Here is a 228,612-nt window from a genome sequence, read left to right as displayed (position 1 = left end):
GGCGATCAGCGGCGCCAAGCCGAGCGAGGGCTCATCCAGAAGCAGCAGGCGCGGCCGGCTCATCAGCGCGCGTCCGATCGCCAGCATCTGCTGCTCGCCACCGGATAGCGTGCCGCCGCGCTGGTCGACGCGCTCCTTCAGGCGCGGAAACAGGGCGAAGACGCGCTCCAGCGTGCTGGCCCGCTCCGCGTCGGTCGTCTCGCCGGCGTCGGCGCCCATCTGCAGGTTTTCCGCCACGCTCATGCGCGGAAAGATGCGGCGTCCCTCCGGCGACTGCGCGATGCGCAGCCGCGCGATCTGATGCGTCGGCACCTGTGTGATGTCGTTGCCGTCGTAGACGATGTTGCCGGAGCTTGCGCGCGGGCGGCCGAAGATCGACATCATCAGCGTCGACTTGCCGGCGCCGTTGGCGCCGATCAGCGCGACGATCTCGCCCGGCTTGATGTCGAGATCGACGCCCTTCAGCGCTTCGATTTTGCCGTAGGACGCGCGCAGATTGCGGATCGCGAGCAGGGACGCACTCACGCCTCGGCCTCCATCACGGCTGCGGCCTCTTCCTCGTCGGTGCCGAGATAGGCGGCGATGACCTTCGGATCGTCGCGGATCTCGCGCGGCGTGCCCTCGGCGATCTTGACGCCGTAGTCCATCACGACGACGCGGTCGGAGATTTCCATCACGACGCTCATGTCGTGCTCGATCAGCAGGATCGACGTGGCGTGATCGGCCCGGATCGACAGCAGCAACTCGCTGAGGGCCGCACTCTCGCGCGCGTTGAGGCCGGCGGCCGGTTCGTCGAGGCAGAGCAGGGCCGGCGAGGTGCACATCGCGCGCGCGATCTCCAGCCGACGCTGGTCGCCATAGGCGAGATTGCCGGCCGCGTCGTCGGCGCGGTCGATCAGCCCGACGCGCTTCAGCCAGAACACGGCCGCATCGATCGCGTTCCGCTCGGCCGCGCGCCACGAGGGCACGCCGAGCAGCCCGAGCACCGTCATGCCGGACGCGCGCATCAGCGCGTTGTGCTGCGCGACCATCAGGTTCTCGAGCGCCGTCATGCCCGGAAACAGCCGGATGTTCTGGAACGTCCGCGCCACCTTGGCCTGCTTGGAGATGTTGAAGTCCTTCAGCTTCTGCATCTCGAACTGCGCGCCGTCATCATGGGTCAGGCGGATGACGCCGGAGGTCGGCTTGTAGAAGCCGGTGATGCAGTTGAACACGGTGGTCTTGCCGGCGCCGTTGGGGCCGATCAGGGCCGTGATCTGCGTGCGTTGCGCGGTGAACGACAGCGCATTGACGGCGACGATGCCGCCGAAGCGCATGGTGAGGTTTTCGAGTGCGAGAATGGGAGCGGAGCTCATCCGTGGCCTTCCTTGACGAGGTCCGAAGAGATGCTCTTGGATTTTTCCAGGAATACGGTCGGCGCGCGATGGCCGACAATGCCGCGCGGCCGCCAGATCATCACCAGCACCATGGCGAGACCGAACACCAGCATGCGGTAGCCCTCGAGGCTTCTGAACAGCTCGAAGCCGCCGATCATGGCGAGCGCCGCCAGCGCGACGCCGAGCTGCGACCCCATGCCGCCGAGCACGACGATGGCGAGCACCAGCGCCGATTCCTGGAAGGTGAAGGATTCCGGGCTGATGAAGCCCTGGCGCGTGGCGAAGAAGGCGCCGGCGAAACCGCCGAACATCGCGCCGGTCGCAAATGCGGTCAGCTTGGTGGTGGTGATGTTGATGCCGAGCGCGCGGCAGGCGACCTCGTCCTCGCGCAGCGCTTCCCAGGCCCGGCCGATCGGCAGCCGGCGCAGCCGGATGGTGACCCAGTTGGTCAGGAGTGCCAGCGCCAGGATCAGATAGAACAGAAAAACGATGCGATGCGTCGGCGAGAACGGGATGCCGAGCATCGATGCAAGGCCGCCTTCGCCCGGTGCGAGCGGAATGCCGAACAACGTCGGTCGCGGAATCCCGGAGACGCCGTTGGGACCGCCGGTCACGTCCTGCCAGTTGATGAGGACGAGGCGGATGATCTCGCCAAAGGCCAGGGTCACGATGGCGAGGTAGTCACCGCGCAGCCGCAGCACCGGAAAGCCGAGCAGCACGCCCCAGAAGGCGGCGAGAATGCCGGCGAGCGGCAGGCAGACCCAGAACGACAGGCCGAAGGTGGTCGAGAGCAGGCCGTAGGAATAGGCGCCGACGGCGTAGAACGCGACGTAGCCGAGGTCGAGCAGGCCGGCGAGACCGACCACGACGTTGAGGCCCCAACCCAGCATGACGTAGGTAAGGACCAAAATGCCGAGGTCGAGAATGTAACGCTGATTGTAGAAGATCACCGGTACCAGCAAGGTGAAGATCAGCAGCGCCGGCGCGAGATAGCGGCCGGCTACCGACATGCCGCTCCGCACGGACGGCGGCACGAAGCTGCCGAGGCCGCCGCGCGGTCCGAACCACAGCCGCAGCAGCTCGACCGCGATCGAGCCGACGAACACCGCCACAACCAGGCTGGCGAGGTCGCCGAAGCGGGTCCAGTATACGAGCTGGCCGCTCTGACCCGCTTCGGTGCGGACGCCGACCATCAGGGAGAACAGACCGAGAGCGACCAGTGCGCTGAGAAGGGCCTTCTTGAGGATGAAGGCGGCTCTGACCGGTTCGGAGCCTTTCGACGAGGCGGGAAGGGACGCGCTCACGCGGACTCCATCTTCAGACTTTTTCGACTTCGGGCCGGCCGAGCAGGCCGGTTGGCAGGAAGATCAGCACCACGATCAGGATCGAGAATGCCGCGACGTCCTTGTACTCCACCGAAAAATAGGCCGACCAGAACGTCTCGATCAGTCCGATCGCGAGGCCTCCGAGCATCGCGCCCGGCAGCGAGCCAATGCCGCCGAGCACCGCCGCCGTGAACGCCTTGATGCCGGCGACGAAGCCCATGAAGAAATCGACCAGGCCGTAATACAGCAGGTACATCATGCCGGCGACGGCCGCGAGCGCCGCGCCGATCACGAAGGTCATCGAGATGGTGCGGTCGACGTCGACGCCGAGCAGTGCCGCCATGGTCTGATCCTGCTCGCAGGCGCGCATGTCGCGGCCGAGCCGCGTGCGGGATACCAGCCAGGTGAACAGCGCGAGCAGAACGATGGTGGTGATGACCACCACGATCTGGATGTTGGAGAGCTGGACGACGAAGCCGCCCGCGCCCTCGTGCAGCGTGTAGCCGCCGGTGATGATCGGCGGCACCGGCTTGACGCGCGCGCCCTGCGACACCTGCGAATAGTTGGTGAGGACGAACGACATGCCGATGGCGGACAGCATCGGCGCCAGGCGGAACGAGTGCCGCAGCGGGCGATAGGCGATACGTTCGATGGTCCACCCATAGAGCGCCGTGATGGCCATCGACACCAGCAGCACGATCAGCAGGATCACCGGAACCGCGGTCAGGCCCAGCGACACCAGGACCAGGAAGCAGATCAGCGCGATGAAGCCGCCGATCATGAAGATGTCGCCATGGGCGAAATTGATCATGCCGACGATGCCGTAGACCATGGTGTAGCCGATGGCGATCAGGCCGTAGATCGAGCCAAGGACGAGGCCGTTGATGAGCTGTTGCGCGAAATAATCCATGAACTGCCGTGAGTGAGACTGCCGATACCGGTTCGCAACGCGGCGGGGGCCTTGTAGAGCGGGTGCCGGTATGCCTGGAGACGCACCCGCGCCCAAGGCGACGCGTGCGGCAGTACTAACAGTTCGGAACCGGGTGCCGCAACAGCGTGCAGTGCCACAATTGCGGGCTTATCCCGCCTCCTTTGATGGCGCGGTTCCCCTGCCTTCCTCGGGGCCGGCCGTCGCCATCAAATGACCGCTTGGGAACCCAGCACGTAGCGCCGAAAAGGAGGGTTCTCGCACCGGTTGCTGGCGCCGCTATATGCCGCTACCGCTGTCTTCCGTCGAACCAGGCACTTTTGCCATCAGCTTCGACTGGAGCCTGACCAAGGCGTCGCGCAGCCGCGTCGCCTCATCGTACCGGGTTTCCCGAGCCACCATGCCAGAAAACGGATCTTTCACCATGGTCTCGGCGGCCTGGGCAAGACGGCGCATCGGCGTCACCACCCATTTCGCGGCGAAATTGAGCAGCACCAGGATCGAGAACACGCCACCGGCAACGTTGAACCAAAACGAGCGCACAAGCTGGCGGGTCGGCACCATCGCGGCAACGGCGTCCTGCCGGATCAGAAGGGACCAGCCGAAGCTCGGCAGATCGGCGTACTTCACGGTGGGGAACGTGAGGGTGAAATAATCCTTGCCGTCGGGCCATCGCTCGATGAGCGCGACCGAGGCCCCGCGGCTTGCGGCCTGCGCCGAGCCGATCGTCAGTTGCTTGCCGACGAGATCCGGCGGGCCGAACAGCACGATGCTCTCGCGCGACAGCAACACCAGATCGATGTCGCGCGACGCCAGCGCCGCGACGGATTCGATCACCCATTTCCAATCGATCTGGGCCCCGATGACGCCGGCGGGGGCGCCGTCGTGCACGAGCGGAGCCGACATGGCGATCAAGCGGTCCGGTCCCGAAGCGGCCTGCAACATCCGGCCCAGGGCCTCTGATTCGCGATCATCGACCGCCGTCGGCACCCCGAGTCCATGCCGGAACCAGCGCAGGTCGGCGACGTTTTGTCCCTCCAGCATCCGGTCCTTGCTCGCGATGACCTTGCCGCCGGAGTCGGCGATGCCGAGCCAGGCATAGCGCGGCTGGAACTGGCTCACGAACTGGATCTGCCGGCGCGCCTCGGCGACGTCGGCGGGGTCGATGATCGCGGCGAGCCGCGACACGTCGCTCCACGTGCCGTACAACTGTCGCGCCAGCAGGTTTGCGCTGAGCTCGCCGCGCGTCCTCAGTTGCTCGATCGCGAGCTCCTCGCCGCGCCGCTGCAGCGACGCCGAATAGAGGATGGCAACGGCCAGCGCCGTCACGATGATCAGTGTCGTGCCGCCGAGGAACACCGCTGTCTGTAAGCTCCACCGTCGCCTCGTCATTGTCTTCTCCTCAATCGGCCACGGCTCGCGCGAGTTCTTTCAGCATGCGGCCGAGATCGCCGCTGTCGGCGCCGGGCACTCCGCTCGCGGTGTGCAGCCGCTCGATGATCTGGGCGCGCTGCTGCGGCGTCACCGTAAATATGAGCCGGTAGCCGTCGTTCGTCGGAGCCGCGACCTTGGTCTGGATATCGCCGATCAGGGGCAGGGTGAGCGTGCCGATGGCGCCGGTCGCAAGGCCGACCGGACCGCTGACGCGTGCGCCGCCGGGGCCGAGATTGACGATCCAGCCGCGTTGCGGCTCGCCGTCGACCGTCAGGGTTATCGGCTCGACGATCTGGCGTTGCGGCCGGTTGTAGCGTGGACGGTCGATGCACACGGCGATCGCCACCGACAGCACCAGAATGTTGTAGATCGTCCAGAACATCACGACGATGACGCCGTCTCCCGCGGTCCCCGTGGTATTGAAGACGAAATCGGACGTCAGCGACACGATCATGCCACCGATCGTCAGCGCCATCAGGATCAGGAAGGGCCGCATCAGCGGCCATTGGACAATGATCTTGGCGCGATCGCCGCCCTTGGCGGTCACCGAGAATTTGTGCGGACCGGGGGAGAGCAGGCCGAGAGCGGCGGCGCGGAGCACGGGCCAGGCGGCGACGATCTGCGAGACATCGTTGACGATCGGAATGAACAGTCCCTTGGACAGCCAGTTCAGCGTGTACATGATCGAGAGATAATAGGGGCCGTAATACCGGATGATGTCGGCGATCGAGGCGTTCACCACCGTCACCCCGCCCCACCAGTAGAGCAGTGGACAGATCAGCGCGGCGAGGCGGAACGGATAGGTCGACGTCCAGTAGAGCAGCGAGTCGAGCACGCTGAGCCGGTGGAAGAAATCGAGACCATGGGAGCCGAATGGATTGTAGACGTTGCGCACGATCTGCATGAGGCCGAGGCACCAGCGGCCGCGCTGCGTGACGTATTCCGCAAGGCCTTCCGGCGCCAATCCCTCCGACAACGCCTCGTTCAGGTACACGGTCTGGTAGCCGTGTGCGGACAGGCGCAGCGTGAGCAGGAAATCCTCGGTGACGCTCTCGGTGGGCACGCCGCCGATCATCTCCACGGCGGAGACGCGGAATATCGAGGAGGTGCCGCAGCACATTGCTATGCCCCAGGCGTCGCGCGCCGGCTCGACGTTGTCGAAGAAGTGGCGCTGCTCGTCGGGATAGGCCGCGCCGATGCCGAGATTGTGCTGGATCGGGTCCGGGTTGAAGAAGTGCTGGGGCGTCTGTACGAGGCCGACAGCCGGATCGTGGAACAACGCGAGCGTCCGCTCGACGAAGTCGAGATGAGGCACGAAATCGGCGTCGAGAACGGCGACGAAATCCGGCCGGTCCGCATCCGCCGCGCGCAGCCGCAAGGCATTGTTGATGTTGCCGGCCTTGGCGTGCGACTTGTCGGTACGGGCGACATAGCCGATGCCGTGCTCGGTGCAGTAATCCCGGAGCCAGGCCCGGCTGCCGTCGTCGAGGACGAAGACGCGCAATGCCGCATAGGTGATCGCCTTGGCGCCGACGATGGTTCGCTCCAGAACCTCGAACTGCTCGTTGTAGGTGGTGATGAAGATGTCGACCCGAGGCGGCGGCCTCGGAAGCCACCAGCCGGCATGGCGATCAGCCTCCGTCGTCCGCTCCTTGGTCCTGGTCAGGATCAGGAAGGCGAAGGACGACGAAACAACGGTGAGCGCTTCGAGAATGGCGAAGCCCCAGCTGAGGATCCCATCCGGCGTGAGGCCGGGCGGAGCAAGGGTCTCGGTGAAGCGCCAGGCGACATAGCGCCAGGCCAGCAGGATCGAGCCGCTGAGGAGCAGGGTCCGCCAGTACCATATCTTCGGGTCCAGGAGGGGCAATGCCAGGACGCGCAGCCCTACGATGATCGCAACGACTGCGAACGCGGACAGGAATGGTGACAGCGTCGGCATCAGTAGCCGTACCGGGCGACGAAGCCGCGCAATGCCGCGATCGGTCCGCTGGTGAAGATCACCCGGCCGGTGCGCCCGATGGCGCAGGACAGATCCGGCTGCTTGGCGAGATCTGGCACCGCAACGGTGACGTCGAACCGCTGCAAGTGCTGCGGCGTCGGGCCGACGGCGAGATTGGCGTAGAGTTGCGAGGCGCCCGAGCCGCCGAGACGTGTCACCGTCCCATCGAATATCCGGTCGTCTCCGAACAGACGGAACTGCACCGGGGCGCCGATCGACAGGCGGGCGTAGAGACTTTCGGGAACGCTCGCGGTCACCACGAGACTGTTGCAGTCCACCAGCTTGACGAGATCCTGACCGCGACGGGCATATTCGCCATCGTCGACGAGGAAATCCCAGGCCATGCCCAGGACGCGGGCCCTCAGCGTCGCCGAGGTCAGCCGGTTGATCCGGACGCGTTCGGCGTTGATCTGCTGCTCGTATTGGACTAGGCGGGATTGGATCTGCTGCTCGTCCACGGCAAGTTCGGCGAGGCGCAGGTCGAGCTCGTGAATGCGCTGCATCGAGAACGGCACGTCGTTGTAGGAGTCGCCGATGAAGACCCCCGATTGCGCGGAGCCGAGCTCGGTCTCGACATAGTTGGTGCGCTGTTTCGCGCTTTCCAAATCCTGCTTGGCGATATCGAGCGAGGCGCTGGCCTGGTCGAGGCCGGCGACCGTCTGGACCCCGCGTTCCTTCAGCTCGTTGGCCCGCGTGAAGGTGAGATCCGCGAGCTTCAGCCGGGCGGCCGCGGCATCCTCCGCCGCCTTGGCCTCGGCGATGCGCGCCGCGATCTGGCGGACGCGGCCGGTCTTGTAGTTGGCCGACTGGGCCGCGAAGGCGGCCCGCGCCTGCTCGAGCGCCGAACGCTGCGCCGGAACCCGCTTGAGCGCGATCTTCTGCTCGTCACGGTCGCGCTCGAGATTGAGCAGGCGCGTGGTGTCGAACCGGTCGTCGACGATCTCGGCCACGAGTTCCCCGGCATTGACCCTGGCGCCGATATTGCTCACCCCCAGCGTCACGCGGCCTTCGATCGGCGCGCGCACGACGTAAAGCCGGGCATTGACGGTCGCGTCGCCTGAAGTTCCGGCGAAATGCTCGCCGACCAGGATGTAGAGGCCGCCGGCCAGCAGGAGGATGCCGATGAAGATCCGAGCTACTCTCATGCGGTACTCCCGCTCGGCAGCTGCCTGCCGCATCACGATCCCGCTGTGCGAAACGCAGCGGTGTTCGCCCCTAAGGTAGTATCTATGTTTTAGACTACTTTGACGCTAGTCAAGAACGCCGCTGACGCGGCGCACGGAGCTGCAAGGCGCATGGACTTGAATCAGCGGCCGCCGACGTGATCGGACTGCCGGCGGATCGATCGTGACCGATGCAGGCGTCGGCGACGGCGGTCTTTCAGCGGAGGAGCCGCATCCCGTTGGTGGACCGAAGCGGACGCAATGTCGGATGCGGTGCAGATGTTCGAGGAGGCGTCGATGGCCGGAAAGGCCGCTATCACGCGGGAATTCGGGGCCTGATCGGCGAGGTCGTCAGCCCGGTCTCTACGGCGATTGGACGGGGGCTCTCGCGCCCGTCGCCACCCTGTTAAGGTAAACGAATGGTTTAAATTGCCGGGCGCGTTTGCCGGGCGTTAGCTCGTCTGGAAATCGGCCGGACGGGCAGTTGGTGGGATGCAAAGGTGGGCGTGACATGATCAAGGATTGCGTGATCAGGAATTGGCGGCTCAGCTGCGTCAACGGTGTGCTGCTGGCGCTTTATTTCGTGCCCGCCTGGACCATCATCGCGTTTCAGATCATGGTGTCGCCGATCCAGGGGTTGTTCGCGCGGCCGAATATCGCGGTGGCCTTGTTCATCAGCGACCACCTGCGGCTGTCGGGCATCGAGACGGTTCGCGCCGCCTGGCTGCTTGCGCTGGCGCGACTGACGGTCGCAGGCTTCTTCGCGATGTTCCTGGTGCTGATCCTGGTTCCGCGGGTGCGAAAGGTGGCCGGCTATGTCGAGGCGCTGTCGATCGGGCTCGGCTTCGGCAGCATGCTCGCCTTCTTCAGCATGATCATGGCTGCCAAAGTCGGGGAGCCCCAGGCGTTGCGTCTGCATGCCACGGAACTCCTGATGCTGCTCGGCACGGCCATCGTCATGCTGGTGGAGAAGCCGACGACGCAAGCCTCGCCGTCTTCCGCATCCGCTTCACCGAAGATGGAGCCCACGGCGACGCCGTCGCCGCAGCAGGCATGACGCCCCGATCCATCTCGGTGCATCAGTGCTGGGTCAGAAAGCCCAGCACGGCATCGTTGAACTGGCCCGCCGCTTCGACATTCGAGATGTGCGCGGCATCGACGATGGTCATGCTGGCGCCGGGGATGCGGCTGCGGATTGCTTCCGCCATCGCGATCGGCGTCGATTTGTCGTAGCGGCCGGCCACGACGAGGGTCGGGCTCTTGATGGCCGGCAGATCCTCACGCAGGTCCAGGGCACGCAGCGCCGCGCAGCAGGCAAGATAGCCGCCGACAGGGGTGGCCACGAGCATTGCCTTCATCCGGTCGGCGACATCAGGATTGTGATCACGAAACTCCTGCGTCAGCCAGCCAGCGATGACCGTGTCGGCGATTCCAGCGAGTCCGCTGTCCTCGACCGCCTTGATGCGGGCGTCCCAGATTGCCGGATCGGGGTAGTAGCAGGTGGTGTTGGCGAGCACGAGCTTGCCGATGCGTTCAGGAGCATGGGCGGCGAGCCACTGCCCGACCATGCCGCCCATCGACACGCCGCACCAGTGCACCTTCTCGATGTTGAGGTCATCGAGAATCGCCAGCGCATCGCGGCCAAATCGCTCGATCGAGTAGGGCCCGGGCGGCACTTGCGATTTGCCATGACCGCGCCGGTCATAGCGGATCACGCGGAACACCTGCGTGAAGGCGCGCATCTGCGGCTCCCACATCTGCAGGGTCGAGCCGAGCGAGTTCGAGAGCATCAGGGTCGGCCCGCCGTCGCGGCCCTCGACGGTGACATTCAACAGACAGCCGTCGGCATCGATCATCGGCATGGGCGGAATCCTTGTCGCAGGCGGCCGCGCCGCCGGAGGAATCGTGCAGATTTGATGGCGAACTAACCACCGCCGCCGCCGTCTGCCAATCAAAACCCGACGGCGGCGAGGTCCGGAATGCTGCGGTGCCCGGCTTTTCTGCAACGCTTCCGGGCGCTGCTCGCCCTTCCTTTTGGGCGTTCGGTGCTTTACTTGAATGCCTCTAACCGCGCCAATCGGGGGGAGATGCACATGGCTATGACGATGACGGGCGAAGTCCAGCTGGCCGCTCCGCGAGAGCAGGTCTGGGACAAGCTGAATGATCCGGAGGTGCTCAAGGCCTGCATTCCCGGCTGCGAGGAGCTGGAGAGGACCGAGGATGGCGGCCTCCGCGCCGTTGCCAAGATGAAGGTCGGACCGGTCTCTGCGCGCTTCAAAGGCAAGGTGACCTTGAGCGATCTCGATCCGCCGAACGGCTACAAGATCTCCGGCGAAGGCGAGGGCGGTGTCGCCGGATTCGCCAAGGGTGGCGCGGTCGTCGCGCTGGCGGACAAGGACGGCGGCACGCTGCTGACCTACAATGTCGAAGCGCAGATCGGCGGCAAGCTGGCGCAGCTCGGCCAGCGGCTGATCAACGGCACCGCAAAGAAGCTCGCCGACGAATTCTTCGCCAACTTCGCCAAAGCCGTTCAAGGCTGACCGCAACCGACCCATGCGCGGCCGGGGGCGAGGTTGCCCGCCGCCGGGAGCGCCCATATGATGGTTTTCGACTGATTTTGCTGGGCTGCGCTGCAGTGCAACGCTGTCGCGCGGATAATAGAGAGTCCTGAATGGCCAAGATTTCCATGATTGTGAACGGTAATCCCGTCACGGCGAACGTCGACCCGCGGACGCTGCTGGTGCAGTTCCTGCGCGAGAATCTGCGCCTCACCGGCACCCATGTCGGCTGCGACACGTCGCAATGCGGCGCCTGCGTCGTCCATCTCGACGGCAAGGCAGTGAAGTCCTGCACGACCTTGGCCGTGATGGCCGATGGTCATGAGGTCAGGACGATCGAGGGACTCGCTGCCGACGGCGCGCCGCTGCATCCGATGCAGGAGGCGTTTCGCGAGCATCATGGCCTGCAATGCGGTTTCTGCACGCCGGGCATGATCATGACCGCGGTCGACCTCGTCCACCGTAAGGGACATGAGCTCAGCGACGAGACCATTCGCGAGGAGCTCGAGGGCAATCTCTGCCGCTGCACGGGCTATCAGAACATCGTGCAATCGATCGCCGCCGGCGCCAAGGCGATGGCCAAATCGGACCTCGCCTAAACGTCTGACCTTGCCTTAGTCGGCCCGCTGCGCACAGGACATTCCCCCATGTACGAATTCAAATATCACCGGCCGGCGACCGTGCGCCAGGCCGCCAATCTCCTCACCAAGAACGAAGACGCCAAGCTGGTCGCCGGCGGCCACACGCTGGTGCCGGTCATGAAGCAGCGGCTCGCGAGCCCGCCGCATCTGGTCGATCTCTCCCATGTCGAGGGGCTCGATACGATCGAGGTGAAGGGCCGAAACCTCGTGATCGGCGCGATGGCGCGTCACGCCGACGTCGCCAACTCCGCAACCGTCGGCGAGGCGATTCCGGCACTGGCCCATCTGGCGAGCCTGATCGGCGATCCCGCGGTGCGCCATCGCGGCACCATTGGCGGCTCGATCGCCAACAACGATCCGACCGCGGACTATCCGGCCGCATGCCTCGCGCTCGGCGCCACCATCGTCACCAACAAGCGCAAGCTGAAGGCCGAGGAGTTCTTCCTGGGGCTGTTCACGACCGCGCTGGAGCCGGACGAGATCATCACCAAGGTGAGCTTCCCGCTGGCCAAGAAGGCGGCCTACGTCAAGTTCCGCAACCAGGCCTCGCGCTACGCGCTGGTCGGCGTGTTCGTCGCCCGCCGTCCGTCCGACGTGCGCGTTGCGGTGACCGGGGCCGGCGGCAATGGCGTGTTCCGCGTCACCGCCTTCGAGGAGGCGCTGCAGAAGCGCTTCTCGCCGAAGGTGCTGGAGGGCATTCCGGTCTCGGCCGAAGGCCTCAACAGCGACATCCACGGCAGCGCCGAATATCGTGCCCATCTGATCGGCGTGCTGGCGCGCCGTGCGGTCGATGCGGCCAATGCCGGCGCCAAGGCCTCAACCGCGTCGGAGGGAGCCGCCGAACCCGAGGCTCCGGCTTCGTGACGGACGCGTGAAGAAGGAAGCGGTCTCGCCCATGAGTGCTCCGGCCCTGCCAGCATCGGTCGACGCGATGCTCGAATTGTTGTCCTCGCGCGGCTATCTGGCCGAGCGATCGCTGGCGACGGTGACCTATCTGTCGCTGCGCATGGGCCGGCCGTTGTTCCTCGAAGGCGAGGCCGGCGTCGGCAAGACCGAGATCGCCAAGGTCCTGTCGGCGGCGCTCGGCCGCAAGCTGATCCGGCTGCAGTGCTACGAGGGTCTCGACGTCGCCTCCGCCGTCTACGAATGGAATTCAGCGGCGCAGATGATCGCGATCCGGCTGGCGGAAGCGGGCGGCGAGGTCGACCGCGATCAATTGACGTCGGACATCTTCGCCGACCGCTACCTGATCAAGCGCCCGCTGCTGCAGGCGCTGGAGCCGGATGTCGCCGGCGCGCCGGTTCTGCTCATTGACGAGCTCGACCGCGCGGACGAGGCGTTCGAGGCCTATCTGCTCGAGATCCTCTCCGACTTCCAGGTCACGATCCCCGAGTTCGGCACCGTCAAGGCGCCGCATCCGCCGATCGTCATCATCACCTCGAACCGGACCCGCGAGATCCATGACGCGCTGAAGCGGCGCTGCCTGTATCACTGGGTCGATTATCCCTCCGCCGAGCGCGAGCTTGCCATCGTCAAAACCCGGCTGCCCGGCATCTCGCAGCGGCTGTCGCAGCAGATCGTGCGCTTCGTCCAGGCGCTGCGCGACCAGGACTTCTACAAGTCGCCGGGGGTCGCCGAGACGCTCGACTGGGCCACGGCGCTGACGGAGCTCGATGCGCGCTCGCTGAACGCCGAGGTCGTCGGCGACACGCTGGGCGCGCTGTTGAAATATCAGGACGACATCGCCCGCATGCAGGGCGATGCGTTGCAGAAGGCGATCAAGGACGCGACCAACGAGACGTAGTTCACGCCGGTGCCCACAATAAAGGTCGTCATTCCGGGATGCGTGCGCAGCACGCAGGCCCGGAATCCATAACCACGATCGTGAGTATGGATTCCGGGCTCACCCTCCGGGCGCCCCGGAATGACGAGCTCAATTTGAGGCGTGTGCGAAGCGGACGAGGGATCAGAACGTGCCCACAAGCATCAATCACCTCGCGCCGCCAACCGGCGGCATCGCCGACAACATCGCGGGCTTTGCGCGGGCGCTGCGTGCCGCCGGCCTGCCGGTCGGTCCGGGTGCCGTGATCGACGCGATGACCGCGCTCGAGGTCATCGACATCGGCAAGCGTGCGGACGTCTTCACCACGCTCGAATCGATCTTCGTCAAGCGCCACGAGCATGCGCTGATCTTCTCTCAGGCCTTCGACCTGTTCTTCCGCCCGGCCGAGGAGTGGAAGTCGATGCTCGATTCGGTGCCGCTGCCGGATCACGCCAAGAAGAAGCCGCCGCCGGCCTCGCGCCGGGTCCAGGAGGCGATGTCGCAGCCGCAGACCCATGAGGAGCCGAAGGCGCAGGAGCAGGACCTGCGGCTCGCGGTGTCCGACCGCGAGGTGCTGCAGAAGAAGGACTTTGCGCAGATGAGCGCGGCGGAGATCGCCGAGGTTGCGCGCGCCATCGCCAAGATGCGGCTCCCGCAGGCCGAGCTGAAGACCCGCCGCCACACCGCCGATCCGCGCGGCCGTCGCATCGACATGCGCAAGACGCTGCGTCAGGCGCTGCGCACCGAAGGCGAGATCATCAACTTTCATCGCTTGGGGAGAATCGAGAAGCCGGCGCCGATCGTGGCCTTGCTCGACATCTCCGGCTCGATGAGCGAGTACACCCGCCTGTTCCTGCATTTCCTCCACGCCATCACCGACGCGCGCAAGCGCGTCTCGGTGTTCCTGTTCGGCACGAGGCTGACCAACGTGACCCGGGCGCTGCGCCAGCGCGATCCCGACGAGGCGCTGGCGAGCTGCTCGGCCAATGTCGAGGACTGGGCCGGCGGGACCCGGATCGCCACCTCGCTGCAGACCTTCAACAAGCAGTGGGCGCGCCGCGTGCTCGGGCAGGGCGCGATCGTGCTGTTGATCTCCGACGGGCTGGAGCGCGAGGCCGACAGCAAGCTTGCCTTCGAGATGGACCGGCTGCACCGCTCCTGCCGGCGGCTGATCTGGCTCAATCCGCTGCTGCGCTATTCCGGCTTCGAGGCGAAGGCGCAGGGCATCAAAACCATGCTGCCCCACGTTGACGAATTCCGCCCGGTACATAACTTGACTTCGATCGAGACGCTGATCTCGGAGCTGTCGTCGCCGCTGCCGCCCCACCAGCGCAGCGCGATCCGGCCCGCCGCCTGAGAGGGAGATGACCATGCTCAACCGCGACGAAGACATCCTCAGGGCCGCCGAGGACTGGCACAAATCCGGTCACGGCGTGGCGCTCGCCACCGTGGTCGAGACCTGGGGCTCGGCGCCGCGCCCGGTCGGGTCCAACCTCGTGATCAACGACGAGGGCACGTTCTTAGGGTCCGTGTCCGGCGGCTGCGTGGAGGGCGCTGTCGTTACCGAGGCGCTCGACGTGATCACCAGCGGCCAGCCCAAGATGCTGGAGTTCGGCGTCGCCGACGAGACGGCCTGGAATGTCGGGCTGTCCTGCGGCGGCACCATCCGCGTGTTCGTCGAGAAGGTGGGTTGATCCATGCAGCCTGCAACGCTGGCCGAACTGAACGCCGAGCGTGCCGCGCGTCGCCCGGCGATTCTCGTCACCGACGTCGGCTCCGGGGCGCAGCGCCTGGTCAGGGCCGCCGCCATCGCCACCGATCCGCTGCGCAACGAGCTGTCGACCCATCTGCGTATGGGCAAGAGCGGCATGGTCGAGGTGGACGGCAAGCGGCTGTTCCTGAACGTCTACGCGCCGACGGCCAAGCTCGTGATCGTCGGCGCCGTCCATATCAGCCAGGCGTTGGCGCCGATCGCCAAGTCGCTGGGCTATGACGTCACCGTCGTCGATCCGCGCACGGCTTTCGCCAGCCCCGAGCGCTTCCCTGACGTGCCGCTGATCGCCGAATGGCCCGACGTGGCGCTGCCCCCGCTCAACGTCGATCACTACACCGCCTTTGTCGCGCTGACGCATGATCCGAAGATCGACGATCCGGCGCTGCTGCACGCCTTCTCGCGCGACTGCTTCTATATCGGCGCGCTCGGCTCGCGGAAGACGCACGCCAAGCGCGGTGATCGGCTGCGCGCGCAGGGCGCCAGCGATGCCGACATTGCCCGCATCCATGCGCCGATCGGGCTCGCCATCGGCGCGGTGTCGCCGTCGGAGATCGCGGTCTCGATCATGGCCGAGATCACCGCCACGTTGCGGCTGCCGGCCAAGGAGAAAGAGCAGGCGGCATGAAGTTCGGTCCTGCCAGTCCAGCCGAGGCGATCGGCGGGGTGACGGTGCACACCCTGCGCAAAGGATCATTGGTGCTGAAGAAGGGCACGCTGATCGGTCCCGCGGAGGTCGAGGCGCTGGTCCGGGAAGGCGTCAAGGAGATCGTCGTCGTCCGGCTCGAGGCCGGCGACGTCTCCGAGGACGAGGCGGCCGCCGACGTCGCCAAGGTCGTCGCCGGCGCGGGCATTCACGTCGATCGCGCCTTCACCGGGCGCGCCAATCTGTTCGCGGCGCAGGCCGGCGTGCTGATGATCGACCGCGCCGCGGTCGAGCGCATCAACGGCGTCGACGAGGCCATCACCTTTGCGACCCTGCCGGCGTTCAAGCCGGTGGTCGAAGGCGAGATGGTCGGCACCGTCAAGCTGATCCCGTTCGGCGTCGAAGGCCGCCTGCGCGATGTCGCCGTCGCGGCGGCGGGCAGGGGCGCGCTCAGCATCGCCTCCTATGTGATCAAGCGCGTCGGCGTGGTCTCGACGCTTCTTCCGGGGCTCGCACCCAAGGTCATCGACAAGACGCTGCGCGTCACCGCAGAGCGGCTCGCACCGGCCGGCGCCACCATCATCGCCGAGCGCCGCGTGCCGCATGAGCAGGCCGCGCTGGCTGCTGCGATCAGGGAGTTGTTGGCGCTGGGCGCCGAGCTCGTCATCGTGTTCGGCGCGTCCGCCATCGCCGACCGCCGCGACGTCATTCCAGCCGCAATCACCGGCATCGGCGGTGCCATCGAGCATTTCGGCATGCCGGTCGATCCCGGCAATCTGCTCTTGATCGGCAATGCCGGCGGTGTGCCGGTGCTCGGCGCGCCCGGCTGCGCCCGTTCGCCGGCGGAGAACGGTTTTGACTGGGTGCTGATGCGGCTGCTCGCCGGCATCAAGGTCAGCCGCGCCGAGCTCACGGCCATGGGCGTGGGTGGCCTCCTCATGGAGATCGTGACGCGGCCGCAGCCGCGCGCCAAGCCGGAGGTCGAGGGCGAACGCAAGGTAGCCGCCGTCGTGCTCGCCGCCGGACGCTCGACCCGCATGGGAGGGCCGAACAAGCTGCTGGCCGAGCTCGACGGCAAGAAGCTGGTGCGCATCGTGACCGAGCAGGCGCTGGCCTCCAAGGCCGGTGAGGTCATCGTCGTCACCGGTCATCAGGCCGAGCTGGTCGAACAGGCGCTGTCCGACCTCAACGTCCGCTTCGTCCGCAACCCGGATTTCGCCGGCGGCCTCGCCAGCTCGGTGAAATCGGGCATTGCCGCGGTGCCTGAGGGCGTCGATGGCGCGGTGGTGTGCCTGGGTGACATGCCGATGGTGTCCTCGGATCTGCTCGACCGCCTGATCGGCGCGTTCGCGCCCGATCGCGGCAATTTGATCGTGGTGCCTGTGTCCGAGGGACGCCGCGGCAACCCCGTGCTGTGGTCGCGCCGCTTCTTCGCCGAGCTGATGACGCTGGACGGCGATGTCGGCGCGCGGCACCTGATCGCCAAGCACACCGAGGCTGTCGCCGAGGTGCCGGTCGACGGTGACAGTGCATTTCTCGACATCGACACGCCGCAGGCGCTGGAAGCCGCGCGGCGCGGTTGAAGCCCGTAGCCCGCATGAGCGTAAGCGACATGCGGGTTCACCGACGCCGTGCGTGAGAGCCCGCATGTCGACTACGCTCATGCGGGCTACGACTTCCCTCCGACTCAACCTCTCATTCACCAAGTTTCAACGACCCCCGGCTAGATTTGCCGACATTGGGCCTCGGGGGAGGAGAGAGTGATCATTTCGACCGCCGCGCGACGTTTCGCGCTGTTTGCATTTGGACTGACCGTGGTCGTTGGTGCCACGCGCATCGCAGACACCAGCGCTATCAGCCCGGCGCATGCGGCCGGCGCGTTCGCCATTGGCCAGTGCGCCGCCTATGGCCAGGCGTTCGACTATCCGGCGGAGCATCTCGCCAAGGCCGCGGCGCTCAAGCAGTGCAAGGGCGACTGCACCGCGGTGACGATGAAGAAGGCCTGCGCGGCGTTCGCGGTCGATCTCACCAATCCCTGCGGCGCCCACGGCTATGCTGTTCGGCCGACGATCTCGACCTCGCTCAACGAAGCGACCCGGGAATGCTACAAATATGGCGGCAAGGAATGCGTCATCCGCGCCTGGGTCTGCGACGCCAAGGGTTGATTGGAGTCTGATGATCTCATCGGCTCGGCTGGGGTTCCACGTCCGCTTTCATTTCGATGCTTCACCCCGAGAACGGCTCGGCTATTCTCGGCGTTCGATGACATCGAACCCTGGAAGTGGCATGCAATTCGACACCAAGATCGCGCTGATCATCCGCAACGATCTCGAGGCCTGGCAGAAGCTCAACGTCGCGGCGTTTCTTTCCAGCGGCATCGCCGCGGCATTTCCCGAATGCATCGGCGCACCTTATGAGGACGGCTCGGCAACCCTGTATCACGCGTTGATCGGACAGCCGATCCTGATCTACGGCGCGCCGGATCGTGCGGCGCTGGCGCGTGCTCTGGATCGGGCGCTGTCGCGCAGCGTGAAGCCGGCGCTCTACACCGAGGACATGTTCAAGACCGCGCATGACGAGGCCAACCGTGATGCCGTGAAGGCGGTGGCGCGCACCGATCTCAATCTGGTGGGATTGGCGTTTCGTGCGGAGCGCAGGGTGGTCGACAAGGTCGTCGACGGACTCAAATTTCACGCCTGACAGCCATGGGCACATTGCGCTGTCATCAAACTGTTACTTCATGCAGCGGCGCGGATTGATGCCGATCAAGCCCGGAATACGCCGACGTCGTTAGTTTGCGCCGCGACATGAGGAGCAGACAGATGCAGACCATGAAAGCCGCCGTCGTCAAAGCCTTCGGCAAGCCGCTCGACATCGAGGACGTTCCGATTCCTGTGCCGGGACCCGGCGAGCTTCTGGTCAGGGTGAAGGCGTGCGGCGTCTGCCACACCGACCTTCACGCCGCCTCCGGCGATTGGCCGGTGAAGCCGGTGCCGCCATTCATCCCAGGACACGAGGCGGCCGGGATCGTCGCGGCGCTCGGGCCCGGGGTCACCGACTTCAAGGTCGGCGACGCCGTGGGCGTGGCGTGGCTGCACGATGCCTGCCTGCGCTGCGAGTATTGCGAGACCGGCTGGGAGACCTTGTGCGAGCACCAGCACAACACCGGCTACAGCGTGAATGGCGGCTTTGCCGAATACGTGATCGCATCCGCGGCGTTCGCTGCGCGTCTGCCGGCCAATGTGGATTTCGCCAGGATCGCGCCGATCCTCTGCGCCGGCGTCACCACCTACAAGGGTTTGAAGGAGACCGACGCGCGGCCGGGCGAGTGGGTGGTGGTCTCCGGCGTCGGCGGCCTCGGTCATGTTGCAATCCAGTATGCGAAGGCGATGGGGCTGAAGGCGATCGGTCTCGACATCGCCGAGGACAAGCTGAAACTCGCGCTGCAGGCCGGCGCCGAACATGCCGTCAACGCGCTCGACAAGGATGCCGTGGCGCAGGTGATCGCAATCACCGGCGGCGGCGCTCATGGCGTGCTGGTCACTGCGGTGTCGACACCGGCTTTTGCCCAGGCGCTGCACATGGTCCGCCGCAAGGGGACGGTCAGCCTCGTCGGCTTGCCGCCGGGCGAATTCCCGACACCGATCTTCGATGTCGTGCTGAAGCGCATCACCGTGCGCGGCTCGATCGTCGGCACCAGGCGTGATCTCGACGAAGCCATCGCGTTCGCCGCGGACGGCAAGGTGACGGCCGAGGTGACCACGGCGCCATTGTCGGAGATCAACACCGTCTTCGACCGCATGAAGGCCGGCAAGATCGACGGTCGCGTGGTGCTCGACTTCGGCTGATCGCAAGACCGATCGACGGCGCCGCCGTGCCGAACATTGGGGCGGCGGTTTGATCTGGATCAGGAATGAAGACGCGCGGCGCTGGCACAAATTGCTCATGGCAGCCGTCACCAAGATCGTCTTCCTCGGCGCGAGCAGCGCGTCCTTTGGACTCAGCGTGTTCCGGGACCTGTTCTCGACGCACGATCTCGCGGGTTCGACGCTCGTGCTGGTCGGCCGCGACCCGATCCGGCTTGCCCGGTCGGAAGCACTGGCCCGGCTGCTCAACGACCTCTCCGGCGCCGGCCTTAAGATCGAAGCGACCACGGATTGGCGCGCGGCGTTCGACGGCGCCGGCTTCGTGATCCATGCCACCGCGATCGACCGCAACCGCCTGTGGAAGCTCGATTTCGAGGTGCCGCGCAAATACGGCATCCGTCACACGCTGGGCGAGAATGGCGGGCCGGGCGCATTGTTCTTCACGCTCCGCACCTTGCCGGTCGTATTCGACTTCGTGCGCGAGATGGAGCGGCGCTGTCCGGACGCGCTGTTCATCAACTTCTCCAATCCCGAGAGCCGCATCATCCTCGCGCTGGGGCTTCACAGCCGCCTCGCGCATATCGGCCTGTGCCACGGCATCTTCATCGCGCGCAGCCAGGTGGCTTCCATTCTGGGACTGGCCGAGGAGCGCGTGGACGTGTGGGGCGCCGGGCTCAACCATTTCCAATGTCTCGTGCAGATCCGGGATCGCGACACCGGGGCCGATCTCTATCCACTACTCCGCGAAAAGGCTGGGAGCCACGACCCCAAGGTCGCGCCGCTGACGCGGGCGCTGTTGCGCGACTTCGGCTTCTGGCTGGGCTGCGGCGACAGCCATGTCGGCGAGTATCTCGCCTATGGCTGGGAAGCGGGCGAGAGCGGGTACGACTTCGCCTGGGACGAGGCGGAGCGGGCCAAGCTGATCCGGCAGATCGACGAGGTCCTGGCGGGCAAAGCCGGCATGCCGGACTGGTGGCGAATGCCGTCCGGAGAGCGCGCGGTCACCGTGATCGGCTCGGTGCTGCACGATCGGAAGCAGGTCATCGAGTCCGGCGTCGTTCTGAACCGTCACGTCATTCCCAACCTGGCTGCCGAGGCCGCCGTCGAAGTGCCCGTTGTCGCCGATCGCGTCGGTATCCATCCGGTGTCGCTGGGCCCGCTTCCAGATGCAGTCGCCAAGCTGATGTCGGTCCAGGTTCAGGTTCAGCAACTGGCGGTGCAGGCGGCCATGACCGCCTCCAAGGATCTCGCGCTGCAGGCGCTGCTCATCGATCCCGTCGTCAACTCGGCGGCCGCCGCGCGCCAGATCGTGGACGAGCTCTGGGAGGTCAATCGGCCTTACATCAGGTCCTGTGCGTGATCGCGCCGACTTCGTCTGAAGACGGGGCCGCGCGGTCGGGTAGGGCTCCTGACCCGCGCCGACGGATCTGCGAGGCCTCTTTACAATGACTGACTAGTCAGTCATAATGACTTAATGTCGAAGCCGTCGAAATTGTCCGAGCGCAGAGTTCAGGCCGTCAAGCCAGCGGGAGCTGGCGCGTCGCGCCGGGCGGATCGCTCCGCCGAGCGCCGCGCGGCGATCGTGCAGGCGGCGATGGACGAGTTCATCGCCCGAGGCTTCGCGGCGACGCGGCTGGACGACGTCGCCAAGCGGGCCGGGGTCGCCAAGGGGACGATCTATCTTCACTTCAAGGACAAGGAATCGATGTTCGAGGAATTGATCCGGACCGCGATTGTGCCCTTCGTCGGCCGTCTTGCGGCGCCGCCGCCGGCCGGCGGCTCGGTGCGCGACATGGTCGAGGCGTTGGCGCGCATGTTCCTGCAGGAGGTCGCCGGCACCCGGCGGGCCGATCTCGTCCGGCTCATCATCGCGGAAGGGCCGCGCTTTCCGGCCATTGCCGATTTCTATTATCGCGAGGTCGTCTCCCGCGGTCTCGCGGCCATGCGCGCGCTGATCCAGTTGGCGATCACGCGCGGCGAGATCCGCGAGCCCAAGCTGGTGCAACACCCGCAATTGATGATCGCGCCAATGATGGTCGCGGTGCTGTGGAAGAGCCTGTTCGAGCGACATGCGCCGCTCGACGCCGAAGCGATGCTGCAGACCCATCTCGATCTGATCTTTGGCGCGAGGAGGCCGACATGAGTCTGCTGCACTGCCTTGCCGTGCTGGTCACGGCCTTCACGTTCAACGGCTGCAAGGAGACGCGCGATCCCGGCTATCAAGGCTGGGTCGAGGCCGACATGATCTTCGTCAGCCCGGACGAAGCGGGTCGGATCACGAAGCTGAACGTGCATGAGGGCGACGTGGTCAAGGTCGGCGATCCGCTCTATTCGGTCGACGACGATCTGCAGCAGGCCGATCTCAACCAGAGCAAGGCGACGCTGGCCAACGCGCAGCAGACCTATGACCGCGCCGCGGCCCTGAGCAAGACGGGCGCGGGGACACAGGCGACGCTCGACTCCGCCGTTTCGGCGCTGCGCGTCGCCGAGGCCCATCTCGTGACCTCGCAGACGCGGCTGGCACGGCGCAAGGGCGTGGCGCCGGTCGCGGGCACCATCCAGCAGATCTACTTCCGCGAGGGCGAGATGGTCGCGGCGCAACGGCCGGTGCTGTCGATCATGCCGCCGGGCAACATGAAGCTGCGCTTCTACGTGTCCGAGCCTGATCTGCCGAAGCTCGCGATCGGTGACGAGGTCCGCGTCACATGCGACAATTGTGCTGATGATCTGACGGCCAGAATCTATTTCCTCGCGACCTCGGCGGAATACACGCCGCCGGTGATCTACAGCCTCGATGAGCGCAACAAGCTCGTCTATCTGATCCAGGCGCGGCCGTCGCGGCCGGATGCGCTGCGCGTCGGCCAGCCGGTCAGCATCTATCCGCATTCCAGGACGCCTGATCCGAAGACCCCGGTGGCGGACAAGCAATGAACGGAACGGGTCCCGCCGAGATCGCGATCGACGTCCAGGGATTGACCAAGTCCTTCGACGGCCGCGAGGTCGTGCATGATCTGTCGATGCAAGTGAAGCGCGGCTCGATCTACGGCTTTCTCGGCCCGAACGGCTCGGGCAAGACCACGACCATCCGGATGCTGTGCGGCCTGCTGACACCCGACGGCGGCGAGGGCACCTGCCTCGGCTTCGACATCCGTCGCGACGCCGACAAGATCAAGCGCCGGGTGGGCTACATGACGCAGCGCTTCAGCCTCTATCAGGACCTCTCGGTGCGGGAGAACCTCGAATTCGTGGCGCGCCTCTATGGCATGTCCGATCCGCGCCGGGCCGCGCGCGACATGGTGCAGCGGCTCGGGCTTGCCGGCCGCGAGCGGCAGCTCGCCGGCGAGTTGTCGGGCGGCTGGAAGCAGCGGCTGGCGCTCGGGGCCTGCACCCTGCCGAATCCGCAACTGCTGCTGCTCGACGAGCCCACCGCCGGGGTCGATCCCAAGGCGCGGCGCGACTTCTGGAACGAGATCCATGCGCTCGCCGGCGAAGGGCTGACCGTGCTGGTCTCGACCCACTACATGGACGAGGCCGAGCGCTGTCACGAGATCGCCTATATCGCCTATGGTCATCTGCTGGTGCACGGCACCGTCTCGGAGGTGATCGCGCAATCGGCGCTCACCACGTATACGGTGAGCGGCGACGATCTGCGCGAGCTCGCGGCGGACCTCACCGGCAAGCCGGGGGTCGACATGGTGGCGCCGTTCGGCACCAGCCTGCACGTGTCCGGCCGCGACCGCGACGCGCTGGACGCTGCGATCGCGCCCTGGCGCGACAAGGCTGATCTGCACTGGCAGCCCGCCGCGCCCTCGCTCGAGGACGTCTTCATCGACCTGATGAACCGTTCACGGGACAATTTCCAATGAGCGACGCAGCCGTCCATCACGCGTCTTCCGAGCCGCGCTTCGGCTTCTGGCGGCGCACCTACGCGATGCTGGTCAAGGAGTTCATCCAGCTCAAGCGCGACCGGGTCTCGTTTGCGATGATCGTGATGATCCCGGTGATGCAACTGATGTTGTTCGGCTACGCGATCAACACCACGCCGCATCATCTGCCGGCGGCGGTGCTGCTGCAGGAGGACAGCGATCTCGGCCGCTCGATCCTGAAGGCGATGGAGAACACCGCCTATTTCCGCTTCACCCGGGAGGTCAGCAGCGTCGCCGAGTTCGACGATCTCCTGCTGTCCGGCGAGGTCCTGTTCGGCGTCGAGATCCCGCGCGGCTTCGAGCGCGCGGTCCGCCGCGGCGACCGGCCGGCCTTGCTCGTTGCGGCCGACGCGACCGATCCGGTCGCGGCGTCATCGGCGCTGTCCTCGCTCGGCATGATCGTGCAGACCGCGCTCGCGCACGATCTCTACACCGGCAATCCCGTCACGACGCCGTTCGAGATCAGGGCCCACGCACGCTACAACCCGGCGGCCTCGTCGCGGCTCAACATCGTGCCGGGCCTCGTCGGCACCATCCTGACCATGACCATGCTGATCTTCACCGCGCTCTCGGTGACGCGCGAGATCGAGCGCGGCACGATGGAGAGCCTGCTGTCGATGCCGATCAAGCCGGTCGAGGTCATGCTCGGCAAGATCATCCCCTATGTGATGGTCGGCTTCCTGCAGGCGACGATCATCATCGGCATCGGCGTCCTGCTGTTCGGCGTTCCGATCATGGGCAACCTGCTGCTCTTGGCGCTGCTGTCGACGCTATTCATCGCGACCAACCTCTCGATCGGCTACACCTTCTCGACCCTGGCGCAGAACCAGCTGCAGGCAATGCAGCTCTCGATGATGTTCTTCCTGCCGAGCATCCTGTTGTCTGGATTCATGTTTCCCTTTCTCGGCATGCCGCAATGGGCGCAAGTGCTCGGTGAATGCCTGCCGCTGACGCACTATCTGCGGATCGTCCGCGCCATCATGCTGAAGGGCTCGACGCTCCAGAACCTGCAGCATGATACGATCGCCCTGTTCGGCCTCATGCTGTTCGCCATGACGGTCGCCGTCCTGCGCTTCCGCCGCACCCTCGATTGAGGCACAATGGCGGCCGGGAGCAGGAACGGCTGAGGCAAGATGCAGATCGTGGGAGGAGCAGGACAGGCGAACGAAGCGCCGGCCGGAGCGCCGGCCGAGTTCGACCAGGCGCTGATGCGTCAGACGTTGAACACCGAGCTGCTGCGGGTGAGGGCGCTGATCGCCACTGCGGCTCTGTTTCTCGTGATATCGGTGCTGGTCGAAATCTTCGAGCCCAAGATCTCGGAGTGGATCTGGCCGACCCGAACCGGGGTCCTCTACGTCTACGCGATCATCGTCGCATTCATCAGCTTCCAGACTCTCATCCTGTTCAGGATCAAGGCGGACATCCGCCACGGCTGGGACGTGCCGGTGATCTGGCGCTATGTCAGCGCCCTGGTCGAGACCTCGCTGCCAACGTTCGTCCTCATCCTGCAGATCGAGGGCATCGGCCACGACAAGGCGCTGGGCTTCGGCGCGCCGCTGGTCTATTTCATCTTCATCGTTCTCTCGACGCTTCGTCTCGATTTCTGGCTGTCGAGCTTCACCGGTCTGGTTGCTGCGGTGGAGCTGCTGGTGGTGGCGCTGTTCGACCGGCCTTCGATCGATCTCAGCCAGAATCCGGAGATCTATTATCACGGTGAGCGCAGCTTCATCATCCTGTTGTGCGGGATGCTCGCCGGTGCCGTCAGCGTGCAGCTGCGACGCCAGTTCGCGGCGAGCATCGAGGCCGCGTCGGCGCGCGACCGCGTCACGGATTTGTTTGGCCAGCACGTCTCGCCGCAGGTCGTCGAGCGCCTGATGAAGGAGGGGACGGCGGAGGCGCGCGACATCCACGAGGTCGCGGTGATGTTCGTCGACTTCCGCGGCTTCACCGCGGCGGCGCGGTCGAAGACGCCGCAGCAGGTTGTCGATCGTCTCGACGGAGCGTTCGCGGTGCTGGTGGAGATCCTCGAGCGTCATGGCGGCATCGTCAACAAATTCCTCGGCGATGGCTTCCTGGCGCTGTTCGGCGCGCCGTTCGAGGCGCGCGATGCCGCCGTGCAGGCGGTCATGGCTGCGCGCGAGATGGTGGCAGCGATGGAGCGCGTCAACGCATCGTCATCCTGGCAGCTCAGGATCGGGATCGGCATACATCTGGGCGAGGTGGTCGCCGGCAGCATCGGCTCGCCGCGGCGCAAAGAGTATACCGTCATCGGTGACACCGTGAACTTCGCCTCGCGGCTCGAGGCGCTGAACAAGGAGTTCGATTCGCAACTCCTGATCTCGAGCGAGGTGCGGCAGGCGGCCGGCGACGGGGCGCGCGACGCCGTCTTCCACGGCGCGGTGTCGGTGCGTGGCTACGACCGGCCGTTCGAGATCTGGCAATTGCACTGACGCAGGCGATACGGCGCGCGATGTCGGAGATTTACATTGGCTGGCCTCCGCGTTTAACTGCCCCCAACGAGAAGCATCATCAGGGGGAATGCATGATCCGAACCGGGGCGTCGTTTTTGGCCGCAGCAGGGATCTTGTGCGCAGCCGGGCTGGAGGCGGTGCGGGCTGAGGATGTTGCCTGCAGCAAGGTGACGGCCGAGGCGTTGAAGGTCCCCGGGCTGACCTTGACGGGATCGAAGCTGCAGGAGGCCGCCGACGGGCTGCCGCGGCATTGCATTCTCTCCGGCAAGGTCAACGAGCGCACCGGCGTCGATGGCCATGCCTATGCGATCCAGTTCGAGATCAGGCTGCCGGAGACCTGGAACGGCCGCTTCCTGCATCAGGTCAATGGCGGCAATGACGGCGTGGTGGTGCCGGCGCTCGGCGACAAGGCCGACGGTCTCGTCAGCGGCGGTGTGACGCCGCTCGCCCGCGGCTTTGCCGTGCTGTCGTCGGACAGCGGCCACTCCGGCAGCGATCCCGCCAACAAGCCGCGCGGGCTTGCGTCCGGCTCAGTCTTCGGGCTCGATCCGCAGGCGCGCCGCGACTACGGCTATTCGGCCGACATCACGCTGGCGCCGATCGCCAAGGCGATCATCTCGGCGCATTACGGCAGGAAGCCGGACTACTCCTACATCGCCGGCTGTTCCAATGGCGGCCGCCACACCATGGTGGCTGCCGAGCGCATGCCCGAGCAGTATGACGGCTTCCTGGTCGGCAATCCCGGCTTCAACCTGCCGCGCGCTGCCGTGCAGCACGCCTGGGACGTGCAGGCGCTGACCAAGGCCGATGTCGACATCCGCAAGTCGATCACGCGGGAGGATGCCAAGCTGATCGCTTCCAAGATCACGGAGGTCTGCGACGAGCTCGACGGCGCCAAGGACGGCCTCACGGCCAACCTGAAAGCCTGCCAGAAGGCGTTCAATTTCGACAGCCTGCGCTGCGCCGCTAGGGCGACCGAAGCCTGTCTGCCGGCCGCCAAGGTCGATGCCTTGAAGAAAGTCTTCGCGGGCCCCCACAATTCCAAGGGCGAGCCGCTGTATTCCGACTGGCCGGTGGATGGTGGCGTCGGCACCGGCAACTGGCGCGCCTGGAAGGTCGAAAGCCCGGTGGCGCCGTGGAACAACCTTCCGATCATTGCCACCATGGGCGGCGCCTCGCTCAACTACATCTTCTCGACGCCGCCGGTCGAGATCGAAGGCTCGCCCGACAAGCTCGTCGAGAAGCTGCAGACCTACGACTTCGACAAGGACGCGCCGAAGATCTACGCCAAGGAAGGTCCATTCACGGAGTCGGCGATGGACTTCATGGCCCCGCCCGCGGTCGATAACCCAACCTTGCCGGCGTTCCAGAACGGTGCCCGCAAGATGCTGATCTACCACGGCCAGGCTGATCCGGTGTTCTCAATCAACGACACGATCCGCTGGTATGAGAAGCTCAACGCCAACGTCCAGGGCAAGGCCGACGGTTTCGCGCGGCTGTTTGCGCTGCCCGGCGAGACCCATTGCGGCGGCGGCGTCACGCTGGAGAAATTCGATGCGCTGGGCGCGCTGATGGACTGGGTCGAGAAGGGCAAGGCGCCGGAGGCGATCACGGCCTCGGTCAATGCGGCCAACAAGGAGCTCCCATCGACATGGAGCCCGCAGCGGACGCGGCCGCTGTGCCCGTGGCCGAAATTCGCCAAGTATGTCGGCGGCGACGTCGAGCAGGCGTCATCCTTCACCTGCGCGGCGGAGTGAAACGTCAGACCTGCGGCGCGATCAGATTCTCGACTCGGACCTGGTCGCGCTCCTCGATGATCTCCGCGATCCATTGCCGGTGGCAATGAGCGTGGTCGCGCTCGTAGCAGAGCAGGCAAACGGGACCGGCGCTCTTCACGAGCGAGGCCAGCTCGTCCATCTGCTCCTTCGCCTGCGGCGTCTTCAGATGGGCGCTGTAGATCTTGTGCAGCGTGTCGTAGTGGCCGCTGCGGGCCGCCTCGCGGCCTTGCTTCGGCGTGCCGAGCCCGCGCAGGTGCACATAGCCGATGCCGCGCTCGTCCAGCCCGGCGGCGAGCTGGCTCTTGGAGAAGCCCGGCCGGCGCGAGGCCGCCACCGCGCGGACGTCGACCAGCAGCTTGACGCCGGCCGATTGCAGCTCGTCGAGGACGGCTTTGGCCGGCGTGTGCTCGTAGCCGATGGTGAACAGCGTCTTGCTCTTGGCCATCATGCGCCTCCTGCGTCAGCTCACGCGCTCGATGAGCTCCATCGCGCCGGCTGGCGCGCGCACCTTGCCCTCGTGGATGACATAGGCGAACACGTCGCGCGGTATCTTCTTCGCCGGCTTGTCGTCAACCCGTGGCAGATCGTCCGGTTCGCCGCCGCCAGCCCACAGCTGCAACCGCTTCGCCCAGGCGTCGAGCTGCTTCGGCGGATAGCAGGTCGCAAGCTCGTCATTGCCCTTCTGCAGCCGGGCATAGACGAAATCACCCACGACATCGGCGATCGCCGGATATTTGCCGTGCTCGGCGAACACGACCGGCGTTGCAAACTCGCGCAGCAGCGCGACGAAGCCGGGGACGCAGAAACTGTCATGGCGGACCTCGACGACGTGACGCAGCTTGCGGCCGTCGAGCTCGCGCGGCAACAGCTCGAGGAACTTGCCGAAATCGGCCTCGTCGAACTTCTTGGTCGGCGCGAACTGCCACAGCACCGGCCCGAGCCGGTCGCCGAGCTCGAGCACGCCGGTGTCGTAAAAGCGCTTCACGGAATCACCGGCCTCGGCGAGCACGCGGCGGTTGGTCGCGAAGCGCGGCCCCTTCAGCGAGAAGATGAAACCGTCCGGCACCTCGCGCGCCCATTTGCGGAAGCTCTCCGGCTTCTGCGAGCCATAATAGGTGCCGTTGATCTCGATCGAGGTCAGCTTCGAGGCGGCGTATTCGAGTTCCTTCGATTGCGGCAGCTTGTCCGGATAGAACACACCGCGCCACGGCGCGAAGGTCCAGCCGCCGATGCCGATGTAGATATGGCTCTTGGATTGCGAGGCGCGTGCGGGGGCTTTGCTCACGGACCAATTCCGATGCTGATTGCCGAGGGTGTTGCGGTAGGGGAGACGATAGTCAACCGGGCCGGTTCTGACCAGTTCGGCGCGGTCGCGCCGTCGCTCTTCCCGTGCTCCGGAGCCTCGTGTATCCAGGGCCGGAGCCGGGAAGGGGAGATATGACAATGAGAGCGGAATCGGTCGGCGGCCTGCTGGGGGCAATCGTCGCCGCTGTCGTGCTTGCGGCAGCCTTCTACTATGTTCCCGTCGGGCCGATGGCCCGTCAGATGCAGCCGGCCAAGGTCGAGGTGCCGCCCACGCCGGTGCAGACGGTTCCGGTGGCTCCGGCCGTACGCGGACCGGTGGTCCGGGAGGTTCCGAACTAGGCCGGCCAGGGACCCCTTGCAATCCTGCCGAGGCACCCCATTTTGGTCGGGACGGTGACGTCGAGCTGTAACGGCTCCGGCACCGAGACGACCACGGCAGAGCGGTTGCGCCGGATGTACGCGCGCCCTTTGTTTGTGGTCGTTGGCATTTTGGGCCGCTCATTCGGCAGCGGTGCACGCCGGCACCACAGTCCGGGCTTTTTGCGCCTTCCTTCAGCCGTTGCGCTTGGCAGTGTGGAACGCGGCAGATATACGCATCCGCACCATGAACGATGTCCTCCGACCGGCCATGCCCGCGCCGCCGCAAACCGCTGATATTCCGATCGTTTCGGTGGTCGTTCCGACCTTCAACGAGCGCGACAATGTCACCACGCTGTACCGGCGGCTGGAGGCGGCGTTCAAGGATGTGCCGTGGGAGGTGGTGTTCGTCGACGACAACTCCCCGGACGGCACCTGGCAGGTGGTGCGCGAATTGTCGCGCAGCGACAAACGTGTCCGCTGCGTCCGCCGGGTCGGCCGGCGCGGCCTGTCCGGCGCCTGCATCGAGGGCATCCTGGCCGCCAGTGCGCCCTATGCCGCCGTGATCGACGCCGATCTGCAGCATGACGAGACCCAGCTGCCGAAGATGCTGTCGCTGCTGCAGAGCGGCGCGGCCGAGCTCGTCGTCGGCAGCCGCTACATCGAGGGCGGCAGCGCCGCAAGCTTCGACAGCAAGCGGGCCGGGGCCAGCGCCTTCGCCACCGAGATCGCGCGCCGCGCGCTCAAGGTCGAGGTCAACGATCCCATGAGCGGCTTCTTCATGATCCGCCGCGACCGCTTCGAGGAGATCGCGCCGAAGCTCTCCACGCAGGGCTTCAAGATCCTGCTCGACATCATCGCCAGCGCCGAGGGTGGTCTGAAGACGGTCGAGGTGCCCTATACGTTCGGCTCGCGCCTGCACGGCGAGAGCAAGCTCGACTCGATGGTCGCGCTCGACTTCCTCGGCCTCGTGCTGGCCAAGATGACCAACGACGTGGTGTCGCTGCGCTTCCTGTTGTTCGCGATGGTCGGCGGCACCGGCCTGGTGGTCCATCTCGCCACGCTGTTCCTCGGTCTCAATTTGTTCGACCTTCCGTTCGCGGAGTCGCAGGCGCTCGGCGCCTTCGTCGCGATGACCTCGAACTTCATCCTCAACAACTTCCTCACCTATCGCGACCAGCGGCTGAAGGGCTTTGCCATCCTGCGTGGCCTGCTCGTCTTCTATCTGGTCTGCTCGGTCGGCCTGCTGGCCAATGTCGGCGTCGCCTTCTCGGTCTATGACCAGGAGCCGATCTGGTGGCTGGCGGGCGCCGCCGGCGCGCTGATGGGCGTGGTCTGGAATTACGCGATCTCCGGATTGTTCGTCTGGCGCAAGCGATGACCTCTGCGGCCGTCGCCGACGACGCCCGGCTGGTCCGCAATGTCTGGCTGACCATCGCGGGCCTCGTCGTTGTCAGGCTGATCGCGGCCGCGGTCACGCCGATCACCTTCGACGAAGCCTATTACTGGATGTGGTCGAAGCATCTCGCGGGCGGCTATTACGACCACCCGCCGATGGTTGCGGTCGTGATCCGGCTGGGCACGCTGATCGCCGGCGACAGCGAGCTCGGCGTGCGCCTCGTCTCGATCCTGCTCGGCCTGCCGATGAGCTATGCGGTCTATCGCACGGCCGAGATCCTGTTCGGCGGCGTGCGCGTGGCGGCGACCGCGGCGTTGCTGCTCAACGTCACCCTGATGGCGGCGGTCGGCACGCTGATCGTGACCCCCGACGCGCCGCTGCTGGTCGCCTCCAGCTTCGTGCTGTTCTTCTGCGCCAAGGTGCTGGAGACGGGGAGAGGCGCGTGGTGGCTCGCGGTCGGCGCAGCCGTCGGTGCGGCGCTGCTGTCGAAATACACCGCGATGTTCTTCGGCGCGGCGATCCTGATCTGGCTCGTCGTCGTGCCGAAACTGCGCCATTGGCTGGCCTCGCCCTGGCCCTATCTCGGCGGCCTCGTGGCATTCGCGCTGTTCGCGCCGGTGATCCTGTGGAATGCCGATCACCAATGGGTGTCGTTCATCAAGCAGCTCGGCCGTGCCAGGGTCGAGGCGGTCAGGCCTGTCTACATCGCCGAGATCATCCCGACGCAGTTCGCCTTTGCGACGCCGCTGGTGTTCATCCTCGGTCTGATGGGCCTCTACGGCCTGGCCCGGCGCAGGGCAGGGGATGCGGCGGCGCGCGTCCTGATCGAGGCGATGGTCTGGGTCATCGTCGCCTATTTCGTTTGGCATTCGCTGCATGCCCGGGTCGAGGCCAACTGGTTCGCGCCGGTCTATCCGGCGTTCGTGGTGGCTGCCGCGGCGGCGGCCCATCTCGTCGCCTGGTCGGCGCGCGAGCAGCGCACCGCGACCTTCTGTCTGCGCTGGGCCGTGCCCGTCGGCGTCGTGATGTTCGTCGCGCTGATCGTGCAGGCCAACACGGGCCTGCTGTCCGGCTACCGGCGCGATGCCACGGTGCGCAGCGTCGGCGTCGGCTGGCGGCCGCTGGCTGCCGAGATCGAGGCGGCGCGGGTGCGCGCCGACGCCTCCTGCGTGCTGGCGATGGATTATGGCACCACCGCCTGGCTGTCGTTCTATCTGCCGCCGGGGACCTGCGTGCTGCAGCCGATCCAGCGCATCCGCTGGGTCAATTTCCCGGAGCCGGATCCGGCCAAGCTCGCGGGCACGCAGCTGTTCGTCGACGAGGCCCAGATTGCGACGCGGGCCTATGTCAGCAATACGTTCGGCCACATCGAGAAGGTCGGCGAGGCCGCGCGCAAGCGCGGGCCCTTGACCATCGAGACCTACGCCTTCTACGCGCTCAGCGAGCCGAAGGGCGATCTCCTCGACCGCACGCCGCCGCCGGAGCTGCAGCGCTGACACGCGCCTCAGGCCTGCTGCGGAATGATGTCCGCCAGCGCCTTGTCCTGGCCGTGGATCGCGACCATGTTGATGTCGGCGTCGATGGTCTTGTAGCCGCGGCGATCGAACCATTGCCGCAACTGGTCGGCATCGGTCTTGATCTTCTCGACCAGCATGATCGGCGTGCAGCGTTCGATCGTCGCCGCCGCTCCTTCGAGCGCCTCGAGCTCCATGCCCTCGACGTCGAGCTTGATCAGGTCGCAACGCGGCAGGTTGAAATCGTCCAGCGGAAGCTTGCGCACCTCGACCGTGTCGTTCTCATAGTCGATGGCCTGGCCAATGAACTCGGTGTTGGGACGCTGGCGCAGCTCGAGGCTGCCGAAGCTCGACGGGGTCAGATAGTTCGGGCTCGGGATGTTGAGCACGCCGCGCTCGGAGGATACCGCGGCATGGATCGCAATCGCGTTGAAGCAGTTGTTGATCGCGATATTGCCGGCGAGCGCGTAGTAGATCCGCTCCTGCGCCTCGATCGAGAGCACGGATCCCCAGCCGGTCATCGCCTTCGCCCATTCGATCGTGTGGACGCCGATATTGGCGCCGCAGTCGATCGCGACCGCGCCGTCCCCATGGTGCCTGCGGCGTACGCCGAGCAGGCGGACGGCCAGCTGCACCTCTCCCGGATCGAAGGCGCCGGTGTTGAGGATCTGGAAGCCGACGCCGTAGCCGCGGTTGGCGTCGATCATGCGATAGTCGAGCCGGTTGACGATCATCGTACCTTGATTGGTCGAGGCCAGCACGAAGGCCAGCTTCCGGCCGGGGATCTGCATGGAGAGGTCCTCTCGTGTCGTCTTGGCCGGGAGCGGACGCGGTACGATTCGCCGACGGCGTGTCGCAGAGAATCGTCCCGTACCATACTGTCGCCAGCGGCCACAGCGCCTGTAACTCCGGGTTGCTACGGATGCGCTTGTCGCGCACCCGGCCTGCCGGAGCAGGGGCTTTCGACTGGCGAGACCTGTGGCCTTTACCTCGTCAGCGCACGCATACGAGAGATCATCGATCGCTCGCCGCCGCCCAGGCCCAATCGTTAACGCGGCGTGCGCTGTTTTACGGATCGGCGCGGCCGACGGATGCTGCCTCTCCCGATTTTCCCGGTACGGCAATATTGCTTCCGGCTGCGGTTTTGCCCTGTTTCTGCCCTCTTTCCCGGCAAAACAGCCCCTGATGGTTAACCCGCCTCTAATCCGCCAAAACTTAATCAGCATTTAACTAAAAGTCGCCTTAATGAAGCTCTGTGCTTCTGCGAGATGCAAAGCGGGTGTCCGTGGCGCATCGAGCGAGAGTTGTCGAGTATTCGTTCGGGCGTGAGTGAATGAGTAACAGTCGAGCTGCGTTGGCCGCACGAAATCGCAGGAAGTCCTCCCTGATCGCGTTCTCTCACAAATTGATCGGTGGCGCGGCAATCGCATGCCTGATCGGGGGCTGCGCCGTAACGGTCTATACCAAGATCATCGCGGCCGACGCCTATCCGACCCTGGGCAGCATCGAGCAGGATGAGCCCGTCGTGCGCCCGGCGCCGCGGCTCGCGACGCGCAGCGCCGCCGATGCTGTGGGTGAGGCCTTCTCGGCATTCCCGGAATCTCCGCCCGTCACCACGGCCGCCGCCATCACGCCGCAGATGTTCAACGACCGCTTCGGCGCGGCCGTGCCGCAGGGCGTCGCCTCCAACGCCGCGAACGGCGCGCCGCCGCTGCCCAAGCTCGCCGAAGCCGCGCCCAAGCAGATCGAGACTAGGCAGATCGAGACCAAGTCGGCCGAGGCCAAGCCGGCCGAGCCTGCGAAGGTCGCCGAGGCGTCGAAGAAGGATGCCCGGCCGCCGATGCAGCTGGCGCTCGCCAACACCAGGCCGGCCGCGCAGCCCGCGACGCCGGCGCAGGCTGCCGAGGCCAATGCGCCGAAGAGCAGCGGCTTCTCGCTGCGCGCGATGACCGAGCGTGCCAAGGCGGCGGTGCTGTCGATCGCGGGTGAGCGCCACTCGATCCAGGAAAAGCTCTGGGGCAAGCCGGAGAACCAGGATGGCGGGCTCCTGGCCTATGCCTCGGCTGATTCCAACATCACTGCCAGCATCGCCAAGGATCCGACCCGCGGCGGCCGGCCGCCGTACGATTTGAGCACGGCCGTGTACGACATCTCGGCCAAGGCGGTGTATCTGCCCGACGGCACCAAGCTCGAGGCGCATTCCGGCCTCGGCGACAACCTCGACAAGCCGAGCTCGGAGAAGATCAAGATGCGCGGCGTCACCCCGCCGCACATCTACGAGCTGAAGCCGCGCGAGGCGCTGTTCCATGGCGTGCCGGCGCTGCGGCTCAACCCGATCGGCGGCGAGGACGCCATCCACGGTCGCAACGGCCTGCTGGCGCACACCTTCATGCTCGGCCCGAACGGCGACTCCAACGGCTGCGTCTCGTTCCGCGACTACTATGCGTTCCTCGATGCCTACAAGAACAAGGGTATCCGCAAGCTCGCCGTGCTCGCCCGCATCGAGTGAGCCGGACAGGCGGCGTTGAGGTGGGATCTGCATGGTCGCCCTCACACTCAGCAGTAGTTCCGAACTGTAGGGCGTGCAAAGGTGCGCCGTGAATCCCGTCGCACGAGTGCTATATCGCCAACTACTACGCTGCGCGATACAGCGCCCTCTTCCCTTGTGGGAGAGGGCGCATTCACTTGCAGCGCTCGTCCGATCTCCCAATCTCCTAGAGCACGCACTTTTAGAGCCACAAGATCGAGAATCCGTTGGCTGCCGTGCAGTCACGAGCGCACGATTTCTGATGCGGCTTCGGGATCGGCGTCGCTCCGGGCGACCGCTTCATGCGATCGCACTGGAAGAAGGAAAAACGGATACACAGCTCGAACACTCCTGGACACGACATCGCATTCTCGCGGCGAATGACGCCCGAGGCTTGCCAGCGACATCGCCCTCGTAAATCAGGAGAGGGCGCGGGGAATGCCGGGTGAGGGCCTCACCCATGGCCCGCCTGCAACAAAGAAAGCAGGCGGCAGTCACCACAGGTTCAGCCGCATCATCCGGCATTCCCCGCGCGATGGACCTACGGCTTATACGTGGTCTCCCTGGTGCGCCGGGCTTTCTGGCCACCATCGGTCGGAGCATTCGTCTCTCTCGACCTTGACACCAGCATCGGGGTGTCAGGACATCACGACTTCGCCGTGCGCACCGGATCGTTCGTCCGCGTGATCAGATCACGCTGCAACCCGACGCGCCCACCGCATCCCGCCCTCCACGTTCATGACGATCGCGAAGCGCCCCTCTCATGAGGGCGGGACCGGCATAGAATGCATGATTTCCGATTTTTGGAAACAAGAAAATGCGAGGCACAGGAGGCGAGCGGGGCGATCTGATTGACCCGGCTCAACAAATCAGCTTTCGCGCGCGCGTCTTCGATCGTTCGAGCGGGCGACAGTGCTGTTGTCGTGCGCGAAAATGCGCAACTGATTTGCCCGACGAGCAGTCCGGCTGTTGCAGATCCGTCGCATTGCGGAAGCCGGCAACGTCATCGCATCACGCTTTGGTCTTGACGGTTTCGGAAAATTCTGCGCATAGCTCTGCCCCATCGCAATCGGCCGCCGATCATCACCGGCGCGCTCTTGAGGACTACGACCGTGTTGAGCCTACGCTCACATCTCGCGAACGCCGCCACCAACGAACGACCCTTTAATCGGTCGAGCGATTGGTCGGGTCTGCGCGTCGCCTGTCAGGGTCCAAGCGATCTCGTGAAAATCCTGGCCCGACCGGGACTCCAGATTTCAGCAAGAGCATAACAGCGGCGGGACTGCACCCTCCGCGCACCAAGCGGAGGGTTGGATGACCCGGACGTCAGGCGAAGATCCCGAGACTTGCGACATTGCGCGCGCACTGGATTCACCGGTGGCAGCAGCTTTCGTGCGCATCGTCATGACGTGCCGCGGCGTGACCGAGGCGCGCGCGCGGCAGCTCTATCTCGACTACCTCAATCGCACCGATCCGGACGCGTTTCATCCGCACTCCGCGGACTGCGGGCGCGATGGCCGGCGAGCGTCGAGCGGTGCGTCGGGTAGACCATGAGGCCCATGTCCCCATCTGGCGAAGGGACCGGACCGTCGATCCGGGAAGGCGGGTTCGATTCCCGCCATGGGCGCCAGAACGACCAGGCGGTTGAAGCGAAGAGAGGAGGTCGACGATGTCAGCAACAAGTCCGGCGCTGGTTCTCAACGCCGACTTCCAGCCGCTGAGCTACTTCCCGCTGTCAGTGGTCAGCTGGGAGGATGCGATTAGGGCAGTCGTCAGCGGCTCTCACGTCGTCGTCGCGGAATACGACCGGGTCGTTCGTAGCCCGAGCGTCACCATGCGGCTGCCGTCGGTGATCGCGCTGCGCGACTACGTCAGGCCCGCGATGCGCGTGCCTTTCACGCGGTTCAACGTATTCCTGCGCGATCGCTTCGAATGTCAGTACTGCGGCGGCCGCTATCTGCACGGCGAGTTGACGTTCGACCACGTGGTACCGCGGGCCGATGGCGGCGAGACGTCGTGGACCAACATCGTCGCCGCTTGCAGTCCATGCAACGCGCGCAAGGACCGGCGCTATCTCAAGCCGCGACGGCCGCCCTTCGAGCCGACGCGGCACGAGCTGATGGCCGCGCAGCGCCTGTTTCCGCCGAGATTCCTGCACGAGACGTGGCAGGATTATCTCTATTGGGACGTGGAGCTGGAGCGGTGAGGAGAGGTGGCCCAGATGAGCGTGCGCCGAGGTCCAGCGGGCCTCGGCGTAAGCGACATCCGGGCTACGAAATTGCGTCGCCCGCATTTGCATGCGAGCGACGTCGTTATGAGTAGATCGATATGTAGACGATTAGTTACGGAATGAGATCGTTCGAAGATAATCGATGTCTACGTCTTGCGCGTGCCGTTGATTGTGTGTAGTAGCACCGTCCTTCGTGATGACTTTGGTTCGGGCTCGCTGAAATCCCGACTGGCGCGGCCGGTGTCCGGTCCCGTGTTCCGTCGTCGCAAAGAACAAGGAGTCTGTAGCTCATGGAGAGCGTCGGGTTGAAGGCCCGAAGGCATCGGTTCGATTCCGATCGACACCACCAAAGGATAGCTCAGTTAGGTAGAGCAGATGACTGTGAATCATCGGGTCGCGGGTTCGACTCCCGCTCCAGCGCTTCGGTTTAGCCTGAGAAGCTAATCGCCTCTGACGAGGACCGGACGCGCGCTTCAGTCGCGGTCCGGCCGTTTTGCCCAAGAAGAAAGTTCTAGGGCATTTCGACCAGATCAAGACACTGCAGAACCGGCTCTGTGCCGCGGTGGATACCGCGTCTGAAGATGCCGGGAAGGCTGCGCAAGGACGCTCGGGCTGATAGCTCGTGTGACCGCGCGCGTGCGCCCGGCATCGTCAGATGCTCAAGCCTCGGTCCGCTCGGTTCACGCAGGAAGCGTCGTCCGGTCCTCACGTCCTTTGATCAATGAATCGCGTTTCGGCCGATGGGCCGGACGCAAGCTGTGGGAGTGTGTTGTGACTTGGCATCTGGTGACGAAGACCGTGACGGTGGAGGATGGCGAGCGGGCGCTGGTGTGGCGTGACGGCCAGCTCGTGCGCGTGCTCGGTCCTGGCCGTCATGCGCTGCTCGATCCGCTGCACCGGCTGATGGTGCAAGTGTACGACGTGGTCAGGGCCGAATACCCGGCCGAGCGCTACGCGGTGCTGAAGGCCGCGCGGCCCGATCTCGCCGCCGAACTCTTCGAGGCCGTGGAGACCGGCGCGAACGAGATCGCGATCGTCAGCCTCGACGGCCGGCCGACGCATCTGCTCACGCCGTGGCAGACACGTGTCTACTGGAAGGTGGCGACGCAGGTCGAGGTCGAGCGCATCGACATCGCAAGCGACGTGCGTGTGAGCGCGCGGCATCTGGCGATGATCGAGCGTAACCGGCCGAGCGTTGTGACCGAGGTCGTGGTCGAGAACCACGAGGCCGGTCTGCTCCATGTCGACGGCAAGCTGACGGAGCGGCTGGCGCCGGGCCGGCACGCCTTCTGGGCGGTCGGCCGCAAGATCGAGGTCAAGCGCCTGGATATGCGGCCCACAGTGCTGGAGATCACCGCGCAGGAGATGCTGACCAAGGATCGCATCGCGCTGCGGGTGACGCTCACGGCGTTCCGGCGGATTGCCGACGCGGAGGCGGCTGTCGCGACCACGCCCGATGTGGATGCGTGGCTGTACCGGCTGGTGCAGTTCGCGATCCGCGAGGCGGTGGCGTCACGCACGCTCGACGAGGTGCTGGCCGCCAAGGCCTCGCTCGATGCCGAGCTGCGCGACTACGTGCGCGCGCGGCTCGGCGGCTCGGGCGTGGAGGTGACGGAGCTCGGCGTGAAGGACGTGATCCTGCCCGGCGAGATCCGCGAGCTCGTCAACAAGGTGGTGGAGGCGGAGCGGCTGGCCAAGGCCAACCTGATCCGTCGCCAGGAGGAGACCGCGGCGACGCGCTCGCTCCTGAACACCGCCAGGCTGATGGAGGAGAACCCGCTGCTGCTGCGGCTCAAGGAGCTGGAGTCGCTGGAGCGCCTGGTCGAGAAGGTCGGCCGCATCGACCTGCATGCCGGCGACGGCGCCGGCCTCGATGCGCTGCTGACGCGGTTGGTCCGGCTGAAGGCGCCGGATGCGGCGTGACCGATAAGAGAGGCCGCCCACGGGCGGCTTCCAATCTCATGGAGGAGCGAGCGATGACTGATATCACCTGGCGAGCCGACAACATCGAGACGATCTCGAATTTCTTCGGCGCTGCTGAGTGCGAGGAATACATTCGCATGGGTGAATCGATGGGGTTCGAGGCGGCGACTTTGTTTGCGCCTCGCGGCGTGAAGGATCATCGCAACAACGACCGCGTGATCGTTGACGATGCCGATCGTGCACGAGAGCTCTACGAGCGGCTCGCCGTGCATCTGGCGCCCTCGTTTCAGCATCGCTGGACGCCGGTCGGGCTGAACGAACGGTTGCGACTTTATCGCTACGACGTCGGACAAAAGTTCGACTGGCATCGCGACGGTCATTTCGAGCGCGACAATGGCGAGCGCAGCCAGTTCACCTTCATGGTCTATCTCAACGATGACTTCGAGGGTGGCAGAACGTCGTTTTGCGACGACACAGGTCGGATGCCGGACGGTCCTTTGCTCATCACGCCGGAGAGGGGCATGGCGCTGCTGTTCCAGCACCCGATCATGCATCGTGGTGATCCCGTGACGAAGGGCCGCAAATACGTGCTGCGGACCGACGTGATGTATCGGCGGAACGGTTAGCCCGCACGAGCGTCAGCGACATGCGGGTTCTCCGGCGAAGCTCGTGAGCCCCCCGGATGTCGCTCCCGCCTGCGCCCTCGCGGACGGAGCCGTCGGCTCATCGGCGCTGCGTTCGTACGAACGTGACGTCGTCGACCGGTGGAGGGAGCCGCCCACGGGCGGCATCCCGCGAGGTGAACGCAGGTGGATCGGGGCACGACAAAGCTCCGGCTGGACATGTGAGAGTAGCAAGATGATCGACGGAAACACCATGATCGCCTGGGGCTTCAAGCCCGGTCGCTGGTTCAAGGAGGGACTGGCGACGGCCAATGCGATGCGGGCCGATGGCGCCGATGATGACGCGATCTTCGCCGCGCTGCAGGAACTGCAGCCGGCGGAGACGCTGATGCGCACCAACGGCGTGCCGTTCGCGACGCTGATCGAAGCCGACAACGAGCTGGAGCGCGCCAATGTCGCGGCGGTGACCCAGCACATGGATGCGTTGATGCGGGTGCCGACCATCGTAGCCGGCGCCGTGATGCCGGACGCCTGTCCGTCGGGAACGGCGCTCGGCACCATCCCGGTCGGCGGCGTGGTCGCCTGTGAGGACGCGATCCATCCGGGCTTCCATTCCTCCGACATTTGCTGCTCGGTGGCGGTGACGGTGTTCGCGCGCAAGGACGATCCCAAACGCATTCTCGATGCGGTTCACGCCGTGACCCATTTCGGTCCCGGCGGCCGCGACCGGCTGCATCAGCCGCCCGACGAGGTGATGGCAGGGTTCGAGGCCAACCCCTTCCTGAAGGGGCTCGAGCGCTTCGCGATCGGCCACTTCGCCACGCAGGGCGACGGCAACCACTTCGCCTATGTCGGCCATCTCAGGTCGACCGGGCAGGCGGCGCTGGTGACGCATCACGGCTCGCGCGGCTTCGGCGCACAGCTCTACAAGCGCGGCATGGCGGTGGCGAAGCGGCACACCGCGATCCATGCGCCGAAGGTCCCGGAGCACAGCGCCTGGATCAAGGCGTCGAGCGACGACGGCCGCGCCTATTGGGAGGCGTTGCAGGTCGCGCGGCTGTGGACCAGGGCCAATCACCACGCGATTCACGATCTCGCTGCGGCGAAGCTCGGCAACGCCGTCGCCGACCGGTTCTGGAACGAGCACAACTTCGTCTTCCAGAAGAGCGACGGCCTGTTCTACCACGGCAAGGGGGCGACGCCGAACTGGTCCGGCTTCTCGGCTGACGATGACGGACGCACGATCGTGCCGCTCAACATGGCCGAGCCGGTGCTGATCCTGAAGCATCGCGACAACAAGGATGCGCTCGGCTTCGCGCCGCACGGCGCTGGCCGCAATCTCGGTCGGAAGGCGTTTTTGCGCGCGCATCGCCCGGAGATGCCCGAGGGCATCGATGCGCGGTTCTATTGCGGCAAGCCTGATTTGTCGGAGCTGCCGCAGGCCTACAAGAACGCGGCGTCGGTACGGGCGCAGATCAAGCGCTACGGCCTCGGCGAGGTCATCGACGAGGTGATCCCTTACGGCTCGATCATGGCCGGCGATTGGGAAGCCGATGCGCCGTGGCGGAAGGGGCGGTGATCTCGGCTCCGGTTGACAGCTGATTGCGCGGGTCGCGTACCGGTTGTGTCCGGAACTGTCCGTTTTGTGATTGTTGCGGGAGTGCCCGGGGATGGTCTAGACGTGAGTTTCTCATCGGTCGCAACCTGGCATTCCATGTTCATTTCGTCCTCGATCCTTCCGCTGATTGTCAGTCTGCTCCAACCCCTGGCGGTCGAGTCGGCGTCGATGGCTCCGACGCTGCTGGTCGGCGACAAGGCGGTGATTGCCGGCTACGGCGCTGGCGCAACGCCCGCGCGCGGCGACATCATTGCGCTGACCTCGCCCAAGTCAGGAACATCGGCTCCATTTGTGAAGCGTGTCGTCGGATTGCCGGGGGAGCGGATTCAGATGCGGGATGGTCAGCTTTGGATCAACGACAAGCCCGTGAAGCACGAGAAGGTGCAGGATTTCGTCGGAGAGGGTCTGTGCGGAGTGGCCAGTCTCGCTGCTGTCAGCCAATGGCGCGAGACGTTGCCGAACGGCGTAAGCTATCAGACGCTCGATTGCATCGAGCACTCGGCTCTCGATGAATCCGCGGTTCACACCGTGCCGGCCGGAACGTTGTTCGTCGTCGGTGACAATCGCGACAATTCGGTCGACAGTCGGATGCCCGCGCGGATGGGGGATGTGCCGTTCAGCAGTATCCTTGGCCGCCTTGAGCGCGTCGTACCTGGTCCGGCTCGGAGCAAGTAGCGCAGACGAAATCTGGTGCGATACGTCAGGGATGGCTGACTGGGGGGCGTCATGACGAGCGTAGATGCTGGTGGGATTCGGCGGACCCGCGAGCCGTGGTGGGCGATCGCGGCGATCTTCATCGCGGGCTTCGCGCTGCTGAGCCTGCTGCTGGCCTCGCCGGTGCTGATCCGCTCCTTCCTGTATCAGCCGTTCAACATTCCTTCATCCTCGAACATTCCAACGCTTCGCGTCGGCGATGTCTTCTTCGTGTCGAAATATCCCTACGGCTACAGCCGCTTCACTTGGCCGTTGTCATGGCCTTCCTCGTTGCCGCCGTCGGCGCGTATCTGGGGCGCGACACCTGCGCGCGGTGATGTCGTCGCGTTCTTCCTGCCGAAAGACAATGCGACCGTCTATATCAAGCGCGTCGTCGGACTGCCCGGCGATCGCGTCCAGATGAAGGACGGAGTGCTCTACATCAACGATACGGCCGTCGAGCGGGAGCGCGTCGAGGATCTGACCGGAGAGGCGGCCTGCGGGGGCGATGCGAACGAGCGCGTCACGCGCTGGCGCGAGACCTTGCCGAATGGCGTGAGCTACGAGACGCTGGATTGCGTCAGCCACGGCTTCTTCGACAACACCAACGTCTTCGTTGTGCCGGACGGCCGGCTGTTCATGCTCGGCGACAACCGCGACAACTCGACCGACAGCCGCGTCCTGTCCCAGATCGGCTATGTGCCGATCGAGAACGTGATCGGCCGCGCCGCCATGATCTTTTTCTCCGCCGCCCGCGCCGAGAAAGGCGAGCCGGGCCGGATCCGTTTCGAGCGGATCGGGACGATGGTGAAGTAGGGCGGACGCGAACCCGTAGCCCCGCATGAGCGAAGCGACATGCGGGATCACCGGCGCGGTTCGTGAGACCCCGGATGTCGCTTCCGCCCGCGCCCTTCGGGATGCGGCGTGCGCTCATCCGAACTACGCATTGAATGCATCGGGGCACGAGCCCGAAACCGAGGCTGGCGATTCGACAATTCCAGTACAAACGAAAACCCCGGCATCGCTGCCGGGGTTTTGCAATTGTCGTCTGCGACGAAGCGTCGGACTTAGAAGTCCATGCCGCCCATGCCGCCGCCCGGAGGCATCGCGGGGCCGCCGGCGTTCTTCTTCGGCAGCTCGGCGACCATGGCTTCGGTCGTGATCAGCAGCGCAGCCACGGAGGCGGCGTTCTGGATCGCGGCGCGAACCACCTTGGTCGGGTCGATGATGCCCTTGGAGACCAGGTTGCCGTACTCGCCGGTCTGGCTGTCGAAGCCATAGGCGTACTGGTCCTTCTCCAGGATCTTGCCGACGATGACCGAGCCGTCCTCGCCCGCGTTGATCGCGATCTGGCGGGCCGGGGCGGAGAGCGCCTTGCGGACGATCTCGATGCCGGTCTTCTGGTCGTCGTTCTTGGTGCGCAGGCCCTTGAGCTGCTCGGACGCCCGGAGCAGGGCGACGCCGCCGCCCGGCAGGATGCCTTCCTCGACAGCCGCGCGGGTCGCATGCATCGCGTCATCCACGCGATCCTTGCGCTCCTTGACCTCGACCTCGGTCGCGCCGCCGACGCGGATCACCGCGACGCCGCCCGCGAGCTTGGCCAGACGCTCCTGCAGCTTCTCACGGTCGTAGTCCGAGGTGGTCTCCTCGATCTGCGCCTTGATCTGGTGCACGCGCGCCTCGATGTCGGCCTTCTTGCCGGCGCCGTTGACGATCGTGGTGTTCTCCTTGTCGATCATCACCTTCTTGGCGCGGCCGAGCATCGAGAGGTTGACGTTCTCGAGCTTGATGCCGAGATCCTCCGAGATCGCCTGGCCGCCGGTCAGGATCGCGATGTCCTGCAGCATGGCCTTGCGGCGATCGCCGAAGCCCGGCGCCTTGACGGCCGCGACCTTCAGGCCGCCACGCAGGCGGTTGACGACCAGGGTGGCGAGCGCCTCGCCCTCGACGTCCTCGGCGACGATGACCAGCGGCTTGCCGGTCTGCACCACGGCCTCGAGCAGCGGCAGCAGCTCGTTCAGCGAGGAAAGCTTCTTCTCGTTGATCAGGATGTAGGCGTCATCCATCTCGACGCGCATCTTGTCGGCGTTGGTGACGAAGTAGGGCGAGATGTAGCCGCGGTCGAACTGCATGCCCTCGACGACGTCGAGCTCGGTCTCGAGCGACTTGGCTTCCTCGACGGTGATGACACCCTCGTTGCCGACCTTCTTCATCGCGTCGGCGAGGAACTTGCCGATCTCGGCGTCGCCGTTGGCGGAGATGGTGCCGACCTGGGCGATCTCGTCGTTCGACGTGACCTTCTTGGAGTTCTTGACGAGGTCGGCAACGACCGCCTCGACCGCGAGGTCGATGCCGCGCTTCAGATCCATCGGGTTCATGCCGGCGGCAACCGCCTTGGCGCCTTCACGCACGATGGCCTGGGCCAGCACGGTCGCGGTGGTGGTGCCGTCGCCGGCCGCATCAGCGGACTTCGAGGCGACCTCGCGCACCATCTGCGCGCCCATGTTCTCGAACTTGTCGTCGAGCTCGATCTCCTTGGCGACGGTGACGCCGTCCTTGGTGATGCGCGGCGCGCCGAACGACTTGTCGAGGACGACGTTGCGGCCCTTCGGACCGAGCGTGACCTTGACGGCATTGGCGAGGATGTCCACGCCGCGCAGCATGCGGTCGCGAGCGTCGACGCCGAACTTTACGTCTTTTGCTGACATATTGGGTTTCCCTGAGTTGAATTGGTCGTCTCACCCTGGGCAGGGCGCCCGCAGGCGCTCCTCAGGGTGAGCGTTGAGCGGGTTGGCTTAGGCGGCCTTCTTCTTCGACGCGGTGTCGGTGAGCACGCCCATGATGTCGCTTTCCTTCATGATCAGCAGCTCGTGGCCGTCGATCTTGACCTCGGTGCCCGACCACTTGCCGAACAGCACGCGGTCACCGACCTGGACGTCGAGCGGGACCAGCTTGCCGCTCTCGTCGCGGGCGCCCGGGCCCACCGCGATCACTTCGCCCTGCGAGGGCTTCTCCTTGGCCGAGTCGGGGATGATGATGCCGCCAGCGGTCTTCTCTTCGGCGTCGATGCGCTTGACCACGACGCGGTCGTGAAGCGGACGGAAAGCCATACAGTCCTCCTAAGCTATTGAGGCGATTGTCAGTTTCTGGGAATTTGGCAGTCGGCGCCGGCGAGTGCCAGCACGCAGGCTGGATTTAGGGGAGAGCATTCAGCCGGGCAAGGGCTTGTAGCAGAAAAATTAGCAGTCAACTGCGGGCTCTGCCAAAGCGTTCCGATAGCGTTAACGGGAGCGGAACGAACCATGAAACCCCGTATTAGCACCTGGGCTAAGTGGCTGCTAATGCAGCATTTTTCAACATGTCGTTAAACATTTAAGCTTGAGATGGGTTGAGGACATGCGTCACATTTCTAGGCAGTGAGCGCATCTTTGCCGGGTGGCTCCATCCCGGATAGCCACACGGACATGCGCTCCAGAAACGGAGGTTGGCATGGTGTCGAAGGTTGAGGTTTCCGAGGACTTTCGGAAACAGGTGCTGGGTTACGGGCTGACGACGGCGCAGATCCTGTATCGGATGCCGGACCATCGCTCGCTGCTGCAGACCTATGTCTGGCAGAACTACGACCTGTTTCCGAAATTCCCGGCGCTGCAGGACTTCCTGGCGTTCTGGCAGGAGAAGATCGAGGGGCCGCTGTATTCGGTCACGGTGGCGCATTCCAAGCTCATCAAGCCGGCCGAGCTGCGTGCCGTCGACGGCGTCTTCCGGCTGCATTGAGGCTGACAGCCACCGCTGCCGCCTCATGACCGGTGTCATTCCGGGGCGCGCGAAGCGCGAGCCCGGAATCCATCGGGCGGCAGAACGCGCGGAGGAATGGAATCCGGGCTCGTGCTTCGCACGCCCTGGAATGACGACCTTTGTTGGAGCGGCTGCTGGGACTCTCCAATATGTGCTACCCTCGCGACGAGGATACGCAGGGAGAGCACCATGGCCACCAAGAGCCGGACGACCAAGCCCGCATCACGCGCCGCCGCCAAGTCAGCGGCGCTGAAGACCGGCAAGAGCAGCAAGGCGACGGCGAAGGCCGTTACGAGAACTAGCGCCAAGCCGCTGGCGAAGACGCCCGCCAAGCCGGGCCGGGCGGCTGCGCCGTCGGCGCGCAAGGCGCTGGCGAGCAAGGGGCGACCAGCGCCGGCGCCGCGCCGCCGCAAACAGAAGGTCGCGATCAGCCATCACCGCGAGGAGGACTTCAAGGCCGACGGCCTGCGCGCTTATGCCCATTACCGCGACCTCGGCATCGCCGACGCGACGCACGGTTTGGCGCGCGCGCATGTCATCCGCATGCTGCCGCCGTGCAATCCGCAGGAAGTCTCCAAGCTGCACACCCATGCGGTCGACTTCCAGATGGTCTATGTGCTCAAGGGCTGGGTGAAGAGCTACCTCGAAGGCGTCGGCGAGACGCTGATGCAGGAGGGCAGTTGCTGGACCCAGCCGCCGAAGATCCGGCACATGATCCTCGACTATTCCGACGACGTCGAGCTGCTGGAAGTGATCCTGCCGGCCGACTTCAAAACCGTCGAACTGTCGACGTAAAGCCGACAGAAATGGATGGAAACATTTGCGTGCGATGGACGGCGGTCCCATCGCGCGTGTGTGTTGACATCCGGTCTCGCGTCACTGGGACGGATGGGCCGGCGACGAATCCGTAAGAGGTGTTCGTCGCGGGCTTGCGTAAAGGCGTACCCGTCCCGTTGCCGCGCTTCGTCGTCCAGTTCGCTCCCACGATCCCGCGCGCGCCTCGCACGCGCGCATCGATGCAGCCCCGCTTCGCCAGCGCGGGCGCCGGCTCGGCTTCAGGTGTAGGACATCGCGAGGACATCGACTGGCTGCGCGCCATCGCGGTGCTCTCCGTCGTCGCATTCCATTTCGAGGCGCCGGCGATCTTCGGCGGCTTCGTCGGCGTCGACATCTTCTTCGTCATCTCCGGCTACCTGATCACCGGCATCATCGCCGCGGAGATCGCGGCGGGCCGCTTCTCGTTCGTGCAATTCTACGAGCGGAGGGTGCGGCGGCTGCTGCCGGCGCTCTACGCCATGGTGGCGTTCGCGGCGCTTCCGGCGTCGCAGGACATGCTGGGCTCCGAGCGCGCCGAATTCTTCCGTTCCGCGGCCGCCGTCGTCACCTTCACTTCGAACGTCTTCTTCTGGCAGCAGTCGGGCTATTTCGACCACGCCGCGGTGGAGAAGCCGCTGCTGCACACCTGGTCGCTCGCCGTCGAGGAGCAGTTCTATCTGGTGCTGCCGATCGTGGTCTGGGCCGTGTTGCTGATAGCGCGCGGCCGCAGGCTGGCGCTGACTTTCACGCTGGCGCTGCTGGCTGCCGGCTCGTTCGCGCTCTGTTTGCTGCTGATGCGCGAGGGCGCGTCCGCGAGCGCATTCTTCCTCAGCCCGCCGCGCGCCTGGGAATTCCTGCTCGGCAGCCTGGTCGCGATATCCGGCCTTCCCGCACCGCGGCCTGGTCTCGCCCGGCGCGGCGCCCGCGCGCTGTCGCTGCTGCTGATGGCGGTGCCGATTCTGGCGCTGCGCCCCGGACCGGGTTTCCCCGGCGTCGACGCGCTGGCGCCATGCCTCGGCGCCGCGCTGTTCCTGTGGAGCGGCGCCGGCGTGGCCAACGTGCCGCGTAGCCCGCTATCGCCGCTCGGCGTGGCGGCGTTCTTCGGCCGCATTTCCTATTCGCTGTATCTGTGGCACTGGCCGTTGTTCGCCTTCGCGCGCTTCGCCAAGCCCGGCCTCGCGCTCGACGGCTGGGAGCGGGTGGCGTTGTTCGCGCTCACGGTCGCAGTCGCCACGTTGTCCTGGCGCTTCATCGAGCAGCCGTTCCGCCATCGCAAACTCGCAGCGACCCCGCGCGCGGCCTTCGGTCTTGCGGCGCTGGCAAGCCTGCTGCTGCTGGCCGGCAGCGGCGTGGGTCTGCTGCGCGCCGGCGCCGTGTCGGACGCCGACCGCGCGGCGCAGCGGCTGGACGCCTACAACGCCTACGACATGAAGCCGGTCTATCGCTACGGCACCTGCTTCACGACGCCGGACGGGCGCGTGCCCGAGGATTGCCTCCGTCCAGTGCCTGGCAAGACCAATTTGCTGCTGTGGGGCGACAGCTTTGCTGCGCACTACTACCACGGCCTCAAGGCCGAGCTCGATCCGGACACCGTCAACATCATGCAGGCGAGCCAGCCCACCTGCATGCCGACCTTCAGCGCGGAGACGCAGGGCGTGGCCGCCTGCCGCGCGCTGGCGGCCCAGATGCGCGACTACTTCGCGGCGCACCGGCCCGACCTGGTGGTGATGTCGGCCGATTGGCTCGAAGATGCCCGATCGCCGCGCTTTGCCGGAATGGTGCGCGACCTCAGGTCGACCCTGTCTCGGCTCAGTGATGCCGGCATTCCGGTGGTGCTGCTCGGCCCGTCCGTGCAATTTCGCGCGCGACTGCCGTCGATGCTGGCGCGCGCCACCTTGCGCGGCATGGCGCCGGATCCCGTGGCTTTCGTTCGCTCGGACATCTTCGCGCTGGATTCGGCCATGCAGGCGGGGCTGCCGAGTGGTGAGGGCTTTTCCTACGTTTCGATCCTGTCGGCGGTCTGCGAGAGCGGACGCTGTCCGCTCACGGTCGGCGACGTCCCGCTGTCGTTCGACCACGCGCATCTCACGGCGGCGGGCTCGCAGCTCGTGATGGCCCGGATCGCGCCGCTGCTTCTCCCGAAGACGACCGAGCTCAGCTCACGTCAGCAGGCCGACGATCGCGCCCATCAGGCAGGTGGTGAGGGTGCCCGAGACGATTGATTTCAGGCCGAGCGCGTTGATCTCGTCGCGCCGCGTTGGCGCCATGGTGCCGAGGCCCCCGATCATGATGCCGAGGCTGGCGAAGTTGGCGAAGCCGCACATCGCGTACAGCATGATCAGCCGCGCGCGCGGATCGAGCGCGCCGGCGTCGAGCTTGGCCAGCTCGACATAGGCGATCAGCTCGTTCAGCACCGTCTTGGTGCCCATCAGGCTGCCGGCGGTGACGGCCTCCGACCACGGCAGGCCCATCAGCCAGCACACCGGCGCCATCACGAGGCCGAGCAGCCGCTGCAGCGAGATGTCGGCGCCGCCGATGGCGGGCAAGAGCGACAGGATCGCGTTGGCGAGATGCACCAGCGCGACCAGCACCAGCAGCAGCGCCACGATGTTCATCAGGAGTTCGAGCCCGGCGCTGGTGCCCTTGACGATCGCGTCCATGGTCGAGGTGGCCTGAGTCCCGGGATCGCCGAGCGCGCCGCCGGTGAGCTGCTTCGACGTCTCCGGCACCATGATCAGGCTGACCAGGATCGACGCCGGCGCGCCGAGCACCGAGGCGATGACGAAATGCGCGGCGGCATCCGGGATCAGTGGCGCCAGCAGCGTGGCGTAGAGCACCAGCACGGTGCCGGCGATGCCGGCCATGCCGCCGGTCATGACGAGAAACAATTCGCTGCGCGTCATCTGCGCCAGATACGGCCGGATGAACAGCGGCGCTTCGACCATGCCGAGGAAGACATTCGCGGCGGTCGACAGGCCGACCGCGCCGCCGACGCCGAGGGTGCGCTCCAGCAGCCAGGCCATGCCGCGCACCAAGGGCGGCAGCACGCGCCAGTAGAACAACAGCGTCGTGATCACGCTCATGACCAGCACGATCGGCAGCGCCTGGAAGGCGAGCACGAAATCGGCACCGGGCGCCTTCAGCTCGAAGGGCAGGGCGCCGCCGCCGACATAGCCGAAGACGAAGGAGGTGCCGGCCCGGGAGGCCGACGAGATGGCGCCCACGACGTCGTTGATGGCGCCGAACGCGCGGGCGACCGCAGGCACCTTGAGCAGGACAATGGCCGTCACGAGCGTCACCACCAGCCCGAGCCCGGCCTGCTTCAACGACACCGCGCGCCGGTTTTCACCGAGCGCCCATGCGATCGCGAGCAGTGCGATTATCCCGAACGCCGATTGCAGCTGAAGCATCAGATCCCCCGAACCCCGTTTCATTATGGGCGCAGGGAACTGCCGCGTGCAATGCCGCGCGGGCCATGCGGGGCCCGCGATTGACAAGCAGTGAGGGCTGCGTCACGCAGGCGCCATCATGTCGTCCACCGTCCCGATCGGCGCGCGCGATCTCTTGAAGCAAAGCGCGTTCCTGTTCTTCCTGTCGTCCCGCAGCCTGTCGCGCTTTGCGAGCCAGATCGCGGCGGTGGCGATCGGCTGGCAGATCTACGATCTGACCGGGCGCGCCTTCGATCTCGGCATGGTCGGGCTGATCCAGTTCCTGCCAACGGCACTGCTGGTGTTCGTCGCCGGCAGCGCCGCCGACCGATTCCAGCGCAAGCGCGTCGTGCAGCTCTGTCAGCTCGTCGAGGCGCTGACGGCGCTCTATCTGTGCTGGGGCGCTTACGCCGGTCAGCTCGGCGAATTCCAGCTGTTCGCGGCCGTCTTCGTGCTCGGCATTGCCGGCGCCTTCGAAAGTCCGGCCACGGCGGCGCTGCTGCCGCTGATCGCGCCGTCCGGCACCTTGCAGCGGGCCAGCGCGCTGTCCAGCGGTGCAGCGCAGCTCGCGACCATCGCGGGGCCTGCGATCGGCGGCTTCGCCTATGCGGTCGCGCCCGGTGTGCCCTACGGCATCATGATGCTGTTCTGGATCGGAGGCATGGCCCTGACCGGCCTGATGCAGGTGCCTGATGACGTGCCGGCCGAGCGGCTCGAGGGCAGCAAGGACGATCTGTTCGCCGGCGTCCGCTTCATCCGCGCCAATCCGGCGATCCTCGGCACCATCTCGCTCGATCTGTTCGCGGTGCTGCTCGGCGGCGTCACTGCGCTGCTGCCGATCTACGCGCGCGATATTCTCGACACCGGGCCGTTCGGGCTCGGCGTGCTGCGCGCCGCGCCAGCGGTCGGCGCGCTGGCGATGACGGCGGTGCTGGCGCGCTACACCATTCGGCGGCGCGTCGGCCTGCGCATGTTCCAGGCGGTCATCGTGTTCGGTGCGGCGACGGTCGTGTTCGCCGTCTCGCATGTGATGTGGATCTCGGTCGCTGCGCTCGCCGTTCTCGGCGCCGCCGACACCGTCAGCGTCGTGATCCGCTTTTCTCTCGTTCAGCTCGCCACGCCCAACGAGATGCGCGGTCGCGTCGGCGCGGTGAACTTCCTGTTCATCAACGCCTCCAACCAGCTCGGCCAGTTCGAGAGCGGCGTCACCGCCGCGCTGCTAGGGGCCATGCCCGCCGCCATCCTCGGCGGCGTCGGCACCATCGCGATCGCGCTGGCGTGGATGAAGCTGTTTCCCGAGCTGCGGAAGGTGGAGCGGTTGGAGTAGGGCGAGCCGGCCGCGCTCTCTCCGTCATTCCGGGGCATCGCGCAGCGATGAGGCCGGAATCCATCACCGTGAGACGTCGTGTGACGAAGATAAATGCCACATCCATCTCGCGCCACACCACCGCGTGTGGCTATGGATTCCGGGCTCGCGCTTCGCGCGCCCCGGAATGACGAGTGGAGAGAGCAGGGAGCGGGATCTGAAAGAAGTGATCACCCCCGTCCGACGAACGGCATCTTCGTCGCCATCACCGTGATGAACAGGACGTTGGCGTCGAGCGGCAGGCCGGCCATGTAGGCGACGGCGTCGCCGACCGCCTTCACGTCCATGCGGGGCTCCGGCATCATGCGGCCGTCGGGCTGCAGCACGCCGCCGACCATGCGCTCGGTCATCGGCGTCTCGGCGTTGCCGATGTCGATCTGGCCGACCGCGATGTCATAGGCGCGGCCGTCGAGGTTCGACGCTTTCGTCAGACCCGTGATCGCGTGCTTCGTCGAGGTGTAGGGCGAGGAGAACGGCCGCGGCGCGTGCGCCGAGATCGAGCCGTTGTTGATGATGCGGCCGCCGCGCGGCGATTGATCCTTCATGATGCGGAAGGCGTGCTGCGTGCACAGGAACGGCGCCGTGAGGTTGGTCGCCACCACCGACTGCCATTGCTGCAGGGTGAGGTCCTCGAATGGCACCGGTGGCGCGCCCATGCCGGCATTGTTGAACAGCACGTCGAGCCGGCCGTAGGTCGACTTCACGGTGTCGAACAGCGCCGCGATCGAGGCGGGGTCCATCATATCGGCGGAGACGGGGAGGCTCATGCCGGCTGGGCCGAGCTTGGCGGTCTCCTCCAGCATCTCCTTGCGGCGACCGGCCAGCACCACGGTGAAGCCGGAGTTCATCAACGCGAGCGATGCGGCGCGGCCGACCCCCGTGCCTGCGCCTGTCACCAGCGCGATCTTCTTTGCCGCTTCAGCCATGTTTCCTCACCTTCAGTTCAAGTGTTTTGCAGTTTCAGTGTTTTGACTCGCTCTGAGTCTTATAGGGCGGCCTTGGAATGTTGTTATGCGCAGCGCGCAGGGCCGCCGACCAGCGCGAGCGGAGATCGTGGAAATAGGGCTCGCCGGCCTCGATGCGATGATTGAGGTCGGCCTCGCAGGCCTCCGCGCGCACGACCAGCACGTCGATCGGCAGGCCGACGCCGAGATTGGAGCGCATCGTCGAGTCCATCGAGATCAGGCCCGTCTTCAGCGCCTCGTAGAGCTCGACGTCGTAATGCATGGCGCGGTCGAGCACCGGCTTGCCGTATTTGTGCTCGCCGATCTGCAAGTACGGCGTGTCGGTGGTGCATTCGATGAAGTTGCCGGCGGTGTAGACCATGAACAGCCGCATCCGCGAGCCCTTGATCTGGCCGCCGAACAGGAACGAGACGTCGAACGAGATGTCTTCGGCCTTCAGCGCCGGGCCTTCGGTGGCGTGCACCATGCGGATCGCCTTGCCGATGCGCTGTGCGGCCTGAAACATCGTCGGCGCGTTCATCAGGGTCTCGACCTCGCCGGTGTCGGGGTCTTCCATCCCTTCGGTCAAGGTCGATAGGACGGACTGGCTGATGGCGAGATTGCCGGCGCTGGCGACCGCCACGATGCGCTCGCCCGGATTGGAGAAGATGTGCAGCTTGCGGAAGGTCGAGACGTTGTCGAGACCGGCATTGGTTCGGGTGTCCGCGATCATGACGAGGCCGTCACGCACCAGAATTCCGCAGCAATAGGTCATCTCAGTCCCCTCGAGCCATTGCGCGAATTACTAGCGAAAATCGGCCTCCCGTCCACCCCCGCCAATGTCGAAGCCGGAATGAGCGGTCGCTCCACAAAAGGTCGTCATTCCGGGGCGGAGCGAAGCGACGAGCCCGGAATCCATCCCTCCGTGCATTCTGCCGCCCGATGGATTCCGGGCACGCGCTTCGCGCGCCCCGGAACGACACCATGGCTGGAGCGCGCGTTCCAGAATTCAGGACTGCCGCTGCGACTGGGATTGCGACGGACCGCCGCGGCCGACCTGCTCGACCTTCACTTTCACGGTGAGCGTCTCGGTGCCGCCGCCATAGCGTGTGCCGCGCACCGGCGCCGCGCCGAGATAATCGAGTCCGATCGCGACCCGGACATGAGCGTCGGTGGTGCAGATGCAGTTGGCGGCGTCGAAACCGACCCAGCCGAGATCCGGTACATAGGCTTCCGCCCAGGCATGGCCGGCCTCCTGGTGCACTGCACCATCGGAACGCAGGAAGTGGCCGGATACGAAACGCGCGGGAATGCCGGCGGCGCGCGCGCAGGCGATGAAGATATGCGCATAGTCCTGGCAGACGCCGCGCTTCAGCACGAAGGCTTCCGCCGCCGAGGTGCCGCTGTGGGTCGGATCCTCGTCGAAGGTCATGTGCTCGTAGACCTGCATCATCAGCGTGTGCAGGAGGCCGAGTACGTCGCTCTCCGACTCCGCGCGCAGATCGCGCACGACGGCGGCCATGGCCGCATTTGCGGCCGTGAGCGGCGTCTGCCGGAGGAAGAAGCTGGGTGGGAAGCGTTCGTCCGCTCCCTTCAGCACGCCGCCGGTGTCGTGGGTCTCGACCAGTCCTTCGGCGGTGATCGTGAGGTCCTCGAGCGCGCCATGCGTGATCACGTGGGTGACGTTGCCGAATGCGTCCTCGTGCATGTCGAGGCGGGAATCGGTCGACACGTCGATCTGCCACTCCGCCACATATTGGCCGTCATTGCTGCCGGGCGTCATGCGGATGATCTGGATCGCGCCGGTCGCCGCCGGCTCGTAGCGGTAGGTGGTGGAATGGGAGATACGCAGGCGCATGGCGGTCGACCAGTCTTCGTCAGATGTGCTGTCCGCGGTAGCTCGTTTCACCTCTCCCTGAAAGGGGGAAGGAGGATCCGTCGGGCGGAGGGCAGGGGGCCGGGTGCCGGACGTGGTCTCGCAGTCACAGTCCGACGGCCGCCCATCGCCGTATTCGCCGCGCTCCAGGCGCTCAGATCAGATACTGCTTGGTGATGATCTCTCCGAGCCGTGAATTGTCGGCGATGAACTCCTGGATGAACTCGTGCACGCCGCGCTGGAAAATGTCGTCCATGTTGGAGTGGTCGAGCCGGTTGCGGACGCCGCGGGCATGGCGCTGCGCCGCCCCCTGGCGGCCATAGGCGACGCCAATCTGGTCGAGATTGCGGACGAGGTTGCCGTAGCAGCTCGCCAGCGAGCGCGGCAGCGTGTCGTTGAGGATCAGCAGGTCCGCGATCAGCCAGGGCTTCAGCGTCTCGCGATAGACCCAGTGATAGGCCGTGAGGGCCGAGACCGAACGCAGGATCGAGGTCCACTGATAATAGTCCAGCGGGCCGCCGACATGCTCCTCCTCGGGCAGTAACACGTGATATTTGACGTCGAGGATGCGGGCGGTGTTGTCGGCGCGCTCCAGATGCAGCCCGAGCCGCGAGAACCAGTAGGCGTCGTTGCGCAGCATGGTCCGGTAGGCCGAGCCGTCGAAGCGCAGCGAGGTTTCCTGCACGAAGCGCAGGAAGCGCGCCAGCTCCTCGCGCGTCTTGGTGCCCTTGCTCCAGACCTCCTGGAGCTCGATCCAGGAGCCGTTGAGGGTGTCCCACATCTCCGACGTCAGCGCCGTCCGCACCGAGCGGGCGTTGAGGCGGGCGGCCTCGATGCAGTTCTTGATCGAGGACGGGTTCGACTGGTTGAACGAGAGATATTCGACGACGTTCTGCTCGTTGGCCTCGGAGTAATGCTCGTAGAAGCTGACGTTGACGCCGGCGGTCATCAGCGCCGATTCCCACTCATTGGTCTTGCCGATATAGGCCGCGGGAAGCGCCGTGACGCGCAGGGTGGCGTCGATGGTGCGGGCGAGGTACTCGGCGCGCTCGACGTAGCGGGCCAGCCAGTACAGATTTTCGGCGGTGCGCGACAGCATGGGCAATCTATGAGGTGCGATGTGAACCCGCCCCGGCGAGGGGGAAGGCATGCACGGGAACGAAGCGCGTGAAGCGAGGGCGGCGAGGCTTACTCATCCAGCACCCATGTGTCCTTGGTGCCGCCGCCCTGGCTGGAATTCACCACCAGCGAGCCTTCCTTCAGCGCCACGCGGGTGAGGCCGCCGGGCACGATGGTGGTGCGGTCGCGGCCGGTCAGCACGAACGGGCGCAAATCGACATGGCGCGGTGCCAGCCCTGACGTGACGCAGGTCGGGCAGGTCGACAGCGCCAGCGTCGGCTGCGCGATGAAGCCCTCCGGCTCGCGCTTCAGCTTGTCGCGGAACGCCTCGATGGTCGCCTTGGTGGCGGCCGGGCCGATCAGCATGCCGTAGCCGCCGGAGCCGTGCACCTCCTTGACGACGAGCTCGCCGAGATGGTCGAGCACGTAGGACAGATCCTGCGGCTCACGGCAGCGCCAGGTCTGCACGTTCTTCAGGATCGGCTCCTCGCCGAGATAGAACTTCACGACATCGGGCATGTAGGAGTAGATCGCCTTGTCGTCGGCGATGCCGGTGCCGACCGCGTTGGCGAGCGTCACGTTGCCGGCAACATAGGCCGACATCAGGCCGGGCACGCCGAGCGCCGAATCCGGGCGGAAGGTGAGGGGGTCGAGGAAGTCGTCGTCGACGCGGCGGTAGATCACGTCGACCCGCTTCAGCCCCTCGGTAGTGCGCATGAACACCTCGTCGTTCTTGACGATGAGGTCGCGGCCCTCGACCAGCTCGATGCCGAGCTTGTCGGCCAGGAACGAGTGCTCGTAATAGGCGGAGTTGTAGATGCCCGGCGTCATCAGCGCTACCGTCGGCTCGGCCGAGGCGCTGAGCGGCGCCACCGAGCGCAACGCCGATAGCAATTCGTCCGGATAGCGCTCGACCGGCGCGACGCGGTGGCGCGCGAACAGGTCCGGAAACAGCCGCATCATGATCTCGCGGTTTTCCAGCATGTAGGACACGCCCGACGGCGTGCGCGCGTTGTCCTCGAGCACGATGAAGTCGTTGGCGTCGACGCGGACGATGTCGATGCCGGCGATATGGACGTAGACGTCGTGCGGCACGTCCTGGCCGTTCATCTCCGGGCGGAACACCGGGTTCTGGAAGATCAAGTCATCCGGGATGACGTTGGCGCGGAGGATGTCCCGGCCATGATAGATGTCGCGCAGGAACATGTTCAGCGCCTTGACGCGCTGCTTCAGTCCCTTCTCCAGCAGGGTCCATTCCTTGCCCGAGAGGATGCGCGGGATGACGTCGAACGGGATCAGCCGCTCCTGCGCCTCCGCCTCGCCGTAGACCGCGAAGGTGATGCCGATTCGCCGGAACAACAGCTCCGCTTCGTGGCGGCGATACTCTAGCGCCTCCGGCGGCGTTTCCTTCAGCCACCGCGACAGCTCCTGATACGCCTGACGGACCTCGCCGCCCGGCCCGTTCATTTCGTCGAACGCAACTGCCATAGATGCCCGTGTGTCCCAGCCTCGCCATACACTGCATGACTCCTCGGGATGGTAGCAAGGGGCGGGCCAGCGCGATATGCATTCTCCTGCGGCATTTCGTGGGGGGGTGCGAAGGCCGTGCCCGAAAAACCGGCTGCGTGGTGCTCAAATCCGCGGCATAGACTGCGACGTTCCGGATGACATTGGCGCCGTGGCGGGCCAAAAGAGACGACAGATGCGAGGAGAAACCATGAGCGAGATCGTCACCGCGGGGTTGCTGGTCATCGGCGACGAGATCCTGTCCGGCCGCACCAAGGACAAGAACATCGGCTTCATCGCCGAATACCTCACCAATCTCGGCATCGACCTCAAGGAGGTCCGGGTGGTCTCCGACGACGAGCCGGACATCATCGCGGCGCTCGATGCGCTGCGGCATCGCTACACCTATGTGTTCACCACCGGCGGCATCGGTCCGACCCATGACGACATCACCGCGGATGCGATCGCCAAGGCGTTCGGCGTCGGCATCGACCACCATCCCGAGGTGGTGGCGCGCTTCCGCGAGCGCTGGAGCGAGCAGGAGCTCAACGAGGCGCGGCTGCGCATGGCGCGCATCCCCGACGGCGCCGAGCTGATCCAGAGCGCCACCATCCTGGCGCCCGGCTTCAAGCTCGGCAACGTCATCGTCATGGCCGGCGTGCCGTCGATCATGCAGGCGATGATGGACATCGTCGCGCCGAAGCTGAAATCGGGCGTGCGCATGCTGTCGGAGACCGTGCGCGCCAATGCCCGCGAGGGCGATATCGGCGGCCCCCTGCGCGAGATCGCCAAGGCGCACCCCGAGACCATCATCGGCAGCTATCCCTTCATCGACGAGGACCAGAAGCCGAACACGCATCTGGTGGTGCGCTCGCGCGACCAGGACAAGCTGTCGGCCGCGATGGCGGCCGTGAAGGAGATGCTCGCCGGGCTGAATGTGACGCGCTAAAGCAGGTGCAGCTTTCGAGAACTCACGGACGAGATGAGATGCCAGACAAGACTTTGAGTGCAGAGGAGCGCGCGGGCCGGGCCTTCCCGGTGTCCTGGGACCAGTTTCATCGCGATTGCCGGGCGCTGACCTGGCGGCTGAACGAGATCGGGCCGTTTCATGCCGTCGTGGCCATCACCCGCGGCGGACTGGTGCCGGCGGCGATCGTGGCGCGCGAGCTTGGCGTGCGCGTCATCGATACGATCTGCATCGCGAGCTATGACCACACCAAGCAGGGCGAGCTGCAGGTCCTGAAGGGCATCTCGGCCGACACGGCGCAACTCGGCGGCGGCACCGGCAAGGGGCTCCTGATCGTCGATGATCTCGTCGATACCGGCAAGACCGGACGCATGGTCCGCGAGATCCTCCCCGACGCCCATTTCGCCACCGTCTACGCCAAGCCGAAGGGCCGGCCGCTGGTCGACACCTTCATCACCGAGGTGTCGCAGGACACCTGGATCTTCTTCCCCTGGGACACCGCGCTGTCGTTCGCGCCGCCGCTGCGCGACGGGGCGGCGTAAGCCCGGAGAGTGGCGAATAGGGAGTAGCGAATAGGGAATTCGGGTGGGCGAGGCGTTCGCTATTCGCTACTCCCCATTCGCTATTCGCCAGCCGAAGGCTCGCCATGCCGCTGCAGAACCGCGTCACGCCGATGGGCGATATCGTCGCCGCGCCGCATCGCGGCCTCTTCACCGGAAATCGCGGCATCATCCACGACCCCGCCACGAAGACGCTGCTGAACCGGCGCTGGTCGAGTCCCGCCTGGCTGGTCTGCCTGTGCGAGTTTCGCGGCAAGCGCCGCAAGGTCATGGCAACGCAAAGCTGGACCGAGCTGTTCTTCCTTGACGAGGCGACCGCGCTCGCCGCCGGTCATCGCCCCTGCTTCTACTGCCGCCGCGACGACGCCAAGAGGTTTCGTGCGGCGTGGGAGGAGGGCAACGGCGTCGGGGCACTGCGCATCTCCGAGATTGATCGCGTGCTCCATCGCGAGCGCCTCGATCGCGGTCGCAAGCGCCTGCATCCGCTGCCGGCGCCGCTCGCCGCCTTGCCTGACGGGGCCATGGTGCGGGCAGGCGAGGAGAGCTTTCTGATCCGAAAAGGCAGGGCGCTGCCCTGGTCGGCGGCGGGCTATGACGCGCCACGCGCAGGGATCACCGACGCGTTGCTGCTGACCCCGCCCTCGACGCTGCGCGCGATCAAGGCGGGCTACGCGCCGGTGCTGCATCCGAGCGCGATGACCTGACCGTCGGGTGATCGGGGCGCCGTGCGGATGTGCCGCGCGGAGCTCCGCGCGTCACCACGTGTAGCGCACGATGCCCTTGCCGGCGTAGCTGCGGGTCACATCCGAGAACTCGCCCTCGAAGCTCGCGGCGGCCGACCAGCCATTCCGCCACTTCATTTCAGCGGAGACCGTGGTCAGCGCTGAATTCTGCGCCTGCCGCGCGCCGTTGACGACGAAGGATGCGCCCGGAAGGGTCTGGAACGTGGCCCCGGCCGACCGGCTGGGGTTGAAGTCATAGGCCCAGGCGAAGCGGCTGCGCAGCGTGAAAACGCCATCAGCCAGCGCATAGGCCTTGTCGGTGCGCAGGCCCAGCTCCGACCGCGTATCGGTGACGTTCTGCGATCCAAAGCGCAGCGCGAAGGTATTGGCGCCGGAGACCGCATTCTCCGCATAGCCCGGCAGGCTGAACGTCGTGAACTGCGCCGCGGCGTAGGGCGTGATCCCGAACCCCATCCAGGGCGACACGAAGCGATAGCCGCCCTCGACCCGGCCGGCAAAGGTGTTGGCGTCGAAATTGGCGCGCAGCTGGTCGACGCCGGCGACGGTCACGGTGCGGTTGGTGGTGATGTTCTGCCAGCCATAGGCCAATGCCGCGGAGATATAGGCCGGGCCGACCGTGTGCCGGACGAAGGCGCCGGCCTGGAACAGGTCGGACCGGCCGCTGCCGCCATTGGCGACGCTGAACGTGGTGCCGCCGCCGGCCATCGAGAACCCGGCGATCGTGGACGGCGAGAAGCGGTAGTCGGCGCCGACGGCCGTGCCGTAGATGTTGCTGGTGGTATTGTTGGACCCGAGCGCGGTGTTGCCATCAGTGGTCTGCGAGCCGCCGAAGCCGGCTGCCCACACGCTCCAGCCCGGCCTGACCACGGGCGCGGCCGGCGCCTTGGTGTAGATCGCGGCCAGCGCGTCGTTCGGATTGCGCTTGGACGCAAAAGCGAGCGTCTCTTCCGTGTAGCCGATCGCGCCGCTGGGCGCAGAGCCCTGGTCGCCGCGGCCGCCGATGAACGGATCGGTCATGACGCCCATGAATTGCGTCATCGCATTGAACGTCGTCTGCTGCGAGCCGGTCGCGGTCTCGCCCGAGATCTGCGTCAGCCCCGCTGGCGTCAGCCCGGTGAAGACGACGGGAATGCTGCCGTTCGTGTTGAAGTAGTTGCTGAGCGCGTTGCTGACGTTCTGCTGGTTGATGTTCCCCGACGAGCTCATCGTCAGATTGAGGAAGGCGTTGTTGGCGTCGTAGCTCAACGTCGCGCTGAAGCCCGCCGGCAGGTTGGTGTTGGTGACGCCGCCGAAGGTGCCGCTGACGCCGCCGGTGGCGGTGAGAATGGTGTATTGCTTGGAGATGTAGCTGCCGTTTGCGAAGGTCGCGGTGACGGCGGCGCCCCCGAGCGTCGCAGTGCCGGTGACGGTGGCGAACGACGCCGTGCTCGGATTCACCTGCACCAGGTATTGCGCGCCCGACTGGAACGCGAGGTTGCCGACGATAGCCATGGAGGACGCCGGGGTGCCGTTGCCCGGCGCGAACGAACCTGAGATCGTCGCGTTGGCGCCGGTGACGGTGCCATCTCCGCTCAGCGTGCCGAACGTCTTGTTGAAGCCGTTGAGATCCAGCGTGGCGCCGGACAGCACGCTGAACACCGTGCTGGCGCCGAACGCGCCGGCCGAGCCCGCGCGCAGCGTACCGGCGTCGACATTGGTCGCGCCGGTGTAGGTGTTGGTGCCCGAGAGCAGCAGGATGCCGCCGCCCGCCTTCACCAGGGTGCCGGCGGAGGCGCCGTCGCCGACGATGCCTTGCAACGTGGTCGTGGTCGCGCCGGCTACGTCGATCGTCGACAGCCCGGCAATCTTGAAGTCGCGGCCGTTGGCGAACGTCGTCGTGCCGGTGACCGCCAAAGTGCCGCCATTGGAAATGATCACGTCGTTGGCGACGTTGCCGAGATTGGCGGTGGCGCCGACCGAGAGCGTGCCGGCGCTGATGTTGACGTTGCCGGTGAACGTATTGGTCGCCGACAGCACCAACGTGCCGATGCCGGTCTTGTTGATCGCCGTGTTGACGCCGCCGGTCGTTAGGCCGGTGCCGCCGATCGAGTCGCCGTAGGTCACGGTGCCGCCGGACACGCTGATATTGGCCGTCACGCCGCTCAGGAAGATGCCGGCGCCCTGCGCTGCGCCGGCCGCTGCCGAAAATCCATTGATGGCGCTTGGCCCGATGCCGATGCCGGGGGTGCCGGCGGCGCCACCGGTGACGGTGTTGCCGGAAATCGGCGAGTCGAGAATCGTCAGCGTACCGCCGGTGGCGACGTAGATGGCGCCGCCATTGCCGGCGCCGCCATTGCCGCCGGCGCCGCCGTCGGAGCCGGGTCCGGGACCGCCCGCGCCGCTGGCGTTGGTGGCGCCGTCGCCGCCGGTGCCGCCGTTGCCGCCATTGGCGTTGCCGCTGCCGCCGGGATTGTTGTTGGTGTAGGTGTTGCTGTTGGTGGTGCCGGAGCCGCCGCCGCCACCGCCGCCGTCACCGAGCGCGGCGCCCGCGGTGCCGGCCGTGCCTTGCGTGCCGGTATGTCCGCCCGTGCCGCCCGCGCCGCCGCCGCCGCTGGCGCCGCCGTTGTTCGCGGCACCGCCCGCGCCGCCGTTGCCGCCATTCACCGGGTCGGCCGCCGCATTCTGTGCGCTGCCGCCATTGCCGCCGGCGCCACCGGTGGCGCTGTTGCTGGTGAAGGTCACCGCGGCGATCGTGACGTTGGCGCCGCTGCCGACCAGCAGGCCGCCGCCGGCACCGAGACCGCCACCGCCGCCGCCGCCGGAGCCGTAGGCCAGGCCGCCGCTATAATAGCCGTTCTGGCCGTTCTGGCCGTTGCCGCCGATCGCGGCCGTGTTGGTGATCGCCAGGCTGGAGATGTTCACGGTCGGCGCGTTGGCACCGTTGACGACGATGCCCTGAAACGAGGAGGCGCCGTTGATCGTCTGGCCGTTGCCGGTGATGTTTACCGTGACGTTGCTGTTGGCGGCCTGCAGTTGCGCAAGCGAGCTCGACAGCGTGAAGCCGCTGGTGATGTTGATGGTGACGGTCGAGTTGGCGCCGGCGGCCGCGACCGCTGCCACCGCCGTATTCCAGTCGGTCTGGTTGGCGACGTCGATCGCCAGGGCCTGGGTGCTCAACATGGTGCCCGCAAGAAGAACCGAGAGGGTCAGCCAGCGCCGCGACTTCGGCGCAGCAAACATCGTTCTCGCAAGGCAAGCCATTGCATTCCCCAATAATGAAGGCGGAGGTCAGATACGAACTGGATTAAGCAGCAAAAAATTCACGCCACACTTGTGGCCAAGAAATGAAATGTTAGGACACATACTGTCAAGCGCAGCAAAGACACACAGCGTCGGGAATTGTTGTGCATCTGGTATTTTGCTACCAAGGGTAGATTTTCCCCATCCGGCGACCGTGATCGATGATCGCTGCGATCTGCTGCAAAACACAGAGCAGTGCATATGAAAGGCTGACGTGGCCATCGCGGCGGTCGTGCAGGGGCAGCAAAGGCGCGGCCGTGCTGTTGCGGCGAATCGCGCGTGGTGAGGCCGTGCTCACCTCGGATGCGCTCTTACTTTGATTCCAGGCCCGTGTGCGTGTCGCCTCCCGGCGCGATCGCGATTGAGCCAGGGCCCCGAGCGCGATGCCTCGGGGGGCGGCGAGCCGTCGACGCCCTTGCCTCGGGTCTGACCTGACATCTGAGTCAGGCAAACCTTTGCCGTGCCAGCTTTGCGCCGGTGCCGAGCGCCATCAGCTTGGCCTCGGCGATCTCGCGCCGCATCGGCGCCATGCCGCAATTGGTGGTGGCGATGATGTTCTCCTTCGGCACCACCTTCATGACGTCCTCGAGGGTCTTGCAGACGTCCTCGGCGGTCTCGATCGCGTCGCTGGCGACGTCGATGACGCCGGCCTGCACGATCTTGTTCTTGAGCAGGCCGAGCAGCTCGATCGGCACCTTCGAATTGCGGCATTCGACGGCGACCTGCTGGATGGTGCTGGCGTCGATGACCGGGAAGGTCTCCTCATACTGCCGCCACTCGCCGCCCAGCGTCTCCTTCCAGTCGGTGTTGGCCTTGATGCCGTAGCCGTAGCAGATGTGCACGGCAGTCGGGCAGGTCAGCCCTTCGGCGGCGCGCTCCAGCGCCTTGATGCCCCAGTCACGCACCTCGTCCATGTAGACGTTGAAGGCGGGCTCGTCGAACTGGATCATGTCGATGCCGTCGTCGTGCAGCGCCTTGGCCTCCTGGTTCAGCAGCTCGGCGAAGGCGAACGCCATCTTCACACGGTCGCCATAGTAGTTGTCGGCGATGGTGTCGATGATCGTCATCGGTCCGGGCAGCGTGAACTTCAGCGCGCGCGTGGTGTGCGTGCGCGCGATCCGCGCCTCGTCGCCATGGACACGGCCCTTCAGCGACAGCGGCGCCACCACCTGCGGCACCATCGCCTTGTAGCGGTCCTTGCGGATGCCCATCTCGACCTTGTGGGCGAAGTCGATGCCTTCGACGCGCTCGAGAAAGCCGTGCACGAAATGCTGGCGCGACTGCTCACCCTCGGTGAGAATGTCGATGCCGGAATCCTCCTGCAGCTTCAGCGCCAGGATCGTCGCATCGCGCTTGGCACGCGCCAGCTCCTCGCCCTTCGACTTCCACGGAGCCCACAGCACGTTGGGCTCGGCCAGCCATTCCGGCTTCGGCAGCGAGCCTGCGATGGTCGATGGAAACAGCATGGTCGAACTCTCCAGCATAAAGGCGGTCAGGCTTGAGCGCCTGTCTGCCATGGCTTACCCTTCAGGTACAGAAGAACGAAGCCGCCTCGCGTGTTCCGCAGCGCGGCATAATGGTCAGGGGAAGGAATCGTGGAAGGATGATCGATCTCCATTATGCGCCGACGCCGAACGGCTGGAAGATCTCGATCATGCTCGAGGAACTCGGGCTGCCCTATACCGTCATTCCCGTCGACATCCGCGCCGGCGACCAGTTCAAGCCGGAGTTCCTGGCGATCAGCCCGAACAACCGGATTCCCGCGATCGTCGATCACGCGCCGGCCGATGGCGGCGCGCCGTTCCCGGTGTTCGAGACCGGTGCCATCCTGATCTATCTCGCCGACAAGACCGGCCGTTTCCTGCCGCAGGAGGCGCGGGCGCGCTCGCGTGTCATCCAATGGGTGATGTGGCAGATGGCCGGACTGGGGCCGATGATGGGGCAGCACGGCCATTTCGCGCTCTATGCGGCTGAGAAGATCCCTTACGCGATCCAGCGCTACCGCGACGAGGTGGCCAGGCTGTTCCACGTGCTCGACGTGCAGCTCGGCAAGACCGGCGCCTATGTCGCCGGCGACGACTATTCGATCGCGGACATCGCCTGCTTTCCCTGGATGATGACGCACAAGGCCCAGGGATTCACGCTCGACGACTATCCCGACATCAAGCGCTGGTACGCGGACCTGCGCGCGCGGCCCAAGCTGCAGGCGGGGCTGGCGATCGGCAAGTTCGTCAAGGAGCCGTTCAACGAGCAGTCGCGTCATGTGATGTTCGGCGCGCGCGCGAAGGAGATGACGGGGCGGTCGTGAGCGAGCTCCGCGGCATCGCGAGGAGCATGGGGATCAGCCATCCAGACCGTATGTTGCAGCCCCTGGATTGCTTCGTCGCTACGCTCCTCGCAATGACGGAAGGAGTGGTTTGCACCAACTCTCTCCGTCATTGCGAGCGAAGCGAAGCAATCCAGGGCCACGACCACACTCCGGATTTTTGCGCGCGCAAAGGCGAACTTATCGAGACCTTGAGGAAACACACATGATCGAATTCTTCTTCGACTGCTCCAGCCCCTGGACCTATCTTGCCTTCCACAACATCCAACCGCTCGCGCAAGAATTCGGCGTCGACATCGTCTGGCGGCCGATCCTGGTCGGCGGCATCTTCAACACCGTCAATCCCAGCGTCTATGCGCAGCGCGAGAAGCCGGTGCCGGCCAAGGCGGCCTACACGCTGAAGGACCTCGACGACTGGTCCCGCTCGGCCGGGCTCAAGATCAAGATGCCGCCATCGGTGTTTCCGGTGAACAGCGTCAAGGCGATGCGCGGCTGCATCTGGCTGGGCCAGGACATGGTGCCGTTCGCGCGGGCCGTGTTCGAGATCTATTGGGGCGAGGACCAGGACATCTCGCAGGATGCGGTGCTGACCGAGGTGTGCCGGCGCGTCGGCGTCGATCCGAAGGCGTTCTTCGATGGGATCGCGCAGCAGGGCATCAAGGACCAGCTGCGCATCAACACCGAGGAGGTCGTCAAGCGCGGCGGCTTCGGCTCGCCGACGATCTTCCTCGACGTGACCGACATGTATTTCGGCAATGATCGGCTGCCGCTGATCCGCGAGGCGCTGGCGCGGGCGAAGGGGCGCGCCTGATGCCGCGTGCGATCGTCTGCCGCGAGCTCGGTCCGCCGGAGACGCTGCGGCTGGAGGCCCTACCGCCGCGCTCACTCGGTGACGGAGAGGTGCGGGTGAAGATCCGCGCTGCCGGCATCAACTTTCCGGACATATTGATGGCGGCCGGCGAGTATCAGCTCAAGCCTGAGCTGCCGTTCACGCCCGGCGTCGAGGCAGCCGGTGACGTCGTCGAAACCGGGGCCGCCGTGACCGGCCGCGCCGTCGGCGACAAGGTGATCGTCCGCATGCGCTTCGGCGCCTATGCGGAGGAGGCGGTGGTTGCGGCCAGCCAGCTCACGCCGCTGCCGTCGACTTTCGACTACGCGGAAGGCGCGACCTATCTGGCCGGCCACGGCACCGCCCATCACGCCCTGGTCGATCGCGGCCAGCTCAAGCCCGGCGAGACGCTGCTGGTGCACGGCGCCGGCGGTGGCGTCGGCCTCGCCGCCGTCGAGATCGGCAAGCTGCTCGGCGCAACGGTGATCGCGGCGGCGTCGTCGGAGGAGAAACTCGCGGTGGCACGCGCGCGTGGCGCCGATCATCTCATTCTGTATTCACGCGGGCCGTTCCGCGACGCCGTCAAACACATCACCGATGGCCGTGGCGTCGACGTCGTGTTCGATCCTGTCGGCGGCGAGGTGTTCGAGAACAGCGTTCGCTGCATCGCCTGGGGCGCGCGGCTGCTGGTGATCGGCTTCACCGGCGGCATCGGGCTCGCACGCACCAATCTGATCCTCATGAAGGGCGCAAGCGTGCTCGGCGTTCGCGCCGGCGAGGCGGTGCGGAAGGATCCCGAGCTGGGCGAGCGACGGATGGCTGCACTGCTCGCGTTCGCCGAGCAAGGCAAGCTGCGGCCCAACGTCTCCCACCGCGTGCCGTTCGACAATTACGCATCGGCGATGCGGCTTTTGATCGATCGCAAGGCCATCGGACGCGTCGCGCTGGTGATGGATTAGTTGGCAGGCGTCTGCCCAAAAATTCGGCGGATGGGGCTGTGTATTTTTTTACCACTGGATTCATAGAGTGATCGGACAGGTCGAGGCCGATCATGTTGAAGACGTCGAAGATACTTCACCGCATAGCCCTGTCTGCATTGCTGCCCATCGTCACACTGGCCGCGTTGGCGGCCTACGAGATTTCCACGAAATGGGCGGTGCGTGTCGAGATGACGCGCATGCAGCCGGCGGCGGACGCCGTCGCCAGGCTCAGCCGCTTCGTTCATGAGCTGCAGCGTGAGCGCGGCATGTCGTCGGCATTTCTGAGCAGCAAGGGCACGCAGATGCGTGCCGAGCTGGATCAGCAGCGCAAGCTGACCGATGGCGAGCGCGCGCACGCGTTTGCCGCGCTGGACGGGCTGCGCCGGAGCGCCGCACTGGCCGAGGCGGCGCAGGCGAGCGAACAGGCGTTGACGCAGCTCGATCGCCGCCGCGGCGACATCGATGTCCAAGCCGTCACGCCGGCGGCAGCGGTCAGCTCGCTCACCGAGATCGTCAGCCGGCTGATCAGCCTGATCAGCGGCATATCGAGGCTCAGCGATGACGACGATATCTCCAAGGCGATCATTGCCTATGGCAATCTGACCGAAGGCAAGGAGCGCGCCGGCCTGGAGCGCGCGGTCGTGGCGGGAGGCCTTGCCGCCGGTCGCTTCGAGCAGGCCGCCTACGCGCGCGCCATAGGGCTGGCTGCGGCGCAGGACAGCTATTTCGCGGCCTTTCGCGCCGCCGCCTCGGCGAAAGGACGTGCGGCGTTCGATGCGGCGATGACGGGACCGGCGATCGACGGTGTCGTTGCCATGCGCAAGGTGGTGGAGCAGGGCGGCGTCAGCGGTGATTTCAAAGGGCTCGCGAGCAAGGCCTGGTTCGATGCGGCCACGCTGCGGATCGATCTGCTGAAGCAGATCGAAGACGCTCTGGCCGTCGAGCTGTCCGAGCTGATGGCCGGCAAGCAGGCCGCGGCCACGGCCAGCCTCGCCGCCGTCGGCGCGCTGCTGCTGGTCGCCTTGGCGCTGAGCCTCGCGATCGTCGTTGCGCTGGCGCGCAGCATCACTGGGCCGATCAACGCGCTTGCCGATACGATGACGCGGCTGGCGAAGGGCGATGTGAGCACTGCAATCGACGCGGTCGATCGGCGCGACGAGGTCGGCCTGATGGCGAGGGCAGTGCAGGTCTTCAAGGAGAACATGATCCATGGTGCCGAGCTCGCTGCCAGAGATGCGGAAGCGATGAGCCAGCGCGCCGAAAAAGCCAAGCGCGTCGGCGAGCTGACCGACCGTTTCAGCGGTGACATCGCGGCCGTGATCGACAGCGTGATCTCAGCCTCGACACAGCTTGAATCGACGGCCGCCGTGATGAATCGGACGGCGAGCCGGACCTGCAGTGAAGCGAGCAGCGTCGCGCAGGCGACCGAGGCCGCATCGAGCAACATGCAGACGATGGCCGCTGCGACGGACCAACTGTCGAGCTCGGTCGCGGGCATCGGCGGTCAGGTGACGCAGTCGGCCGACATGGCGCAGAGGGCGGCCGCGGAGGGGCAGAGGGCCAACGAGACCGTGCAGGGCCTTTCCAGCATGGCCGAGCGGATCGGCGACATCGTGCGGCTGATCAGCGACATTGCCGGCCAGACCAATCTTCTCGCGCTCAATGCGACCATCGAGGCCGCGCGGGCGGGCGAAGCCGGCCGCGGCTTTGCCGTCGTCGCCGGCGAGGTGAAGCTGCTCGCCGAGCAGACCGCCAAGGCGACCGGCGAGATCCGCGCGCAGATCTCCGGAATGCAGGAGGTGTCGAGCGAGGCCGTCCGGGCCATCCGCGGCATCACCACGACCATCGGCGAGCTGAACGAGATCGCGTCGTCGATCGCGAATGCCGTCGAGGAGCAGGGCGCGGCGACGCGCGAGATGGCGCGGAATGTCCAGCACGCAGCCAAAGGGACCGACGAAATTTCGCAGAACATCCAGCAGGTCACGGCCGCCGCAAACGAATCCGGCGCCACCGCCAGCCAGGTGCTCGGGGCGTCGGCGGAGCTGCTGCGTCAGTCCGAGAGCATGCGCCGCCATGTCGACGACTTCATTCGCGGCATCAAGGCGGCGTGAGCGATCGCACGCGATGGGATTGGCGCGGTGATTGGCTGCCGAGGTCGATTGCGATCCTGGTGCTGCTGATGGAGTCGTTGCAGTTGCCGCCCACGCGGCGTCGTCCCGGCCTTGAGCCAGGACCCATACCGCGCCATCTATCGCGTGGCACTCTGGACGCCGTTCTTTGCCAAATGGTGTCCTGGGGCCGTGGCGCTACTTATACTCCCGCTCGTCCCACCACGGGAAATAGTCGGGCATATCGGCCGTCACCGTGTTCTTGAATTGCGCAGGGCGCTTCTCCAGGAACGACACCACGCCTTCCTTGACGTCGTCGGAGCGGCCGCGCGCGTAGATGCCGCGGCTGTCGACCTTGTGCGCCTCCATCGGATCGTCGGCGCCCATCATGCGCCACATCATCTGGCGGATCAGCGCGATCGACACCGGCGCGGTCTTGTCGGCGATCTCGCGGGCCAGTGCACGGGCGGTGGGCAGCAGATCATCCGGCGGCACGACCTTGCTGACGAGGCGGCCGGCGAGTGCCTCCTGCGCCGGAAACACGCGGCCGGTGTAGCACCATTCCAGCGCCTGCGAGATGCCGACGATGCGCGGCAGGAACCAGCTCGACGCCGCCTCCGGCACGATGCCGCGCTGGGAGAACACGAAGCCGAACCGCGCCGCGTCAGAGGCGATGCGGATGTCCATCGCGAGCTGCATGGTGACGCCGATGCCGACGGCGGGGCCGTTGACCGCGGCGATGACCGGCTTCAGCGACTTGTAGATGCGCAAGGTGACCTGGCCACCGCCATCGCGCACCTGCGGATCGGAATAGTCGACGCGGCCATCGGCGTGGCGCTTCACCGGTCCGCGCTTGGCATCGCGATCGAACGTGTCGGCCCCGGAGGAGAGGTCAGCACCCGCGCAGAACGCGCGGCCCGATCCGGTGACGATGATCGCCCTGACGCCGTCGTCCTTGTCGGCGCGATCGAAGGCGTCGATCAGCTCCTCCATCATGGTGCCGGTGAAGGCGTTGAGCTTCTCCGGCCGGTTCAGCGTGATGGTGAGGATCTTGTCGGCGACGTCGTAGAGGATGGTCTGATAAGCCATTGGCGCTTCCTGATGTTGTCGTGGCGCTTATTAGTTGTTTGCTCGTGCCACAATCTCCGCCGTCATTCCGGGATGCGCCCTCTTGGGCGCAGGCCCGGAATCCATAACCACCATCGTGAGTATGGATTCCGGGCTCGTGCTTCGCACGCCCCGGAATGACGACGACTGGGATCGACGATAGGGAGTACAATAGTTCAGCGAGAGGCCGCGTCAAATCGTGACGACATTCCGCATGGCGGGCAAAGAGCCGCGCTTTTCATTGGTCTCCCAGCACGCGATCCGGCAGCGATGTGGCCCACGCTCTGTCCCCGTCATTGCGAGCGCAAGCGAAGCAATCCAGAGTCGTGGGCGGGACTCTGGATTGCTTCGCTTCGCTCGCAATGACGGAGGAAGGAGTGGGGTGACGCGAATCAGGAGGCCGGCGGTATCGGCCATGGCCGCTGCTCGCCGCGTAATCCCTCGAACGTCTTGGCCATCCCGAGCACGCCGACATCATCGAAGCGGCGGCCGACGATCTGCAGGCCGATCGGGAAGCCGTCGGGGTCGTAGCCGGCATTGACGGAGATCGCCGGGTTCTCCGACATGTTCCAGGGCACGGTGTAGGTGATGTGCTCGAACGGCCTCTCGGGATCGTTGACCGGCGAGGCGAACTCGGCGGGGAATTTCACGCCGGGCGAGACCGGCGAGATGATGTAGTCGTAGTCGCAGAACAGTCTTGCCGCGGCGGCGCGTAGCGCCATCGTGACGTTGAAGCCTCTGACGACTTCGACGCCGGAGAGCGCGGCGCCGCGTTCGGCCCAGCGCAGGATGTAGGGCAGGGTCTTCGCGCGCACCTCGGGCGCCAGCCGCGCCAGATCGTCCCACAGCCGTGCACGCCAGAAATTGTCGAGACCGTCGAGCATCTCGCGCGTCAGGAAGCCCTTGACCTCGCTGATCACGGCGCCGGCGTCCTCGAAGGCTTTCGCCGCAGCCAGGGTCGTCGCGCGCACCGGCTCCTCCAGTGGCTGGCCGACGCCGCCGAGATCGAGCATCAGGCCGATGCGCAGCTTGCGCACCGGCTTCTCCGTGACCTTCCAGTGCAGGTCCGACGGCGGCAGGCTGGTGCCGTCGCGGCGGTCGGGCTTGGACAGCACGCTCATCATCAGCGCGGCATCGTCGACGATGCGCGTCATCGGACCGGCGACGCGGCCGACATAAGGCGGGTCGATCGGCACGCGGCCGAAGCTCGGCTTCAATCCGACGAGGCCGCACCACGATGCGGGCAGCCGGATCGAGCCGCCGATGTCGGTGCCGACATGCAGCGGACCGTAGCCCGCGGCGGCTGCGGCGCCCGCACCGGCGCTCGAACCGCCGGGGTTCATGCGGAGATCCCATGGATTGCGCGTCAGCGGATGGAAGCTCGACAGGCCGGACGACAGCATGCCGTAATCGGGCATCGTGGTCTTGGCGAAGATGATCGCGCCGGCCTCGCGCAGCCGCGCCACCGGCGGCGCATCGGCGGCGAGCGGCGTGCGCGTGACGCTGGCTGCGCCGAGCGGCATCGGCTGGCCCTTGGTGGCGAGATTGTCCTTCACCGTCGCCGGTACGCCGTCGAGCACGCCGGCCGGCTCGTCATTGGCCCAGCGCGCGGTCGACGCCTCGGCCGCGGCCCGCGCGGCGTCGGCGTCGAGCAGATACAGCGCCTTGATGTGCGGCTCCCACGCCGCCACGTGCGCCAGGACCTCGTCCATCACCTCGGACGGCGAGAACTGGCGCGCGCGATAGCCGGCGATCAGGTCGACGGCGGAGAGATCGTGAAGCGAGGTGACGTCATCCGAGACGGGCTTGTGCATGCTGGTACTCCCACGCCGAAGTTCATCTCGATCTGCCGCCCGCTCATTGACGTATGTCAGTCGCGCTAGGCCGCCGGCAGCCGCGTCTCGATGATGCGGGCGAACATGCTGGCGCCGATCGGCAGGATCTTGTCGTCGAGCACGTAGCCGGGATTGTGCACCGGCACCGAGCCGTCATGGCCGACCCAGAAATAGGCGCCCGGAATCGTCTGCAGCATGTCGGCGAAATCCTCGCTGCCCATCTTCGGCGTCGAGCGGGTCAGCACCTTGGACGGCTCGACCACGGTGCGCGCGACCTGCTCGACGACCTTGGACTGCTCCTCCTGGTTCACCAGCACGCTGAACGTGTCGCGGATGTCTACGTCGATCTCGCAATTGAAGGCGGCCGCCATGCCGGCGCAGATCGCGCGCATGCGCTCGCGCACCAACGCGCGCACGGGGTCCGAGAACGCGCGCACGGTGCCGCACAGCCAGGCATCGCCGGGAATGACGTTGTAGGCCGAGCCGGCGTGGATCTGCGTAATCGAGACGACCGCGGCCTGCAGTGGCTCGACATTGCGGCTGACGATGGTCTGGATCGCCTGCGCCACGCTGGTCGCGATCACCACCGCATCCTTGGAACGCTCGGGCATGGCGCCATGAGCGCCGTAGCCGGAAATCCGGATGTCGAAGAAGTCGGCGCCGGCCATTGCCGGACCGGGCAGGATCGCGATCTCGCCGTGCTCCAAGTCCGGCGCGTTGTGCAGGCCGTAGAGCTCGTCGCAGGGAAACTTCTGGAACAGGCCGTCCTTGATCATCGCGCGTGCGCCGCCGAGGCCTTCCTCCGCCGGCTGGAAGATGAAGTGCACGGTGCCGTCGAAGTTGCGAGTCTCGGCGAGATAGCGCGCGGTGCCGAGCAGCATCGTGGTGTGGCCGTCATGGCCGCAGCCGTGGAAACGGCCGGGGATGGTCGAGCGCCACGGCAGGTTCGTGTTCTCCTCCATCGGCAGCGCATCCATGTCGGCGCGCAGGCCGATCTTCCTGCCGCTGTCGTTCTTGCCCTTGAGCACGCCGATCACCCCGGTGCCGCCGAGGCCGCGATGCACCTCGATGCCCCATTGCGCAAGCTTCTCGGCGACGATGCCGGAGGTGCGCGTCTCCTCGAAGCCGATCTCCGGATGCGCGTGCAGGTCGCGGCGGATGGCGGTGAGCTCGTCGGCGTAAGCCTGGATGCGATCGATGGTGGGCATGGAGCGTTTCCGTTGTCGGGTTAAGCTTCGAACGCCGGGCCGTTCGGCTTGAGGCGGATGCCCGGACGCAAGCTGGTCCAGGGCAGGGTGGAGGGATCGGCGGGCATCGCGCCGGGCGCGGCGCAGATCAGGAGATGTTCGGCGATCGGTTCGAAATCGGCGCGGAAATGCACCGAGCTCTTGTTGACCAGGATCGCCTGCGCGGTCGGCTCGATGCCGACGAAGCGGTACATCTCCTGGTCGGCAAGCTGGGACTTGTGCGAGGCCACGACGACGCGGACGTCGCCAATGCGCAAACACGCTGACGGTCCCATTTCCATCTTGCGGCCGCCGTAGAACGGGCCGGGTGCGACGAAGCGGCCGTCGGAGATCTTCTCGACGATGAAGCTCTCCTCGAACGGCGCATCGCCGGGAATGCCGCTCTTGCCGCCGAGCGACAGCGTCACGGTGGCCCCTTCGCCGGCCGCATGCGCGGCGATCGCCGCTTGCGGATCGTAGATCATGCCGATCGCGGCGCGGCTGGCGCGATTGCGCACCAGCGCGCGCAGCATGCCGGTCGTATCGGAATCGCCGCCCGCGCCGGGATTGTCCTGGGTGTCGGCGATCACGATCGGACGCGTCGCTGTCTTCGCCAGCGTCATCGCATGGCGCACGCCGTCATCGGGCGTGTAGATGCGGCCGTCGAAATCATCCTCGTGGCCCGCGACGATCGCCGCGATCGCATCCGCCGCGGCGTCCGCGTCGGCCTGCGTCCGGCCATAGGCGAACACGCTTGGGCCGCAATGCGCGAAATCGGCGGCGGGAAAGCCGGGCGCGAACGACAGCGTCGGCACCGCCTCGCTCTGCAGCGCCGCAAGCTTCTCGTAGATGCCCTTGGTCGGCTGGTCATTGGTGCACTGCCAGCTGATCGGGATCAGGAACGGCAATTGCCGGAAGGCTTTCGCCAGCGGCGTCTTTGCGCGCAGCAGCAGCGCGAGGTGCTCGGCGCTGGCGCGGCCGGTGTCGGCCATGTCGGTGTGCGGATATTTCCGGTAGGCGATCAGCGCATCGGCATGTGCCATCATCTCGGGGGTGACGTTGGCATGCAGGTCGAGGCTCGCGACGAGCGGCACGTTCGGGCCGATCACCTCGCGCACGCGCGCCAGGATCTCGCCTTCGCCGTCGTCGAGATGCTCCGTCACCATCGCACCATGCAGGTCGAGATAGACGCCGTCGAGCGGGCCGGCGGCCTTGATGCGGTCGACCATCACGCCCGTGATGCGCTCGAACGCATCCCTGGTGACATGCGCGGAGGGACTCGCCGCGCAGGCGATGGTGGGCACGACGTCCCAACCGTTGGCTTCCGCGACTGCCATGAAGCCGGCCTGGCCGGCATTGATGCCGCGCATCGTCGTGAGCACGGAGGCCGCATCGGCGATCGAGGCGCGGCCGCCGCCATGCATGAACGCGTCGTAGTCCGCTTTCGTCGGTGCGAATGTGTTGGTCTCGTGCAGAAAGCCGCCGATCGCGACGCGCGTCATTACTTCGCCTCAGGCCGTTGAACGTGTCATGACGTTAGACCGGCCCTCGCGGCGCAGGCAAGCGAAGGAGCGATGCCGTTTTGCATGCGGGCCACGATGACGGCGCGCCGGCCTGCACGGGCTCTCTCCGCGCGTCATTCCGGGGCATCGCGCGGCGATGAGCCCGGAATCCATACCCACAGACGGTCGTTGGGAAGCAGGCTGTCGACCACCCGATATCACCACACCCGCCTGTGGGTATGGATTCCGGGTTCGTGCTGCGCTCGCCCCGGAATGACAGCGGTGGGTGGCGCTGCTACGCCACCGCCTCCGCCACCGGCCGGAAGTTCGCGAAATCCCAGTTCCGTCCCGGCGCGGCCTCGAGCAGAGACTTGGTATAGGCCTCCTTCGGATGCGTCAGGATCTCGCCGGCCGGGCCCTGCTCGACGATGCGGCCCTTCTGCATCACGACGACGTCGTCGCAGATCTGCGCGGCGACGCGCAGGTCATGCGTGATGAACAGGATGGCGATGCCGAGCCGGCGCTGGATCTCGTCGAGCAGCTCCAGCACCTGCGCCTGCACCGAGACGTCGAGCGCGGAGACCGCTTCATCCGCCACCAGCACGTCGGGATCGAGCGCGAGCGCGCGCGCGATCGCGATGCGCTGGCGCTGGCCGCCGGAGAACTGGTGCGGATAGCGCGAGATCGCGTCCGCGGGCAGGCCGACCAGCTCGAGCAGCTCGCGCGCCCGCGCCATCGCCTTGTCATGCGAGGTGCCGTAGTTGACCGGTCCCTCGGCGATGCTCTCGCCGACGGTCAGCCGCGGGTTGAGCGAGCGGTAGGGGTCCTGGAACACGATCTGGATGCGCTTGCGGTGCGGCTGTAGCAGCCGGCGGGTCAGGATCGAGATCTCGTGGCCGGCGAGGCGGACGCCGCCGGAGGTCGGATCGATCAGCCGCACGATGCAGCGGGCCACGGTCGATTTGCCGGAGCCGCTTTCGCCGACGATGCCGAGCGTACGGCCCTTGCGCAGGGTGAGCGTGACGTTCTGCGCAGCGACGACTTCGCGCGCTTTGCCGAGGAACGAGCGCTCGCGATAGACCTTGCCGAGCTCGTTGGTCTCCAGCACCACCGGCTCGGTGCTCTCGGGCCGCGGCGGGCGTGGGATCAGGCTGGGCACGGAAGCGAGCAGGTTGCGCGTGTAGTCCATCTCGGGGCTGCGCAGGATCTTGTCGAGTGCGCCGGTCTCGACCAGGCGGCCCTGGCGCATCACCGAGACGCGGTCGGCGATCTCGGCGACGACGCCCATGTCGTGGGTGATGAACAGCACGGCGGTGCCGTGATCGCGCTGCAACTCGCGGATCAGCGAGAGGATCTGCTTCTGCGTGGTGACGTCGAGTGCGGTGGTCGGCTCGTCGGCGATCAGGAGTTTCGGCTCGAGCACCAGCGCCATCGCGATCATGATGCGCTGGCGCTGGCCGCCGGACAGGCGATGGGGATAGGAGCCGAAAATGCGCTCGACGTCGGGCAGGTGGACCTGCTCCATCATGTCGAGGATGCGCTTGCGCCGCGTCCGCGCATCGAGAGACGTATGCGCGCGCAGGACCTCGTCGATCTGGCGGCCCACCGGCACGACCGGATTGAGCGCGGTCATCGGCTCCTGGAAGATCATCGCCATCCGGGTGGCGCGCAGCTCGCGCAGCCGGCGATCGCTCGCGGTGAGCAGCTCTTCGCCGACCAGCTTGACGCTGCCGCCGACGGCATGAAGCGCGTTCTTCGGCAGCAGGCCCATCGTGGTCAGCGAGGTCACCGATTTGCCGGAGCCGCTTTCGCCGACGACGCAGAGCGTCTCGCCCTTTTCGACCTTGATCGAGACGCCGTCGATGATGCGCGGGCCGTTCGGGTTCTTCGTCTTGCCGACGGTGACGACGAGATTGTCGATGTCGAGGATGGTGTCGGTCATGTGTTCATTTCTCCAGCGTCATTGCGAGGAGCGAAGCGACGAAGCAATCCAGAGTTCCGGGCGTGGCCCTGGATTGCTTCGCTTCGCTCGCAATGACGAAAAGTGAGATGATCATCCGGGCTACGAAAGGCCGTCACTTGCCGGCCTCGCGCTGCTTCATGCGCGGGTCGAGCGCGTCGCGGGCGGCGTCGCCGATCAGGTTGATCGAGAGGATGGCGATCGACAGCAGCAGGCCCGGCCAGAAGATCAGCGACGGCTTGATCTGGAAGTAGGAGCGGCCCTCGGCCATGATGTTGCCCCAGGTCGGCGTCTCCGGGCTGATGCCGGCGCCGAGAAACGACAGGATCGCCTCGGTGAGGATCGCGGCGGCGCAGATGTAGGTGCCCTGGACGATCAGCGGCGCGATCGTGTTCGGCATCAGATGCCGCCACATGATCTTGGGCATCGACGTCCCCAGCGAAATCGCAGCTTCGACATAGGGCTCCTCGCGTGCCGTCAGCACGACCGAGCGGACCAGGCGCGCGACGCGCGGGATCTCGACGATGGTGATCGCGATCATCACGGTGCCGACGCTGGCGCCCGACAGCGAGACCACGGCGATGGCGAGCAGGATGCTCGGGATCGCCATCAGGCCGTCCATCACCCGCATCAGGATGGCATCGACCCAGCGGAAGAAGCCGGAGACGAGGCCGATCACCAGACCGATCGCGATCGAGATGATCGCGGCGCCGACGCCGACCAGCAGCGAGATGCGGCCGCCATAGATCGTGCGCGACAGCAGGTCGCGGCCATAGGCGTCGGTGCCGAGCAGGTGTTGCGCGCTCGACGGCTTGAGCCGCTGCGCCGGCGCGAGCAGCACGGGATCGTGCGGCGCCAGCAGCGGTGCGAGGATCGATATCAGCACGATGAGCGACAGGCAGACGGTCGCCACGGCGATGATCGGGGTCGAGGTGAGAAAGCCGAACCGGGGCCCCAGTCGCGTGGTGACCGGGATCGACGGCTCAGGGGTGGTGACGATCGCCATCGGAAAGGGCCTCAGTAGCGGATGCGTGGATCGAGCAGGGTGTAGGCGAGGTCGATCAGGAGATTGACCGCGAGATAGATGAAGGAGGTCAGAAGGATCATGCCCTGGATGACCGGATAGTCGCGCGCCAGCACGGCGTCGACGGTGAGGCGGCCGATGCCGGGCAGGTTGAACACGCTCTCGGTGACCACGACGCCGGAGATCAACAGCGCGAAGCCGGAGCCGATCACCGTGATGACGGGCACGGCCGCATTGCGCAACGCGTGGCGCAGCAGCACCGCGATCTCGCTGACGCCCTTGGCGCGCGCGGTGCGCACGAAGTCCTCGCCGAGCACGTCGAGCATCGCGGCGCGCGTCATGCGCGCGATCAGCGCGACGTAGATGAAGGACAATGCGCAGGTCGGCAGGATGATGCGCTCGAAGAACGGGCCGAAGCCGGCGCTGAGACTCTTGAAGCCCTGGACGGGGACCCAGCGCAGGTTGATCGCGAACAGCTGGATCAGGATGTAGCCGATGACGAACACCGGCACCGAGAAGCCGATCACCGAGAGCGCCATCACGAAACGATCGATCCAGGTGCCGTGCTTCCAGGCCGCGATGACGCCGAGCGGGACCGCGACGAGAATCGACAGGATGATGGTCGAGATCGCGACCGAGATCGACGGCTCGATGCGCTGGCCGATCATCTGCAGCACCGGCACCTTCGAGATCAGCGACACGCCGAGATCGCCATGCAGCAGCTGATTGATCCAGGTGATGAACTGGATGTAGAGCGGCTCGTTCAGTCCGAGCGTGGTGCGGATGCGCTCGAGCTGCTCAGGGGTCGCGTTGTCGCCGGCGAGAATCGCGGCGGGATCGCCCGGCGTCAGCCGCAGCAAGAGAAAGACGAACAGCGCCACCACGCCCATCACGGGGATGGATGCGAGGATGCGGCGAAGCAGATAACCGATCATCTTGAGAGAACCGCCTTCATGGTGCTGGGGCGACGCGCGCAACGTCGTGAGAGAGTGTGCATGTCACCGATATCCATCGCTTTCAAGGTCTCCGGTGTTCGCTCGTCCGCTCGTGCACGCGCGATGACACGGTGTTCGTGATCCGCGCGAACCGTCGCATTTGCGAACAATGTCGCAGCACTTTGCGGCGAACCCTGCGCGAAACTTTGCAAGCCGCATGCCATCATGCGCGCGCCGTGGAGCCGTTGTCTACTCACCGTCCTGGTCCCGGAAAATGAAACCGTGCTGCTGCGCAGCAGGCGGTGCGTAGCCGGGAGAGCGAAGCGACCCCGGGGTCTCGCGCTGCGGCGATGACCCCGCATGTCGCTGCGCTCATGCGGGCTACGAGATCTTGCCCGGAGGCAATCCTACGCCAGGGTCGCGAGCAGGCACGCCATCAGGCGGCCGCGCTCGGCGAGGCTGTCGATCTCGATGTGCTCGTTCAGGGTGTGCATGTCGGTGCCGCGCACCCCGAGGCCGTCGAGGGTCGGAATGCCGAGCGCGCCGGTAAAGTTGCCATCCGAGCCGCCGCCTGCCGAGCCGTGCGGCAGCGACAGGCCGAGCTGTTCGGCGATGCCGCGCGCCTTCTCGTACAGCGCCATGGTTCCGGAATCCGGCTCCCACACCGGCCGCGTCACGCCGCGCGTCACCTTGAAGGTCACGTCGTCGGTGGTGCCGGACAGCGCCAGCATCCGCTCCACGCCGCGGTCGAGATCGGCCTGCCGCTTCGCCATGCTGAGGGCTTCGCCGGTGGCGGTGGTGGCGACGCAGTTGACCCACTGGCCGCCATGCACGATGCCGACCGAGAAGGTGCAGTCCTCCGTCGTCATGCCGTCGATGGCGAGGATCTGTCGCGCCATTTCCCGGATCGCGGAACGGCCCGCGCCGAGCCGCGCTCCGGCATGGCTCGGACGTCCGATCGCCTCGAGATTGAAGCGGGCGATGGCATAGCGGCCGGTCACCACGCCGTTGTCCTGACGGCCCGGCTCGGGCACCAGCACGTATTTGTTGCGCTGCGCCTCGGCTTCGATGATGTCGCGGGTCGAGGGCGTGCCGACCTCCTCGTCCGGCGTGAACAGGATGGTGATCGGCAGCGGCGTCGCGATGGAAGCCTTGATCAGCTGGCGGATCGCTTCCAGCGTGAGATAGTTGCCGCCTTTCATGTCGCAGATGCCGGGCCCGTAGCATTTGTTGCCCTCGCGGCGCCAAGGCAGCCTGGCCAGCGTGCCGACGGGGTGAACGGTATCCATGTGGCCGGCGATCAGGATGCCCGGCTCACCCTGCCGCGGGTGCGGGAAGCGGGCGCGCACGCAGCCGGCGAAACCCTGGCGCCCGGCGATGCGCTCGATCGTCGCACCCAGGATGGCCATGTCGCGCGCGGCAAGATCCAGCATGCGCTCCACCGCGGCGGCGTCCCAGGTCGGACTTTCGCATTCGACCCAGCCGCGCAAGCCCTGCAGCATGATGTCGGTATCGAAGGGAAGATGGGCTGGATTCATTTGTGCTCTCTCAAGGCTTTGTCGCGATCTCATGACACGAGACGGAGTTGCGCACGTCTTGTAAAGCGAAAGCTACGCAGACGTTAACGGCATTCTCAGCCCAGGGCCGCATGCGCTGAATGCGGATTGACGCGAAAGGCGACGTCTGCAACTGTCGAAAGCTCGCGACTTACAGCATGTTAGTTCGCACAAGGATTGATCTGCACGCCCAACGAATGGTCTGGATCTGATGAGTTTCAGGTCAAGCCATCCACTCAGGAGACCTCGTAATGTTCCACAGCCCGCGCTGGAAACGTCTGACGCTCGCGACGAGCCTCGCCGTTTCCATGCTTTCGCTCTCGACGGCGCTGAGCACCCAGGCCATCGCAGCCGGCAAGAAGACGATCACGGCGGTGATGCATTCGGATCTGCGCGTCATCGATCCCGGATTCACGACGGCCTACATCACCCGCGACCATGGCTACATGGTTTATGACACGCTGCTGGCGACCGATTCGAATTTCAAGGTCCAGCCGCAGATGGCGGACTGGAAGGTCTCCGACGACAAGCTGACCTACACGTTCACCCTGCGCGACGGCCTGAAATGGCATGACGGCACGCCCGTGACCGCCGAGGACTGCGTCGCCTCGCTGAAGCGCTGGGGCCGCAATGACGGCATGGGCCAGAAGCTGATGGACTTCACGGCGAGCCTGGAGGCGCCGGATGCCAAGACCATCGTGCTCAAGTTGAAGGAGCCCTACGGACTCGTCCTGGAGTCGATCGCCAAGCCGTCCTCGCTGGTGCCGTTCATGATGCCGAAGCGTCTCGCCGAGACGCCGCAGGGCCAGCAGATTCCCGAGCAGATCGGCTCGGGCCCGTTCAAATTCGTCAAGGCGGAATTCCAGCCGGGCGTGAAGGCGGTGTACGAGAAGAACACCGACTACGTGCCGCGCAAGGAGCCGGCGAGCTGGACGTCCGGCGGCAAGGTGGTGAAGGTCGACCGCGTCGAGTGGATCACGATGCCTGACGCGCAGACCGCTGTGAACGCGCTGCAGTCCGGCGACATCGACTTCATGGAGAACCTTCCCTACGACATGCTGCCGGTGCTGGAGTCGAACTCCGAGCTCAAGATCGACGTGCTGAACAAGTTCGGCTACCAGACGCTCGGCCGCATGAACTTCCTCAACCCGCCGTTCGACAACGTGAAGGTGCGCCGCGCGGCCTTCCTCGCCCTGAACCAGAAGGACGTGCTCGACGCGCTGGTCGGCAACGAGAAGTACCAGAAGGTCTGCGGCGCCGTGTTCGTGTGCGGCACGCCGCTCGAGACCGACGTCGGTGCCGAGACGCTGATCAAGGGCAACGGCATGGCCGAGGCCAAGAAGGCGCTTGCCGAGTCCGGCTATGACGGCACGCCGATCGCGATCATGGCGCCGGGCGACGTCACCACCTTGAAGGCGCAGCCCGTGGTGGCGGCGCAGCTGTTGCGCGAGGCCGGCTTCAAGGTCGACCTGCAGGCCACCGACTGGCAGACGGTGGTGACGCGGCGCGCCAGCCAGAAGCCCGTGAAGGAGGGCGGCTGGAACATGTTCTTCACCAACTGGGTCGGCGCCGACGTCGCCAATCCCGTGGCGAACGTCTCGGTCGGCGGCCGCGGCACCAAGGGCGGCTGGTTCGGCTGGGCCGAGGATGCCGACATCGAGAAGCTGCGCGACGCCTATGCGCGGTCGTCCTCGCTCGACGAGCAGAAGAAGATCGCCACCGAAATCCAGAAGCAGAACTACGAGAAGGTGATCTACATCCCGCTCGGACAATATCTGCTGCCGAGTGGCTGGCGCAAATCGCTGACCGGCGTGCTCGACGGCCCGGCGACGCCGGTGTTCTGGAATGTCGACAAGAGCGAGTAGGCGGCGGACGCACTCGTGACGCAAACAAAGACGCGGCGAAGTGGAGACTTCGCCGCGTCTCTTTTTTGTTCCTGCATTCGCCCGTGCGTTAGCGCCCTTCAGCAGTGCGGATCGCGCACGGCTTCGAGACCCTCGACCATCAAGGGTGGGCTGATCTGATCCTGGGACGGGTTCTTATCGGTGCGGATCGGCATGGCCGGATGTCGGCTGTCCCGCGGCTTGGTGACTTCATTCGGCATCATCAGGCTCCTTGCTGCTGCGCATAACGGACGAGGCGCAGCCGAGTTCCAGATGGCGGGACGCCATCGTCGGCAGTCACGATGTGTGCAGCCGCGTGGTGCGGTGACCCATGCGTCCGTGGCGATTGACCTCCGATGGAACTGCTGCAAGTCTCCCTCGCCGAGACTGTTTGCTGAGCGTTCGCAGACGCGACGCAGGACGCCTCGTCAGGCCTTGATCGGTATCGGGGCCCTCGGATGGAAGCCCACGTCAAGAGAGATCGCATGTCACATACTCCGCGCCGGACCGCATCCGCGCTCGTTTCATGGTTCGTCGCCTCGGTCATGGCCGTGTCGATGGCGGGCGTGACGACCCAGGCCCTCGCCGCCGGCAAGAAGACGATTACGGCGGTGATGCATTCGGATCTGCGCGTCATCGATCCCGTGTTCACGCCGGCCTACATCACGCGCGACCACGGCTACATGGTATACGACACCCTGCTCGGGACCGACGCCAAGTTTCAGGTCCAGCCGCAGATGGCAGAGTGGACGGTCTCGGACGACAAGCTGACCTACACCTTCACCTTGCGCGACGGCCTGAAGTGGCACGACGGCGCGCCGGTCACCGCCGAAGATTGCGTCGCCTCGTTGAAGCGCTGGAGCCGCAACGACAGCATGGGCCAGAAGCTGATGGAGGCCACGGCCTCGCTCGAGGCCACCGATGCCAAGACCATCACCTTGAAGCTGAAGGAGCCGTACGGCCTGGTGCTGGAGTCGATCGGCAAGCCGTCCTCCTACGTACCGTTCATGATGCCGAAGCGTTTGGCCGAGACGCCCGCGAACCAGCAGATCTCGGAGCAGATCGGCTCCGGACCGTTCAAGTTCGTCAAGGCGGAATTCCAGCCGGGCGTGAAGGCGGTGTATGAGAAGAACACCGACTACGTGCCGCGCAAGGAGCCGCCGAGCTGGACGGCCGGCGGCAAGGTGGTGAAGGTCGACCGCGTCGAGTGGGTCTCGATGCCCGATGCGCAGACGGCCGTCAACGCGCTGCAGGCCGGCGACATCGACTTCATGGAATTCCCGCCGCTCGATCTCGAGCCGGTGCTATCAGCCAATCCCGATCTTTCGATGAACGTGCTGAACAAGTTCGGCTACCAGACCTTGGGACGCATGAACTTCCTGTTTCCGCCGTTCGACAATGTGAAGATCCGCCGTGCGGCGTTCCTGGCGCTGAACCAGAAGGATGTGCTCGACGCGCTCGTCGGTAACGCCAAGTACTACACGATCTGCGGCGCCGTGTTCGGCTGCGGCACGCCGCTCGAATCCGACATCGGCTCGGAGACGCTGGTGAAGGGCAACGGCATGGAGCAGGCCAAGAAGCTGCTGGCCGAGGCCGGCTATGACGGTACGCCCGTCGTGATCCTCGCGCCGGGCGATGCGATCACCCTGAAGGCGCAGCCGGTGGTCGCCGCGCAGCTGTTGCGCGAGGCCGGCTTCAAGGTCGATCTGCAGACGACGGACTGGCAGACCGTGGTGACGCGGCGTGCCAGCCAGAAGCCGCCCAAGGAGGGCGGCTGGAACATGTTCTTCACCAACTCGGTGATCGCCGACTCCGGCAATCCGATCGGCAGCACCTTCGTCGGCGCACGCGGCCAGAAGAGCCCGTTCGGCTGGCCCGACGATCCCAAGATGGAGGAGCTGCGCGACGCCTTCGCCAAGGCCACGAAGCCGGAGGACCAGAAGCGGATCGCCGCCCAGATTCAGCAGGAGGTCTACGACCAGGTGATCTACGTGCCGCTCGGCCAATGGTTCATGCCGAGCGCCTGGCGCAAATCGATCACCGGCGTCCTGGAAGGGCAGGCCGTGCCGGTGTTCTGGAACGTCGACAAGAGCGAGTGACGAGATGTCGGCCGCGGCCCGTAGCCGCAGCCCGGATGAGCGATAGCGACATCCGGGTTCAAACGCGCTGTGGAGGAGACCCGGATGTCGCTATCGCTCATCCGGGCTACACGACTGCCGACGGGGCCGGCTCTCTCGCCGTCATTCCGGGGCATCGCGCAGCGATGAGCCCGGAATCCATATCCACGCGCCGTCATGTGGCGAAGACAAGCGCCACTGCCATCTCACACCACACCCTGTCCTGTGGCTATGGATTCCGGGCTCGTGCTGCGCACGCCCCGGAATGACGCGAGGATGGAGTGACGTGACGTCGGCAGCAGCCTCGTAGCTATGAGGCCCTGATCTCGTCCAGCGCCGCCAACACCTCGCTGGAAGCGACCTCGACCCTGCCGATCTCGTTGAGCGCTTCATCGATGCGCCCTGAGCTGAACAGGCGCGCGGCTTCCTTGCCGTGGCGGTGCACCGCCTCGTGAGGGCGTTCGAGGTTGCGAAATGCCGGATCGCCGGCCAGACGCTGGCCGCCTTCGCCATAGTACCATTTGCCGAGCCGGCACGTGTGATGATCGGAGAGCTCGTCGGCGCGAAGTTGCAGCCGGCCGACCGACATGTCCACCAGCCGCTTCTTCCAGATCACGTGATCGGCCTTGGCCAATCTCACCACCTGGTTGTCGAGCGAGAGCTTGGCGATCTCGCCCAGCATCTTGCCGACCTTTGCGTCCGTCTTGCCCATGGTGTCCGCGAGCGACATCACCTCGTTGGCATTGGCGGTCGCGAGATCGGCGATGATGGTGATGCCCTGCGCGACCTCGTCGGTTGCGGCGGACTGCTCGGCGAGAATGCCGGAGATCTCATCCATCTTGGTGCTGACCACCGCGGTCCGGGTGCCGGCCTGATCGATCGCCTGCGCCAGATCGTTCATCTCGGACATGCCGACCTCGACCGCCTTGGCGCCGCCGGCCATGGCCTCGACGATGCCGCTCATCTCGGCTTGCAGCCGCTCGATACGACCCTTGATGTCCTCCGTCGCCTTGGTGGTCTGCTGCGACAGGTTCTTGACCTCGGCGGCGACCACCGCGAAGCCCCTGCCGAATTCGCCGGCGCGCGCCGCCTCGATGGTGGCATTGAGTGCCAGCAGGTTGGTCTGGTTGGCGATCGCGTCGATGGTGCCGACGATGGATCCGATCTCGGCGGAGGCGGCGCTGAGATCGGCGATCTTCGCCGAGGTGTCGCGCACGGAGCTGGCGATGCCGTTCATCGTCTGCAACGTCCGTTGTACCGCGGTCACGCTGTTCTCGACGGCTTGGCGCGTCGCGGCAGCCTCGGCAGCGGCTTCGGTCGACGTCGACCGGATGGTGTGCACGGAGGCCTGCATCTCCACCGATGCGGCAGCGAGACTCTGACAGCGTTCGGACTGATTGTTGGAGGCGTCGATCAGGCGCGCCGCGCTGATCGAGGCTTCGTTGCTGTTGATGCAGATGTCGACGACGGAATCGAGATCCTGGGACGCGCGGGCCGCGAGCGCAGTGCCGAGACGATGGATGGCCTCGATCAGTTGCGGCTTGAGCTGGGCGCGCAGCGCGGCAGCATCGACGCCTCCGATATCGCGATTGAGCTTGCCGTCCGCCCAGTCACCGAGGCACTGCGCCAGCGCGTCCTGGAAGGCGTCGTGTGCGGAGGTGTCGGACGCAAGCGGGGCGTCCGATGGTTCGTTCTTTCGGCGGAATCCCAGCATCGTGCCTCTCATTGATGGCGAGCCCCGGCCAGCCTGAGCGACGTCGCACAACCCGCCCGGACGCCGGCAACCGTTGGTTCCACCCTGGTTCGGTTATGGTTAATGGCGGGTTTCTCCTTGCAACCGGCGGTGGCGAGATCTGCAGGGATCGGGGCTCTCGCGTTCTCCGGCCTGCCGCCTTGACGTTTATGTAAGTAGTGGCTTACAGTAAGCCATGACTTACGGAACGACACTGAATGTGCTGGCGGACCCGACGCGGCGGGAGGTGTTCGAACGGCTGCGCGGTGGACCGCGGCCGGTCCATGCGATCGCGGCCGGGATGCCGGTGTCGCGGCCGGCGGTCTCGCAGCATCTGAAGGTGCTGAAGGATGCCGGGCTGGTCGAGGAACGCAGCGAAGGCGTGCGCCGCATCTACGCGTTGCGCCGTGAGGGGTTGGCCGAGCTGCGCGACTGGCTCGACAGCTTCTGGGACGACGCGCTGCTCGCCTTCAAGATCGAGGCGGAGCGCACGCATCGACAGACGAAAGGGGGGATCGATGAGTGAGGGGGCCGTGATCGCGCCGGTGCGGAAGCTCGTCCATGTCCGGGCGCCGATCGATCATGCGTTCGACGTGTTCACGCGCGGCCTGACGCGCTGGTGGCCGCATACGCATGGGGTCGGCCGCAAGCCGATCGAGAAGGTGATGCTGGAGCCGAAGCTCGGCGGCCGCTGGCTCGAGATCGCCGAGGACGGCACGGCGACCACGGTCGCGACCATCACGCTATGGGAGCCGCCGCATCGCTTCGTCATGCTGTGGCAGATCGATGCGCAGTGGAAGCCGGACGCGGCGATGCGCTCGGAGGTCGATGTGCAATTCGTTGCCGAGGGCCCGGACGTGACCCGCGTCGAGCTGCTGCACCACAAGTTCGAAACCATGGGCCGCGAGGCCGGCGCGTCGATGCGGCGGGATGTCGACGGCGGCTGGCCGGGGCTGCTGCAGCGCTTCGTAGCCGAGGCCGAGCGGCCGCCGGCGTCATCATGAGCAGTTCATCATCTGCGTGAGGGAGATCGTGATGTCCGAGTTCGTCGTCCATTCCGTGCCGGGGAGCCCGTTCGGGCGCAGCGTGCTGATCGCGCTGGAGGAGAAAGGCGCGCCGTATCGGCTCGCGGCGCTGGCGCCGGGCGACTCCAAGGGCGCGGCGCATCTGGCGCGTCATCCCTTCGGGCGCGTGCCGGTGCTCGCGCATGACGGCTTCGTGTTGTACGAGACCCAGGCGATCCTGCGCTATCTCGATCGTGTGCTGCCCGAGCCGGCCCTGACGCCCGCGGATGTCAGGCAGGCCGCGCGCATGGACCAGGTGATGAACGTCAGCGACTGGTACCTGTTCCAGGGCGTGTGCAACGTCATCCTCTTCCAGCGCATCGTCGGTCCGCAATTCTTCGGCACGACCACCGATGAGGCCGCGATCGCACGCGCGATGCCGCAGGCGAGAACTGTCATCGCCGAGTTGTCGCGGCTGCTCGGCGAGCAGCCGTTCATGGTCGGCGATCATCTGTCGCTGGCCGATCTGCAGGCCGCGCCGCAGGCGAGCTTCCTGTCGTTGACGCCGGAATGGGCGGAGCTGACCGCCGGCCATCCCAACCTCGTCGCCTGGATCGAACGGCTGGAGGCGCGACCGAGCTTCAAGTCCACCACCATGGCGGAGCTGACGGCGCGAGCGCAGGCGGCGTAGGCGCGTGCGGCGTCAATGATGCTTCGGGTGAGATCCAAAGCCCAAGCGAGCGATCGCGCTGCGACGGCCGTCGGCATGGATACGCGACTTTCAGCCGCGTGATTAATCCAGGTTATATCGCGGCGGGCCGGTTCCATTTTAGCTGCGACGTAGGTCGAAGGGCCTCGGCATCCGCCGCCCCCGATCGACCGCCACAGCGTCCCGATGACCGAATGACGAAGCCGGGTCGGCGGGACGGATTGGACGCAAGCGCGCGCACCCCTTGATGCTGCGATCAGAACCCGATCTCCCCGGCTGCTGCGTCTCCTGCACCCACGTCGATTCCGGATTCTGTGCCGCGCTTTTCAAGGCCTGCCGGGAGCAGTCGGCCCTGCCGCGGCTCCATCAGCAGTTCTTCACCGTCCGGGCCGGCCAGCAGATCAAATGCCAGAGCGAGGCGCGCGACGATGTGCTCGTGCTCTGCAGCGGCTGGGCATTCCGTTACATCCAGTTGTCGGATGGCGGCCGCCAGATCCTGCGCTTCCTGCTGCCGGGCGACATCTTCTCGCCGGCGGCGATCTTCGCCAAAGGCATGAGCTTCTCGGCCAAGGCATTGACCCAGGTCCAGGTCAGCCGGCTCGATGGCGAGGAGGTCCGCAAGCAGTGCCGCGCCGACGAGCTGGTCATGATGGAGGTGTTCCGCTCTCTCGGCGACAACGGCCGGGCCTCCTACGAGCTCATCACCGTGCTCGGCCAGCGTCCGGCCGAGCGTCGGATCGCGCATCTGCTGCTCAGCCTGATGCGGCGCGTCGCGGTGGACGGTGTGGTCCGGCACCACCGCTATCCGTTTCCCTTGAAGCAGCAGCACATCGCCGACGCCGTCGGCCTGACCTCGGTCCATGTCAGCCGCGTGCTCGCGCTGTTTCGCGATCGCAAGATCCTGACGATCTCGGAGGGCAGGCTGGAGGTTACCGATCTCGCCGAGCTCGAGCGGCTGGCGGCGTTGAACTGAGCCGGGCAGGGCGGTCAAGGAAGGTGAGCATAGCTGGTGCGGACGGTGGGACTCGAACCCACACGACGTTGCCATCGAGGGATTTTAAGTCCCTTGCGTCTACCCGTTCCGCCACGTCCGCCCTATTGATTTCCATAGCTTTTTCGTTCCAGGCCGGCAAATGTTTTCCAATCGAACCCTTGCGTTTTCCATTTCGGTTACAAAACCCGTTCACGCCTTGTCCTGACCGTATTTGATCCTGCTGAATGCCCGGATGATGTTCTGCTCGGCCTCGACGTGCCGGGTATAGTGGGCGCCCATGCGTTCAGACTCGTCGCCGATCAGATCGGCCACCTCGCGGGTGTTGGCGCCGTTGCGCCTCCACCAAGCAGCGTAGGACACGCGCAGACCGTGCAGCGTGGTGCCGGCGCCAATGTGGCCGGCGCGCTCCCGGTCGCGCAGCCAGTGGCTCACCCGGGTCTGCATCTCCTTCTCGGACGGCCACACCGTCCCGTCGTCGCGGACAGCGATCAGCCCGTCCGCCCGCTGCACCTTCAGCTCGCCCATGAAGGCCTGCAACTCGGGCAGCACCGGTAGGTTCACGAATTTGTCGTTCTTGCGCGCCTTGTAACGTGCGAGGAACAGGCAAATCTTGATTTCGAGCGGAGCGTTCTCGCGCGCGAATTGCCACTCCCACTCGCGGTTGCGTTGGGATCGGCCTTGTGGGCCTTCTCGACCAAGAATTTCCGGTCTTTGCGGAAGAAGCGCGAGCGCGTTCCGGCATATTCGAACGCTGTATCGTTGAAGTCGCCGCGGACCGACGTGTCGTTCGCGTGATCCATAGCGTGGCGATGTTGCGAGCTTTGCCATAGCCCTGTCTCCGCCTGATGGCAGCCGCTGCACGCTTGGCTGCCGACAAAGCTCAGCTCTGCTACGCTGGTCGGCTGAGACGAGGTATCCGGCGTCTTGAACCAGGACAGCCCGCTTGCAAGCAGAGGAAACAGCGCACCCGACCCGATTGCCAACAGCGCGGCAGTCCGCAAGCGGAATGTTGGCGCGGAGCGTTGAGCAGGAGTCGAAGGGCTTGTTCAGGCCGGGCCGTCGCGGTGGCCTTCTGACGCCCGCGCCTCTTCCGAGACCTCTTCGTCACATCCGATCACCCCTCGACTGCCCTGGAAGACTTACACGCGCAGGTCGTTGTCGTGAAGTGCAATTCGGGTTTCGCGGGCGAGGTCGATGAGAGAAGCGCAGAACGTCAGCAGCGCAGCCATGAACAGCAGCGCCACGCCATATTCGTGGGCAACATCGAACAGGGCGCTGATGAAGGCAACGATGATGATGAGGGCGGTGAGGATCGCAGAAAGGATGGAGCAGAACAGCGACCTGTTCAGGAGCGAAGCCCGGTGCCGCAGCCGGGGAATATCCGTCTTGAGGTAAGCCTTTGAAGCATCATCATCGGTGATGCCGTGAAGGAACTGGGCCCGGTCGACCACACGGTTGATGCGGGAAATAAGAACCGAGATGAAGGACGCGACGGCTCCCAGCAGGAAAGCCGGGGCCGCCACGTTGCCGATGATCCGTGCCAGTTGGTCGATTGAAGGCGTTACCGGCACCAACTGGATTACACTGTCCATCTCCTCGCGCAGTCCTTGCAAGTTCTTCAGGTGTCGCGAACACGCCGGACGGGCGGGATCTTGAACGTCCCGTCCTTAAGGGCAGTCTTGGGCTGATAGACCCTGACGCTGAGATTGAATGGCAGGCTCGGCGGACACGGAAGCCAATTCGTTTCCTTGTCGGCGCCTGGTGATTGCGCCTGGATGTAGATATCGAGCGAGCCGTCTGGATTGTATTTGATCGGCATCGCCGAAGTTATGCCGTAGCGGTTGATCGCGTTCCGAACATAGAAATTCTCGCGATAGGGCGAGACCGACCAGACCCCAGCTTCGGATGGGAATATCTCGTCCTTCTCCAGATGGAGAACATACTTCGCCGCGCCGTCCAGCACGTTGCCGTCGCCATCGACAAAGGCGGTTGGATAGACCGCATCGTCCGATGTCAGCGCCCCCAATCCAAACCAGGCGATGAATGCCCGCGTGGTGTAGTCGGTACCGAAGCGACCGATATTCAGCGCGCCCTGCCAGCCGTTGACGGTCGGCGCAGTGTAGGGGCCTGTTTCCAGCTTGTACCAGACCTCGGCCGGCGCCCGGTTGATCCCCCGCAGAACGGCCGGATCGAGCTTGGACGGTTCAAAGTCCTTGCCGACCTCGATCCCGATGCGCTTGAGCTTGTCGATAGTCTTGGCGTCGTCAGGGTAAGGCGGGTTGTCCTTCAACGCAGCGGCGAGGCGCTTGAAGAACATCTCGCCGGTCATGAGCCGCACCTGATCGTACGGCGTCGCCGTTGTATCGACACTGGTGTCGATCGGCACATCGGAGGGTGGCGTGTAGGACTTGCCCCAGGCGCTGAGCGGCGTCAGTTGCAATTCATCCTGCAGCTTGTTGATTGCAACGAACTCCTTGGGGCTGTCGCATGCGATCTGGACCAGAACAGATGCGTAGCGGGTCGTCGAACGGAACGTTTGCTTGATGCCATTGGGCGCAACACCGTTCCATTTGGGGCCGGCGATCAGGAAGTTTCCGGCGCCAGTTCCGGTCGTCCGACTGCCCGCCGAGGCGAAATCGTCGGTCCACATGTTGAGCGCCTGCATGATGATGTATCGCCCCTGAGTGTCAGGCTGAGAATAGACGAACGGCTCCTTGTCCAGGTCGATGAATGAAAACGCCCAGAGGGAGTTGACGCTGATGCGGACGCAGTCTTTGAAATCCGGATCGACATAAGTCCGCATCCTGCCGAACTGGTTGACAGGCGCTTTATACTGTTCGGACTTCGACGTGGCCGTCATCACCGCTCGGGTTGCGTCCATCATGACAAGCGGAAAGCCGTAGACATAGCATTCCAACGCAAGAACATACGCCAGTTCTTCCTCGACATCGCCCTTCAGGTCGCCGAGTGCGCGCAGCAGCGGGCCGGCCGCCTCGCTTCTTGTGGATGACAAGGCTGTGCCCAGCCCGGCACCGAGTGCGGTCGTGAGCAGGCAGCGGCGATGAAGCGAAATGCCTTCCTGTCCAGCAGATGAACTCATGAGCGATCTCCTTTTCATTAGCGTGCCGCTCGACCCATATTTGACCTAAGCTCGAAACGTCCCGTCTTTCGGTCGCAAGCCGTGGAAGAGGGAGACCACCGCAGATGACGCCCGGAACATATCGGGTTCTGAGAGTGGGGAGCTTTTTGCTCCCCACTGCTTTGCTGGGAATGACCAGGCTAGTCGTTTGCTTTGGTCGCGGCCTTCTGCATGGCTTTGAGATCTTCCTCAGCCAACTGTTCCGGCTTGATGTTGTAGGTCAGTTTGTCGATCTTGCCGGTGAATCGGAATGGCAGCGTATAGCTATCATCGACCGCGGTGCGGGTATCGAGCCCAACGTCCATGGATTCATCGATCGCCATCATGAATGGAATCGTGTGTTCCATTTTTTGTTGCGACAGCACTCGGCCGTCAACCGAAAGGACACCGCTGCCGCCTTTGCCGAGTCCGGGTCCATCGTATTTGAAGTCGAAGACGATCTTGTGCTTACCCGGACTGAGCGCCTGGCCCAGCCAGTCATCGGCTCCAACGCCGCCCTCCCAGCGGTAACGTTTGAGATTGAGAAGATTGTAGACGAAGACTGGTTTACCCTTGAGCAGGTAAAGGCCGTAGCCACCGAACCTCCCGCCCATTGTAGCGATCATCCCTTCGGCACCGCCACTGGGCACGGTGATCTCGGCTGTGATCGTGTAGTCCCTGTTCAGGAGGCTGGGAGCATTGGCAATCGGAATGTCAGCGTTCTCACCGACATAGGTGAACTCCGTTCGCCCTGCCGTCCCACTCGGCCGCGGCGTGAGAAGTCGCGGGAGCACCGAGTTATCCAGCGGAAACACCTGGTACCTGCTCGCCTCCGCCGCAAACACCGCCTGCAGTTCCTTGAGCTTCTCGGGATTCGTCGCCGCAAGGTCGTCCGCCTGCGAGAAGTCCTCGGCAAGGTTGTAGAGCTCCCACTTGTACTGCTCGACCGGCGGCAGCGGCTTCGTGCCGACAAGCCACGGCGGCTCGGGTGGTGTGGTCGCGGCGTACCAGCCTTCGTGGTAAATGCCGCGGTTGGCGAACATCTCGAAGTACTGGGTCGTGCGCTTCGACGGTGCGTTGGCATTTGCCTTGTCGAACGTGTACGCCATGCTAACGCCTTCAATGGGCTTCTGCTTGATGCCGTCGACCATGTCGGGCGCCTTGATGCCGGCCGCCTCAAGGATTGTGGGCACGATGTCGATCACGTGATGAAACTGGGGGCGAATGCCTCCGACATCGTTGATGTGGCCGGGCCACGAGATAGCCATACCCTGCCGCGTCCCACCGAAATGCGACGCGATCTGCTTGGTCCACTTGAAGGGCGTGTCGAACGCCCACGCCCACGGCACGGCCATGTGCGGATAGGTCTGGTCCGAACCCCAGGATTCGTAATATCGAAGATACTCGACCTCCGGCAAATCGAGCACGCCATTGGCGACCGTCAGCCAGTTTGGCGTACCCATCATCGAGCCTTCCGAACTCGTGCCGTTGTCGCCGTTGATGTAGATGATCAACGTGTTGTCGAGCTTGCCCATGTCTTCGACGGCCTGGATCACCCGGCCGATCTCATCGTCGACATAGGCGGTATAGGCCGCGAACACGTCGGCCTCGCGAATGACGATCTTTTTCTTCACCTCCGAGAGCGAATCCCACTTCGGCAAGACGTCCGGCCACGGCGTGAGCTGCGTGTTTGCGGGAATCACGCCCAATCGCTTCTGGTTGGCGAAGATCTGGTCTCGCAACTTCTCCCAGCCCTGGTCGAACAGGCGCATCTTGCTGATCTTGTCGATCCATTCCTTGGTTGGCTGGTGCGGGTCATGGGTTGCGCCAGGTACGTAGTAGACGAAGAACGGTTTCTCGGGCGCCGCGGCGTCAAGTTCCTTCATGTAACGGATCGCGTCGTCCGCCATGTCGGTGATCAGGTTGTAGCCCTTCTTCCCGACCCACGGGTAAACGGGGGTGTGGTCGCGGAACAGGTACGGCGTCCACTGGTCGGTCTCGCCACCCATGAAGCCGTAGAAGTACTGGAAGCCCATCCCGCTCGGCCATTGGTCGAACGGACCGGCCGCGCTGTATTGGAAGGACGGCGTGTTGTGGTTCTTGCCGAACCACGATGTGGCATATCCGTTGTCGCTCAGAATCCGGCCGATAGTCGCGTTCTCCGGACCGATGACCGAGTCATAGCCCGGATATCCAGTCGCCAGTTCGCTGATCTGGCCGAAGCCGACCGAGTGATGGTTGCGACCGGTGATCAGAGCCGCTCGCGTCGGCGAGCAGAGCGCCGTCGAGTGGAATTGGGTGTAGCGCAGGCCATTCTTGGCGATGCGATCGAGCGTTGGCGTTGGGATCACCCCGCCGAATGTGCTCGGCACGCCATAACCGGAATCGTCGGTCATGATCAGCAGAACGTTCGGCGCACCTTTACGCGGCACGACCGTCGGAGGCCACCACGGCTTCGAGGTCTTCGCATCCTCCGTGATCGTGCCGCCGAATTTCGGCGGTGGCGGTGGAAGCTGGTCGCCCGGAATGGTGATGGTCGCGGCCGGGGAGCCGAGCGGCGGCGTAGTCGGTTGCGCTTGCTGTGCAAACGCGGGGGCGGATATCGCCGACGTCAAAAACAATATGGAAGCAATCGCACGAAAATTCATCGCAGGCCCTCCCCAAGAGGTGCGCGCAACCGCGCAGATGCTTGTGATCCTCTAGGACGGCGCAAGGAGCGACGTTGACGCAGATCAACCCACGCGCGAAGGCGCCTAGGGCAGATGCGATCGCCTGGCTGTGCTAACCAGCGGGGCACGCTCATCTATTGTATTATTGTATGGACCTGCCGATGTCTCACGCCGGTCAGGCATCTGCAAAGAACCATCAAATATCGAAGAAATATTGAAGAGCAGGACACGCGCACACGTTCGGCATCGTGCTGCACCGAACAAGTCGAATAACGGACCTTGAGCGAAATCAATGGGGAACATTTTCTGAGTCTCAAACCGTCAAGGGCAAGCTTTCCTGGTCTTCCTGGATCGACAGCGATACGCTATGCTCGCTTACAAGCTCAATCATCCCGTCGTCGGCGCCGCGCTCGCGATCACCTTGATTGCAGTTTCGTTGGTTTCTTGGCAGAAGCTTTCTGCGAAGCATCGGCTTGCGATCAAGAGCGATCGTCTCGAGTAGGGCAATCGTCTTGACCTGGGAGATGGCTGTGCGGAGACAGCGTGGCCCTATGGATGTAGCTGGCAACTGCCTCCTGAAAGACGAGAAACCAAAAGGCACTTTCCCAAGCGGCGACAAGGTTTGTCTTGGTTTCTCTCATGATCACGCGCGAGGCTGTCCTGTCTCTTAGAGAGCCGCGTGAATTTCCCTAGGAACAAACAAGCAATTCTTTGCTAAGCGGCGGACCAGGGCGACACTGTGCTTCACTTGCAACATCCGGTTGCAAATTGTTCCCTGTCATCGTGACGGCTATCGCCCGGCGCAGTACGGCCTGTCATACTGTCAGCATCATGCTCGTCACTCACTATGAGCGAGGGTCGTGGTTCGGCAGGAGATTGCCATGAGAATGACGAGGGCGCTTGGCGCTATTGCATTTGCGACCATTGCATCAGTACCGACGATTGTCTCGGCAGATGAGAGCGGCATCAGCTTTTGGATTCCGGGCACATTCGGTAGCCTTGCCGCCACGCCTCAGCAGCCCGGTTGGTCGGCTGCGTCAATTTACTATCATACCTCAGTGTCTGCCGGCAGGGACGTGGCGCGCGCTCGTGAGATCCAGATCGGCCGTATTCCTGCGAATCTGACAGCTACCTTGAACGCAAACGTCAATGCGAACGTCGATCTTGGCCTGCTGAACGCGACCTACGTCTTCGCGACACCGGTTCTCGGTGGTCAGGCGTCTGCAAGCTTGATCGGAATCTACGGCGCAAATACAACCTCGCTCAATGGATTGGTGACGGGCTCGCTTTCAACACCGGGCGGCTCAATTCCGTTCTCGCGCTTTGATTCCGTCAGCGATTCCATCACTGGCTTCGGCGATTTGATCCCCCAATTCGCACTGCGCTGGAACGCGGGCGTCAACAACTACATGACCTACGTGATGGGTGACATCCCTGTCGGCGCTTACCAGTCCACGCGCCTCGCCAATATCGGGATCGGGCATGGGACGATCGATGCGGGCGGCGGCTACACCTATTTCAATCCACAGAGCGGACATGAACTCTCCGGCGTGCTAGGCTTCACCTACAATTTCACAAATCCTGACACGCAGTATCAAAGCGGCGTCGACATGCACTTCGACTGGGGCGCTTCGCAATTCCTGAGCAAGCAGGTCCAGATCGGGCTGGTGGGCTACGTCTACAAGCAACTTGGCTGCGATAGCGGCTCCGGCGATCGCGTCGGCTGCTTCCGCTCGCAGGTCGCGGGTGTCGGCCCGCAGGTCGGGTTTATCTTCCCGGTCGGTGACATGCAAGGCTACCTCAACTTCAAGGCCTACAAGGAATTTGCCGCGGAAAACCGGCCTGACGGCTGGAACGCCTGGGTGACGTTTGTCATCTCGCCGGCAGCACCAACGCCGACCGCGCCACCGAGGCGGATGATAACGAAATAAGGCTTTGATGAGCCGTGGCGGCCCAGCTCCCGCCCCGGCAATCGCCAGCTGACCTGCCCGGCTCTCCCCGGCGAACGCGCTGCCCCACCGCTAGCTACACCACCACCGGGGACACGACCTCGGATCCGGCACGGCTGGTTGTGGATGCACGAGGAGCGGGGACTGATGTGAAGATTGCGCCTGCTGGAGTCGAGCTGTTCGCACGAGAAATTGCCGCAGAGCATTCAACTCTTGCGAGTGTGGCGTTATTTTGCAGCTTTGTGACTAACAACGACTAATCGTCATCTTTGCGGCATATGGTACCTCCAGCCCACGCAAGGGCGATCATTCGATCAGGGAGGCTACTTTGCATCGCTCTTCTATTCTGGTCCTCGTCGGTATCACTGCAAGCGCGGCGGCGTTTGCTCATGATCACCCCAGTCGGCTTCACGGGACCTATGCGATGACGGGCGCATCGGACTGTATCCAGAACTCGGCGTCGATCGGATTCGATTCGAATTTCTTGCCAAAGGGTCCGGTCGTGTTCTTCGCCACCACCGTCGACGGCGTCATGGTGTTTCGCGCCGACGGCACCGGCACGGTGAACAACCGGTCCTTCACGGTCGACGCCGGCGAAGGTACGACCAGCGATATCTCGTACCAGATCACCTACTCGATTGACCCCGGTGGCAAGCTGTCGGTCAAGGCGGTGCCAGGTACGTACAGCTCCACGACCCTGACCGGACCGAACGCCGGGTTGACGCAAGTCGTCGATGTTCCCGACACCAGCGGATTCATCGGCGAAGGAGCACGGGCCATCGTCCTCGCTCCGCCCGCGCCGACCGTCCTGACGGTCAGTCGTTCCAATGGCACCCAGTTTGCCCGGATCTGCAATGGATCTCTCATCATGACCCGCCTCAGCGACGACGACCGCTGATGTAAGGGCGAGCCATTGTTCTGATCGGGGAGGAAACCATATGCACCGCTTTCTTATTTTGGCCGCCGCTGCGACGGCAAGCACGGCCGCGTCTGCGAATGATCATGCAAGTCTACGCGGAACCTATGCGTTAGCTGGCAAATCGTTGTGCATCCGGAATCCGGCCGCTGTCGGATTCAATTCGAACTTCACGCCAAAGGGCGGCCCGCTGAAGCTCTTTTCCTTCACCGTCGAAGGCGTCATGGTGCTTCGCGCCGATGGCACCGGGATGATGGATGTCCAGGACTTCTCGGTGGACACCGGCGGAGGCGAGACCGGCGTTACCTCATACAAGTTCACCTACACGATCGCCTCCGATGAGAGAGTGTTGCTCAAGGCGGTGCCGGGCACGTACAGCCACACGATCCTGACCGGCCCGATCGCCGGGCTGACGCAAGTCGCCGACGTTGCAGATGCGACTGGGGTGATCAGCGAGGGCGCGCGGACCATCACATTCGCCCAGCCCGCGCCGATCGTCCAATTGGTCAGCCGTTCCGATGGCAACCAGTACGCTCAGATCTGCAATGGATCGCGCATCTATATTCGCATCGGTGATGCCGATCGCTGATCTCGCCAACGGCGGCGCTCTGTGGCCGGCGCCGCCGTCCCGCCCCGAAGCTTGTTTCTCTCGCTCGGGCGGCCTCCTCGTCGCTCCCTTGGGCACGGCGAGATCGGGGCCGACCTGTCCCCGCCGCCCGCAGCAAGGGATAAGAGGGGATGGTGTCGAAACCGATTGACCGCCCGCACCATGAAAGGGACCGGATCAAGGTGAAAAACCGTAAGCGTCCGGCAATGGCGTGCCTGACGAAGCTCCTGCTCAAGCCAGCGCGAGCGCCTTGGTAAAGCCTCAATCCGGCCGTCACCAGCTGCTTTGAGATGCCTTCGCGTTGAAGCGCTTCGCCAGGTCTGGGATCATCTGGTGCAAGACATGGACGAAGCGGCCGTTGTAAGGCACGGACCCATCACGAGAAAACGATTCGGATCCGCATCCCTTGCGGGGCGGTCGTTGGGCGAGGTGAGCGTGACGAATCCGAGGACCATCGCAGAGACGAATGCTGCCGCCGTTCGGGCCGATGTCCGCGGCCGATCGGCCCATGATCGAGCCCAGGATCGAGCCCATGGCTCGACGCCGCCGCACGGTCGAGGCTGCATGACCAGCGATCGGCTTTGCGTCGCGCTGGCCGCGGGACTGCTGGGGGTGGGATCGTTGCTGTCGGGCTGCGCCGGCATGAGCGACAGCGTGTCGACCGCCTTCGCGGATCCGGCCAAGTATGAGCTCTATGACTGCAAGCAGCTCGAGGCCGAGCGCAAGGCGCTGGCCGGGCGCGCAGCCGAGCTGCAGGGCCTGATGGCCAAGGCAGAGACCGGAGCCGGCGGCGCGGTGGTGGCCGAGGTCGCCTATCGCAACGACTATATCGCGATCCGTGGCCAGACCCAGTTCGCCGAAGAGGCCTGGCGCCGCAACAAGTGCCAGGAGACCCCGGCACCGCAGCCGGCTGCTGCGAAATCCGGCAAGCCGGTCAAGCCGGCGCGTCCCGCGCGGCCGATGGCCTCCGGTGCGGGCACGCCGTCGACCCTGCCGCGGGACGGCTCGGTCTACTGAGACCGGGCCGCTTCGCCTACGGCCGCCAGTCGTAGATCCAGCTCTGCCGCGCCGACAGGCGCTGCGGGCCGAGCGCCTTGATGCTGAGGTCGCGGGCCAGCGCCAGCGGTCCGGTCATGTGATAGAGGCGGCCCTGATTGCGTGCGGTGCGCTGCACCTGGCCGACGCGCGGGCGGCGCAGCTTGGCGTAGCGTTTCAGCGCAGCCGGGATCGCGCCCGGACCGTCCGGGCGCGCCTCGCTCAGGCACTTGGCGAGCACCACCGCGTCCTCGATCGCCATTCCCGCGCCCTGCGCTGCAAAGGGCAGCATGGCGTGCGCGGCGTCGCCCAGCAGCGCGACGCTGCCCTCGGTCCATTCGATGCCTTCGGGGACGCCGAACAGCGCCCATTTGCGCCAGCCGTCGACCGCATTGAGCAGCAGCCGCGCCGTCGCGGGCCAGCGCGGCGGCGCGAACGCCGCCTTCAGCTCGCTCGGATCACCCTCCGTGCTCCAGCCCGGCCGGTTCCAGGTCCCCGGAACCACCGCGACCACGTTGACCTGGCGGCCGGCCGAAATCGGATAGGCGACGAGATGGGCCTCGGGGCCCATCCAGAGCTGCACCCGCGCTGCCGTCAATTCGCGTGGCAATTGCCGGGCGTCGAGCGTGCCACGCCAGGCGATCAGGCCGGAGAACTCGGCGCGGACCTGCGGAAACAGGTGGTGCCGGACCGCCGACCACACGCCGTCGGCGCCGATCAGCGCCAGCGCCACGTCCTGGCGGCGCTCATTGCCGCGGCGATGCACCACGGTCAGACCCTTGGCGTGGGCGGCGACGTCCTCGAACTGGCAGCCGAGCCGCAGTTCGACGTCCGGATGCGCCATCACCTCCGCGGCCAGCGCCGCCTGCAGATCGGCGCGGTGGATCACCCAATAAGGCGCGCCAGCCGCCTGGCTCGCGGCCTCGCCGAGCGGCAGGCGGGCGATCTCGCCGCCGGCCCGCGCGCTCATGATGCTGACGGCGTCGGGCACCACGGCACGCGCGGTCAGCCGCGGCCCCAGGCCGAGATCGAGCAGGATACGGCTGGCGTTGGGCGAGAGCTGCAGGCCGGCGCCGACCTCCTCGAGCCGTTCGGCCTTCTCCAGCACGACGACGCGGAAGCCCTTGGTGGCGAGCGCGAGCGCAGCCGTCAGGCCGCCAATTCCGGCCCCCGCCACATAGACGGTACGCGATGCCACGACACGCCGATCAGGCGACGTCCTTCAGCACGCATTCCGGCGGCCGCGCCTCGCCGGCGGCGAGGTCCGGCGCATAGCGGTACAGCGTCGAGCAGTACGGGCAGATGATCTCTTTGTCGTTGCCGAGATCGAGGAACACGTGCGGATGATCGAACGGCGGATTGGCGCCCACGCACATGAACTCATGCGAGCCGATCTCGATGACGGGGACTCCGGCATCGTTGTTGAAATGCGGGACGATGTTATCGGCCATCGGTATCACCTCGCGTGGCAACGGGAGCGTATGCGGTCAGCACGACGGAGCAGGACGGGACTGAGGTCGCACGGCCGCGCGCGTCGAAAACGGCGCGACCATACTGAGCCTTAAGGCCAATTCCTAGTGCTGGGAACCCGCGTTTGGTGCAACGCACGCCGTTATGTTGTGGCCTGTGGATTCGACACAAACTCAGGGCCGCCGAGAAGCCCTTCTTTCGTCGGGGCCGTTGTGTCAGGCACAAAAATTATTATGTCTCTCCGCATCGTTCCCGCGAAAACGTGAAGGCGGCGTGATCTCGAAGCGAATCAAGCTGGGACTCGGTCTGGCGCTGGCCGGGCTCGCCGTGAGCGCCGCGGTCGGCGCTGCGATATGGCCGCACGCCTATGGGGCCGGAGCCATCGTCGTGGCGCAGGACGATCCGGCGAGGCTGTCGGAGCTTCAGATCGCGTCCGTTCTGCAGAACGATCCGGCGCGGATCATCAGCAATATCGAGGACGCGCTCGCCGCCGGCGATCCAGATCTCGCGGAGAGCTTCGTCGCGCTCGCGCGGGATCAGCAGGTGGTGCTCGACGAGGGGCTGGTGCAGCGCGTGAGCGATGCGGTGGCCGCCGAGAAGGCGCCGGCCAGCGTTGCCAAGCGGTTCGCGACCGGGCTCGTCACCGGCCAGGCCGACGACGTCGCGAGCCTGTCCGGCACGGTAGCCGGCGATCTCTTCGTGTTCGGCGACATCCGCGACGCGGTCCGCGAAGGCAAGCATCTGGTGATGGGCGAGGAGACCGACCGCCTGGTGCTGGGCCTGGCCACGGCCGGTCTTGCCGTCACCGCCGCAACCTATGCCTCGGCCGGCACCGCCGCGCCAGTGCGGGCCGGGCTGACGCTGGTGAAGGATGCGCGAAAGGTTGGCCGGCTCGGCGAGGGGCTCGCCGCCTGGGCGGGACGCTCCGCGCGCGAGGTGGTCGATGCGCCGCTGTTGCAGCAGGCGGTGGCCTCGGGCTCGGTGCTTCGTCCGGGCCAGACCGCGACCGCGATCCGGGCGGCGTTCCGCGCCGAGAAGGCCGGCGCGCTGGTGCGGCTCGCCAAGGATGTCGGCCGCATCACCGAAAAGGCCGGCACGCGCGGCGCACTGGATTCGCTCAAGCTCGCCGAAGGACCGAAGGACATCGCCCGCGCGGCCCGCCTGGCGGAGGCCAAGGGCGGGCAGACGCGGGCGATCCTGAAGCTGCTCGGCCGCGGCGCGCTGCTGCTGACCGCGGGGGCATTCAATCTCGCGCTCTGGCTGTTCGGCGCGCTGATGACGCTGCTCAGCTTCGTCGCATCGCTGAAGGCGATGACCGAGCGGGCCACCCAGGCCTGGCTCGACCGGAGCCGGCGGCGCCGCCTGCGCCGGATGCAGGCCGCGGCCGTCGCTCCCGAACTGGCCGCAACCGCGTCCTGCGGCTAGAGCATGATCCGGAAAAGTGGAAGCCGGTTTTCCGAAAAGATCATGCTCAAACAAAGGGATAAGATCATGATGCGATTCCGTGGAATCGCATCATGATCTAGACTTCGTCCGACCAGCTTCACTCCAGCGTTCCGGGATTCGCGACCGATGCCGAGCTTTCACAACGGCGCCGTTGAAATTGCCTTCATCGACGAGGGGGAGGGCGATCCGATCGTGCTCGTCCATGGCTTTGCCTCGAGCAAGAACGTCAACTGGGTCTATCCGGCCTGGATCTCCGAATTGCGCAAGGATGGCCGCCGGGTGATCGCGCTCGACAACCGCGGCCATGGCGATTCGGCCAAGCTGTACGACCCCACGCTGTATTCGATCGCGGAGATGGCGAGCGACGTCACGGCGCTGATGGATCATCTCGGCCTCGCCAGCGCCGACGTGATGGGCTACTCGCTCGGCGGCCGCATCGCCGCGCATATCGCGCTGACCGCGCCAGAGCGGCTGCGTTCGGCGATCTTCGGCGGCATCGGCATGGCGATGATCGAAGGCGGCGGTCCCGGCGAGAACGTCGCCGCCGCGCTCGAGGCGCCCTCGATCGATAACGTGACCGATCCCGTGGGCCGCACCTTCCGCGCCTTCGCCGACCAGACCCGCTCGGACCGTCTGGCGCTGGCCGCCTGCATGCGCGGCTCGCGCGGCCTGATCTCGCGCGACGACGCCCGCCGTATCGCCGTGCCGGTGCTGGTCGCGGTCGGCACGGCCGACGAAGTGTCGGGCTCCGGTCCGGCGCTCGGCGCGCTCATCCCCGGTGCCGAAGTGCTCGATATCCCCAATCGCGATCACATGCGCGCGGTCGGCGACAAGGTCTACAAGGCCGGGGTGATCGACTTTCTGTCACGGCGCTGAAGCCGTAGCCCGGGCGAGCGCAGCGCCCCCCCGGGGTCTCCGGCACAGCGCGCGAGACCCCGCATGTCGCTATCCCGACGCCTTGCGGCGCCGGCTGTCGCTGATGCGGGCTACGGGGGCGTCATGCGGCGGAGCCGTCCACACGCTCGCCGCTGAACCACCTCGCCGCCGCGATCAGCGCGGTGAAGGTGGCGATCCACACCATCCGGGCGCCGTAGCGGTCATGCGGGCCGGAGATGACGCCGCAGATCACGGCATTGCCGAGCAGCGCCAGGGTCACGGTGATGGCGAGCAGGGCCACGTCGTCGCGCCGCCGGCGCCAGATCGCGTGCGCTGCGATCGCCGCCGCCGCCAGCATCGAGGCCAGCGCGACCGGCACGTGCAGCCAGTTGATGACGGCGAAACTGATCTCCCAGTGCTGCTGGTGTGCGGCGCGCATCTTCTTGACCTGCGAGGGGACGTAGCGCTCGATGATGCCATAGGTGTGCGGCAGCCAGCCGTTGGTGCCCTCGCCGGTCGCCACATGCACCAGCTGCTCGGCGGTGGCGACCGCGGCGGCCCTGGCCTGCCACAGCGGGTAGGCCGCGAGCGACCGCTTCACGATGAAGCCCATCTCGTCGTTCATGCCCTCGAAGCGGCCGAGCTTGTTGAACATGCTGTTGCCCCACAGGAAGTCGTCGGCGGTGGGCGGCAGCTCGTTGCGATAGGGGCAGAGCTTCAGCTTCTCGCGGGCGCAATGGTCCTTCAGATATTGCGCCACGATGCCGTCCTGGAGCATGCGGCCGAAGGCGACGCCGGTACCGCCCGGCGTCCACGCGAGCTGGCCGGACAGGGCAAAGTTGGCCGCGAGCAGCATCGCCGCACCCGCGACGATCGTCATGCTGGCCTGGACCAGGCCGGAGAGCGCGATCTGCCGGCGCAGCCAGGGATAGGCGATCCAGCCGGCGCAGCACAGGCCGAACAGCACGCCCAGCGTAGCGCTGTGGGTGGCGGAGGCGAAGGCGACGAAGCCGAACAGCGCGCACTTTTCCAGGACGGTGGTCCGGCGCGCCTGAGTGACCATGATGTAGAGCGCGAGCACCGACAGGCCAGCGAAGATGTCGGTCAGCAGCATGCTGGCGAGCCAGGGCAGGGCGGTGGTCAGGATCAGCAGCAGGCCGATCCAGAGCAGTCGCAGCGGTTGGGCCAGTCCCAGCAGGCGCAAGGTGAGCTGCAGGATCCACAGCGTCGCCAGCGCCTGCAGGCCGAGATTGAGCCAGAAGCTCGAGCCCTCGCCCCAATGCAGATAGAGCCCGAACACGGTCGAGCGGCTCGGCACCAGATAGCCTTCGTACCAGCGCGCGAGATAGCCCCCGGTGTCCCACTGCAGCAGCGGGTAGCCGTTCCACAGCGCCGGCGCGACCAGGAAGAGCGGGATGACGATGACGGGGAGCCAGGCCAATCCGGCCTCGGTCGCGCGTTCGTCCAGGATCTGAGTGTTACTGATACCCGTGTCCCCCCGATCAGGAGCACCGTGGCCGAAGTATGGTCAGGGCGATATTCACTAGTAGACGCAGAGCGATGGATGGTAAAGCCGATCCCGTGATCGAACGGGGGGCCGCCGGCCTTCGATCCTCCGGGTGGTTCCTTTTTGCCGCAGCCACCGGTATCCGCCCCATCCGCCCGCAGGGTGCGCCAGGGGCGGGAACCGATTGCTTCCCCGGTGATCGTCTTGATTTCGGGTTCCTGCTGCCCACCTTGAGCCGACGCGGTGCCGAATGGCATGGCGGCGCAACCGGGACGTCACCGGCGGGGCGTAACGGAAATGTCTCAATCCCGTGTTCTCTGGGAGGCAGGCTGGCTGGAATGGATCCCCGGCCTCGCGCAGCCCGCTGAGGACATCGTTCCATGCGCCGTGCTATAAGGCCCGCCCACTGAAACTGCGAGAAGCAGCCATGGCTATGCATCAGACCAATCCGCAGCAGGGCAGCAAGCTGGCGACGCTTGATCCGATATGGGATCGGATCCGCCACGAGGCAGAAGAGATCGTGCGTCGCGAGCCCGAGCTTGCGACCTTCATCTATTCAACCGTTCTGCACCACGGCCGTCTCGAGGATTCGGTCGTGCACCGGGTTGCCGATCGTCTCGATCATTCCGCGCTGTCGGGCGACCTGATCCGCCAGACCTTCGACGACGCGCTGCGCGACGAGCCGGACCTCGGCCATGCGTTTCGCGCCGATCTCGTCGCCGTCTACGATCGCGATCCCGCCACCACGCGCTTCATCGATCCGTTGCTCTACTTCAAGGGCTTTCACGCGCTGCAGACGCACCGGCTGGCGCATTGGCTGTACCGCAAGAGCCGCAAGGATTTCGCGTTCTATCTGCAGAGCCGGTCTTCGGCGGTGTTCCAGACCGACATCAATCCGGCGGCGCGCATCGGCCGCGGCATCTTCCTCGATCACGCCACCGGCTTCGTCTGCGGCGAAACGGCCATCATCGAGGACAACGTCTCGATTCTGCACGGCGTGACGCTCGGCGGCACAGGCAAGGAGAACGAGGATCGGCATCCCAAGATTCGTCACGGCGTGCTGATCGGTGCCGGCGCCAAGGTGCTCGGCAACATCGAAGTCGGTCATTGCGCGCGCATTGCCGCCGGCTCAGTCGTCGTGAAGCCGGTGCCGAACAACGTCACCGTCGCAGGCGTGCCGGCGAAGATCGTCGGCGAGGCCGGTTGTGCGGAGCCGTCGCGCACCATGGATCAGATGATCAACGCGATCGGGATCTGAGCCGCGACCGCGTCGGCGACCGCGAAGTCAAGACCTTCTCATCCAGGGAAATTCGTGCCAACACATTGGCGTCTGTGGATTTGACGATCCGCCGTTTGTCTTGGCGGAGTGAATGTGAGATCCACGGCGTCCCTTTCAGGTCGTTCGACATCGCCGGCTCGTCTTGCCTCGATCGATGGGCTGGAATGTCGAACTCATAAGGACACGGACGTTCGCGCTGCAACGTCCGCATCATCTGCAAACCTCGCTGTCGATTGGAGATCACCGTGGACGTTCAGGAAGTCAGGAAGCTCGACGCGTATCTGAAGCGCGTGTTCGGCAATCCCAAGATCCGTGTGGTGCCGCGGCCGAAGAAGGAAGACTCCGCCGAGGTCTATATCGGCGAAGAGTTCATCGGCGTGCTGTTCGTCGACGACGAGGACGACGACCGCTCGTTCCAGTTCCAGATGGCGATCCTGGAAGACGATCTGGTCGAGTAGTTGCCGGATGCAGCGGCCCGCATGAGCGCGAAGCGCATGCGGGGACGCTTGCGAAGATGGCGGCGTTGCCAGAACGAATCGTGGTGCAGGCGCGCCCAGGGGCGCGCTCGCGCGGGTTGAGAGAGCAGCTCCCGCAGACCGGCTCCGGCGTGCTTACGCACACGCTGTCAGCACGCAATCCGTCCGCGGATGAGCCCGGCTTCCATCCACGCCGTCATTCCGGGGCGCGCGAAGCGCGAGCCCGGAATCCATAGCCCCAGGACGCCGTGAGACGCGCGATGGCCGTGGCGCATGTGGTCGCCCCAACATCCGCTCGTGAGTATGGATTCCGGGCTCGCGCTTCGCGTGCCCCGGAATGACGATCGGAGAGAGTTTGGCAGCTCTCACATTCGACGTCCGTGCGCGGGCTGCGCTCATCCGGGCCACGATTTCAACGATTGCCTACGACCTACTTCACCGCGTGCATCTGCGCAGTCAGCCGCTCCATCGCGCTCGCCACGTCCTGCCATTGCGACAGCCAGCTGCGGGGGTAGCGAAACACGAGATCCGCGCCCTCGACGCGGCGCTCGCTGAGGCACATGCCCGGCGTGGCGGCATCACGCGTGCAGCGGGCGACCAGCAAAGGCTGCTCGGCCGTGAACAGATCCTCCATGTCGTACGCTGTGCCCGCGCGGAAGCTTCGCATGCTCAATCCGTCCTGCACCGGCACGGCCGTCGGATTGAGATAGCGCGGATAGATCGTCTTCAGTCGCGTCTCGGGCGACATCGCGTCGTGATGCGCCGATATCGAGACGAAGATGCGATCGATCGGGTGCGGCGCCTGATCGATCTGGTCGGCGCTGACGTGATGCGGCGCCTCGGGCGGCGTGAGCGAGGGATATTCGAAGCCGAGATCGACGCGCTCCTGCGGCCCCGTATGGCGCTGGATATTCACCCGGATGGCGGCCGCCGGCACGTTGAACACGGTGCCGCCGATGCTGACCGGCAGGCGCTCGGGTCCCTTGAAGGTGCCGGCGCGCCAGGTCGGCCAGAGCAGGTAGGCGACCAGCGCGATTGCCGCCGCCGCCAGCACGCAGCCCAGGATGATCGGCACGGCATGGCCATGTCCGTTCGAAGGGCGGGCACTGCGGACCGAAAACATCGTCATGGCGGGCAGGGGATCTCAAGGACCGAATCAGCGCCGACTATGCCATGGCGATGCGGCATTCTGCAGAAACTTACCTGCAGGGAGCCGCGCACCGGCCGCGGCCGCCATTAACCCTTCCTTAAGGATAATGTGGCGGGCGCGGTCGCTTTTTGCCAAACCAGCATCGGTCAGTTCTGCAAGTGTGTGAGTGCGTACGATGTCGGCAGAGGCGTTCAATTCCCTGTTCTCGCTCCTCATCGGTTTCGCCTTGGCCGGCGCCTTGGCGAGCGGCTACCAGGCCTATGCCGAACGTCCGCCGGGATTCGAACTGCTGCAGGAGGGCGTCACGCCCCGGCGGTTCGCCGCGGTGCCATTCCTGGTGTTCGCCGCGCCTTTCATCATCATGCGCAACACGCTGCGCGGCGCCCGCATCGAGCGCCGTCGCTTCGAGTTCGTGATGCTGGCGACCGTGATCGCCGGCTTCTGGAGCATGATGTGCGGCACCTTCGTGGTGATGACGCTGCGCGCCGCGGGCGTGCTGGCCTAGTTCCCGTGCCGAGCGCCGCAGCGGCGCTTGCTTGAAATCGCTCTGGGGGCTGTGCCAAGGTCGCCTGCGAACGGGAGACCTCGATGGCCATCTACGAACTCGACGGGCAGGCGCCCGAACTGCCGGCGGACGGCAACTACTACATCGCCGACAATGCCACCGTGATCGGCCGGGTGAAGCTCGCCAAGGAGGTCACGGTCTGGTTCGGCGCGGTGATCCGCGGCGACAATGACTGGATCGAGATCGGCGAGAGCTCCAACATCCAGGACAACGCCACCTGTCACGTCGATCCTGGCTTCCCGCTGCGCGTCGGCCGCAACGTCACCGTCGGCCACAACGTGATCCTGCACGGCTGCACGGTCGAGGATGATGCCCTGATCGGCATGGGCTCGATCATCATGAATGGCGCGCATATCCGCCGTGGCAGCGTCGTCGGCGCCGGCGCCATCATCACCGAGGGCAAGGATTTTCCGGAATACTCGCTGATCATCGGCGCGCCCGCGCGTGTCGTGCGCACGCTGGAGCCGGCGCAGGTCGAGCGCATGGGCATCGCGGCCAAGGCCTATGTCGCCAAGGGACCGCGCTACACCAAGGGTCTGAAGAAGATCGGCTGACATCACGGCCGATGGAGTCGGAGATTCTTCACGTCCCTTCGGACTCGCCTGCCTCCGCTGCGCTGGCGACACGTTCGTGGCCGCTCGCCCACAGCGCATGCCGTTCGCTGCCGTCCTGATAGGGATTGGCCTCGGCCGGAATGTTCGCGCGCGCGGCGCGCTCGCCCTGTTCGAACGGATCGGGGTCGGTGCTCATGCTGACGTCCTGCTCCTCTGCTTCGGCTTGTGCTTCGACTGGTTTCTGGACTTGTCGTCGAGCTCGTTCTTGCGTTTGCGCGCAGGCTTGCCTGCGCCATCGCCATCCTCCGCAGCGCTCTTGCGCAGCGCGTCCTTCAGATCCGCCGGTACGCCGTGCTTTTCCAACAGGTCCATGAACGCCTCGTCGGCGAGGTCCTGCAGACTCAGCATCTGATCGCGGCCGAGCTGCTTGAGCTTGTCGAACGTGTCCTCGTCGAAGGCGATCAGCTTGCGCACGGCTCCTTGCTCTCCTCGCCCCATCAATCCTCTCCGATCAACATTCGTTCCGGAACGCGCTCCGTCCGGCTGGGTTGAAGTGTAAAGGGAGACGGTCCCATGGCCAGGTTTTCATTGGGCACCTTGATCGTGATTGCAGGCCTCGGCACGGCCACTGCGGTGTTCGCGCAAGGCGGTGGCGGCGGTGCGGGAGGCGCTGGCGGTGGAGCGAGCGCAGGTGGCGCGGCGAGCGCGGGAGCCGCCGGCATCGGCACGACCGGTACCGCTGCAGGATCAGGGAACGTCGCCGGTCTCGGCAACGCGCAGAACGAAGCCGGAAGCGGTAGCAATCCCTCGCAGCTGTCGCAACCGGGGGCGGCAGCTGCAAACGGGACTAACAGCCTCGGCACAGCGCAGTCGTCCGGCTCGGGCGCAAGCCGGGTGGGGTCGAGCAATTCCGGCGTCACGACCGGCGTGGGTCGTGGAGCGGCGGGAGGCACCGCGGCGACGGGACCGAACCGCGCCAGTGATACCGATGAGCAGGTTCAGCAGGAGAACAAGACGGTCGACCGGAAGGTGAAGAGCATCTGCCGCGGTTGCTGAATATTGCCCGCGGCTCCGGACGTCACGTAACGACATCGAGATCGCGCAGATGTGAGCGGGGTTGCCCGCGCGCCGTTCCAAATCCGGCTTAGAGACATCCCGCTGGGAGCACAGAGTACAATGACGCTCTCATGCCGGTTGAATTTGGAGACGGATCGATGCGCAAGAGATTGATGGGATTGCTGGCGGGCGCCGTAATCGCGGCCGCAATGATTCCGGGCATGGCGTCGGCGCACGGGCCGGGCGGTTTCCATCATGGCTTCGGCCATCGTGGCTTTGGCCCGGGTTTTGGACTCGGGTTTGGCTTGGGTTTTGGTTATCCCGGCTACTACGGATACGGAGGCTATCCCTATTACTACCCGTACACCTACGAGGACCTCGGCGGCTGTTACGTCGCCCGCAAGCGTGTGCGGACAGCGCGCGGCTGGCGCTTTCGCAACGTCGAGGTGTGTGAATGAAGCTTGGGCGAGGCGACCGGCCGATCCGGTCACTTCGCCTTAACGACATCTCGTGACGATTTGTTGCCGCTCCGATCGGCGGAGCGGCGGCGGAGAAGTAGCTGGCGCAACGCTTGCATGGGATCCAGGCATGATCAACACACTCACATCCCCTGAACTCACGTTTGTCTTCATGGGCGTCGTCGTCAGCCTGGGCGCCGCGCTGGTCTGGATGGCCTGGGAGCTCGAGCAGGGCGGCAGGCAGCTGGCGAAGATCCGTCGCGACGATCGTCGCCTGCGCTAGCAGCCGACGGTCCGGCGCCCGCATGAACGCAAGCGACATGCGGCAAGCGACATGCGGGAAGCCTCGCGGGGGCAGTCTGACGGGTTCGCTCGCCCGGGCCGCGGCTATCAGCTCAGCACGCCATATTTCTTGAACCACGCCTGCATCTGCGCCCAGCCGTCTTCGGCGGCGTCCTTGCGATAGCTGGGGCGATAATCGGCGTGGAAGCCATGCGGCGCGCCGGGATAGATCTTGAACTCAGCGGTCTTCTTGTTGGCGGCGAGCGCGGCCTTCATGGCCTCGACGCTGGCGACGGGAATGCCGGTGTCGGCTTCGCCGTAGAGGCCGAGCACGGGCGCCTTCATCTCGGGTGCGAGCTGCGTCGGGCTCTTCGGCCAGGCGGGATTGGGCGGATCGATCAGCGGGCCGTAGAACGCAACGCCCGCCTTCAGCGCCGAACTATGCGCCGCATATTCCCACACGGTGCGGCCGCCGCGGCAGAAGCCGACGATGCCGAGACGCGAGGTGTCGCCGCCCTGCGACTTGGCCCAGGCCACCGTCGCGTCGAGGTCCGACAGCAGCTCCGCGTCGGGCTTGGCATTCACGATCGGCAGCAGGTCCTTGATCTCGGTGATCTTGGTGAGGTCGGTCCCGCTGCGGAAGTAGTAGTCCGGCGCCACGGCGAGCGCGCCGAGCTTGGCGAGACGGCGCGTCACGTCCTTGATGTACTGATGCAGGCCGAAGATCTCCATCGCGACCAGCACGACGGGCGGATTGCTGGCGCTGGCGGGGCGCGCGAAATAGGCCGGCATGTCGCGGTCGCCGACCTTGATCTTCGCATCTCCGGCATTCAGGCCGTTGGTGTCGGTGGTAATGACCTCGGCCCGCACCGGGCCGGCAGCCAGCGTGTAGCCGGCCGTCACGGCAGCGGACGCGGTCATGAAGCCGCGGCGTGAGAAGGGGGCGACTTTTGTCAGCCCGATGACATCGGACGTCAGTGCTGGATCGGCGGACATGGGGGCTCCTCTGCGTCTTACGGGCGCATTGAGCCGAGAATTGACGGGGAAAAGCAAGTCACCAGCCGGAGAGCCGCGGCGTCGGATCCGTTCCGGGCGGTCGAACGCGCCCCCACAAAAAACAAGGCCGTCGGCGCAGTATGGCGCCAACGACCTTGCCAGCCCCGGATATTGAAATTGGCCCTGTGCCATCCTGAAATTGGCTCGCCATCCGGTGAAGGCAGGATGGCGTGACTCCCGGTTTCAATCTGTGAAGCACTTCACAGGATCCTGGGAATATTCGGCGGGAATTCCACGAGCAGGCGTCGGGACCGGCCGTCTCAGGATCGGTTGCGACGATGCCGATGGCCGCCGCGGCTGGCATGGGCGCGGGCGCGGATGCTGCGGTTGCGTGGAGCAGGCGCGGCCTGCTCCGAGCTCTGCGTGCTGGCGAACGACTGGCGCAGGCCATCGATGGAGTCCTTCAGGGTCGAGACCTGGTCCGACAGGCGCTTAGTATCGGCCTGCTGGGCCGCGAGCAGGCGGCGCATGCTCTGCAACTGCTCCTGCATCATCTGCAACTGGTCGATCGATTCCTGCTGGGTGGCCTCCAGGCCCTTGGTCTTCTCCACCAACTGCTCGGACGCCTGCACCGTGCGCGCCTGCAACTGCCGCGTCACCGCGCCGCGCTCGGCTTCCGGCGCGCCGCCATAGGCACGCCACAACATGATGCCGCCGATGCCCGCGATCAGCACCACGAGCGTCGCGGCTGCGAGCGCGATCGGCTGGGCGCCCTTGACGGGGGCCGGGCTGAGCTTCTCGGGGTAGCGTCTGGTGTCGCGCGTCACCGGATTCATCACGAAACCACCCAAATTGAAAAAGCTTCGGATGCTCCTCCCGAAAACTGGGAGAGGCGAAAAACTCGAGCAGAGAACGCTGTCCGCCCAGCCCGCAAATCGTGCATCTGGCGAACGAACCAAGTCGTCAGGTTTTGATTAGGAAATCCGACAAAAGCGAGGCCTGCAAGCCCGAAATGGCGCGCCCGCCGCATGCACCACGCCGGTTCCGGGGCGCGGTCGCGACCAGCCGAAAACTGCGGCCGGACAAATGCTTACTGCGTTGCGCTGCAGTTCCGGCAGATCGTGAGCTTCTGCTTGAGGCGGGCCTCGTCGGCGAGGTCGGCCGCCTGTTCCTCCTCCCAGCTCATCCGGCCGCGATAGCCGGAGCTCGACTGCGCGGACATCACGTCGACCCGCGAGTCGCCACGGCGCTTCGCGCCTTTGCGCGACGTGCCGATGTCCGGCTCCGTCACCATCTCGGTGTCGGCGTCGGAGGTGGCGACACGGCCGTCCCAGTCGGCCGCAGCGCTCGTCGGCTGCGCGGTAATCACCGCGGGCGTAGCGGCCATCGCCGGCGCGGCTGGGCCCGCCGCGGCCAGCGGTCCCGAGCAGCCGGCGCCGGACATGCAGCAGTTCGCCAGGGTCAGGGCCGCGGCCAGCAAGGTCGCGCTTCGCAGGATCATCATCATGCCGAAAACCTAAACCCGACGGTCGAGGGAAAACAAGGTTGGCCGGCCGTTGCCGCGCCCCGCCTGCGACATATCGTCAAAGCAAGGCCAAAAAAAGTTGCGGCCAGGCCTTGGGGGAGGCCTGGCCGCGCGCGAACCGGTCTGGGACGGGGAGGGGTGGGGATGTGACCGGGTCGCGTAACTCGAATTCGTGTCTCGCCTCTCTGATCAGCGCTTGCGGACGCCTTAGCGTTCTCTGGCGCTGGCGGTGGCCACTGCCGGGCGGCCGTCGCCGAGCGAGACCCAGACGTTGGGGTCGCTCTGCGACTGCCGCTTGACGAAGCGGTAGCCGGTCTCGGTCCAGGCGACGACGCTCTCGTTCTGATTGTCGAGCACGTACTCGCCCTTGTCGGTCTTCACGGTGAGGACGGCGTGTCCTTCACCCTTCTTGTCGCGCACCACCGTGATCAGCAGCGCCTCGCGGGGCCAGCCGGCATCGATCAGCAGCTTGCGCTTCAGCAGCACGTAATCCTCGCAGTCGCCGTAGCCGTCCGTCGGCAGCGACCATTTCTCGACCACGCCCCAATGGTCCATGTCGGTGATGGGTTTGACGTTCTCGTTGACCCAGCGATTGACCTTTAGCAGATCGCGCCAGGCGGTCTGGGACAGCACGATGTCGCGGGGCTGCGACGCGCCGCCGCGGCATTCCTCGGGCGCCTCGGTGCAGAACTCGACCCAGCCGATCGGCGCCCGTGCGGTGTCGCCCAGGCTCGCATAGAGCACCCGGTCATCACCGGCATGCGCCATCCCGCCCATCGCCATCAGGAAGGCTGCGACCGCCCACCCCGTTGCCTGTCCCGTCCGCTTGACCATTTTGGCCCCCGTTTTCGTTGGGACCATGTGTCTCACAAAGATTTTTCGCTGCCGCTAAATCGCCACGATGGATTTGACGCAAATCCAAGTAAAACAAAGGGCTTATTCGACTTTCACTTGAATCGAATCTAGCTAAAATTTGAATCATTCGCGGTTGAATCGAATGCGCTGCATTAAGCCGGGAACCGCTGCCGTTGCAGGGTCCCCTGCGCTTTTCCCGTCAACTATTAACTGCGCCGGATCACCTGTGCGCTGGCCGAACGCCACACGGCGCCCGTGGTGGCGGACGCCGTGTGCTCCGTGAAGTTGCGGGATTTCAGAGGCTTGCGGCTTTACCGCGCGGTAACGCTGTCTTCGAGCGTTTCGGCGAGCTGGGCGTGCGTGAACTCGATCGCGAAGCCGCCTTCGAGATTTCGCACCACGCGCGCCTGGACGCGGCCGAGCATGACCTGCGATTTCAGCGGCGGCCTGGTCTCGGCCGCAATCGCCGCGCCCGACAGCGACATGTCGATGATGCGGCAGGTCATCTTGGTGCCGTCCTCGAGCGTCAGCACCGCGATCGGGTTGCGCGGAATGATACGGTCGTGGCGGCGATCCTCCGGCAGATTGAGGATGTCGCGATTGGCGAGCCAGGTCAGCTGCGCGGCGAGCTTGTCGCGCTTGCGCGCGGTGGCGCCGATCGTCATGGCGAAGCCGTTGTCGATGATGCGGGTGATCTTGCCCTCGACGCGGCCGATATGGTCGAGATAGGCGATCACGCGGTCGCCGACATTGCCGATGCCGGGCGCGAGCAGCGCCAGCCCGCCCGGCGACATGTTGATCACCTGGCAGGGAAACTCGCGCCGGTCGGGCAGCATGTAGCGGCCGAGCAGGTGGACCTTGACCCGCTGGAAACGGCGGCGCTCCTCGGCGGCCGGAAGAGAGAGTTTTTTGTTCGGCAACGCCATGTTTCGCCACTCAAAGCCGGCTCTTAGCGTGCCGGATGATCCAGTGTTGAAACTAAGTCCTTCACGGTTAATTCAGCGTTACGTTGTGCTCCTGCAGCACTCTGCCGCGGGCCATGACGAGCTGATAGAATGGGCAGGCGCGACATCGCGCCAATGACGCCAACGGAGATGGGAGAGACGTTCATGCGGAGCTTGTTGGGAGCCGTCGTGGCGGTCGTGGTCTGCGTGGTGGCTGGATCGCCGCCGGCCGCGGCAGCCGAGATGAAGGTGACCCTGCTCGGGACAGGCACGCCGACGCCGCGGCTGTCGAGCTTCAGCGCCTCGACCCTGATCGAGGCCGGGCCTGAGCGGCTGCTGTTCGACCTCGGACGCGGCTCCACGATCCGCCTGTTCCAGAAGAGCATCCCGCTCGGCAGCATCACCGCGCATTTCCTCACCCATCTGCATTCCGATCACGTGGTGGGACTGCCCGACATGTGGCTGAGCGGCTGGATCGGCACGCCCTGGGCCTCGCGCAAGGGGCCGATGGTCGTGTTCGGACCGAAGGGGACAGTGGCGATGACGGAGAATCTCACCAAGGCCTTCTCCGAGGACATCCGCATCCGCATCGATGACGAGCACTATCCGCCGGAAGGCGTCGCCTTCGCCGCGGCCGACATTGGGCCCGGCGTCGTCTACGAGCGCAACGGCGTCAGGGTGAGCGCCATCGAGGTCAATCACGGCGAGAAGATCAAGCCGGCGCTCGGCTATGTCGTCGAATTCGACGGCAAGAAGGTCGTGCTGTCCGGCGACACCAAGCCCGATCCGCGGGTGGAGAAGGCGGCGGAGGGAGCCGATCTTCTGATCCACGAGGTGGCGGTGATCGATCCCGAACTGATCAAGACCTATCCGAACTATCGTGCGATCGAGGACCACCACACCTCGCCGGAGGAGGCCGGCAGGATCTTCACCGAGGCGAAGCCGAAGCTGGCGGTCTACTCGCACATCGTGTTCGCCACCGTGAAGCCGGTCCAGGACGTGCCCGAAGAGGCGCTGATCGCGCGCACGCGGACGAGCTATGAGGGCCCGCTCGTGGTCGGGCGCGATCTCACGTCGTTCGTCATCTCGGATCACGTCGCCGCGTTTGCGCCCGACGGCGGTCCGATCACGCCGCTGACCGGCTCGCGGTGAGGAGGCGGGACGGCAGCCCAGATCCCGTAGCCGGCGTGAGCGCCGCGACATGCGGGGGCGGTCTGTCCGCCGGCGATTCACCGTCGGCGTGCGACAGCTTCGACGCGGGCACGCGATGTAAGGATGGTCTGTCCCGGATGTCGCTTTCGCCTGCGCCCTTCGGGCTCCGGCTGGCGCTCATCCGGGCTATGAAATCGGCGCTGCACTCAGCGCAGTCCCTCATACACCATCAGGCCGCGGGCGAGCGCAAGCTTGCGCAACGCGCGCGGCACGATCGGTCCGGCGGGCGGATGGATGTAGCGCCATGACACCATCTCCAGCGGACCGAGCGCGCCTTGCGGCGTCTCGAACGGGGCGAGCAGGCCGGTCAGGCTGATCGGCTCATGCGCGCGGGCGGCGAACGGCAGCAGCAGGAGTTCGAAATGCGCGGTCGTGCGATCCGGCGCCTGCGCCGTCACGCCGGCGATCGCCGGCAGCGTCTCTTCGCAGACCACCGCGGTGATCTCCTCGATCTCGCGGCGGCTGGCGGGCGCGAACTGCGCCGGAAAGCTCCTGTCCTTGACGTCGCCGCCGAGCAGGGCGCACAGCCGCGTGCCCGCCATGCGGAACGGAAAGCCGCTGTCGGCATCGCAGGACAAGACGAAGATGTCGCCGAGCAGCTCGCGCACGGCCGACGGCTCGAAGTCGCAGCGCTCCGGCGCCTTGGCATGGCCGCGCCTGTCGTTCCAATAGGCGAAGAGCTCGCGATTGGACGGATGTTTCATCTCGGTGATCCCTCGCGCCCTCGACGTCACGGAGGACATTGCTGTCCCGCTTTCGTCCAGGCGCCTCCCTGGTTTGTTTTCGCAGGAGGGGTGGTGCAGCGTCCATGCCGATGGTGCGATCGTGCCGGCTTTCCCCCGGCCTTCCGCGCGTTAAGGTTAAATTAACGATGAGCTTGGCGGCCGCCGAGCGATCGTTAACAATGCGTTCATCAGATCGCGGCCGGAAGGTGGAAGGTCCGCCGCGATACGGTGAGTTACACGCAGGCGGCGTCAAACAAGTCTGGTCGTCGCGACGGGGCGGGGTGGGGAAAACGACCCCGGGCGCTCCGGACGCGGCAAAGGCCGGCAGGTCTCGGAGGGAGGGTTTTCTCAGAACCCTCCCTCTTTCTTTTGGCGGATCGGCTGTCCTTTCGCCTCCGCGGCCCGGGGCTGCACATCAACTCTGCCGCCATGCGCTTGCACAGGCCGGCCAAAGCCGCCTATCTGACGGATCTGTTCCTCTCGTCGAAGGCGTGCGTTCCGTTGGATTCCCCCTCGTCAGACCTCACGCAGGATCCGCCGCTCCAGCAGGCGCGGGAGCCGATCCTCAATCTGCCGGGCGCACTGACCGCCTACATCCTGCTGATCGCGGTGATCCATCTGCGTGTGCTGCTGCCGGACGAGTGGAACGGCTGGATCATCGACCTGTTCGCCTTCGTCCCGAAACGATACGACCAGACCCTGATGGACGGGGCGTTTCCCGGCGGCACGCCGGCCAAGATCTGGACCTTTTTCAGCTACTCGCTGCTGCACGCCAATCTGGCGCATATCGGTTTCAACGTGCTTTGGCTGCTGCCGTTCGGCAGCGCGCTCGCGCGCCGCTTCGGGGCGGTCCGGTTCTATCTGTTCATGGCGGTGACGGCGGCGGCCGGTGCGCTGGCGCATCTGCTCACGCACGAGCACGCGCTGGCGCCGATGATCGGCGCCTCGGCCTCGGTGTCCGGCACCATGGCGGCGGCGATGCGCTTTGCCTTCGTGAGCGGCAGCTTCCTGTCGTTCACCCGCGGCGATGCCGAGGCGGCGGCCAGGGTTCCGGCGCTGTCGCTGACGCGTGCGCTGCGCAATCCGCGGGTGCTCGGCTTTCTGGCAGTGTGGTTCGGCGTCAACATCGTGTTCGGCATTGGCGGCATCACGCCCGGCGCCGAGGGCGCCGACGTCGCCTGGCAGGCTCATATCGGCGGATTCATCGCCGGACTGATCCTGTTTGCGCTGTTCGATCCCACCCCGCATGTGCGTGACGATGCTGCGCCTGCGTTGCCGTCCGACGTGGTCGACCGTTAGGTGCCGCGATCCTGCGCTTGCGAGCGCAGGTGATTTCATTCATCATTTGCGTCCACTGCAACCGGGGCACGATTCCGGATGAACGAAAGCAGGCGATTTGTGCCGCGCAGGCCAGCTTGCGGAGTGCAATGCAACCAAAGCGCGATCAGAAGGATTGGATCCGTTGCATTGCCAGACTGTTGATTGAAGACTCGCTTGACTGACGATCGCTGGAAGCATCGGCCGCAACGACGCCTCGCTCAAGAAGGCACACCGGCCCCTCAAGGAGACGAGCAATGACAGTACGTGCGATCCTCGACACCAAGGGCCATCAGGTCGAGAGCGTCGAGTCCCAGACCACACTCGCCGAAGCCGCCAAGCGGCTCGCCGACCGCAAGATCGGCGCGGTGCTGGTGATGTCGGGTTCCCGGATGGAGGGCATCCTCTCGGAGCGCGACATCGTCCGCGCGCTCGGCGAGCGCGGCGCCGCCGCGCTGACCGAGCCGGTGTCGAACGTGATGACGCGGCGGGTGGTGAGCTGCAAGCCCGCGGATACCGTCGCCTCGATCATGGAAATGATGACCAACGGCAAGTTCCGCCATCTGCCGGTGATCGAGGGCGGCGTCGTGGCCGGCCTGATCTCGATCGGCGACGTCGTGAAGTGGCGCGTCCAGGAATACGAGGCCGAGCAGGAAGCACTGCGCCAGTACATCAAGACGGCGTAGTCGCTCCGCCGCCGGTCGGCGTCACCGCGCCGATCGCTTCCTGGATGGAATCCAGCGCACGTTCGGCCGCCCTCGTGCCGAACGCGATGAGGTCGGCCGCGCGATGAAAGTCGAACCAGCCGATCTGGCCGACACGCGGCGAGATCAGAAGGTCCGGCGGATCGCCCGCGAGGCGCGCGCGGGTGATGCGGTCCTGCATGATGTTGAAGGCGTCGACCATCACCGACGAGATGCCCGGCCGGCCGCCCTCGCCGAAGAACTGCCGCTTCACCGCGCGCTCCGGCGAGAACAGCCTGCGGAAGCGCCGCTTCGGCGGCGCGCTCTCCATCACTGTCTCCGGCACCTCGACCGGCTGGCCATGCGAGTAGATCGTCGTCGAATGCGTGAACACGTCGCTCGACAGGTTGGCGGCGATCACGATCTCGGCGCCGAGCGCGCGCGCCGCCGACACCGGCACCGGATTGACCATGGCGCCGTCGACCAGCCAGCGGTCGCCGATCAGGACCGGCGCGAAGATGCCGGGCAGGGCGTAGGAGGCGCGCATCGCGTCGACGAGGCTGCCATGGGTCAGCCAGATCTCGTGCCCGGTGCGGATCTCCGTCGCCACCGTCGCCACCTTCATCGGCAGCTCCTCGATGGTGACGCGGCCGAGCGAGGCTTCGAGTTGGGCGGCGAGCTTCTCGCCGCCGATCAGGCCGGAGCCGTTGAGGCGGATGTCGAGATAGCCGAGGATGTTGCGCATCTGCAGGCTGCGCGCCCATTCCTCCAGCGTATCGAGCTGGCCGGCCGCATAGGCGCCGCCGACCACGGCGCCGATCGAGGTGCCGACCACGACATCGGGCACGATTCCGTGCGCCATCAGGGTCCGGATCACGCCGATATGGGCAAAACCGCGCGCCGCGCCGCCGCCAAGCGCAAGGCCGATGACCGGCTTGCGGATCGTGCCGAGACCGACATCGGAACCTTCGGTTCCGTTCGCACGGCGTCCTTTCAGAATGTCCAGCACCGAGATCTCCACGCCTACGCAAACTGTGTGCAACGAGTCGGCAACGGACTCATGACGCATGACAGCCTAGCACCAGCCTACCAGAAGCATCCTTTATGCCGGGTCGACGGGAGCGCCGGATGCCGCTGATTTGAACTCTCCGCCGGAGAATGCGACCAAGTCGCGCGCTGCTTACGGGGTTCCTCCGCGACAGTTGAGTAGAGGCTTGAATTTGCCGCGTTTTTGTTCAAAAGCAAGACGATGACGACAGGTCGCGGGTTCACCAGATTCCGGCGCAGCGGGCGGCTATGGCTTGTGCTCGCCTTGTCGTGGCCGCTGACCGGGCTCGTGACGCCGCCGGCCGCGGCGCAACTGTTCAGCGACCGGCCACCGCCGATTCCGCCGGCTTCGGTGCCCGATCCCGGGGCGGCGGTGAGCCTGGCGCCACCCTCCGGCCCCGCCGCCGGTCCCATTCCGCCACCGGCCCCGCAGGTGCTGCCGGGACCGCCCGTCGCCGCGATCCCACCCGGCGCGCCGGCTGCGATCCCGCCGGTTGCTGCTCCACCCGCCGCGGCTCCCAATCAGGGCGTGCTGTCGCTGTCGGCGCGGTTCGGAAAGGACCTGCCGAACATCAATGGCGGTCTGGTCTGGCGCGTGTTCGCCGACCGGCCGGACGAATCCGGCGCCTTCAAGATGCTGCGCGAGGATCGCGGCCCGACGCCGAACATCGTGCTGCCGCCCGGCACCTATGTCGTGCATGTCGCGCTCGGCCTCGTCAGCGCGGTCAGGTCGGTGAACCTGAAGACGGAGACCGATCGCGAATCTTTCGTGCTGCCGGCCGGGGGCCTGCGCCTCGAGGGCAGGGTCGGCACCAGCAAGATCCCGCAGAACCAGATATCGTTTGCCATCTACAAGGGCAGCCAGTTCGACGGCCGCGAGCGGGCGCCGCTGGTGCCGAACGTCGCCGCCGGCGACATGCTGATGCTGCCGGAGGGCACCTATTACATCGTCTCCAACTATGGCGACGCCAACTCGGTGGTGCGCTCCGACATCCGCGTCCAGGCTGGCAAGCTCACCGACGTCACGGTGACGCACCGCGCCGCGGTCATCACCTTGAAGCTCGTCTCCGACAAGGGCGGCGAGGCGCTCGCCAACACCGCCTGGTCGGTCATCAACCCCGGCGGCGACGTGATCAAGGAATCGATCGGCGCCTTCCCCAAGGTCGTGCTGTCCGAAGGCGACTACCGCGCGATCGCCAAGAATGAAGGCAAGGTGTTCGAACGCTCCTTCAGCGTCGTCAACGGCGTTGACGGCGAGGTCGAGGTGCTCGCGCGCTGAGCGGCTCGCACGCGAAATGGCCCCGCAGAAGGACACCGACTCTCCCCGCTATCTATGAGAGCCAGTCTCCGGGAGAGCCGCATGCAGATATCCCACATCATCCGCCAGGCCATCGAGATCGGCGAGCGCAAGGGCTGGATCACGTTCGACGAGCTGAACGCACTTTGCCCGGGTAACACAGTCGAACCCGAGGACATCGAGCGGATCATGCGGGCGCTCAGCGACGCAGGCATCCGTCTCGAGGAGGACTGATGCAAGAACAGCGTTTTTGGCAGGAGCGCGCCTGACCACGGGTGTCGTCCCGGCGAACGCCGGACCCATACCGCGGATGCTATCGGGGGACGTCGCTGTCAGTGGTCCGCATCACCGCGGCCGGTGGCTATGGGTCCGGCTCAAGGCCGGGACGACAGCGGTGATTGTCGAAGCAGTGGTGCGCGACACGACTCGCTAAGTCGTGCACATCTGCCCGTCGGGTTACTTTGTCGCAGTTATTAGTTCTTGTGTCGTCGGGCAAATCAGGTCGATCTTTCCGCGCATCCCGCCTCGAGATGAGGGGCGTATCGCGGTCGTCACGAGACGCGAGGCGGGGAGCGGTGGGCGTAGTGGATTGCAGCGCGAGTCTCTCGTGCCGACGAACAATTCGCTGCGCACGGTCAAGTCGCGCGGTCCTGATATCCCGATGCTGATATCAACCTCACAGCGACGCTCGCGCGTCGTGCGGGGCATGGTGGCCAGAAAGCCCGGCGCACCAGGGAGAACGCGAAGCAGCCGTTCAGCCATCGCGCAGGGAGGGCCGGGTTTCCGGCTGACCTGTGGTACCTGCCGCCTGCATTTTTTTCGCAGGCGGGCCACGGGCCTCAGTCGAGGTCCGGCTCTCCCTGCGCCCTCACATCATCATCGAGGGTGGAGAACGATGCATCAACCCGGGCGGATTCCGCCGCGGGATCGCGAGGTCGCATCATGTGCAGGGCAAGACGAGAGCGACACTACAGCGGGCGAGCAACATCATCGGACGATCGCCGTCGACCTCACGACCGGTGTCACAGTCGCTAATGCGCGATAACCATGGAACCACTTAAAACTGTCACAATCGCTGCGCGCAACGCGCGAAGCCAATGCATTTACAGCTCGTTAAAGCCGTGTCTGCTTCAGATACCGTCGGGACCGACAGGGTGGCGATTGAGTGGGAATGATGCGTGCCGCGACGACCAAGGCGTTGACGACGATCAGCAGCGATCTTTTTGACGACATTCCGGTGCTCAGGCGCAAATGGCAGGCGGCATTGAAGCCGGGCCAGCGCCTGCCGCGCTACGAGGACGTCATGCTGGGCAGCCTCGGCCGTCTCGCCGATCATATCGCGGTGCTCAACAACGAGGACGGTGGCCTCCAGATTTCGCGCAGCGGCCGCTACGTCCAGCAATGGCTGCAGGACGAGCGCTGGGACGTCGCGGTCGAAGCCGTGTCGCCGGATTGCGCCACCGTGCTGGTGGAGGCGGCCAATTGCGCGCTCGTTAGCGGCCAGCCCTATCTCGCTCATGCGCATTGCGTCCGCGACGGCATGGTCCGCAGTTATGACGTGCTGGCGCTGCCGACCAACTCGCGGTGGGGCAGTACGCTGGTCGGGACCTACGTCAACGAGCGCGACGCGCAATATAATCTGCTCGATGCGATCTTCTCGACGACGGACGACGGCGTGGTCTCGCTCGCGACCATCCGCGACAGCGTCGGCATGCCCTGCGATTTCCAGGTGGTTCATCACAATCGCGCGGCGGCCGACCTGCTCAGGCTGCCGTCGGCGACGCTGCAATGGCATCGGCTGAAGCAGGGCGGCAACATGCTGTGCACGCCCGAGGTGATGGCGCGGCTGTTCGACGTCGTCACGCACGGGCGGAGCGACCAGTTCGAGCTCGACAGCGAGGCGCGCAGTCTCAGGCTCGGCGCCCACGCCTTTGGCGACATCATTTCATTGACCATTGCCGACGTGACCGCGCTGAAGCGGCGCGAGGCCTCGTTCCGGCTGCTGTTCGACGCCAACCCGGTGCCGATGTGCATCCTCGATGCGAAGACCGCGCAGATCCTCAATGTCAACGATGCGATGGTCGGGCACTATGGCTACGGCCGGGCGGATCTGCTGTGCATGAATGTCTGGGATCTCTGGCCGCCGGGCGAATGGGAAAGCCTCGATGACGCGCTGCTGCGGCTGGCCGACGGTGATCTGTTTCACCGCGACTGGCGCCATCGCAAGGCCGATGGCAGCGAGATCGAGGTGCTGACCTACGGCCGCGAGATCACCTTCGATGGCCGCGACGGCGTGCTGGTCGCGATCGTCGACATCACCGAGCGTCGTCGCGCCGAGGCGCGCATCGCCTACATGGCGCACCACGACGGGCTGACCGGCCTGCCGAACCGCGAATTCTTCCAGCAGCGCCTCGCGCAGGAGCTCGACGGCGCCGGGGCGGCCGACCGCCGCATCGTGGTGATGTGCATCGACCTCGATCTGTTCAAGACCGTCAACGACTCCTTCGGTCATCCGATGGGCGACCGGCTGCTGCAGGCGGTCGCGGGCCGCCTGACACAGCAGATGCATGGCGGCAAGCTGGCGGCGCGGCTGGGCGGCGACGAGTTCGCGGTGATCATCAGTCAGAGCTGCGGCGCCAGCGACGCCAGTGAGTGTGCCGCCCGCCTGATCGCGGCGCTCAGCGCGCCCTATGACATCGACGGCAACGAGCTCGTGATCGGTGCCTCCATCGGCATCGCGCTGTCGCCGGGCGACGGCGCGAGCTGCGAGGAGCTGATGAAGAACGCCGACATGGCGCTGTACCGCGCCAAGCAGGACGGCGGCCGCGTGCATCGGTTCTTCGAAAAGGAGATGGACCGCCAGGCGCAGAAGCGCCGCGACATGGAGCACGATCTGCGCCGTGCCTTCGCCCAGGGCGAGTTCGAACTGCACTACCAGCCGTTGGTCGACGTCGCGACCGGCGCGATCTCCGCATTCGAATGCCTGCTGCGCTGGCGTCATCCCGACAAGGGCATGATCTCGCCCGCCGATTTCATTCCCGTGGCCGAGGACATCGGCCTGATCGTGCCGCTCGGCGAGTGGGTGCTGCGCGAGGCCTGTCACGAGGCGGCGCGATGGCCCGACGGCATCAAGGTCGCGGTGAATCTCTCTGCGGTGCAGTTCCGCAGCCGCAACCTCGTGCAGGTCGTGGTCCAGGCGCTGGCGCAGTCGGCGCTGGCGCCGGAGCGGCTCGAGCTGGAGATCACCGAGTCTATCCTGCTGGCCGAGACCGAGGCCAATCTGGCGACGCTGCATCAGCTTCGCCAGCTCGGCATCCGCATCTCGATGGACGATTTCGGCACCGGCTATTCCAGCCTCAGCTATCTGCGCAGCTTCCCGTTCGACAAGATCAAGATCGACCGCTCCTTCGTGAAGGACCTCGCGCAGCGCTCCGACTGCCTCGCCATCGTCCGCGCCATCTCCGGCCTCGGCAAGAGCCTCAACATCATCACCACCGCCGAGGGTGTCGAGACATCGGATCAGCTCGAGTGGCTGCGCGCCGAGGGCTGCAATCAGGTCCAGGGCTTTCTGTTCAGCGCGGCCAAGCCGGCCTCGGAGATCGCGGGCCTGCTGGCGCAGTTCGGCACGAGATCATCGAAGGCGGCGTGAGGATTAGAGGGAAGCGTACGGAATGTTGCACGCGGCTTCGGAGTGCCAATTAGTTGGGGGCTGAGGCGTCTCCGCACGTCATTGCGCGGCGCGGCGAAGCAATCCAGACGGCCTCCGCGGAGGAATCCTGGATTGTTTGCGCTCGCAAGGTTGGGCGGATGGAGCGTGGCGCGGCAATGAGCCGAGCGATCGCCGGGCGTCTGGTCCTCAAGGTCGCGCCGGTCCCGCGCGTGCCTTCGTCAGAACCGCGTCACGATGTCCGCGAGCGCCGGACGCGGCCGGTCCTCGCTCGGCTTGGCCGGCTTGCCGATGTGAATGAGCCCGGCGAGCTTCTCCTCCGGCTTGAGGCCGAGACCGTCCATCACGTCGCGGTCGAACATGAACCAGCCAGACAGCCAGCAGCCGCCATAGCCGAGTGCGGTGGCCGCGGTCAGGATGTTCATCGCGCTCGCGCCGGCGGAGAGCTCCTGCTCATAGGCCGGCACCTTGGGATGCGGCCGGGTGAAGCTGACGAGGCCGATCACCAGCGGCGCCTCCATGAGGCGATTCTTCTCGACCTCCAGCTCGGCGGCGCTCGCCTGCGGGTTCTTCCTGGCGAACACGGCCGCGATGACCTCGCCGGCGCGGCGGCGGCCGTCGCCCTCGAACACGATGAAGCGCCATGGCGCAAGCTTGCCGTGGTCTGGCACGCGGGCGCCGATGGTCAGAATGGTGTCGAGCTCGGCGGGCGAGGGGCCGGGGCCGCTCATCTCGCGCGGCTTCACGGAGCGGCGGGTCTTCAGCAGTTCAATCGCGTCGGTCACGTCGGTGGGTCTCGTTCGTTGCACGCGCGACAGATAGCATGGGCCTCCGCCTGCAACGAGACCACGGCACGGCGTTTTGATCGGTTCTACTGCACCCGGTGCTGCAGCCTTTGCGGGTTTCGGCGAAGACTTCGCGCGGGACGACGCGGATCAGGGCATATCCGATGCGGCCATCTGTCCTAAGCACGATATTCCCAGCGAATTGTCGAACCTTGGGCGGGCCGGTAAAAACATAGTGCTAAGAGATCCGCCGGGAGTTGCCTCGAGTGCAAGATCTGACGTGCCGATGACCGCACTGATTCCGTCACCTGACGCCGTCGCGCGGCTGCGCGGGACGGCTGGTTTCGCACGGGCGATGCGCGCGTCGACGGCATCGGCGATCAGGCTGTATCGGGGCGATCGCATCCTCAATGCGCTGCTGAGCGACCGGGCGCGGGCGCTGTTTCCGCACGTCGCGCTGTATCTGCATTTTGCCGAGCAGCGCGACGGCGAGCTCGGTCTCACCGTCGGCGCCATGAAGGAGATGTGTGCCAGGCTCGACCTGTGCAGCGGCGGCCGCTGCGAGGCCATGCTGGCGCTGATGCGGGCGACCGGGCTGGTGGCGTCGGCCTCGAATCTGGACCGCCGGCGGCGGCCGCTGGTCCCGACCGACAAGCTGATCGCGCTGCATCGCGAGCGCTGGGGCGTACAGTTCGACGCCATGAGCGCGGTGCTGCCGGCCGCCGTGGGTTACCGGGCTGCGTTGAACGATCCGGCCTTCGTGAAGAGCTTCGTGCTCGAGCTCGGCCGTCGCTTCATCGCCGGCGTCCGGATCCTCGACGGAGCGCCGGAGCTTGAGCCGTTTGCCGAACGGACCGCGGGCATGGTGATCCTGTTCAGCCTGGCCCAAGGCGCCGGGCCGGACCAGCCATTCCCGCCCGACGGCCCCGTGCCGTTCTCAATCAACGGTCTGGCGACCCGCTTTTCGGTGTCGCGCAAGCACGTGCTGACGCTGCTGCGAGACGCAGAGGAGAAGCGCCTGCTCATCCGCAGCACCGACGCCATCACCATTCTGCCGCTGGGGCGCGAGGCGATCGAGCGGATGCTCGCGACGATGTTTCTCTACATGGCCGAATGCGCCGACGTGGCGCTGCAGGCCGCGGGTCGAGACAGAGGTTCGGCGGATGCTGTCGCCAGTCTATCGGCGTAGCCGCGTAGCCCGGATGAGCGCGCGCCGGAGCCCGTCAGGGCGACGGCGGGAGCGACATCCGGGATCTCACGCGCTGTCGCGGCGACACCGCATGTCGCTGCGCTCGTGCGGGCTACGCGCTACGACGTCACGCCGCCTCGCGCTGACGGCGCCGCACGTCCGGCGGCGTCGCCTCGTCCACCAGGGCGGCGATGGCCTCCGCGGTCGGCATCACGGTCTGGCCGTCGCGGCCGAGCCGGCGGACGGAGACTGAATGCGTCTCGGCCTCCTTCTTGCCGACGACGAGCAGGGCCGGGATCTTCTGCAGCGAGTGCTCGCGGACCTTGTAGTTGATCTTCTCGTTGCGCAGGTCGATCTCGCATCTGAGCCCGGCGCGGCGCAGCGCAGCCAGCACCTGCTTGGCGTATTCGTCGCCTTCCGAGGTGATGGTGGTGACGACGACCTGGGTCGGCGCCAGCCACAGCGGGAAGCTGCCGGCATAGTGCTCGATCAGGATGCCGATGAAGCGCTCCATCGAGCCGCAGATCGCGCGATGGACCATCACCGGCGCCTTCTTGGCGCCGTCGGCGTCGATGTAGAACGCACCGAACCGCTCCGGCAGGTTGAAGTCGACCTGCGTGGTGCCGCACTGCCAGTCGCGGCCGATGGCATCGCGCAGCACATATTCGAACTTCGGCCCGTAGAACGCGCCTTCGCCCGGATTGATCTCGGTGCGGATGTGGTTGCTCTGCGCCTTGATCTCGTTCAGCACGGTCGCCATCACGCGCTCGGCGTGATCCCACATCTCGTCGGTGCCGACGCGCTTCTCCGGGCGGGTCGAGAGCTTCACCGTCAGTTCACCCTCGAAGCCGAAATCCGAGTAGGTCGACAGAATCAGGTCGTTGATCTTCAGGCACTCGTCGGCGAGCTGGTCCTCGGTGCAGAACACATGCGCGTCGTCCTGGGTGAAGCCGCGCACGCGCATCAGGCCGTGCATCGCGCCGGAGGCCTCGTAGCGGTGCACGACGCCGAATTCGGCGAGCCGCAGCGGCAGGTCGCGGTAACTCTTCAGGCCATGCTTGAAGATCTGCACGTGACCCGGGCAGTTCATCGGCTTCAGCGCGAACCAGCGCTTGTCCTCGGCCTCGTCGCCGGCGGACTGCGCCGCGAACATGTTCTCGCGATACCAGTTCCAGTGGCCGGAGGTCTCCCACAGCGACTTGTCGAGGATCTGCGGCGCGTTCACCTCGTCATAGTCGCCGGCGAGGCGCCGGCGCATATAGGCGATCAGCGCCTGGAAGATGCTCCAGCCTTTCGGATGCCAGAACACGACGCCTGGGCCTTCCTCCTGGAAGTGGAACAGGTCGAGCTCGCGGCCGAGCTTGCGGTGGTCGCGCTTTTCGGCCTCCTCGATCTGCTTGAGGTAGGCGTCGAGCTGCTCCTGCTTGGCGAACGCCGTGCCGTAGATGCGGGTCAGCATCGGATTGTTGGAGTCACCGCGCCAATACGCGCCCGCCACCTTCATCAGCTTGAAGGCGTTGCCGATCTTGCCGGTCGAGGTCATGTGCGGACCGCGGCAGAGGTCGAACCAGTCGCCCTGGTAGTAGATCTTGATCGGCTCCTCGCCGGGAATAGCGTCGACCAGCTCGACCTTGAAGGCCTCGCCCTTGTCGCGGAACACCTGCTTGGTCTTCTCGCGGTCCCAAACCTCCTTGGTGAAGGGTTTGTCGCGGCCGATGATCTCGCGCATCTTCTTCTCGATCGCGGCGAAGTCTTCGGGCGTGAACGGCTCGTTGCGGAAGAAGTCGTAGTAGAAGCCGTTCTCGATGACAGGGCCGATGGTGACCTGGGTGCCCGGCCACAGCGCCTGCACGGCCTCGGCCAGCACATGCGCGCAGTCGTGCCGGATCAATTCCAGCGCGCGCGGATCGTCGCGGTCGACGAGCTCGAGCCTGGCATCCTCATTGATCGGATCGTTGAGGTCGACGAGATCGCCGTTCAGCGCCATGGCGACGGTGCGTTTGGCGAGCGAGGGCGAGATGCCCTTGGCGATGTCGAAGCCGGTGGTGCCCCGGGGATATTCACGCCGGGCGCCGTCGGGGAAGCTGATGGTGATCTTCTCGACCGGGGCGGCGGGCTTCAGGTTGCTGAGGCTGTATTGGAAATTGGACTTTTGCTGGTCGGACTTGGAATCAGGCGATTTCGGATCGGACATGGGTCACTCCTTGAGCTCACTCCTGCGAACGAGCGCAGGTAAGCGGGAGCAAGGGGTATAGCAGGGGATTTTCAGGCTGCAACCGGGAGACGGACGGGAAAACCGCCCAATCGCGGCTGGTGCGGCGATGCGGAGATTGCCGCCGCGGGCCGGTATGATACAACTTCAAGTGTTCGGGGCGTGGGGACGCGTTTGGCGATGGAGTCTGCAGGAGAGGCGCCGCTGTCTGTGTATCGGCGCGGCGGCATTCATGTTGGGGCCGCGCTGATCGTGTTCGTGTTGTCGAGCCTGTCGTCGTTCGCGGCCGTTCCGGCGATGCCAAAGCCGGCGACCCAGCCAAAGCCCGCGGCACATGCGAGGCCGGGTGCCCCGGCCAGGCCTGCAACGGAGTCCAGGCCGGCCGCGCGCCGCGCCGCGTCGCCGCGGGTCGCCGACGGCTCGACGCCGATTGCGTTCGCTCTCGTCAAGGGCTCCTCGGACGCCTGTGGACATGGCTGTGACAGCTGGATCGCCGCCGAAGGCAAGATCGACGGCGGCGCCGCGGCGCGCTTTCGCAAGTTCATGAAGCAGATCGGGGAGCGCAGACTGCCGATCTACTTCAATTCTCCAGGCGGCAATCTGCAGCAGGCGCTCGCCATCGGCGACATGCTGCGCGAGCGCAAGGCCGCCGTGCGGGTGGGACGCACCACCTTGCGCGAGTGCGGCTTCGAGCCTCAGGAGGGCGAAGCTTGTACCAAGCTGAAGCTGTCCGGGCGCGAGCTGCATGGCGAGGTCTGGACGCGGGGGGCGATGTGCAATTCGGCCTGTCCCTACATGCTGCTCGGCGCGCCCACGCGTGAGATCGCAGCGGATGCGACGCTCGCGGTGCATTCGCCGCGCGTCATCCTGAACTTCACCGGCGGCGTGCCGACCCGCGAGATGCGGGCGCAGGCGATGCAGCAGGCGATGGCGCGGGCCGACAAGATGGTGCTCGACTACATCACCAAGCTCGGCGCGGATCCCGCTCTGCTCACGGTGGCGCGGTCCGTCCCGTTCGAGAGCATGCGCATCCTGACGCGGGAGGAGATCGCGCGGTTTGCGCTCGACAGGCGGCAGCGGGTGGAAAGCCCCTGGATGTTCGAGACCGCCAGCCGTGGGATTGCCTACAAGACCATTCTCGCACGCAAGGACGGTGAGAGCACGTTCCAGACCACGCGCTTGCAGATGGTCTGCTTCGATCAGGACCGCTTCGAGCTCGACGTCGAGCGCATCGCGCCGGCCGGCTCGCCGCCGGGTCCGCTGGCGATGGCGAGCGGAGATATGCGGCTCAATTTCCTCTCGCCGCCGCGGCGGTCGGGCGATCGCGAGACCTGGGGCGTGTTCCTGAATGCAAGCCAGGTGAAAACGCTGTCCTTGATGCCGTCGGCCGAGCTGAGCGATTCCCTGTTGAATGTCGCGCGTCGCAATGTCTCGACATTTCCGGTGAGCAGCGAAGGCCTGCAATCTGCTCTGAAGATGCTGACCGAGAGCTGCCCGCCGTCCAAGGCCATCGCCCGTCCGACGAGTACGCCGGTTCCGTGGACGCAGATTCCCTCGCCGCAGGCCTCGGCGGCGCAGTCCGCCCCCGCGCCCTGACGAGAAGGGCGGCCAGGACGAAGGAGGGAGGACGAGAGAAAGTCATGGGCGGCATGAGACATTTTCATGCAAATGCATGAAATTCTCTGCTATTGAGGCGCGATGACATCCACTTTCGCTTCCGGGCGCTTTGCGCCGACCGCGCTCATGCTCGGCAATCTCGTCACCGGCTGCTCGGTGCTCGCGCCCGCCGGCCTGCTGTCCGAGCTCGCCGCGGATCTCGCTGTCGGCGTTCAGACGGCGGGACTCCTGATCACCTTCGGCGCGGTGGTGCTCTGCATCTGCTCGCCCTTGACCGCCTGGCTGACGAGCCGCTTCGATCGCCGCCGTCTGCTCGCAGCGACGCTCATGGTCCTCACGCTCGGCAATCTCGCCTCGGCGTTTGCGCCCGATTATGCGAGCCTGCTGGTGCTGCGGCTCGTGATGCTCGCGGTCGGCGCGCTCTATACACCGCAGGCCGCCGGGACGGCGGCGCTGATCAGCCCGATCGAGAGACGCGGCAGCACCATCGCCTATGTCTTCCTGGGCTGGTCGCTGGCGGCCGCCGTGGGGCTGCCCATGATCACCTTCATCGGCAGTCATTCCGGTTGGCGGGCTGCCTATCTCGCCGTCGGTGCGGCCGGCGCGGTCAGCTTTGTTCTGCTGACATGGCGCCTGCCATCCGGCCTGAAGGGCGCGCCGGTTGCGTTGAAGACCTGGACCGAGCTCGGCCGTAACCGTCTGGTGGTTCTGCTGCTCCTGGTCACGACCCTGCAGATGTCGGGGCAGTTCGTGATCTTCACCTTCATGGGACCGCTGTTGAAGCGCCTGACTGGCGCGGACTCCAACCAGATCGGGCTGGTGTTCGCGATCTACGGCGCCTGCGGCTTTCTCGGCGTCGTCATCGCAACCCGGATCGTCGATGGCTGGGGGGCCTACCGGACATCGCTCTTGTTCACCTGCCTGATGTTCGCCGGTGTGTCGGCCTGGACGCTGGCGGCGGGCACCTACGGCCTCATGGCGGTGGCGGTCGCCATCTGGGGGTTGGGGTTTGCGTCCACCAATTCGATGCAGCAGGTTCGGCTGGTGGCAGCCGCGCCGCCGCTTGCCTCGGCCTCGGTGTCGCTCAACACCTCCGTGCTCTATATCGGCCAGGCCATCGGCTCCGCGATCGGCGGCAGCCTGTTTGCACGCGACCTGCTCGGAGCCACCGGCTACGTCGCACTGATGTTCCTAACTCTGGCGTTGCTGGCAATTCTGGCCAGCCGCCAGCGCGCGCGGACCGCGGTTCCGGCCTGAGCAGCGGGTTGGCGCTTGGCAAAGCCGGCCCGACCGGATTAAAGGCCGATGTCGTGGGGGGCTGCTGGGGCGTGGATTCTGCCACGGCCGGCGAGTAGCATCGACGGACGTCCTCGCGTGCCCACGGGTCGGATGAGAGAGATATGGCATGAAGAAGATGATGTTGAGCCTGGCCGCAGTGCTGCTGTGCACCCCTGCGCTGGCCCAGAGCGCGCCGATGGTCGGTGACCGTCCGCTGGTGCAGGTCAAGCCGAAGGGGACGAAGACCGCCGCCGCCGCGCCGGCCAAGCCGCAATCGGCGGCCGCCAAGCTCCAGGCCTGCCTGGAGATCGACGACGGAACCAAGGAGCGCCTGAACTGCTACGACGCCGTCATTCCGCCGGCAGCCAAGCCGAAGGCGATGAAGGCCAAGGTGGTCGGCGACTGCAAGTTCACCAAGGAAGAGGATGAGCGGCTCGCCTGCTTCAACGGCTTCGTCGAGAAGCTTCCGAAGTCCTGAGGCATTGCGGCGGCCTCTGTCTCAGCGGCTCGACACGCGGTTCGACATGTCCTGGGCTCCGGCCGCGATCCGGATCGGCGGCTGGGCGGCCGCCATCTTGACCAGCACATCCTTGATCGGGTTGCGGGTCCATGCCTGCGTGACGTAGTCGCGATGGGTGATGCCCTCGTCGGTCTCGACGAAGACGACGCTGCCCGGGCGCAGCGGCCGGTCCATGTCCTCGGAGACTTCGATGCCGCGATTGCGCAGCATCGCCATCAGTTCCTGATCATGCCGCGCAGTGTAGCGCGTGTAGGAGCTGATGAAAAAGCCGGAGCGGTTGCGCTCGACCCAGTTGGCGAACTTGTCGAGCTGGCCGTAGACCGCATCGAGCAACACGACGCCGCGCACGCGGTCGCCGATGCCGCCGACCTCGAGGCTCCAGGCCGTGGGAAGGAAGCCACCGCTGTAGCCGACGATCACGATGGGCATGCCGGCGAACGTCTTCGCGGCGGCCGGATTGCCGGTCAGGCGGGCGAGGCTGGCCGCAGCCTCGTCCATGAAGCGCTTGAAGCCGCCGGGCTGCCAGAACTTGCCGGCGCTCGAATCGGCGGCGTCGACGGCCATCTGCGGCGCGAGCAGCACCGCGTTGACGCCGGCCGCGGTGATCTGCTGCGGCACCAACTGGCGGTCGCGCACGTCGCGCTCCAGCGTGGCGCCGTTGCCGTGGAAGAACACGACGATCACGCCCGGCTTGCGCACATCGAATTGTTCGGGGACGTGCACCAGCACACGGCTGTCGTTGTAGGTCTGGTCCTGCCAGTAGACGCGGCCGGACAAGCTGCGGTGGCCGCGGCGCTCACCGTTGCTGACGTTCAGGAATGGCGCGTCGGATGCCGGATTGTTACCGAAATAGGGAAAGGCCGACGACTGCATGCTGACGAGGGTCGTCAGATCCTCACGCTGCCGCCGTTCTGACCGTTGCGGCTCCAGCGATGCGATCTGTGAGGGCGCCGGCTTCGGAGCGAAGTCGGAGGGCGTGTGAAGCCGGAAGCTCTCCTGCGCGGACGGGAAGCGGTCGCTGAATTCAGGTGCCGGAAAACGATCGTCGAAGGTCAGCCCCTGGGCCGTCGATGCGTTGGCGGCCAACGCCTCGGGATTGGGCGCCTTGCCGCAATGCGTGAAGGAAAGGCAGATTGCCAGCGCCGATGCCGCGCGCCACCAGAGGCACGAGCCCCTGCGCACAGACGTCACCACTTTCTCGTCTTCCCCGATCATCCGTCCCCAAAGACGCGTTCGAGCCGCAACACGGCTCTTCAACCAGCGGATTTCGTTCAACCTGCGCCGCCGAAATTGAGGTCGCGTTAAGGATCGTGTCCGGTCGACCCCGGGCGTACCGGGACACACCACGCGAACGTGTCGCGATTGTGGGACGGCCGGCGGCCCGATGCAATGCCGCAGCCCAGCCCAGCCGAAATCGGTTCAAAAATACCCTTGAGGAAGGTCATATTTAACGCCCGTTAACGATGTTTGAATGCTTCGGCGGGAACCTGGGCTGAGGCAGAGGAAGGGGCGCCGGGCGTCCCTCGACGAGATGGCTGCATCCGAGGCGGACGATCCCGGCCGGGGCCGGACAGACGGCGACCGGGTTCCATCCGTGTCCTTGCCGGTCGCGACCGCGATCGTCATCGCCGACATGATCGGAGTCGGCGTCTTCACCAGCCTCGGCTTCCAGGTCCGGGACATCCCGTCCGGCTTCTCCATTCTGGCGCTGTGGGCGGTCGGGGGACTGGTGTCGATCTGCGGGGCGCTGTCCTATGCCGAACTCGGCACGATGTTTCCGCGCTCGAGCGGCGAATACAATTTCCTCACACGGGCGTTCCATCCGGCGATCGGCTTCATGGCCGGGTGGGTCTCGGCGACGGTGGGCTTCGCGGCGCCGGTGGCGCTCGCGGCCATGGCGTTCGGCGAATATGGTCGGGCCGTCATCACCAGTGCTCCGCCGATGCTGCTCGCCACGGGTGCAGTCTGGCTCGTGACAGCGGTGCAGCTCGGCGGCATCAGGCAGTCGAGCCGCTTCCAGCTGTTGTCGACCATGCTGAAGCTCGCGCTCATCACCGCCTTTCTCATCGCAGGCTACACCATTGCCGCCCCGCAGTCGGTCACTTTCCTGCCGACCGCGGCCGATATCGGCCACGTGACGAGTGCGGCGTTCGCAACCGGACTGGTGTTCGTGATGTACGCGTTTTCCGGCTGGAACGCGGCGACCTACATCATCGGCGAGCTGCATGCGCCGGAGCGGACCTTGCCGCGCGCGCTGCTGTTGGGCACCGTGATCGTTCTGGTGCTCTACATTGCGCTCAACGCTGTTTTCCTGCGGGCTGCACCGATGGACGCGCTCGCAGGCCAGCTCCAGGTCGCGAGCATCGCGGGCAGTCATATCTTCGGCGAGACCGGCGGGCGCTTCGTGGCCGCGATGATCTGCGTCGGACTGGTTCCTTCCATTGCCGCGATGATGTGGATCGGCCCGCGCGTGCTGATGACGATGGGCGAGGACATTCCGGCGCTGTCGGTGTTTGCGCGGCGCTCGCGTAATGGGGCGCCGGCCTATGCCGTGCTGTTCCAGCTCACGGTCGCCACCCTGATGCTGTTCACGGAAAGCTTCGAGGCGGTGCTGGACGTCGTCCAGTTCTCGCTGTTGTCCTGCTCGTTTCTCGCTGTGCTCGGACTGATCAAGCTGCGCATCGCGCAGCCCGAACTCACGCGACCCTACCGCGCTTGGGGCTATCCGGTCACGCCGTTGATCTTCCTCAGCGTGACCTTCTTCATGATGTACTATCTCATCACGACGCGGCCCTTGCAGGCAGGGCTCGGCGCAGGCGCAATGGCGTCGGGATTGGTGATCTATTGGTTCGCTCACGCGCGATCGCGCCGTATCGCCGCAACGCTCGCATCGGGTTCGGATTGAAATGCTGTTGGTCTCGAGAGTCTGGTTCGCCGTCGCATGTCTGATCCTTGCCATGAGCTTCGAGGCTCGGGCTCAGACCACCACGCCGGACGATACGGCGCGGGTGCTGGCGGGCATGCCGCCAGCAGCGGGCTCGCCGCTCCTGCCCTTCGTGCAGGATCCGGCGTGGCGGCGGCACGCGGCGTTCTTCGACAACGCCTTCAATCAGCTCGAGCAGCGACAATTGTCGAAGATCAGGGCCTGGGCGGATGCCAATCTGGCCGCGCCGCGGCCGTCGATGTTCTATTTCTTCTCGGGGCCGGATTTTCTCTATGCCGATGCCTTTCATCCGAAGGCAACGACCTATGTCCTGGCGGCACTCGAGCTGACGGGCCCGATCCCGGACCTGACCAGATTGCCCCGAGGCAGCATCGGCCCGGCGCTGTCCTATGTCGAACGCTCGTTGCAATCGGTCCTGAGCTTCTCCTTCTTCATCACCAAGGACATGAAGGTCGACTTGCGCGAAGGCGAGCTCGAAGGGACCTTGCCGATCCTCTACGTCTTCCTGGCGCGCACCGGCAAGACGATCCGCGAGGCCAGTCTGATCTGGTTGGACGAGAACGGCGGATTGCACGGCAACGACGAGGCGCCGACGCGCAATGCGACCAAGGGCGCGCGCATCCTGTTTGCCGGCGCCGACGGGGTCGCCAAGACGCTCTACTACTTCTCCAGCGATCTCTCCGATTCCGGCGTGAAGGCGAGCGGGTTGCTCAAGTTCTGCGAGCCGCTGGGGCCGGGCGACAGTCTCCTGAAGAGCGCGTCCTATCTGTTGCATGAGAACGGCTTCGGGCGGGTCCGTAGCTGGCTGCTGAAGAACAGCGCCACCATCATCCAGGACGATTCCGGCATCCCGCTCGCAAGCTACGAAGCGCGGGCTTGGCGTTTCCTGCCGTTCGGACGCTACGCCGGGCCGATCGACAAGTTTCCGGACATGTATCAGAGGAGCTATGCGAAGCTGTTCGAGCGCGCGCAGCCGCTGGAGTTCGGGATCGGCTATCGCTGGCGCACGCGTGAATCGAATGTCCTGCTCGCGGTGAGATCGCCTCCGGCCGACGCGACAGTCTCGGCCGAAGCGAGCGTCCTTCCAGAGACGGATTACCAGCCGCCGCCGCGCGCCCGGCGCGTGCCGCGGGCGCCGGAGCCGGTTCCTCTCTATCCGCCGCCGCGGCGCGACGATTTCATCTTCTGGCCGAGATGGTAGGGGCGAATCTCACCAGTGCACGCTCTGGCTGGGCACGATGTAGGACGTCGTCGGCGGGGGCAGGGCGGTGCTGTCCGTGAGATAGCGCCAGGCACCGACAATGACGATCAACAAAGCGATGATGCAGAGCAGGTCCACCTGGCGTGCGTCATGATGGCCGGCATGATCGGGACCGACACTCTTGCGCGCTCGGTGGCTTCTGGGGCTGATTGTCCAGCGCATCGTTGTTTCCTCCCGAAGGAAGCGTCACATCAATGCCAGTCCAAGCGGCGCGGTTCCTGCTGACAGCGCCGTCGCATTGCAGAAGCATAGTCCTGGCGTGAGATTTCGCCAGCGCCATCTGCGAGGTCGATCGATCGATTCGGTGCTTGTTGCGCTGCACCTCAGTTCGGCCCGTTGACGCCGCGCCATCGCGCATAGCGCCAAGGCAGGTACCAGCGGGCGCGCGCAGGAGCCGTCGTTGGGACGTTGTCGATGCCGGAGGTGCCAAAGGGCTGGCAGCGCAGCAGCCGGGCGAGCGTCATCCAGCCGCCTGCCCAGAGCCCGAAGCGCTCGATGGCTTCATCAGCATAGACCGAGCACGTCGGCAGGTGCCGGCAATTGTAGCCGACCAGCGGCGACAATGTGTGGCGATAAAGCCAGATCAGCGCGTGAGCCGCGCGGCGCGGGAGTCGCCCCAGCAGCGACCCGATGTGCGCAGAATGGCAGCCGATGTCGGAGCATGAGTGCTTCATGAGCGAAATGCCAGATGGATGTGCGAGCTTCTGACCGGTTCCTCGGCAGGGAACCCTGCTCTCGTTCATTTGTGGTGATGTGATGCAACAATGGCCAGTTTTCAGCGGCGCCGCAGCACGCCGCAGCTGGACGGTCGGTGATTGCCCGGATACGTTTCCCGACAAGGATGTGACAGACTAATAACGGATTTGAGGCCAGCTTGTCAGGTCTTTCCGCAAGAAAACCGAGGAACTGCGTACCGAGCTATACGAGGGGGACGGATTGCGCGTGAGATTGCTGCGGTCGCATGAATTGCGCTGGATGCTACTCGGTGTGGCAGCGCTTGGTTTGGTGGTCGGTGGGGCGATCACCGTTATGTCCAACACGGCGCGCGCCGGCGGCGCGCTCGAAGAGCGCAAACTCCCGATGCGGTTCGGTTGGGTCGCCTGCGAGCCGAATTGCGGCTGGGTCAGCGCGGTCGGGATCGTTACCGGCGACACGCCGAAGGATTTCGAGGATTTCGCGAGGGATCGGGACCTGACGGGCGCCACCCTGGTGCTCGACTCCAGCGGTGGTTCGGTCAACGACGCCATAACCCTGGGTCGCCGGTTCCGTGGGCTGAAGATGCGCACCACGGTCGGCATGACCCAGCGTCCGAGCCGCGCGGGTGACCGGCCGCGCGTGGTGCCCGAGGCCTATTGCGAGTCGATGTGCGTGTTCCTGCTGCTGGCTGGAACCACGCGTTATGTTCCGGACACCGCCCATGTCCGCGTTCACCAGATCTGGATGGGAGACCGAGCGGACGACGCCAAGGCGGCGAGCTATACGGCGCAGGACCTGATGATCGTCGAGCGCGACATCGGGCGTCTCGCCAAATACACCTTCGACATGGGCGGAGCGGGCGATCTGCTGTCGCTGGCGCTGAACGTGCCGCCCTGGGAGGACCTGCATGAGCTGTCGCGCGCCGAGCTGCGCCTCACCAATATCGTGACCACGGATCTGGTCGCCGAGGTGCTGCCGCCAAAGGGGGCGGTGCCCGTCGCCGAGCTCGCGCCGAAGCCGCAGGCCAGGGACAAGCAGCAGGACCGCTTCCCGGCCGCGCTCGACAAGCAACTCTCCCGCACCGCCGAAGCGCTTCCGGCGGCGACGGTGGCGGCGACGCCGCCGCAATAGGCAGCGACGTCGCTGGCGAACCGGCGCCAGCGTCCGAAAGGGGCGACCGGTGCCGTCACCCTCGTGCGAGCTGGCTATGTGATTTCGACGTGCGGGGGAATGATGCCGCCTCAGCCCTGGGCCGCGGCCGGCTGCTCGCCGTTGGCTTTGGCCTCGATCTGGCCGATCGCGTCCACCACGGCATCGAACGTCAGCATCGTGGAGGCGTGGCGGGCCTTGTAGTCGCGCACCGGCTCGAGCAGGGCGATGTCGGCCCATTTGCCTTCCGGCGGCGCACCGTTCTCCTTCAGCATCCTTCTCACCGTCTCCCGCAGCTCGCGCAGCTCCGCGGCGCTGGAACCGATGACGTGGCGGGCCATGATCGAGGAGGAGGCCTGGCCGAGGGCGCAGGCCTTCACGTCGTGGGCGAAGTCGGTCACCACGGGCCCGTCCATCTTGAGGTCGACCTTGACGGTCGAGCCGCACAGCTTGGAATGGGCGGTGGCGGTGGCGTCCGGGTGGTCCAGCCGTCCGAGCCGCGGAATGTTGCCGGCCAGCTCGATGATGCGCTTGTTGTAGATGTCGTTCAGCATGTGCCTGACGTCCCGGAATTACCGGCGTGGCGGCCTTGGCGGCCGGGTTTCATCGCCCTATATTGCGAGTATATGGAAACGATTGGCAGGAATTCCAGCCACATCCACAGGCGTCCGGCGCGAGAGGCGCCAGCCTGCGTGTGGCACCTCTGCAGGTGACGCCCTCAAGGTGATGCTGTGCCGGTGACACTCCGGTCGGACCGCCGACCGGTCGAACGGAGTTGAGATGGACACTTTGATCAAGACGTTGCGCGCGAACAAGCCCGAGGGCAAGCCGTTAGACGCCAAGCTGACTGACCCCCGCGCTGCAGAGCTCGATCCTGCCGATTTTCTCGCCGCCGCCGTGCGGCCGGATCGGCCACGGCCGTCGCGCGCGGAAGCCGAGGCCGCGGTTTACACGCTCCTGAATTACATCGGCGAGGATCCGACCCGCGAGGGGCTGGTCGACACGCCGCGCCGGGTCGTCGAGGCCTATGATGAATTGTACCAGGGCTATCACCAGTGCCCGGCCGAGGTGCTCGACCGCACCTTCGGCGAGACCGCCGGCTATGACGACTTCGTGCTGATTCGCGACATCGAGTTCACGTCGCAATGCGAGCATCACATGATGCCCTTCTACGGCCGCGCGCATATCGCCTATACGCCGGTCGAGCGGGTGGTCGGCCTGTCCAAGCTGGCGCGCCTGACCGACATCTTCGCCCGCCGCCTGCAGACCCAGGAGCATCTCACCGCCCAGATCGCGGCTGCGATCGACGAGGTGCTGAAGCCGCGCGGAGTCGCCGTCATGATCGAGGCCGAGCACACCTGCATGTCGGTGCGGGGCGTCGCCAAGCACGGCGCCATCACCTTCACCAGCCGCTTCACCGGCATGTTCAGGGACAATCCGGCCGAGCAGTCGCGCTTCCTGTCCATGGTGCGGTCGCCGCAACGGTAAGCCTGCCAACCCGTTGAGCAGAGAGTTTCGTGTCTTCATCCTCAGTTGAGCGCGAGGAGGGCTTGGCCTTCCTGCCCAAGTTCGACGCGGCCGGCCTCGTCACCTGTGTGACGACCGATGCCGTGAGCGGCGACGTGCTGATGGTCGCCCACATGAACGAGGAGGCCCTGCGCAAGACGGTGGCGACCGGCGAAGCCTGGTATTTCAGCCGCTCGCGCAATGCGTTGTGGCGCAAGGGGGAGAGCTCGGGCCAGACCCAGCGCGTGGTCGAGATGCGCACCGATTGCGACCAGGACGCGGTCTGGCTGCGCGTCGAGCAGGCCGGCGCGGCGTGCCACACCGGCCGCCATTCCTGCTTCTATCGCAAGGTCGAGCGATCGGATGACGGCAGCGGCGCGCGGCTCGTCTTCGTCGATGCCGACCGGCTGTTCGATCCGGCCGAGGTCTATCGCAAGTAGGCCAGCGACCTGCCTCCGGGCCTGTCCGGTCGTTCATTGGCCCGGCCGGGCCCGGCGAATTAACTCGCCATTAACCATACCCGCCGCATTTTGCCGGACGTTTCCGGCGCGTTCGTCTGCCAGCGAATCTGCAAACAGCGGGTCTTCCCATGTCGGTCGACGCATCCAACTCCTCGTCCACCGGTTTCCTCGATGGCGTCCGGGCGAAGGTCGCCGGCGCGATCAAGCAGGCCGCTGACAGCGTCGGCACCAGCTTCGAATATCTGCTGTCGACCGCCAAGATGGAGTCCGACTTCAATCCGACCGCCGGCGCCTCGACGTCATCAGCGCGCGGGCTCTACCAGTTCATCGACCAGACCTGGCTCGGCACGGTGAAGGAAGCCGGCGCCGATCTCGGCTATGGCCAATATGCCGACGCAATCACCCGGACACCGTCGGGCGACTACACCGTCAGCGATCCCGCCATGCGGCAGGCGATCATGAAGCTGCGCGACGACCCGCAGGCGTCGTCCGCGATGGCGGCTGCGCTCACGCAATCGAACAGCTTCCAGCTCGCCGGCAAGATCGGCCGCCGGCCGACCGATGCCGAGCTCTACATGGCGCACTTCATGGGTGTCGGCGGCGCCGCGAAGCTGATCACCAGCACCCAGGAGACGCCGAATGCGTCGGCCGCGCGGATGTTTCCCAGCGCCGCCGCGGCCAACCGGCCGATCTTCTACGATCGCGACGGACAAGCCCGCAGCGTGTCCCAGGTCTATGCGGTCCTGAACACGCGCTATGCAGGCGCCGCCAATTCGTCGGCCACCCGGGGCGCGCTTGCACTCTATGGTGGGACGAATGTCGCGGCCAATGCGGCCGGCGGCGGCGCGCTGCCGACCACCGACACCGCAACCTTCCTGTCGATGTTTCCGGATGCGCGCGGCTCATCCCGGTCCGGCTCCTCGACGACGGCCGATGCGTCGGCGGTCAACCGGCCGGCAGATCCGATGTTTCGTTCGCTATTCCAGGTTGACGGCCAGTCGAGCCAGGCGGTCTCGCCGACCGTGCGCGAGCTATGGGGCCATTCATCGGTTGCCAGCGCGACCCCGTCGGAGAGCGGCAGTATCGATGCCAGCGGCAATGGTCAGCGCAGGCTCGACCTGTTCAGCGATCCGCACGGCACCTTCTCGGGCTGATGCACCGGCGAAGGCGGTCGCGCTCGTCGCTGAACCATTGATCAAAAAGAACTATTTTGAAGTCCCGCCGCGGCTCGCGCCGCTGGCGGCGGTCGCATTTCCCCCGTCGGATTACGGCCAAATGCGGCGTTGAGTGGTAACATAGTATGTAAACAACCTGCCGCCTTAACAAAACATCAACAAAACCAGCCACTTATGGTGAACGCTTTGTTAAGCGTCGTGGTTTATTTTCGGTGCTGTTGAGGCCCTCGTGGCCTTTGTCTGCAAGTTGCGTAAGCCGGAAAGACCATGATCGTTCGGCAGTTTCTCAGTTGGGTCAGAACCGCACCCGCCGGTGAGCGGGCAGAGGCCACCAGGGCGCTCGCGCGGGCGTGGCTGTTGTCGGATCTTTGCGATGAGGATCGCGGCGCCGCGGAGGGCGCGCTCCTCATGCTGCTGGACGATCCGTCGCCGCTGGTGCGGCAGGCGATGGCGGAGGTGTTCGCCCGCTCGGAGGAGGCGCCGGCCGCCATCGTCCAGGCGCTCGCCACGGACCAGGCTTCCGTGGCCGCCATCATCCTCGAACATTCGCCGCTCTTGATCGATGCCGACCTCGTCGACATCGTCGCGACCGGCAACTCCGACACGCAATGCGCGATCGCGCGCCGCGTCGGCCTGCCGGCGCCGGTGTGCGCCGCGATCGCCGAGGTCGGCAGCGCCGCCGCCGCGCTCGAGCTGATCGAGAATGCCTATGCCGAGCTCGCGCCGTTCTCCTGGGACCGCATCGTCGAGCGCCACGGCCATCTCGCCGCCATCCGCGAAGCGATGCTGGTGCTGGACGACCTGCCGGCCGCGACGCGGGCGGCGCTGGTCGACAAGCTCTCCGAGACACTGGCGCAGTTCGTCGTCGCCAGGAACTGGCTCAGTGCCGACAAAGCAGGGCGCATCACCAATGAGGCGCGCGACCGCTCGACCATCACCATCGCGGCGCGCTCGCGCGGCGAGGAGCTGCGCGGGCTGGTCCAGCATCTGCGCGCAACCTCGCAACTCACCGCGGGCCTGATCCTGCGCGCGCTTCTCTCCGGCAACGTCGAATTGTTCGAGATCGCGCTATCGGAGCTCGCCGACATGCCGCGGGCGCGGGTGTCGGCGCTGCTCAATGATCGCGGTCGCGCCAGCCTGCAGGGGCTGCTGCGCAAGGCCGGCATTCCCGACACCACCTTCGACGCGTTCAGCATCGCGCTCGAGGTCTGCCGCGAGAACGGATTTGCCGACACCTTGAGCGGAGCAGCGATCCTGCGCCGCAAGATGGTGGAGCGCGTGCTGACCCATTGCGCCACCGACCGTGATGCCGCCGAGCCGTTGCTGATCCTGCTGCGGCGCTTCGCCACCGAATCCGCACGCGACGAGGCCCGCGAGTTCTGCGACGAGGTGATGGCGGAGGATTTCGTCGCCGGGCTGGAGTTCGGACTGATCGCGGCCTAGCGCAGCTCGCCTGTTCGTCCGCGGATTCCTCAGCAGATCAAGGCCGACATCTCTCCGCCCGTCATTCCAGGGCGCGCGAAGCGCGAGCCCGGAATCCATAACCACAGGGCAACGTGCCGAGGCAAGCCGTCACCGCTCGCGCGCCTCACATTCCATTCTATGGCGATGGATTCCGGGCTCATCGCTGCGCGATGCCCCGAAATGACGCCAGGATGGATGGTGGCCAACGATCCTGCGATGGAATGCATGGATAGTGAGCGGCCTGCCGGCCTATGGCTGATCGCTCGGCACGAGGCTCGGCGCCAGGATCGCTTCGAGATGCTCAGGCCGGTTGCGGTTGACCTGGATCAGATAGTCGTCCGCCACGCGGCGCAGCCGGCGGCTCAATTCGCCTGCGACCGTCGCGCTGTCATACTTCGTATGATCATGCACGATCGCCTGGATGGCGTTGACGTGATGCTCGAACAGCTCGGCGGGGACCTTTTCGAGGTCGGGCGCGTGCTCGATGATCCGGCACAGGCTATCGGCAACCTCGGCAGCGGCGGGATAGCCGAAGGTCGCTGCGTCGCCCTTGATGTCGTGGGCGGCGCGAAACATCTCCTCGCAGGCGTCGTCGTCGAAGCCGGTCTTGAGCACTGCTGCATAGGCCTTGGTCAGACGATCGGCCTCGGTGTCCATCCACGATTTGAACTCGCCGGACAGTCCGGCCAGCGCGGCTTCCGCGCGTGCGATCGGATCGTCGAGATCCTTCTCCTCGGCGCGGCGCAGCACCTTCTTCAGCGGATTGGGCTGGGTGATGACGTGATGCGAGGCGTAGGTCTTGACCTGGACCGCCGGGGCCTTGTCTTTCGCCATCTCGATATCCCCTGATGATGCCGACCAACGCAATCGACTCATTGCCCCGATTCATAGCCGAGGACCTTGGCGCTCTGGGTGCCGATTCCCGGATTGCGTTAACGCGGGCTCACTGCCGCGCCCCTAAACTGCGGAGCGCGCTTTATCCAGAAGTGACGGCTGCTGGAAGATCTCCGCCTCGCCGCCGATCCGGCGCTCCGGCCCGATATAGGCGGTGTTGGTGTTGCGGCGCCGGTCCGGGCCGAAATAGGTCTTGGTCTTGATGAAGGGCCGCGGATTGGCGACCACGTTGAGGATGCGCTGATACAGGCCCTTGGCCGAGATCGGCTTGGCGAGGAATTCCGTGACGCCGGCGTCGCGCGCGACGGTGACGCGGCGCTTCTCCGAATGTCCTGTCAGCATGATGATCGGCGCGTAGGGATTGCCCTTGGCTTCCGGCTGCCGGATCATCTGCGCGAGCTCGAGGCCGTCAAAGATCGGCATTGCCCAGTCGGTGATGACGATATCTGGCGAGAAATGAGTGTACATCTCGAGCGCGGTCGCGCCGTCCTCGGCCTCGTTGACCTCACGGGCGCCGAACGAATGCAGCAGCGTGCGCAGGATGCGGCGCATGTGCGGGTTGTCGTCGCAGACGAGAAAGCGCAGCTTGTTGAAGTCGATGCGGTACATTTGGCCGGCCCGAAGGGATCACCGGTGATGGCGGTATACCCGCATTAACCATACGGAGCCGCGGGTTAACAAAGCGTTGCGCAGGGCGGCCACGGAGCAGAAAGGCGCGGAAAACCGCCCGATGTCAGTAGCCGAACTGCTCGCTCAGGATCCGCTCTTCCAGGCTGTGGCCGGCGTCGAACAGCATCCGCATCGAGATCGTCTTGTCGGAGAGCACCTCGACCCGCTGGACGTTGCGGACCTCGTCATGGTCGGCCACCGCCGCGACCGGCCGCTTGTCGCCTTCGAGCACCTCGATGATCACATAGGCCGTGTTCGGCAGCAGGGCGCCGCGCCAGCGACGCGGCCGGAACGCGCTGATCGGCGTCAGCGCCAGCAGTGCGGCGTTGATCGGCAGGATCGGGCCCTGCACCGAGAGGTTATAGGCGGTGGAGCCCGCGGGCGTGGCGACGAGCACGCCGTCGGCGATCAGCTCCGGCATGCGCTCGCGCTCATCGATCAGGATGCGCAGCCGCGCCGTCTGTGCCGTCTGGCGGAACAGGTAGACCTCGTTGATGGCGTGGTGGATGTGAACGACGCCCGCGGCATCGGTCGCCCGCATCAGCAGCGGATGGATCACCGATTCCTGGGCCGCTTCGAGCCGTCCGTGCAGATCGATCGTGCTGAATTCGTTCATCAGGAAGCCGACCGTGCCGCGATGCATGCCGTAGATCGGCTTGCCCGAGCGCATGTGGTCGTGCAGCGTCTGCAGCATCAGGCCGTCGCCGCCGAGCGCGACCACGACGTCCGCCAGGTCCGGATCGGAGTTGCCGTACAGCGCGGAGAGCTGCGTCAGGGCGGCCTGGGCTTCGGCACTCGGACTCGCGACGAAGGCGATCCGCTCATATCGCTTGGACGTGGTCATGCGTCGCAGGGCTCGCTGGTCAGTTGGCCGGTGACAGGCGCCGTGTCGTCTAGCCGACCTTGCCCGTGCTTGTCCATCGCGGCCGGTATCCTGGGGCAATGGGGCCGGGATGAGGCTGATATGGCCCGGACGTGCGCGCACGCACGGAAGTCATCGTGACGTCATTTTTCCTGCAGGCTGCGCACGGGGTCCCAGGCCAGGGACCCGGTCGCCAAGCTTGCTTTCACGCGCTCGGCGAAGAAGTGGCTTGGCCGATCGCTCAGTGCGCTTTGCGCGAAGCAGTCGACCGCTTGCGGCAGCTCGCCGGCGCGCCAGTGCGCAAGGCCTGTGGCATAGCTGGTGAGGAGGGCCTGTTCCTCCGGCGTGAGCTCGGCTGCGCGGCCATGCAGCTCGTAGATCTTCAGTGACTGCTCGCGGCCCTTGACCCGGATGGTGTCGAGCTCGCGCCAGGCAAACTCGGTGCCGGCCAGCGCCACCGTGCTCTCGGAGGCGATGATCGTGGTGCCGTAGAATTTGTTGGCGCCCTCCAGCCGCGAGGCCACGTTCACGGCGTCGCTCATGACGGAGTAGTTGAAGCGGCGTTGCGAGCCGAAATTGCCGACCAGCGCGGCGCCGCTGTTGATGCCGATGCGCTGTGCCACCTTGATGCCCTGGAACGCCGTCGACGAATGGTTGAGCTCGGCGAGCTTCGCCTTGCAGTCGAGCGCCGCACGCGCCGCGCTGCGCGCATGGTCGGGATCGTCGAGCGGAGCGCCGAACACGGCGACCACGGAGTCGCCGATGTATTTGTCGACATAGCCGTCGTGGCTTTCGATGACGTCGGTCATGGCCGAGAGATATTCGTTGGTGAGCGCCATGAGCTGCTCCGGCGTCATCTGCTCGGCGAGGCGCGAGAAGCCCTCGATGTCGGAGAAGAACACGGTGACCTCGCGGGTCTCGCCGCCGAGCTGCGGCAGCCGGCGCGAGGCGAGCATGCGGTCGATCTCGTGCGGTGCGAGGTAATAGGCAAAGCTCTTCTGCAGCAGCCTGCGGTCCTTGTCGGTGACCATGAAACGATAGCCGGTGGTCGCAGCCAGCGCGAGCACGCCGGCTGCGAGCGGCTCCGTCAAGGGCAGCCCGTAGGCATGGTCGAAGAGGATGGTGGCGAGCGCGGTGTAGAGCAGCGCGAGCCCTGCCAGGATTGCCGCTGCAGAGGCGGGGCGCAGCAATCGGGCGAGCAGCGCAGCCAGCAGGGCGATGGTTGCGGCGATGGCGAAGATCGCTGGGCGTCCGAGCTCGGTGACCGCGTCCTGCCGAACCAGATTGTTCACCGCCGTGGCGTGGATGTAGACGCCGGCAATGGTGCTGCGGGCGAACGTCTCGGAGATCCTGCGCTCGTCCAGAACGCAGCGCGGCCGCCGCGCGCCCTCGGCGCGGGTTGCGAAGCGCTTCGAGGTGAGCCGCCGATCCTCGATCCCGACGGTGCCGAGCAGGACGACCTTGCCGGCGAACTCGCGGCGAAAATAGTCCTTGTCGCCCTTGAGCGCGCAGGCGCGCAAGTCGGCAAACGAATAGGTCGGAATGTCCTGGGCGCCGCCGGCGAAATTCAGGGTCATGGTGCTCGGCACGCTGCCGGGCACCTCGTACGCACCGAGTGTGACGCCATCGGCGGCAATGACCGGCGCGGTGCTGGTTGCGCGCCCCGCCAATTCCAGCGCCATGCTCGGAACGGCCTTGCCGTCGACCGACAGCGTCAGCGGATGGCGGCGGACGACATCGTCGCTGTCGGTATAGGTGTTGAGCGGACGAAGGTTCTGCTGCTGGCGCACCGCGATGCGCTGTCCGGGCGCGGGCAGGATCGGCGGCTCGGCAAAGATCTCGCCCAGCACCACCTTGCCGCCGGCGGCCGCGGCCGCGAGCGCACGCAGGAAGTCGCGATCGAAGCCGCGCGTCTTCTCGCCGAGAGTGCTGTCGCCGAGCGGAATCTCCGACTGCTCGATCGAAGTCTGGAACACGATGTCGAAGCCGACCACCTTGGCGCCGCCGTCAAGGACGGCCGTCAGCACGCGCCCGATCTCGCCGGTCCAGGTCAACAGCGGCGCGCCCTTGAAGGGGAGTGCCTGATAGCTCTCCTCGTCGACCGCGATCACCACCGCCGGACTCGCTGCTGCATCGTGACGGTTGCCGAAGGTCTCGAAGCGCAGCCATGTCAGCGCATCCAGCGACAGGCCGCGGCCGCGCTCGAAGAGGGGCGACACGAACAGGCCCGCGCACGCCAGCGCGATGGCGATGACGGCAAGCGCGTCGCGCGTCCGGCGTCCGATCGCCACCGACGAGAGCCTTCGGTCTCAGTTGAACCGGATCAATCGCCCGACCGCAGGGCCGGGGCCCGCCTTGGCCTGTGCGTCAACCTTGAACACGATGCGCAAGTTGCTGAAGCTCGCGACATAGGTGCCGCCGGGCGTGAGCGGGTGACTGGTGCCGGCGAAATCGTAGAATCGTCCCTTGTATTGCCGGCCCGAGAGCTCGACCTGCTGGCGCTCGCCGGGCTGGTCGAGGCGTTCGACGGTCAGCGTGCCGCGCCCTTTGGCCTCGAAGATGGGCGACGCGCTGTAGATGATCGCCTGGGCCACCGGCGCGCTGTCCGGTCCAACGCTGCGCACGATCGTGGCCGCGACCTCGCTGGTCTCGCGCGAGGTGGCCTGTGCATGGCTGGCGTCGCAATTGACGATGTCGCTCTTGAGCGTCGCGCCGTCGACCGTGCTTTCGCCGGGGCCGACGGTGACACTGCCGGCGCCGTTGACCGTCTCGCGCCGGCACGATTTGAGGTAGCTCATCACCACGGCGCCATCCGGGCCGAGCTTGATCACCTGGCCGGGCGCGACATAGTCCATCAGCTCGGCGCCGGCCACATCACCCTGGACGTCCTCGACCAGCGCCGCCGGCGGACCGGCCCAGGCTGCCGGCGATCCGATCACGGCCGGTCCGGCGAGCCCGGAGAGGGCTGCGATGATGAGCGTCGGCAACTTCATGATGAACTCCGTGATCGCAATCGGCGGCGGGCCTCTTGCCCCAAACCTGGGTGTCCCAGTGATGGGACGTCGGAGGCGATGGAGAGGTTCGAGCCCATAACACACCTGAGGGGAACAGGCACTGTTGCGGATGTGACTTGGATCACGGAAGAGTTGCTTGAGCTTGCTCCCAAGCCGCGGTTCATGGCCTTGCAGAGGTGGCGTGTTGCGCCAAGCGCCTAGGGGAGTGAGCTGATGGCAGGGATGAGATCATCCGTCGCGTGGCCGAGACTGATGGCTTTGGCCTTGACGGCACTGCTCGCCGGCCCGGCCCTGCACGCCGAGGATGCGACACCGGCGGCGCACGACGCCGCAGCGCCGGGCTCGCATCGCACCGGCTCGGCTGGAAATCGCGCCGCGAGCCCGCCCGGCTCAGCATCGACCGCCGAGCAGCACAAGCTGCCGCCGGACTCCACCACGACACAGAAGCTCGAACTGCCCGGCCGCACGCTGTCGTTCACGGCGACTGCCGGTTCGGTCCGCCTGTTCGACGACAAGAGCGAGCCGCAGGCCGACATCGCCTACACTTCGTATCAGCTCGATGGCGCCGATCGCGCCAGCCGCCCGGTGACCTTCTTCTTCAACGGCGGGCCGGGTGCCTCGTCCGCCTATCTGCAGCTCGGCAATGCCGGTCCGTGGCGGATCGGAATCGATGCGGCCAGCGTGACGCCGTCGTCGAAGCTGGAGCTGATGCCGAATGCAGACACCTGGCTCGACTTTACCGATCTGGTGTTCATCGATCCCGTCGGGACCGGCTACAGCCGTTTCGTCGCAGCCGGCGACGAGGTGCGCAAACGGTTCTTCTCGGTCGACGGCGACGTGCGTTCGTTGTCGCTCGTGGTGCGTCGCTGGCTGGAGAAGCACGACCGTCTCGCATCGCCCAAATTCATCACGGCCGAGAGCTATGGCGGCATTCGCGGTCCGAAGATCGTCAACAACCTGCAGCATGACCAGGGCATCGGCATCAGCGGCCTGATCCTGCTGTCGCCGCTGATGGACTTTCGCGACTATTCCGGCTCAAGCCTGATGCAATATGTCGCGAGCCTGCCGAGCTATGCGGCCGTCGCGAAGCAGATGAAGGGGCCGGTGACCCGCGCCGATCTTGCCGATGTCGAGCGTTACGCCAGCGGCGACTTCCTGCTCGATCTCGTCAAGGGCGAGGCCGATACGGAAGCCACCAATCGGCTCGCCGACAGGGTCGCGACCCTGACCGGCATCGACCAGGTGGTCAGCCGCAGGCTGGCCGGCCGCTTCGACGTCTCGGAATTTCGCCGTGAGTTCGACCGCAAGAACGGCCGCATCACCGGGCGCTATGACGGCTCGGTGCTGGGCATCGATCCCTATCCGGATTCGAGCCGCTCGCGCAGCTCCGATCCATCCGGGGACGTGCTCACCGCGCCGTTGACCAGCGCCGCGGTCGAGCTGACGACACGCAAGCTGAACTGGCACCCCGACGGCTCCTATGAGCTGTTGAGCGGGGCGGTGAACCGGTCATGGGATTTCGGAAAGGGCACCAACCCGCCGGAGTCCACCGGCGAGCTCCGGCAGATTCTCGCGCTCGATCCCAAGCTCAAACTCCTGGTCGGCCACGGCCTGTTCGATCTCGCCACGCCATATTACGGCTCGAAGATCCTGCTCGACCAATTGCCGGCCTTCGCGCGGCCGCCGCGGGTCAAGCTCGTGGTCTATCCGGGCGGCCACATGTTCTATTCCCGCGACGATGCGCGCAAAGCCTTCCGCGGCGAGGCCGAGGCGTTGATGAAGGAGGGCAGGGAGGAGGCCCGATGAATGCAGCGACACCCGGGCTATGAGTCTTTCTTGCGCCGGCCCTTGGGATATTTCCGCTCCATCTCGGCCTTCACCACGCGCTCCGGCCGCACCCGTGCGCCGGCGAGCCAGATCTCGCTGACGCCGGACTTGGTGCGCACGCGCCGCACCGCCTCACCATGGCTGGCATAGCCGGCCGCGTGCACGATGCGCCCGGTGTCGCGTCCGGTCACCTCGATGCGGGCGGCATCGAGGAACGGGTTGATGAATACCGGATTGGCGACCATGACCTTGTCACCAAACGGGACGAGATCGACGGCGCCCCACAGCGTCCACCAGCGGCCGGTCCAGTCGCGCGTCTTGCGCGACGGCGCGCCGTGGGTGGCGAAGGCCTGCAGGATGAACTTGACGCCATTGGCCCAGCCGGGTGCCCAGCCGTCGACGGCATTGGTCAGCACGGTGATCGTGATGTCGCGGGCGGGAATGACCGACGTCCGCGAGATGTAGCCCTGGAAGCCGCCGCCATGGCCGAACCAGTCGAAGCCGGCCGTTGTCCCGCTCATGAGCGCCTGGCCGTAATAGGCCTCTTCGACGTCCTGGGGCACGCGCCATTGCCGGCGCACCATCTCGCGCCGGCTCGCGACCGACAGCAGGCTCTTCTTCGCGTTCGGGGCAAGCTGGGCGAAGAAGCGGGCGGTGTCGGCCGCGGTCGCGACGATGCCCGCTGCCGGCATGATCGCGTTGGTCGGATTGTCGCCGGGAATCACGACGCGGCGGCCCACGGGGACGACGCGTGAATGGCCGCGCGCGAATGGGACACTCTTGCCGAGCAGCGTCATGTCGGGCGCGCTTTCTCGCAAGGCCAGCGGCGTCATGATCTCGCGCTGCAGCCAGGCCGGGTAGGGCTCGCCGGTGATCGCCTCGATGACCAGGCCGAGCAGGCCGTAGCCATGGTTGGAATATTTGAACCGGCTGTTGGGATCGATCGCCGGCGGCTGCTTCAGCTCGGCCAGCAGTTCGTCCTTGTCGAGATAGGACCGGCCATCCGTGAACTGGCCGGAATCCTTGCCGTCACGGATCAGGCCTGCCGTGTGCGACAGCAGCTGGTTCAGTGCGGCCGCGGCGACATCCGGATGCAGATCCTTGACGTACTGTCCGACGGTGTCGTCGAGCTTCAACCGCTTCTGCTCGCGCAGGCGCATGATGGCGGCGGCGGTGAACGCCTTGGTGTGCGAAGCGATGCGGAAGCGGTGCCGCGGCGTCAGCTTCTCGCCGCTGTCGAGATTGGCGTGCCCGAAGGCCGCCTCCAGGACGATCTCACCGCGATGGGCGATCGCAATAATGCAGCCGGGTTGCTCGGAGACCGCGACCTGAAAGGCCAGCCAATCCCTGATGTAATCGAGTGCTGCGCCAAGCCAGGACTCCACGAGGCAATCTCCCATTCAAAAATCTGATGAAAATGGTCTGCACGAGGTTTCATCCATAACGGATCAACGACAGCGGACAAACGAAAATGGCGCAACCCTTTCGGGTTGCGCCACTGTCGAGATCGGAGCTGGTCCGATCGCGTCGTCAGTAGACGAGGCCGGTGCCCGGCTGCTTCTCGAGCGCGTCGGCCAGCGAGCGATATTCGGGGCTGTTGGTGCCGGCGAGCTGCGCGACCTTGTCGAGGTGGTACTTGGCCTGCTCGCGGTTGCCCTGTTCGAGCTGCCACAGGCCGTAGTACTGCCAGGTGCGCACGTGGTTCGGATCATCCGCCAGGGCCTGCTCGTAGTACTGCTTGGAGGCCTGGTAGTTGCCGAGCTTGCGATAGGAGTAGCCGATCAGATTGGCAACGTCGGCGACGTCCTCGCGGTTCAGCGCCTTGAGCTGCTGGATCGCGGTGGCGTAGTCGCCGCGATCATAGATCGAGGTATAGGCCGTGCGATAGGCCGCCAGGAACTTCGGATCTTCGATGCTCGAGCTCTTGTCCTTCTTCTTCTTGCCCGAATCCGACGCCGGCGGCGACGACGGGGTATCGCTGCCCGCGGCATAGGCCTTCGACAGAAGCAGCGGCCCGGAGGCCACGGCCATCGAGAACAGAGCCAGCGTGGCAATCCTGAGCGCAGACTTTTTCATTCGTATCTCCCGAGTTGTCGATCCAACAGGTGACTGCGTACGGGGAAGAACTCCCGCAGCTGCGAAATATTCCCGGCCATTTGCGCGGATTTTGCGCCGCGATCGGTGCATTATACGGACGACATGATGACAGACCAGTCACCTCGATGACTATCCCTTCATGTCCATGAACCGAAAACAGCGCTTTACTTCAGGGTGGGTTCAGTGCCGGTTCCCTATCGTCGTCTCCATGATCACGAGCCCATCCAGACTGGATGGTGCCTCCAGATCTTCACATCACGGAGACGACCATGCTGAAGTCAATGTCTGTTGCGCTGCTCGCCGCGTCGATCCTGACTGCGCCCGCATTCGCTGCTGGTGCTGCAAAAACCGATACGTCCGCGAAGTCCAGCCAGACCACTGGCACCGCGAAGACCGATGTGAGCAAGACCGATGCGGCCAAGACCAACGCCACCAAGCCGGGCGCGACGCAGGCCGGCGACAAGGCGAACGAGATGAAGCCCACCGTCGGCAAGACGAAGACCAAGCCGCATGCCTCGCTTGTCCGCCACAAGCATCGCCACGTGGCGCATCTCAGCCATCACAACAAGGTGAGCTTCAAGCGCGTGACGCCGGCGACCCGCCGCGGCTGATCCGGCCAAGGCCACGCAGAGCCGATCTGGTCGTTGACCGCCGGAGCGCGCCAGAGCGCTCCGGCGGCAGCGGCTTGACGAAGGCGTGAGCCGGGACGGATTTCCCGGCCTCTGGCTTTGAGCTAGAACGGCCGCGGGATTGGCTTTCAAGAGTTGGGCGCCTGGGGATGGGGAGAATGAGCTGGTGGCCAGCAACCGCGCTGGCGCTGCTGTTGGCGGGGTGCACCAGCGGAGGTCCCGCCGCGTTCATGAGCGAGGACAATCGCGGCATCTCCTACACCGGCGATCGTGGTGTCGGCAGCCAGCCGTTTCCAGCCAACCACCGCAGCGAGATCCTGTCCTATCTCAGGACCTACCTGAACAATCCGGTCGGGGTGCGCGACGGCGTCATGGCGGAGCCGGTGCAACGGACGGTCGGTGGCCGGCTGCGCTATGTGAGCTGCCTCCGTTATGCGGCGCGCGAGTCCGACGGCAGCTACCGTCCGGCGCAGGAGCGCGCGGCGGTGTTCGTCGACGGCCGGTTCGACCGTCTGGTCGAGGATGCCGGCGAGCTCTGTGCCGGGTCGACTTACGCGCCATTCCCGGAGCTGGCGGGCCTCACGCGCTAGACCGCGGCGTTTTCAGGTCCCGGCGTTTTCGAAGGATTGCCACGTCGTCGCAGCGCCTTGCCAAGCCGCTTGCCCGATCACAAATCAGGGATGGACCGAACGCTTTGTCGCCTCGCGGCGACCAAATATCGGGCGAGGCGTCAGCTTCACGAAATATTCGGGAAGCCTATGGAACAAAAGGCCTTTGTTGCCCTCTGGTGACACCGCAGCGGCAATCACAGCTGCGTCACCGCCACCGGGCAACCCAAATGCGGCCATGATGTTCGATAGATGTCGCAAACGAATAACGGGGACGTCCCATGAAGCGGTTTTTGTTCAGTGCAGTGGCTTTGACCACATTGGCTGCCCCGGCTTTCGCCGCCGATATGCCTCCGCGCACCTACACCAAGGCGCCGGTCTACACGCCGCCTCAGGCGATCTACAACTGGACCGGCTTCTATCTCGGTGGTCACCTCGGCGGCGCCTTCGCGGGCAATAACAGCCTGGAAGGCAACAACGGCCGCTTCCTGGGCGGCGTGCAGGGCGGCTTCGACTACCAGTTCGCCCCGAACTGGGTGCTCGGCATCGAAGCCCAGTACAGCTGGATGGATCGCAATACGACCAATTTCGGCTTCCCGGGGGCTGCGGTCGTGACCTCGACCGGCGCCAACCAGCTCGGCTCGGTCACCGGCCGTCTCGGCTACACCTGGGGACCGGCGTTGCTCTATGCCAAGGGCGGTTATGCCTGGCGGGACGGCAACAATCTCGGGGTGAGCGTCGCCGGCGTGCCGACGGGCTTCAGCACGTCCGGCAATACCAAGGACGGCTACACCGTCGGCGCCGGCCTCGAATACATGTTCGCGCCGAACTGGTCGGCCAAGGCTGAATACCAGTACTACAATTTCGGCAATACGACCTTCACGGGTGGGCCGGCTCCGGTTGTGGGCAGCCGCTTCAACAGCGACGAGCATACGGTCAAGGTCGGCGTGAATTACCGCTTCGGCTGGGGCGGACCAGCCGCCAGCAAGTACTAAGCGAGATCGCCGAGCCCGCGGCCGGCGGCGTTCGGCTGGAAGCGGATCACGCCTCAATTCCAACACGCCCGCGCCGTCTGGTGCGGGCGTGTTGCTCTCCGGTGGTTGGCTGGCGATGGTTTCGCGATCGCTCACGCAGTGCGAAAAAATTTTCAAACCTTCGTGAAACTTTCGCCATCAGTTGATATTATCGGTGCGCCGGTTTGATGGATCATCCCACATGCGTATCTTGGTGTCCGTGCTGTTGTTGTCGGCGGCTGTTTTGCCGTGCTCCGCCCAGACCGTTCTGAAGACCGAACCGTTGATGCTGGCCCCCTACGAGGTGGCGCTGGTGCAAACCGCGTCCTGCCCGTCGGGCAAGGTGCTGAAGGTGACCGGTGCGATCCGCGGTGTCAGCCGCAAGCGTGCCTGTGTCGCCCTTCCGGCCGAAACGGCATCGCTGGCGACGGCGACGCCCTGAGAACGGGCTTCATGGCGACCTTCCAGCGGGCAGCTCCGGCTGCCCGCTGATCGCGGGTCTGTCTGTCGAAAAATCCTTGATGAAGGCAAGTCGTCCGCGGGACCGGACTGGCATGAAGACGTGAATGTCTTCTGCCGGCGGCTTCCGTCCAGGCACGGCGAGGCTCGGGGACAGCAGCGCACAGAGACTATAAGTATCACCCGAGAAGTATCACCCGCGGCGCGCTTCCGCCGCAGCCGCTCAGGATGCGAACGGGATGTTGAACTCCTGCTCGGCTTCGGCACGGTTCTGCCAGGGATCTTCCTCGGGCTCGGCGGCGCAGGGCCGGATCTCGTAATCATTGTCGAGCTGCAGATGCGCGGTCGATCGCGCATTGATCATCACGTCCACCACCAGCCCGCTCTGCCGCGCCAGCCGCCAGACATCCCCCTCGGTCGGATAGGCCTTGCTCAACTTGGCGTCGTTGCAAAACAGCGCGTAGGGCATTCCAAACAGCTCCAGAGAAGCGAAGGATGAACCGAGAATGAACGGCACGTGCAGCGAGACACTGGCGCGCCTGGGGCAGGAAAGGGGCCTTTTCGGGCGGCCGAGTCGTAAACGAGTCCTAAATTTTTGAAAAAAGAATCCGTGGGACTCCGGGGCTAGAATCGCCAGATGGTTAAGCCCATGGGAACCGATCTCCACATCTTCTGCGGGCGGATCCAGCTGACGCTCGCCTTTGGGCTGCTGCTCGCCTTCGTCGCCAATGTGGCGCTGCTGTGCGCCTGGCTGTGAGCCGGCGCGGCGATTGCGGATATGTTTGTGTACCCTCGGCCATAGATCCTCAGCGCGGTCGCCTTTAGTCCTCAGGGAGGGCGCTCCGTCCGGCCGATGCTTTCAGGCGCGCGAGTGTCGCGCTGAAATATTCCTGACGCTCCCGATTGAAGCGCTCCTGATGGGCCCGGAAGCGCGCGACGCGGGCGCGAATCTCCGCCTGCATGTCGCGCTGGAGATCGAGCTGCGAGGCGATGCTGGTGAAACGCTCCGCAGGGACCGGGCTCGGGGCGGCGAACGAAGCCTCGGATGCAATGGCGTCGGGCGCTCTCGGCCTTGCAGGCTCCCCCACGGCATTGGGGATTGCGACTTGCACGTTGCCGCCGCGACGTGCCTCGGTTTCAACGGTGTTGGCGATCACGTGCTCGACAGCGGCGTGCGTCGGGCGACCGGCCACGGCCTGCTGCGGTGTGATGGGGGTGCCGACCGGAACGGTAGGCAGCTCGAACTGGGCGAAGTCGGCCGGCTTGCCGGTCACAGACTGCACGAAGGCCATGGTCTGCGCGATCAGCGCATCACGCTCTTCCTTCCACGTCATGACGCTTGTCCCCCGATGCCTCAATTGCAACAAAAGCGGCTGACGAAATCAAGTTGAAGACCAGTGACTTCTGGGGATAAGCAGGAGTTCTAGGTGAGATGTGACAACAATGTTGCCACAGTCTGAACTCGTTTCGTCCCCCACCCGCGAAAGGCGATACCGGAAATCCAATCCCGCACAGATGGTTCCTAAGCGGCGTTTTTCCGGAGCTCTTCTTGACAGAGGAGCGCGGCTCGCCCCTATGGCCGAGCCGCCCCGGTCTTCGGGGCATCATCTGCTCGCAACCTTCGTGCACCGTCCGGGCACTTCGCAGACTTCGATGGACAACCCTTCACGCTCCGAGCGGTCGCGCAAGGCCGCGCTCACCGCCGCCCTCACCATCATCGCCCGCGATGGTCCGGGGCGGCTGACGCTCGACGCCATCGCCCGCGAGAGCGGGCTGAGCAAGGGCGGCCTGATGCACCAGTTTCCCAACAAGGAAGCGGTGCTCAAGGCCCTGCTGGAACAGCAATTCCTGCATTTCGACGAATTCGCCAGCAGGTACAGGGCTGGAGCCGGCAAAGCGGCTGATCAGCCCGAACTCGCGACGCAGATTGCGATCTCGCGGGAGCTGATCGCCCAGCAATATTCGGTGGCTCAGGCCATGCTCGGGGCGCTCGCCCAGGAGCCGGGATTGCTGGCCGATGCCCGTGCCAAGGATGCCGAGAGAGTAGCCGAGATCCGCGGCGAGGCCGATGACGCTGATCTCGCGGTCCTGCGATGGGCGGCGGCACGTGGGCTTGCCTTGATGACGATGCTGCGCGTCTCGCCGCTGGAGCAGCCGGATCTGGACCGTCTGTTTGCCCGCCTGCTCGACGACCAACAATGGACCACATTCCGGCAGGTCGGGACGACCGGGGAGCGATGACACGCTCGAGCTCGGCGCCATCTCCATCATTGGACGGTTCGATCTGAGCGAAGTCGGGCTGGCTTGCCGTCCGACTTCCGTCCGCCGATGCCTCCTGGAGGTCCCGTGCCGACCGCATCGACGTGTGAACAATTCTTTTCATTCGATTTCGTATTTACAAACCGTCTGGTCGGTTTATTGAGGTGGCCATGTGGACGCGCTGGCAACGGCGCCGCAATCGTGGAGGAGGGGATGAGGAGTCGATTTCCGATGTCTGGCTTCGCGGCGATCGCCGCGAGCCTCTGTGCCGGATGCAACACGGTGACGCCGGTGGCCTATTCCGGGGTGGCGTCGGCGCGCTATCTGGCGCCCAACACATCCGATCCATCGGGCCGGGTGCCTTACCGCTACGGGACTGCCACCGACTGGCGCAGCTACGACAAGGTGACGCTCGATCCGGTCGTGATCTATCGCGGCGCGGATCATCAGTTCGGCGACATGTCCGACCGGGACAAGGCTGCGCTCGCCGCCTACATGCAGCGGCGTTTCCTGGAAAGTCTCTCGGCGCGCTTCCAGATCGTCCATCAGCGGGGGCCGAATACGCTGCGCGTGCGGCTCACCCTGACCGGCGCCGTCGCCAACACGCCGGTGCTCGGCACCGCCTCGCGCTTTGATCTCGCGGGAGCCTTCTACAACGGCGTGCAGAGTGCACGCGACGGTGAGGGACTGCTGACCGGCTCGGTATTCTACGCGGCCGAGATCTTCGATGCCGCGAGCGGGCGACTGCTGAGCGCCTTCGTCAGCAAGCAATATCCCTCGCCCTACGACATCAAGGCCAGCGTTGGTGCGCTCGCGGCCGCCGAGGCCGGAATCGGCAAGGGCGCCGAGGCCCTGGTCGCGCAGCTCCAGTGAGCGGGCCGTGCGAACGATCGCGTCGCGCGGGCAGATGGCCCCGCATCGGGGCGCCTTCGTGTGCGCGCTTTGGCATCGAGGGCACGGCCAGATCTCGGGCAGTCAGCGGCGACGTCAACCCGGCCGTACGAGCGCGTGGCTCGAGGCCATGGAGACAGTGAGGTCCCTGGACATGACATTGAGATTCGTTCTGCGCGTCGGCTTACGCATCGTCGTCGGCCTGCTGCTGTCGATGGCGGAGGGCCGCGGTCACGCCGCTCCCGTCGGCGATCCGTTCGGCACATGGTTGACCGAGGACGGCCGCGCCCGCGTCCGCGTCGAGCGCTGTGGCGCGATGGCCGACCGCGTCTGCGGCTACATCGTGTGGATGAAGGAGACGGCGGATGCCAAGGGGCAGCCGTTCCGCGACCGGCTGAATCCCGATCCGGCCAGGCGCGGCCGTCTGCTGCTGGGCCACCAGATGCTGCTCGGCCTGAAGCTGAACGCCGACGGCCGCCACAGCGGCGAGGTCTACAACGCCGAGGACGGCAAGACCTATGCCGTCTCGATCTGGCGCGAGGGCCCGAAGATGCTGGCGGTCAAGGGCTGTCTGCTCGGGCTGTTCTGCGCGACGCAAGGCTGGGTGCTGGTCACGGATCAGGTGCCCGGCCAACTCATCGGAGCGACCGGCGAGGGCGGCGGGCCGTTGCCGGATCCAGAGTGGACTGCGCCCAGGCCGCCGTCGGCGACCGGCATCGCCAAACCCGCGGTCAGGACGAGGGCGAATTGACGCCTAAAGCCGGTGACAGCCATTGCCGCAGCAAATCCCAACTTCACGGAAGCTGGTGCCGGCTGAGGGGATTGAACCCCCGACCTTCGGTTTACAAAACCGCTGCTCTACCGCTGAGCTAAGCCGGCGAATGCTGGTGGCGGAGATCTCGTCGTCAGTTTGCGACGAGGTCTCGCGAAGCGCGGTGTTCCTACCAGAGTTGATGCAGTCCGGCTACTCCCCGCGTGAGCGCCGCTTCTGCCATCAGCCCAGCAAAAAGGGCGGCCGTTGGGCCGCCCCTGTCGGAGCCGATCGTCGAAGCCGCTCCGGCTCGATCTTTACTGGCAGATGTGCATCAGCCCGTCGCTGCCCTTGAACATGGTGCCGGGGCGGCAGACCAGGCCGTTGCGGGTCGCGTAACTGTTCCAGTCGCCATAATAGCCGTTCGGGCCGCGATCATAGCTCGGTTGGCCGTAAGAGGGGCCGGGACTGTACGCATAGGCATCCGCGGTGCGGAACGGCGCGGTCGCGATGGCGCCGGCGGTTCCGATGGCTGCGCCTGCGATGCCGGCAGCGGTGCCGACCGCTCCAGCGGCGACGTCAGCCGGCCAGAAGCCGCTGTTGCGGCGATCGCTGTTGCGGCGATCCCAGCCGTTGTTGTTCCATCCGGTATCGGTGCGCTGCTGCATCATGGCCCCGTCCTGGCGGGCCATGTGCCGGTGCTGCATCATTCCTTCCTGCTGGTGGTTCATATGCCGGTGGTGCACGTCGCGCGCCATGGCCGGGCCGGCGAGCGCCGTTGCGAGTACCGCAGCCCCGAGAATAGCAAATCGTGTCATGGAATACTCCATCGTTGCGCCCCACCTGCTAAGCGCAAGCCGGCCCCGTCGTTCCCGCCGCGACGGGAATGTTTTGGAACGACATGAGGCCCGGTGCCTTCGGAGGCCGGAGCCGCGGTTGCGGTCCGGCTTGCTCCGACCCGAAGGCTGTTAGTCTTGCGGACAGGGCAGCGGGGTTGATGCTGGCAATATTGTCGCTCATCGGCTGATGATCAGCCATTAACCCTCGCACTCGAACCCCACCCGGGCTTTAACCCGGAATGGTGGCTCCCGCGTTAGTCTTACCAGCAGATTGATGTGCGCGTTTAACCCATCGGGGCGCGCGTTGCGGTATTGGTAGGATGACAACCGGGGCGTGAATTCATGCGTACTACAACGGCTCTTGTGATTCTGATTGGAGCGTCTTCCGCCGCGCTCGCCAGCGAAGGCTTCGAGATCGTCATTCCGCAGCGGCCCGGCGTGCCCGTCGTCATCAACGGCATCGATGCGTCCTACGCCGTCGTCGAAGGCCAGTACGGTCTTGGCAGGGGCAACTACATGCAGCCGACGATCTATGGCGGCCGGCCGGTCGAGCCCGAGCCATATGTTGGCCATTACTATCCAACCCTCGGAGCAAGGCCCGGCTATGGCCGGATGGAGATCGAGCCGCCGGCCGATCGCAAGCTGCCGAAGCCGGCCGAGAGCTATTCCCGCTCGTGGGGCGCCCAATCCCAGATGCAGCCGCCGGAGCCGGCGGTGCCGATGTATCCGCCTGCCGTCATCCTGGCTCCGCCCGATGGTGATCCTCGCGGCTATCCCAATCGGCCGCCGGCCTACCGCCGCTAGCCAGCAACTCACCATCGACAGCCAGACCAAGCAAGAACAGATCAACAGGAGAGAGTTATGCGTGGAGTAGTTTCAGGACTTGTCGCCATTGCCGGCCTCGCCGTCGCCGGCAGCGCGCCGGCCGCGGCCTGCGGCGCCACCGCCTGCGGCCCGTGCGGCTACGCCGCGCCGTGCGCGCCGCAGGTCACCTATCAGCCGACCGTGACGTACCAGCCCACGGTGACGTATCGGCCGCAATATTTCTATCAGCCCGGCTACACCTACACCTACGGCCATGGCTGCGGCGCCTGCGGTGCGAGCTATGAGCGGCTGCCCGAGCCGACCCGGCAGTATTACTATGTCAACCAGGGCCCGACCTACAGCGGTCCTGGCGCCTTCGCGCCGTATCCTGCCTATGAGGAGCAGGCGCTTCCGGTCTACAGCTATCATCACCGCCGCCACGCCTATCGCTGGGGCGCTTCGCCTTATTATCACGGGCAGCGCGTGCTGCGCCGCTATTACTGATCAGACGGACGTTCGTTCGCGCCAACGCCCGTGCGCCTCATGCGCGCGGGCGTTTCGTCATTTTGACATCAAGCCGAGCCGGCTCGCGCCGATATAGAGCGCGAGCACGGCGGCATTGGAGACGTTGAGGCTCTTGATCGCGCCGGGCATGTCGAGCCGCGCCACGACGCTGCAGGTCTCGCGCGTCAATTGCCGCAGGCCCTTGCCCTCGGCGCCCAGCACCAGTGCGAGCGGCTCGCGCAAGGCGACCGCCGCGATGTCCTCCTCGCCCGCGCTGTCCAGCCCCACCGTCTGAAAGCCGCGCTCGTTCAGCCGCGTCAGCGCGCGTGCGAGGTTCTGCACCGTGATGATCGGCACCAGCTCCAGGGCGCCCGATGCGGACTTGGCCAGTACACCGGTGGCCTCCGGACTGTGGCGGGCGGTGGTCACGATCGCCTTTACGCCGAACGCCGCTGCCGAGCGCAAGATCGCGCCGACATTGTGCGGGTCGGTGATCTGGTCGAGCACCAGGATCAGTCCCTCGGCCGCGAGCGTGTCGATGTCCGGCGAGGGCAGGGGCTCGGCCTCCGCCAACAGGCCCTGGTGCACGGCGTCCGGACCGAGCCGCTGGTCGATCTGGCTGGGGCGCACGATCTCGGGCGTCACCCGCGTCTCGATCCGCTCGTCGGCAAGCCGCCTGGCGGCGTTCTCGGTCAGGTAAAGCTTGCGAATCCGCCGCTTCGGATTGGCGAGCGCCAGGGTCACGGTGTGCCAGCCATAGAGAATGACGGGCGCATCCGAGTCCTGGTCGCGCTCCCGCCACGGCTGGGGGCGCTCGAATCCGCGCGGTTTGCCGGAGAATTTACCGCCCGGACGGCGAAAAGGGGGCTTTCGGTCGCGTTCGCTCATGGCCCGAGCTTCTGTCACGGCCTGCGGATTCTGGCAATTTGGCACCGCTGAGACGGGAAAATTCGTCGTCCCTTGGTTGACTTCGAGGGCCGGGTTCGATCATAAGGGCCCCGGCCGCGCGCGCCCGCTCCTTCGGGCCCCGCGGTCTTACCGTCTCCATGGCGCTGATGGTCCCGACGCTGCTGTTCCGCGGCCGGCCCGAATTGCCATCGATACGGGGGAGTGTCCCGAGTGGCAAAGGGAGCTGACTGTAAATCAGCCGCCTCATGGCTTCGCAGGTTCGAGTCCTGCCTCCCCCACCATTCACTGCCTCTCAGCTCCACGAGATTTTTCGAGGACAATGGACCCCATTGGCCATTGCTTCCCTGCAGACTATGCGTCGAAATATATGGGTCGCATCTGGGTCTGCCGGCCGGTCGTGATCTTCATTGGATCCTTCGTTGTCCGCGATCCCTGGGCGGCGATCGCTCACGGCTGTCGTGACGACGCGCCAGAACCCAGGCTTCCGACATCTGCGGGGCCGACGTGGCAATGGCGGGCGACTGATCGCCTGTTGCCGTTCCGCCGTCTCGGGTTGAGGGCCCCGGCTGCGACATCTCAGTTAATGCCGCGGAAGCGGTCCATATTGAAGATAAACACGAAAAACTCGACATTCTCTGACGCGAGATTTTTCTTTATGAAATAAATAGCTGACTTTAAATCACCGCCTCAGCCTCACGTCATCCCCACGACCTTGATTTCGCTTCAGATTCTGAAATCTTTGCCCTGAGGAATATGGCGGAGCGTAGCTATTCTGCCACAACCGGGCGGCTTTTCGCCGCAAATGTGGCGAGTCACATTGCGAGCCGATCTCGGGTTTGTTATCGGTTCCCTATGTTGAAGATCGTATATACACCCATTTTCATATGTGTTGTGGGAATGAGCTTTAGCCCGGCATTGGGCGCTGAGCCGTTCACCATCCAGGACGCCATCAACCAGGCGGTGAAGACCAATCCCGGTGTCGGAGAGGCCGCCGCCAATCGGCGGGCCACCGAAGCCGAGCTTCGCCAGTCCCAGGGGACGCTGCTGCCGCAGGTCCGGCTCGATGCGAGCGCCGGACCGGAGATGCTCAAGCAGTATGTCTCGCCGGCGCCGAGCAACAATGGCCGCTACCTGCGCGGCCGCGAGGCCGGCGTGGTGGTCCGTCAATTGCTGTTCGATGGCTTTTCCTCGATCAATGAAGTGTGGCGACAGGCCGCGCGGGTCGATGCCGCCGCGTACCGCGTGCTGGAGCGAACCGAACTGATTGGTCTCGATGCCGCCGAAGCCTATGTCGACGTGGTGCGCTACTCCAGGCTGGTCGCTCTGGCCGAGAAGAACCTCAAGGTTCATCTCGAACTGCGCAAGAACGTGCTGGCCCGTTTCCAGGGCGGCCGGGCCGGCGAGGGCGACACGCAGCAGGCCGAGGAACGGGTTGCGGCAGCGCAGGCCGTGCTCGAGGAATTCCGTCTCAGCCTCGAAGTGGCGCGCGCGAAGTACCGCAAGGTCGTCGGCGTCGAGCCTTATAACCTGCGTTTCCCCGGCCGGCTGTCCGACATGCCGCGGGACAAGGCGGAATCGCTCGACATCGCCTACAAGTTCAATCCGACCCTGCGCGCTGCCGCGGCGGATGTGACGGCCGCCAAGCGGGGATTCGATGCCACCACCGGCACCTTCCTGCCGACGCTTTCGCTCGAAGGCCGCGCGACGACCGGCAAGGAATCGATCACCTACAACAATCGTTACGACGAGGTCAGCGGCAAGGTCGTTGCATCCTGGGATATCTTCAACGGCGGCCAGAACAGCTGGCGCCGCGAAGAAGCCGCGCAGCGGATGATCCAGGAGCAGCAGAAGCATGCTCGTCTGCAGCGCGATGCGCTGGAGTCGATCGACAAGGCCTGGGCGGCCCGGATCATCACCGCCGATCGCGTCTCAGCTCTTGTCCGCGATGTCGAAGCGGCCCGCCGCACGTTCGTCGCCTACAACAAGGAGTATGAGCTCGGCCAGCGCACGCTGATCGATCTCTTGAACTCCCAGAACCAGTACTTCAACGCCAACGTGTCGCTGGTGTCGGCGCGCGGTGTGGTGGTGTTTGCCGACTATCAGCTGCTCGCCGCGATGGGCCAGATGCTGAACTACCTGAAGACCGGGCATCCGCCGGAGACCGAGCCGGTGGACACGCCGAGTGGCTTCATCGGCTACAGCCTGGCGCCCATTCGGCTGAGTGCGCCGGCGCCCGGACCGCAGCCGCTGAGCTCCGCCGGTCCGGTGCCGATGTTCGGCCTGCATGACGGTACGCCGAAGCATCCCGCGCCGATTACCTTTGGCGATCGGTGGGCCTCGAGCGATCCCGAGGATACGACGCTGTTCGTCGCGTCCGGAAAATACGGCGGATACGCTCAGAGCCCCAACGGGCACGCGCCGAAATAGGTGAGACTAACAAGAGCCGGTGCATGTCGCGCCGGCTTTTCACCATACGCATTTACTTTGCGCTGAGTTTGTCGCGAAACACCTGTAAAAATCTCAGAAAAGCCAAGTGCGGGCCAAAGAATTAGGCTAAGGCAAATTATTAGCAAGAAGCAATGGGTGCCGGTCCGCGTTGCTCGGTGGGCCAGATGGATTTCCGAGGCGTCGTTGAACATTCGTCCGACAAGGTTCGAGCTCGAAGAGACGGCGCACGTGATGCCCCAGATGAGCGCAGCCGCACCAGCAGCTGATCCTCTCAGTGACAGTCTGCTTTACCTCGCTGCTCATCACGGCCGCGCCCTGAGCCGCAGCGCGCTGCTGTCCGGATTGCCGCTCGACAGCGGCGTGCTCAGCATCGCGCTCTACGAGCGCGCCGCGCAGCGGGCCGGGCTCGAGGCGCAACTGGTCGAACGGCCGCTGAGCGATATTCCCGCGCTGGTGCTGCCCTGCGTGCTGATGTTTCACGACGGCACCACGCGCATCCTGCTGACGATCGACGAGGCCGCCGGCCGTCTCACCATCATCGATCCTTCGCGCCGCGAACAGCCGGCGATCGAGCGCTTCGAGGCGGTCGCGGCGCGGTATGTCGGCTTCGCCTATCTGGTGCGGCCCGCCACAATTGCCGATCCGCGCGTGGCGGCAGCCGGTGAAGTGCCGAAGACGCACTGGTTCTGGTCGGTGGTCAGCCGCTTCGGCGCCAATTACGGCCATGTCGCGATCGCCGCGTTCATCGTCAACATCCTGGCGCTGGCCGCGCCCCTGTTCACGATGAGCGTCTACGACCGCGTGATCCCGAACGGCGCGATCCCCTCGCTGGTCGCACTCGGCGTTGGCCTCATGTTGGCCATCGGATTCGACTTCCTGCTCAAGGTGGTGCGCAGCCGCATCATCGACATGACCGGAAAGAAGATCGACGTGGTGCTCGCCGCGAACATCTTCGAGCACGTGATGTCGCTGAAGATGGACAAGCGGCCGCCATCGGTCGGCATCCTCGCCAATCAGCTCCGCGACTTCGATTCGGTGCGCGAGTTCTTTACCTCCGGCACCGTGGTGTCGGCGACCGACATGCTGTTCGCGGTCGTGTTCATCATCGTGCTGTTCATCATCGCCGGTCCCATCGCCTGGATTCCGCTGCTGATGCTGCCGGTGATGATCGCCGTCGGGCTGCTGATCCAGCGGCCGCTCGAACGCGCGATGCGGCAGATGCAGGCGCAATCCGCCGCGCGTCACGGCATTCTCGTGGAATCGCTCAACGGGATGGAGACGGTCCGCGCGGTGGCCGGCGAGAGCCGGGTGCAGACGGTGTGGGAGCGTTCGGTGGCGGCGCAGGCGCGCTCCAGCGAGGACGTCCAGTTCTGGGCCTCGATGGCGATGACAGCGGCGAGCGTCGCGAGCCAGTTCTGCAGCCTGCTGCTGGTCGTCGTCGGCGTGTTCCTGATCCTCGACGGCAAGCTCTCGGTCGGCGCGCTGGTGGCGGCCAACATGCTGTCGGGTCGCGTGCTCGGTCCGATCGCAGGCATCGCCGGCCTGATGACGCGCTTCACCCAGACGACGTCGGCGTTGCGCTCGATCGACCGGCTGATGTCGCTGGACCGTGAGCGTCCGCCGGAGAAGATCTACGTCGCGCGCGAGATCAACCAGGGCCGCATCCAGTTCAAGAATGTCAGCTTCTCCTATCCGGGAAGCCAGACCAAGGCGCTCGACAACGTCTCCTTCGACATCAAGCCCGGCGAGAAGATCGGCATCATCGGTCGCGTCGGCTCGGGCAAGACCACGGTCGGTCGCCTCGCCACCGCGTTCTATCCGCCGACCGAAGGCAGCATCCTGATCGATGGGATCGACATCCAGCAATACGACCCGGCCGATCTGCGCGCCGGCATCGGCTTCGTGCTGCAGGATACCGACCTGTTCTACGGCAAGCTGCGCGACAACATCACGCTCGGCCGTCCGGCGGCGACCGATGAGGAGGTGCTGGAGGCCGCGCGGCTCGCCGGCGTCGAGACCTTCATCGCCGGTCATCCGCAGGGCTACGAGATGATGATCGCCGAAGGCGGCCGCAGCCTGTCGGGCGGGCAGAAGCAGGCGATCGGGCTCGCGCGCGTCCTGATCCGCAAGCCGCGCGTGCTGTTCCTCGACGAGCCGACCGCGCATTTCGACGTCCGCAGCGAGGGCGAATTCCTCGAGCGCCTGAAGTCTCTGGCCAAAGGCGAGATGTCCATCATCGTCTCGACCCACCGACCGTCGTTGTTGTCGCTGGTCGACCGCATCCTGGTATTCGACTCCGGCAAGATCGTCGCCGACGGGCCGACCGCGCAGATCCTCACCATGCTGCGTCCGCAGCAGCCCGCGGCGGCGCCGGCCGCGAGCCACGCGGTGAAGCCGGTCCAGGGGACGAGGTGACATGGCGCACAGCGATTTCGCGTTCTCCAACGACATCAGGGCTGCCGTCGAGCTGCGCACGCCGAAGACGGCGCGGATGCTGCTGCTCGCCTCGCTCGGCCTGTTCTTCACCTTCCTGATCTGGGCGCATTTCGCCGTGCTCGACGAGGTCAAGCGCGGCAACGGCAAGGTCGTGCCGTCGCGCCAGACCCAGGTGGTGCAGTCGCTGGAAGGCGGCATCATCGCCGACCTCCTGGTGCAGGAAGGCGCGATCGTCGAGAAGGATCAGCCGCTGGCGCGCATCGAGGACACCAATTTCGCCTCGCAGTTCGGCGAGATCCGCGAGCGCCGCGGCGCGATGGCGGCCCGGGTGATCCGGCTCGCGGCGGAGACCGAGGGCCGCAGCCCGGTCGAGTTTCCCGACGACCTCGTCGCCGACGCCCCGCGCGCGGTGCAGACCGAGCGCGCGGTGTTCGACGCCCATGCACGCAAGCTCGCGCAGGACATCGACGTGGTGCAGCAGCAGGAACAGCAGAAGAGCAAGGAGATCGACGAGCTCAGGGCCACCGAGAAGCGCTTCTCGGAGACGCTGGCGCTGCTCAATCGCGAGCTGGGACTGACCCGCAAGCTGTTCGACCAGAAGGTGGTGCCGGAGATCGAGATGCTGCGCGCCGACCGCCAGGCGACCGACATGCGCGGCCAGCTCGCGGTGGTGCAGGCGAGCATCGTGAAGACCGAGGCGGCGGTGCAGGAGGCGCGCTCGCGCCGGCTCAACATCGTCACCGCCTTCCGCGCGCAGGCCGAAGACGATCTCGCCAAGTCCCGCGGCGATCTCGCAGTGCTCGACGAGAACATCAAGTCGGCCCAGGACCGGGTGCGGCGCACCGAGCTGCGCTCGCCGGTGCGCGGCATCGTCAACAAGCTCAACGTCACCACCATCGGCGCGGTGGTCGCGCCGGGCGCCAGCCTGATGGAGATCACGCCGCTCGACGACACGCTGCTGGTCGAGGGCCGCATCCGTCCGCAGGACATCGCCTTCATCCGTCCCAACCACGAGGCGGTGGTCAAGCTCAGCGCCTATGATTCATCTGTGTACGGCTCGTTGCACGGGCGCGTCGAGCGCATCAGTGCCGACACGATCACCGATGAGAAGGGCGACAAGAACGAGCGCGGCGAGACCTTCTATCGCGTGATGGTGCGCACCGAGAAGAACCATCTCGGCACCGCCCAGCAGCCGCTTCCGATCCTCCCAGGCATGGTCGCGACCGTGGAGATCCTGACGGGCAAGAAATCGGTGCTGGACTATCTGGTCAAGCCTGCCCGCATGCTGCGTGACGAGGCGCTGCGCGAGCGCTGAGCAGGCGTCCGCGCGAGCGCACCGAAACCGGGGTTCTCCACGAAAGCGCGTGTGACCCAGAATGCCGCTGCGCTCATCCGGGGCGCCCCGTGCGGCGGACAGCGTTGCCAAAATCTGAATCGTTCAAATGCGACGCGATTTGGTCGGCCGTGATTAGTCGCGTTCGCAGCTTGGCGGCGAACATCACCGCGGTTTAACCGGCCCGCAGCAGCGCCGGCCCTATCCCTGATCCGATAACAACCGGGACAGGGATCGACGCGATGACGTCGGCCGATGCCCCGGAGCATACGGGGCGTCACTGATGTTGCGGATCGATCGGCCGCGGGTTCTCCCGCGCGCGCTGGGACTTGCGCTGGTGTTGTCGGTCGTGGCCGGTTGTGCCGGCGCTGCGTTCGCCGAGACTTCAAATCGTAGATCTCCGCAAGGCACTGCGGATGGCGCGCTGCCGGTACCGCCGCCCGTCCGTTTCTTCACCATCAATGCCGTGCTTGCCAAGCATGACGGCCTGCGTCGCTCCGCCTCCGCTGCTGTGGAAGTCGCATCGACCGACCCGGCCGGGCCTGCGGGATCAGTCAGCGACGCTCCGCAGGGACCCGCGGTCGCGACTCCCAGCGACGAGCCGTTCGGCCTGATGACGTTCCGCGCACCCGAGGGTGTGCTGTGGGTGAAGTGGCGCGGCATTCAGGGGGCGATGGCGAGCGAGCGGATCTCGGTCGAACGTTGCAACCGCGATGACGCGCGCTGCTCGGCCTCGGAGCGCCTCTTCGTCGCGCTGACCCGGTCGGCGTCTGCGGTGAGCGACGGCCGCACGCGCGCGGAAATGATCAATCGCGGCGTCAACCAGGCGGTGCGCTACGTCAGCGACGATCAGCAACACGGCCTGCCGGACGTCTGGAGTTCGCCACTGCAGACCTTGCGCAGTGGACTCGGTGACTGCGAAGACTACTCGATTGCCAAATACGCGCTGCTGCTGGCGGCGGGGACGCCCGAATCGGATCTCAAGCTGCTGCTGGTCCGAGACCTCGCCGTGCGGCAGGATCACGCCGTCGTCGCCGTGCGGCTCGACGGCAAATGGTCCGTGCTCGACAACCGGCGGGCCGCTCTGATGGAAGGCCGCGATCTGCAGTCCTTCATGCCGTTGTTTGCCATCGATCACCGCGGCGTCAGCCTGTTCGCTGCGCCCTATGCCGAGCGGCTGCACCACGAAAGCGAGAGCGACGTCACGCCGGCGGCGGAGGCCGACATCGGCGGCGGGAATCCGGGGCGGCCGCTGCTGCTCTGAATGTCGCAGGTGAACGGCTTGTAGCCGAGGTCATTTGCGGTCTTAATGCGCGCAGGGAAGCTGGCGAGCAGGGGGCTGCGGTGAATATCAAGCAAGTCATGGTTTGCGGGGCATTGGCCTTGTCGGCGATCGGTGGATTCATCGGCGGTGCACAGGCTCACGCGGTGATGCTGCCGGGCGCTGCGTTTTCGATCGCCTGCGAGAATGGCGGCAGCTACGTGCTGCGCTCTCGTCCCGTGCTCGCGCCGGGCGAGATCGTTACCGCGCAACTCTACCTCCATCCTCACCGTGCGATTCCGGTCCGTCTCGTCCCGATGGGCGACGGCTATCGCTATGCGGGCCGCGGCGTGTGGCTCGATGGCATCGGTGACCAGGCATTGTTGTATTTCCGCAAATACGAACCGGTGGCCTGCGTGGTCAGTCGCATCTGAGGCAATCTGCCGCGACTTCGACGCTCCTCAAGAATAGTTCCTGCCTTTCGCAAATAATTCGCGAGAGGCCGGTTCCATTTCGGCCGTTTCATGGCGGCAAGCTTTTATTCCCAACAGCGTGCGTGTTGTTCCCCAAGTATTGTGTGATCGAATAACTGCCAATTAGCAGTAATTCTCCGGGCTCTGTCTCCATTTATTCTTGTCGTTCCGCCCCTGCCTCGCGGGGGACGGAAGCATAGGCACAGCCTTGTTTCCCTTCATAAATGCCGCTGCACTTGACTGCATTTACCCAAAGTCCCTAAAATCCGATTAACAAGAACCGGTAATATTGACCCGTATTCTCGTTTAATAATAGTTTAACGATAGAAATGGAGCGCCACCAAAGCGCCCCATATTTGGAGGTTTTGGCGCATGAATGCTCCTGTCCTGCTGGCCCAGTTGACCGGCACGTCCACGCAGCCATCCAGCGCCTCGGCCAAGCACCTCAAGATCGGGAAACCGCCGGGCAACCAAGCCGTTACGGTTCATCTCGACGGCCAGAGCCAGATCGATTTCAGCGATATCGCCAGCGAGCGGCTGACCTTCGTCAAGATCGGCGACCGCCTGATCATCCTGTTCGACAATCAGTCGACGGTCTCGATCGACCCGGTTTTCGACGCCAACGGCGCCCCGCTGAAGGACGTCAGCTTCGAAGTCGGCCCCGACCGAATCATCAATGGCGATCAGTTCGCCGAGTTGTTTCCGATCACCACCGACCAGTCGGTGCTGCCCGCCGCGGGTACGCCCGGTGCGCCCGGCGTGCCTGCCGGCGCGAACTTCGGGACGTTCAAGGTCGACCCGCTGACCGTCGGCACGCCGCTCGGGCTGCTGGGACCCGAGGACTCCACCACCAAATTCGGCGACAACCCGGTCACGCCGAATCCGACGCCAATCGCCGGCGTTGCCGACAGCGTGGTGCTCAACGAGGACGGCCTGTCCGAAGGCCGGCCCGGCGGCAGCGGCGACATTGGCGGCGCGGTGACGAGCTTCACCGGTTCGCTGAACGTCGACTTCGGCACCGACGTGATCGGCCGCGCCTTTGCGTTCGCGGCGTCACAGCCTGGTCTTGCCGGGCTGACGTCCGGCGGCCAGGAGGTGCATTTTGCGATCACCACCGTCAACGGCCAGCCGGAGCTGATCGGTTATATCGGCAGCGATCCCTCGATCGTCGCCAACCAGGTCTTCACCGTCACGCTCGACGCCAACTCGACGATCGCGGGGACCTACACGGTCACGCTGCTGCAGCCGCTCGATCATCCGGTCTTCGGCACCGAAGACACGCTGAATCTCACCATCAACGTCATCGCCATCGACGGCAGCGGCGACACCGCGCCGGTGACGATCGTGATCGGCGTCAACGACGATTCGCCGGTCGCCGGCACCGTCGAGGCGATCAATGTCGCCGAGCACACCGGCGGCGGAAGCGAAGGCGGCGGCGAGAGCGAGCTCTTCGCCAAGGTCGTGGGCGGCGACGGCTTCGAGCCGACCACCGCGAGCGTGGACCTCAACATCGGCTGGGGCGCCGACAACGGCAACAGCAAGGTCGATGGCGGCTCCAACGGCACCGTGGTCGACGGCGACCGCTCGCTGGTGTTCGATGCGTCCGAGATCGCGACCTTGCAGGCGCTGGGCCTGACCTCGAACGGCGAGGCCATCTCCTACACGCTGTCGGCCAACGGCACCGAGATCATCGCGACCGCAGGCGAGGGTGAGGGCGCACGCACCATCTTCACCGTGTCGCTGTCCGACACCGGCTCCGGCAGCGCCACCTTCACGCTGTCCGACAATATCGACCACAACGGCGCCAACGACGCCTCGCTGCCGCTGACCTTCAAGGTGGTTGCGACCGACGCCGACGGCGACCCCGTCAACAGCGCCTTCACCGTCAACGTCGCGGATGACGGCCCGAGCTTCGGCGAGAAGCCGAGCTATTCGGTGGTCGACGAAGACGGGCTCGGCAATGCCGGCAACAGCTACGCCGACGGCCATGATGCCTATGGCGAAGACCTGACGGTCACGGATACGCTCGGAATCCGCTGGGGCTCCGACGACGCCAACAACAATGTCGACGGCGGCATCAACGGAACGCCGGTCAATGGCGACCGCGCCGTCACCTTCGCCGCGAACGTGGCGGCCTCGCTCGAGGCAAAGGATCTGACCTCAGACGGCTTTGCCCTGCGCTACGAGGTGTCGGGGAACGGCACCGTGCTGACCGCCTATCGCTATGATGCCGCGCACGAGACCTATGTCGACGCCAACGGCAAGCCGCTGGAAGGCGAGGGCCTGTCGGGCGCCGTGGTGTTCACGGTGTCGCTGTCAGACCAGGGCCATGGCTCCTATACCTTCGCGCTGTCGGGCAACCTGGATCACCCGGTGCACGGCACCGAGGACGACATCACCCTCAACATCGGCTTCGTCGCGACCGATTCCGATGGCGATGCCATCACTGATACCTTCACGGTGAAGGTCAATGACGACGCACCGAGCTTCGGCGAGAAGCCGAGCTATTCGGTGGTCGACGAGGACGGCCTCGGCAACGCCGGCAACAGCTACAAGGACGACGGCGACGCCTATGGCGAAGACCTGAAGGTCACCGATACGCTCGGCATCCGCTGGGGCGCCGACAGCGCCAACAGCCATGTCGATGGCGGCATCGATGGCACGCCGGTCAACGGCGACCGCGCCGTGACCTTCGCGGCCGACGTGGTCGCGACGCTCGACGCCCAGAATCTCACCTCGAACGGCTTCGGTCTCACCTACGTCGTGTCCGAGAACGGCACGCTGCTGACCGCCTATCGCTATGACGCCGAGCACGAGACCTATGTCGGCGCAGACGGCAAGCCGACGGATTCGGCCCACGCGACGGTGTTCACCGTGGCGCTGTCCGATCAGGATCACGGCTCCTACACGTTCGAGCTGAAAGGCAATCTCGATCACCCGGTGCACGGCACCGAGGACGACATCACGCTCAACATCGGCTTCGTCGCCACCGATTCCGACGGCGACGCAGTCACCGACAGCTTCACCCTGAAAGTCAACGACGACGCGCCGGTGTTCGGCGATGCGCCGAGCGCCGGCGTGGTCGACGAGGACGGCCTCGGCAATGCCGGCGACAGCTATGCGCAAGGCAGCGACGTCGCCGGCGCCGATCTCACGGTGACCAAGACGCTCGCGATCCTGTGGGGTGCCGATAGCGCCAACAGCCATGTCGACGGCGGCATCGATGGCGCCCCGGTCAAGGGTGATCGCGCCGTCACTTTCGCCGCCGACACCGTTCCCTCGCTCGAGGAACTGGGGCTGACGTCGAACGGGATTGCGCTGAGCTATCAGGTCTCCGAGAACGGCACGCTGCTGACCGCCTATCGCTACGACGCCGCCCACGAGACCTATGTCGACGCGAACGGCAAGCCGACGGAGGACCTCGCCAGCGCCGCGGTGTTCACCGTCTCGCTGTCGGATCAGGACCACGGCTCCTACACGTTCAATCTCACCGGCAATCTCGATCATTCGGTCCACGGCAGCGAGGATAATCAAGGGCTGTATTTCGGCTTCGTCGCCACCGATTCCGACGGCGACGCAATCCACGGCAGCTTCAATGTCGAGGTCAACGACGACGCTCCGGTGTTTGGCGAGCGCGTCAGCTACTCCGTGGTCGACGAGGATGGTCTCGGCAATCCCGGCAACTCCTATTCGGACGGCAAGGACGCAGCCGGCGCCAATCTGACGGTGACCGATTTCCTCGGCATCCGTTGGGGCGCCGACAGTGCCAACAGCCATATCGACGGCGGCATCAACGGTACGCCGGTCAATGGCGACCGCGCCGTCACCTTTGCCTCCGACGTGATCTCGACGCTCACCGGCCAGCATCTGACGTCGAACGGCGTCGCGCTGACCTACACCGTGTCCCCCGACGGCACGCTGCTGACCGCTTACCGCTACGATGAAGGGCATCACACCTACGTCGACGGCGAGGGCCATGCCACCGGTGATCCGGCCAAGGCTGGGGTGTTCACGGTGTCGCTGTCCGACCAGGGGCAGGGGTCCTACAGCTTCACGCTGATCGACAATATCGATCATCCGGCCCACAACACCGAGGACGACGTCACGCTCACCCTCGGCTTCGTCGCCACGGATTCGGATGGCGATGCGGTCTCCGACACCTTCACGGTCAAGATCAACGACGACGCGCCGGTGCTGAACCGGGAGATTGCGACCGGCGTGGTCGATGAGGACGGGCTCCCGACCGGGCTCGCGGGCGGGTCTGGCGACGTCCCCGGCCAGAACACCGTCGCAACGGGCGATCTCGGCATCTCCTGGGGCAGCGACAGCGCCAACAATCTCGGCAATGTCGGGATCACCGGTGCGTCCCCGGTGAACGGCGACCGCGCCGTCACCTTCGCGTCCGACGCCACCACCACGCTCGCCGCGCAGCACCTGACCTCGAACGGCGTCGCGTTGACCTACGACGTCAGCGAAGGCGGCACGTTGATCACGGCCTACCGCTTCGATGGACAGCATTACATCGACGGCAACGGCAACTGGACCGGCAACAAGGCCAATGCCGCCGTGTTCACAGTGAAGCTGTCCGACCTCGATTCCGGATCCTACAGCTTCACGCTGCTCGACAATCTCGACCACCCGGTGCCCAACACCGAGGACAGCATCGCGCTGACATTGAAATACGTCGCCACGGATTCCGACGGCGACCAGGTCAGCGGCACGTTCAAGGTCAGCGTCAACGACGACAGCCCGGAGGCGCATACCGGGACGGCCAAGAGCATCAGCGAAGCTGATCTCAACGCTGGCGGTGGCGATTGCGGTCCCGATTTCGGCGGTCACGATGGCGGCAGCCGCGATCCCCAGGTGACCGGCGCGCTCAACATCAAATGGGGGGCCGACAACAACGACAGCGGCGCCGCCGATCGCTCGGTTCGCTTCGCCAATACGTCCAACGCCGCCGCCGACGTCCATGTGACCAACGGCAGCGACGTCGGCCTCAGTGGCCTGACGTCGGACGGTCAGCAGGTGAAATACGCCTTCGATCATGGCGTGCTGGTCGGCTACACCGGCAACAGCCTCAATTCCGGTCAGCGCGTGTTCGAGGTCTCGCTCGATGACGACGGCACCGGCACCTACACCTTCAAGCTGCTCGGCAATCTCGATCATCCGGCCGGGCAGGAGAGCAACGTCGTCAAGCTGACCTTCGATTACACCGCGACCGATTCCGACGGCGATTCGAGCAGCAGCACGTTCACCGTCACCGTGGTCGACGACGTCCCGACGATCGGACACGCCGAGAGCGAGACCGTCAGCGAAGCCAACCTGCCGACCGATCTCTATGACGTCCTGTTCCCGGATTCGCCGTACTCGACGGTGCAGACCGGCCGTCTCGCGATTTCCTGGGGCGCCGACGACAATGATTCCGGCGCGACCAACAACCGCTCGGTGGCGTTCTTCAACACGACCGCACCGGACGGGCTGACGTCGAACGGCTATGCGGTCAGCTATGTGGTCTCGTCCGACGGCACCACGCTGAGCGCGGTCACCACCGATCACCGCACCGTTTTCACCGTCACGCTGAGCGATGACGGCGACGGCAGCTACAAGTTCACGCTGCTCGACAACCTCGATCATGGCAAGTCGGGCACCGACAGCCTGGCGCTGAGCTTCGGCTTCAAGGCCACCGATTCCGACGGCGACAGCGCCGCGAGCAGCTTCACGGTGGCGGTGACGGACGACGTCCCGACCGTCGGCTGCCCCGAGGACGAGACCGTCAGCGAGGCCAGCCTGCCGACCGACGGCTACGACACCAGCCATCCGGATGCATCGAACTCGACGGTCCAGACCGGCAACCTCGACATCTCCTGGGGCGCCGACGACAACAATACGGGTGTCGGGCACAACCGCGCGGTGGCCTTCACGACCGCCGCCGGTGCCGCGGGCCTGACCTCCGACGGCTCGGCGATCAGCTACACGATCTCCGGCGACGGCACCTTGCTGACGGCGGTCACCGCGGATCACCGCACCGTCTTCACCATCCAGTTGTCCGACAGCGGCGATGGAAGCTACAAGTTCACGCTGTACGACAACATCGACCACCCGGCGTCCGGCCAGAACGATGACAGCCTGCCGCTGACGTTCGGCTTCAAGGCCACCGATTCCGACGGCGACAGCGTCACCAGCAGCTTCAAGGTCACGGTGCTCGACACCGCCCCGGTGGCGGCGGCCGGCGATGCCAGGACCGTCGACGAGGACGATCTGCCGGGCGGCACCGATGTCTCCAAGGAGCCGACCGCGATCAGCGGCGACCTCAACATCAGCTGGGGCTCCGACGACAGCAACAAGACCTCGGGCGGCGGGCTCGGCGACCGCTCGGTCAGCTTCCGCTACACGAGCGCAGGCGCGAATGTCGACGCCGAGGACAGCGCAGGCCGCAATCTGGCGCTGACGTCGGACGGCCAGACGGTGAAGTACAGCTTCGAGAATGGCGTGCTGGTCGGCTACACCGGCAGCGATCTCGCCCACGGCACCCGCGTGTTCGAAGTGTCGCTGAGCGACCAGAACGACGGCTCCTACAGCTTCAAGCTGCTCGGCACCCTCGATCATCCCGCCGGCAGCGGCGAGAACATCGTCAAGCTGTCCTTCAGCTTCACGGCGACCGATGGCGACGGCGACACGTCCAGCAACAGCTTCACCGTCTCGGTCAAGGACGACGTGCCGGTGCTCGGTTCGCCGACCGCAGCGACGGTGACCGAGAACACCACCGGATCCGCCGGGGCGGAGGTGTTCCAGACCCAGACCGCGGCCAGTGTCGCGCTCAACATCAATTGGGGCGCGGACGACAACAATTCGGGCGCGGCCAATCGCAGCGTCGCGTTCGATAGCGCGATCCATACCGGCGACGTGGTCAAGACCACCGGCGCAGGCAGCCCGACGCTGACGTCGAACGGCACGGCGGTGCAGTTCATCCGCGTGTCGGACACCGAGATCTGGGGCGTCGCCAACGACAATGGCGGCCAGCTCACGACGAACGACCGCAAGGTGTTCCACATCACGCTGTCCGACGACGGCTCCGGCAGCTACACCTTCGAGCTCCTGGACAATGTCGATCACGTCGGCTCGGGCCAGACCAATGCACTGTCGCTGAAGCTCGGCTTCACCGCGACCGATGCCGATGGCGATACCGCCTCCGGCGGCAACTTCACTGTCACCATCAATGACGACAACGGCCGGCCCGCGATCGGCACGGCTGATGCCGGGACCGTCGACGAGGATGGGCTTTCCGGCGGCAACACCGGAGCGGCCACCGGCGACGTCGCCGGTGCCAATGTCACGGCCAACGGCTCGTTGGCGATCTCCTGGGGCGCCGACGACAACAACAGCGGCAGCGTGAACCGCGCGGTCGCGTTCAGCGGCATCACCAACGGCCAGAACGCCACTTCGGACGCGGGCTCGCTGACGGTCGAGGGCGTCCAGGTCAAGCTCTGGGTCGTCGGCAATACGGTCTATGGCTACACCGGCAGCAATCCGACCAACGGCAACCCGCCGTCGGTGGCCAGCCAGGTGTTCAAGGTCTCGCTCGATGATTCCGGTGCAGGCAGCTACAGCTTCACGCTGCTGAAGCACGTCGATCATCCGGCCGGCCAGAACGAGAACGACGTCAAGCTGACCTTCGGCTTCACCGCCACCGATGCGGATGGCGACAGCGCCAGCTCGTCATTCGCCGTGACGATCGACGACGACACCCCCGTCGCGACCGCGACGGTGTTGAGAGCGGCGGTCTACGAGAGCGAGCTGCCGAACGGAACGGTAGTGACCGCGACCGGCAACCATGGCGGCGACCTCAACGGCGACGGCAACGGCAACGATTCCTACTTCACCGGTAATCTGAGCTCGCTGGTGTCGTTCGGCGCCGACAGGCCCGGCACCTATACGGTCGAGAAGACCAACCTCGCGCCCGAGCTGCTGTCGCTGACGTCGGGCGGCGTGGTGCTGACCTACAGCATCGGGGTCGACAACACGCTGATCGCCAAGGCTGGCAGCGTCACGATCTTCGAGTTCCAGGTCGATGCCAACACCGGCCAGTATTCGTTCCGTCTGAAGGGCGCGCTGGACCATGTCGGCACCGGCCATGACAACACGCTGACGCTCGACCTGTCGACGGCGGTGACCGCCACCGATTCCGACGGCGATTCCGTTGCGCTGCACGATCAGATCATCATCACCGTCAACGATGACAGCCCGCAGTCGCAGGACGTCGACACCGTCGCGATCTCGGAGGCAGCCGGCAGCGTCTCGACCGGCGCGGTCGATCTGCGCATCACCTATGGAGCCGATGGCGACAGCTCCGGTCCGTCGGTGACGTTCCTCGGCGCGTCGCCAGTGCGCGCCTACGATGCGGCCAACCACCAGCTCTCCGGGCTGACCTCGCTCGGCTTCGGTCTGACCTACGTCATGTCGGCCGATCACACCACGCTGACCGCCTATCGCATGAGCGGTGGCAGCTACATCGGCCAGAATGGTCTGGTGACGGGCAACGCGGCTGATGCTGCCGTGTTCACGGTGACGCTGTCGGAGGCTGGCACCGGCTCCTACAATTTCACCTTGCTGCAGCCGCTCGATCACCCCGCGCCGATCGGGACCTCGAGCGCCGCCGACCAGTATCTCGACATCAATTTCGCCTTCGCGGTCGAGGATCGCGACCACGACGTCTTCACCAACAATTTCACTGTCCGGGTCGATGCTGCCGGCACGGTGACGACGACTCGCTATGACGCGCCGAACTCGCCTGTGTTCGTCAATCTCGGCGACAGCTCGGCGACGGTCCTCGGCGAGACGGTCGGGGCTCACAGCGTGACCGACCGCGCCGCGGTGACCGACAAGGTGGTCGGCACCGACAAGCTCGGCGGCGTGACCGAGGCCCACGGCTCAAATGGCGACGACATTCTGGTCGGCGGCAACGGCGTGGGCGGCGATGTCCTGTATGGCGGCGCCGGCAACGACATCATCATCGGCGGAGGAGGTGGCGACCGGCTGTTCGGCGGCGCCGGCAACGACACCTTCCTCTACACGGTGGGCGACGGCAGCGACGTCATCGACGGCGGCTCGGAGTCTGGCACGACCTTTCCGAACTACGACGTGCTCGCGATCACGGGCGATGGAAATGCGCGCAATTTCACCATCGGCAAGACCTCGACCGGCACCGAGATCAATCCGACGCTGAATGATCCCTCCGCCAGCAACGCCACCGACATTCTGGTGCGCTATGACGGTCCGAACGGAGCGACCATCCGCGCCGACGAGATCGAGCGCATCACGATCACCGGCGGCACTGCCAGCGACACGGTGACGATCACCGATATCAGCGGCACCGCGATCGCGCCGTCGACCATCGTGTTCAACGGTGGCTCCGGCAACGACACGCTGGATCTCTTCCGGTTTGCCGGCAACACCAGCGTTGTGTCCGACGGCGGATCTGACACCGACACCGTGAAGTTCGGCTTCAAGTTCGCCGAGGCGACCTACACCAAGGTGTTCGCCACCGACGGCGTGACGCTGATCGGCGTGCAGGTCACCCACAACGGCCTGACCGATACGTTCACGAACTATGAGAGCTTTGCCTTCACCGACGGCACGCGCACGCTGACCGGCGTCTTCAACACGCCGCCGGTGGCTCATGACGACGCGGTGCAAGCGAGCGAGGACAGCCCGCTCACGGTCAACGCGCTGCTCAGCCTGCTCAACAACGACACCGACGTCGACAACAACACCTTGACCGTCAGCGGCGTGTCGAACGCGACGCACGGCACCGTTTCGCTCTCCAACGGCAATCCGGTGTTCACGCCGGACAAGAACTTCTCGGGCGTTGCCGGCTTCGATTACACGGTCAGCGACGGCGATGGCGGGACCGCGACCGCGCATGTCACGGTCGACGTCGCACCGAAGGCGGACGCGCTGACGCTGGGCTTCATGGATCTCGGCCCGGCCTCGGGTGCCGAGGACACCACGATAAACCTGAAGCTCATCAGCGCCGCCGTCACCGACACCGACGGCTCCGAAAGCCTGCGGCTGCTGATTTCGGGCTATCCGGCCGGCGCGACCTTCTCGGTCGGCCATGCTGGAACCGGCGCTGACGCCGGCAAGTGGGTGATCGATAGCGCCGCCGCGATCGCCGCGTTCGACAGCCATCCGCTGCAGGTCACGCCGCCCGCGAATTACAACGGCACGTTCTCGCTGTCGGTGGTCGCGGAGGTTACCGACCAGGCTACGTTGTCGGACGGCAACGTCCACACCGACGTCGTCAACACCGCACTGCAGACGATCGATGTCACGGTGACCCCGGTCAACGACGCGCCGCAGATCCATGCGCCGGCGCAGGTGACGACGAACGAGGATACGCCATTCGCCTTCACCGGCGCGAACGCGTTCTCCTTCTCCGATGCGGACGGCGATGTCGTCGAGTCCGTGAGGTTCGACATCTCCGGCGGCACGTTCGCGATCCCGTCTCTCGGCGTCTACAACGCCAGCCAGACGCTCTCGATGAGCGGGTTCAAGATCAGCGATCTGAACACCTATCTGGCGTCGGCGGTGTTCACGCCGGCCGCCGACAACGACGTGACGGGATCGGTCACGATCACCATCAACGACAACGGCAATGTCGGCGGCGGCAATCTGAGCGCGACGCAGACGATCACGATCAACATCAACCCGATCGAGGATGCTCCCACGGCCGTAGATGACACGGCCAGCGTGAACGAGGACACGACGATGACCGTGTCCAATGCGGTGCAGGGCGTTCTCCACAACGACCGCGACCCGGATACGGGCGACACGCTGAGCGTGGTGGCGGGCGACTTCACGACGGCCAAGGGCGGCACGATCCATTTCAATGCCGACGGCACCTATGTCTACAAGCCCAAGGCCGACTTCTATGGCGCGGATACCGTGGATTACACGGTGCGTGATGCGGCCGGACAGACGGACACCGGCACGCTGACGATCAACGTGGCGCCGGTGAACGATGCGCCGGAGATCCATGCCCCGACGCATGTGACGGCCAATGAAGGCGCCTCGTTCGCCTTCACCGGAGCGAACGCGATCACCTTCTCCGACGCGGACGGCGATGTCGTCGAGTCCGTGAGGTTCGACATCTCCGGCGGCACGTTGTCCATTCCGTCGCTCGGCGTCTTCAACGCTGAACAGACGCTCTCGATGAGCGGGTTCAAGATCAGCGATCTGAACACCTATCTGGCCTCTGCCGTCTTCACCCCGAACAGCGACCATCCGGGGTCGGTCACGATCACCATCAACGACAACGGCAATGTCGGCGGCGGCAATCTGAGTGCCACCCAGACCGTCAGCGTCGAGGTCATCCCCGCCAACCACCCGCCGGTGGCGAACTCCGACACCCATGCGGTGCTGGAGGATGGCAGCCTCAACATCTCGGCGGCGAACGGCGTGATCCGCGGCTCGACCGGCGGCTCGGTGGCCGACAGCGACGTCGACAACCCCGTCAGCTCGCTCGTCGTGTCCGGCGTCGTGGCTGGCACCGGCAGCGTGACGCAGGGGGCGGGCGTCGGCACCTCGATCGAGGGCGCCTACGGCCATCTGACGCTGAATTCGGACGGCTCCTACACCTATGTCGCCGACAAGGCCGATGCGCTGGCGGCGGGCGTGCCCGCGGTGGACACCTTCACCTATACCGACAAGGATCCGTCGGGCGCGGTGTCGAACACCGCGACGCTCAAGATCACGGTCACCGGCGTCAACGACGCGGCCGTGATCAGCGGTGACGCCACCGGCACCGTCGCCGAGGAGGGCGGCATCGCGAACAGCCAGAGCAGCCCGCTCTACGGCATCGCCCGCGGCGACCTCAATGCGACCGACGTCGACGGGCACAACGATGTGTGGCAGGCGACGTCCTCGAACACGGCCAACGGCTACGGCTGGTACGACATCGGCAGCGATGGCAGATGGACCTACGGCATCTATAATAACGACCCGAGAATCCAGGCGCTGAAGGAAGGCGAGACCACGCTGACCGACAGCTTCACGGTCTACACGGAGGACGGCACCGCCAAGACGGTGACGATCCAGATCCTCGGCAACAATGACGCGCCGGTCCTGCAGAACGCGCTGACCGACCGCAGCTCGGCGGAAGATCAGCCGTTCAGCTTCACCATCCCGTCGAACACGTTTGCCGATGTCGATGGCCGCTTCGATGGCACCGCGAACCCGCTGACGCTGTCGGCGAACCTCAGCGACGGCAGCAACCTGCCGGCGTGGTTGCACTTCGACGCCACGACCGGCACCTTCAGCGGCACCCCGCCGGCCAATTTCGCAGGCACGGTCAACGTCACGGTCTACGCCAGCGACGGCGAATATGCAGTCTCGGACGCCTTCACGCTGACCATCACGCCGGTCAATGACGGCGCTGCGAGCGTGACGATGTCGGGCACGGCGACGCAAGGTCAGACGCTGACCGCCAATCTCGGCAGCGATCCGGATGGTGCCGCGTCGAACGTCGTCTATCACTGGCTGCGTGACGGCGCCGTCATCAACGGCGCGACGGGCTCGACCTACACGCTGGGCTCCAACGACGTTGGCCACAAGATCTCGGCCAACGTCACCTACACCGACGGCCAGGGCTTTGCCGAGAACGTGACCAGCGGCCAGACCGGCTCAGTCACGGCGCCGAACCACGCGCCGACCTTCGGGGCGGGAACGACCACGGCAAGCGTCACGGAGGACGCCTCCTATGCGGCGCCGAGCGGCAACCTGATCCAGAACGGCTCGTTCGGCTACTACAACGGCAACTTCTACACGCTGGATGCGTGGACGGTCGGGGGCGCCCATGCCGTCACCGTCGTGGGCGGCCGCACGGACGGCGGCTCGGCCGATTTCTACGGCGCATCGAGCTCGATGAGCCAGACCATCAGCACCGTCGTCGGCGTGACCTATACCGTCGACTTCTACGTGATGACCTACGGCACGGCCGTGACATCAGCCGTTGATGGAACAACCCTTCTGACGACGAGCGCCTGGAACTTTGGCTGGACGGAGCAGACCTACCAGTTCACCGCGACCTCGACGTCGACCACCATCAAGTTCGCGAGCGGCGGCGGCGCCGTCATCGACGACATCTCGGTGCAGCCCAGCACGGTCGTGACACCGGGAGTGGAGCAGGCGTCCGGCGCGATCGCCTTCACCGACGTGGACGGCGATGTCCAGACCGTGACCTACACGACACCGGCCGGCAGCAACTACTACGGCTCGTTCAGCGCCACGGTCGACAATACCGGCCACAAGGTGAACTGGACGTTCGCCGTCAATGACGCCGACATCCAGTCGCTGCGCGCCAGCGACCATATCGATCAGACCTATACGGTGAAGATCGATGACGGTCACGGCGGGACGACGATGCAGACCGTCACCGTTACGGTGAACGGCGTCAACGATGCGGCGTCGATCGCGGGCATGGCAAGCGGTGCGGTCAAGGAGGACGCCACGCTGACGGCAGGCGGGACCCTGACGGTCACCGACGTCGATAGCGGAGAAGCCCAGTTCCAGACGCCGGCTTCGCTGGCGGGGACGTATGGCACCTTCACCTTCAATGCGGTGACAGGCGACTGGGGCTATACGCTGAACAATTCGGCTGCCAACGTGCAGGCGCTCAACAATGGCGACGTCAAGCATGACACGCTGACGGTGAAGTCGGTCGACGGCACGGCCAGCCAGGTCATCGACGTGACCATCAGCGGCACGAATGAGCCCGCGCCGCTGGCCGTGGTGGACACCACGAGCGCCGACGGACGCTATGCGCTGTCGAAGAACAGCGACTCGCCGAACGTGATCAGCCTGGACGCGGCGACGCTGTTCTCGGGCGGAATGGGGACGGTCACCTACACCTACAGCCTCGTCTACAGCTCGACCGGCGACGACAGCTGGATCCACCGGACCGGCAATCAGTTCACCGGAGATCCGAGCAACAACGACGCGGGCCTGTATGTCTACAAGGTCACGGCCACCGACTCGGTATCGTCCGTATCGACCTATCTGGCCTTCAATGCGCTCGACAATGGTGCGCTCAACCTCACCATCAACTCGCTGTCGGACAAGTCGTGGGTGGTCGGTTCGGCCCCGTGGCTGTCCGGCTACAGCGCCAACGACGGCGACGCGATCACCGCCACGGTCGACAACCCGCTCGAGGCCAATGCCAACAACGGCTACGACGTGATGATCGGGTCGAGCGGCGGCAACAACTTCAACGGCGGTGCCGACGACGACGGCATCTACGGCCTCGGCGGCAACGACACGCTGCTCGGCGGCGCCGGCAACGACTACATCAACGGCGGCGCCGGCAACGACTCCATCCGGGGCGGCAGCGGCAACGACGTCACCATCGGCGGCTCCGGCAACGACACCTTCTATTGGGGCGTCAACGACGGCGTCGACACCGTCGACGGCGGCATCGGCACCGACACGTTCGTCATCGAGGGGACGTCGTCCCAGGATCTGATCTATGTCACGGTTGCCGGCGGCGTGATCACCGACGTCAACGGAACCAAGCTCAGCAATATCGAGGCCGTGACCGCCGATCTCGGCAGCAGCAGCAGCGATACCCTGACCTACATCACCAGCGAGGACGTGACGGTCAATCTCGGCGCCGGCACGGCCACCGGCTTCAGCTCGATCGCCAATATCGAGCGCGTGACCGGCGGCTCGGGCGACGACATCCTTATCGGCAGCAGTGCTGTCAACGCGATCAATGGCGGCGATGGCGACGACATCATCCGCGGCGGCGGCGGCAACGACACCATCGATGGCGGGGCAGGGATCGACCTGCTCGACTTCTCGGATGCGACGGCCGGCATCACCTTCACGCTGACGCAGAGCAGCAGCAACACTACCGGCCCGACCTTGTCCGGGATCGGCCAGGACACCTACAAGAACATGGAAGGCGTCATCGGCTCGGCCTATGACGACGTCATCAACGGTTCCTCGAGCAACGACGTCCTGATCGGCGGCGCCGGCTCGGATAAGCTGACCGGCAATGGCGGATCGGACACGTTCAAGTGGAACGCCGGTGATCTCGCCGGCGGCGGGCTCGACACCATCCTGGACTTCCAGACCGGCACATCCGGCGACGTCATCGACCTCTCGGGCCTCTTGGCCAGCGTGTCCGGCAACCATGCCGACGCGGTGCGCTTCGTCGACAGCGGCGGGCACACCAGCCTGGCCTCCGCCAACGGCAGCGGCGTGCTGAACAACGGCGACCTGACGCTGCAGATCAACGCCGGCTCCGGCTGGACCAACGTCGCGACGATCAAGGACACCGGCGGCAACCTCACGGCCGGCGACGACGTGATCAAGATGATCATCGACAACAGCCACGCCCAGACGCAGGTCCACGTCTGATCCGGTCGGCTTGGAACAGCAGAAGCAAAGGGCCGCCCATGAGGCGGCCCTTTTTCATGGCTGGAGGCGGCGGCGCGCCGATGCGCTTCGGCTCAGATCTTCTGCCCTGCCGGCCCGACGCCGACGTTGATCATGATCCGCTGCACTTCGGTGCGGCCCTGCGGGAACTTGACCTCGAGCGTCACCGTGTCGGTGCCGGCGAAGTCGGCCTTCGACTGATAGAAGGCGATGAAGCCCGGCACTTCCAGGGCGAGGCACTGCTTGTAGTTGGTGGCGCTGACCTTGCCGCGCTTGATCGTGACGGTGCCGTTGCCGGGCGGCGACACAAGGCGGATGGCGGGAAGGGGCCCGGATGAGCAGTCGGGCTGGACGTTGAGATAGATGCCGACCTGGATCGGCTTGCCGGCGACGCCCTTGGCGTTGCGCTCGACCGTGGTCTGAGCGGGACCGGGCGCGGGAGCAGGCGTCTGAGCTTGCGCCGAGGCTGCGGTGGCCGCCGCCAGCAGCGCCGCGACGGCTATTCCCGCGAACGCTCCCCGCCATTCTCCTCGCAACAGGTTCATCACCGTCCTCAGCCCCGCATTGTCCCTCAGCGTCGCCAGATTGCCGTATTCGAGCTGATCGTTCAACGGATTGCCGAACTTGCGGCCGACTTCAGCAAACTTCCTTCACGTCCGCCATAGCATCGCCCGCGCGGTGTCATCGGATGGGTCCGATGACGTCATGACTGTTTCCCGCTGTTGCCATCCGTGTCTGCGCAACTCGTCCGCCTCGAGGAATGCGCGGAGTGGACGACATTGGAACGCAGTCATCGGGCTGACATCGATGCCCTTCGGGCGATCGCTGTCGTCATCGTCATTCTCTTCCATCTGAGGATCACCGGCTTCGAGGCCGGCTATGCCGGCGTCGACATCTTCTTCGTCATCTCCGGCTATCTCATCACTGGGCAGATCCTGCGCGATGTCGCCGCGCGGCGCTTCTCGCTGTCGGACTTCTATCTGCGGCGGGCACGGCGCATCCTGCCGGCGCTGGTTGTGACCATTGCGGCCACGTTCGCGGTCGGCTGGCTGTTCCTGTCGCCGGAAGCCCTGCGCCAGCTCGCCAAGGAGGCGACACACGGCCTGCTCTCGATCGCAAACATCCAATATTGGCGCGAGGCCAGCGCCTATTTCGCGCCGAGCGCGGATCAGTTGCCGCTGCTGCACCTGTGGTCGCTGTCGGCGGAGGTTCAATTCTACGCGCTGGCGCCGCTGCTGCTGATGTGGCTCGGCACGCGCCGGCCGGTGTTCGGTGCCATTGCCGCGATCGGGTTGTTGTCCCTTGCCGCGGCCACACTCTGGTCATCGCGCGATCCGGACGCTGTGTTCTTCCTGACGCCGTTCCGGGTGTTCGAATTCGCCCTAGGCGCGCTCGCCATTCCGCTCGAGGCCCGGCTGGCGGCGTCGCCGCGCGCACGCTCTCTCGCCGCCGCCTGCGGCGACGTTCTGTTGTTCGGCAGCCTTCTCCTCATCGGCTGCTATCAATTCCAGGCAGGCGTCGCCGCGCTGCTGCCCTGCATCGCCACAGCCGTCATCATCGCGGCCAATGCCCCGACGTCGCTGGTGATGGCTCGCCCGGTTCGCGCCGTCGGCGCTGCGTCCTATTCGCTCTATCTCGTGCACTGGCCCGTGATCTTCTTCGTCCGCTTCATCTTCGGCGATGCGGCGCAGACCGCGGCGGGACTGGCGGCGCAGCTCGCGCTGATGGCGGTGCTGACCACGCTGATGTTCGTCATCGTCGAGCGGCCGCTGCGGCGGCTGCCGTGGCCGAGGGGCGCGCAGGTGGCGAGCTTTGCGACCGTGCTCATCGTCGGTGCCGCGCTCACCCATGTGACGTTCCGCGCCAATGGCGTCGTGTCGCGGCTGCCCGACGATCAGCTCGCGCTGTTCCAGCTGCAGGGCTTCGGCCTCAACAAATGCGGTCGCACCGTCGGCCGTCTGTGCGCGTTCGGCGATCTCGAGGGCACGCGCGGCGTCGAGCTGCTCGGCGATTCCTATGTCCAGCAATATGTCGCCGCGCTCGATGCGACGCTGAAGGCGCGCGGGATGATCGGGCACGTGTCCACCATGAGCGGATGTCCCACCCTCGCGGGGCTCACCGCCGAGGGACCTCGCGCCCAGGTCTGCGCCGAGCTGCGCGACAGCGAGCTGCCGCGGATCCGGCAGTCGCAGGCCGATTTCGTCGTGATCGGGCAGGCGTGGCAGCATTATCTCGACCTCGGCGAAGGGCCGGCAGCGCGCGCCCGCAACGCCGCGGTCGCCGGTCATCTCGCCGAGACCATCCGTCTGCTCGACCGGCCCGGCCGGCATTTCCTCGTCGTCGGCGGCCAGGTCCGTCCGGTGAATTGCGCCTTCGATCAATTGCGCATGCTGCCGGGGCCGCGCTGGCACGCGCCGGCCAAGCCGTGCGATGCCGTGCCGAAGAGCGAGGCGATCGCGACCAACCGCGTCATCGACGCCGTCCTGTCGGAGGCGATCAGGCCGCTCGCCAAGGTGACGCTGCTCAGGCCCTCGGAGGTCTATTGCGACCGGGATTGCCCGGTCGTGGAGGGGGGCGTGTGGTTGTTCCAGGATGCCGGTCATTTCACCGTGGCAGGGGCCCAGCGGATGGGCGAGCGCGCTGCGCCGGTGTTCGCGAGTTTCCTGTCGGACGATTAGGTGGCGCTATTCGCTGTCGGCTGCGGCGCTTGCGGCTGCGGCCAATGCCGGCGACGCCGCGACGATCCGTGCGCCTGCGAGCTCCGAGCCCTGCGCCGTGAGGTGACCATCGTCCCAGGCGAGCGGTGCGCCGTCGGAGGTCTGGAGCACGCAATCTCCCGCCGGACACAGCAGCGCGAGCGGCGACACGTATTCGGTCTGCGCCACGTCCGTCAGCAGCGTGCGCATGAAGTCGTCGACCTCGCCGAGCAGATCCAGCATGTGCCCGTCGGTCCCGACGCCGAAGCGCTTCGCCGCGATCAGCAGATTCGGCAGCGGACGATCGAATTGCGGGCTCGGCCCGACCACCACCACCTTGCTGCCGGTGTCCGCAATCGCGTTGATCGTGGCGAGCAGGCTGGCCTGTGCGGCCGGCGTCATCGCGGTGCGTGTCCAATTGCCCGACAGCACGACGATGTCGGGCGTGAGCTCGCGCACCAGCCGAGGCAGCCGGCGGTTGAAATCCATGCAGGCGGCGGACTGGCCCGCTTCGGCGTGAGGGACGCATTGCGCAAGGCTGGCGCGCAGCAGCGAGGCCTGGGGCATGGCTCGCGTCAGGCCATGGATGAGGTGAGCGGCGTGGCTGTCGCCCCACACCAGGATGCGCGGGCGCTGCCCTTTGGCAAGGCATGACGGCTGCAACGCCGCGAACGTCTGGCCCGGATCGAGGAAGCAGGTGCCGCTCTCGTAGGCGGACTTATGATCGTAGCTGATGAATTCCGCCAGCGCCCGCTCCTGCGGCGAGAAGCGGACGGGAAAGCCGGCAAGTCCGATGATCGAGAGCGAGGCCAGCAGCACGACGGATGCGCTCGCGACCAGCGCGCGCGCCGCGATCGGCGACTGCGCACGCCTCGCCGGCTGCTCGATCAGATGGAAGCTCGTCAGCGCCAGCACGGTGCAGGCTCCGAGCAGCGCCAGCTTGTCCGCGATTGAGCTCGGCGGACCCCAGACCGCCGTCGCCAGCGAGACGACGGGCCAGTGCCAGAGATAGAGCGAGTAGGACCACAGCCCGATCGTGATCATCGGTTTGACCGCGGTCAGCACGGCCTTGCTCGGGGGCGGATTGGCCCAGATCACGGCGGCGGCGCCGAGGCACGGCAGCAGCGCGGCCGTGCCGGGATAGGGCGTGTGCGGCGAGAACAGGTTGACGGCGGCGCCGAGCGCGATCCAGCCCAGTGCGGCCACCGTGATCCTGAGCCATTGGCTTTGCGGCGCCGGCAGGGCCTCCACGGCCAGCAGCGCGCCGAGCGCGAGCTCCCAGACCCGGGCCGGCAACAGAAAGAACGCGGCGGCGGGCTGCAGCCGGGTCTGGATCACGCAGAGCAGGAACGAGGTCGCGCAGACCGTGGCGAAGCTCGCAAGCATCAGCGACCGCCGCAGCGCGAAGGCGGCGAGCGCCAGCGTGGGAAACAGCAGATAATACTGCTCCTCCACCCCGAGCGACCAGGTGTGCAGCAGCGGCTTGGTGATGGCGGCGGCGTCGAAATAGCCCTGCTGCGACCACAGCAGGATGTTGGAGCAGAAAACGAGGACGGCCAGCGCCTGCTGCGCCACGGACACCGCGTCCCGCGGCAGCAGGATCACGCTGGCGCCGAGCAGGGTGACGCACAGCATCGCGAAGGCGGCGGGCAGGATGCGCCGGGCACGGCGCCGGTAGAACGCGGCGAACGAGAATGTTCCGCTCCGCACCTCCGCATGAATGATCCGCGTGATCAGGAAGCCCGAGATGACGAAGAACACGTCGACGCCGACATAGCCGCTGCGAAACGGCGAGATGTCGTAGTGGAACGCGATCACCGAGATCACTGCGAAGCCGCGCAGGCAGTCGATGTCGGGACGATAGTCGGTTGCGCTCAAGGGGGCTGTCCGGACGCTCGCATCTGGCGGCGGCCGTCAATCCCCGACGGTCACTGCACGCAGGCGACCCTGGTAGGCTCCGATTGCTACCGCATTGAGGGATTCCTGCGGCACCGTTGGTCGTGCAGACAGGACACAATGCCATCGAATTGACACCGCAGCGGGAATCCGCGGCTTGCCTTCACAGACTTGCCTCAATGGCGTGATGGCCTTGTCGGAGTTCATGCGTCGAGCGAGCGTGTCATGCGTACATTGGGGCGGAAGGCCGGCCGGGCCGGATTGTTGTGCGGCGTTGTTCTATTTCAGGTTGCGGTTGGCGTTTCGCTTGCGCGAAGCGCCGAGCCGGGCGGCTCCTCACCATCCGCAGGCGAGGTGGCCAAGGATCAGGGCAAGGAGAGCGGGCCGTTCGGCGGATGCGAGCCGATCGGGTTGACGGCATCGGGCGAGCTGGTGTTCCCGCTGGAATGCAAGAAGCTGATCAAGAAGCCGGCTGAGGCGCCGGTCGCCGAGGACAAGACCCCAGCCGACGACAAGACCGCGTCGGTCAATCCCGCGCCGTCCGTTCCGAGCCAGGCGGCCAGCGCCGACATTTCGGCCGGTCCCGAGGTCAAGCCTGCCGCGGCTGCGGAGGCGGTTGCGACGACACCCGCCGCGTCGGCTGAGCCGAAGCAGGCCGCAGTTGCGGACAAGCAGGATGCGGCTCAGAAGGTCGCCGTAGCAGAGCCAGCCGCCGGCAAGCCCTCCCTGACCAAGCCGTCCGTGAAATCGCCATCGGCGCTGGCGCCAGCGAACAAGCCGCCCTCTGCCAAGTTGTCCTCTTCCAAGCCGTCCTCTTCCAAGCCGTCCTCTGCCGAGCCGTCATCTGCCAAGCCGTCCTCTGCCAAGACGGCCGCGGCCAATCCGCCTGGGACGACGCCATCGCCAGCCGGCGCCTCGTCGGGTAAGCCGTCATCCGGCAAGGCGGCCCAGGCGCAGGCCGTTGTGGTCGCCGCCAGGGATGCAGCGGTCAAGGATGCCGGCAGGACATCGCGCATGGTCGCCAGCCGGCCGATGATCGTGATCGCGAGGCCCGCCACCGCAACCACGGCCTCGGCCCGGCTGCAGGCGGAGGGCAGGCCGCGACTGCGCACCGCGGGACTGCCGGCCTGCGTCCAATTCCGCAGCTATAATCCGGCGACGCACAGCTATCGCGGCTTCGATGGCCACATCTATGCCTGCCGGTGAGGGCTGACGCTCGAGGGCCGGTTTGGTCTGGAGGGTGGCGAGTGACGTGACAGCCTGCCGCCCAAGGGCGGCAGCGAAGTCGGGCGGCGCGGCGCCGGAGCTGCTATAGAAGGTGAGTCCTCATCTCCGTTCCTCGCCGCGGTTGCTTCCGATTCGACATGGCAGAGCCTCAGTCCGACCTGTTCGAGATGCGCCGGCTGGAATCGCTCTCCAACACCATCTTCGGTGTTGCGATGACGCTTCTCGCCTACGACCTGCCGAAGCCCAATTTCGCGCATATGCCGGGTTGGATCGACCTGGTGCATACCTATTCCGGGCGGCTTGCCGGGCTGGTCCTCAGCTTCATCATCGCAGGCGTGTTCTGGATCAGCCACCACCGGCGGCTGGCCCGGCAGCCGTTCGCGGGCCGGCCCGTGGTCATCCTGAATCTGTTCTTCCTGTTGTCGATCGTGCTGCTGCCGGTGACCAACGGGCTCTACGGCGGCTACAGGCTGAGCAGCGCGGTGGCCGTCCTCTATGGCCTGCATCTGACGATCATTGCGTCGCTGAACGCCGCGCTGTGGTGGCTCGCGCTTCCAAGCGGCCGCCATGCCGAGATCGCCGGCGCGATCTTTCCCGTCATCGTGTTCGTGCCGGGCATCGTGATCGCAGCGCTTGCACCGGAGTATGTGCAGTATTTCTGGATGCTCGGCTTCGGCGGCTTCCTGGCGCGGCGGTTCGTCCGCAGCCCGGCGCCGTCGGCCGGCGAGCAGGCGGAGTTGCCATAAAAAAAGACGCGGCGGGCCGTGAGACCCGCCGCGCTTCCGTTCTTGAACTCGCTGGTCCAGGGCCGAGACCGCCCCGTTGCCGAGCCGCGATGGCGCAATCCGCTGACGAATCACGCCCTCAAACGTCGCTCATGAAGAGCCGCTCAGCGGGCGATCCCAGCGAGGTGACAGCGCTTGGTGAAAGACACTGGATCACCTCCTTTCGTTGTTGATGGTAACGCCAATATAGGACGGTCCGGGCGGCGAGGGTAGGGGGGCCGATTACGGAACCGGGCCGCCGCGGGCGTGCCGCGCCGCAGTCTCGATGTCGCGCGCTGCCATCGCTTCGGGCCGTTCCATCAGGCCGGATCCGGGACCCATCCGCTTCGAAACCTCGCCCCGAAGAGGTTGAGACCCGCCGCGGACCATGTTAGGGAACGCCCAGTGCGGGTGTAGCTCAATGGTAGAGCAGCAGCCTTCCAAGCTGAATACGAGGGTTCGATTCCCTTCACCCGCTCCAGCGATTTCAGGCACTTGTCGCGCCGTCAGCTTTCCATTCGGACAAGCAGGCTGATGCTCATTCGGACAGATGTCCTTCCTTTGTTCGAGCTGCCCGCCGCTTTTTGGCGCCGTTGACGATCTGCCGCGTCGTGCGCTTGGTGTACTTTGGCAGCACCTTCACCGTCGTGTGCCGGCCCTGTGCCAGCATCTCGCGGTCAGTCAGTTCGGCGTCGCCACCTTCAGTAAAGCCGCCATGCCGGACCGATGTGAACGACAATTCATCGCGAAGGCCAGCAGCACGGATGACTTCTTTGACCTTGCGGCTCACGTGCGTGAAATCCGGCTGATCCGGCTTCGGCCATGTCGGCCATGGTCCGCGCTCGCCCCAATCCCGGCACAGCATTAGGCCGCCGATGCGGTCGCGTTTGATGGCGTCGAGCTCCGCCATCAACTCGGGATAAACCGGTGCACCTGCATCGTCGAACAGCGATATCCAGCCCTTCTGCCTAGTCTTCTCATCGATGATGCGGACCATATTCGGGCGCCCTTTCGGGCGATAATGCGACACGTCGAAAGTCGCAAAGACGTCTGTCTCGCGCTGGAGCCATTCCCAGCCGATCAGGGCAGCGGTCGTCGGTCAGTGCCGTATCGATTGCGGTGAGGCGCTTCTCGCCCAGTCGCTTGCCATCTTTCAGGACGTAGCCGCCGACAAGCTTGAATCCGACCTCGTGATTACGCTTGGACTTAGGATCGAGCTTGGCGTAGCGGCGATCAGAGCGGTATTCGGCAAACATCCAATCGAGCGTTCCGACCGCATTGGGAGGCGACGCTGCCAAGGCCTTGCCGCCGGTCCGCCACGCGCGCCACCCGTAGATTCGCTTCTTCTGGACTCATCTACAAGGGCAATTTACGGGCTTCAGTCTGTGGTCTTCGCGTACCCGCCAATCAAAGCAGGTCGGAGGACTTGTTCATCTGGAAATACTGCAGTTTGCGATGCCTAAGCAAAATAGTCGTCGAAGGCACATCGTACAATTGGATGCTGCGGCAAGCAAAAAGGAAGGATCACCGACATTTTTCGCATTCGGCAATCTTGTCGATTTTCACCCTGCCGAATTTGCAGAACCTTCAGCAAGAGCCCCGCGGGGCGGTGCCGTTTGGCTGCCGAATTTATTGTTGCTTGTTCACCAAAGGTCGAACCTGTAACCAGACCGTTATGAGCGGGAGGAGATTGAATAGGTTTATTGATTTTGCAGCATTTTTGCCCAATGTTGATAGCGCCTGTCGCGGTTTGTTCAGTTCGTTTCTGGTGCGAAACTGGTGCGGCCGCGTTCGGAGGCATCGCCCTTTAAGGCAAGGCGGTTCGATAGGGGGAAGGGCAACGGCAAGCCGCTTGCCTTACACGCCGCTTCGATGAAGAGCCGAGCGGCTCAGGCGTACCAGTAAATTCGCTCGATAGCCGTACCCAATTGGGTTCGGTCGGCCTCAATTGAGCTCGGACACCGTCCTTCTCGAGCGATTTTGTGCGTTCCTTCAGCCCGATCCGCGATTGCAGTCCGGGTAGCCGTACCATGATGTAATATTTGCGCGCGCTGGTGTTTTATGGCCAAGCATCGCCGGCAAACAGCCCATCCAAAACGTGGATGGTCGGCTTTTGTCCACCATGAGTATTCCGGAAGTCACGACGAGCCATCCGCCGAAGTTAAAAGTCGGAGTTATGCTTGAAACTGTAAAGTCCGCGATCGATATCGACGTAGACGCCGCGCAAAACTCAGAAGACCGTCAACCCGATCCTCGTGTCGGCGATCTCGGGCGCAATTTTATGGCACCGATTTTCTGCACCGTGGAAATGCTTCCCAATAACCAGCAGTTCTTTGGAGGCATCTTTTCAAATTTGCGAGTTGGTAAGGCGCGCCTCGCGACCGCTTGAGCAGTCGTTCCCCTTAAGCAGCCCGCAGCGCCTGGCGGAAAGCGTTTGCGCCGGATACATGGCGACGGGGCCGTCATTGACCATGTATCTCAGTTGCGCATGGCGATGGCGTGCCGCTACACCGCGAACCCCGCCCCGCCCCACGCGTCTCGGTCGCGGCGACCTCAGAAGCGCGCCAATTTGCAGGGCGCGAAGCGGCTTCCTCAGTCGGTCCTGGTTACATACTCGACCGGGAGATGCTTGAACGGCTTGCGGTGCTCACGCGATACGGCCCCGCCAATGATGATCCTGGAAAACGCATGGAGGTCGGCGAAGAAGGCCGGCTTCAGGCTGTCGAGCTTGCTCGCATCGGCGACCAGAATGCTTTCGATCGCCGTTGCGATGGCCGCCTGCTTGACCGCCGTCTCATGAAAGTTCGAGCAGCTCGCGCCCCTATTCGCATGTACGCCGCCCGCCGAGATGAAGGCCTTGTTGATGCCGAGCTTGCGCAAATAGGACAGGCCTTCCTCCGATGAGAAGGATTGCGACGAGGGATGATAGAGCCCGCCCATCAGCATCAGCTGCGTGGCAGGACGTCGCGTCGCCAGCGCCGCCACGTTCATCGAATAGCAGATCACTGAGAGGGACATCGTCGAACGCAGTGTAGCGAATCATAGCGAGGAAACGGATCAGTGTAGCAAGGGTGCCGCCGGCGACAGATCGGGAGGGCTCCGCAGTTTTGATAGTTGGAGACTGAGGGCTTGGTCCGCGCTCTGTTCCGGGACGCAGGGGCTAGCCGAAGGCCTGACTGACGACGCCGTAGATCTTCGGTTGGTCGTTGCCGCGCAGGAAGGCACCCTTCACGTCGTTCCGCAGCGACATCGTGGTGACGGCATCGAAGAGAGCGAGCCCCGACCGCGCGAGAAAGTCGCGGAACTCTCCTGTCGCTCGATGAGTGTCGAGCCTGAGGAACTGGCCTTCGTGAGCTGCCACGTGCGGCGCCAACACGGCGATCGCGTCGCTGTCGCAGGATGCGACCACCGGCCCCGCGACATGTCCGCGTCCGAACCGCCGGCACATCGCGAACGTCTCCAGCCGCCCCGCGCGAAACAGCCCAAAGCTGCGCGACTGGTGAAACAGTCCGGTCATCAGCCCGGCTCGCCGGACGCCATAAGCAGCCGCGTCGAGTTCGATCAGCGCCGGCAGGTCTGCCTCCATCAGCACGCGAATATTTCCCGCTTCGGCCGGCGCCGCGTCCGAGGCAATCGCCTCACCCTGACACTGAAACAGAGTCTGCTCACGCTTGAAATCGAGAGATCGGTAGAGGCGATAGGCGGCGCGCGTGGCGTTGAGGCGCAGCGTCCGACCGCCGCATTCGGCCATCACCCGATGCATCAGCCATTGCCCGGTGCCAAGGGCCTGCAGCCGCGGCGAGGTGATGACCATCCCAACCGCAGCAAAGCCGTCGCTGTAGGGAAACCACATGGCGGATCCGAGGGCCCGACCGATCTCATCGAGCGCGACGACGCCGCGGCCGATGCTGCGCATGAATTGCCAATCCTCCTCCCGATGGGGCCATTGGACGGCGATCGACAAGGCGAGCAACTGCGCGAGGTCGACGCTGTCGATGTCGGCGAGGCGCATCTCGAACACGTCGACGATTCGCGATTCGACGTCCGGATTGTCCATGCACGCTGTCCCTGTCTTCGTTCCGCCCGCCACGCGTCACCCAGCCTCGATGAGGTCGAGAGCGACCATGCTGTCGTCACCTCCGCATATTGAGGCGCCTGCGGGCGAACTTCGCAACATTCTTCTCAATCCTGCCCTGTATTCGGCACGTAACGCAGGCCGCGACCGCCATGATCGGAGGCGCGACGAGCCAGATCGGCCGCTGGGATGACCGCATGACCTTCCTGTTCAACTCCGATGGCACGCGCGGCGCGATCTTTCGCGAGGTGCTTGCGCGTGAGATTCCGGATCTTCCGTTCGAAATCGATCCGGCGCAGGTCGATGCCGATGAAGTCCGCTACATGATCACCTGGCTGGTGCCGCCGGACCTCGGCGCCTATCGCAATATCGAGATCCTGTTCTCGATCGGCGCCGGCATCGATCAGTTCAGCGCCGCGTCGGTGCCGGCGAGCGTCAAGATCGTCCGCATGGTCGAGGACGGCATCGTGAGGATGATGCAGGAATACGTGACACTGGCCGTGCTGGCGCTGCACCGGAATTGGACCGTCTATTTCGATCAGCAGCGGCAGCAGCTCTGGCGCGCTATCCCGCAGCCGCAGGCACATGTGCGGCGCATCGGCGTGCTCGGCCTCGGGCTGCTCGGCCGCGCGGTGCTGGAGCGGCTCAAGCCGTTCGGCTTTCCGCTCTCGGGCTGGAGCCGCAGCCGGCACGCGATCGACGGCGTGACTACGTACCATGGCGCCGACGGCCTCGATGCGCTGCTCGCGGTGACGGACATCTTGGTCTGCCTGCTGCCGCTGACGGAGGAGACGCGCGGCCTGCTCAATGCCGAACTGCTCGCCAAGCTCCCGCGAGGCGCTTCGCTGGTGCAGACCGGCCGCGGCGCGCAGCTCGACCAGGCGGCGTTGCTCGGAGCACTTGACTCCGGGCATCTCGCGGGCGCCGTGCTTGATGTGACCGATCCCGAGCCGCTGCCGACGGATCACCCGTTGTGGCGGCATCCGCGCGTCCTGATCACGCCGCATGTCGCCAGCGTCACGCAGCCGGAAGCAGCGGCGCTCGCGGTCGCCGCGAACATCAAGCGACACCGCGCCGGGCTCGATCCGGTCGGCCTCGTCGACCGCAGCCGCGGCTACTGATCGCGGTCGCGCCGTCACGGCTCAGCGGATCCAGTCCAGGGTCTTGTAATACGCGCCGACGAACGGCAGGAACCAGGGCTTGCCGTAATGGCCTGGCACGACCGGCCAGCCGGCGTCCTTCATCGGATTGCGGTCGGGCCGGCCGAGCATCGCATCGGCCATGATCATGCCGAGATGGGTCGAGAGCTGCGCGCCGTGACCCGAATAGCCCATCGCGTACCACAGCCCGTCCTGGCGACCGGCGCGCGGATAACGGTCGGCGGTCATGTCGACGAGGCCGCCCCAGCAATAGTCGATGTCGATGCCGGCAAGCTGCGGGAACATCCGCTCCATCGCCGCGCGCAGGATCGCGCCGCTCCTCGCATCGGACTGCTGATCCGATGTCGCCGAGAAGCGCGCGCGGCCGCCGAAGATCAGGCGATTGTCCGGCGACAGGCGGAAGTAGTTGCCGATGTTCATGGAGGTGACGTAGGTGCGGTGGCCCGGCAGCACCGAGGCCGCCTCGGCCTCCGTCAGCGGCCGCGTCGCGATGATGAAGCTGCCGACGGCAATGATGCGGCGGCGGAAATAGCTGAAGCTCGGCGGCGTGGTGGCGCCGGTGGCGAGCAGCACCTGCTCGGCGCTCACCGTCCCCTTGGCCGTGGTGAGGCGAAAGCGCTTGGTGTCCTGCACCCGTTCAGTGACGGCGGCTTGCTCGACAATGACGGCGCCGCGGCGGCTCGCGGCAGAGGCGAGGCCCGCGGCGAAGCGGCCCATGTGCATCATCGCGCTCTTCTTGAACAGCATGCCGCCGTGAAAGGGCGAGCCGATCTCGGATTTCAGCTCGGCCGGCGAGAGCAGCGCCGTGTCGGGATCGACCTCGCGGTGGATCGCTTCGAAGTTCGTCGCGATCCCCGCGAAATGGCCAGGCTTGGACGCCAGCTTGAGCTTGCCGGAGCGGCGGAAACCGCAAGCGATGTCTTCTTCCGCGATCAGGCGCTCGAGCGTGTCGATCGACTCGTCGAACGCTTTGTAGAGCGCGATCGCGCGCTGGGTGCCGAGCTCGGCCTTCGCGGCCGGATAGCTGTGCGCCAGCCCGTTGTTGAGATGCCCGCCATTGCGTCCCGACGCGCCCGAGCCGACCTGATCGGCTTCGAGCACGATCACCTTGGCGCCGGCCTTGGCGAGCTGCAGTGCCGCGCCGAGCCCGGTGAAGCCGCCGCCGATCACCGCGACGTCGTAATGCCCCTCCACGGGCCCGCTATGGCCGCCGGAAAATGCGGTCGCCGTGTCGCGCCAGTAGGAGACATATTTCATCGCGGGCACTCTGCTTACAGGCCGAACACGCCGGGCAGCTCGGAAATGGTCTTGATCTCGGTGTAGCCGTAATAGGGATTGGCCGGCTCGTGGCCGCGGTTGACCCAGACCTTGTTGGTGATGCCGAGATCGTGCGCGGTCATCAGGTCGTAGCGGAATGAGGAGGAGCAGTGCGTGATGTCCTCGGGGCCGCAGCCGAGCATGTCGAACATGTATTCGAAGGCGCGCATCCGCGGTTTGTAGGCCTGCGCCTGTTCCGCCGTGAACACGGCATGGAACGGCGCGCCGAGCCTGACGACGTTCGAGGGGATCTGCACGTTCATGGCGTTGGAGAGGATGACCAGCGGGATCTCCTTGGCCACCTTGGCGAGACCCGCCGGTACGTCCGGATGTGGACCCCAGGTCGGCACGCGCTGATACACCATCTCGGCATCCTCGGGCTTGAAGGGGATGCCGATCTTGCTGCAGCTGCGCGTCAGGGCGTTGCTGACGACCTCGGCATAGGGCTTCCACGCGCCGAGGACTTCATCGAGGCGGTAGGCCGAGAAGACCTTCACGAACTCCGTCATCGCCGACTCGGAGAGCTGTGCGCTGTAGAGATCGCGTGCGGCCTCGGCCATCTCGAAATTGATCAGCGTGCCGTGGCAGTCGAAGGTCACGTATTTCGGTCGAAAGCGGCTCATGGATCCTCATGCCGGTCGTGGTCTCGACGTCCGATGATAGGCCGCCCCGCCAGCATAAGATGCGGCTTTGCCCCGGTTCGGCGGCGGAAGATGTTGTCGGCATCATCGCCTTCAGACGATCTGCCGGGGGCCGCTCGCCCAGACTCCGGTGCAGATGGGAGTGCATGACATGACGTCCGACGCCGCGAGCTTCAGAGCTTTCAGCGGGGAGCACCTGGATGCAGCGACGCGGCTGTCGCAGCAGGTCCGCTGGCCGCATCGTCGCGAGGACTGGCAGATGGCGCTTGCGCTGAGCAAGGGCTGCGTGGCGGTCGCGGCGGACGGTCGCGTGATCGGCACCGTGCTGATGACGCCGTATGGCCAGGATGCCGGGACCATCAACATGGTCATTGTCGACGAGGCGGAGCGGGGGAAGGGGCTCGGACGGTGCCTGATGCAGCAGGCGATGGCGCTCGCCGGTGAGCGGCGGTTGCAGCTCGTCGCGACAGAAGATGGACTGCAGCTCTATGAGAAGCTCGGCTTCCGCCGCAGCGGTGAGATCGTGCAGCATCAGGGACATCTCGCGGAAGCTGTCGCGCAGCCCGACGCCGTGCGTGCGGCCACGCCCGACGACATCGCCGTCATCACGGCACTCGACATCGCGGCCTTTGGCGCGGATCGCCGCGACCTGATAGCCCATATCGCATCCATCGGAGAGTTCGCGGTGTTGGAGCGCCAGGGCCGTGCGGCGGGGTTCGCCGCGCTGCGTCACTTCGGCCGCGGTCTCGTGATTGGCCCCGTGGTCGCTTTCAGTAGCGAGGACGCCAAGTCGCTCGTCGCGCATTTCCTCGCTGGGCGACAGGGCAAGTTCATCCGCGTCGACACCGGCAGCGAGACGGGACTCGCACCATGGCTGGGCGGCTTGGGCCTCGATCATGTCGGCGGCGGCATCGTCATGCATGGGCCGGCCGCTGGTCACACGAGGCGGCGCGCCCCGACATCATTTGCCTTGGCCAGCCAGGCGTTCGGCTGAACCGGAGATCATCATGCTCAGCAACTCGCTCATCGAACTCGATCGCGCCCATCTGGTGCATCCGGTCGCGTCCTATCGCGGACACGAGGCCGCCGGCGCGCGGGTCCTGAAATCCGCCAAGGGTGCGATCGTGACCGATGCCTCGGGCCATCAACTGGTCGACGGCTTCGCCGGGCTGTGGTGCGTCAATGCCGGCTATGGCCATGAGAGCATCGTCGAGGCGGCGGCGAGGCAGATGCGCGAGCTGCCTTATGCCACCGGCTATTTCAGCCTCGCCTCGGAGCCGGCCATCCGGCTCGCGGCCGCGCTCGCCGAGCGCGCGCCGGGTGATCTCAACCACGTCTATTTCACGCTTGGCGGCTCGGACGCCGTCGACAGCACGGTCCGCTTCATCCATTACTATTGGCACGCGAGGGGGCAGCCGCAGCGCGATCAGTTCATCACGCTGCAGCAGGGCTATCACGGCTCGTCGACGGTCGGTGCAGGACTCACGGCGCTGCCGGCCTTCCACGCCAATTTCGGCGTGCCACTGAACTGGCAGCACAAGATCCCGTCGCACTATTCGTACCGCAACCCCGTTGGCAGCGATCCCGATGCCGTCATCGCGGCCTCGCTCGCGGCCCTCGAAGCCAAGATTGCCGAGGTCGGCGGTCCCGAACGGGTGGCCGCGTTCTATGCCGAGCCGATCCAGGGCTCGGGCGGCGTGCTGGTGCCGCCGGACGGCTGGATGAAGGCGATGCGCGAGCGCTGCCGGCAGCACGGCATCCTGTTCGTCGCCGACGAGGTGATCACCGGCTTCGGTCGTACCGGACCGCTGTTCGCCTGCACAGATGACGACATCGTCCCGGACTTCATGACCGTCGCGAAGGGTCTGACCTCCGGCTACGTCCCAATGGGCGCGGTGCTGATGTCCGATCATGTCTATGGCGTTATTGCCGATGGCGCAGGTTCTTCGGCCGTGGGGCACGGCTATACCTATTCGGCGCATCCGGTGAGCGCGGCGGTCGGCCTTGCCGTGCTTGATCTCTATGAGAATGGCTTGCTGGAGAATGGCCGGCGGGCGGGTGCGCGGCTGATGGCGGGCCTGCGCGCGCTGCAGGACCATCCGTTGGTGGGCGAGGTGCGCGGCCGTGGCCTGCTGGCGGCCATCGAGCTCGTGATCGACAAGGAGAAGAAGACGCCGCTGCCCGCGAGCGCCGAGCCGTCGCGCCGCATCTTCGATCGCGCCTGGGCCAACGGCCTCGTCATCCGTGCCTTCCCGACAGGGGTGCTCGGCTACGCGCCGCCGCTGTGCTGCAGCGACGCGGACATCGATGCCATCCTCGAACGCACCGCACGGACGCTGGATCAGACCCTGGCCGATCCGGACGTCCGCGAGGCCATGGCGTGAAGGTGGGCACGGGCATATCGGTGCGTGTGCAGCAGGGCCGATATGTCGGCGGCTCCTCCTATTCGCAATTTTCTGCCGTCGGGTCCTCGCAATTCGGAAGTTTTCGCCGGAACCCGGCTTCACACTAGGACCGATGACGCGGAAGGGCCTCACAGAATGACCAAGCTCGATCTTGCTCAATTCAGGTACCTGACCTTCGACGTGGTCGGCACGCTGATCGACTTCGAAAGCGGGATCGTCTCGAGCCTCGGTGAGATCGCGGCGGAAGCAAACAAGGCAATCGACGGTGAGCAGGCGCTGAGCCTGTACCGCGCGGCACGCTACGCGGCGGACGCCGACCGCTTTCCGGATGATCTCGTCCGGGTCTATGACATCATCGCACCACAACTCGATCTGCCCAGGCAGACCGCGCTCGGCGAGCGCTTCCGCGACTCCGCCGCACGCTGGAAGGCCTTCCCGGACAGCGCCGCCGCCATGGCGCGTCTCGCCCGGCGCTACAAGCTGATCGCGATGACCAATGCGCGGCGCTGGGCACTGGATCATTTCGAGCGCGAGCTGGGCTCGCCGTTCTACGCGAGCTTCACGGTCGACGACACCGGGACGGAGAAGCCGGATCCCGCCTTCTTCACTCAGGTGTTCGATTTCATCGAACGTGACGGCGGCTCGACGTCACAGATCCTGCATGTGGCGCAGAGCCAGTATCACGACATCGGCATCTCCCGGCAGCTCGGCGTCATCAATTGCTGGATCGAGCGGCGCCACGACAAGCAGGGCTATGGCGGCACCATCGCGCCGGCGTCCTTCACCAAGCCGGATTTCCACTTCCATTCGATGGCCGAGCTGGCCGACGCGGTGGACCAGGTGCCTGCCAAATGATGTGCGACTGACGATTTTCATTCTGCCGGATCGAACAGGGGACGGATGACATGAGCAAAGGGATCACCAACTGGACTCCGAGTGACGATGTGCTGGTCGAGGCGGCAATCCGGCGCGGCGCCTCGCGCCGGGATCTCCTGAAGATGATGCTCGCCAATGGCGTCGCGCTCGCTGCCGGCAGCACCATGCTCGGTCGCGCCGAGCGCGCATTCGCGGCCACGCCGAAGAAGGGCGGCTCGATCAAGGCCGCGGGCTGGTCCACCTCGACGGCCGACACGCTCGATCCGGCCAAGGCGTCCTTCTCGACCGACTATGTGCGCTGCTGCTCGTTCTACAATCGGCTCACCACGCTCGATAAGAGCGGCGCGGCGCAGATGGAGCTCGCCGAATCCGTCGAGTCCCAGGATGCGCAGACCTGGACCGTGAAGCTCAAGAAGGGCGTCACCTTCCACGACGGCAAGCTGCTGACGGCCGACGACGTCGTGTTCTCGCTGAAGCGGCATCTCGACAAGGCGACAGGCTCCAAAGTCGCCAAGATCGCGGCGCAGATGACCGGCTTCAAGGCGGTCGACAAGACCACCGTCGAGATCACGCTGGCGAGCCCCAACGCCGACCTGCCGATGATCCTGGCGCTGCATCACTTCATGATCGTCGCCGACGGCACCACCGATTTCTCCAAGGGCAACGGCACCGGCGCGTTTGTCCGCGAGGCCTTCGAGCCGGGCGTCCGCTCCATCGGCGTGCGCAACAAGAACTATTTCAAGGACGGCCCCTATCTCGATCAGATCGAGTTCATCGCGATCACCGAGGAGAATGCGCGTGTCAACGCGCTGCTGTCGGGCGACATCCAGCTCGCCGCCAGCATCAACCCGCGCTCGCTCCGGCTGATCGAGGGCAAGGAGGGGATTGCTCTGTCGAAATCGACGACCGGCAACTACACCGACCTCAACATCCGTCTCGACATGGCGCCGGGCAACAAGAAGGACTTCATCGACGGCATGAAGCACCTGGTGAACCGCGAGCAGATCGTCAAGTCGGTGCTGCGTGGCTTCGGCGTCGTCGGCAACGACCAGCCGGTCTCGCCGGCGAATTTCTTCCACAACCCCGACCTCAAGCCGAAGCCGTTCGATCCGGACAAGGCAAAATCGCTGTTCCAGAAGGCCGGCGTGCTCGGCACGTCGATCCCGGTCGTGACCTCGGAAGCGGCGAACTCGGCGATCGAGATGGCCATGGTGATCCAGGCCTCGGCGGCGGCGATCGGCCTGACGCTGGACGTGCAGCGCGTTCCCTCGGACGGCTATTGGGACAATTACTGGCTGAAGGCGCCGGTCCATTTTGGCAACATCAATCCGCGCCCGACGCCGGACATCCTGTTCTCGCTGCTCTATGCCTCCGAGGCGCCGTGGAACGAGAGCCGCTTCAAGTCCGAGAAGTTCGACAAGATGATGCTCGAGGCGCGCGGCCTGCTCGACCAGGCCAAGCGCAAGCAGATGTATGCCGAGATGCAGGCGATGATCGCGGAGGAGGCGGGCACCATCATTCCGGCCTACATCTCCAATATCGATGCCACCTCGTCGAGACTGAAGGGCTTGGAGCCGAGCCCGCTCGGCGGCATGATGGGATATGCCTTCGCCGAATATGTCTGGCTCGATTCGTGAATGTTGTCTGAGTCGCGTGGCGCCGGTCACTCGGGTCGGCGCCGCGATGACCATGATCTGATCAGGCTCGCGGACCCAAAGTTTGAAACATCGGATCGCATCCCTCATCCTGGCCCGGCTGGCGATCGCGCTGGTCACCGCGATCATTGTCTCATTCGCCGTCTTCTTCGCCACCGCGATGCTGCCGGGCGACACCGCGACCATCTTGCTCGGCCAGGCCGCGACCCCCGAGGCGGTCGAGGGGCTGCGCAAGGCGATGCATCTCGATGATCCCGCCATTTTCCGTTTCCTGCGCTGGCTGGCCGGCGTCGTGCAGGGCGATCTCGGCGTGTCATATGCCAACAACATGCCAGTCGCGAAGCTGATCGGCGGGCGCCTCGTCAACACCCTCAAGCTCGCCGGCCTCACCGCGACCGTCGCGGTGCCGCTGGCGCTGACGCTCGGCATCACCGCGGCGATGCTGCGCAACACGCTGTATGATCGCTGTCTGACCATCGCCGTCATCGGCATCGTGTCGGTGCCGGAGTTCATGATCGCGACCCTCGCTGTGCTTCTGTTCGCTGTCTATCTCAACTGGCTGCCGGCGGTGTCCTTCATCAGCGAGATCCGCACCGCCTCTGATTTCGCCCGCGCCTATGCGATGCCGGTCGTGACGTTAACCATCGTGATCTCGGCGCAGATGATCCGGATGAGCCGGGCGGCCGTGATCGAGACCTTGAACACGCCCTATGTCGAGATGGCGCTCTTGAAGGGCGCCTCGCGCGGCCGTCTGGTGCTCCGCCATGCGCTGCCCAATGCGCTCGGCCCGATCGTGAATGCGGTGGCCTTGTCATTGTCCTATCTCCTGGGTGGCGTCATCATCATCGAGACCGTCTTCAACTATCCCGGCATCGCCAAGCTGATGGTCGACGCGGTGTCGACCCGCGACCTGCCGCTGATCCAGAGCTGCGCCATCATCTTCTGCTTCGGCTTCCTGCTGCTGACTACCACGGCCGACATCATCGCCATCCTGTCCAATCCGAGGCTGCGATGACGAGCGCCGCGAAATCCGCCTCGCGAACCCGGCGCTTCGGTTACCGCATCAACGCTGTCGGGGTTGCCGGGGCGCTGATCGTGACGTTCTGGATCGTGGTGGCGTTCGCCGCGCCCTCCATCATCCCGCATCCGATCGGCGACATCGTCGACGCCGATTATTTCGGCCCGATGAGCCGGGAGCTGTGGCTCGGCTCCGACTATCTCGGACGCGACATGACCTCGCGCATCCTGATGGGCGCGCGCTATACGCTCGGCATTTCGGTGGCCTCCGTGATCATCGCCGGCGTGTCGGGCGTCACGCTCGGCATGATTGCGGCGATCACCGGCGGGGTCGTCGACATGGTGCTGAGCCGGCTGCTCGACGCGTTGAGCTCGATTCCGAGCAAGCTGTTCAGCCTCGTCGTCGTCGCCGCGGTGGGCTCGTCGATCCCGGTGCTGATCCTGACCATGGCAGTGATCTACATTCCCGGCGCCTACCGCTTCGCCCGCGCGCTCGCGGTCAACATCAACACCATGGATTTCGTCACGGTGGCCCGGATCCGCGGCGAGAGCCTGTTCTATTTGATCCGCGCCGAGATCCTGCCCAATATCATCGGCCCGGTGCTGGTCGATCTTGGCTTGCGCTTCGTGTTCATCGTGCTGCTGCTGTCCGGAATGTCCTTTCTCGGCCTGGGTGTGCGGCCGCCTTATGCCGATTGGGGCGCGCTGGTGCGCGAGAACATCGGCGGGCTGCCCTATGCCGCGCCGGCCGTGATCTTCCCGTCGCTGGCGATCGCAAGCCTCACCATCGCCGTCAATCTCCTGATCGACAATCTGCCGACCAAGATCCGCGACCGGGGGGCGTCGTAGATGACGAGCCTGGTGCAGATCCGCGATCTTCGCGTCGAGGCGACCACCGATTCCGGCCGCACCATCGAGATCATCAGGGGCGTCGATCTCGACATCGCCGAAGGCGAGATCGTCGCGCTGATCGGCGAGAGCGGCTCCGGCAAGACCACCATCGCGATGAGCCTGATGGGCTATGCGCGGGCCGGCTGCCAGATCGTCGGCGGCTCGGTCACGCTCGATGGCGTCGACATGGTGACACTCTCGGAGAAGGACAAGGCGGCCGTGCGCGGCGCCAAGATCGCCTATGTGCCGCAGAGCGCCGCCGCGGCGTTCAATCCGGCAATCCGCATCATGGATCAGGTGATCGAGGTCGTGCGCATCCACGGCGTGATGCCGGTGGAGGAGGCGCGCAGCAAGGCCGCGACGCTGTTCCGTGCGCTGTCGCTGCCCAACCCCGACACGATCGGCGAGCGCTATCCGCACCAGGTGTCCGGCGGCCAGCTGCAGCGGCTCGCCGCGGCGATGGCGCTGATCGCGAGCCCGAAGGTGCTGATCTTCGACGAGCCGACCACGGCGCTCGACGTCACCACCCAGGTCGAGGTGCTGCGCGCGTTCAAGTCGGTGATCTCCGCGCATCGCATCGCCGGCATCTACGTGTCGCATGATCTCGCCGTCGTCGCCCAGATCGCCGACCGCATCGTCGTGCTGCGCAATGGCGAGGTGCAGGAGAGCGGGACGACCGCCGACATTCTCGAGCGCGCGCAGCACCCCTATACGCGCCAGCTGCTCGCCGCCATCGCGCCGCATCATGAACCGCGAGCGGAGGCGTCCGCGGCGGCCGAGGCATTGCTCGAAGTGCACGAGGTGTCGGTCGGCTACGGTCCGCTGCGCTCGGACGGCCTGCCCGCGATCGTGGCCGTCGAGAACGTCAGCCTGCGCGTCGCGCGCGGACGCAATCTCGGCATCATCGGCGAATCCGGCTGCGGCAAGTCGACGCTCGCCCGCGCCATCGCCGGCATCCTTCCGCCGTTTGCGGGCGGCGTCGTGTTCGACGGCCGCGAGCTCGGGCGCAGCGCGCGCAGCCGCGATGCGGACCAGCTCCGCCAGGTGCAGATCGTGTTCCAGCATGCCGACACGGCGCTGAACCCGGCGCATACGGTCGAGGACATTCTGGGGCGGCCGCTGACATTCTATCACGGCATGCCGCGCCAGCACCGCAGCGCCCGCATCGATCAGCTGCTCGACATGGTGAAGCTGCCCCAGAGCTTGCGGCTGCGCCGTCCGGGCGAGCTCTCGGGTGGACAGAAGCAGCGCGTCAACTTCGCTCGCGCGCTGGCCGCCGATCCCAAGCTTATCATCTGCGACGAGATCACCTCCGCGCTCGACACCGTCGTCGCCGCGGCGGTCATCGATCTGCTCAAGGAGCTGCAGCGCGAGCTCGATCTCGCTTATGTCTTCATCAGCCACGATCTGTCGGTGGTGGAGGCCATCTGCGACGACATCGTCGTGATGTATCGGGGACGCAAGATCGAGCAGATTACGCCCGAGGCCATGGCGCGGCCCGAGCATCCCTATACGCAGCTGCTGCTGTCGTCGGTGCCAAAGCTCGATCCCGCCTGGCTCGACAATCTCCGCCAGGATCCCGAGCAGGTCCGAGAATATTGCCAGCGCTGACCGCGCGGCTACATCTGGAACAGGCTGGTCAGCGGCAGATAGGGTTTGACGATCGGCGACTTCAGCACCACGAAGCTGAAGTACTTCTCGATGCCGATGTCCATGTCGGTCAGCCGCTCCATGATGGTCTGGTACTCGCCGATCCCCGCGGTGACGAACTTCATCATGTAGTCGTAGCCGCCGGAGACGAGATGGCACTCGATCAACTGGTCGATCTTCTCCACCGCGGCAAGAAAGCGGGCGAAGTCGATCTGCCGGTGGTTCTTCAGGGTGACCTCGGTGAACACGGTCAATGTCTGGCCGAGCTTGGAGACGCAGATCTGCGCCGAGTAGCCCTCGATATAGCCTTCCGCCTGCAGCTTCTTCACCCGCATCAGGCAGGGGCTCGGTGACAGATTGACCAGCTCGGCCAGCTCCACATTGGTGACGCGGCCGTTCTTCTGCAGTTCATGCAGGATCTTGATGTCGATGCGATCGAGCTTCATGAAGCCGTGGTCCCGTGTGGCGCGAGGTCGGGTCCCCATTACAGCAGAAAATTCTGCGCTTGGCCCAACGAAATGTCCGTAAAGCAAGAATGGGGCCGTATCCGCCGGGATTATGCGATGCAAAACAATACGCCGGCGCTGCGCCGGCCGGCAGAATGATATGCCGTTCGGGCCACGAATCCGGCGCCCGAACGGCCGGCTGCCACTCTAGCCTGAGCCAGCCTACAGCCGGAGAGACCGCATGCCCGCACCGCTGGTGCACGTCGAGACATCGCCAACGCTGCCCGCGCGTGCAGATGCCGTGGTCATCGGCGGCGGCATCGTCGGCGTGTTCACGGCCTATTACCTCGCGCGGCGCGGGCTCGCGGTGGCGCTGATCGAGAAGGGCCGCATCGGCGCCGAGCAGTCCAGCCGCAATTGGGGCTGGTGCCGGCAGCAGAACCGTGATGCGCGCGAGCTGCCGATGGCGACGCTGAGCCTCGATCTGTGGGAGCGCTTTGCGGCCGAGAGCGGCGAGGCGACCGGCTTCTCGCGCTGCGGGCTGTTCTATCTCAGCAATGACGAGGCGGAGCTCGCCGGCTGGGCGCGCTGGGGCGAGTTCGCCAGGATCGCCGGCGTCACCACGCATATGCTCGACAGCCGCCAGGCCACCGCGCGCGGCGCGGCCACCGGGCGCAGCTGGAAGGGCGGCGTGTTCTCGCCGACCGACGGCACCGCCAGCCCCGCCGATGCCGCGCCCGCGGTGGCGCGCGCGATCCTCAAGCAGGGCGGCTCGGTGCACCAGATGTGCGCCGTGCGCGGCGTCGAGACCAGCGGCGGCCGGCTGTCGGCCGTGATCACCGAGCGCGGCACGATCCGCACGCCGGTCGCGGTGCTCGCCGCCGGCGCCTGGGCTTCGTCGTTCTGCCATCAGCTCGGTGTCGCACTGCCGATGGCCTCGATCCGCGCCTCGGCGCTCGCTCTGTCGCCGTCGGCGGAGCCGCTGCCCCCGGCGCTGCACACCGCCGCCGTCTCGATCACCCGGCGCGGCGACGGCGGCCATACGCTCGCGATCAGCGGCCGCGGCCGCGTCGATCCTACACTTCAGCAGCTGCGCTTCGCGCCGCACTTCCTGCCGATGTTCGCCAGGCGCTGGCGCAGCCTGCTGCCCGGCGGGCTCGAAGGCCTGCGCGCCGGCCACGAGACGGTCGGCCGCTGGCGGCTCGACGCGCCGACGCCGATGGAGCTGACCCGCATCCTCGATCCCCGGCCGGACCAGGCCACCATCCGCCTGACCCGGGCGCGCGCGGTCGAGCTGCTGCCGGCCTTGAAGCAGAGCCGCGTCACGGCGGCGTGGGCGAGCTACATCGATTCCACGCCCGACGGCGTGCCTGCGATCGGCGAGCTCGCCGCGCTGCCCGGCCTGATCGTCGCCGCCGGCTTCAGTGGCCACGGCTTCGGCATCGGGCCAGGTGCGGGCCATCTCATCGCCGATCTCGTGACCTCCGCCAAACCGATCGTCGATCCCAGGCCCTACGCTCCCGTGCGTTTCGCCCGGCATGAGTCCAAGGCGGTCGCAGACTTCTGAAGGTTACGTCTCCGGGACGTCAAGCCCCCGACTGCGCCAGACCGTTCGGTTCGCCGAATTCACCGGTTCGCCGCTCGGCGGCCCTTCGGTCTGCGGCTGACTTCGTCCAGTCCGTTTGGGGCCTGCTCTTGGAAGGCGTTGCAGAACAATGATGCCTTTTCCCCCAAACGAGTTCTCAACTCTCTGATTTTGTTGGTATTCGCTGACCATGCCCCTGGGGCTTAATCCAGTTTGAAGTTCGTTCTGGCCCAACGAGGACCAGAGCATGAAGCGCGGCCGCTTTACGGAAGAACAGATCATTGGGATTTTGAAGGAGCACGAGGCTGGCGTTCCGGTCGCCGATCTCTGCCGCAAGCATGGCGTGAGCGGCGCGAGCATCTACAAGTGGAAGGCCAAGTTCGGCGGAATGGACGTCTCGGAGGCCAAGCGGCTGAAGACGCTGGAGGACGAGAATGGCGCTGGTGGCCGACACTTCACTCTCGGGCGCCCCGGTCGCCCGGGAGCTGGACCGGCTGGTCGCCGAGCGCGGCAAGCCCAAGATGGTGGTGAGCGACAACGGCAGCGAGCTCACGAGCAATGCCATCCTGACATGGACCGATCAGAGCCGTGTCGCCTGGCACTACATCGCGCCGGGCAAACCCATGCAGAACGCCTTCATCGAGAGCTTCAACGGTCGCCTGCGGGATGAACTGCTGAACGAGACGCTGTTCACCTCGCTTGCTCAGGCCCGCGTCGCGCTCCGATGCTGGCGGACCGACTATAACGACGCTCGGCCGCACTCCCAGCTCGGATGGAAGACGCCATCCGAGTTCGCCGCCACCTGCAATCCGCGTCGGGATCTGGCGCTGCGCTATGCCGAGAGCTCCGCGCCAGCTCCCGCCGCTACGACCGCCCAGATGGGCACATCAAACCGCCCGAACGAACTCAGATCTGGATAAAACTTGGGGGCAAGGTCACTGCGGACGAGTCTGATGTTTTGGTAGCAAACGAAACCCGGCTCGCCTCAAAAATTCATCGCGCCGGATTTTCGGTCAAGGTTTGGTCGTAAAGTGAATTCGTCGGGTGGTTGACTGTTTGGCGGCCCGAACTGTGACCTCCTGCTTGCCAGCCGTCATCACCGCAGCATCAACGCCAGCCAGCATGACGCCGCATTCGATTTGGCCTGGTCGCTACTGACTCCACGTCAGCCCTTTAGCTGGTAGCCACTCTTCCCAATCCGGAGGCAGCTGGGAATAGCTCGCTTGTTTTCTGTAGCTCCCAACGACGGGTTTCAGGTTGTCGCAGGAGCAGAACCTGTCGACGACAGCCTCCTTGATGGCATGAGCGGCTCTATTTCCCAGTCTGGCTTCTTCGCTGCGGAACTTTCTCCAAAGCAAGACTTCGATGAACTCATGGACGAGAACGCTGTTGAAATCCAATCCCTTCATTTCCGGATAGCTTACGACTAATCGCGGCGCCATCGATGCGCCATTGTGCGACCCGCCCGGACCAAACTTGGTGACATGGACGCGCACGACCTTTGGCAACTGACGCGTAAGCTGCGCAACGAAATCGGAAGCAAATCGATCCTCCACCCGCCGCCATGACTGCACGACGCGCTCCAGACTGGCGCCCGGCAAGTCGTGACGCACGATCGCGTCGCGCAGTCTCTCATCTGAAAACTGAGCTATACCTTGCGCGATCTCCGCTTTGAGCGCATCTGGCCAGGTCACATCATATTTTTCGGCGCGAAAGAATTCGAGATTTCCAAGTTGGAAGCGGACGTGGGAGACCTCGTCTTCGATCGTTGAAGAAAAGCGAAACTCCATGATGGCTACCTTCATGAAACGCCAGTTGAACGACCGTCGACCGGAGCCGCCATGCCCCGATGCAAGGGTTCAATTCCCTTTATTTCGAAGATTTCCAGCTCCGAGAAGCCGTTGCAGCGGCGGTCACATTGGCCGAATCGCCTAGTCGCACGAGACGCGATTACCCATCCGCCGGCACGTCCTGCCATCACTGAAATAGGTCGTGCTTCCGACCGTGTGCGACGACGTGCCATCGCTGTAGTAGGTGTGGTTGCCGATCTGCTGCGAGCTGCTGCCGTCGTTGTTGTAGGTGAAGCGCCCGATCTGCTGGGACGAGGAGCCGTCGCTCCAATAGGTGTTTTTGCCGATCCGCTGTCCCGACGTCCCGTCGTCGCACAGGATCTGGTTGCCGATGAGCTGGCAGGTCTCGGCCTGAGCTGCTGTCGCCGCCCACAGGCCGAACGCGATCGCGAGAGCGTGGCGCATGAAGTCGATTCCCTAAATTACAATATCCAATCGCAACCCACGCGCGAGCGCAACGGAAAACGATCCGTGATGATCTGTGCGGATCAACGTCCGGCGCCGCGCGTCCTGGTCTTGCCGGCGGCTCCGCCGACCCGGAACGCCCGCATCTGGCCGCTGAGAAAGCGCAGCAGATGGCTGGCGGCATGCGGCAGCTCGCGGCCGCGCCGGGTGATGACGCAGGCTTCGCTCGAGGCCAGCAGGCGGTTGTCCACCGGCACGGCGGCGAGGGAGCCGTCGGCAAGATCGGCGGCGATCGCGAAGGCCGGCAGGAGCGTCAGGCCGAGGCCGCTCCTGACGAAGTGGCGGAGCACGTTGATGGAGCTGGTGGTGAGCTTCGGCGACAGGGCGATGCGCTCGGCGGCCTCCGCCATTGCCACGACCTGACGCGTGCCGTAGCTCGGATGCATCAGTCCGAGGGGGTGATCGGCGAGCTCGCGCAAGCGCAAGGGACGGCCGAGCCGCGCGAGCGCATGATCCGGCGGCATGATCGCGCAGAGCGGCTGCCGGCTCGCGGTCGCGATCCGGATGCGCGGATCGGCTGATGGGTTGAACACCAGGCCGATGTGATGGCGATCCTCGGCGACGGCATTGACGACCTCGTTGGTGCCGGCCAGATCGAACGCCATGGTGAGGTTGGGATGGCGTTGCCAGAACTGGCCGAGCGGGCCGGACATCAGGTCGCTGACGAAACCCTCGCCGAGCACGATGTCGACATGGCCGCGTTTGAGCCCCTGCAATTCGCGCAGCTTGGCGACGGTGTCGGCCTGATCGGCCTGCCATTGCCGGAAGCGCTCGACCAGCAGCGCGCCGGCCTCGGTGGCGCGGATGCCGCGGCTGAGGCGCTCGAGCAAAGTGAGGCCGAGCTCCTTTTCCAGCAGCGCGATCTGCCGGCTGATCACCGACGCGTTGACGTCGAGCGCTTCGGCGGCGGCGCGCACCGAGCCGAGGCGGATCGCCTCGTGCAGATAGTGCAGGCGGTGGTGATCGAGCAGGGCGGACATGGCTTCGGAACGTGTTGACCTGAGGTCAACACTAGCGGCGGACGGCGCTGATGTCTGCTCCGGAATTGCGCGGCTAAGCTGGCGAGGCAAATCTGGCAGGAGGCCTCGTGACCGCGGTCGGCATCATCGGACTTGGCAACATGGGGCGCGGTATGGCGCTGACGCTGAAGGGCGCGGGCTTCGCCGTCACCGGCTACGACACGCTAGCCGCGACGCGCGCGGCGCTCGCGGCCGAGGGCATCGCGATTGCCGACGGCATCGGCGGCGTGATCGCCGCCGCCGACATCGTGATCCTGTCGCTGCCGACCGCCGGCATCGTCGCCGATGTCGTGGAAGGCGCCGGCGGTATCCTCGCGCAGGCCAGGGCCGGCGTCGTCATCGTCGACACCTCGACCTCGCATCCCGAGACCTCGCGCCGGCTCGCAGCCCTTCTCAAGGCGCGCGGCATGGGCTTCGTCGATGCGCCGGTCAGCGGCGGGCCGAAGGGCGCGGCGACCGGCACCATGACGATGGTGATCGGCGCCGACGGCGATGATCTCGCGCGCGTGCTGCCGGTGCTGGAGCGCATGAGCGCCAAGCGCGTCCATGTCGGCGGCGTCGGCGCCGGCAACGTCGCCAAGATCGTCAACAATCTGCTCTGCGCCGCGCATCTGCTGACCGCCGCGGAGGCGCTGCGCATCGCCGATGCGGCGGGCGTCGACGCAGTGCGGCTGCTCGAAGGGCTCAATGCCGGCTCCGGCCGCTCCGGCGTCACGCTCGTCAACGTGCCCAACTGGATTCTCAACGGCGCCTTCGACTCCGGCTTCACCATGCAGCTGATGCGCAAGGACGTCAGGCTCGCGGCGCAGTTCATCGGCGAGCTCGGACTGTCGCTGCCGATGGCCGCCGACACCGCGCGCATCTGGGCCGACAGCGCCGCCAGCATCGCCGACACCGATGATTTCAACCGCATCGTCGAGCTGCAGCTCGGTCCGATGCCGAAGCCGTGAGCGCGCCGCCATGACCCATTTCATCGACTCCCGCCTGCGCGCCGCCACGTTGCCGTTCTGGCCTGACTTGGAGGCCGTTGGCTCCCATGTCGGCGGTGACCCGATCGTCGGCGATGGCGCGACGGTCTCGGTGAATGATCCCGCCACCGGCAGATTGCTGTTCACCTATGCCGATGCCGGCGCCGACGTCGCGGCCAGGGCGGCTGCTGCTGCTGTGGCGGGGCAGGCGGAATGGGCGAAGCTGACCGCCGCGGGCCGCGGCCGCGTGATGCAGGCGGTGGCGCGGGCGATCCTCGCCGCGGCCGAGCCGCTGGCGCATCTGGAAGCGCTGTCCGCCGGCAAGCCGATCCGCGACACCAGGGGCGAGGTCGCCAAGGTCGCGGAGATGTTCGAGTACTATGCCGGCTGGGCCGACAAATTCCACGGCGACGTCATCCCGGTGCCGTCGAGCCATCTCAACTACACGCGTCGCGAGCCGATGGGCGTGGTGCTGCAGATCACGCCGTGGAATGCGCCGATCTTCACCGCGGGCTGGCAGATCGCGCCGGCCATCAGCATGGGCAACGCCGTCCTGCTCAAGCCCTCGGAGCTGACGCCGCTGACCTCGCTGGCGCTGGCAGGCATCGCCGAACGCGCGGGCCTGCCGAAGGGCGTCGTCAACGTGCTCGCCGGTTTCGGCCACACCACGGGGCAGGCGGCGCTGGCGCAGCCCGCGGTCAGGAAGGTGGTGTTCGTCGGCTCGGTACCGACCGGGCGGCTGATCGGCGAGGCTGCGGCGCGCAGGCTGTTGCCGTCGGTGCTCGAGCTCGGCGGCAAGTCCGCCAACATCGTGTTCGCCGATGCCGATCTCGAACGCGCCGCCGTCGGCGCGCAGGCCGCGATCTTCGGCGGCGCCGGACAGAGCTGCGTCGCCGGCTCCAGGCTGCTGGTGCAGAGCGCGGTCTATGACTGCTTCGTCGATCTGGTTGCAAAAGGTGCAGTGAAGATCAAATGCGGCGATCCGCTGTCGGCGGACACCGAGATCGGTCCGATCAACAACGCCAGGCAATATGATCACGTGCTGTCGTTGATCCGGGAAGGCGCGGCGGAGGGGGCGGAGATCGCCGCTGGCGCAAATGGCGTGGCGCAGGACGGCGGATATTTCGTCAAGCCGACCGTGCTCAAGAACGTCACCAACGCCATGGGTATCGCGCGCAAGGAGGTGTTTGGTCCGGTCGTCGCCGCGATCCGCTTCGACACCGAGGCGGAGGCGATCGCGATCGCCAATGACAGCGAGTTCGGCCTCGCGGGCGCGGTGTGGACCAGGGATGTCGCGCGCGCGCATCGCGTCGCAGCACAGGTCAAGGCCGGGACGTTCTGGATCAACGCCTACAAGACCATCAACGTCGCCTCGCCGTTCGGCGGCTACAACAACAGCGGCCATGGCCGCTCCTCCGGCATCGAGGCGCTGTACGAATACACGCAGGTGAAGAGCGTGTGGGTCGAGACCGCGGCCGAGCCGGCCGTGGCGTTCGGCTACGCGCCGGGCTTGCGCGACTGAGCGGGCATGGCATGATCGGTGCAAGAGCTGCGCGCCACGGAACGACCACTTAGTTCCGAAATAAGGAACGGAAACATGCCGCGCTTCGTCAACGTCGCCATTGGTCAGCTCGGCCCGATTGCCAAGAGCGAAACACGGACCGCGGTGGTTGCGCGACTGATGGCGTTGATGCGGCAGGCGCACGCCAATGGCTGCGACCTGATCGTTTATCCCGAGCTCGCGCTGACGACGTTCTTCCCGCGCTGGTACATGGCCGATCAGGCCGAGATCGACCTCTATTTCGAGCGCGAGATGCCGGGGCCGGAAACGCAGGCCCTGTTCGCGCTCGCGAAGGAGCTGCGCATCGGCTTCTGCCTGGGCTATGCCGAGCTGGCGCTCGAGGGCGGCATCGTGCACCGCTACAATACCGCCATTCTCGTCGACAAGACCGGCGCGATCGTCTCGAAATACCGCAAGGTGCATCTGCCGGGACATGCCGAGCACGAGCCGTGGCGCAAGTTCCAGCACCTGGAAAAGCGCTATTTCGAGCCCGGCAAGCGCTTCGGCGTCGCGAGCGCCTTCGGTGGCGTCATCGGCATGGCGATCTGCAACGACCGCCGCTGGCCGGAGACCTATCGCGTGATGGGGCTGCAGGGCGTCGAGATGGTGCTGATCGGCTACAACACGCCGGTGCACAATCCGCCCGCGCCGGAGCATGACGATCTCTCGCTGTTCCACAACCGCCTCGTGATGCAGTCCGGTGCCTATCAGAACGGCACCTGGGTCATCGGCGTCGCCAAGGGGGGTATCGAGGAGGGCATCGACCACATCGCCGGCAGCTGCATCATCGCACCCTCCGGCGAGATCGTCGCGGCCTGTGCCACCAAGGGCGATGAGATCGCGCTGGCGCGCTGTGACCTCGATTTGTGCAGATCCTACAAGCAGACGGTCTTCAACTTCGACGTCCATCGCCAGCCGCAGGCTTACGGCATGATCGTCGAGCGCAAGGGCGAGACGCTGATGGCCGACGGCTCGCCCGTCACAAAGCAGGCGTGACGCACGATGTTGCTGCACGGCACTTTCCGTAGCCCGCATGAGCGAAAGCGACATGCGGGTTCGCATGAACTGTGCCGGAGAACCCGGAGTCGCTGCGCGCGCCCGGGCTACGCAAATGCTTGCGCCCCGTGCCTCATTTGCGTTCAAATGAATGCACTCCACGTGCATGGCATGGGCCTTGCTTACAAATTCGGCAATTGAACTTGGCGTGTTGCATCAGGAGAGAACATGGATCGCAGGACGGTATTGAAGGGATTGGCGGGCGCGGGTGGTCTGGCGCTGACGGGGATTGCGGCGCCGGCGATCGCACAAGGCGCTGCCGCACGCACCTTGCGTTTTGTGCCACAGGCCAATCTCGCCAATTTCGATCCGATCTGGGGCACGCAATATGTCGTGCGCAACGCGGCCGCGATGGTGTGGGACACGCTGTACGGCATCGACGACCAGTTCGTGCCGCAGCGCCAGATGGTGGAATCCGAGCAGGTGTCCGACGACGGCCTGACCTGGACCTTCAAGCTGCGCCCGGGACTGAAATTCCATGACGGCGAGCCGGTGCTCGCCAAGGACGTCGTCGCCAGCCTCACGCGCTGGTCGGCGCGCGATCCGATGGGCCTGATGCTGAAGGCGCTGCAGAACGAACTGACGGCCGTCGACGACAAGACCTTCAAATGGGTGTTGAAGCAGCCCTATCCGAAGATGCTGTTCGCGCTCGGCAAGGGCAATGCGCCCTGCGCCTTCATCATGCCCGAGCGCATTGCGCAGACCGACCCGTTCAAGCAGATGTCGGAATATGTCGGCTCTGGCCCGTTCAAATTCGTCAAGGGCGAGTGGGTGCCGGGCGCCAAGGCCGTGTTCGAGAAGTTCACCGACTACGTGCCGCGCCAGGAGAAGCCGGTGTGGCTCGCCGGCGGCAAGCAGGTGCTGGTCGATCGCGTCGAATGGGTGATCATGCCGGATCCTGCGACCGCGGCTGCCGCGCTGCAGAACGGTGAGGTCGACTGGTGGGAGAACCCGATCACCGATCTCGTGCCGGTGCTGAAGGGCAACAAGAACATCGGCGTCGACATCGGCGATCCCCTCGGCAATGTCGGCTCGTTCCGGATGAACCACCTGCATGCGCCGTTCAACAACGTGAAGGCGCGCCAGGCGATCCTCATGGCGATGAGCCAGGAAGATTATATGCGCGCGCTGGTCGGCGACGACAACGCGCTGTGGAAGCCGCTGCCCGGCTTCTTCACGCCGGACACGCCGCTCTATACCGAGGCGGGCGGCGACATCCTCAAAGGCAAACGCGATTTCGCGGCGGCCAAGAAGCTGCTTGAGGAGGCCGGCTATAAGGGTGAGCCGATCACCTGCGTCGTCGCGCAGGACCAGCCGATCACCAAGGCATTCGGCGACGTTACCGCCGATCTCCTCAAGAAGCTCGGCATGACCGTCGACTTCGTCGCCACCGATTGGGGCACCGTCGGCGCCCGCCGCGCGCAGAAGACGCCGCCTTCGCAAGGCGGCTGGCACATGTTCCACACCTGGCACGCAGGTGCCGACTGCATCAACCCGGCCGCCTACACCGCGCTGCGGGCCAATGGTGACAAGGCTTGGTTCGGCTGGCCGACCAGCGAGCCGGTGGAGAAGGAGATCACCAACTGGTTCAACGCCAAGTCGCTCGACGAGGAGAAGGCGGTCGCCGGCCGCATCAACAAGGCGGCCATCGACGACGTGGTGTTCGCACCCACCGGGTTCTTCCTCGGCTATACCGCTTGGCGCAAGAACGTCTCGGGCGTGACCAAGGGGCCGATCCCCTTGTTCTGGGGCGTGTCGAAGACCGCATAGGGCGAAAGACCTCCCATGCTCACCTATGCGCTCCGCCGAGTCCTGTCGACGCTGCCGGTGATGGCGATCGTCGCGCTGTTCGTCTTCAGCCTGCTCTACATCGCGCCGGGTGATCCGGCCGTTGTGATCGCAGGCGACCAGGCGAGCCCGGCCGACGTCGAGCGTATCAGAGCCAATCTCGGACTGGACCAGCCATTCCTGGTCCAGTTCGGCAGCTGGGTTTGGCGCCTGCTGCACTTCGATCTGGGCACCTCGATCTTCACCAACCTGCCGGTGTCGGCATTGATTGCCCAGCGTATCGAGCCGACGCTGTCGCTGATGATGGTCACCCTGGTCCTCACGATCATCATCGCCGTGCCGCTCGGTGTCATCGCGGCCTGGAAGGCGGGCACCTGGATCGATCGGATCATCATGGCCTTCGCCGTGTTCGGTTTCTCGGTCCCGGTGTTCGTGGTCGGCTACATCCTGGCCTACGTCTTCGCGCTGAAGTTCGATTGGCTTCCGGTGCAGGGCTACACGCCGCTGGCCCAAGGGTTCTGGCCGTGGCTGCAGAACCTGATCCTGCCGGCGGTCGCGCTCGGCTGCGTCTACATCGCGCTGATCGCGCGCATCACCCGCGCCGCGATGCTCGAGGTGCTGCAGCAGGACTACATCCGCACCGCGCGCGCCAAGGGCCTGGGGCAGGGCGGCATCCTGTTCATTCATGCGCTGAAGAATGCCGCGGTGCCGATCGTCACCGTCGTCGGCATCGGCATCGCGCTCCTGATCGGCGGCGCCGTCGTCACCGAGAGCGTGTTCGCCATTCCGGGCCTTGGCCGGCTCACCATCGATGCCATCCTGCGCCGTGACTATCCGGTCATCCAGGGCATCGTGCTCTTGTTCAGCTTCGTCTACGTGCTCGTCAATCTCCTGATCGACGTCACCTACACCCTGGTCGACCCGAGGATCCGCTATTGACCGCCACCTCCATATCGCCGCCGCCAGGCCTCGTCCTCGCGCCTGTTCTGCCCGACCTGATGGTCGCGCCGAAGATCCGGCGCGGCGCCATCGGCTTCCTGCGCAACCATCCGACGGTTGCGATCGGCGGCGCGCTCCTGCTGCTGCTCGTCATCATCGGCGTGTTCGCGCCATTCCTCTTCACCGTCGATCCCACCGCGATCGCGCCGGCCAAGCGCACGCGGCTGCCGTCGGCGGATTTCTGGTTCGGCACCGATGCGCTCGGCCGCGACATCTATTCCCGCGTGCTCTATGGCACCCGCGTCTCGCTGACGGTCGGCCTCGCGGTGGCGCTCGGCGCCTCCCTGATCGGCCTTACCATTGGTCTCGTCGCCGGCTTCCTGCGCTGGGCCGATGGCGTCCTGATGCGCTGCATGGACGGGCTGATGTCGATACCGCCGATCCTGCTCGCGGTGGCGCTGATGGCGCTGACGCGCGGCAGCGTCGGCAACGTCATCCTCGCCATCACCATTGCCGAGATCCCGCGCGTCGCGCGGCTGGTGCGCGGTGTCGTCCTGAGCTTGCGAGAGCAGCCCTATGTCGATGGCGCGGTCGCCTCGGGCACGCGCACGCCGATGGTGATCCTGCGCCACATCCTGCCCAACACCATGGCGCCGATGCTGGTGCAGGCGACCTACATCTGCGCCAGCGCGATGATCACCGAGGCGATCCTGTCCTTCATCGGCGCCGGCACGCCGCCGACCATCCCGTCCTGGGGCAACATCATGGCCGAAGGCCGCGCGCTGTGGCAGGTCAAGCCCTTCATCGTGTTCTTCCCCGCCGCGTTCCTCTCGGTGACCGTGCTCGCCGTCAACCTTGTCGGCGACGGCCTCCGCGACGCGCTCGACCCGCGCATGGCGAAGAGCCCATGAGCAGCGCAGTCAGAGATCGCCGGGAGCTCAAATGATGCCGCTGCTCGAGGTCGAGAATCTCCAGGTCCATTTCCGCACACCGACCGGCATCAACCGTGCCGTCGATGGCGTCTCCTTCCACGTCAACCCCGGCGAGACGCTCGCCATCGTCGGCGAATCCGGCTGCGGCAAGTCGGTGACGTCAATGTCGATGATGCGGCTGATCCCGGAGCCGCCGGGCAAGATCGCGGGCTCGATCAAGCTCGAGGGCAGGGACATTCTTAAGCTCTCCGACCGCGAGATGCGTCAGCTCCGCGGCAACGACATCTCGATGATCTTCCAGGAGCCGATGACGAGCCTCAACCCGGTGCTGACGGTCGGCCGCCAGATCGGCGAGACCCTGCGGTTGCATCAGGGGCTCGATCAGGCGCAGGCCGAGGCGCGCGCGGTGGAGATGTTGACGCTGGTCGGCATCCCCGAGCCGGCACGCCGCGTGCGCGAATATCCGCACCAGCTCTCCGGCGGTATGCGCCAGCGCGTGATGATCGCGATGGCGCTGGCCTGCAACCCGAAGCTCCTGATCGCGGACGAGCCGACCACCGCGCTCGACGTCACCATCCAGGCGCAGATCCTCAAGCTGATGCTGGAGCTGAAGCAGCGCGTCGGCGCCGCGATCATCCTGATTACCCACGATCTCGGCGTCGTGGCCGAGGTCGCCGAGCGCGTGATGGTGATGTATGCCGGCCGCAAGGTCGAGGAAGCGCCGGTCAGGGAGCTGTTCCGCTCGCCGCGCCATCCCTATACGCAGGGCCTGCTCGGCGCGCTGCCCAAGCTCGGCTCGTCGCTGTCGGGCGAGACCAGGCGTCTCGCGGAAATTCCTGGCCAGGTGCCGGACCTCAAGCAGCGCATCGAGGGCTGCGTGTTCGCCGGCCGCTGCGCGCTTGCCACCGACGTCTGCCGCCAATATGCGCCGGGGCTGGAGCAGAAGGCCAAGCATCACATCGCCGCCTGCCATTTCGCTGCCAAGGAGCAGGCCGCCGCATGACCATGCCGCTGCTCCAGGTCAACGACCTCAAGAAGCATTTCCCGATCCGCAGCGGCCTGTTTGGGCGAGCCAAGAGCCGGGTGCACGCCGTCGACGGCGTGTCGTTCGAGATCGCGCGCGGCGAGACGTTGTCGCTGGTCGGCGAATCCGGCTGCGGCAAGTCCACCGTCGGCCGCGCCATCCTGCGCCTGTTCGACATCACGGCCGGCCAGATCGTGCTCGACGGCACGCGGATCGACGATCTCGGCCCGGGCAGCCTGCGCGACATGCGCCGCCGCGTGCAGGTCGTGTTCCAGGACCCGTTCTCCAGCCTCAACCCGCGCATGCGGATCCGCGACATCCTGGCTGAGCCGATCAACAATTTCGGCCTCGCCAAGACTGCGGCCGAGCGCGATGCGCGCATTGCCGAGCTGATGGAGATCGTCCGGCTGCCGCGCGACGCCGTGAACCGCCGCCCGCACGAATTCTCCGGCGGCCAGCGCCAGCGCATCGGCATTGCGCGGGCGCTCGCCGCCAAGCCCGACCTGATCGTCTGCGACGAGGCGGTCTCCGCGCTCGACGTCTCCGTCAAGGCGCAGATCGTCAACCTCCTGCAGGACCTGCAGCGCGAATTCGGCCTCGCGCTGCTGTTCATCAGCCACGACCTCGCCATCGTCGAGCACATGACGCACCGCGTCGCCGTGATGTATCTCGGCCGCATCGTCGAGCTCGCCCCCAGACGGCAGATCTTTGCGTCTCCCGGCCATCCCTACACCAGGGCGCTTCTCTCAGCCGTCCCAATTCCCGAACCCGGCGCCGAGCGCACCCCGATCATTCTCAAGGGCGACGTTCCCAGCCCCGTCAACCCGCCCAAGGGCTGCCGCTTCAACACCCGCTGCCCTCTCGCATTCGACCGCTGCCGAATGGAGGCGCCCGAGCTGCGTCTGAAGGGCGAGGACCAGTGGGTGGCGTGCCATCTGGAGAATGCGTAGTTGTAGTAGCGTAGGGTGGGCAAAGGCGCTACGCGGCGAAAGCCGCGAAGCGACCTGCCCACTGCGCCCGGTGCGAATGACAGCTTGACGCACGAGACTGCCGCGCCAATCCTCATTGCGAGCGCAGCTCGCAATGAGGGAGGAGAGATGGTGCGTTTCTCGCGCGGATATGGGCGCAGCGCGTAGCCCGCATGAGCGACAGCCGGCGCGCGGGACGCGTGTCGGCGCCAGCGGTCTTGCGTGCCGTGTCGGCGAACCCGGATGTTGCTGCGCTCGTCCGGGCTAGGTGGCGACCGAACGAAACTTCGACGGCATACGGCATCGCTGCGCCGCGCGTCGTCGCTGCAGATCATGTCTTGAGGAATGGTACCGCAGCCGCGCCCGGTTGCGACCAGGCGTCGGCTCACCGGGGCACGGCCTCGCCCGCTTCAGGCTGCGGGCGACCGATTGAATTTCGTCCAATAGAACGTCGCAAAGCGCGATCTGCGACAGCAGGGCGGCCTCTGTCGATTGGTACGACGTCGGCCGATCGAGGTGTAGCTTTGCTGTGCGGATTCTGCTTAGCGATTTCAATACCGAATGATTGGACAGGTCGCCGCCTCGAATATCGGTCATTTTGCCTGCACCACCACTACACGAGATCTGTCGCATCAGGACCAATTTGGTTCAAAACAATCGGTATGCCGCGAAGGGGGCCGCGAGCGGACAGCGCGACCTTGCGGGTCCCTCCGGCGTCTGCAAAGCAGCGCCCACGGACATCAATCGGCGGTTTACAGTTGGTTCCGAAATTGAAACTTGGCACGTTGAGTTGACGCTTTGCCTGCCTGATTGGCAACTTATCGCTCTTGGTCGAGCGATTGGCGACCTGCTGATGACCTATTGCAGCCGTGCCAGACTGGAAGACGCTCGCTGTGCCCGGCGAGGGGATGACCTGGTGCACCGCCACTGAACTGGTAATGCCTACAAGATAACTAAGAGAATGCAACGTGACCGTCTTGATCAGCATGATTGGACTCACTTCATCTCGCCTCATATCGACAGGCGTGTGGACGTTGCCAGGTTCGCGTTGTGACAAGGGCATAAGTTCATCGCTTCGGTGACCTGCTTCGCAAGATCGAGAATCTCAAGCGCCGAGCGTCGCCGGTTAGGTGTGTTGGTGTTCCGAACATTATCGTCTCCCCAAAATGCCGCGGGTCTCGGCTCGCTCGGTCACGTTCAACCCTGTCTGTCGCTGCGAGGATGCGCTTAGCGAGTCTTGATTTCGTGGTGGAGTTTTGCCCGGCCTTGGGCAGGGGATCACCGCCTCGTCCAGCACGGAACTCATGAGTTCCACTTCGCCGGGATGCCGGTTCCCGTGCCGCCACGTTCATCTCCTCTCTTACGGTCGCACTCTACAGAACCTGCTGCCTGCTCATCTCAACGAGATTGAAGCGCGTCGCGCGGCGATTTTGAAGTTATTCTCAAGTCCAAACTCTGCAAACGTTGCTCAGAATTAGCCGCAACACTAGCCAGTTACCTGCTCAAGTTAACATGTGAGAAGTCGGGAACATGATCGAGCTGCGGCGCCTGGCCGCCTCCCGCGTGACGGGAGTTTCTCGGAGTTGACTTGGATCAGTCCGGAGGACGTACTCTTCAGTATTCAAGCGAGCCGTGAGCGAGGACAGACCGATGAACTTGGACCGATCCGTGAGCCTATTGAGCCGGGCTCCCGTCATTCGTACGGACGATCCGGAGGCGATGGAGCACGCGTTGCGTACGGTCTACGGGGCAACTGGCTTCGCAGTCACCAAGGCAGATGGCTTCCAGGGGGTGGGCAACTACCTTCAGCTTGCGAATATCGGCCTTGGCTTTTGTGCCTATGGCGGGGCGAGGGCGGTCGTCAAGTTCCCGGAAAGCGACTACGCGCGCCTGCAAATTGGCCTCAAAGGCAGCGCTTTGACCGTTCTGAATCGCACGGCGATCGCGATAACCGAGCGGCAGTCCTGCATAGTTGCGCCTGGCGAACCCAACAGGATTGTGTTCGAGCCAGGTTATGAGCAGCTCATTCTTCGAATAAGCGCGAGGGCGTTGGAGCAGACATTGACGACGCTGCTCGGTGCAAAGCCAGCCGGTGTCCTCAAGTTTGATCCCATAGCGGCTGCGGTGCAGCCGAACGCTCTGGTCTTGCGCGATCTGGCGATGTTCCTCGCTCATCAGCTGGATGCGACGGCGACAGAGCTGCCGCGCGCGGTGCTGGCCGAACTGGAGCAGGCTCTCATCGTTTCCTTCCTGTCGGCTCACCGCCACAATTTCAGCGAGCTGTTGGAGAGAGCCGAAAAGGATGTCGTGCCGCGGATCGTCCGGCTGGCCGAGGAGTATATCGAGGCCTCTTGGGACCGCGCCATCACGATCGAGGCGCTGGCTTCGCAGACAGGCGTCAGCATCCGCGCGCTCTATACTGCGTTCAAGAAGAGCCGCGGATACTCGCCGATGGCGTTTGCGAAAACGGTGCGATTGCGACGGGCAAAGCAGATGCTCTCGGGGGCAGATCAGCGCACCTCCGTCTCTGCAGTCGCCTACAATTGCGGCTTCGGAAATCTCGGACACTTCGCAAGAGACTATCGCGAGATGTTCGGTGAGCTTCCATCCGAAACTCTGTTGCGCTCGCGACGAGCCGCCTAGCTCGCCTTACAGAAGCGTCGGTCAGGCCAGTCCCAATAGCGCTGGGGCAGCGGCGAAGCAAAGCGCGGGTCGCCAACTCAAGCTGAGAGCCAATCATGATGACGCCGTCCGACTGCGGCGAGGCGCCAAGAAGCGGGTCAGGTCTTTCGAATATTCTCGTCTCGTAGAAAGCGCCGCGCTTTTCAACTTGTTCGGGTCACGTTCACCTGACGTCGCTGCTGGATATACGCGTAGCGAGCTTCAACTTCATGGCGGATATTCTCTCGGGGGTAGGCGGGAGGGTTGCCGCGTCGTCCAGCGCAGACCTCATGAGATGAGGCCAAGTAGTAATCTGGAAGGAAATTGAAGCGCATCGATGAAGAAGATGGAACTGCGACACCTCGCCGCTGACCGGTGTTTTCCCGGAGTATCAGTTCGGTCAAACCGAGGTACCATCTTCCGATGAACCTAGATCAATCCGTAAGCCTGCTGAGCCGGGCTCCCGTCATTCGTACAGACGATCCGGAGGCGATGGAGCACGCGTTGCGTACCGTCTACGGGGCAACTGGCTTCACAGTCACCAAGCCAGATGGCTTCCTGGGGGTGGGCAACTACCTTCGGCTTGCGAATATCGGCCTTGGCTTTTGTTCATATGACGGGGGAACGTCGGTCGTCAAGTTCCCGGAGGGCGACTTCGCGCGCCTGCAAATTGGCCTCAAAGGCAGAGCTTTGACCGTTCTAAATCGCACGGCGATCGCGATAACTGAGCGGCAGGCCTGTATAATTCCGCCGGGTGAACCGATCAGGATTGTGTTCGAGCCAGGTTATGCGCAGCTCATTCTTCGAATAAGTACGGGGGCGCTGGAAAGGTCGTTGACGACGCTCCTGGGCGCAAAGCCGGCTGGCGTCCTCAGGTTCGATCCCATGGCGGCTGCGGTGCAGCCGAACGCTCTGGTTTTGCGCGATCTGACGATGTTCCTCGCTCATCAGCTGGATGCGACGGCTACAGAGCTGCCACGCGCGGTGCTGGCCGAACTGGAGCAGGCTCTCATCGTTTCCTTCCTGTCGGCTCACCGCCACAATTTCAGCGAGCTGTTGGAGAGAGACGAAAAGGACGTCGCGCCGCGGATCGTTCGGCTGACCGAAGAGTATATCGAGGCCTCTTGTGGGCGCGCCATCACGATCGAGGAGCTGGCATCGCAGACAGGCGTCAGCATCCGCGCGCTGTATGCGGCGTTTAAAAAAAGCCGCGGATACTCTCCGACGACGTTTGCAAAAACGGTGCGATTGCGACAGGCAAAACAGATGCTCTCGGGGGCAGATCAGCGCACCTCCGTCTCTGCAGTCGCCTTCAATTGCGGCTTCGGAAATCTCGGACACTTCGCAAGAGACTATCGCGAGATGTTCGGTGAGCTTCCATCCGACACTCTGTCGCGCTCGCGGCGAGCCGCCTAGCTCGCCTGACAGAGGCGCCGGCCAGGACCATTCCAAAGAGCGCCGGGGCCAGCAACGCGCGGTGGGCAGGTTGTGCCCGGCGAAGCTTGCTGATGATGTCCAGTATTCGCAGCCAGGCTGGGCCACCGTGCTGCGTCTGGAGGCAAAGCGACCGAACTGCGACTTTACGGGCGACGTGTCATAGTCATGCGCTCGGCGGCGGACATGCTGCAGGGCGGGTCAAGGCGTGCACGCGACCATTCGCCGCTAGCGACATGCCATGGCGATTCACGCACCTCCCGCTCGGCGATGCGGGGCAGCGGCAACCCCCCGCTTGCCCAGCCTGCGATTGAAGGCTTCGCAGCCTGCGACCGGCCTGCCACACCAATACAGCCAATCGTCCATATGCCGTGCCGTCGCCGGGCGGGTGCATTGTCAGGAGACCTTATGGCGATTAAAGATTCCGGCCCAGACCGCGTCGGCGCCGCAAGCCCTCCCGCGCGGTCGCGCGTTCGATGAGGCCGCCATGCATCTTGCCCATGATCCCACAGCGCCGGCGGCAGCAGGGATCAGCTTCGACCAGTTCCTGGCCGTCGACATCCGCGTCGGCACCATCGTCGCGGCCGAGCCCTATCCGGAGGCGCGCAAACCGTCGCTGAAGCTGACCATCGATTTCGGGCCCGGCATCGGCACCAGGCGCTCCAGCGCCCAGATCGCCACGCTCTACGATCCGGCCACCCTGGTCGGCCGCCAGGTGGCCGGCGTCGTCAACTTCCCGCCGCGCCAGATCGGCAAGTTCATGTCCGAGGTGCTGACGCTCGGCTTTCCCGATGAACAGGGCAACGTCGTGCTGTTCCAGCCCGACAAGCGCGTGCCGAACGGCGCGCGGCTGTTCTGACGCGCGGAGAGCCGACCGCCATGGATATGCTGCTCGAACCTGTTACGCTGCCGCCGTTCCCCGAAGGCCTCAGGATTTCGCTCAGGCAGATGCATCTTCTCCAGGCTCCCATGGGCGGCACCCTGGTGACCGGCGGCGCCACCTTCCGCGTGTTCGCGCCGCATGCCAAGGCGGTCTACGTCTCCGGCCCGTTCAACGACTGGGCGCAGGACGCGAGCTGCCGGCTGGCGCCGATCGGCAACGGCCATTGGGCGATCTTCGTGCCGTCTCTGAAGGACGGCGACGCCTATATGTACTTCGTCGAGGGTGAAGGCAGCTCCGGCTACAAGCGCGATCCGCATGCACGGCTGCTTACGGTCGATCCGCCGTTTCCGCAGGCGCATTCGGTGCTGCGCAATCCGCACGCTTTTCCCTGGCACGACACCGACTACACGCCGCCGCCCAACAACGAGCTCGTGATCTATCAGCTCCATGTCGGCACCTTCGACATGAAGGCGGGCAATCCCGACGGCTGCTTCTTCGACGTGATCGAGCGAGTGCCGCATCTGGCGAAGCTCGGCGTCAACGCGATCGAGCTGCTGCCGGTGCAGGAATTCCCGACCATGTTCAGCATGGGTTACAACGGCACCGACCTGTTCAGCCCGGAGACCGAGTACGGGGAGGCAGAAGACGCGCATCTCGCGGCCTACTTCAAACGCACCAACGAGATCCTCGTCGCAGCCGGCGCGACACCTTACGCCGATATCGGCGTGGTGCGTCACTGCGACGACCAGCTCCGCGCGCTGATCGACGTCTGTCATGTCCATGGCATCGCCGTGCTGTTCGACGTCGTCTACAACCACGCCGGCGGCGGTTTTGACGAGAGCAGCATCTGGTTCTTCGACCGTCAGGCCTATGGCGATCCCAATCGCAGCCTGTATTTCACCGATCAGGGCTGGGCGGGCGGCCAGGTGTTCGCCTACTGGAACGCCGACGTGCGGCGGTATCTCGTCGACAACGCCGTGATGTTCTATCGCGAGTATCACGCCGACGGCCTGCGTTTCGACGAGGTCAGCGTGATGGACCGCTTCGGCGGCTGGGCGACCTGCCAGCAGCTCACCGAAGCGCTGCGCGCGGAGAAGCCGGATGCGATCCAGATCGCGGAATACTGGCCGGTGAACCCGTGGGTGGTGAGGGACATCGCGCATGGCGGCGCCGGCTTCGATGCGACCTGGAGCGACGGATTGCGGCTCGCGGTGCGCGGCGCCGTCGCGAGCGCGGCCGGCGGCGCGGGCGCCGTCGTCCCGATGCAGCCGATCGCCGCGGCGATCGCCGATCTCAGCCTCGACAAGCGCTGGCGCGCGGTCAACTCGATCGAGAACCACGACATCGTCTATGCCGGCCGCGAGCCGCGCATCCCGCGCCTCGCCGATCCCGTCGACAGCCGCTGCTGGTATGCGCGCAGCCGCAGCCGCGTCGCCACGGGCCTGTTGCTGACCGCGCCGGGCATCCCGATGCTGTTCATGGGCCAGGAACTGTTCGAGGACAAACCATGGAGCGACACGCCGAACCCCGACACGACGATCAGTTGGGGGCTGCTCGACGGCGAGGACAAGATCACCGCTGATGCGATGCGCTTCACGCGCGAGCTGATCGCGATCCGCCGCACCCATCCGGCGCTGACCGCGGAGGGATGCGCCATCGTCCACGTCCATGACGGCAACCGCGTGCTCGCCTTCCACCGCTGGGACGGCCAGGGCGACGACGTGATGGTGATCGTCAGCCTCAGCGAGACGCCATGGCGCGACTACGCGATCGGCTTTCCGGCAGCGGGGCAGTGGAAGGAGGTATTCAACAGCGACGTCTATGACAACTGGGTCAATCCGGGTGTTGTCGGCAACAATGGCGCGGTCAGCGCAGGCGGCCCGGCGCTGCACGGCCAGCCGTGCTCGGCGATGGTGACGATCCCCGCGAATGGCGTACTGGTGTTTGCGCGGGCGTGACGGCCGTAGGGTGGGCCAAGGCGCATCCGCACTCTGTCCACGATCGAGATCGTCATGGCGCCGTGCCCACCATCTTTGCTGATGCGTTCGCGGATGGAAGGTGGGCACGCCGCCGCCTTCGGCGGCCGCTTTGCCCACCCTACGGCAGCGCGCCCGCAGCGACGACCTGTGGAAGATGAACGCTTGGTCTTTCCTCCGTCATTGCGAGCGCGGCGAAGCAATCCAGACTTTCTCTGCGGAGGGACTCTGGATTGCATCGCTGCTGTTCAGCCCGGGGACATAGCTGACGGGTGTTCGGGGAGATGGTTGACACTTCAAAATCGGCTCGATTCG

General features: G+C 65.5%; 198 protein-coding genes, 7 tRNA genes and 1 pseudogene (1 of these 206 only partly in view). 125 read left to right on the top strand and 81 right to left on the bottom strand.

From position 1 onward, the window contains the following. The 7 genes from ACQR0W_RS01030 to ACQR0W_RS01000 form a co-directional block, all read right to left on the bottom strand. Positions 1 to 525, bottom strand: partial view of an ABC transporter ATP-binding protein gene (locus ACQR0W_RS01030; protein WP_315749359.1) — the 5' portion only. The gene continues 207 nt to the left of window position 1, outside the view; the window shows 525 of its 732 coding nt (coding positions 1–525); the start codon lies at positions 523 to 525; its stop codon lies off the left edge, out of view. Then, positions 522 to 1,355, bottom strand: coding sequence for an ABC transporter ATP-binding protein (locus ACQR0W_RS01025; RefSeq protein WP_315714774.1), 834 nt, complete (start codon positions 1,353 to 1,355; stop codon positions 522 to 524). The genes ACQR0W_RS01030 and ACQR0W_RS01025 overlap by 4 nt, the downstream gene beginning before the upstream one ends. Further along, on the bottom strand, positions 1,352 to 2,680 hold the full coding sequence (gene livM / locus ACQR0W_RS01020; RefSeq protein WP_316170288.1) for a high-affinity branched-chain amino acid ABC transporter permease LivM: 1,329 nt from the start codon (positions 2,678 to 2,680) through the stop codon (positions 1,352 to 1,354). Before livM ends, ACQR0W_RS01025 begins: the two co-directional genes overlap by 4 nt. Positions 2,681 to 2,693: 13 nt before the next feature. After that, positions 2,694 to 3,611 (bottom strand): ABC transporter permease subunit, encoded by a 918-nt coding sequence (locus tag ACQR0W_RS01015; protein ID WP_315714772.1) that lies wholly within the window; start codon positions 3,609 to 3,611, stop codon positions 2,694 to 2,696. 297 nt (positions 3,612 to 3,908) lie between these two features. Next, on the bottom strand, positions 3,909 to 4,988 hold the full coding sequence (locus ACQR0W_RS01010; protein WP_316170287.1) for a hypothetical protein: 1,080 nt from the start codon (positions 4,986 to 4,988) through the stop codon (positions 3,909 to 3,911). 43 nt (positions 4,989 to 5,031) lie between these two features. Further along, complete coding sequence (locus tag ACQR0W_RS01005; RefSeq protein WP_316170286.1) at positions 5,032 to 7,002, bottom strand: glycosyltransferase family 2 protein; 1,971 nt, start codon at positions 7,000 to 7,002, stop codon at positions 5,032 to 5,034. Further along, the gene (locus tag ACQR0W_RS01000) at positions 7,002 to 8,207 is read right to left on the bottom strand and encodes an HlyD family secretion protein (protein WP_315749362.1); all 1,206 of its coding nucleotides are present in this window, start codon (positions 8,205 to 8,207) and stop codon (positions 7,002 to 7,004) included. The genes ACQR0W_RS01005 and ACQR0W_RS01000 overlap by 1 nt, the downstream gene beginning before the upstream one ends. Positions 8,208 to 8,736: 529 nt before the next feature. Here ACQR0W_RS01000 and ACQR0W_RS00995 point away from each other — a divergent pair. Continuing rightward, positions 8,737 to 9,282: a hypothetical protein gene (locus ACQR0W_RS00995; RefSeq protein ID WP_434840566.1), complete on the top strand. Its 546-nt coding sequence runs from the start codon at positions 8,737 to 8,739 to the stop codon at positions 9,280 to 9,282. A gap of 22 nt (positions 9,283 to 9,304) precedes the next feature. On the opposite strand, the gene pcaD is transcribed toward ACQR0W_RS00995, so the two are convergent. Continuing rightward, on the bottom strand, positions 9,305 to 10,087 hold the full coding sequence (pcaD, locus tag ACQR0W_RS00990; RefSeq protein ID WP_315749364.1) for a 3-oxoadipate enol-lactonase: 783 nt from the start codon (positions 10,085 to 10,087) through the stop codon (positions 9,305 to 9,307). 231 nt (positions 10,088 to 10,318) lie between these two features. Between pcaD and ACQR0W_RS00985 the strand changes: the two genes are divergently transcribed. The 18 genes from ACQR0W_RS00985 to ACQR0W_RS00900 all read left to right on the top strand — a co-directional run bounded on the left by ACQR0W_RS00985 (position 10,319) and on the right by ACQR0W_RS00900 (position 27,683). Further along, the gene (locus ACQR0W_RS00985; protein ID WP_315714765.1) at positions 10,319 to 10,765 is read left to right on the top strand and encodes an SRPBCC family protein; all 447 of its coding nucleotides are present in this window, start codon (positions 10,319 to 10,321) and stop codon (positions 10,763 to 10,765) included. Positions 10,766 to 10,896: 131 nt separating this feature from the next. Further along, positions 10,897 to 11,382: a (2Fe-2S)-binding protein gene (locus ACQR0W_RS00980; RefSeq protein ID WP_172180444.1), complete on the top strand. Its 486-nt coding sequence runs from the start codon at positions 10,897 to 10,899 to the stop codon at positions 11,380 to 11,382. 48 nt (positions 11,383 to 11,430) lie between these two features. Then, positions 11,431 to 12,288: an FAD binding domain-containing protein gene (locus ACQR0W_RS00975; RefSeq protein WP_315714764.1), complete on the top strand. Its 858-nt coding sequence runs from the start codon at positions 11,431 to 11,433 to the stop codon at positions 12,286 to 12,288. Positions 12,289 to 12,319: 31 nt separating this feature from the next. Continuing rightward, positions 12,320 to 13,228, top strand: coding sequence for an AAA family ATPase (locus ACQR0W_RS00970; protein WP_315714763.1), 909 nt, complete (start codon positions 12,320 to 12,322; stop codon positions 13,226 to 13,228). A 169-nt stretch (positions 13,229 to 13,397) separates the two neighbouring features. Then, a complete protein-coding gene (locus tag ACQR0W_RS00965) occupies positions 13,398 to 14,603 on the top strand; it encodes a vWA domain-containing protein (RefSeq protein ID WP_434840567.1) in 1,206 nt (401 codons plus the stop codon). A 13-nt stretch (positions 14,604 to 14,616) separates the two neighbouring features. Then, positions 14,617 to 14,940: an XdhC family protein gene (locus tag ACQR0W_RS00960; RefSeq protein ID WP_315826273.1), complete on the top strand. Its 324-nt coding sequence runs from the start codon at positions 14,617 to 14,619 to the stop codon at positions 14,938 to 14,940. Positions 14,941 to 14,943: 3 nt separating this feature from the next. After that, positions 14,944 to 15,645 (top strand): XdhC family protein, encoded by a 702-nt coding sequence (locus ACQR0W_RS00955; protein ID WP_315826272.1) that lies wholly within the window; start codon positions 14,944 to 14,946, stop codon positions 15,643 to 15,645. Next, on the top strand, positions 15,642 to 17,246 hold the full coding sequence (locus ACQR0W_RS00950) for a molybdopterin-binding/glycosyltransferase family 2 protein (RefSeq protein ID WP_316170285.1): 1,605 nt from the start codon (positions 15,642 to 15,644) through the stop codon (positions 17,244 to 17,246). Before ACQR0W_RS00955 ends, ACQR0W_RS00950 begins: the two co-directional genes overlap by 4 nt. Positions 17,247 to 17,423: 177 nt before the next feature. After that, entirely contained in the window at positions 17,424 to 17,828 is a 405-nt protein-coding gene (locus tag ACQR0W_RS00945) for a DUF4189 domain-containing protein (protein ID WP_316170284.1), read from the top strand. 121 nt (positions 17,829 to 17,949) lie between these two features. After that, positions 17,950 to 18,363 carry a DUF2000 family protein gene (locus tag ACQR0W_RS00940; protein WP_315826269.1) on the top strand — a complete coding sequence of 138 codons (414 nt, stop codon included), beginning with the start codon at positions 17,950 to 17,952 and terminating at the stop codon, positions 18,361 to 18,363. A 122-nt stretch (positions 18,364 to 18,485) separates the two neighbouring features. Continuing rightward, positions 18,486 to 19,511 (top strand): alcohol dehydrogenase AdhP, encoded by a 1,026-nt coding sequence (adhP, locus tag ACQR0W_RS00935; protein ID WP_316170283.1) that lies wholly within the window; start codon positions 18,486 to 18,488, stop codon positions 19,509 to 19,511. A 97-nt stretch (positions 19,512 to 19,608) separates the two neighbouring features. Further along, a complete protein-coding gene (locus ACQR0W_RS00930) occupies positions 19,609 to 20,889 on the top strand; it encodes an alpha-glucosidase/alpha-galactosidase (RefSeq protein WP_316170282.1) in 1,281 nt (426 codons plus the stop codon). Between the two features lie 114 nt (positions 20,890 to 21,003). After that, positions 21,004 to 21,672, top strand: coding sequence for a TetR/AcrR family transcriptional regulator (locus ACQR0W_RS00925; protein ID WP_316170281.1), 669 nt, complete (start codon positions 21,004 to 21,006; stop codon positions 21,670 to 21,672). Further along, on the top strand, positions 21,669 to 22,460 hold the full coding sequence (locus ACQR0W_RS00920; protein ID WP_316170280.1) for an HlyD family secretion protein: 792 nt from the start codon (positions 21,669 to 21,671) through the stop codon (positions 22,458 to 22,460). Before ACQR0W_RS00925 ends, ACQR0W_RS00920 begins: the two co-directional genes overlap by 4 nt. After that, positions 22,457 to 23,395 (top strand): ABC transporter ATP-binding protein, encoded by a 939-nt coding sequence (locus ACQR0W_RS00915; RefSeq protein WP_315749378.1) that lies wholly within the window; start codon positions 22,457 to 22,459, stop codon positions 23,393 to 23,395. The genes ACQR0W_RS00920 and ACQR0W_RS00915 overlap by 4 nt, the downstream gene beginning before the upstream one ends. Next, complete coding sequence (locus ACQR0W_RS00910) at positions 23,392 to 24,549, top strand: ABC transporter permease (protein ID WP_316170279.1); 1,158 nt, start codon at positions 23,392 to 23,394, stop codon at positions 24,547 to 24,549. The genes ACQR0W_RS00915 and ACQR0W_RS00910 overlap by 4 nt, the downstream gene beginning before the upstream one ends. A gap of 39 nt (positions 24,550 to 24,588) precedes the next feature. Then, on the top strand, positions 24,589 to 25,905 hold the full coding sequence (locus ACQR0W_RS00905) for an adenylate/guanylate cyclase domain-containing protein (protein ID WP_316170278.1): 1,317 nt from the start codon (positions 24,589 to 24,591) through the stop codon (positions 25,903 to 25,905). A gap of 92 nt (positions 25,906 to 25,997) precedes the next feature. Further along, positions 25,998 to 27,683 (top strand): tannase/feruloyl esterase family alpha/beta hydrolase, encoded by a 1,686-nt coding sequence (locus tag ACQR0W_RS00900; protein ID WP_316170277.1) that lies wholly within the window; start codon positions 25,998 to 26,000, stop codon positions 27,681 to 27,683. Positions 27,684 to 27,687: 4 nt separating this feature from the next. On the opposite strand, the gene ACQR0W_RS00895 is transcribed toward ACQR0W_RS00900, so the two are convergent. Together ACQR0W_RS00895 and ACQR0W_RS00890 are read right to left on the bottom strand one after the other, a co-directional pair. After that, positions 27,688 to 28,149, bottom strand: a complete 462-nt coding sequence (locus ACQR0W_RS00895; RefSeq protein WP_316170276.1) for a DUF488 domain-containing protein — start codon at positions 28,147 to 28,149, stop codon at positions 27,688 to 27,690. A 15-nt stretch (positions 28,150 to 28,164) separates the two neighbouring features. After that, positions 28,165 to 28,989, bottom strand: coding sequence for a DUF72 domain-containing protein (locus ACQR0W_RS00890; protein WP_316186828.1), 825 nt, complete (start codon positions 28,987 to 28,989; stop codon positions 28,165 to 28,167). 158 nt (positions 28,990 to 29,147) lie between these two features. Between ACQR0W_RS00890 and ACQR0W_RS00885 the strand changes: the two genes are divergently transcribed. The 3 genes from ACQR0W_RS00885 to ACQR0W_RS00875 all read left to right on the top strand — a co-directional run bounded on the left by ACQR0W_RS00885 (position 29,148) and on the right by ACQR0W_RS00875 (position 32,261). After that, positions 29,148 to 29,348 carry a hypothetical protein gene (locus tag ACQR0W_RS00885; RefSeq protein ID WP_315714746.1) on the top strand — a complete coding sequence of 67 codons (201 nt, stop codon included), beginning with the start codon at positions 29,148 to 29,150 and terminating at the stop codon, positions 29,346 to 29,348. Positions 29,349 to 29,613: 265 nt separating this feature from the next. Next, positions 29,614 to 30,747, top strand: coding sequence for a glycosyltransferase family 2 protein (locus tag ACQR0W_RS00880; RefSeq protein WP_434840568.1), 1,134 nt, complete (start codon positions 29,614 to 29,616; stop codon positions 30,745 to 30,747). Beyond that, entirely contained in the window at positions 30,744 to 32,261 is a 1,518-nt protein-coding gene (locus ACQR0W_RS00875) for a glycosyltransferase family 39 protein (RefSeq protein ID WP_315826259.1), read from the top strand. Before ACQR0W_RS00880 ends, ACQR0W_RS00875 begins: the two co-directional genes overlap by 4 nt. 8 nt (positions 32,262 to 32,269) lie before the next feature. Here the strand turns inward: ACQR0W_RS00875 and ACQR0W_RS00870 are convergent, their stop codons facing one another. Beyond that, positions 32,270 to 33,070, bottom strand: coding sequence for an FkbM family methyltransferase (locus ACQR0W_RS00870; protein WP_315826258.1), 801 nt, complete (start codon positions 33,068 to 33,070; stop codon positions 32,270 to 32,272). A gap of 542 nt (positions 33,071 to 33,612) precedes the next feature. Between ACQR0W_RS00870 and ACQR0W_RS00865 the strand changes: the two genes are divergently transcribed. The 11 genes from ACQR0W_RS00865 (at position 33,613) to lepB (ACQR0W_RS00815) (ending at position 42,709) form a co-directional block, all read left to right on the top strand. Next, positions 33,613 to 34,788 (top strand): DUF2778 domain-containing protein, encoded by a 1,176-nt coding sequence (locus tag ACQR0W_RS00865; protein ID WP_315749391.1) that lies wholly within the window; start codon positions 33,613 to 33,615, stop codon positions 34,786 to 34,788. Between the two features lie 1,395 nt (positions 34,789 to 36,183). Further along, positions 36,184 to 36,360 (top strand): hypothetical protein, encoded by a 177-nt coding sequence (locus ACQR0W_RS00860; protein WP_434888665.1) that lies wholly within the window; start codon positions 36,184 to 36,186, stop codon positions 36,358 to 36,360. A 1-nt stretch (position 36,361) separates the two neighbouring features. After that, positions 36,362 to 36,436, top strand: a tRNA-Asp gene (locus tag ACQR0W_RS00855). Positions 36,437 to 36,475: 39 nt separating this feature from the next. Continuing rightward, complete coding sequence (locus ACQR0W_RS00850; RefSeq protein ID WP_316194594.1) at positions 36,476 to 37,012, top strand: HNH endonuclease; 537 nt, start codon at positions 36,476 to 36,478, stop codon at positions 37,010 to 37,012. Positions 37,013 to 37,312: 300 nt separating this feature from the next. Further along, a tRNA-Phe gene (locus ACQR0W_RS00845) sits at positions 37,313 to 37,385 on the top strand. Between the two features lie 2 nt (positions 37,386 to 37,387). Continuing rightward, positions 37,388 to 37,453 (top strand) — tRNA-His (locus tag ACQR0W_RS00840). Positions 37,454 to 37,807: 354 nt separating this feature from the next. Further along, on the top strand, positions 37,808 to 38,959 hold the full coding sequence (locus ACQR0W_RS00835) for a slipin family protein (protein ID WP_316170273.1): 1,152 nt from the start codon (positions 37,808 to 37,810) through the stop codon (positions 38,957 to 38,959). Between the two features lie 53 nt (positions 38,960 to 39,012). Further along, positions 39,013 to 39,585: a 2OG-Fe(II) oxygenase gene (locus tag ACQR0W_RS00830; protein WP_316170272.1), complete on the top strand. Its 573-nt coding sequence runs from the start codon at positions 39,013 to 39,015 to the stop codon at positions 39,583 to 39,585. Positions 39,586 to 39,817: 232 nt separating this feature from the next. Beyond that, a complete protein-coding gene (locus ACQR0W_RS00825; RefSeq protein ID WP_316170271.1) occupies positions 39,818 to 41,161 on the top strand; it encodes an RtcB family protein in 1,344 nt (447 codons plus the stop codon). A gap of 102 nt (positions 41,162 to 41,263) precedes the next feature. Then, positions 41,264 to 41,875 carry a signal peptidase I gene (gene lepB, locus ACQR0W_RS00820; protein ID WP_315749402.1) on the top strand — a complete coding sequence of 204 codons (612 nt, stop codon included), beginning with the start codon at positions 41,264 to 41,266 and terminating at the stop codon, positions 41,873 to 41,875. A 51-nt stretch (positions 41,876 to 41,926) separates the two neighbouring features. Further along, positions 41,927 to 42,709, top strand: coding sequence for a signal peptidase I (gene lepB, locus ACQR0W_RS00815; protein ID WP_316170270.1), 783 nt, complete (start codon positions 41,927 to 41,929; stop codon positions 42,707 to 42,709). A 251-nt stretch (positions 42,710 to 42,960) separates the two neighbouring features. Here lepB (ACQR0W_RS00815) and groL read toward each other — a convergent pair whose 3' ends face one another. Beyond that, positions 42,961 to 44,601: a chaperonin GroEL gene (groL, locus tag ACQR0W_RS00810; protein ID WP_315767500.1), complete on the bottom strand. Its 1,641-nt coding sequence runs from the start codon at positions 44,599 to 44,601 to the stop codon at positions 42,961 to 42,963. Positions 44,602 to 44,688: 87 nt separating this feature from the next. Continuing rightward, a complete protein-coding gene (groES, locus tag ACQR0W_RS00805) occupies positions 44,689 to 45,003 on the bottom strand; it encodes a co-chaperone GroES (protein ID WP_315714736.1) in 315 nt (104 codons plus the stop codon). Positions 45,004 to 45,382: 379 nt separating this feature from the next. Between groES and ACQR0W_RS00800 the strand changes: the two genes are divergently transcribed. The 3 genes from ACQR0W_RS00800 to ACQR0W_RS00790 all read left to right on the top strand — a co-directional run bounded on the left by ACQR0W_RS00800 (position 45,383) and on the right by ACQR0W_RS00790 (position 48,726). Further along, positions 45,383 to 45,667 carry an usg protein gene (locus ACQR0W_RS00800; RefSeq protein ID WP_315714735.1) on the top strand — a complete coding sequence of 95 codons (285 nt, stop codon included), beginning with the start codon at positions 45,383 to 45,385 and terminating at the stop codon, positions 45,665 to 45,667. A 210-nt stretch (positions 45,668 to 45,877) separates the two neighbouring features. Then, positions 45,878 to 46,483, top strand: coding sequence for a cupin (locus ACQR0W_RS00795; protein WP_315749404.1), 606 nt, complete (start codon positions 45,878 to 45,880; stop codon positions 46,481 to 46,483). Positions 46,484 to 46,704: 221 nt separating this feature from the next. After that, positions 46,705 to 48,726, top strand: a complete 2,022-nt coding sequence (locus tag ACQR0W_RS00790; RefSeq protein WP_316186824.1) for an acyltransferase family protein — start codon at positions 46,705 to 46,707, stop codon at positions 48,724 to 48,726. On the opposite strand, the gene ACQR0W_RS00785 is transcribed toward ACQR0W_RS00790, so the two are convergent. After that, the gene (locus ACQR0W_RS00785) at positions 48,664 to 49,914 is read right to left on the bottom strand and encodes a NupC/NupG family nucleoside CNT transporter (protein ID WP_315749407.1); all 1,251 of its coding nucleotides are present in this window, start codon (positions 49,912 to 49,914) and stop codon (positions 48,664 to 48,666) included. The genes ACQR0W_RS00790 and ACQR0W_RS00785 overlap by 63 nt on opposite strands. A gap of 118 nt (positions 49,915 to 50,032) precedes the next feature. On the opposite strand from ACQR0W_RS00785, the gene ACQR0W_RS00780 reads away from it, so the two are divergent. Beyond that, complete coding sequence (locus tag ACQR0W_RS00780) at positions 50,033 to 51,259, top strand: MFS transporter (protein WP_315749409.1); 1,227 nt, start codon at positions 50,033 to 50,035, stop codon at positions 51,257 to 51,259. A gap of 209 nt (positions 51,260 to 51,468) precedes the next feature. On the opposite strand, the gene ACQR0W_RS00775 is transcribed toward ACQR0W_RS00780, so the two are convergent. The 5 genes from ACQR0W_RS00775 to ACQR0W_RS00755 all read right to left on the bottom strand — a co-directional run bounded on the left by ACQR0W_RS00775 (position 51,469) and on the right by ACQR0W_RS00755 (position 56,725). After that, positions 51,469 to 52,224 (bottom strand): SDR family oxidoreductase, encoded by a 756-nt coding sequence (locus ACQR0W_RS00775; RefSeq protein ID WP_315749410.1) that lies wholly within the window; start codon positions 52,222 to 52,224, stop codon positions 51,469 to 51,471. A gap of 34 nt (positions 52,225 to 52,258) precedes the next feature. Beyond that, positions 52,259 to 53,017: a peptidase gene (locus tag ACQR0W_RS00770; RefSeq protein WP_315714729.1), complete on the bottom strand. Its 759-nt coding sequence runs from the start codon at positions 53,015 to 53,017 to the stop codon at positions 52,259 to 52,261. 234 nt (positions 53,018 to 53,251) lie between these two features. Next, positions 53,252 to 54,100, bottom strand: coding sequence for a transglutaminase family protein (locus ACQR0W_RS00765; RefSeq protein ID WP_315749412.1), 849 nt, complete (start codon positions 54,098 to 54,100; stop codon positions 53,252 to 53,254). 172 nt (positions 54,101 to 54,272) lie between these two features. After that, positions 54,273 to 55,217, bottom strand: a complete 945-nt coding sequence (locus ACQR0W_RS00760) for an alpha-E domain-containing protein (protein ID WP_315714727.1) — start codon at positions 55,215 to 55,217, stop codon at positions 54,273 to 54,275. Between the two features lie 89 nt (positions 55,218 to 55,306). Next, positions 55,307 to 56,725, bottom strand: a complete 1,419-nt coding sequence (locus ACQR0W_RS00755; protein WP_315749414.1) for a circularly permuted type 2 ATP-grasp protein — start codon at positions 56,723 to 56,725, stop codon at positions 55,307 to 55,309. Between the two features lie 229 nt (positions 56,726 to 56,954). Between ACQR0W_RS00755 and ACQR0W_RS00750 the strand changes: the two genes are divergently transcribed. The 3 genes from ACQR0W_RS00750 to ACQR0W_RS00740 all read left to right on the top strand — a co-directional run bounded on the left by ACQR0W_RS00750 (position 56,955) and on the right by ACQR0W_RS00740 (position 58,974). Further along, positions 56,955 to 57,692, top strand: coding sequence for a competence/damage-inducible protein A (locus tag ACQR0W_RS00750; RefSeq protein ID WP_315714725.1), 738 nt, complete (start codon positions 56,955 to 56,957; stop codon positions 57,690 to 57,692). A gap of 38 nt (positions 57,693 to 57,730) precedes the next feature. Beyond that, the gene (gene gpt / locus ACQR0W_RS00745) at positions 57,731 to 58,252 is read left to right on the top strand and encodes a xanthine phosphoribosyltransferase (RefSeq protein ID WP_315714724.1); all 522 of its coding nucleotides are present in this window, start codon (positions 57,731 to 57,733) and stop codon (positions 58,250 to 58,252) included. Between the two features lie 104 nt (positions 58,253 to 58,356). Beyond that, positions 58,357 to 58,974: a hypothetical protein gene (locus ACQR0W_RS00740; RefSeq protein WP_316170268.1), complete on the top strand. Its 618-nt coding sequence runs from the start codon at positions 58,357 to 58,359 to the stop codon at positions 58,972 to 58,974. A 51-nt stretch (positions 58,975 to 59,025) separates the two neighbouring features. Here ACQR0W_RS00740 and ACQR0W_RS00735 read toward each other — a convergent pair whose 3' ends face one another. Further along, on the bottom strand, positions 59,026 to 62,232 hold the full coding sequence (locus ACQR0W_RS00735; RefSeq protein ID WP_316186823.1) for an autotransporter domain-containing protein: 3,207 nt from the start codon (positions 62,230 to 62,232) through the stop codon (positions 59,026 to 59,028). A 503-nt stretch (positions 62,233 to 62,735) separates the two neighbouring features. Then, positions 62,736 to 63,758 (bottom strand): methionine synthase, encoded by a 1,023-nt coding sequence (locus ACQR0W_RS00730; protein WP_315714721.1) that lies wholly within the window; start codon positions 63,756 to 63,758, stop codon positions 62,736 to 62,738. 137 nt (positions 63,759 to 63,895) lie between these two features. Between ACQR0W_RS00730 and ACQR0W_RS00725 the strand changes: the two genes are divergently transcribed. The 4 genes from ACQR0W_RS00725 (at position 63,896) to ACQR0W_RS00710 (ending at position 68,538) form a co-directional block, all read left to right on the top strand. Then, entirely contained in the window at positions 63,896 to 64,600 is a 705-nt protein-coding gene (locus ACQR0W_RS00725; protein WP_316170266.1) for a glutathione binding-like protein, read from the top strand. A gap of 223 nt (positions 64,601 to 64,823) precedes the next feature. Next, on the top strand, positions 64,824 to 65,429 hold the full coding sequence (locus ACQR0W_RS00720; RefSeq protein WP_315714719.1) for a 2-hydroxychromene-2-carboxylate isomerase: 606 nt from the start codon (positions 64,824 to 64,826) through the stop codon (positions 65,427 to 65,429). Continuing rightward, the gene (locus ACQR0W_RS00715) at positions 65,429 to 66,406 is read left to right on the top strand and encodes an NADPH:quinone oxidoreductase family protein (protein WP_315714718.1); all 978 of its coding nucleotides are present in this window, start codon (positions 65,429 to 65,431) and stop codon (positions 66,404 to 66,406) included. Before ACQR0W_RS00720 ends, ACQR0W_RS00715 begins: the two co-directional genes overlap by 1 nt. 92 nt (positions 66,407 to 66,498) lie before the next feature. After that, a complete protein-coding gene (locus ACQR0W_RS00710) occupies positions 66,499 to 68,538 on the top strand; it encodes a methyl-accepting chemotaxis protein (protein WP_434840570.1) in 2,040 nt (679 codons plus the stop codon). 195 nt (positions 68,539 to 68,733) lie between these two features. Here ACQR0W_RS00710 and ACQR0W_RS00705 read toward each other — a convergent pair whose 3' ends face one another. From ACQR0W_RS00705 to ACQR0W_RS00670, 8 genes are all read right to left on the bottom strand, one after another. After that, complete coding sequence (locus ACQR0W_RS00705; protein WP_316170264.1) at positions 68,734 to 69,624, bottom strand: crotonase/enoyl-CoA hydratase family protein; 891 nt, start codon at positions 69,622 to 69,624, stop codon at positions 68,734 to 68,736. Between the two features lie 410 nt (positions 69,625 to 70,034). Continuing rightward, positions 70,035 to 71,456: an amidase gene (locus ACQR0W_RS00700; RefSeq protein WP_316164474.1), complete on the bottom strand. Its 1,422-nt coding sequence runs from the start codon at positions 71,454 to 71,456 to the stop codon at positions 70,035 to 70,037. A 65-nt stretch (positions 71,457 to 71,521) separates the two neighbouring features. Further along, positions 71,522 to 72,685, bottom strand: coding sequence for a M20 aminoacylase family protein (locus tag ACQR0W_RS00695; RefSeq protein ID WP_315780672.1), 1,164 nt, complete (start codon positions 72,683 to 72,685; stop codon positions 71,522 to 71,524). Between the two features lie 20 nt (positions 72,686 to 72,705). Then, the gene (locus ACQR0W_RS00690) at positions 72,706 to 74,205 is read right to left on the bottom strand and encodes a M81 family metallopeptidase (RefSeq protein ID WP_315749427.1); all 1,500 of its coding nucleotides are present in this window, start codon (positions 74,203 to 74,205) and stop codon (positions 72,706 to 72,708) included. Between the two features lie 295 nt (positions 74,206 to 74,500). Beyond that, complete coding sequence (locus ACQR0W_RS00685) at positions 74,501 to 76,147, bottom strand: ABC transporter ATP-binding protein (protein WP_315714712.1); 1,647 nt, start codon at positions 76,145 to 76,147, stop codon at positions 74,501 to 74,503. Between the two features lie 133 nt (positions 76,148 to 76,280). Continuing rightward, positions 76,281 to 77,171 (bottom strand): ABC transporter permease, encoded by an 891-nt coding sequence (locus tag ACQR0W_RS00680; RefSeq protein ID WP_315714711.1) that lies wholly within the window; start codon positions 77,169 to 77,171, stop codon positions 76,281 to 76,283. A gap of 11 nt (positions 77,172 to 77,182) precedes the next feature. Continuing rightward, entirely contained in the window at positions 77,183 to 78,124 is a 942-nt protein-coding gene (locus tag ACQR0W_RS00675) for an ABC transporter permease (protein ID WP_315714710.1), read from the bottom strand. A 407-nt stretch (positions 78,125 to 78,531) separates the two neighbouring features. Continuing rightward, positions 78,532 to 79,662 carry a M20/M25/M40 family metallo-hydrolase gene (locus tag ACQR0W_RS00670; protein WP_316170263.1) on the bottom strand — a complete coding sequence of 377 codons (1,131 nt, stop codon included), beginning with the start codon at positions 79,660 to 79,662 and terminating at the stop codon, positions 78,532 to 78,534. A 269-nt stretch (positions 79,663 to 79,931) separates the two neighbouring features. Here ACQR0W_RS00670 and ACQR0W_RS00665 point away from each other — a divergent pair, with 269 nt between their 5' ends. Continuing rightward, complete coding sequence (locus tag ACQR0W_RS00665; protein WP_315749432.1) at positions 79,932 to 81,545, top strand: ABC transporter substrate-binding protein; 1,614 nt, start codon at positions 79,932 to 79,934, stop codon at positions 81,543 to 81,545. Between the two features lie 98 nt (positions 81,546 to 81,643). On the opposite strand, the gene ACQR0W_RS00660 is transcribed toward ACQR0W_RS00665, so the two are convergent. Beyond that, positions 81,644 to 81,784 carry a hypothetical protein gene (locus ACQR0W_RS00660; RefSeq protein WP_315714707.1) on the bottom strand — a complete coding sequence of 47 codons (141 nt, stop codon included), beginning with the start codon at positions 81,782 to 81,784 and terminating at the stop codon, positions 81,644 to 81,646. Positions 81,785 to 82,048: 264 nt separating this feature from the next. On the opposite strand from ACQR0W_RS00660, the gene ACQR0W_RS00655 reads away from it, so the two are divergent. Next, positions 82,049 to 83,662: an ABC transporter substrate-binding protein gene (locus ACQR0W_RS00655; protein ID WP_315826241.1), complete on the top strand. Its 1,614-nt coding sequence runs from the start codon at positions 82,049 to 82,051 to the stop codon at positions 83,660 to 83,662. 328 nt (positions 83,663 to 83,990) lie between these two features. Here the strand turns inward: ACQR0W_RS00655 and ACQR0W_RS00650 are convergent, their stop codons facing one another. Further along, positions 83,991 to 85,394: a methyl-accepting chemotaxis protein gene (locus tag ACQR0W_RS00650; protein ID WP_316170262.1), complete on the bottom strand. Its 1,404-nt coding sequence runs from the start codon at positions 85,392 to 85,394 to the stop codon at positions 83,991 to 83,993. 214 nt (positions 85,395 to 85,608) lie between these two features. On the opposite strand from ACQR0W_RS00650, the gene ACQR0W_RS00645 reads away from it, so the two are divergent. From ACQR0W_RS00645 to ACQR0W_RS00630, 4 genes are all read left to right on the top strand, one after another. Continuing rightward, a complete protein-coding gene (locus tag ACQR0W_RS00645; protein WP_315714704.1) occupies positions 85,609 to 85,938 on the top strand; it encodes an ArsR/SmtB family transcription factor in 330 nt (109 codons plus the stop codon). Then, a complete protein-coding gene (locus ACQR0W_RS00640; RefSeq protein WP_315826239.1) occupies positions 85,931 to 86,416 on the top strand; it encodes an SRPBCC family protein in 486 nt (161 codons plus the stop codon). Before ACQR0W_RS00645 ends, ACQR0W_RS00640 begins: the two co-directional genes overlap by 8 nt. Positions 86,417 to 86,447: 31 nt before the next feature. Further along, the gene (locus tag ACQR0W_RS00635; RefSeq protein WP_316170261.1) at positions 86,448 to 87,107 is read left to right on the top strand and encodes a glutathione S-transferase family protein; all 660 of its coding nucleotides are present in this window, start codon (positions 86,448 to 86,450) and stop codon (positions 87,105 to 87,107) included. A gap of 265 nt (positions 87,108 to 87,372) precedes the next feature. Further along, positions 87,373 to 88,098, top strand: coding sequence for a Crp/Fnr family transcriptional regulator (locus ACQR0W_RS00630; RefSeq protein WP_315826237.1), 726 nt, complete (start codon positions 87,373 to 87,375; stop codon positions 88,096 to 88,098). A gap of 34 nt (positions 88,099 to 88,132) precedes the next feature. Here ACQR0W_RS00630 and ACQR0W_RS00625 read toward each other — a convergent pair. The 5 genes from ACQR0W_RS00625 to ACQR0W_RS00605 all read right to left on the bottom strand — a co-directional run bounded on the left by ACQR0W_RS00625 (position 88,133) and on the right by ACQR0W_RS00605 (position 93,885). Next, positions 88,133 to 88,219: transfer RNA gene (locus ACQR0W_RS00625), tRNA-Leu, on the bottom strand. Positions 88,220 to 88,308: 89 nt separating this feature from the next. Further along, entirely contained in the window at positions 88,309 to 88,947 is a 639-nt protein-coding gene (locus ACQR0W_RS00620; protein WP_316170260.1) for a hypothetical protein, read from the bottom strand. Between the two features lie 311 nt (positions 88,948 to 89,258). Further along, positions 89,259 to 89,711 (bottom strand): DUF2721 domain-containing protein, encoded by a 453-nt coding sequence (locus ACQR0W_RS00615; protein WP_315826231.1) that lies wholly within the window; start codon positions 89,709 to 89,711, stop codon positions 89,259 to 89,261. 26 nt (positions 89,712 to 89,737) lie between these two features. Continuing rightward, on the bottom strand, positions 89,738 to 91,219 hold the full coding sequence (locus ACQR0W_RS00610; RefSeq protein ID WP_316170259.1) for a DUF1254 domain-containing protein: 1,482 nt from the start codon (positions 91,217 to 91,219) through the stop codon (positions 89,738 to 89,740). 179 nt (positions 91,220 to 91,398) lie between these two features. Beyond that, positions 91,399 to 93,885: an arylsulfatase gene (locus ACQR0W_RS00605; protein WP_316170258.1), complete on the bottom strand. Its 2,487-nt coding sequence runs from the start codon at positions 93,883 to 93,885 to the stop codon at positions 91,399 to 91,401. 908 nt (positions 93,886 to 94,793) lie between these two features. Between ACQR0W_RS00605 and ACQR0W_RS00600 the strand changes: the two genes are divergently transcribed. The 3 genes from ACQR0W_RS00600 (at position 94,794) to ACQR0W_RS00590 (ending at position 97,360) form a co-directional block, all read left to right on the top strand. Next, complete coding sequence (locus ACQR0W_RS00600; protein ID WP_315714978.1) at positions 94,794 to 95,837, top strand: SphA family protein; 1,044 nt, start codon at positions 94,794 to 94,796, stop codon at positions 95,835 to 95,837. A 442-nt stretch (positions 95,838 to 96,279) separates the two neighbouring features. Next, on the top strand, positions 96,280 to 96,753 hold the full coding sequence (locus ACQR0W_RS00595; protein ID WP_315826227.1) for a hypothetical protein: 474 nt from the start codon (positions 96,280 to 96,282) through the stop codon (positions 96,751 to 96,753). Positions 96,754 to 96,793: 40 nt separating this feature from the next. After that, a complete protein-coding gene (locus tag ACQR0W_RS00590) occupies positions 96,794 to 97,360 on the top strand; it encodes a hypothetical protein (protein WP_316170257.1) in 567 nt (188 codons plus the stop codon). Positions 97,361 to 97,651: 291 nt separating this feature from the next. On the opposite strand, the gene ACQR0W_RS00585 is transcribed toward ACQR0W_RS00590, so the two are convergent. Then, positions 97,652 to 97,912: a hypothetical protein gene (locus tag ACQR0W_RS00585; RefSeq protein WP_316170256.1), complete on the bottom strand. Its 261-nt coding sequence runs from the start codon at positions 97,910 to 97,912 to the stop codon at positions 97,652 to 97,654. A 30-nt stretch (positions 97,913 to 97,942) separates the two neighbouring features. Here ACQR0W_RS00585 and ACQR0W_RS00580 point away from each other — a divergent pair, with 30 nt between their 5' ends. Then, entirely contained in the window at positions 97,943 to 98,395 is a 453-nt protein-coding gene (locus tag ACQR0W_RS00580) for a hypothetical protein (RefSeq protein ID WP_316170255.1), read from the top strand. Between the two features lie 16 nt (positions 98,396 to 98,411). Here the strand turns inward: ACQR0W_RS00580 and ACQR0W_RS00575 are convergent, their stop codons facing one another. Together ACQR0W_RS00575 and ACQR0W_RS00570 are read right to left on the bottom strand one after the other, a co-directional pair. Further along, positions 98,412 to 99,611 (bottom strand): FAD-dependent monooxygenase, encoded by a 1,200-nt coding sequence (locus ACQR0W_RS00575; RefSeq protein WP_315714693.1) that lies wholly within the window; start codon positions 99,609 to 99,611, stop codon positions 98,412 to 98,414. 10 nt (positions 99,612 to 99,621) lie between these two features. Continuing rightward, positions 99,622 to 99,864, bottom strand: coding sequence for a zinc-finger domain-containing protein (locus ACQR0W_RS00570; RefSeq protein WP_315714692.1), 243 nt, complete (start codon positions 99,862 to 99,864; stop codon positions 99,622 to 99,624). Between the two features lie 292 nt (positions 99,865 to 100,156). Between ACQR0W_RS00570 and ACQR0W_RS00565 the strand changes: the two genes are divergently transcribed. Next, a complete protein-coding gene (locus ACQR0W_RS00565) occupies positions 100,157 to 101,308 on the top strand; it encodes a hypothetical protein (RefSeq protein ID WP_409998607.1) in 1,152 nt (383 codons plus the stop codon). 147 nt (positions 101,309 to 101,455) lie between these two features. Continuing rightward, on the top strand, positions 101,456 to 102,205 hold the full coding sequence (locus ACQR0W_RS00560; protein ID WP_315714691.1) for an alpha/beta fold hydrolase: 750 nt from the start codon (positions 101,456 to 101,458) through the stop codon (positions 102,203 to 102,205). A gap of 121 nt (positions 102,206 to 102,326) precedes the next feature. On the opposite strand, the gene ACQR0W_RS00555 is transcribed toward ACQR0W_RS00560, so the two are convergent. Beyond that, a complete protein-coding gene (locus ACQR0W_RS00555) occupies positions 102,327 to 103,691 on the bottom strand; it encodes a hypothetical protein (protein ID WP_409977901.1) in 1,365 nt (454 codons plus the stop codon). Positions 103,692 to 104,139: 448 nt separating this feature from the next. Here ACQR0W_RS00555 and cysE point away from each other — a divergent pair, with 448 nt between their 5' ends. Continuing rightward, positions 104,140 to 104,970, top strand: coding sequence for a serine O-acetyltransferase (gene cysE / locus ACQR0W_RS00550; RefSeq protein ID WP_315714689.1), 831 nt, complete (start codon positions 104,140 to 104,142; stop codon positions 104,968 to 104,970). A 266-nt stretch (positions 104,971 to 105,236) separates the two neighbouring features. Further along, positions 105,237 to 105,449 (top strand): DUF3126 family protein, encoded by a 213-nt coding sequence (locus ACQR0W_RS00545; protein WP_006611186.1) that lies wholly within the window; start codon positions 105,237 to 105,239, stop codon positions 105,447 to 105,449. 448 nt (positions 105,450 to 105,897) lie between these two features. Here the strand turns inward: ACQR0W_RS00545 and ACQR0W_RS00540 are convergent, their stop codons facing one another. After that, a complete protein-coding gene (locus tag ACQR0W_RS00540; RefSeq protein WP_316170254.1) occupies positions 105,898 to 106,596 on the bottom strand; it encodes a hypothetical protein in 699 nt (232 codons plus the stop codon). Positions 106,597 to 106,792: 196 nt separating this feature from the next. Here ACQR0W_RS00540 and ACQR0W_RS00535 point away from each other — a divergent pair, with 196 nt between their 5' ends. Both ACQR0W_RS00535 and ACQR0W_RS00530 read left to right on the top strand, forming a co-directional pair. Beyond that, positions 106,793 to 107,122 (top strand): DUF6949 family protein, encoded by a 330-nt coding sequence (locus ACQR0W_RS00535; RefSeq protein ID WP_009027540.1) that lies wholly within the window; start codon positions 106,793 to 106,795, stop codon positions 107,120 to 107,122. Between the two features lie 83 nt (positions 107,123 to 107,205). Continuing rightward, the gene (locus tag ACQR0W_RS00530) at positions 107,206 to 107,736 is read left to right on the top strand and encodes a gamma carbonic anhydrase family protein (protein ID WP_316170253.1); all 531 of its coding nucleotides are present in this window, start codon (positions 107,206 to 107,208) and stop codon (positions 107,734 to 107,736) included. Positions 107,737 to 107,764: 28 nt separating this feature from the next. On the opposite strand, the gene ACQR0W_RS00525 is transcribed toward ACQR0W_RS00530, so the two are convergent. After that, entirely contained in the window at positions 107,765 to 107,932 is a 168-nt protein-coding gene (locus ACQR0W_RS00525) for a hypothetical protein (RefSeq protein WP_316170252.1), read from the bottom strand. Next, positions 107,929 to 108,234 carry a hypothetical protein gene (locus tag ACQR0W_RS00520; protein ID WP_316186822.1) on the bottom strand — a complete coding sequence of 102 codons (306 nt, stop codon included), beginning with the start codon at positions 108,232 to 108,234 and terminating at the stop codon, positions 107,929 to 107,931. The genes ACQR0W_RS00525 and ACQR0W_RS00520 overlap by 4 nt, the downstream gene beginning before the upstream one ends. 75 nt (positions 108,235 to 108,309) lie before the next feature. Here ACQR0W_RS00520 and ACQR0W_RS00515 point away from each other — a divergent pair, with 75 nt between their 5' ends. The 3 genes from ACQR0W_RS00515 (at position 108,310) to ACQR0W_RS00505 (ending at position 109,533) form a co-directional block, all read left to right on the top strand. Next, complete coding sequence (locus ACQR0W_RS00515; RefSeq protein WP_316170250.1) at positions 108,310 to 108,792, top strand: hypothetical protein; 483 nt, start codon at positions 108,310 to 108,312, stop codon at positions 108,790 to 108,792. Between the two features lie 158 nt (positions 108,793 to 108,950). Then, positions 108,951 to 109,250 carry a hypothetical protein gene (locus ACQR0W_RS00510; RefSeq protein WP_315714683.1) on the top strand — a complete coding sequence of 100 codons (300 nt, stop codon included), beginning with the start codon at positions 108,951 to 108,953 and terminating at the stop codon, positions 109,248 to 109,250. Positions 109,251 to 109,380: 130 nt separating this feature from the next. Continuing rightward, entirely contained in the window at positions 109,381 to 109,533 is a 153-nt protein-coding gene (locus tag ACQR0W_RS00505) for a hypothetical protein (RefSeq protein WP_315715000.1), read from the top strand. A 107-nt stretch (positions 109,534 to 109,640) separates the two neighbouring features. Here the strand turns inward: ACQR0W_RS00505 and ACQR0W_RS00500 are convergent, their stop codons facing one another. The 5 genes from ACQR0W_RS00500 to ACQR0W_RS00480 form a co-directional block, all read right to left on the bottom strand. Then, positions 109,641 to 110,453 (bottom strand): dienelactone hydrolase family protein, encoded by an 813-nt coding sequence (locus tag ACQR0W_RS00500; protein ID WP_409997891.1) that lies wholly within the window; start codon positions 110,451 to 110,453, stop codon positions 109,641 to 109,643. Between the two features lie 395 nt (positions 110,454 to 110,848). Further along, positions 110,849 to 111,364 carry a hypothetical protein gene (locus ACQR0W_RS00495; RefSeq protein WP_315714681.1) on the bottom strand — a complete coding sequence of 172 codons (516 nt, stop codon included), beginning with the start codon at positions 111,362 to 111,364 and terminating at the stop codon, positions 110,849 to 110,851. A gap of 254 nt (positions 111,365 to 111,618) precedes the next feature. Then, positions 111,619 to 112,035 carry a hypothetical protein gene (locus tag ACQR0W_RS00490; RefSeq protein ID WP_315714680.1) on the bottom strand — a complete coding sequence of 139 codons (417 nt, stop codon included), beginning with the start codon at positions 112,033 to 112,035 and terminating at the stop codon, positions 111,619 to 111,621. Between the two features lie 225 nt (positions 112,036 to 112,260). Further along, positions 112,261 to 112,887, bottom strand: coding sequence for a transglutaminase-like cysteine peptidase (locus tag ACQR0W_RS00485; RefSeq protein ID WP_315714679.1), 627 nt, complete (start codon positions 112,885 to 112,887; stop codon positions 112,261 to 112,263). Between the two features lie 332 nt (positions 112,888 to 113,219). Continuing rightward, a complete protein-coding gene (locus tag ACQR0W_RS00480; RefSeq protein ID WP_315714678.1) occupies positions 113,220 to 113,834 on the bottom strand; it encodes a PilZ domain-containing protein in 615 nt (204 codons plus the stop codon). 183 nt (positions 113,835 to 114,017) lie between these two features. Here ACQR0W_RS00480 and ACQR0W_RS00475 point away from each other — a divergent pair, with 183 nt between their 5' ends. Further along, on the top strand, positions 114,018 to 115,004 hold the full coding sequence (locus ACQR0W_RS00475) for an MBL fold metallo-hydrolase (protein ID WP_316170249.1): 987 nt from the start codon (positions 114,018 to 114,020) through the stop codon (positions 115,002 to 115,004). 206 nt (positions 115,005 to 115,210) lie between these two features. Here the strand turns inward: ACQR0W_RS00475 and ACQR0W_RS00470 are convergent, their stop codons facing one another. Further along, the gene (locus ACQR0W_RS00470; RefSeq protein ID WP_315826219.1) at positions 115,211 to 115,768 is read right to left on the bottom strand and encodes a PAS domain-containing protein; all 558 of its coding nucleotides are present in this window, start codon (positions 115,766 to 115,768) and stop codon (positions 115,211 to 115,213) included. A gap of 522 nt (positions 115,769 to 116,290) precedes the next feature. Here ACQR0W_RS00470 and ACQR0W_RS00465 point away from each other — a divergent pair. Next, positions 116,291 to 117,088, top strand: a complete 798-nt coding sequence (locus tag ACQR0W_RS00465; protein ID WP_315714976.1) for a rhomboid family intramembrane serine protease — start codon at positions 116,291 to 116,293, stop codon at positions 117,086 to 117,088. Positions 117,089 to 117,363: 275 nt separating this feature from the next. Beyond that, positions 117,364 to 117,792, top strand: a complete 429-nt coding sequence (locus tag ACQR0W_RS00460; RefSeq protein ID WP_315714675.1) for a CBS domain-containing protein — start codon at positions 117,364 to 117,366, stop codon at positions 117,790 to 117,792. Here ACQR0W_RS00460 and ACQR0W_RS00455 read toward each other — a convergent pair. Beyond that, the gene (locus ACQR0W_RS00455; RefSeq protein ID WP_315714674.1) at positions 117,779 to 118,798 is read right to left on the bottom strand and encodes a patatin-like phospholipase family protein; all 1,020 of its coding nucleotides are present in this window, start codon (positions 118,796 to 118,798) and stop codon (positions 117,779 to 117,781) included. The genes ACQR0W_RS00460 and ACQR0W_RS00455 overlap by 14 nt on opposite strands. 240 nt (positions 118,799 to 119,038) lie before the next feature. On the opposite strand from ACQR0W_RS00455, the gene ACQR0W_RS00450 reads away from it, so the two are divergent. The 3 genes from ACQR0W_RS00450 to ACQR0W_RS00440 all read left to right on the top strand — a co-directional run bounded on the left by ACQR0W_RS00450 (position 119,039) and on the right by ACQR0W_RS00440 (position 123,782). Next, entirely contained in the window at positions 119,039 to 120,115 is a 1,077-nt protein-coding gene (locus tag ACQR0W_RS00450) for a hypothetical protein (RefSeq protein WP_315714673.1), read from the top strand. A gap of 81 nt (positions 120,116 to 120,196) precedes the next feature. Next, the gene (locus ACQR0W_RS00445; RefSeq protein WP_316170248.1) at positions 120,197 to 120,367 is read left to right on the top strand and encodes an RNA polymerase sigma factor region1.1 domain-containing protein; all 171 of its coding nucleotides are present in this window, start codon (positions 120,197 to 120,199) and stop codon (positions 120,365 to 120,367) included. Positions 120,368 to 121,307: 940 nt separating this feature from the next. Next, positions 121,308 to 123,782 (top strand): putative bifunctional diguanylate cyclase/phosphodiesterase, encoded by a 2,475-nt coding sequence (locus ACQR0W_RS00440; RefSeq protein WP_316170247.1) that lies wholly within the window; start codon positions 121,308 to 121,310, stop codon positions 123,780 to 123,782. Between the two features lie 239 nt (positions 123,783 to 124,021). Here the strand turns inward: ACQR0W_RS00440 and ACQR0W_RS00435 are convergent, their stop codons facing one another. Then, positions 124,022 to 124,585 carry a nitroreductase family protein gene (locus tag ACQR0W_RS00435; protein ID WP_316170245.1) on the bottom strand — a complete coding sequence of 188 codons (564 nt, stop codon included), beginning with the start codon at positions 124,583 to 124,585 and terminating at the stop codon, positions 124,022 to 124,024. Positions 124,586 to 124,871: 286 nt separating this feature from the next. Here ACQR0W_RS00435 and ACQR0W_RS00430 point away from each other — a divergent pair, with 286 nt between their 5' ends. Beyond that, entirely contained in the window at positions 124,872 to 125,774 is a 903-nt protein-coding gene (locus ACQR0W_RS00430; protein WP_409999218.1) for a hypothetical protein, read from the top strand. A gap of 127 nt (positions 125,775 to 125,901) precedes the next feature. Here the strand turns inward: ACQR0W_RS00430 and thrS are convergent, their stop codons facing one another. Then, positions 125,902 to 127,968, bottom strand: coding sequence for a threonine--tRNA ligase (gene thrS, locus ACQR0W_RS00425; protein WP_315826215.1), 2,067 nt, complete (start codon positions 127,966 to 127,968; stop codon positions 125,902 to 125,904). Between the two features lie 315 nt (positions 127,969 to 128,283). Here thrS and ACQR0W_RS00420 point away from each other — a divergent pair, with 315 nt between their 5' ends. The 3 genes from ACQR0W_RS00420 (at position 128,284) to ACQR0W_RS00410 (ending at position 131,359) form a co-directional block, all read left to right on the top strand. Next, the gene (locus ACQR0W_RS00420) at positions 128,284 to 129,582 is read left to right on the top strand and encodes a hypothetical protein (protein WP_315826472.1); all 1,299 of its coding nucleotides are present in this window, start codon (positions 128,284 to 128,286) and stop codon (positions 129,580 to 129,582) included. A gap of 102 nt (positions 129,583 to 129,684) precedes the next feature. Further along, a complete protein-coding gene (locus ACQR0W_RS00415; protein ID WP_316170244.1) occupies positions 129,685 to 130,860 on the top strand; it encodes an MFS transporter in 1,176 nt (391 codons plus the stop codon). Positions 130,861 to 131,008: 148 nt separating this feature from the next. Beyond that, positions 131,009 to 131,359: a hypothetical protein gene (locus ACQR0W_RS00410; protein ID WP_315714667.1), complete on the top strand. Its 351-nt coding sequence runs from the start codon at positions 131,009 to 131,011 to the stop codon at positions 131,357 to 131,359. A gap of 21 nt (positions 131,360 to 131,380) precedes the next feature. On the opposite strand, the gene ACQR0W_RS00405 is transcribed toward ACQR0W_RS00410, so the two are convergent. Next, a complete protein-coding gene (locus tag ACQR0W_RS00405) occupies positions 131,381 to 132,592 on the bottom strand; it encodes an alpha/beta hydrolase (RefSeq protein ID WP_409998609.1) in 1,212 nt (403 codons plus the stop codon). A gap of 340 nt (positions 132,593 to 132,932) precedes the next feature. On the opposite strand from ACQR0W_RS00405, the gene ACQR0W_RS00400 reads away from it, so the two are divergent. Both ACQR0W_RS00400 and ACQR0W_RS00395 read left to right on the top strand, forming a co-directional pair. Then, positions 132,933 to 134,306 (top strand): APC family permease, encoded by a 1,374-nt coding sequence (locus ACQR0W_RS00400; protein WP_315749466.1) that lies wholly within the window; start codon positions 132,933 to 132,935, stop codon positions 134,304 to 134,306. A gap of 1 nt (position 134,307) precedes the next feature. Further along, positions 134,308 to 135,546 carry a hypothetical protein gene (locus ACQR0W_RS00395; RefSeq protein WP_410051209.1) on the top strand — a complete coding sequence of 413 codons (1,239 nt, stop codon included), beginning with the start codon at positions 134,308 to 134,310 and terminating at the stop codon, positions 135,544 to 135,546. Positions 135,547 to 135,555: 9 nt separating this feature from the next. Here the strand turns inward: ACQR0W_RS00395 and ACQR0W_RS00390 are convergent, their stop codons facing one another. Further along, positions 135,556 to 135,768 carry a hypothetical protein gene (locus ACQR0W_RS00390; RefSeq protein WP_315714664.1) on the bottom strand — a complete coding sequence of 71 codons (213 nt, stop codon included), beginning with the start codon at positions 135,766 to 135,768 and terminating at the stop codon, positions 135,556 to 135,558. 161 nt (positions 135,769 to 135,929) lie between these two features. Next, positions 135,930 to 136,280 carry a membrane protein insertion efficiency factor YidD gene (gene yidD, locus ACQR0W_RS00385; RefSeq protein WP_315749469.1) on the bottom strand — a complete coding sequence of 117 codons (351 nt, stop codon included), beginning with the start codon at positions 136,278 to 136,280 and terminating at the stop codon, positions 135,930 to 135,932. Between the two features lie 262 nt (positions 136,281 to 136,542). Between yidD and ACQR0W_RS00380 the strand changes: the two genes are divergently transcribed. After that, complete coding sequence (locus ACQR0W_RS00380) at positions 136,543 to 137,433, top strand: hypothetical protein (RefSeq protein ID WP_315714662.1); 891 nt, start codon at positions 136,543 to 136,545, stop codon at positions 137,431 to 137,433. Between the two features lie 110 nt (positions 137,434 to 137,543). Here ACQR0W_RS00380 and ACQR0W_RS00375 read toward each other — a convergent pair whose 3' ends face one another. Further along, positions 137,544 to 138,005: an iron-sulfur cluster assembly scaffold protein gene (locus ACQR0W_RS00375; RefSeq protein WP_315826211.1), complete on the bottom strand. Its 462-nt coding sequence runs from the start codon at positions 138,003 to 138,005 to the stop codon at positions 137,544 to 137,546. A gap of 226 nt (positions 138,006 to 138,231) precedes the next feature. On the opposite strand from ACQR0W_RS00375, the gene folE reads away from it, so the two are divergent. The 4 genes from folE (at position 138,232) to ACQR0W_RS00355 (ending at position 142,036) form a co-directional block, all read left to right on the top strand. Then, positions 138,232 to 138,939, top strand: coding sequence for a GTP cyclohydrolase I FolE (gene folE, locus ACQR0W_RS00370; RefSeq protein WP_315714660.1), 708 nt, complete (start codon positions 138,232 to 138,234; stop codon positions 138,937 to 138,939). A 29-nt stretch (positions 138,940 to 138,968) separates the two neighbouring features. Then, positions 138,969 to 139,397, top strand: a complete 429-nt coding sequence (hisI, locus tag ACQR0W_RS00365; protein ID WP_315749472.1) for a phosphoribosyl-AMP cyclohydrolase — start codon at positions 138,969 to 138,971, stop codon at positions 139,395 to 139,397. A gap of 149 nt (positions 139,398 to 139,546) precedes the next feature. Beyond that, positions 139,547 to 140,572, top strand: a complete 1,026-nt coding sequence (locus tag ACQR0W_RS00360; protein WP_316170242.1) for a lytic transglycosylase domain-containing protein — start codon at positions 139,547 to 139,549, stop codon at positions 140,570 to 140,572. Positions 140,573 to 140,860: 288 nt separating this feature from the next. Then, on the top strand, positions 140,861 to 142,036 hold the full coding sequence (locus ACQR0W_RS00355) for a DUF2336 domain-containing protein (RefSeq protein ID WP_315776675.1): 1,176 nt from the start codon (positions 140,861 to 140,863) through the stop codon (positions 142,034 to 142,036). Between the two features lie 270 nt (positions 142,037 to 142,306). On the opposite strand, the gene ACQR0W_RS00350 is transcribed toward ACQR0W_RS00355, so the two are convergent. The 5 genes from ACQR0W_RS00350 to ACQR0W_RS00330 form a co-directional block, all read right to left on the bottom strand. Beyond that, positions 142,307 to 142,891: an Hpt domain-containing protein gene (locus ACQR0W_RS00350; RefSeq protein WP_315826209.1), complete on the bottom strand. Its 585-nt coding sequence runs from the start codon at positions 142,889 to 142,891 to the stop codon at positions 142,307 to 142,309. Positions 142,892 to 143,014: 123 nt separating this feature from the next. Beyond that, positions 143,015 to 143,560 (bottom strand): response regulator, encoded by a 546-nt coding sequence (locus ACQR0W_RS00345; RefSeq protein WP_172107934.1) that lies wholly within the window; start codon positions 143,558 to 143,560, stop codon positions 143,015 to 143,017. 124 nt (positions 143,561 to 143,684) lie between these two features. Further along, positions 143,685 to 144,464 carry an NAD kinase gene (locus tag ACQR0W_RS00340; protein WP_315714654.1) on the bottom strand — a complete coding sequence of 260 codons (780 nt, stop codon included), beginning with the start codon at positions 144,462 to 144,464 and terminating at the stop codon, positions 143,685 to 143,687. 161 nt (positions 144,465 to 144,625) lie between these two features. Next, entirely contained in the window at positions 144,626 to 146,773 is a 2,148-nt protein-coding gene (locus tag ACQR0W_RS00335) for an adenylate/guanylate cyclase domain-containing protein (RefSeq protein ID WP_316170240.1), read from the bottom strand. An 18-nt stretch (positions 146,774 to 146,791) separates the two neighbouring features. After that, positions 146,792 to 147,475: a hypothetical protein gene (locus ACQR0W_RS00330; protein ID WP_315714652.1), complete on the bottom strand. Its 684-nt coding sequence runs from the start codon at positions 147,473 to 147,475 to the stop codon at positions 146,792 to 146,794. A gap of 234 nt (positions 147,476 to 147,709) precedes the next feature. On the opposite strand from ACQR0W_RS00330, the gene ACQR0W_RS00325 reads away from it, so the two are divergent. Next, a complete protein-coding gene (locus ACQR0W_RS00325; protein WP_316170239.1) occupies positions 147,710 to 149,302 on the top strand; it encodes a S10 family peptidase in 1,593 nt (530 codons plus the stop codon). Positions 149,303 to 149,319: 17 nt separating this feature from the next. Here the strand turns inward: ACQR0W_RS00325 and ACQR0W_RS00320 are convergent, their stop codons facing one another. Further along, positions 149,320 to 150,708, bottom strand: a complete 1,389-nt coding sequence (locus ACQR0W_RS00320; protein WP_316170238.1) for a serine hydrolase domain-containing protein — start codon at positions 150,706 to 150,708, stop codon at positions 149,320 to 149,322. Positions 150,709 to 150,853: 145 nt separating this feature from the next. Further along, on the bottom strand, positions 150,854 to 151,399 hold the full coding sequence (locus ACQR0W_RS00315) for a tetratricopeptide repeat protein (RefSeq protein WP_315714649.1): 546 nt from the start codon (positions 151,397 to 151,399) through the stop codon (positions 150,854 to 150,856). Positions 151,400 to 151,689: 290 nt separating this feature from the next. Here ACQR0W_RS00315 and ACQR0W_RS00310 point away from each other — a divergent pair, with 290 nt between their 5' ends. From ACQR0W_RS00310 to ACQR0W_RS00295, 4 genes are all read left to right on the top strand, one after another. Continuing rightward, the gene (locus ACQR0W_RS00310) at positions 151,690 to 152,031 is read left to right on the top strand and encodes a hypothetical protein (protein WP_315749482.1); all 342 of its coding nucleotides are present in this window, start codon (positions 151,690 to 151,692) and stop codon (positions 152,029 to 152,031) included. A gap of 176 nt (positions 152,032 to 152,207) precedes the next feature. Then, positions 152,208 to 152,639: a hypothetical protein gene (locus ACQR0W_RS00305; protein ID WP_410051208.1), complete on the top strand. Its 432-nt coding sequence runs from the start codon at positions 152,208 to 152,210 to the stop codon at positions 152,637 to 152,639. Positions 152,640 to 152,938: 299 nt separating this feature from the next. Then, positions 152,939 to 153,652, top strand: a complete 714-nt coding sequence (locus tag ACQR0W_RS00300) for an outer membrane protein (RefSeq protein ID WP_315714647.1) — start codon at positions 152,939 to 152,941, stop codon at positions 153,650 to 153,652. A 220-nt stretch (positions 153,653 to 153,872) separates the two neighbouring features. Further along, entirely contained in the window at positions 153,873 to 154,112 is a 240-nt protein-coding gene (locus ACQR0W_RS00295) for a DUF6719 family protein (protein ID WP_315714646.1), read from the top strand. Positions 154,113 to 154,352: 240 nt separating this feature from the next. Here the strand turns inward: ACQR0W_RS00295 and ACQR0W_RS00290 are convergent, their stop codons facing one another. Further along, complete coding sequence (locus tag ACQR0W_RS00290) at positions 154,353 to 154,598, bottom strand: hypothetical protein (RefSeq protein ID WP_315714645.1); 246 nt, start codon at positions 154,596 to 154,598, stop codon at positions 154,353 to 154,355. Between the two features lie 180 nt (positions 154,599 to 154,778). On the opposite strand from ACQR0W_RS00290, the gene ACQR0W_RS00285 reads away from it, so the two are divergent. Further along, entirely contained in the window at positions 154,779 to 154,886 is a 108-nt protein-coding gene (locus ACQR0W_RS00285; RefSeq protein ID WP_041750859.1) for a hypothetical protein, read from the top strand. A 64-nt stretch (positions 154,887 to 154,950) separates the two neighbouring features. Here the strand turns inward: ACQR0W_RS00285 and ACQR0W_RS00280 are convergent, their stop codons facing one another. After that, positions 154,951 to 155,463, bottom strand: a complete 513-nt coding sequence (locus ACQR0W_RS00280) for a hypothetical protein (RefSeq protein ID WP_316170237.1) — start codon at positions 155,461 to 155,463, stop codon at positions 154,951 to 154,953. A 241-nt stretch (positions 155,464 to 155,704) separates the two neighbouring features. On the opposite strand from ACQR0W_RS00280, the gene ACQR0W_RS00275 reads away from it, so the two are divergent. From ACQR0W_RS00275 to ACQR0W_RS00265, 3 genes are all read left to right on the top strand, one after another. Continuing rightward, positions 155,705 to 156,370 (top strand): TetR/AcrR family transcriptional regulator, encoded by a 666-nt coding sequence (locus ACQR0W_RS00275; RefSeq protein ID WP_315826203.1) that lies wholly within the window; start codon positions 155,705 to 155,707, stop codon positions 156,368 to 156,370. A 249-nt stretch (positions 156,371 to 156,619) separates the two neighbouring features. Then, complete coding sequence (locus ACQR0W_RS00270) at positions 156,620 to 157,261, top strand: DUF3313 domain-containing protein (RefSeq protein ID WP_315749489.1); 642 nt, start codon at positions 156,620 to 156,622, stop codon at positions 157,259 to 157,261. A gap of 172 nt (positions 157,262 to 157,433) precedes the next feature. Then, entirely contained in the window at positions 157,434 to 158,030 is a 597-nt protein-coding gene (locus ACQR0W_RS00265) for a DUF2147 domain-containing protein (RefSeq protein WP_315826202.1), read from the top strand. Between the two features lie 53 nt (positions 158,031 to 158,083). Here ACQR0W_RS00265 and ACQR0W_RS00260 read toward each other — a convergent pair. Continuing rightward, positions 158,084 to 158,158 (bottom strand) — tRNA-Thr (locus tag ACQR0W_RS00260). 189 nt (positions 158,159 to 158,347) lie between these two features. Next, entirely contained in the window at positions 158,348 to 158,848 is a 501-nt protein-coding gene (locus tag ACQR0W_RS00255) for a hypothetical protein (protein ID WP_315749493.1), read from the bottom strand. A 363-nt stretch (positions 158,849 to 159,211) separates the two neighbouring features. Here ACQR0W_RS00255 and ACQR0W_RS00250 point away from each other — a divergent pair, with 363 nt between their 5' ends. Together ACQR0W_RS00250 and ACQR0W_RS00245 are read left to right on the top strand one after the other, a co-directional pair. Continuing rightward, positions 159,212 to 159,673, top strand: coding sequence for a hypothetical protein (locus ACQR0W_RS00250; RefSeq protein WP_315714639.1), 462 nt, complete (start codon positions 159,212 to 159,214; stop codon positions 159,671 to 159,673). Positions 159,674 to 159,730: 57 nt separating this feature from the next. After that, positions 159,731 to 160,177, top strand: coding sequence for a hypothetical protein (locus ACQR0W_RS00245; RefSeq protein ID WP_315749495.1), 447 nt, complete (start codon positions 159,731 to 159,733; stop codon positions 160,175 to 160,177). A gap of 57 nt (positions 160,178 to 160,234) precedes the next feature. On the opposite strand, the gene rlmB is transcribed toward ACQR0W_RS00245, so the two are convergent. Continuing rightward, positions 160,235 to 161,065 carry a 23S rRNA (guanosine(2251)-2'-O)-methyltransferase RlmB gene (gene rlmB / locus ACQR0W_RS00240; RefSeq protein WP_315714637.1) on the bottom strand — a complete coding sequence of 277 codons (831 nt, stop codon included), beginning with the start codon at positions 161,063 to 161,065 and terminating at the stop codon, positions 160,235 to 160,237. Positions 161,066 to 161,281: 216 nt separating this feature from the next. Here rlmB and ACQR0W_RS00235 point away from each other — a divergent pair. The 7 genes from ACQR0W_RS00235 (at position 161,282) to ACQR0W_RS00205 (ending at position 184,454) form a co-directional block, all read left to right on the top strand. Then, positions 161,282 to 161,367, top strand: a tRNA-Tyr gene (locus ACQR0W_RS00235). 616 nt (positions 161,368 to 161,983) lie between these two features. Then, positions 161,984 to 163,513 (top strand): TolC family outer membrane protein, encoded by a 1,530-nt coding sequence (locus ACQR0W_RS00230; protein WP_315729346.1) that lies wholly within the window; start codon positions 161,984 to 161,986, stop codon positions 163,511 to 163,513. 252 nt (positions 163,514 to 163,765) lie between these two features. After that, the gene (locus tag ACQR0W_RS00225; protein ID WP_315749497.1) at positions 163,766 to 165,949 is read left to right on the top strand and encodes a type I secretion system permease/ATPase; all 2,184 of its coding nucleotides are present in this window, start codon (positions 163,766 to 163,768) and stop codon (positions 165,947 to 165,949) included. Position 165,950: 1 nt separating this feature from the next. Further along, positions 165,951 to 167,285 carry an HlyD family type I secretion periplasmic adaptor subunit gene (locus ACQR0W_RS00220; protein ID WP_315749499.1) on the top strand — a complete coding sequence of 445 codons (1,335 nt, stop codon included), beginning with the start codon at positions 165,951 to 165,953 and terminating at the stop codon, positions 167,283 to 167,285. 301 nt (positions 167,286 to 167,586) lie between these two features. Further along, entirely contained in the window at positions 167,587 to 168,567 is a 981-nt protein-coding gene (locus ACQR0W_RS00215) for a transglutaminase-like cysteine peptidase (protein WP_315749501.1), read from the top strand. Between the two features lie 119 nt (positions 168,568 to 168,686). After that, complete coding sequence (locus tag ACQR0W_RS00210; RefSeq protein ID WP_315749503.1) at positions 168,687 to 168,998, top strand: hypothetical protein; 312 nt, start codon at positions 168,687 to 168,689, stop codon at positions 168,996 to 168,998. A 411-nt stretch (positions 168,999 to 169,409) separates the two neighbouring features. After that, positions 169,410 to 184,454, top strand: coding sequence for a VCBS domain-containing protein (locus ACQR0W_RS00205; RefSeq protein ID WP_316170235.1), 15,045 nt, complete (start codon positions 169,410 to 169,412; stop codon positions 184,452 to 184,454). A gap of 92 nt (positions 184,455 to 184,546) precedes the next feature. Here the strand turns inward: ACQR0W_RS00205 and ACQR0W_RS00200 are convergent, their stop codons facing one another. Continuing rightward, complete coding sequence (locus tag ACQR0W_RS00200) at positions 184,547 to 185,017, bottom strand: hypothetical protein (protein ID WP_315714971.1); 471 nt, start codon at positions 185,015 to 185,017, stop codon at positions 184,547 to 184,549. Positions 185,018 to 185,251: 234 nt separating this feature from the next. On the opposite strand from ACQR0W_RS00200, the gene ACQR0W_RS00195 reads away from it, so the two are divergent. Further along, positions 185,252 to 187,150 (top strand): acyltransferase family protein, encoded by a 1,899-nt coding sequence (locus tag ACQR0W_RS00195; protein WP_316170234.1) that lies wholly within the window; start codon positions 185,252 to 185,254, stop codon positions 187,148 to 187,150. Between the two features lie 6 nt (positions 187,151 to 187,156). Here the strand turns inward: ACQR0W_RS00195 and ACQR0W_RS00190 are convergent, their stop codons facing one another. Beyond that, a complete protein-coding gene (locus ACQR0W_RS00190) occupies positions 187,157 to 189,046 on the bottom strand; it encodes an acyltransferase family protein (protein WP_316170233.1) in 1,890 nt (629 codons plus the stop codon). A 372-nt stretch (positions 189,047 to 189,418) separates the two neighbouring features. Between ACQR0W_RS00190 and ACQR0W_RS00185 the strand changes: the two genes are divergently transcribed. From ACQR0W_RS00185 to ACQR0W_RS00175, 3 genes are all read left to right on the top strand, one after another. Further along, on the top strand, positions 189,419 to 190,270 hold the full coding sequence (locus tag ACQR0W_RS00185; RefSeq protein ID WP_316170232.1) for a hypothetical protein: 852 nt from the start codon (positions 189,419 to 189,421) through the stop codon (positions 190,268 to 190,270). A gap of 158 nt (positions 190,271 to 190,428) precedes the next feature. After that, entirely contained in the window at positions 190,429 to 191,037 is a 609-nt protein-coding gene (locus tag ACQR0W_RS00180; RefSeq protein ID WP_315714627.1) for a TMEM175 family protein, read from the top strand. Between the two features lie 425 nt (positions 191,038 to 191,462). After that, positions 191,463 to 191,536, top strand: a tRNA-Gly gene (locus ACQR0W_RS00175). 57 nt (positions 191,537 to 191,593) lie between these two features. On the opposite strand, the gene ACQR0W_RS00170 is transcribed toward ACQR0W_RS00175, so the two are convergent. After that, positions 191,594 to 192,052 (bottom strand): hypothetical protein, encoded by a 459-nt coding sequence (locus tag ACQR0W_RS00170; RefSeq protein WP_316186818.1) that lies wholly within the window; start codon positions 192,050 to 192,052, stop codon positions 191,594 to 191,596. Further along, positions 192,033 to 192,311 carry a hypothetical protein gene (locus ACQR0W_RS00165; protein ID WP_315827308.1) on the bottom strand — a complete coding sequence of 93 codons (279 nt, stop codon included), beginning with the start codon at positions 192,309 to 192,311 and terminating at the stop codon, positions 192,033 to 192,035. The genes ACQR0W_RS00170 and ACQR0W_RS00165 overlap by 20 nt, the downstream gene beginning before the upstream one ends. An 866-nt stretch (positions 192,312 to 193,177) precedes the next feature. Between ACQR0W_RS00165 and ACQR0W_RS00160 the strand changes: the two genes are divergently transcribed. After that, entirely contained in the window at positions 193,178 to 193,444 is a 267-nt protein-coding gene (locus ACQR0W_RS00160) for a hypothetical protein (RefSeq protein ID WP_315714624.1), read from the top strand. A 203-nt stretch (positions 193,445 to 193,647) separates the two neighbouring features. On the opposite strand, the gene ACQR0W_RS00155 is transcribed toward ACQR0W_RS00160, so the two are convergent. Further along, the gene (locus ACQR0W_RS00155; RefSeq protein WP_315714970.1) at positions 193,648 to 194,085 is read right to left on the bottom strand and encodes a DeoR/GlpR family DNA-binding transcription regulator; all 438 of its coding nucleotides are present in this window, start codon (positions 194,083 to 194,085) and stop codon (positions 193,648 to 193,650) included. A 130-nt stretch (positions 194,086 to 194,215) separates the two neighbouring features. Beyond that, positions 194,216 to 195,112: a GNAT family N-acetyltransferase gene (locus tag ACQR0W_RS00150; protein ID WP_315749513.1), complete on the bottom strand. Its 897-nt coding sequence runs from the start codon at positions 195,110 to 195,112 to the stop codon at positions 194,216 to 194,218. Between the two features lie 215 nt (positions 195,113 to 195,327). Between ACQR0W_RS00150 and ACQR0W_RS00145 the strand changes: the two genes are divergently transcribed. Next, entirely contained in the window at positions 195,328 to 196,251 is a 924-nt protein-coding gene (locus ACQR0W_RS00145; protein ID WP_316170230.1) for a 2-hydroxyacid dehydrogenase, read from the top strand. 21 nt (positions 196,252 to 196,272) lie between these two features. On the opposite strand, the gene ACQR0W_RS00140 is transcribed toward ACQR0W_RS00145, so the two are convergent. Both ACQR0W_RS00140 and ACQR0W_RS00135 read right to left on the bottom strand, forming a co-directional pair. Next, the gene (locus tag ACQR0W_RS00140) at positions 196,273 to 197,547 is read right to left on the bottom strand and encodes an NAD(P)/FAD-dependent oxidoreductase (RefSeq protein WP_316170229.1); all 1,275 of its coding nucleotides are present in this window, start codon (positions 197,545 to 197,547) and stop codon (positions 196,273 to 196,275) included. A 14-nt stretch (positions 197,548 to 197,561) separates the two neighbouring features. Continuing rightward, complete coding sequence (locus ACQR0W_RS00135; protein WP_316170228.1) at positions 197,562 to 198,230, bottom strand: haloacid dehalogenase type II; 669 nt, start codon at positions 198,228 to 198,230, stop codon at positions 197,562 to 197,564. A gap of 169 nt (positions 198,231 to 198,399) precedes the next feature. Here ACQR0W_RS00135 and ACQR0W_RS00130 point away from each other — a divergent pair, with 169 nt between their 5' ends. The 7 genes from ACQR0W_RS00130 (at position 198,400) to ACQR0W_RS00100 (ending at position 206,703) form a co-directional block, all read left to right on the top strand. Continuing rightward, positions 198,400 to 199,242: a GNAT family N-acetyltransferase gene (locus tag ACQR0W_RS00130; protein WP_316170227.1), complete on the top strand. Its 843-nt coding sequence runs from the start codon at positions 198,400 to 198,402 to the stop codon at positions 199,240 to 199,242. A gap of 13 nt (positions 199,243 to 199,255) precedes the next feature. Then, entirely contained in the window at positions 199,256 to 200,632 is a 1,377-nt protein-coding gene (locus ACQR0W_RS00125; protein WP_316170226.1) for an aspartate aminotransferase family protein, read from the top strand. A gap of 156 nt (positions 200,633 to 200,788) precedes the next feature. After that, positions 200,789 to 201,508, top strand: coding sequence for an HAD-IA family hydrolase (locus ACQR0W_RS00120; protein ID WP_315714617.1), 720 nt, complete (start codon positions 200,789 to 200,791; stop codon positions 201,506 to 201,508). Between the two features lie 50 nt (positions 201,509 to 201,558). Beyond that, a complete protein-coding gene (locus tag ACQR0W_RS00115; RefSeq protein ID WP_316170225.1) occupies positions 201,559 to 203,166 on the top strand; it encodes an ABC transporter substrate-binding protein in 1,608 nt (535 codons plus the stop codon). Between the two features lie 82 nt (positions 203,167 to 203,248). Next, the gene (locus ACQR0W_RS00110) at positions 203,249 to 204,199 is read left to right on the top strand and encodes an ABC transporter permease (protein WP_315714615.1); all 951 of its coding nucleotides are present in this window, start codon (positions 203,249 to 203,251) and stop codon (positions 204,197 to 204,199) included. After that, on the top strand, positions 204,196 to 205,050 hold the full coding sequence (locus ACQR0W_RS00105) for an ABC transporter permease (RefSeq protein ID WP_316186816.1): 855 nt from the start codon (positions 204,196 to 204,198) through the stop codon (positions 205,048 to 205,050). Before ACQR0W_RS00110 ends, ACQR0W_RS00105 begins: the two co-directional genes overlap by 4 nt. Next, a complete protein-coding gene (locus ACQR0W_RS00100; protein ID WP_316186815.1) occupies positions 205,051 to 206,703 on the top strand; it encodes an ABC transporter ATP-binding protein in 1,653 nt (550 codons plus the stop codon). A gap of 8 nt (positions 206,704 to 206,711) precedes the next feature. Here ACQR0W_RS00100 and ACQR0W_RS00095 read toward each other — a convergent pair whose 3' ends face one another. Beyond that, on the bottom strand, positions 206,712 to 207,188 hold the full coding sequence (locus ACQR0W_RS00095) for an Lrp/AsnC family transcriptional regulator (protein WP_008962239.1): 477 nt from the start codon (positions 207,186 to 207,188) through the stop codon (positions 206,712 to 206,714). A gap of 241 nt (positions 207,189 to 207,429) precedes the next feature. Here ACQR0W_RS00095 and ACQR0W_RS00090 point away from each other — a divergent pair, with 241 nt between their 5' ends. Both ACQR0W_RS00090 and ACQR0W_RS00085 read left to right on the top strand, forming a co-directional pair. Next, positions 207,430 to 208,755, top strand: a complete 1,326-nt coding sequence (locus ACQR0W_RS00090; RefSeq protein ID WP_316186814.1) for an NAD(P)/FAD-dependent oxidoreductase — start codon at positions 207,430 to 207,432, stop codon at positions 208,753 to 208,755. 265 nt (positions 208,756 to 209,020) lie between these two features. Continuing rightward, positions 209,021 to 209,693 (top strand): annotated as a pseudogene (locus ACQR0W_RS00085) (integrase core domain-containing protein). Between the two features lie 231 nt (positions 209,694 to 209,924). Here the strand turns inward: ACQR0W_RS00085 and ACQR0W_RS00080 are convergent. The 3 genes from ACQR0W_RS00080 to ACQR0W_RS00070 all read right to left on the bottom strand — a co-directional run bounded on the left by ACQR0W_RS00080 (position 209,925) and on the right by ACQR0W_RS00070 (position 212,068). Further along, positions 209,925 to 210,578 carry a hypothetical protein gene (locus tag ACQR0W_RS00080; protein ID WP_316186813.1) on the bottom strand — a complete coding sequence of 218 codons (654 nt, stop codon included), beginning with the start codon at positions 210,576 to 210,578 and terminating at the stop codon, positions 209,925 to 209,927. A 126-nt stretch (positions 210,579 to 210,704) separates the two neighbouring features. Further along, positions 210,705 to 211,028, bottom strand: a complete 324-nt coding sequence (locus ACQR0W_RS00075) for a hypothetical protein (protein ID WP_316186812.1) — start codon at positions 211,026 to 211,028, stop codon at positions 210,705 to 210,707. Positions 211,029 to 211,111: 83 nt separating this feature from the next. Continuing rightward, the gene (locus ACQR0W_RS00070; RefSeq protein WP_316186811.1) at positions 211,112 to 212,068 is read right to left on the bottom strand and encodes a LysR family transcriptional regulator; all 957 of its coding nucleotides are present in this window, start codon (positions 212,066 to 212,068) and stop codon (positions 211,112 to 211,114) included. Between the two features lie 107 nt (positions 212,069 to 212,175). Here ACQR0W_RS00070 and ACQR0W_RS00065 point away from each other — a divergent pair, with 107 nt between their 5' ends. The 8 genes from ACQR0W_RS00065 to ACQR0W_RS00030 all read left to right on the top strand — a co-directional run bounded on the left by ACQR0W_RS00065 (position 212,176) and on the right by ACQR0W_RS00030 (position 221,325). Beyond that, positions 212,176 to 213,057: an NAD(P)-dependent oxidoreductase gene (locus ACQR0W_RS00065; RefSeq protein ID WP_315827465.1), complete on the top strand. Its 882-nt coding sequence runs from the start codon at positions 212,176 to 212,178 to the stop codon at positions 213,055 to 213,057. 10 nt (positions 213,058 to 213,067) lie between these two features. Further along, the gene (locus tag ACQR0W_RS00060) at positions 213,068 to 214,597 is read left to right on the top strand and encodes an aldehyde dehydrogenase family protein (RefSeq protein WP_316186810.1); all 1,530 of its coding nucleotides are present in this window, start codon (positions 213,068 to 213,070) and stop codon (positions 214,595 to 214,597) included. 75 nt (positions 214,598 to 214,672) lie between these two features. Next, the gene (locus tag ACQR0W_RS00055) at positions 214,673 to 215,632 is read left to right on the top strand and encodes an N-carbamoyl-D-amino-acid hydrolase (RefSeq protein WP_316186809.1); all 960 of its coding nucleotides are present in this window, start codon (positions 214,673 to 214,675) and stop codon (positions 215,630 to 215,632) included. 228 nt (positions 215,633 to 215,860) lie between these two features. Continuing rightward, complete coding sequence (locus ACQR0W_RS00050) at positions 215,861 to 217,462, top strand: ABC transporter substrate-binding protein (protein WP_315827317.1); 1,602 nt, start codon at positions 215,861 to 215,863, stop codon at positions 217,460 to 217,462. A gap of 15 nt (positions 217,463 to 217,477) precedes the next feature. Further along, complete coding sequence (locus tag ACQR0W_RS00045) at positions 217,478 to 218,419, top strand: ABC transporter permease (RefSeq protein WP_315714604.1); 942 nt, start codon at positions 217,478 to 217,480, stop codon at positions 218,417 to 218,419. A gap of 59 nt (positions 218,420 to 218,478) precedes the next feature. Then, the gene (locus ACQR0W_RS00040) at positions 218,479 to 219,330 is read left to right on the top strand and encodes an ABC transporter permease (protein ID WP_410051823.1); all 852 of its coding nucleotides are present in this window, start codon (positions 218,479 to 218,481) and stop codon (positions 219,328 to 219,330) included. 34 nt (positions 219,331 to 219,364) lie between these two features. Further along, positions 219,365 to 220,354: an ABC transporter ATP-binding protein gene (locus ACQR0W_RS00035; protein WP_315714968.1), complete on the top strand. Its 990-nt coding sequence runs from the start codon at positions 219,365 to 219,367 to the stop codon at positions 220,352 to 220,354. Further along, the gene (locus ACQR0W_RS00030) at positions 220,351 to 221,325 is read left to right on the top strand and encodes an ABC transporter ATP-binding protein (protein ID WP_316172066.1); all 975 of its coding nucleotides are present in this window, start codon (positions 220,351 to 220,353) and stop codon (positions 221,323 to 221,325) included. The genes ACQR0W_RS00035 and ACQR0W_RS00030 overlap by 4 nt, the downstream gene beginning before the upstream one ends. A 631-nt stretch (positions 221,326 to 221,956) precedes the next feature. Here the strand turns inward: ACQR0W_RS00030 and ACQR0W_RS00025 are convergent. Next, on the bottom strand, positions 221,957 to 222,331 hold the full coding sequence (locus tag ACQR0W_RS00025) for a hypothetical protein (protein ID WP_316172064.1): 375 nt from the start codon (positions 222,329 to 222,331) through the stop codon (positions 221,957 to 221,959). Positions 222,332 to 223,011: 680 nt separating this feature from the next. On the opposite strand from ACQR0W_RS00025, the gene ACQR0W_RS00020 reads away from it, so the two are divergent. The 4 genes from ACQR0W_RS00020 (at position 223,012) to ACQR0W_RS00005 (ending at position 228,279) form a co-directional block, all read left to right on the top strand. Beyond that, the gene (locus ACQR0W_RS00020; protein WP_316164526.1) at positions 223,012 to 223,986 is read left to right on the top strand and encodes an AraC family transcriptional regulator; all 975 of its coding nucleotides are present in this window, start codon (positions 223,012 to 223,014) and stop codon (positions 223,984 to 223,986) included. A 522-nt stretch (positions 223,987 to 224,508) separates the two neighbouring features. Continuing rightward, on the top strand, positions 224,509 to 225,420 hold the full coding sequence (locus tag ACQR0W_RS00015; protein WP_316185877.1) for an AraC family transcriptional regulator: 912 nt from the start codon (positions 224,509 to 224,511) through the stop codon (positions 225,418 to 225,420). A gap of 505 nt (positions 225,421 to 225,925) precedes the next feature. Next, complete coding sequence (locus ACQR0W_RS00010; protein WP_316164528.1) at positions 225,926 to 226,297, top strand: tRNA-binding protein; 372 nt, start codon at positions 225,926 to 225,928, stop codon at positions 226,295 to 226,297. A 20-nt stretch (positions 226,298 to 226,317) separates the two neighbouring features. Further along, the gene (locus ACQR0W_RS00005) at positions 226,318 to 228,279 is read left to right on the top strand and encodes an alpha amylase C-terminal domain-containing protein (RefSeq protein WP_316172061.1); all 1,962 of its coding nucleotides are present in this window, start codon (positions 226,318 to 226,320) and stop codon (positions 228,277 to 228,279) included. Positions 228,280 to 228,612 lie beyond the last annotated feature (333 nt).

Origin of the sequence: Bradyrhizobium sp. HKCCYLRH1034 (assembly GCF_051168375.1) — a bacterium.
In the GTDB taxonomy this organism is placed as follows: Bacteria; Pseudomonadota; Alphaproteobacteria; order Rhizobiales; family Xanthobacteraceae; genus Bradyrhizobium.
This window is presented reverse-complemented; position numbering and strand designations above follow the sequence as displayed.

Excerpts from the sequence above, each read along its gene's own strand:
- ACQR0W_RS01025 (WP_315714774.1), bottom strand. The coding sequence starts at position 1,355 with ATGAGCTCCGCTCCCATTCTCGCACTCGAAAACCTCACCATGCGCTTC.
- ACQR0W_RS01015 (WP_315714772.1), bottom strand. The coding sequence starts at position 3,611 with ATGGATTATTTCGCGCAACAGCTCATCAACGGCCTCGTCCTTGGCTCG.
- ACQR0W_RS01005 (WP_316170286.1), bottom strand. The coding sequence starts at position 7,002 with ATGCCGACGCTGTCACCATTCCTGTCCGCGTTCGCAGTCGTTGCGATC.
- ACQR0W_RS01000 (WP_315749362.1), bottom strand. The coding sequence starts at position 8,207 with ATGAGAGTAGCTCGGATCTTCATCGGCATCCTCCTGCTGGCCGGCGGC.
- ACQR0W_RS00995 (WP_434840566.1), top strand. The coding sequence starts at position 8,737 with ATGATCAAGGATTGCGTGATCAGGAATTGGCGGCTCAGCTGCGTCAAC.
- pcaD (WP_315749364.1), bottom strand. The coding sequence starts at position 10,087 with ATGCCGATGATCGATGCCGACGGCTGTCTGTTGAATGTCACCGTCGAG.
- ACQR0W_RS00985 (WP_315714765.1), top strand. The coding sequence starts at position 10,319 with ATGGCTATGACGATGACGGGCGAAGTCCAGCTGGCCGCTCCGCGAGAG.
- ACQR0W_RS00980 (WP_172180444.1), top strand. The coding sequence starts at position 10,897 with ATGGCCAAGATTTCCATGATTGTGAACGGTAATCCCGTCACGGCGAAC.
- ACQR0W_RS00975 (WP_315714764.1), top strand. The coding sequence starts at position 11,431 with ATGTACGAATTCAAATATCACCGGCCGGCGACCGTGCGCCAGGCCGCC.
- ACQR0W_RS00970 (WP_315714763.1), top strand. The coding sequence starts at position 12,320 with ATGAGTGCTCCGGCCCTGCCAGCATCGGTCGACGCGATGCTCGAATTG.
- ACQR0W_RS00960 (WP_315826273.1), top strand. The coding sequence starts at position 14,617 with ATGCTCAACCGCGACGAAGACATCCTCAGGGCCGCCGAGGACTGGCAC.
- ACQR0W_RS00955 (WP_315826272.1), top strand. The coding sequence starts at position 14,944 with ATGCAGCCTGCAACGCTGGCCGAACTGAACGCCGAGCGTGCCGCGCGT.
- ACQR0W_RS00950 (WP_316170285.1), top strand. The coding sequence starts at position 15,642 with ATGAAGTTCGGTCCTGCCAGTCCAGCCGAGGCGATCGGCGGGGTGACG.
- ACQR0W_RS00940 (WP_315826269.1), top strand. The coding sequence starts at position 17,950 with ATGCAATTCGACACCAAGATCGCGCTGATCATCCGCAACGATCTCGAG.
- adhP (WP_316170283.1), top strand. The coding sequence starts at position 18,486 with ATGCAGACCATGAAAGCCGCCGTCGTCAAAGCCTTCGGCAAGCCGCTC.
- ACQR0W_RS00930 (WP_316170282.1), top strand. The coding sequence starts at position 19,609 with ATGGCAGCCGTCACCAAGATCGTCTTCCTCGGCGCGAGCAGCGCGTCC.
- ACQR0W_RS00925 (WP_316170281.1), top strand. The coding sequence starts at position 21,004 with ATGTCGAAGCCGTCGAAATTGTCCGAGCGCAGAGTTCAGGCCGTCAAG.
- ACQR0W_RS00920 (WP_316170280.1), top strand. The coding sequence starts at position 21,669 with ATGAGTCTGCTGCACTGCCTTGCCGTGCTGGTCACGGCCTTCACGTTC.
- ACQR0W_RS00915 (WP_315749378.1), top strand. The coding sequence starts at position 22,457 with ATGAACGGAACGGGTCCCGCCGAGATCGCGATCGACGTCCAGGGATTG.
- ACQR0W_RS00910 (WP_316170279.1), top strand. The coding sequence starts at position 23,392 with ATGAGCGACGCAGCCGTCCATCACGCGTCTTCCGAGCCGCGCTTCGGC.
- ACQR0W_RS00905 (WP_316170278.1), top strand. The coding sequence starts at position 24,589 with ATGCAGATCGTGGGAGGAGCAGGACAGGCGAACGAAGCGCCGGCCGGA.
- ACQR0W_RS00900 (WP_316170277.1), top strand. The coding sequence starts at position 25,998 with ATGATCCGAACCGGGGCGTCGTTTTTGGCCGCAGCAGGGATCTTGTGC.
- ACQR0W_RS00895 (WP_316170276.1), bottom strand. The coding sequence starts at position 28,149 with ATGGCCAAGAGCAAGACGCTGTTCACCATCGGCTACGAGCACACGCCG.
- ACQR0W_RS00885 (WP_315714746.1), top strand. The coding sequence starts at position 29,148 with ATGAGAGCGGAATCGGTCGGCGGCCTGCTGGGGGCAATCGTCGCCGCT.
- ACQR0W_RS00880 (WP_434840568.1), top strand. The coding sequence starts at position 29,614 with ATGAACGATGTCCTCCGACCGGCCATGCCCGCGCCGCCGCAAACCGCT.
- ACQR0W_RS00875 (WP_315826259.1), top strand. The coding sequence starts at position 30,744 with ATGACCTCTGCGGCCGTCGCCGACGACGCCCGGCTGGTCCGCAATGTC.
- ACQR0W_RS00870 (WP_315826258.1), bottom strand. The coding sequence starts at position 33,070 with ATGCAGATCCCCGGCCGGAAGCTGGCCTTCGTGCTGGCCTCGACCAAT.
- ACQR0W_RS00865 (WP_315749391.1), top strand. The coding sequence starts at position 33,613 with ATGAGTAACAGTCGAGCTGCGTTGGCCGCACGAAATCGCAGGAAGTCC.
- ACQR0W_RS00850 (WP_316194594.1), top strand. The coding sequence starts at position 36,476 with ATGTCAGCAACAAGTCCGGCGCTGGTTCTCAACGCCGACTTCCAGCCG.
- ACQR0W_RS00830 (WP_316170272.1), top strand. The coding sequence starts at position 39,013 with ATGACTGATATCACCTGGCGAGCCGACAACATCGAGACGATCTCGAAT.
- ACQR0W_RS00825 (WP_316170271.1), top strand. The coding sequence starts at position 39,818 with ATGATCGACGGAAACACCATGATCGCCTGGGGCTTCAAGCCCGGTCGC.
- lepB (WP_316170270.1), top strand. The coding sequence starts at position 41,927 with ATGACGAGCGTAGATGCTGGTGGGATTCGGCGGACCCGCGAGCCGTGG.
- groL (WP_315767500.1), bottom strand. The coding sequence starts at position 44,601 with ATGTCAGCAAAAGACGTAAAGTTCGGCGTCGACGCTCGCGACCGCATG.
- groES (WP_315714736.1), bottom strand. The coding sequence starts at position 45,003 with ATGGCTTTCCGTCCGCTTCACGACCGCGTCGTGGTCAAGCGCATCGAC.
- ACQR0W_RS00800 (WP_315714735.1), top strand. The coding sequence starts at position 45,383 with ATGGTGTCGAAGGTTGAGGTTTCCGAGGACTTTCGGAAACAGGTGCTG.
- ACQR0W_RS00795 (WP_315749404.1), top strand. The coding sequence starts at position 45,878 with ATGGCCACCAAGAGCCGGACGACCAAGCCCGCATCACGCGCCGCCGCC.
- ACQR0W_RS00790 (WP_316186824.1), top strand. The coding sequence starts at position 46,705 with ATGCAGCCCCGCTTCGCCAGCGCGGGCGCCGGCTCGGCTTCAGGTGTA.
- ACQR0W_RS00785 (WP_315749407.1), bottom strand. The coding sequence starts at position 49,914 with ATGCTTCAGCTGCAATCGGCGTTCGGGATAATCGCACTGCTCGCGATC.
- ACQR0W_RS00780 (WP_315749409.1), top strand. The coding sequence starts at position 50,033 with ATGTCGTCCACCGTCCCGATCGGCGCGCGCGATCTCTTGAAGCAAAGC.
- ACQR0W_RS00775 (WP_315749410.1), bottom strand. The coding sequence starts at position 52,224 with ATGGCTGAAGCGGCAAAGAAGATCGCGCTGGTGACAGGCGCAGGCACG.
- ACQR0W_RS00770 (WP_315714729.1), bottom strand. The coding sequence starts at position 53,017 with ATGACCTATTGCTGCGGAATTCTGGTGCGTGACGGCCTCGTCATGATC.
- ACQR0W_RS00765 (WP_315749412.1), bottom strand. The coding sequence starts at position 54,100 with ATGCGCCTGCGTATCTCCCATTCCACCACCTACCGCTACGAGCCGGCG.
- ACQR0W_RS00760 (WP_315714727.1), bottom strand. The coding sequence starts at position 55,217 with ATGCTGTCGCGCACCGCCGAAAATCTGTACTGGCTGGCCCGCTACGTC.
- ACQR0W_RS00755 (WP_315749414.1), bottom strand. The coding sequence starts at position 56,725 with ATGGCAGTTGCGTTCGACGAAATGAACGGGCCGGGCGGCGAGGTCCGT.
- ACQR0W_RS00750 (WP_315714725.1), top strand. The coding sequence starts at position 56,955 with ATGAGCGAGATCGTCACCGCGGGGTTGCTGGTCATCGGCGACGAGATC.
- gpt (WP_315714724.1), top strand. The coding sequence starts at position 57,731 with ATGCCAGACAAGACTTTGAGTGCAGAGGAGCGCGCGGGCCGGGCCTTC.
- ACQR0W_RS00740 (WP_316170268.1), top strand. The coding sequence starts at position 58,357 with ATGCCGCTGCAGAACCGCGTCACGCCGATGGGCGATATCGTCGCCGCG.
- ACQR0W_RS00735 (WP_316186823.1), bottom strand. The coding sequence starts at position 62,232 with ATGTTTGCTGCGCCGAAGTCGCGGCGCTGGCTGACCCTCTCGGTTCTT.
- ACQR0W_RS00730 (WP_315714721.1), bottom strand. The coding sequence starts at position 63,758 with ATGCTGTTTCCATCGACCATCGCAGGCTCGCTGCCGAAGCCGGAATGG.
- ACQR0W_RS00725 (WP_316170266.1), top strand. The coding sequence starts at position 63,896 with ATGATCGATCTCCATTATGCGCCGACGCCGAACGGCTGGAAGATCTCG.
- ACQR0W_RS00720 (WP_315714719.1), top strand. The coding sequence starts at position 64,824 with ATGATCGAATTCTTCTTCGACTGCTCCAGCCCCTGGACCTATCTTGCC.
- ACQR0W_RS00715 (WP_315714718.1), top strand. The coding sequence starts at position 65,429 with ATGCCGCGTGCGATCGTCTGCCGCGAGCTCGGTCCGCCGGAGACGCTG.
- ACQR0W_RS00710 (WP_434840570.1), top strand. The coding sequence starts at position 66,499 with ATGTTGAAGACGTCGAAGATACTTCACCGCATAGCCCTGTCTGCATTG.
- ACQR0W_RS00705 (WP_316170264.1), bottom strand. The coding sequence starts at position 69,624 with ATGGCTTATCAGACCATCCTCTACGACGTCGCCGACAAGATCCTCACC.
- ACQR0W_RS00700 (WP_316164474.1), bottom strand. The coding sequence starts at position 71,456 with ATGCACAAGCCCGTCTCGGATGACGTCACCTCGCTTCACGATCTCTCC.
- ACQR0W_RS00695 (WP_315780672.1), bottom strand. The coding sequence starts at position 72,685 with ATGCCCACCATCGATCGCATCCAGGCTTACGCCGACGAGCTCACCGCC.
- ACQR0W_RS00690 (WP_315749427.1), bottom strand. The coding sequence starts at position 74,205 with ATGACGCGCGTCGCGATCGGCGGCTTTCTGCACGAGACCAACACATTC.
- ACQR0W_RS00685 (WP_315714712.1), bottom strand. The coding sequence starts at position 76,147 with ATGACCGACACCATCCTCGACATCGACAATCTCGTCGTCACCGTCGGC.
- ACQR0W_RS00680 (WP_315714711.1), bottom strand. The coding sequence starts at position 77,171 with ATGGCGATCGTCACCACCCCTGAGCCGTCGATCCCGGTCACCACGCGA.
- ACQR0W_RS00675 (WP_315714710.1), bottom strand. The coding sequence starts at position 78,124 with ATGATCGGTTATCTGCTTCGCCGCATCCTCGCATCCATCCCCGTGATG.
- ACQR0W_RS00670 (WP_316170263.1), bottom strand. The coding sequence starts at position 79,662 with ATGAATCCAGCCCATCTTCCCTTCGATACCGACATCATGCTGCAGGGC.
- ACQR0W_RS00665 (WP_315749432.1), top strand. The coding sequence starts at position 79,932 with ATGTTCCACAGCCCGCGCTGGAAACGTCTGACGCTCGCGACGAGCCTC.
- ACQR0W_RS00660 (WP_315714707.1), bottom strand. The coding sequence starts at position 81,784 with ATGCCGAATGAAGTCACCAAGCCGCGGGACAGCCGACATCCGGCCATG.
- ACQR0W_RS00655 (WP_315826241.1), top strand. The coding sequence starts at position 82,049 with ATGTCACATACTCCGCGCCGGACCGCATCCGCGCTCGTTTCATGGTTC.
- ACQR0W_RS00650 (WP_316170262.1), bottom strand. The coding sequence starts at position 85,394 with ATGCTGGGATTCCGCCGAAAGAACGAACCATCGGACGCCCCGCTTGCG.
- ACQR0W_RS00645 (WP_315714704.1), top strand. The coding sequence starts at position 85,609 with ATGACTTACGGAACGACACTGAATGTGCTGGCGGACCCGACGCGGCGG.
- ACQR0W_RS00640 (WP_315826239.1), top strand. The coding sequence starts at position 85,931 with ATGAGTGAGGGGGCCGTGATCGCGCCGGTGCGGAAGCTCGTCCATGTC.
- ACQR0W_RS00635 (WP_316170261.1), top strand. The coding sequence starts at position 86,448 with ATGTCCGAGTTCGTCGTCCATTCCGTGCCGGGGAGCCCGTTCGGGCGC.
- ACQR0W_RS00630 (WP_315826237.1), top strand. The coding sequence starts at position 87,373 with ATGCTGCGATCAGAACCCGATCTCCCCGGCTGCTGCGTCTCCTGCACC.
- ACQR0W_RS00620 (WP_316170260.1), bottom strand. The coding sequence starts at position 88,947 with ATGGCAAAGCTCGCAACATCGCCACGCTATGGATCACGCGAACGACAC.
- ACQR0W_RS00615 (WP_315826231.1), bottom strand. The coding sequence starts at position 89,711 with ATGGACAGTGTAATCCAGTTGGTGCCGGTAACGCCTTCAATCGACCAA.
- ACQR0W_RS00610 (WP_316170259.1), bottom strand. The coding sequence starts at position 91,219 with ATGAGTTCATCTGCTGGACAGGAAGGCATTTCGCTTCATCGCCGCTGC.
- ACQR0W_RS00605 (WP_316170258.1), bottom strand. The coding sequence starts at position 93,885 with ATGAATTTTCGTGCGATTGCTTCCATATTGTTTTTGACGTCGGCGATA.
- ACQR0W_RS00600 (WP_315714978.1), top strand. The coding sequence starts at position 94,794 with ATGACGAGGGCGCTTGGCGCTATTGCATTTGCGACCATTGCATCAGTA.
- ACQR0W_RS00595 (WP_315826227.1), top strand. The coding sequence starts at position 96,280 with ATGACGGGCGCATCGGACTGTATCCAGAACTCGGCGTCGATCGGATTC.
- ACQR0W_RS00590 (WP_316170257.1), top strand. The coding sequence starts at position 96,794 with ATGCACCGCTTTCTTATTTTGGCCGCCGCTGCGACGGCAAGCACGGCC.
- ACQR0W_RS00585 (WP_316170256.1), bottom strand. The coding sequence starts at position 97,912 with ATGGGCTCGATCCTGGGCTCGATCATGGGCCGATCGGCCGCGGACATC.
- ACQR0W_RS00580 (WP_316170255.1), top strand. The coding sequence starts at position 97,943 with ATGACCAGCGATCGGCTTTGCGTCGCGCTGGCCGCGGGACTGCTGGGG.
- ACQR0W_RS00570 (WP_315714692.1), bottom strand. The coding sequence starts at position 99,864 with ATGGCCGATAACATCGTCCCGCATTTCAACAACGATGCCGGAGTCCCC.
- ACQR0W_RS00560 (WP_315714691.1), top strand. The coding sequence starts at position 101,456 with ATGCCGAGCTTTCACAACGGCGCCGTTGAAATTGCCTTCATCGACGAG.
- cysE (WP_315714689.1), top strand. The coding sequence starts at position 104,140 with ATGGCTATGCATCAGACCAATCCGCAGCAGGGCAGCAAGCTGGCGACG.
- ACQR0W_RS00540 (WP_316170254.1), bottom strand. The coding sequence starts at position 106,596 with ATGACGATGTTTTCGGTCCGCAGTGCCCGCCCTTCGAACGGACATGGC.
- ACQR0W_RS00535 (WP_009027540.1), top strand. The coding sequence starts at position 106,793 with ATGTCGGCAGAGGCGTTCAATTCCCTGTTCTCGCTCCTCATCGGTTTC.
- ACQR0W_RS00530 (WP_316170253.1), top strand. The coding sequence starts at position 107,206 with ATGGCCATCTACGAACTCGACGGGCAGGCGCCCGAACTGCCGGCGGAC.
- ACQR0W_RS00525 (WP_316170252.1), bottom strand. The coding sequence starts at position 107,932 with ATGAGCACCGACCCCGATCCGTTCGAACAGGGCGAGCGCGCCGCGCGC.
- ACQR0W_RS00520 (WP_316186822.1), bottom strand. The coding sequence starts at position 108,234 with ATGGGGCGAGGAGAGCAAGGAGCCGTGCGCAAGCTGATCGCCTTCGAC.
- ACQR0W_RS00515 (WP_316170250.1), top strand. The coding sequence starts at position 108,310 with ATGGCCAGGTTTTCATTGGGCACCTTGATCGTGATTGCAGGCCTCGGC.
- ACQR0W_RS00510 (WP_315714683.1), top strand. The coding sequence starts at position 108,951 with ATGCGCAAGAGATTGATGGGATTGCTGGCGGGCGCCGTAATCGCGGCC.
- ACQR0W_RS00505 (WP_315715000.1), top strand. The coding sequence starts at position 109,381 with ATGATCAACACACTCACATCCCCTGAACTCACGTTTGTCTTCATGGGC.
- ACQR0W_RS00500 (WP_409997891.1), bottom strand. The coding sequence starts at position 110,453 with ATGACCGCGTCCGCTGCCGTGACGGCCGGCTACACGCTGGCTGCCGGC.
- ACQR0W_RS00495 (WP_315714681.1), bottom strand. The coding sequence starts at position 111,364 with ATGAATCCGGTGACGCGCGACACCAGACGCTACCCCGAGAAGCTCAGC.
- ACQR0W_RS00490 (WP_315714680.1), bottom strand. The coding sequence starts at position 112,035 with ATGATGATGATCCTGCGAAGCGCGACCTTGCTGGCCGCGGCCCTGACC.
- ACQR0W_RS00485 (WP_315714679.1), bottom strand. The coding sequence starts at position 112,887 with ATGGTCAAGCGGACGGGACAGGCAACGGGGTGGGCGGTCGCAGCCTTC.
- ACQR0W_RS00480 (WP_315714678.1), bottom strand. The coding sequence starts at position 113,834 with ATGGCGTTGCCGAACAAAAAACTCTCTCTTCCGGCCGCCGAGGAGCGC.
- ACQR0W_RS00475 (WP_316170249.1), top strand. The coding sequence starts at position 114,018 with ATGCGGAGCTTGTTGGGAGCCGTCGTGGCGGTCGTGGTCTGCGTGGTG.
- ACQR0W_RS00470 (WP_315826219.1), bottom strand. The coding sequence starts at position 115,768 with ATGAAACATCCGTCCAATCGCGAGCTCTTCGCCTATTGGAACGACAGG.
- ACQR0W_RS00460 (WP_315714675.1), top strand. The coding sequence starts at position 117,364 with ATGACAGTACGTGCGATCCTCGACACCAAGGGCCATCAGGTCGAGAGC.
- ACQR0W_RS00450 (WP_315714673.1), top strand. The coding sequence starts at position 119,039 with ATGACGACAGGTCGCGGGTTCACCAGATTCCGGCGCAGCGGGCGGCTA.
- ACQR0W_RS00445 (WP_316170248.1), top strand. The coding sequence starts at position 120,197 with ATGCAGATATCCCACATCATCCGCCAGGCCATCGAGATCGGCGAGCGC.
- ACQR0W_RS00440 (WP_316170247.1), top strand. The coding sequence starts at position 121,308 with ATGCGTGCCGCGACGACCAAGGCGTTGACGACGATCAGCAGCGATCTT.
- ACQR0W_RS00430 (WP_409999218.1), top strand. The coding sequence starts at position 124,872 with ATGACCGCACTGATTCCGTCACCTGACGCCGTCGCGCGGCTGCGCGGG.
- thrS (WP_315826215.1), bottom strand. The coding sequence starts at position 127,968 with ATGTCCGATCCGAAATCGCCTGATTCCAAGTCCGACCAGCAAAAGTCC.
- ACQR0W_RS00420 (WP_315826472.1), top strand. The coding sequence starts at position 128,284 with ATGCCAAAGCCGGCGACCCAGCCAAAGCCCGCGGCACATGCGAGGCCG.
- ACQR0W_RS00415 (WP_316170244.1), top strand. The coding sequence starts at position 129,685 with ATGACATCCACTTTCGCTTCCGGGCGCTTTGCGCCGACCGCGCTCATG.
- ACQR0W_RS00410 (WP_315714667.1), top strand. The coding sequence starts at position 131,009 with ATGAAGAAGATGATGTTGAGCCTGGCCGCAGTGCTGCTGTGCACCCCT.
- ACQR0W_RS00400 (WP_315749466.1), top strand. The coding sequence starts at position 132,933 with ATGGCTGCATCCGAGGCGGACGATCCCGGCCGGGGCCGGACAGACGGC.
- ACQR0W_RS00395 (WP_410051209.1), top strand. The coding sequence starts at position 134,308 with ATGCTGTTGGTCTCGAGAGTCTGGTTCGCCGTCGCATGTCTGATCCTT.
- ACQR0W_RS00390 (WP_315714664.1), bottom strand. The coding sequence starts at position 135,768 with ATGCGCTGGACAATCAGCCCCAGAAGCCACCGAGCGCGCAAGAGTGTC.
- yidD (WP_315749469.1), bottom strand. The coding sequence starts at position 136,280 with ATGAAGCACTCATGCTCCGACATCGGCTGCCATTCTGCGCACATCGGG.
- ACQR0W_RS00375 (WP_315826211.1), bottom strand. The coding sequence starts at position 138,005 with ATGCTGAACGACATCTACAACAAGCGCATCATCGAGCTGGCCGGCAAC.
- folE (WP_315714660.1), top strand. The coding sequence starts at position 138,232 with ATGGACACTTTGATCAAGACGTTGCGCGCGAACAAGCCCGAGGGCAAG.
- ACQR0W_RS00360 (WP_316170242.1), top strand. The coding sequence starts at position 139,547 with ATGTCGGTCGACGCATCCAACTCCTCGTCCACCGGTTTCCTCGATGGC.
- ACQR0W_RS00355 (WP_315776675.1), top strand. The coding sequence starts at position 140,861 with ATGATCGTTCGGCAGTTTCTCAGTTGGGTCAGAACCGCACCCGCCGGT.
- ACQR0W_RS00350 (WP_315826209.1), bottom strand. The coding sequence starts at position 142,891 with ATGGCGAAAGACAAGGCCCCGGCGGTCCAGGTCAAGACCTACGCCTCG.
- ACQR0W_RS00345 (WP_172107934.1), bottom strand. The coding sequence starts at position 143,560 with ATGTACCGCATCGACTTCAACAAGCTGCGCTTTCTCGTCTGCGACGAC.
- ACQR0W_RS00340 (WP_315714654.1), bottom strand. The coding sequence starts at position 144,464 with ATGACCACGTCCAAGCGATATGAGCGGATCGCCTTCGTCGCGAGTCCG.
- ACQR0W_RS00330 (WP_315714652.1), bottom strand. The coding sequence starts at position 147,475 with ATGAAGTTGCCGACGCTCATCATCGCAGCCCTCTCCGGGCTCGCCGGA.
- ACQR0W_RS00325 (WP_316170239.1), top strand. The coding sequence starts at position 147,710 with ATGGCAGGGATGAGATCATCCGTCGCGTGGCCGAGACTGATGGCTTTG.
- ACQR0W_RS00315 (WP_315714649.1), bottom strand. The coding sequence starts at position 151,399 with ATGAAAAAGTCTGCGCTCAGGATTGCCACGCTGGCTCTGTTCTCGATG.
- ACQR0W_RS00310 (WP_315749482.1), top strand. The coding sequence starts at position 151,690 with ATGCTGAAGTCAATGTCTGTTGCGCTGCTCGCCGCGTCGATCCTGACT.
- ACQR0W_RS00305 (WP_410051208.1), top strand. The coding sequence starts at position 152,208 with ATGAGCTGGTGGCCAGCAACCGCGCTGGCGCTGCTGTTGGCGGGGTGC.
- ACQR0W_RS00300 (WP_315714647.1), top strand. The coding sequence starts at position 152,939 with ATGAAGCGGTTTTTGTTCAGTGCAGTGGCTTTGACCACATTGGCTGCC.
- ACQR0W_RS00295 (WP_315714646.1), top strand. The coding sequence starts at position 153,873 with ATGCGTATCTTGGTGTCCGTGCTGTTGTTGTCGGCGGCTGTTTTGCCG.
- ACQR0W_RS00290 (WP_315714645.1), bottom strand. The coding sequence starts at position 154,598 with ATGCCCTACGCGCTGTTTTGCAACGACGCCAAGTTGAGCAAGGCCTAT.
- ACQR0W_RS00285 (WP_041750859.1), top strand. The coding sequence starts at position 154,779 with ATGGGAACCGATCTCCACATCTTCTGCGGGCGGATCCAGCTGACGCTC.
- ACQR0W_RS00280 (WP_316170237.1), bottom strand. The coding sequence starts at position 155,463 with ATGACGTGGAAGGAAGAGCGTGATGCGCTGATCGCGCAGACCATGGCC.
- ACQR0W_RS00275 (WP_315826203.1), top strand. The coding sequence starts at position 155,705 with ATGGCCGAGCCGCCCCGGTCTTCGGGGCATCATCTGCTCGCAACCTTC.
- ACQR0W_RS00270 (WP_315749489.1), top strand. The coding sequence starts at position 156,620 with ATGTCTGGCTTCGCGGCGATCGCCGCGAGCCTCTGTGCCGGATGCAAC.
- ACQR0W_RS00265 (WP_315826202.1), top strand. The coding sequence starts at position 157,434 with ATGACATTGAGATTCGTTCTGCGCGTCGGCTTACGCATCGTCGTCGGC.
- ACQR0W_RS00255 (WP_315749493.1), bottom strand. The coding sequence starts at position 158,848 with ATGACACGATTTGCTATTCTCGGGGCTGCGGTACTCGCAACGGCGCTC.
- ACQR0W_RS00250 (WP_315714639.1), top strand. The coding sequence starts at position 159,212 with ATGCGTACTACAACGGCTCTTGTGATTCTGATTGGAGCGTCTTCCGCC.
- ACQR0W_RS00245 (WP_315749495.1), top strand. The coding sequence starts at position 159,731 with ATGCGTGGAGTAGTTTCAGGACTTGTCGCCATTGCCGGCCTCGCCGTC.
- rlmB (WP_315714637.1), bottom strand. The coding sequence starts at position 161,065 with ATGAGCGAACGCGACCGAAAGCCCCCTTTTCGCCGTCCGGGCGGTAAA.
- ACQR0W_RS00230 (WP_315729346.1), top strand. The coding sequence starts at position 161,984 with ATGAGCTTTAGCCCGGCATTGGGCGCTGAGCCGTTCACCATCCAGGAC.
- ACQR0W_RS00225 (WP_315749497.1), top strand. The coding sequence starts at position 163,766 with ATGCCCCAGATGAGCGCAGCCGCACCAGCAGCTGATCCTCTCAGTGAC.
- ACQR0W_RS00220 (WP_315749499.1), top strand. The coding sequence starts at position 165,951 with ATGGCGCACAGCGATTTCGCGTTCTCCAACGACATCAGGGCTGCCGTC.
- ACQR0W_RS00215 (WP_315749501.1), top strand. The coding sequence starts at position 167,587 with ATGTTGCGGATCGATCGGCCGCGGGTTCTCCCGCGCGCGCTGGGACTT.
- ACQR0W_RS00205 (WP_316170235.1), top strand. The coding sequence starts at position 169,410 with ATGAATGCTCCTGTCCTGCTGGCCCAGTTGACCGGCACGTCCACGCAG.
- ACQR0W_RS00200 (WP_315714971.1), bottom strand. The coding sequence starts at position 185,017 with ATGAACCTGTTGCGAGGAGAATGGCGGGGAGCGTTCGCGGGAATAGCC.
- ACQR0W_RS00180 (WP_315714627.1), top strand. The coding sequence starts at position 190,429 with ATGGCAGAGCCTCAGTCCGACCTGTTCGAGATGCGCCGGCTGGAATCG.
- ACQR0W_RS00170 (WP_316186818.1), bottom strand. The coding sequence starts at position 192,052 with ATGGTCCGCATCATCGATGAGAAGACTAGGCAGAAGGGCTGGATATCG.
- ACQR0W_RS00165 (WP_315827308.1), bottom strand. The coding sequence starts at position 192,311 with ATGTTTGCCGAATACCGCTCTGATCGCCGCTACGCCAAGCTCGATCCT.
- ACQR0W_RS00160 (WP_315714624.1), top strand. The coding sequence starts at position 193,178 with ATGAGTATTCCGGAAGTCACGACGAGCCATCCGCCGAAGTTAAAAGTC.
- ACQR0W_RS00150 (WP_315749513.1), bottom strand. The coding sequence starts at position 195,112 with ATGGACAATCCGGACGTCGAATCGCGAATCGTCGACGTGTTCGAGATG.
- ACQR0W_RS00145 (WP_316170230.1), top strand. The coding sequence starts at position 195,328 with ATGACCTTCCTGTTCAACTCCGATGGCACGCGCGGCGCGATCTTTCGC.
- ACQR0W_RS00140 (WP_316170229.1), bottom strand. The coding sequence starts at position 197,547 with ATGAAATATGTCTCCTACTGGCGCGACACGGCGACCGCATTTTCCGGC.
- ACQR0W_RS00135 (WP_316170228.1), bottom strand. The coding sequence starts at position 198,230 with ATGAGCCGCTTTCGACCGAAATACGTGACCTTCGACTGCCACGGCACG.
- ACQR0W_RS00130 (WP_316170227.1), top strand. The coding sequence starts at position 198,400 with ATGACGTCCGACGCCGCGAGCTTCAGAGCTTTCAGCGGGGAGCACCTG.
- ACQR0W_RS00125 (WP_316170226.1), top strand. The coding sequence starts at position 199,256 with ATGCTCAGCAACTCGCTCATCGAACTCGATCGCGCCCATCTGGTGCAT.
- ACQR0W_RS00120 (WP_315714617.1), top strand. The coding sequence starts at position 200,789 with ATGACCAAGCTCGATCTTGCTCAATTCAGGTACCTGACCTTCGACGTG.
- ACQR0W_RS00115 (WP_316170225.1), top strand. The coding sequence starts at position 201,559 with ATGAGCAAAGGGATCACCAACTGGACTCCGAGTGACGATGTGCTGGTC.
- ACQR0W_RS00105 (WP_316186816.1), top strand. The coding sequence starts at position 204,196 with ATGACGAGCGCCGCGAAATCCGCCTCGCGAACCCGGCGCTTCGGTTAC.
- ACQR0W_RS00100 (WP_316186815.1), top strand. The coding sequence starts at position 205,051 with ATGACGAGCCTGGTGCAGATCCGCGATCTTCGCGTCGAGGCGACCACC.
- ACQR0W_RS00095 (WP_008962239.1), bottom strand. The coding sequence starts at position 207,188 with ATGAAGCTCGATCGCATCGACATCAAGATCCTGCATGAACTGCAGAAG.
- ACQR0W_RS00090 (WP_316186814.1), top strand. The coding sequence starts at position 207,430 with ATGCCCGCACCGCTGGTGCACGTCGAGACATCGCCAACGCTGCCCGCG.
- ACQR0W_RS00080 (WP_316186813.1), bottom strand. The coding sequence starts at position 210,578 with ATGAAGGTAGCCATCATGGAGTTTCGCTTTTCTTCAACGATCGAAGAC.
- ACQR0W_RS00075 (WP_316186812.1), bottom strand. The coding sequence starts at position 211,028 with ATGCGCCACGCTCTCGCGATCGCGTTCGGCCTGTGGGCGGCGACAGCA.
- ACQR0W_RS00070 (WP_316186811.1), bottom strand. The coding sequence starts at position 212,068 with ATGTCCGCCCTGCTCGATCACCACCGCCTGCACTATCTGCACGAGGCG.
- ACQR0W_RS00060 (WP_316186810.1), top strand. The coding sequence starts at position 213,068 with ATGACCCATTTCATCGACTCCCGCCTGCGCGCCGCCACGTTGCCGTTC.
- ACQR0W_RS00055 (WP_316186809.1), top strand. The coding sequence starts at position 214,673 with ATGCCGCGCTTCGTCAACGTCGCCATTGGTCAGCTCGGCCCGATTGCC.
- ACQR0W_RS00050 (WP_315827317.1), top strand. The coding sequence starts at position 215,861 with ATGGATCGCAGGACGGTATTGAAGGGATTGGCGGGCGCGGGTGGTCTG.
- ACQR0W_RS00045 (WP_315714604.1), top strand. The coding sequence starts at position 217,478 with ATGCTCACCTATGCGCTCCGCCGAGTCCTGTCGACGCTGCCGGTGATG.
- ACQR0W_RS00040 (WP_410051823.1), top strand. The coding sequence starts at position 218,479 with ATGGTCGCGCCGAAGATCCGGCGCGGCGCCATCGGCTTCCTGCGCAAC.
- ACQR0W_RS00035 (WP_315714968.1), top strand. The coding sequence starts at position 219,365 with ATGCCGCTGCTCGAGGTCGAGAATCTCCAGGTCCATTTCCGCACACCG.
- ACQR0W_RS00030 (WP_316172066.1), top strand. The coding sequence starts at position 220,351 with ATGACCATGCCGCTGCTCCAGGTCAACGACCTCAAGAAGCATTTCCCG.
- ACQR0W_RS00025 (WP_316172064.1), bottom strand. The coding sequence starts at position 222,331 with ATGCTGATCAAGACGGTCACGTTGCATTCTCTTAGTTATCTTGTAGGC.
- ACQR0W_RS00010 (WP_316164528.1), top strand. The coding sequence starts at position 225,926 with ATGCATCTTGCCCATGATCCCACAGCGCCGGCGGCAGCAGGGATCAGC.
- ACQR0W_RS00005 (WP_316172061.1), top strand. The coding sequence starts at position 226,318 with ATGGATATGCTGCTCGAACCTGTTACGCTGCCGCCGTTCCCCGAAGGC.